Origin of the sequence: Blautia massiliensis (ex Durand et al. 2017), from assembly GCF_051861785.1 — a bacterium.
GTDB classification, from domain to species: domain Bacteria; phylum Bacillota; class Clostridia; order Lachnospirales; family Lachnospiraceae; genus Blautia_A; species Blautia_A luti_A.
Window position 1 is genome coordinate 3,774,730 of record NZ_CP146725.1, and the last position, 230,686, is coordinate 4,005,415.

General features: G+C 44.2%; 220 protein-coding genes, 5 pseudogenes, 2 riboswitches and 1 other annotated feature (2 of these 228 running past the window's edge). Of the genes and pseudogenes, 200 read left to right on the forward strand and 25 right to left on the reverse strand.

Going from position 1 to position 230,686, the window contains the following annotated elements; all coding sequences use genetic code 11:
* The 7 genes in view from cobS to V9W66_RS17835 are tightly spaced (at most 54 nt apart) and all read left to right on the forward strand, a layout consistent with a single transcriptional unit that may run on beyond the window.
* A protein-coding gene (gene cobS, locus V9W66_RS17805; protein ID WP_144096079.1) for an adenosylcobinamide-GDP ribazoletransferase crosses the window boundary here: on the forward strand, nt 1-373 show its 3' portion. 404 nt of this gene lie to the left of the window's left edge; only the last 373 of its 777 coding nucleotides appear in the window; its start codon lies off the left edge, out of view; the stop codon is at nt 371-373.
* 27 nt (nt 374-400) lie between these two features.
* Nucleotides 401-781 carry a bifunctional adenosylcobinamide kinase/adenosylcobinamide-phosphate guanylyltransferase gene (locus V9W66_RS17810; protein ID WP_144096081.1) on the forward strand — a complete coding sequence of 127 codons (381 nt, stop codon included), beginning with the start codon at nt 401-403 and terminating at the stop codon, nt 779-781.
* Nucleotides 774-1,373: a histidine phosphatase family protein gene (locus V9W66_RS17815; RefSeq protein ID WP_144096083.1), complete on the forward strand. Its 600-nt coding sequence runs from the start codon at nt 774-776 to the stop codon at nt 1,371-1,373. The genes V9W66_RS17810 and V9W66_RS17815 overlap by 8 nt, the downstream gene beginning before the upstream one ends.
* A 3-nt stretch (nt 1,374-1,376) precedes the next feature.
* The gene (locus V9W66_RS17820) at nt 1,377-2,192 is read left to right on the forward strand and encodes a DUF975 family protein (RefSeq protein ID WP_144096085.1); all 816 of its coding nucleotides are present in this window, start codon (nt 1,377-1,379) and stop codon (nt 2,190-2,192) included.
* The gene (yqeB, locus tag V9W66_RS17825; protein WP_330575465.1) at nt 2,164-3,027 is read left to right on the forward strand and encodes a selenium-dependent molybdenum cofactor biosynthesis protein YqeB; all 864 of its coding nucleotides are present in this window, start codon (nt 2,164-2,166) and stop codon (nt 3,025-3,027) included. Before V9W66_RS17820 ends, yqeB begins: the two co-directional genes overlap by 29 nt.
* A 54-nt stretch (nt 3,028-3,081) precedes the next feature.
* Nucleotides 3,082-3,798, forward strand: coding sequence for a selenium cofactor biosynthesis protein YqeC (gene yqeC, locus V9W66_RS17830; protein ID WP_186290127.1), 717 nt, complete (start codon nt 3,082-3,084; stop codon nt 3,796-3,798).
* Nucleotide 3,799: 1 nt separating this feature from the next.
* Nucleotides 3,800-4,450 (forward strand): nucleotidyltransferase family protein, encoded by a 651-nt coding sequence (locus tag V9W66_RS17835; protein WP_144096089.1) that lies wholly within the window; start codon nt 3,800-3,802, stop codon nt 4,448-4,450.
* A 526-nt stretch (nt 4,451-4,976) separates the two neighbouring features.
* On the opposite strand, the gene V9W66_RS17840 is transcribed toward V9W66_RS17835, so the two are convergent.
* Together V9W66_RS17840 and V9W66_RS17845 are read right to left on the reverse strand one after the other, a co-directional pair.
* Nucleotides 4,977-5,267 carry a BMC domain-containing protein gene (locus V9W66_RS17840; RefSeq protein ID WP_015524765.1) on the reverse strand — a complete coding sequence of 97 codons (291 nt, stop codon included), beginning with the start codon at nt 5,265-5,267 and terminating at the stop codon, nt 4,977-4,979.
* 16 nt (nt 5,268-5,283) lie between these two features.
* A complete protein-coding gene (locus V9W66_RS17845; RefSeq protein WP_015524766.1) occupies nt 5,284-5,583 on the reverse strand; it encodes a BMC domain-containing protein in 300 nt (99 codons plus the stop codon).
* A 254-nt stretch (nt 5,584-5,837) separates the two neighbouring features.
* On the opposite strand from V9W66_RS17845, the gene V9W66_RS17850 reads away from it, so the two are divergent.
* From V9W66_RS17850 to yedF, 5 genes are all read left to right on the forward strand, one after another.
* Nucleotides 5,838-7,196 carry an MATE family efflux transporter gene (locus tag V9W66_RS17850; RefSeq protein ID WP_144096091.1) on the forward strand — a complete coding sequence of 453 codons (1,359 nt, stop codon included), beginning with the start codon at nt 5,838-5,840 and terminating at the stop codon, nt 7,194-7,196.
* A gap of 235 nt (nt 7,197-7,431) precedes the next feature.
* Nucleotides 7,432-8,679 (forward strand): DUF1015 domain-containing protein, encoded by a 1,248-nt coding sequence (locus tag V9W66_RS17855; protein ID WP_144096093.1) that lies wholly within the window; start codon nt 7,432-7,434, stop codon nt 8,677-8,679.
* Nucleotides 8,680-8,803: 124 nt separating this feature from the next.
* Entirely contained in the window at nt 8,804-9,448 is a 645-nt protein-coding gene (locus V9W66_RS17860) for a GTP pyrophosphokinase (RefSeq protein ID WP_015524770.1), read from the forward strand.
* Between the two features lie 2 nt (nt 9,449-9,450).
* On the forward strand, nt 9,451-9,642 hold the full coding sequence (locus V9W66_RS17865) for a hypothetical protein (RefSeq protein ID WP_015524771.1): 192 nt from the start codon (nt 9,451-9,453) through the stop codon (nt 9,640-9,642).
* Between the two features lie 84 nt (nt 9,643-9,726).
* Nucleotides 9,727-10,338, forward strand: a complete 612-nt coding sequence (gene yedF / locus V9W66_RS17870) for a sulfurtransferase-like selenium metabolism protein YedF (protein WP_144096095.1) — start codon at nt 9,727-9,729, stop codon at nt 10,336-10,338.
* A gap of 198 nt (nt 10,339-10,536) precedes the next feature.
* Here the strand turns inward: yedF and V9W66_RS17875 are convergent, their stop codons facing one another.
* Complete coding sequence (locus tag V9W66_RS17875) at nt 10,537-11,757, reverse strand: dicarboxylate/amino acid:cation symporter (RefSeq protein ID WP_144096097.1); 1,221 nt, start codon at nt 11,755-11,757, stop codon at nt 10,537-10,539.
* A gap of 80 nt (nt 11,758-11,837) precedes the next feature.
* Between V9W66_RS17875 and V9W66_RS17880 the strand changes: the two genes are divergently transcribed.
* From V9W66_RS17880 to V9W66_RS17890, 3 genes are all read left to right on the forward strand, one after another.
* Nucleotides 11,838-12,983, forward strand: a complete 1,146-nt coding sequence (locus V9W66_RS17880; RefSeq protein WP_144096099.1) for an aminotransferase class V-fold PLP-dependent enzyme — start codon at nt 11,838-11,840, stop codon at nt 12,981-12,983.
* Between the two features lie 32 nt (nt 12,984-13,015).
* On the forward strand, nt 13,016-14,020 hold the full coding sequence (locus V9W66_RS17885) for an XdhC family protein (protein WP_144096101.1): 1,005 nt from the start codon (nt 13,016-13,018) through the stop codon (nt 14,018-14,020).
* 91 nt (nt 14,021-14,111) lie between these two features.
* A complete protein-coding gene (locus V9W66_RS17890; RefSeq protein ID WP_144096103.1) occupies nt 14,112-14,639 on the forward strand; it encodes an SH3 domain-containing protein in 528 nt (175 codons plus the stop codon).
* A 191-nt stretch (nt 14,640-14,830) separates the two neighbouring features.
* Here the strand turns inward: V9W66_RS17890 and V9W66_RS17895 are convergent, their stop codons facing one another.
* Complete coding sequence (locus V9W66_RS17895; protein ID WP_144096105.1) at nt 14,831-15,310, reverse strand: S-ribosylhomocysteine lyase; 480 nt, start codon at nt 15,308-15,310, stop codon at nt 14,831-14,833.
* 274 nt (nt 15,311-15,584) lie between these two features.
* Between V9W66_RS17895 and V9W66_RS17900 the strand changes: the two genes are divergently transcribed.
* From V9W66_RS17900 to V9W66_RS17915, 4 genes are all read left to right on the forward strand, one after another.
* Complete coding sequence (locus tag V9W66_RS17900) at nt 15,585-16,484, forward strand: peptidylprolyl isomerase (RefSeq protein WP_144096107.1); 900 nt, start codon at nt 15,585-15,587, stop codon at nt 16,482-16,484.
* Nucleotides 16,485-16,498: 14 nt separating this feature from the next.
* Nucleotides 16,499-17,704 carry a bifunctional phosphopantothenoylcysteine decarboxylase/phosphopantothenate--cysteine ligase CoaBC gene (gene coaBC, locus V9W66_RS17905; RefSeq protein ID WP_144096109.1) on the forward strand — a complete coding sequence of 402 codons (1,206 nt, stop codon included), beginning with the start codon at nt 16,499-16,501 and terminating at the stop codon, nt 17,702-17,704.
* 154 nt (nt 17,705-17,858) lie between these two features.
* A complete protein-coding gene (locus tag V9W66_RS17910) occupies nt 17,859-18,497 on the forward strand; it encodes an ECF transporter S component (protein ID WP_059085617.1) in 639 nt (212 codons plus the stop codon).
* A gap of 19 nt (nt 18,498-18,516) precedes the next feature.
* Nucleotides 18,517-19,281 carry a type III pantothenate kinase gene (locus tag V9W66_RS17915; protein ID WP_092069061.1) on the forward strand — a complete coding sequence of 255 codons (765 nt, stop codon included), beginning with the start codon at nt 18,517-18,519 and terminating at the stop codon, nt 19,279-19,281.
* 53 nt (nt 19,282-19,334) lie between these two features.
* Here V9W66_RS17915 and V9W66_RS17920 read toward each other — a convergent pair whose 3' ends face one another.
* On the reverse strand, nt 19,335-20,231 hold the full coding sequence (locus V9W66_RS17920; RefSeq protein ID WP_144096110.1) for an RluA family pseudouridine synthase: 897 nt from the start codon (nt 20,229-20,231) through the stop codon (nt 19,335-19,337).
* 561 nt (nt 20,232-20,792) lie between these two features.
* Between V9W66_RS17920 and V9W66_RS17925 the strand changes: the two genes are divergently transcribed.
* From V9W66_RS17925 to V9W66_RS17995, 15 genes are all read left to right on the forward strand, one after another.
* Nucleotides 20,793-21,974, forward strand: coding sequence for a zinc ribbon domain-containing protein (locus tag V9W66_RS17925; protein ID WP_144096112.1), 1,182 nt, complete (start codon nt 20,793-20,795; stop codon nt 21,972-21,974).
* 236 nt (nt 21,975-22,210) lie between these two features.
* Nucleotides 22,211-23,452 carry a beta 1-4 rhamnosyltransferase Cps2T gene (gene cps2T, locus V9W66_RS17930; protein ID WP_021651714.1) on the forward strand — a complete coding sequence of 414 codons (1,242 nt, stop codon included), beginning with the start codon at nt 22,211-22,213 and terminating at the stop codon, nt 23,450-23,452.
* 2 nt (nt 23,453-23,454) lie between these two features.
* Nucleotides 23,455-24,645 carry a glycosyltransferase family 4 protein gene (locus V9W66_RS17935; protein WP_144096114.1) on the forward strand — a complete coding sequence of 397 codons (1,191 nt, stop codon included), beginning with the start codon at nt 23,455-23,457 and terminating at the stop codon, nt 24,643-24,645.
* A 241-nt stretch (nt 24,646-24,886) separates the two neighbouring features.
* Nucleotides 24,887-25,786: a beta-1,6-N-acetylglucosaminyltransferase gene (locus V9W66_RS17940; protein ID WP_186290128.1), complete on the forward strand. Its 900-nt coding sequence runs from the start codon at nt 24,887-24,889 to the stop codon at nt 25,784-25,786.
* Nucleotides 25,783-26,784 (forward strand): GHMP family kinase ATP-binding protein, encoded by a 1,002-nt coding sequence (locus V9W66_RS17945; RefSeq protein ID WP_144096118.1) that lies wholly within the window; start codon nt 25,783-25,785, stop codon nt 26,782-26,784. Before V9W66_RS17940 ends, V9W66_RS17945 begins: the two co-directional genes overlap by 4 nt.
* Before the next feature lie 4 nt (nt 26,785-26,788).
* Nucleotides 26,789-28,120, forward strand: coding sequence for a D-glycero-beta-D-manno-heptose 1,7-bisphosphate 7-phosphatase (gmhB, locus tag V9W66_RS17950; RefSeq protein WP_144096120.1), 1,332 nt, complete (start codon nt 26,789-26,791; stop codon nt 28,118-28,120).
* Nucleotides 28,121-28,144: 24 nt separating this feature from the next.
* On the forward strand, nt 28,145-28,807 hold the full coding sequence (locus V9W66_RS17955) for a D-sedoheptulose-7-phosphate isomerase (RefSeq protein WP_144096122.1): 663 nt from the start codon (nt 28,145-28,147) through the stop codon (nt 28,805-28,807).
* 1 nt (nt 28,808) lies between these two features.
* A complete protein-coding gene (locus tag V9W66_RS17960; RefSeq protein ID WP_144100633.1) occupies nt 28,809-29,960 on the forward strand; it encodes a glycosyltransferase in 1,152 nt (383 codons plus the stop codon).
* Between the two features lie 175 nt (nt 29,961-30,135).
* Nucleotides 30,136-31,029 (forward strand): glycosyltransferase, encoded by an 894-nt coding sequence (locus tag V9W66_RS17965; RefSeq protein ID WP_144100631.1) that lies wholly within the window; start codon nt 30,136-30,138, stop codon nt 31,027-31,029.
* On the forward strand, nt 31,029-32,330 hold the full coding sequence (locus tag V9W66_RS17970) for a hypothetical protein (RefSeq protein WP_144100629.1): 1,302 nt from the start codon (nt 31,029-31,031) through the stop codon (nt 32,328-32,330). Before V9W66_RS17965 ends, V9W66_RS17970 begins: the two co-directional genes overlap by 1 nt.
* A gap of 327 nt (nt 32,331-32,657) precedes the next feature.
* Nucleotides 32,658-33,404, forward strand: a complete 747-nt coding sequence (locus tag V9W66_RS17975; protein WP_243121609.1) for an acyltransferase — start codon at nt 32,658-32,660, stop codon at nt 33,402-33,404.
* Nucleotides 33,397-33,990, forward strand: coding sequence for an oligosaccharide flippase family protein (locus V9W66_RS17980; protein WP_144093184.1), 594 nt, complete (start codon nt 33,397-33,399; stop codon nt 33,988-33,990). Before V9W66_RS17975 ends, V9W66_RS17980 begins: the two co-directional genes overlap by 8 nt.
* 175 nt (nt 33,991-34,165) lie before the next feature.
* A complete protein-coding gene (istA, locus tag V9W66_RS17985; RefSeq protein WP_144094096.1) occupies nt 34,166-35,710 on the forward strand; it encodes an IS21 family transposase in 1,545 nt (514 codons plus the stop codon).
* A complete protein-coding gene (gene istB / locus V9W66_RS17990) occupies nt 35,707-36,483 on the forward strand; it encodes an IS21-like element helper ATPase IstB (protein ID WP_008369148.1) in 777 nt (258 codons plus the stop codon). Before istA ends, istB begins: the two co-directional genes overlap by 4 nt.
* An 18-nt stretch (nt 36,484-36,501) precedes the next feature.
* A complete protein-coding gene (locus tag V9W66_RS17995) occupies nt 36,502-37,437 on the forward strand; it encodes an oligosaccharide flippase family protein (RefSeq protein WP_439362796.1) in 936 nt (311 codons plus the stop codon).
* Between the two features lie 221 nt (nt 37,438-37,658).
* On the opposite strand, the gene V9W66_RS18000 is transcribed toward V9W66_RS17995, so the two are convergent.
* A complete protein-coding gene (locus V9W66_RS18000; RefSeq protein WP_243121787.1) occupies nt 37,659-37,856 on the reverse strand; it encodes a hypothetical protein in 198 nt (65 codons plus the stop codon).
* Between the two features lie 442 nt (nt 37,857-38,298).
* Here V9W66_RS18000 and gloA2 point away from each other — a divergent pair, with 442 nt between their 5' ends.
* The 16 genes from gloA2 (at nt 38,299) to V9W66_RS18080 (ending at nt 54,096) form a co-directional block, all read left to right on the forward strand.
* Nucleotides 38,299-38,682, forward strand: coding sequence for an SMU1112c/YaeR family gloxylase I-like metalloprotein (gene gloA2 / locus V9W66_RS18005; protein ID WP_144094820.1), 384 nt, complete (start codon nt 38,299-38,301; stop codon nt 38,680-38,682).
* 14 nt (nt 38,683-38,696) lie between these two features.
* Nucleotides 38,697-38,915 carry a hypothetical protein gene (locus V9W66_RS18010; RefSeq protein ID WP_144094822.1) on the forward strand — a complete coding sequence of 73 codons (219 nt, stop codon included), beginning with the start codon at nt 38,697-38,699 and terminating at the stop codon, nt 38,913-38,915.
* A gap of 3 nt (nt 38,916-38,918) precedes the next feature.
* Nucleotides 38,919-39,386 carry a hypothetical protein gene (locus V9W66_RS18015; RefSeq protein ID WP_144094824.1) on the forward strand — a complete coding sequence of 156 codons (468 nt, stop codon included), beginning with the start codon at nt 38,919-38,921 and terminating at the stop codon, nt 39,384-39,386.
* Between the two features lie 266 nt (nt 39,387-39,652).
* Complete coding sequence (locus V9W66_RS18020; protein WP_144094826.1) at nt 39,653-40,198, forward strand: Uma2 family endonuclease; 546 nt, start codon at nt 39,653-39,655, stop codon at nt 40,196-40,198.
* A 369-nt stretch (nt 40,199-40,567) separates the two neighbouring features.
* Nucleotides 40,568-41,908, forward strand: coding sequence for an MATE family efflux transporter (locus V9W66_RS18025; RefSeq protein WP_144093247.1), 1,341 nt, complete (start codon nt 40,568-40,570; stop codon nt 41,906-41,908).
* Nucleotides 41,909-41,927: 19 nt separating this feature from the next.
* On the forward strand, nt 41,928-43,145 hold the full coding sequence (gene cbiD / locus V9W66_RS18030; protein ID WP_144093246.1) for a cobalt-precorrin-5B (C(1))-methyltransferase CbiD: 1,218 nt from the start codon (nt 41,928-41,930) through the stop codon (nt 43,143-43,145).
* 108 nt (nt 43,146-43,253) lie between these two features.
* Nucleotides 43,254-43,955 (forward strand): precorrin-2 C(20)-methyltransferase, encoded by a 702-nt coding sequence (cobI, locus tag V9W66_RS18035; protein WP_144093245.1) that lies wholly within the window; start codon nt 43,254-43,256, stop codon nt 43,953-43,955.
* Between the two features lie 3 nt (nt 43,956-43,958).
* Nucleotides 43,959-44,717, forward strand: coding sequence for a precorrin-4 C(11)-methyltransferase (cobM, locus tag V9W66_RS18040; RefSeq protein WP_144093244.1), 759 nt, complete (start codon nt 43,959-43,961; stop codon nt 44,715-44,717).
* Between the two features lie 3 nt (nt 44,718-44,720).
* Nucleotides 44,721-45,809 carry a cobalt-precorrin 5A hydrolase gene (locus V9W66_RS18045; protein ID WP_144093243.1) on the forward strand — a complete coding sequence of 363 codons (1,089 nt, stop codon included), beginning with the start codon at nt 44,721-44,723 and terminating at the stop codon, nt 45,807-45,809.
* Nucleotides 45,802-46,533: a precorrin-3B C(17)-methyltransferase gene (cobJ, locus tag V9W66_RS18050; protein ID WP_021650567.1), complete on the forward strand. Its 732-nt coding sequence runs from the start codon at nt 45,802-45,804 to the stop codon at nt 46,531-46,533. The genes V9W66_RS18045 and cobJ overlap by 8 nt, the downstream gene beginning before the upstream one ends.
* On the forward strand, nt 46,526-48,499 hold the full coding sequence (gene cobK, locus V9W66_RS18055) for a precorrin-6A reductase (protein WP_144093242.1): 1,974 nt from the start codon (nt 46,526-46,528) through the stop codon (nt 48,497-48,499). The genes cobJ and cobK overlap by 8 nt, the downstream gene beginning before the upstream one ends.
* The gene (locus V9W66_RS18060) at nt 48,500-49,903 is read left to right on the forward strand and encodes a cobyrinate a,c-diamide synthase (RefSeq protein ID WP_144093241.1); all 1,404 of its coding nucleotides are present in this window, start codon (nt 48,500-48,502) and stop codon (nt 49,901-49,903) included.
* Nucleotides 49,890-50,867 carry an adenosylcobinamide-phosphate synthase CbiB gene (gene cbiB / locus V9W66_RS18065; protein ID WP_015524814.1) on the forward strand — a complete coding sequence of 326 codons (978 nt, stop codon included), beginning with the start codon at nt 49,890-49,892 and terminating at the stop codon, nt 50,865-50,867. Before V9W66_RS18060 ends, cbiB begins: the two co-directional genes overlap by 14 nt.
* 27 nt (nt 50,868-50,894) lie before the next feature.
* A complete protein-coding gene (gene cobD, locus V9W66_RS18070; RefSeq protein ID WP_015524815.1) occupies nt 50,895-51,947 on the forward strand; it encodes a threonine-phosphate decarboxylase CobD in 1,053 nt (350 codons plus the stop codon).
* Entirely contained in the window at nt 51,932-53,452 is a 1,521-nt protein-coding gene (locus V9W66_RS18075; RefSeq protein ID WP_118623878.1) for a cobyric acid synthase, read from the forward strand. Before cobD ends, V9W66_RS18075 begins: the two co-directional genes overlap by 16 nt.
* A gap of 2 nt (nt 53,453-53,454) precedes the next feature.
* A complete protein-coding gene (locus tag V9W66_RS18080) occupies nt 53,455-54,096 on the forward strand; it encodes a precorrin-8X methylmutase (RefSeq protein WP_144093240.1) in 642 nt (213 codons plus the stop codon).
* On the opposite strand, the gene V9W66_RS18085 is transcribed toward V9W66_RS18080, so the two are convergent.
* Entirely contained in the window at nt 54,093-55,409 is a 1,317-nt protein-coding gene (locus tag V9W66_RS18085) for a PLP-dependent aminotransferase family protein (protein ID WP_114002416.1), read from the reverse strand. The genes V9W66_RS18080 and V9W66_RS18085 overlap by 4 nt on opposite strands.
* Before the next feature lie 92 nt (nt 55,410-55,501).
* Between V9W66_RS18085 and V9W66_RS18090 the strand changes: the two genes are divergently transcribed.
* The gene (locus V9W66_RS18090) at nt 55,502-56,368 is read left to right on the forward strand and encodes a pyridoxamine kinase (protein ID WP_144093239.1); all 867 of its coding nucleotides are present in this window, start codon (nt 55,502-55,504) and stop codon (nt 56,366-56,368) included.
* 30 nt (nt 56,369-56,398) lie between these two features.
* Here the strand turns inward: V9W66_RS18090 and V9W66_RS18095 are convergent, their stop codons facing one another.
* Entirely contained in the window at nt 56,399-58,315 is a 1,917-nt protein-coding gene (locus V9W66_RS18095) for an ABC-F family ATP-binding cassette domain-containing protein (protein ID WP_144093237.1), read from the reverse strand.
* Between the two features lie 214 nt (nt 58,316-58,529).
* Here V9W66_RS18095 and V9W66_RS18100 point away from each other — a divergent pair, with 214 nt between their 5' ends.
* The 31 genes from V9W66_RS18100 (at nt 58,530) to V9W66_RS18250 (ending at nt 90,846) form a co-directional block, all read left to right on the forward strand.
* On the forward strand, nt 58,530-59,177 hold the full coding sequence (locus V9W66_RS18100) for a redox-sensing transcriptional repressor Rex (protein ID WP_021650558.1): 648 nt from the start codon (nt 58,530-58,532) through the stop codon (nt 59,175-59,177).
* Between the two features lie 61 nt (nt 59,178-59,238).
* A complete protein-coding gene (locus tag V9W66_RS18105) occupies nt 59,239-60,756 on the forward strand; it encodes an NAD(P)H-hydrate dehydratase (protein WP_144093235.1) in 1,518 nt (505 codons plus the stop codon).
* Nucleotides 60,753-61,922 (forward strand): alanine racemase, encoded by a 1,170-nt coding sequence (gene alr, locus V9W66_RS18110; RefSeq protein WP_144093233.1) that lies wholly within the window; start codon nt 60,753-60,755, stop codon nt 61,920-61,922. The genes V9W66_RS18105 and alr overlap by 4 nt, the downstream gene beginning before the upstream one ends.
* 156 nt (nt 61,923-62,078) lie before the next feature.
* Entirely contained in the window at nt 62,079-62,426 is a 348-nt protein-coding gene (locus V9W66_RS18115; RefSeq protein ID WP_144093231.1) for a type II toxin-antitoxin system PemK/MazF family toxin, read from the forward strand.
* Nucleotides 62,427-62,579: 153 nt separating this feature from the next.
* The gene (locus tag V9W66_RS18120; RefSeq protein ID WP_118368856.1) at nt 62,580-63,323 is read left to right on the forward strand and encodes a YebC/PmpR family DNA-binding transcriptional regulator; all 744 of its coding nucleotides are present in this window, start codon (nt 62,580-62,582) and stop codon (nt 63,321-63,323) included.
* Between the two features lie 68 nt (nt 63,324-63,391).
* On the forward strand, nt 63,392-64,105 hold the full coding sequence (locus tag V9W66_RS18125; protein ID WP_022426789.1) for a ClpP family protease: 714 nt from the start codon (nt 63,392-63,394) through the stop codon (nt 64,103-64,105).
* Nucleotides 64,106-64,270: 165 nt separating this feature from the next.
* Nucleotides 64,271-65,158, forward strand: coding sequence for a sulfide/dihydroorotate dehydrogenase-like FAD/NAD-binding protein (locus tag V9W66_RS18130; protein ID WP_144093229.1), 888 nt, complete (start codon nt 64,271-64,273; stop codon nt 65,156-65,158).
* Nucleotides 65,158-66,552 carry an NADPH-dependent glutamate synthase gene (gltA, locus tag V9W66_RS18135; protein ID WP_144093227.1) on the forward strand — a complete coding sequence of 465 codons (1,395 nt, stop codon included), beginning with the start codon at nt 65,158-65,160 and terminating at the stop codon, nt 66,550-66,552. The genes V9W66_RS18130 and gltA overlap by 1 nt, the downstream gene beginning before the upstream one ends.
* A gap of 178 nt (nt 66,553-66,730) precedes the next feature.
* Nucleotides 66,731-67,606 carry an undecaprenyl-diphosphate phosphatase gene (locus tag V9W66_RS18140; RefSeq protein ID WP_144093225.1) on the forward strand — a complete coding sequence of 292 codons (876 nt, stop codon included), beginning with the start codon at nt 66,731-66,733 and terminating at the stop codon, nt 67,604-67,606.
* Between the two features lie 23 nt (nt 67,607-67,629).
* Nucleotides 67,630-70,377 carry an FtsK/SpoIIIE family DNA translocase gene (locus V9W66_RS18145; RefSeq protein ID WP_144093224.1) on the forward strand — a complete coding sequence of 916 codons (2,748 nt, stop codon included), beginning with the start codon at nt 67,630-67,632 and terminating at the stop codon, nt 70,375-70,377.
* Nucleotides 70,374-70,853 (forward strand): 23S rRNA (pseudouridine(1915)-N(3))-methyltransferase RlmH, encoded by a 480-nt coding sequence (gene rlmH / locus V9W66_RS18150; protein WP_021650552.1) that lies wholly within the window; start codon nt 70,374-70,376, stop codon nt 70,851-70,853. The genes V9W66_RS18145 and rlmH overlap by 4 nt, the downstream gene beginning before the upstream one ends.
* Before the next feature lie 115 nt (nt 70,854-70,968).
* Nucleotides 70,969-71,256: a co-chaperone GroES gene (gene groES, locus V9W66_RS18155; protein ID WP_044960825.1), complete on the forward strand. Its 288-nt coding sequence runs from the start codon at nt 70,969-70,971 to the stop codon at nt 71,254-71,256.
* Nucleotides 71,257-71,478: 222 nt separating this feature from the next.
* Nucleotides 71,479-73,050 carry an ABC transporter substrate-binding protein gene (locus tag V9W66_RS18160; protein WP_144093222.1) on the forward strand — a complete coding sequence of 524 codons (1,572 nt, stop codon included), beginning with the start codon at nt 71,479-71,481 and terminating at the stop codon, nt 73,048-73,050.
* Between the two features lie 99 nt (nt 73,051-73,149).
* On the forward strand, nt 73,150-74,100 hold the full coding sequence (locus V9W66_RS18165) for an ABC transporter permease (RefSeq protein WP_192925790.1): 951 nt from the start codon (nt 73,150-73,152) through the stop codon (nt 74,098-74,100).
* Between the two features lie 13 nt (nt 74,101-74,113).
* Nucleotides 74,114-74,947 carry an ABC transporter permease gene (locus V9W66_RS18170; RefSeq protein WP_015524834.1) on the forward strand — a complete coding sequence of 278 codons (834 nt, stop codon included), beginning with the start codon at nt 74,114-74,116 and terminating at the stop codon, nt 74,945-74,947.
* 15 nt (nt 74,948-74,962) lie between these two features.
* Nucleotides 74,963-75,922 carry an ABC transporter ATP-binding protein gene (locus tag V9W66_RS18175; protein WP_022426783.1) on the forward strand — a complete coding sequence of 320 codons (960 nt, stop codon included), beginning with the start codon at nt 74,963-74,965 and terminating at the stop codon, nt 75,920-75,922.
* Complete coding sequence (locus V9W66_RS18180) at nt 75,919-76,896, forward strand: ABC transporter ATP-binding protein (protein WP_144093220.1); 978 nt, start codon at nt 75,919-75,921, stop codon at nt 76,894-76,896. Before V9W66_RS18175 ends, V9W66_RS18180 begins: the two co-directional genes overlap by 4 nt.
* Before the next feature lie 77 nt (nt 76,897-76,973).
* On the forward strand, nt 76,974-78,194 hold the full coding sequence (locus tag V9W66_RS18185) for an L-cysteine desulfidase family protein (protein WP_144093249.1): 1,221 nt from the start codon (nt 76,974-76,976) through the stop codon (nt 78,192-78,194).
* Between the two features lie 44 nt (nt 78,195-78,238).
* A complete protein-coding gene (locus V9W66_RS18190) occupies nt 78,239-79,030 on the forward strand; it encodes an NYN domain-containing protein (protein ID WP_144093218.1) in 792 nt (263 codons plus the stop codon).
* Nucleotides 79,027-79,989 carry a tRNA dihydrouridine synthase gene (locus V9W66_RS18195; protein ID WP_144093216.1) on the forward strand — a complete coding sequence of 321 codons (963 nt, stop codon included), beginning with the start codon at nt 79,027-79,029 and terminating at the stop codon, nt 79,987-79,989. The genes V9W66_RS18190 and V9W66_RS18195 overlap by 4 nt, the downstream gene beginning before the upstream one ends.
* Nucleotides 79,986-80,531: a DUF2284 domain-containing protein gene (locus V9W66_RS18200; protein WP_015524841.1), complete on the forward strand. Its 546-nt coding sequence runs from the start codon at nt 79,986-79,988 to the stop codon at nt 80,529-80,531. Before V9W66_RS18195 ends, V9W66_RS18200 begins: the two co-directional genes overlap by 4 nt.
* An 84-nt stretch (nt 80,532-80,615) precedes the next feature.
* A complete protein-coding gene (locus tag V9W66_RS18205; RefSeq protein WP_144093214.1) occupies nt 80,616-80,879 on the forward strand; it encodes a YabP/YqfC family sporulation protein in 264 nt (87 codons plus the stop codon).
* Nucleotides 80,879-82,084 carry a sporulation protein YqfD gene (locus tag V9W66_RS18210; protein WP_144093212.1) on the forward strand — a complete coding sequence of 402 codons (1,206 nt, stop codon included), beginning with the start codon at nt 80,879-80,881 and terminating at the stop codon, nt 82,082-82,084. Before V9W66_RS18205 ends, V9W66_RS18210 begins: the two co-directional genes overlap by 1 nt.
* A complete protein-coding gene (locus tag V9W66_RS18215) occupies nt 82,077-83,102 on the forward strand; it encodes a PhoH family protein (RefSeq protein WP_144093210.1) in 1,026 nt (341 codons plus the stop codon). Before V9W66_RS18210 ends, V9W66_RS18215 begins: the two co-directional genes overlap by 8 nt.
* Complete coding sequence (ybeY, locus tag V9W66_RS18220) at nt 83,099-83,593, forward strand: rRNA maturation RNase YbeY (RefSeq protein WP_015524845.1); 495 nt, start codon at nt 83,099-83,101, stop codon at nt 83,591-83,593. Before V9W66_RS18215 ends, ybeY begins: the two co-directional genes overlap by 4 nt.
* A 63-nt stretch (nt 83,594-83,656) precedes the next feature.
* The gene (locus V9W66_RS18225; RefSeq protein ID WP_021650536.1) at nt 83,657-84,706 is read left to right on the forward strand and encodes a DUF3048 domain-containing protein; all 1,050 of its coding nucleotides are present in this window, start codon (nt 83,657-83,659) and stop codon (nt 84,704-84,706) included.
* Nucleotides 84,707-84,740: 34 nt separating this feature from the next.
* Nucleotides 84,741-85,604: a glutamate 5-kinase gene (gene proB, locus V9W66_RS18230; RefSeq protein WP_144093208.1), complete on the forward strand. Its 864-nt coding sequence runs from the start codon at nt 84,741-84,743 to the stop codon at nt 85,602-85,604.
* Between the two features lie 16 nt (nt 85,605-85,620).
* On the forward strand, nt 85,621-85,842 hold the full coding sequence (locus tag V9W66_RS18235) for a DUF896 domain-containing protein (protein WP_044960849.1): 222 nt from the start codon (nt 85,621-85,623) through the stop codon (nt 85,840-85,842).
* The gene (locus tag V9W66_RS18240) at nt 85,820-86,380 is read left to right on the forward strand and encodes a 5-formyltetrahydrofolate cyclo-ligase (RefSeq protein WP_144093206.1); all 561 of its coding nucleotides are present in this window, start codon (nt 85,820-85,822) and stop codon (nt 86,378-86,380) included. Before V9W66_RS18235 ends, V9W66_RS18240 begins: the two co-directional genes overlap by 23 nt.
* 43 nt (nt 86,381-86,423) lie before the next feature.
* Complete coding sequence (locus tag V9W66_RS18245) at nt 86,424-87,674, forward strand: glutamate-5-semialdehyde dehydrogenase (RefSeq protein WP_144100477.1); 1,251 nt, start codon at nt 86,424-86,426, stop codon at nt 87,672-87,674.
* A gap of 112 nt (nt 87,675-87,786) precedes the next feature.
* The gene (locus V9W66_RS18250; RefSeq protein ID WP_144093204.1) at nt 87,787-90,846 is read left to right on the forward strand and encodes a hypothetical protein; all 3,060 of its coding nucleotides are present in this window, start codon (nt 87,787-87,789) and stop codon (nt 90,844-90,846) included.
* Between the two features lie 89 nt (nt 90,847-90,935).
* Here the strand turns inward: V9W66_RS18250 and V9W66_RS18255 are convergent, their stop codons facing one another.
* Together V9W66_RS18255 and V9W66_RS18260 are read right to left on the reverse strand one after the other, a co-directional pair.
* A complete protein-coding gene (locus tag V9W66_RS18255) occupies nt 90,936-91,667 on the reverse strand; it encodes an ABC transporter permease (protein WP_021650531.1) in 732 nt (243 codons plus the stop codon).
* Between the two features lie 54 nt (nt 91,668-91,721).
* Nucleotides 91,722-92,564, reverse strand: coding sequence for an ABC transporter ATP-binding protein (locus V9W66_RS18260; protein WP_118368846.1), 843 nt, complete (start codon nt 92,562-92,564; stop codon nt 91,722-91,724).
* 149 nt (nt 92,565-92,713) lie between these two features.
* On the opposite strand from V9W66_RS18260, the gene V9W66_RS18265 reads away from it, so the two are divergent.
* The 24 genes from V9W66_RS18265 (at nt 92,714) to rpsA (ending at nt 117,685) form a co-directional block, all read left to right on the forward strand.
* Nucleotides 92,714-93,247, forward strand: coding sequence for a hypothetical protein (locus tag V9W66_RS18265; protein ID WP_235812344.1), 534 nt, complete (start codon nt 92,714-92,716; stop codon nt 93,245-93,247).
* Between the two features lie 77 nt (nt 93,248-93,324).
* Entirely contained in the window at nt 93,325-94,218 is an 894-nt protein-coding gene (locus tag V9W66_RS18270; protein WP_015524854.1) for a M14 family zinc carboxypeptidase, read from the forward strand.
* Nucleotides 94,219-94,582: 364 nt separating this feature from the next.
* Nucleotides 94,583-95,179 (forward strand): signal peptidase I, encoded by a 597-nt coding sequence (locus V9W66_RS18275; RefSeq protein ID WP_092072703.1) that lies wholly within the window; start codon nt 94,583-94,585, stop codon nt 95,177-95,179.
* A 2-nt stretch (nt 95,180-95,181) separates the two neighbouring features.
* A complete protein-coding gene (locus V9W66_RS18280) occupies nt 95,182-95,829 on the forward strand; it encodes a TasA family protein (RefSeq protein ID WP_114002431.1) in 648 nt (215 codons plus the stop codon).
* Nucleotides 95,826-96,410, forward strand: coding sequence for a hypothetical protein (locus V9W66_RS18285; protein ID WP_144100462.1), 585 nt, complete (start codon nt 95,826-95,828; stop codon nt 96,408-96,410). The genes V9W66_RS18280 and V9W66_RS18285 overlap by 4 nt, the downstream gene beginning before the upstream one ends.
* Nucleotides 96,407-97,630 carry a hypothetical protein gene (locus V9W66_RS18290; RefSeq protein WP_144093018.1) on the forward strand — a complete coding sequence of 408 codons (1,224 nt, stop codon included), beginning with the start codon at nt 96,407-96,409 and terminating at the stop codon, nt 97,628-97,630. Before V9W66_RS18285 ends, V9W66_RS18290 begins: the two co-directional genes overlap by 4 nt.
* Nucleotides 97,627-100,911: a SpaA isopeptide-forming pilin-related protein gene (locus V9W66_RS18295; RefSeq protein ID WP_144100464.1), complete on the forward strand. Its 3,285-nt coding sequence runs from the start codon at nt 97,627-97,629 to the stop codon at nt 100,909-100,911. The genes V9W66_RS18290 and V9W66_RS18295 overlap by 4 nt, the downstream gene beginning before the upstream one ends.
* 195 nt (nt 100,912-101,106) lie before the next feature.
* Nucleotides 101,107-101,430, forward strand: a complete 324-nt coding sequence (locus V9W66_RS18300; protein ID WP_186290000.1) for a GGDEF domain-containing protein — start codon at nt 101,107-101,109, stop codon at nt 101,428-101,430.
* A 242-nt stretch (nt 101,431-101,672) separates the two neighbouring features.
* Nucleotides 101,673-102,860, forward strand: a complete 1,188-nt coding sequence (locus V9W66_RS18305) for a D-alanyl-D-alanine carboxypeptidase family protein (RefSeq protein WP_144100465.1) — start codon at nt 101,673-101,675, stop codon at nt 102,858-102,860.
* A gap of 87 nt (nt 102,861-102,947) precedes the next feature.
* Nucleotides 102,948-103,982: a molybdopterin-binding protein gene (locus tag V9W66_RS18310; protein ID WP_144093026.1), complete on the forward strand. Its 1,035-nt coding sequence runs from the start codon at nt 102,948-102,950 to the stop codon at nt 103,980-103,982.
* Between the two features lies 1 nt (nt 103,983).
* Complete coding sequence (locus tag V9W66_RS18315) at nt 103,984-104,790, forward strand: metallophosphoesterase (protein WP_144093028.1); 807 nt, start codon at nt 103,984-103,986, stop codon at nt 104,788-104,790.
* Between the two features lie 9 nt (nt 104,791-104,799).
* Entirely contained in the window at nt 104,800-105,585 is a 786-nt protein-coding gene (locus tag V9W66_RS18320) for a segregation and condensation protein A (protein ID WP_015524863.1), read from the forward strand.
* A 23-nt stretch (nt 105,586-105,608) separates the two neighbouring features.
* Nucleotides 105,609-106,178 (forward strand): SMC-Scp complex subunit ScpB, encoded by a 570-nt coding sequence (gene scpB / locus V9W66_RS18325; RefSeq protein ID WP_022426764.1) that lies wholly within the window; start codon nt 105,609-105,611, stop codon nt 106,176-106,178.
* 72 nt (nt 106,179-106,250) lie between these two features.
* Nucleotides 106,251-107,048, forward strand: a complete 798-nt coding sequence (locus V9W66_RS18330; RefSeq protein WP_144093030.1) for a zinc dependent phospholipase C family protein — start codon at nt 106,251-106,253, stop codon at nt 107,046-107,048.
* A gap of 112 nt (nt 107,049-107,160) precedes the next feature.
* Entirely contained in the window at nt 107,161-108,384 is a 1,224-nt protein-coding gene (locus V9W66_RS18335; protein WP_243121603.1) for a D-alanyl-D-alanine carboxypeptidase family protein, read from the forward strand.
* 141 nt (nt 108,385-108,525) lie between these two features.
* Complete coding sequence (locus tag V9W66_RS18340) at nt 108,526-109,962, forward strand: acyl-CoA carboxylase subunit beta (protein ID WP_144093032.1); 1,437 nt, start codon at nt 108,526-108,528, stop codon at nt 109,960-109,962.
* A gap of 13 nt (nt 109,963-109,975) precedes the next feature.
* Nucleotides 109,976-110,725, forward strand: a complete 750-nt coding sequence (locus tag V9W66_RS18345; protein WP_144093034.1) for an OadG family transporter subunit — start codon at nt 109,976-109,978, stop codon at nt 110,723-110,725.
* A 23-nt stretch (nt 110,726-110,748) separates the two neighbouring features.
* Nucleotides 110,749-111,129 carry a biotin/lipoyl-containing protein gene (locus V9W66_RS18350; protein WP_144093036.1) on the forward strand — a complete coding sequence of 127 codons (381 nt, stop codon included), beginning with the start codon at nt 110,749-110,751 and terminating at the stop codon, nt 111,127-111,129.
* A 15-nt stretch (nt 111,130-111,144) separates the two neighbouring features.
* Nucleotides 111,145-112,293: a sodium ion-translocating decarboxylase subunit beta gene (locus V9W66_RS18355; RefSeq protein WP_144093038.1), complete on the forward strand. Its 1,149-nt coding sequence runs from the start codon at nt 111,145-111,147 to the stop codon at nt 112,291-112,293.
* 36 nt (nt 112,294-112,329) lie between these two features.
* Nucleotides 112,330-113,742, forward strand: a complete 1,413-nt coding sequence (locus tag V9W66_RS18360) for an oxaloacetate decarboxylase subunit alpha (protein ID WP_144093040.1) — start codon at nt 112,330-112,332, stop codon at nt 113,740-113,742.
* 102 nt (nt 113,743-113,844) lie between these two features.
* The gene (locus tag V9W66_RS18365) at nt 113,845-115,074 is read left to right on the forward strand and encodes an NAD(P)/FAD-dependent oxidoreductase (RefSeq protein WP_144093042.1); all 1,230 of its coding nucleotides are present in this window, start codon (nt 113,845-113,847) and stop codon (nt 115,072-115,074) included.
* Nucleotides 115,075-115,099: 25 nt separating this feature from the next.
* Nucleotides 115,100-115,765, forward strand: coding sequence for a (d)CMP kinase (cmk, locus tag V9W66_RS18370; protein ID WP_015524874.1), 666 nt, complete (start codon nt 115,100-115,102; stop codon nt 115,763-115,765).
* The gene (gene ispH / locus V9W66_RS18375) at nt 115,762-116,628 is read left to right on the forward strand and encodes a 4-hydroxy-3-methylbut-2-enyl diphosphate reductase (protein ID WP_144093044.1); all 867 of its coding nucleotides are present in this window, start codon (nt 115,762-115,764) and stop codon (nt 116,626-116,628) included. The genes cmk and ispH overlap by 4 nt, the downstream gene beginning before the upstream one ends.
* Nucleotides 116,609-117,685, forward strand: a complete 1,077-nt coding sequence (gene rpsA, locus V9W66_RS18380; RefSeq protein WP_144093046.1) for a 30S ribosomal protein S1 — start codon at nt 116,609-116,611, stop codon at nt 117,683-117,685. The genes ispH and rpsA overlap by 20 nt, the downstream gene beginning before the upstream one ends.
* A 99-nt stretch (nt 117,686-117,784) precedes the next feature.
* Here rpsA and V9W66_RS18385 read toward each other — a convergent pair whose 3' ends face one another.
* Nucleotides 117,785-118,804 (reverse strand): ribonuclease H-like domain-containing protein, encoded by a 1,020-nt coding sequence (locus V9W66_RS18385; protein WP_144093048.1) that lies wholly within the window; start codon nt 118,802-118,804, stop codon nt 117,785-117,787.
* A gap of 478 nt (nt 118,805-119,282) precedes the next feature.
* Between V9W66_RS18385 and rsxC the strand changes: the two genes are divergently transcribed.
* From rsxC to V9W66_RS18470, 17 genes are all read left to right on the forward strand, one after another.
* Complete coding sequence (rsxC, locus tag V9W66_RS18390) at nt 119,283-120,608, forward strand: electron transport complex subunit RsxC (protein WP_144100467.1); 1,326 nt, start codon at nt 119,283-119,285, stop codon at nt 120,606-120,608.
* 14 nt (nt 120,609-120,622) lie between these two features.
* On the forward strand, nt 120,623-121,600 hold the full coding sequence (locus tag V9W66_RS18395; protein WP_144100469.1) for an RnfABCDGE type electron transport complex subunit D: 978 nt from the start codon (nt 120,623-120,625) through the stop codon (nt 121,598-121,600).
* Nucleotides 121,600-122,178: an RnfABCDGE type electron transport complex subunit G gene (locus V9W66_RS18400; protein ID WP_144093052.1), complete on the forward strand. Its 579-nt coding sequence runs from the start codon at nt 121,600-121,602 to the stop codon at nt 122,176-122,178. Before V9W66_RS18395 ends, V9W66_RS18400 begins: the two co-directional genes overlap by 1 nt.
* 14 nt (nt 122,179-122,192) lie before the next feature.
* On the forward strand, nt 122,193-122,897 hold the full coding sequence (gene rsxE / locus V9W66_RS18405; RefSeq protein ID WP_015524883.1) for an electron transport complex subunit RsxE: 705 nt from the start codon (nt 122,193-122,195) through the stop codon (nt 122,895-122,897).
* Between the two features lie 16 nt (nt 122,898-122,913).
* Complete coding sequence (locus V9W66_RS18410; protein WP_015524884.1) at nt 122,914-123,489, forward strand: electron transport complex protein RnfA; 576 nt, start codon at nt 122,914-122,916, stop codon at nt 123,487-123,489.
* A gap of 13 nt (nt 123,490-123,502) precedes the next feature.
* Nucleotides 123,503-124,294 carry an RnfABCDGE type electron transport complex subunit B gene (locus V9W66_RS18415; protein ID WP_144093053.1) on the forward strand — a complete coding sequence of 264 codons (792 nt, stop codon included), beginning with the start codon at nt 123,503-123,505 and terminating at the stop codon, nt 124,292-124,294.
* A 227-nt stretch (nt 124,295-124,521) separates the two neighbouring features.
* Entirely contained in the window at nt 124,522-125,586 is a 1,065-nt protein-coding gene (gene trpS / locus V9W66_RS18420; RefSeq protein ID WP_015524886.1) for a tryptophan--tRNA ligase, read from the forward strand.
* A gap of 146 nt (nt 125,587-125,732) precedes the next feature.
* Nucleotides 125,733-126,344, forward strand: coding sequence for a Holliday junction branch migration protein RuvA (gene ruvA / locus V9W66_RS18425; protein ID WP_144093055.1), 612 nt, complete (start codon nt 125,733-125,735; stop codon nt 126,342-126,344).
* A 58-nt stretch (nt 126,345-126,402) separates the two neighbouring features.
* Entirely contained in the window at nt 126,403-127,413 is a 1,011-nt protein-coding gene (ruvB, locus tag V9W66_RS18430) for a Holliday junction branch migration DNA helicase RuvB (RefSeq protein ID WP_092070622.1), read from the forward strand.
* Nucleotides 127,414-127,543: 130 nt separating this feature from the next.
* Entirely contained in the window at nt 127,544-127,951 is a 408-nt protein-coding gene (locus V9W66_RS18435) for a cell division protein ZapA (protein WP_015524889.1), read from the forward strand.
* Nucleotides 127,952-128,039: 88 nt separating this feature from the next.
* Nucleotides 128,040-130,199: a peptidase U32 family protein gene (locus tag V9W66_RS18440; RefSeq protein WP_243125569.1), complete on the forward strand. Its 2,160-nt coding sequence runs from the start codon at nt 128,040-128,042 to the stop codon at nt 130,197-130,199.
* Between the two features lie 6 nt (nt 130,200-130,205).
* Nucleotides 130,206-131,585 carry an FtsW/RodA/SpoVE family cell cycle protein gene (locus V9W66_RS18445; RefSeq protein WP_015524892.1) on the forward strand — a complete coding sequence of 460 codons (1,380 nt, stop codon included), beginning with the start codon at nt 130,206-130,208 and terminating at the stop codon, nt 131,583-131,585.
* A complete protein-coding gene (locus V9W66_RS18450) occupies nt 131,488-132,981 on the forward strand; it encodes a peptidoglycan D,D-transpeptidase FtsI family protein (RefSeq protein ID WP_144093059.1) in 1,494 nt (497 codons plus the stop codon). The genes V9W66_RS18445 and V9W66_RS18450 overlap by 98 nt, the downstream gene beginning before the upstream one ends.
* A 100-nt stretch (nt 132,982-133,081) precedes the next feature.
* Nucleotides 133,082-133,537 carry an NUDIX hydrolase gene (locus tag V9W66_RS18455; protein ID WP_015524893.1) on the forward strand — a complete coding sequence of 152 codons (456 nt, stop codon included), beginning with the start codon at nt 133,082-133,084 and terminating at the stop codon, nt 133,535-133,537.
* Nucleotides 133,538-133,601: 64 nt separating this feature from the next.
* The gene (locus tag V9W66_RS18460; RefSeq protein ID WP_110103921.1) at nt 133,602-133,913 is read left to right on the forward strand and encodes a hypothetical protein; all 312 of its coding nucleotides are present in this window, start codon (nt 133,602-133,604) and stop codon (nt 133,911-133,913) included.
* A gap of 4 nt (nt 133,914-133,917) precedes the next feature.
* Entirely contained in the window at nt 133,918-134,988 is a 1,071-nt protein-coding gene (locus V9W66_RS18465) for a DUF2953 domain-containing protein (protein ID WP_144093060.1), read from the forward strand.
* Nucleotides 134,972-135,343 carry a GerW family sporulation protein gene (locus V9W66_RS18470; protein ID WP_015524896.1) on the forward strand — a complete coding sequence of 124 codons (372 nt, stop codon included), beginning with the start codon at nt 134,972-134,974 and terminating at the stop codon, nt 135,341-135,343. Before V9W66_RS18465 ends, V9W66_RS18470 begins: the two co-directional genes overlap by 17 nt.
* Before the next feature lie 295 nt (nt 135,344-135,638).
* On the opposite strand, the gene rpmB is transcribed toward V9W66_RS18470, so the two are convergent.
* A complete protein-coding gene (gene rpmB, locus V9W66_RS18475; protein WP_144093062.1) occupies nt 135,639-135,827 on the reverse strand; it encodes a 50S ribosomal protein L28 in 189 nt (62 codons plus the stop codon).
* A gap of 392 nt (nt 135,828-136,219) precedes the next feature.
* Here rpmB and V9W66_RS18480 point away from each other — a divergent pair, with 392 nt between their 5' ends.
* The 7 genes from V9W66_RS18480 (at nt 136,220) to V9W66_RS18510 (ending at nt 142,793) form a co-directional block, all read left to right on the forward strand.
* Nucleotides 136,220-136,594, forward strand: a complete 375-nt coding sequence (locus V9W66_RS18480) for an MmcQ/YjbR family DNA-binding protein (RefSeq protein ID WP_144093064.1) — start codon at nt 136,220-136,222, stop codon at nt 136,592-136,594.
* Complete coding sequence (locus V9W66_RS18485; protein ID WP_144093066.1) at nt 136,591-137,022, forward strand: flavodoxin family protein; 432 nt, start codon at nt 136,591-136,593, stop codon at nt 137,020-137,022. Before V9W66_RS18480 ends, V9W66_RS18485 begins: the two co-directional genes overlap by 4 nt.
* A gap of 202 nt (nt 137,023-137,224) precedes the next feature.
* Nucleotides 137,225-137,584 carry an Asp23/Gls24 family envelope stress response protein gene (locus V9W66_RS18490; protein ID WP_144093068.1) on the forward strand — a complete coding sequence of 120 codons (360 nt, stop codon included), beginning with the start codon at nt 137,225-137,227 and terminating at the stop codon, nt 137,582-137,584.
* Between the two features lie 20 nt (nt 137,585-137,604).
* Nucleotides 137,605-139,257 (forward strand): DAK2 domain-containing protein, encoded by a 1,653-nt coding sequence (locus tag V9W66_RS18495; protein WP_144093097.1) that lies wholly within the window; start codon nt 137,605-137,607, stop codon nt 139,255-139,257.
* A 12-nt stretch (nt 139,258-139,269) separates the two neighbouring features.
* Nucleotides 139,270-141,330, forward strand: a complete 2,061-nt coding sequence (gene recG, locus V9W66_RS18500; RefSeq protein ID WP_144093070.1) for an ATP-dependent DNA helicase RecG — start codon at nt 139,270-139,272, stop codon at nt 141,328-141,330.
* 78 nt (nt 141,331-141,408) lie between these two features.
* A complete protein-coding gene (locus V9W66_RS18505; RefSeq protein WP_186290001.1) occupies nt 141,409-142,008 on the forward strand; it encodes a DUF6465 family protein in 600 nt (199 codons plus the stop codon).
* A 161-nt stretch (nt 142,009-142,169) separates the two neighbouring features.
* Entirely contained in the window at nt 142,170-142,793 is a 624-nt protein-coding gene (locus V9W66_RS18510) for a GDSL-type esterase/lipase family protein (protein WP_144093072.1), read from the forward strand.
* Nucleotides 142,794-142,986: 193 nt separating this feature from the next.
* Here the strand turns inward: V9W66_RS18510 and V9W66_RS18515 are convergent, their stop codons facing one another.
* The gene (locus V9W66_RS18515) at nt 142,987-143,217 is read right to left on the reverse strand and encodes an alpha/beta-type small acid-soluble spore protein (protein WP_015524906.1); all 231 of its coding nucleotides are present in this window, start codon (nt 143,215-143,217) and stop codon (nt 142,987-142,989) included.
* 477 nt (nt 143,218-143,694) lie between these two features.
* Here V9W66_RS18515 and V9W66_RS18520 point away from each other — a divergent pair.
* The 5 genes and pseudogenes from V9W66_RS18520 to V9W66_RS18540 form a co-directional block, all read left to right on the forward strand.
* Nucleotides 143,695-144,324, forward strand: a pseudogene (locus tag V9W66_RS18520) (DNA/RNA non-specific endonuclease); the annotation flags it as partial.
* Nucleotides 144,325-144,500: 176 nt separating this feature from the next.
* The gene (locus V9W66_RS18525) at nt 144,501-144,896 is read left to right on the forward strand and encodes a methylglyoxal synthase (RefSeq protein ID WP_015524908.1); all 396 of its coding nucleotides are present in this window, start codon (nt 144,501-144,503) and stop codon (nt 144,894-144,896) included.
* A complete protein-coding gene (gene rsmD / locus V9W66_RS18530; protein ID WP_144093074.1) occupies nt 144,893-145,441 on the forward strand; it encodes a 16S rRNA (guanine(966)-N(2))-methyltransferase RsmD in 549 nt (182 codons plus the stop codon). Before V9W66_RS18525 ends, rsmD begins: the two co-directional genes overlap by 4 nt.
* A gap of 15 nt (nt 145,442-145,456) precedes the next feature.
* Nucleotides 145,457-145,951, forward strand: a complete 495-nt coding sequence (gene coaD / locus V9W66_RS18535; protein WP_015524910.1) for a pantetheine-phosphate adenylyltransferase — start codon at nt 145,457-145,459, stop codon at nt 145,949-145,951.
* Between the two features lie 12 nt (nt 145,952-145,963).
* Nucleotides 145,964-146,602 carry an ATPase gene (locus tag V9W66_RS18540; protein ID WP_114002511.1) on the forward strand — a complete coding sequence of 213 codons (639 nt, stop codon included), beginning with the start codon at nt 145,964-145,966 and terminating at the stop codon, nt 146,600-146,602.
* On the opposite strand, the gene V9W66_RS18545 is transcribed toward V9W66_RS18540, so the two are convergent.
* Nucleotides 146,579-147,514: a hypothetical protein gene (locus V9W66_RS18545; RefSeq protein ID WP_144093076.1), complete on the reverse strand. Its 936-nt coding sequence runs from the start codon at nt 147,512-147,514 to the stop codon at nt 146,579-146,581. The two genes, V9W66_RS18540 and V9W66_RS18545, sit on opposite strands and share 24 nt — an antisense overlap.
* Before the next feature lie 82 nt (nt 147,515-147,596).
* On the opposite strand from V9W66_RS18545, the gene V9W66_RS18550 reads away from it, so the two are divergent.
* The 13 genes from V9W66_RS18550 (at nt 147,597) to putP (ending at nt 161,813) form a co-directional block, all read left to right on the forward strand.
* A complete protein-coding gene (locus V9W66_RS18550; RefSeq protein ID WP_144093078.1) occupies nt 147,597-149,042 on the forward strand; it encodes an aminoacyl-histidine dipeptidase in 1,446 nt (481 codons plus the stop codon).
* Nucleotides 149,043-149,321: 279 nt separating this feature from the next.
* Complete coding sequence (locus V9W66_RS18555; protein ID WP_144093080.1) at nt 149,322-150,134, forward strand: GTP pyrophosphokinase; 813 nt, start codon at nt 149,322-149,324, stop codon at nt 150,132-150,134.
* Nucleotides 150,135-150,180: 46 nt separating this feature from the next.
* On the forward strand, nt 150,181-152,055 hold the full coding sequence (locus V9W66_RS18560; RefSeq protein ID WP_022426339.1) for a YgiQ family radical SAM protein: 1,875 nt from the start codon (nt 150,181-150,183) through the stop codon (nt 152,053-152,055).
* Nucleotides 152,018-152,638, forward strand: a complete 621-nt coding sequence (locus V9W66_RS18565; protein ID WP_144093082.1) for a hypothetical protein — start codon at nt 152,018-152,020, stop codon at nt 152,636-152,638. The genes V9W66_RS18560 and V9W66_RS18565 overlap by 38 nt, the downstream gene beginning before the upstream one ends.
* A 12-nt stretch (nt 152,639-152,650) precedes the next feature.
* Nucleotides 152,651-153,619: an RluA family pseudouridine synthase gene (locus V9W66_RS18570; protein WP_144093083.1), complete on the forward strand. Its 969-nt coding sequence runs from the start codon at nt 152,651-152,653 to the stop codon at nt 153,617-153,619.
* Nucleotides 153,603-154,160: a signal peptidase I gene (lepB, locus tag V9W66_RS18575; RefSeq protein ID WP_144093085.1), complete on the forward strand. Its 558-nt coding sequence runs from the start codon at nt 153,603-153,605 to the stop codon at nt 154,158-154,160. The genes V9W66_RS18570 and lepB (V9W66_RS18575) overlap by 17 nt, the downstream gene beginning before the upstream one ends.
* Before the next feature lie 12 nt (nt 154,161-154,172).
* Nucleotides 154,173-154,706 (forward strand): Holliday junction resolvase RecU, encoded by a 534-nt coding sequence (locus V9W66_RS18580; protein ID WP_015524919.1) that lies wholly within the window; start codon nt 154,173-154,175, stop codon nt 154,704-154,706.
* Nucleotides 154,707-154,816: 110 nt separating this feature from the next.
* The gene (hisZ, locus tag V9W66_RS18585; RefSeq protein WP_144093087.1) at nt 154,817-155,938 is read left to right on the forward strand and encodes an ATP phosphoribosyltransferase regulatory subunit; all 1,122 of its coding nucleotides are present in this window, start codon (nt 154,817-154,819) and stop codon (nt 155,936-155,938) included.
* On the forward strand, nt 155,938-156,576 hold the full coding sequence (gene hisG, locus V9W66_RS18590) for an ATP phosphoribosyltransferase (protein ID WP_015524921.1): 639 nt from the start codon (nt 155,938-155,940) through the stop codon (nt 156,574-156,576). Before hisZ ends, hisG begins: the two co-directional genes overlap by 1 nt.
* 50 nt (nt 156,577-156,626) lie before the next feature.
* The gene (hisD, locus tag V9W66_RS18595; protein ID WP_144093089.1) at nt 156,627-157,937 is read left to right on the forward strand and encodes a histidinol dehydrogenase; all 1,311 of its coding nucleotides are present in this window, start codon (nt 156,627-156,629) and stop codon (nt 157,935-157,937) included.
* A complete protein-coding gene (hisB, locus tag V9W66_RS18600) occupies nt 157,937-158,524 on the forward strand; it encodes an imidazoleglycerol-phosphate dehydratase HisB (protein ID WP_144093091.1) in 588 nt (195 codons plus the stop codon). The genes hisD and hisB overlap by 1 nt, the downstream gene beginning before the upstream one ends.
* Nucleotides 158,525-158,542: 18 nt before the next feature.
* Complete coding sequence (gene hisIE, locus V9W66_RS18605) at nt 158,543-159,823, forward strand: bifunctional phosphoribosyl-AMP cyclohydrolase/phosphoribosyl-ATP diphosphatase HisIE (protein WP_144093093.1); 1,281 nt, start codon at nt 158,543-158,545, stop codon at nt 159,821-159,823.
* Between the two features lie 457 nt (nt 159,824-160,280).
* Nucleotides 160,281-161,813, forward strand: a complete 1,533-nt coding sequence (putP, locus tag V9W66_RS18610; protein WP_144093635.1) for a sodium/proline symporter PutP — start codon at nt 160,281-160,283, stop codon at nt 161,811-161,813.
* A 114-nt stretch (nt 161,814-161,927) separates the two neighbouring features.
* Here the strand turns inward: putP and folK are convergent, their stop codons facing one another.
* The 6 genes from folK to V9W66_RS18640 all read right to left on the reverse strand — a co-directional run bounded on the left by folK (nt 161,928) and on the right by V9W66_RS18640 (nt 165,708).
* Nucleotides 161,928-162,758 carry a 2-amino-4-hydroxy-6-hydroxymethyldihydropteridine diphosphokinase gene (folK, locus tag V9W66_RS18615; RefSeq protein ID WP_144093634.1) on the reverse strand — a complete coding sequence of 277 codons (831 nt, stop codon included), beginning with the start codon at nt 162,756-162,758 and terminating at the stop codon, nt 161,928-161,930.
* A gap of 9 nt (nt 162,759-162,767) precedes the next feature.
* Nucleotides 162,768-163,574, reverse strand: a complete 807-nt coding sequence (gene folP, locus V9W66_RS18620) for a dihydropteroate synthase (protein WP_144093633.1) — start codon at nt 163,572-163,574, stop codon at nt 162,768-162,770.
* Nucleotides 163,575-163,585: 11 nt separating this feature from the next.
* Nucleotides 163,586-164,062, reverse strand: coding sequence for an HD domain-containing protein (locus V9W66_RS18625; RefSeq protein ID WP_144093632.1), 477 nt, complete (start codon nt 164,060-164,062; stop codon nt 163,586-163,588).
* Nucleotides 164,062-164,619 carry a GTP cyclohydrolase I FolE gene (gene folE / locus V9W66_RS18630; protein WP_144093631.1) on the reverse strand — a complete coding sequence of 186 codons (558 nt, stop codon included), beginning with the start codon at nt 164,617-164,619 and terminating at the stop codon, nt 164,062-164,064. The genes V9W66_RS18625 and folE overlap by 1 nt, the downstream gene beginning before the upstream one ends.
* A gap of 144 nt (nt 164,620-164,763) precedes the next feature.
* Nucleotides 164,764-164,860: riboswitch (THF riboswitch) on the reverse strand.
* Nucleotides 164,861-165,079: 219 nt separating this feature from the next.
* On the reverse strand, nt 165,080-165,355 hold the full coding sequence (locus V9W66_RS18635) for a hypothetical protein (RefSeq protein ID WP_015524936.1): 276 nt from the start codon (nt 165,353-165,355) through the stop codon (nt 165,080-165,082).
* Complete coding sequence (locus tag V9W66_RS18640) at nt 165,352-165,708, reverse strand: hypothetical protein (RefSeq protein ID WP_022426549.1); 357 nt, start codon at nt 165,706-165,708, stop codon at nt 165,352-165,354. Before V9W66_RS18640 ends, V9W66_RS18635 begins: the two co-directional genes overlap by 4 nt.
* A 105-nt stretch (nt 165,709-165,813) precedes the next feature.
* On the opposite strand from V9W66_RS18640, the gene V9W66_RS18645 reads away from it, so the two are divergent.
* A complete protein-coding gene (locus V9W66_RS18645; RefSeq protein ID WP_279231318.1) occupies nt 165,814-165,948 on the forward strand; it encodes a hypothetical protein in 135 nt (44 codons plus the stop codon).
* A gap of 19 nt (nt 165,949-165,967) precedes the next feature.
* Here V9W66_RS18645 and V9W66_RS18650 read toward each other — a convergent pair whose 3' ends face one another.
* Entirely contained in the window at nt 165,968-166,267 is a 300-nt protein-coding gene (locus V9W66_RS18650) for a hypothetical protein (protein ID WP_092070538.1), read from the reverse strand.
* Between the two features lie 174 nt (nt 166,268-166,441).
* Here V9W66_RS18650 and V9W66_RS18655 point away from each other — a divergent pair, with 174 nt between their 5' ends.
* The 14 genes from V9W66_RS18655 to add all read left to right on the forward strand — a co-directional run bounded on the left by V9W66_RS18655 (nt 166,442) and on the right by add (nt 185,721).
* Nucleotides 166,442-167,710: a cell wall hydrolase gene (locus V9W66_RS18655; RefSeq protein ID WP_243121638.1), complete on the forward strand. Its 1,269-nt coding sequence runs from the start codon at nt 166,442-166,444 to the stop codon at nt 167,708-167,710.
* Between the two features lie 77 nt (nt 167,711-167,787).
* Nucleotides 167,788-168,276: a ribonuclease HI gene (rnhA, locus tag V9W66_RS18660; RefSeq protein ID WP_114002518.1), complete on the forward strand. Its 489-nt coding sequence runs from the start codon at nt 167,788-167,790 to the stop codon at nt 168,274-168,276.
* 194 nt (nt 168,277-168,470) lie between these two features.
* Nucleotides 168,471-168,791: a binding site (T-box leader), on the forward strand.
* 48 nt (nt 168,792-168,839) lie between these two features.
* Entirely contained in the window at nt 168,840-170,066 is a 1,227-nt protein-coding gene (gene tyrS / locus V9W66_RS18665; RefSeq protein WP_144100473.1) for a tyrosine--tRNA ligase, read from the forward strand.
* Nucleotides 170,067-170,152: 86 nt separating this feature from the next.
* Nucleotides 170,153-172,795 (forward strand): alanine--tRNA ligase, encoded by a 2,643-nt coding sequence (gene alaS / locus V9W66_RS18670; RefSeq protein WP_144100475.1) that lies wholly within the window; start codon nt 170,153-170,155, stop codon nt 172,793-172,795.
* 165 nt (nt 172,796-172,960) lie between these two features.
* The gene (gene rpsU / locus V9W66_RS18675) at nt 172,961-173,137 is read left to right on the forward strand and encodes a 30S ribosomal protein S21 (RefSeq protein WP_004222305.1); all 177 of its coding nucleotides are present in this window, start codon (nt 172,961-172,963) and stop codon (nt 173,135-173,137) included.
* An 80-nt stretch (nt 173,138-173,217) separates the two neighbouring features.
* Nucleotides 173,218-174,792 (forward strand): cardiolipin synthase, encoded by a 1,575-nt coding sequence (gene cls / locus V9W66_RS18680; protein ID WP_144093101.1) that lies wholly within the window; start codon nt 173,218-173,220, stop codon nt 174,790-174,792.
* 101 nt (nt 174,793-174,893) lie between these two features.
* Nucleotides 174,894-176,321 carry a tRNA (N6-isopentenyl adenosine(37)-C2)-methylthiotransferase MiaB gene (miaB, locus tag V9W66_RS18685; protein WP_144093103.1) on the forward strand — a complete coding sequence of 476 codons (1,428 nt, stop codon included), beginning with the start codon at nt 174,894-174,896 and terminating at the stop codon, nt 176,319-176,321.
* 234 nt (nt 176,322-176,555) lie between these two features.
* Entirely contained in the window at nt 176,556-176,867 is a 312-nt protein-coding gene (locus V9W66_RS18690) for a metal-sensing transcriptional repressor (protein ID WP_144093105.1), read from the forward strand.
* A gap of 36 nt (nt 176,868-176,903) precedes the next feature.
* On the forward strand, nt 176,904-179,465 hold the full coding sequence (locus V9W66_RS18695; protein ID WP_144093107.1) for a heavy metal translocating P-type ATPase: 2,562 nt from the start codon (nt 176,904-176,906) through the stop codon (nt 179,463-179,465).
* Nucleotides 179,466-179,728: 263 nt separating this feature from the next.
* Nucleotides 179,729-181,141 (forward strand): amidophosphoribosyltransferase, encoded by a 1,413-nt coding sequence (locus V9W66_RS18700; protein WP_144093109.1) that lies wholly within the window; start codon nt 179,729-179,731, stop codon nt 181,139-181,141.
* Between the two features lie 204 nt (nt 181,142-181,345).
* Complete coding sequence (locus V9W66_RS18705; protein ID WP_186290002.1) at nt 181,346-182,026, forward strand: HAD family hydrolase; 681 nt, start codon at nt 181,346-181,348, stop codon at nt 182,024-182,026.
* Nucleotides 182,023-182,826 carry a bifunctional hydroxymethylpyrimidine kinase/phosphomethylpyrimidine kinase gene (gene thiD, locus V9W66_RS18710; protein ID WP_144093113.1) on the forward strand — a complete coding sequence of 268 codons (804 nt, stop codon included), beginning with the start codon at nt 182,023-182,025 and terminating at the stop codon, nt 182,824-182,826. Before V9W66_RS18705 ends, thiD begins: the two co-directional genes overlap by 4 nt.
* A 4-nt stretch (nt 182,827-182,830) precedes the next feature.
* Nucleotides 182,831-184,621: an aminopeptidase P family protein gene (locus V9W66_RS18715; RefSeq protein WP_144093115.1), complete on the forward strand. Its 1,791-nt coding sequence runs from the start codon at nt 182,831-182,833 to the stop codon at nt 184,619-184,621.
* 101 nt (nt 184,622-184,722) lie between these two features.
* Nucleotides 184,723-185,721 (forward strand): adenosine deaminase, encoded by a 999-nt coding sequence (add, locus tag V9W66_RS18720; protein WP_144093117.1) that lies wholly within the window; start codon nt 184,723-184,725, stop codon nt 185,719-185,721.
* Between the two features lie 596 nt (nt 185,722-186,317).
* On the opposite strand, the gene V9W66_RS18725 is transcribed toward add, so the two are convergent.
* Both V9W66_RS18725 and V9W66_RS18730 read right to left on the reverse strand, forming a co-directional pair.
* Nucleotides 186,318-187,112 (reverse strand): hypothetical protein, encoded by a 795-nt coding sequence (locus V9W66_RS18725; protein ID WP_144093120.1) that lies wholly within the window; start codon nt 187,110-187,112, stop codon nt 186,318-186,320.
* Entirely contained in the window at nt 187,109-187,648 is a 540-nt protein-coding gene (locus V9W66_RS18730) for an RNA polymerase sigma factor (RefSeq protein WP_092070503.1), read from the reverse strand. The genes V9W66_RS18725 and V9W66_RS18730 overlap by 4 nt, the downstream gene beginning before the upstream one ends.
* Nucleotides 187,649-188,393: 745 nt before the next feature.
* On the opposite strand from V9W66_RS18730, the gene V9W66_RS18735 reads away from it, so the two are divergent.
* From V9W66_RS18735 to V9W66_RS18890, 32 genes and pseudogenes are all read left to right on the forward strand, one after another.
* A complete protein-coding gene (locus V9W66_RS18735; protein ID WP_144093122.1) occupies nt 188,394-188,933 on the forward strand; it encodes an RNA polymerase sigma factor in 540 nt (179 codons plus the stop codon).
* Complete coding sequence (locus V9W66_RS18740; protein ID WP_144093124.1) at nt 188,927-190,033, forward strand: DUF4179 domain-containing protein; 1,107 nt, start codon at nt 188,927-188,929, stop codon at nt 190,031-190,033. Before V9W66_RS18735 ends, V9W66_RS18740 begins: the two co-directional genes overlap by 7 nt.
* Before the next feature lie 524 nt (nt 190,034-190,557).
* Complete coding sequence (locus V9W66_RS18745) at nt 190,558-191,214, forward strand: IS607 family transposase (protein WP_439362998.1); 657 nt, start codon at nt 190,558-190,560, stop codon at nt 191,212-191,214.
* The gene (locus V9W66_RS18750) at nt 191,144-192,307 is read left to right on the forward strand and encodes an RNA-guided endonuclease InsQ/TnpB family protein (RefSeq protein ID WP_439362797.1); all 1,164 of its coding nucleotides are present in this window, start codon (nt 191,144-191,146) and stop codon (nt 192,305-192,307) included. Before V9W66_RS18745 ends, V9W66_RS18750 begins: the two co-directional genes overlap by 71 nt.
* A gap of 193 nt (nt 192,308-192,500) precedes the next feature.
* Nucleotides 192,501-193,334 carry an AraC family transcriptional regulator gene (locus tag V9W66_RS18755; RefSeq protein ID WP_144095097.1) on the forward strand — a complete coding sequence of 278 codons (834 nt, stop codon included), beginning with the start codon at nt 192,501-192,503 and terminating at the stop codon, nt 193,332-193,334.
* Between the two features lie 446 nt (nt 193,335-193,780).
* The gene (locus tag V9W66_RS18760; protein ID WP_144095099.1) at nt 193,781-195,148 is read left to right on the forward strand and encodes an MFS transporter; all 1,368 of its coding nucleotides are present in this window, start codon (nt 193,781-193,783) and stop codon (nt 195,146-195,148) included.
* A gap of 59 nt (nt 195,149-195,207) precedes the next feature.
* Nucleotides 195,208-196,641, forward strand: coding sequence for an alpha-L-fucosidase (locus tag V9W66_RS18765; protein ID WP_026648778.1), 1,434 nt, complete (start codon nt 195,208-195,210; stop codon nt 196,639-196,641).
* Nucleotides 196,642-196,856: 215 nt separating this feature from the next.
* Entirely contained in the window at nt 196,857-197,882 is a 1,026-nt protein-coding gene (locus tag V9W66_RS18770; protein WP_144095095.1) for an alpha-L-fucosidase, read from the forward strand.
* A 595-nt stretch (nt 197,883-198,477) separates the two neighbouring features.
* Nucleotides 198,478-200,337, forward strand: coding sequence for an asparagine synthase (glutamine-hydrolyzing) (gene asnB, locus V9W66_RS18775; protein WP_144100563.1), 1,860 nt, complete (start codon nt 198,478-198,480; stop codon nt 200,335-200,337).
* A gap of 478 nt (nt 200,338-200,815) precedes the next feature.
* Nucleotides 200,816-201,055 (forward strand): hypothetical protein, encoded by a 240-nt coding sequence (locus V9W66_RS18780; protein WP_059085739.1) that lies wholly within the window; start codon nt 200,816-200,818, stop codon nt 201,053-201,055.
* Between the two features lie 21 nt (nt 201,056-201,076).
* The gene (locus V9W66_RS18785) at nt 201,077-201,409 is read left to right on the forward strand and encodes a hypothetical protein (protein ID WP_144092538.1); all 333 of its coding nucleotides are present in this window, start codon (nt 201,077-201,079) and stop codon (nt 201,407-201,409) included.
* Between the two features lie 508 nt (nt 201,410-201,917).
* The gene (locus tag V9W66_RS18790) at nt 201,918-202,076 is read left to right on the forward strand and encodes a hypothetical protein (RefSeq protein ID WP_330575200.1); all 159 of its coding nucleotides are present in this window, start codon (nt 201,918-201,920) and stop codon (nt 202,074-202,076) included.
* Nucleotides 202,077-202,422: 346 nt separating this feature from the next.
* On the forward strand, nt 202,423-202,980 hold the full coding sequence (locus V9W66_RS18795) for an RNA polymerase sigma factor (RefSeq protein ID WP_114002530.1): 558 nt from the start codon (nt 202,423-202,425) through the stop codon (nt 202,978-202,980).
* Complete coding sequence (locus V9W66_RS18800; RefSeq protein WP_144092536.1) at nt 202,977-204,365, forward strand: DUF4179 domain-containing protein; 1,389 nt, start codon at nt 202,977-202,979, stop codon at nt 204,363-204,365. The genes V9W66_RS18795 and V9W66_RS18800 overlap by 4 nt, the downstream gene beginning before the upstream one ends.
* Nucleotides 204,366-204,441: 76 nt before the next feature.
* Entirely contained in the window at nt 204,442-204,933 is a 492-nt protein-coding gene (locus V9W66_RS18805) for a helix-turn-helix transcriptional regulator (protein WP_439362798.1), read from the forward strand.
* 34 nt (nt 204,934-204,967) lie between these two features.
* Nucleotides 204,968-205,402: pseudogene (lepB, locus tag V9W66_RS18810) on the forward strand (signal peptidase I).
* A 227-nt stretch (nt 205,403-205,629) separates the two neighbouring features.
* A pseudogene (locus V9W66_RS18815) lies at nt 205,630-205,821 on the forward strand (TnpV protein); the annotation flags it as partial.
* Nucleotides 205,822-205,922: 101 nt separating this feature from the next.
* A complete protein-coding gene (locus V9W66_RS18820; protein ID WP_144092534.1) occupies nt 205,923-206,636 on the forward strand; it encodes a lantibiotic protection ABC transporter ATP-binding protein in 714 nt (237 codons plus the stop codon).
* 96 nt (nt 206,637-206,732) lie between these two features.
* Nucleotides 206,733-208,160: an IS110 family transposase gene (locus V9W66_RS18825; protein WP_144096022.1), complete on the forward strand. Its 1,428-nt coding sequence runs from the start codon at nt 206,733-206,735 to the stop codon at nt 208,158-208,160.
* A 537-nt stretch (nt 208,161-208,697) separates the two neighbouring features.
* On the forward strand, nt 208,698-209,426 hold the full coding sequence (locus V9W66_RS18830; protein WP_144094091.1) for a lantibiotic immunity ABC transporter MutE/EpiE family permease subunit: 729 nt from the start codon (nt 208,698-208,700) through the stop codon (nt 209,424-209,426).
* Nucleotide 209,427: 1 nt separating this feature from the next.
* On the forward strand, nt 209,428-210,159 hold the full coding sequence (locus V9W66_RS18835; RefSeq protein WP_144100534.1) for a lantibiotic immunity ABC transporter MutG family permease subunit: 732 nt from the start codon (nt 209,428-209,430) through the stop codon (nt 210,157-210,159).
* A complete protein-coding gene (locus tag V9W66_RS18840; protein ID WP_144094089.1) occupies nt 210,152-210,973 on the forward strand; it encodes a NisI/SpaI family lantibiotic immunity lipoprotein in 822 nt (273 codons plus the stop codon). Before V9W66_RS18835 ends, V9W66_RS18840 begins: the two co-directional genes overlap by 8 nt.
* Before the next feature lie 59 nt (nt 210,974-211,032).
* Nucleotides 211,033-211,698 (forward strand): response regulator transcription factor, encoded by a 666-nt coding sequence (locus tag V9W66_RS18845; protein WP_144094088.1) that lies wholly within the window; start codon nt 211,033-211,035, stop codon nt 211,696-211,698.
* Complete coding sequence (locus tag V9W66_RS18850; protein WP_144100536.1) at nt 211,683-213,050, forward strand: sensor histidine kinase; 1,368 nt, start codon at nt 211,683-211,685, stop codon at nt 213,048-213,050. Before V9W66_RS18845 ends, V9W66_RS18850 begins: the two co-directional genes overlap by 16 nt.
* A 481-nt stretch (nt 213,051-213,531) precedes the next feature.
* Nucleotides 213,532-213,607, forward strand: a riboswitch (cyclic di-GMP riboswitch).
* A 98-nt stretch (nt 213,608-213,705) separates the two neighbouring features.
* Nucleotides 213,706-215,550 (forward strand): ABC transporter substrate-binding protein, encoded by a 1,845-nt coding sequence (locus V9W66_RS18855; protein ID WP_144100538.1) that lies wholly within the window; start codon nt 213,706-213,708, stop codon nt 215,548-215,550.
* 146 nt (nt 215,551-215,696) lie between these two features.
* Nucleotides 215,697-217,841 carry an ATP-binding protein gene (locus tag V9W66_RS18860; RefSeq protein ID WP_144100541.1) on the forward strand — a complete coding sequence of 715 codons (2,145 nt, stop codon included), beginning with the start codon at nt 215,697-215,699 and terminating at the stop codon, nt 217,839-217,841.
* A gap of 66 nt (nt 217,842-217,907) precedes the next feature.
* Nucleotides 217,908-218,723: a substrate-binding periplasmic protein gene (locus V9W66_RS18865; protein ID WP_144094084.1), complete on the forward strand. Its 816-nt coding sequence runs from the start codon at nt 217,908-217,910 to the stop codon at nt 218,721-218,723.
* Nucleotides 218,707-220,869 carry an ATP-binding response regulator gene (locus V9W66_RS18870; protein ID WP_144094083.1) on the forward strand — a complete coding sequence of 721 codons (2,163 nt, stop codon included), beginning with the start codon at nt 218,707-218,709 and terminating at the stop codon, nt 220,867-220,869. Before V9W66_RS18865 ends, V9W66_RS18870 begins: the two co-directional genes overlap by 17 nt.
* A gap of 58 nt (nt 220,870-220,927) precedes the next feature.
* A pseudogene (locus V9W66_RS18875) lies at nt 220,928-221,077 on the forward strand (ABC transporter ATP-binding protein); the annotation flags it as partial.
* 15 nt (nt 221,078-221,092) lie between these two features.
* On the forward strand, nt 221,093-221,644 hold the full coding sequence (locus tag V9W66_RS18880) for an ABC transporter permease (RefSeq protein ID WP_330575347.1): 552 nt from the start codon (nt 221,093-221,095) through the stop codon (nt 221,642-221,644).
* 137 nt (nt 221,645-221,781) lie between these two features.
* Complete coding sequence (locus tag V9W66_RS18885) at nt 221,782-222,111, forward strand: PadR family transcriptional regulator (protein ID WP_144094082.1); 330 nt, start codon at nt 221,782-221,784, stop codon at nt 222,109-222,111.
* Between the two features lie 3 nt (nt 222,112-222,114).
* Nucleotides 222,115-223,467, forward strand: coding sequence for an FtsW/RodA/SpoVE family cell cycle protein (locus V9W66_RS18890; RefSeq protein ID WP_144094081.1), 1,353 nt, complete (start codon nt 222,115-222,117; stop codon nt 223,465-223,467).
* A gap of 64 nt (nt 223,468-223,531) precedes the next feature.
* Here the strand turns inward: V9W66_RS18890 and V9W66_RS18895 are convergent, their stop codons facing one another.
* Nucleotides 223,532-224,407 carry a helix-turn-helix domain-containing protein gene (locus V9W66_RS18895; protein ID WP_144094080.1) on the reverse strand — a complete coding sequence of 292 codons (876 nt, stop codon included), beginning with the start codon at nt 224,405-224,407 and terminating at the stop codon, nt 223,532-223,534.
* A 216-nt stretch (nt 224,408-224,623) separates the two neighbouring features.
* On the opposite strand from V9W66_RS18895, the gene V9W66_RS18900 reads away from it, so the two are divergent.
* On the forward strand, nt 224,624-227,683 hold the full coding sequence (locus V9W66_RS18900; RefSeq protein ID WP_144100543.1) for a glycoside hydrolase family 2 TIM barrel-domain containing protein: 3,060 nt from the start codon (nt 224,624-224,626) through the stop codon (nt 227,681-227,683).
* Between the two features lie 150 nt (nt 227,684-227,833).
* On the opposite strand, the gene V9W66_RS18905 is transcribed toward V9W66_RS18900, so the two are convergent.
* Nucleotides 227,834-228,175, reverse strand: coding sequence for a helix-turn-helix domain-containing protein (locus V9W66_RS18905; RefSeq protein WP_144094092.1), 342 nt, complete (start codon nt 228,173-228,175; stop codon nt 227,834-227,836).
* 83 nt (nt 228,176-228,258) lie between these two features.
* On the opposite strand from V9W66_RS18905, the gene V9W66_RS18910 reads away from it, so the two are divergent.
* From V9W66_RS18910 to V9W66_RS18925, 4 genes and pseudogenes are all read left to right on the forward strand, one after another.
* Complete coding sequence (locus V9W66_RS18910) at nt 228,259-228,708, forward strand: glycoside hydrolase N-terminal domain-containing protein (protein ID WP_144094078.1); 450 nt, start codon at nt 228,259-228,261, stop codon at nt 228,706-228,708.
* Nucleotides 228,636-229,044, forward strand: a pseudogene (locus V9W66_RS18915) (glycosyl hydrolase family 95 catalytic domain-containing protein). The gene V9W66_RS18910 and the pseudogene V9W66_RS18915 overlap by 73 nt, the downstream one beginning before the upstream one ends.
* Nucleotides 229,045-229,258: 214 nt before the next feature.
* Nucleotides 229,259-229,774 carry an RNA polymerase sigma factor gene (locus tag V9W66_RS18920; protein WP_144094076.1) on the forward strand — a complete coding sequence of 172 codons (516 nt, stop codon included), beginning with the start codon at nt 229,259-229,261 and terminating at the stop codon, nt 229,772-229,774.
* Nucleotides 229,774-230,686 carry the 5' portion of a DUF4179 domain-containing protein gene (locus tag V9W66_RS18925; protein ID WP_144094075.1) on the forward strand. Its footprint extends 515 nt past the window's final position, so 913 of the gene's 1,428 nt are visible here — the first part of the coding sequence; the start codon lies at nt 229,774-229,776; its stop codon lies off the right edge, out of view. Before V9W66_RS18920 ends, V9W66_RS18925 begins: the two co-directional genes overlap by 1 nt.

A 230,686-nucleotide genomic window follows, 5' to 3' on the forward strand; every position in this document is an offset into this window, starting at 1 on the left:
AAATTATAACGGGATCTGTATCATGAGCCTGGGCTTTATGATGTCCAGATGTCTTTCCGGGATCGGTGTGATCACATTTCCCAAGGCAAGGACAGACGGGACTGTGGCAGAATTTTCCAGAAATGCGTCAGAGATCGCAGTGCGAAATGTTCTTATCACGATGTTTGTGATCCTTGCAGCGCTGATGATATGGGTAGATCCGGTCCTGGGTGTTCTGGCAGCTGTCAGTGCACTTCTGGTATTCTGGTGGTATCACCATATGGCTTTGAAATATTTTGGAGGGACCACAGGTGATCTTTCCGGATTTTTCCTTTGCATCTGCGAGGTTGTGATGGCACTGGTGCTTGCTCTTGGTGGCACGTTTAATCTGTAATGAAGATTTGGATGAGGTAAAAAAGATATGGAAATGATAATCGGAGGCGCATATCAGGGAAAAGCTGCCTATGCAAAAGCACAGTTCCCGGATGTGGACTGGAAATTCGGAGGAGAGATCACAGAAGCGGAGCTTCTGAAAGCAGCGGGTGTTCTGGGATTTCAGGAATACATAAGACAAGCTCTGAAGGCAGGAGAAGATCTCACCGGCCTGGCAGAAAAGCTGGCACAGCAGGATCCGGATGTGATCCTTGTCAGTGAGGAGGTAGGCTACGGGATCGTTCCGGCGGATGCTTTTGAACGGCAGTACCGAGAAGCGGTTGGCCGGGTGTGCACTGCACTGGCTGCAAAAAGCAGCAGGGTCACAAGAGTGGTATGCGGGATCGGGACGGTGCTGAAGGATGATTAGATTATATCTGATACGACACGGACAGACACCCGGAAATAAGCTTCAGCGTTATATCGGAACAACGGATGAACCGCTGAGCACGGAGGGAAAGGAATTTCTGGAAAAGCTGACCTATCCCATGCCGGAGGCCCTTTATGTAAGTCCGCTCTGCCGCTGTGTGGAAACTGCGGGGATCCTTTTTCCGGGAAAAAGCTTTCATATTATCGAAGAGCTTTCCGAGTGTGATTTTGGAGAGTTTGAGAATAAAAATTATAAAGAGCTTTCCGGAAATCAGGATTATCAGAGGTGGATTGACAGCAATGGAACGCTTCCTTTTCCGGGAGGAGAAAGTCGAGAAGCTTTTAGGCACCGGAGCCTTACAGGATTTCAGAAGGCTGTCACACAGTGTATCCGTAACAACATAAAGACAGCGGCTCTTGTGATACATGGCGGAACGATCATGAACATTATGGAAGAATATGCGGACAGACCCAGGGCTTTTTATGAATGGCATGTAAAAAACGGCGGCGGTTATCTGGCAGAGCTGGAGCCTGCGCTGTGGCAGAAGGGACGGGGAGAACTCTGTGTCCGTGAAGTATATATGGAGGGTTAAGTTATGAATGAGCAGAAGATCAGCTGGAAACGCAGCGACTTGAAATGGCGCGGAAAACAGGCATTCAAAAAAAATTACTGGTCAGCAGTACTGGTAAGTCTGGTGCTGGCTATTGTGATGGCAACCGGCGGAAGCGGTGCGGCCACAGGCAGTGCCGGAAATGTGGTAAGTCCGGACTACGGTGTTACAACGTATCGTTTGGGTACGGATATCAATGGTGTTACTTCTTATGTCAGCCATGTATTTCGCTCCCCACTGGCAGTGCTTTTTGCACTTCTGAGTGCCAGTGCCGTGGTAGCTGTGGCTCTGATCGGAATCCTTTTTCATTTCTTTGTGGGAAATGTTTTGGAGGTAGGCGGAAGAGATTTTTACATTGAGAACCTTTATTCTGTACCCGGGCCCGGAAAGCTCCTCAGTGTATTTCGTTCCGGGAATTACGGTAATATCGTAAAAACCATGTTTTTACGGGACCTGTATCTTGTATTGTGGACGCTGCTTTTTATTATTCCCGGAGTGGTAAAATCCTACGAATATAAGATGATTCCTTATCTTCTTGCGGAATATCCGGATATGAGCACAAAGGAAGTATTTGCAAAAAGCCGTGAGATGATGAACGGACAGAAGATGGATACCTTTATCCTGGATCTTTCCTTTATTCCCTGGTCTGTCCTTTCGGCAATTACGGCCGGGATCGCGGGACTCTTTTATGTATCCCCGTATAAGGATGCAACCTATGCGGAGCTTTATGATACTCTTGCGGCAGGAATGCCGGGAAACGGACCGCAGGTGTATGAAGATGAAAACAGCGGCATTTACTGATAAAATGATCCTTGTGAGAGGTGGCGGAGATCTGGCCACAGGAGTGGTCCACAAGCTTCATCAGAGTGGCTATCAGGTCCTGATCCTGGAATGTGACCGTCCAAGTGCCATTCGCCGTCATGTGGCCTTCTGTGAAGCTGTTTATGACGGAACTGCAGAGGTAGAAGGCGTTGTGTGCAGGAGGATCACGGAGAACGATATCCGGACCCAGTGCAGGAAATGCTGGGCACAGGGAGAGATCCCCCTTCTGACAGATACCCATGGAAAACATATCCGCGAACTGGAGCCGGAGGCAGTGATCGATGCCATCCTTGCAAAAAAGAATCTTGGGATCAGCAGGGATGTGGCACCACTGACTGTGGGACTTGGACCGGGCTTTACCGCAGGGGAGGATGTGGATTACGTGATCGAGACCATGCGCGGCCATAACCTGGGAAGGATCATAAAAAAAGGCAGTGCCCTGCCGAATACCGGAGTGCCGGGACTGATCGCAGGGATCGGAAAGGAACGTGTGATCCATTCACCGGCAGCCGGTAACATGAAAAACATCTGTCAGATCGCAGATCTTGTTGAAAAAGACCAGGTGATCGCCATGGTAGGTGATACGCCGGTGAAGGCTACCATTTCCGGCGTGATCCGGGGACTGATACGGGACGGCTACCCTGTTTTTGAGGGAATGAAGATCGCGGACATCGACCCAAGGGCAGAACAGAAGAAAAACTGTTTTACGATCTCAGACAAGGCGAGGTGTATCGCAGGGGGAGTACTGGAGGTGCTGCTTTCCTGCAGAGTGCTTCCGGGAACAGAGAAAGCTGTGAGGAATAAGAATCTGTGACCGATACAGAGCCTGGTGTCCCTGAAAGAAGTTAGAAGATAAATGGAGTGTGTCATGAAGAAAAATGAAAAAGCGCTTACTGTGGCATTCACAGGAGGCGGCGGAAAAACCAGTCTGATCCTTGGACTGGCAGAAATATTTTCCGGACAGGGAAAACGTGTGATCGTGACCACAACCACGCATATGGCATGGGAACCGGAACGTCCTTTTGCGGAGGCAGAGGACATTCCGGGAGCATGCCGGCTTATAGAACAATACGGATACGTCATCGCGGCTTATCACAAGGCCGGGCAGCCAAAGATTTCCGGCCCCGAAAAGGAGATCCTGGAAAAGCTGCCCGGCTTTTGTGATCTTCTTCTTGTGGAAGCTGACGGATCCAGACGCCGACCCCTTAAAGTGCCGGCTGTTCATGAGCCGGTGATCCCTTCTTTTGCAGATGTGGTAGTAGGGGTGATCGGTCTTGACTGCATCGGCAGAAGGATCTGTGATACGGCACACCGTCCGGATGATGTGGCGGGATTTCTGGGAAAGCATACAGATGAGCCTGTGACATGGATGGATGTGTGGAAGATCATCCGGTCTGAAGACGGATTGCAAAAAGGAGTGGACGGGCGAAGATTTCTTGCGTATCTGAACAAGGCAGATACTCTGGAGGATTCTTGTGTGGCGGAGAAGCTTATGGCGCAAGGTCAGGAGTCTGGGATCATGGTAATCTGCGGAAGCCTGCAGAGAAGTGTAAACAGCTGGAATCGAAAGGAAGTGGAGCGGTGATATGAAACTGGGACTGATCATGCTGGCAGCAGGAAACAGCCGGCGGTTTGGAAGCAATAAGCTGCTGTACGGGATAGACGGAATGCCGATGTACAGGCATATCCTCCTGGAACTGAAAAAAGTGAAAGCAGCACTGGAGGAACAGGGGCACAGGTGTGAGATCACAGTTGTCACACAGTATGAGGAGATCGCGCAGGAAGCAGAGAAGCTCGGCGCGCGGTTTCTTTATAATCTGCATCCGGATGAGGGGATATCTTCCTCACTGAAGATCGGGCTGCGGTTCAACCGTGAGATGGATGCTTGTTTGTTTACGGTGGCAGATCAGCCGTGGTTGCGGTGGGAGACGGTTTTTGGACTGGTGGATGTGTTTTTGGGAGATAGGAAAGGGATTGCCTGTGTGGAGCATGATGGGAAGACCGGGAATCCCTGCGTTTTTTCGAAGAAGTATTATGGGGAGCTGATGGAGCTTTCCGGTGATGTCGGAGGGAAGAGAGTGGTTGTGGCACATCGGGGGGATGTGGCTGTGATGAAGGTGGAAGATGGACGGGAGATGGTGGATGTGGATTTTTCGGACGGACGCCGGCGAGGTACCGTCTGGTTTGTGCTGGGGCTTCGTCGGGGGCTGGCTTCTAAGACGCCGGAAATCTGCTAAAACCGCTGAAAAAAATCCAGAACTCGCTCCTGCGTCGCTCAAACAGCTGGATTTTTTTCAGCAACGCAGATTCCCACCGCCTAAGAAGCGCACCCCTCCTGCAGAGCCAGCCCAAACCAGACGGTACCTCGCCGGCTGACGTGCGAAGGAGTGGAAGGCTATAGTGGAAGCGTGAGGTCGAAGAATATAGCGAAAAGAGCTGTTGACGTGTGGCATAGAGAGTGAGCTAGGGTGAAAGCACCGTGTCTGAGGCAATTTTCACGCATACAAAAGCCAGCAGGGAACCGCCCTGGCGTGGCGGGATGTTCTGCAGGAGTCCTGCTGATTCTTAGGGGGTGTGGTTTCTGCGTTATTCCAAAAAGTTCTGCTGTCTGAGCGTCTGGACGCGAGTTCAGAACTTTTTGGAATGGTTTTAGCAGAAGCCGCAGCACCTTAGAAGCCAGCGGACGACGAAGCCCTTCCCGCCACGCCAGGGCGGTTCCCTGCGTACGTTCGTTATAATTTATAATTATAAGGTAGACAAATCTCAAATAAAATGATTCTTAGCCGCTTCTTCCTCAGCCAGACGAACCGTCTCACCGGAAGGATTGGAGATCACTGCTGAAGCTACGATCTCACAAGGCGGGTTCCCCTTTACACTGTCAACGGCAGCCGTAACAGCAGAAACATCACCAGTCAGAAAAACAGTGGCATGACCACCACATTTCGTCTGCCAGGTAAGAAAAGAAACATCAGAAGTCTTCAGCATCTGGTCGATCACCAGGATCGCATTACTGCTGCCAACAACCTCAACTAAACCAAAAGCACCATAATTCATAAATCCGTCGCCCCCTTTATTTATTGATCGTCATCTTCAGTGCAATCTCAGTATCCTCAGAAGGAGAAGCGATCACAGTATGAGAAACAACCTTACCAAGAGGTTTGGCTGCCTCCAGCGCAACCTCCATAGCTGCATTAACGTCAGAAACAGAACCACGCATCTTGACACAGGCGCCACTCTTCAGACGGTTACGCTCAACACTCTGGATCCTGACATTGGCTGCTTTGGAAGCAGCATCAAGAGCAACAAAACAGGCAACCAGATTATCCAGCTCAAAAACACCTACAGCCATGCCCTTATAATTATTATCCATAAAAATACCTCCATGCGGAACAGATTCCCAGTAATGTGGTTTCTTGACCGGTTTTACGTGGAATCACTACCGTTTTTATGGATTTATTATAACTTTTTTAGACAAAAATAGCAAGGAATAAATACACAGATAACAAAGTATTACTGAGAACGGAGTGAACAGTAGCTCACGAAGAGAACAGCAACGCAAAGTTTACTTTGGACGCCGGATATAGTATATTAATTAAATAAGAAATAGCAGGAAGGTGTAAAGAAATGCAGATACATCAGACAGACTTTTCAACAGGAAATGTCTATCGTAACATTATGGAAGTGGCTGTGCCGATGATCATTGCACAGATCCTGAACCTCCTTTACAACATTGTAGACCGGATCTATATCGGAAGGATTCCTGAGATCGGAGCCACTGCACTGACAGGAGTGGGACTGTGTTTTCCTATTATCACCCTGATCACCGCATTTACCTATCTTTTTGGAAATGGAGGAGCACCGCTTTGCTCCATGGAACGGGGAAGAGGAAACCGGGAAGAAGCAGAAATGCTCATGGGAAACACCTTTGTGATGCTGATCGGCACAGGAGTGATCCTGACAGCCATTGGCCTTATCTTTTACAGACCGATCCTCTATGCCTTTGGCGCCAGTGATGTAACCTTTTCCTATGCGGCAGACTACATAAGGATCTATCTTCTGGGAACCCTGTTTGAGATGATCACTCTGGGAATGAACCCGTTTATTAACAGCCAGGGTTTTGGAAACACAGGGATGCTCACGATACTGATCGGTGCTGTACTGAACATCTTTCTGGATCCCCTGTTTATCTTTGGAATGCACATGGGAGTCCGGGGAGCGGCTTTGGCGACTATCATTTCCCAGTTCTGTTCCGCCATCTGGGTCTTACGCTTCCTTACAGGAAAAAAGGCGATCCTGAACCTGAAAAAAAGCGCCATGATGATTTCCTGGAAAAGAGTGGGCAGTATCGTAAGCCTGGGTATGTCCGGTTTTTTTATGGCATTTACAAACAGTCTTGTGCAGGTGGTATGCAATGCCACACTCCAGACCTGGGGTGGTGATATCTACGTTGGTGTCATGACAGTTTTAAATTCTGTCCGTGACATTTTCACCATGCCGGTCCATGGGCTTACCACAGGTGCTTCTCCGGTCATGAGCTTCAATTATGGAGAAAAAGCATACGACAGAGTCAAAAAAGCAATTAAATTTATCACAGCTGTCTGTGTGATCTATACCCTGGCAGGCTGGGGAATCCTGAAGCTGCTTCCGGAATTTTTTATCCGGATCTTTAACAGCGATCCCGGGCTTCTGGAAAAGGGAGTTCCTGCCCTTCATATTTACTTTTTCGGCTTCTGCTTTATGGCCTTGCAGTTTACCGGACAAAACGTGTTCGTAGCACTGGGAAAGGCAAAAAAGGCCACCTTTTTTTCTCTGTTCCGAAAGGTAGTGATCGTAGTACCGCTGACGCTCCTGCTGCCTCATGTGAATGGCCTGGGAACAGACGGCGTGTTCTGGGCAGAACCGGTCTCCAACCTTGTAGGCGGCTGTGCATGCTTTTTTACCATGCTGGCGACAGTATTGCCGGAGCTGAAACGTAAGGTATAAGACCGTATGGAGCAGCGTCTGTGCGATATCAGGCTCATCATGGAAAAGGCGCCACATGAAGTCTGAAAGCAACAGACACAAGTTCCTTCGCAGCACAACTCATCATGGGAAAGACTCCATATGAAGGCTGAAACGGGCCGGATAAGGGTTTGCGGGAAATTTTGATATGTGTTAGAATGGACGGGATGATTTGAAAGTCCGGCGTATGGCCGGGCAGGAATGAGAGGAAAATACAATGGCTTTATTTCAGGCATTTCGGGCAGTAAGACCTGCTTCGGAAAAAGCAGAAAAGGTGGCTGCACTTCCCTATGACGTAGTCAGCAGAGAGGAAGCGCGAGAGATCGGGGAAAAAAATCCGGAATCTTTTCTCCATATAGACCGTGCAGAGATGGATCTGGATCCGGAAACCGATCTTTATGATCCGAAGGTTTATCAGAAGGCAAGGGAAAATCTGGATCGTTTCCAGAAAGAAGGGATCCTGATCCAGGATGAGAAACCGAACTATTATCTGTATGAACTGATCCGTAAGGGAAGATCCCAGACCGGGATCGTAGGTGTCAGCTCCATTGATGATTACATGAATGGTGTGATCAAAAAGCATGAGCTTACAAGAGAGGATAAGGAGCAGGACCGCATCCGTCATGTGGATGTCTGTGATGCCAACACAGGTCCTATTTTTCTGGCGTGCAGATATCCGGCAGAGCTTCTTACTCTTATGGAAGAATGGAAAAATGCACATGCTCCTGTGTATGATTTTACTTCCGATGATGAGATCACACATCGTGTATGGGTCGTAGATGAGGAAGAAAAGATCCGGACTATACATAGTCTTTTTGGCGGGATCGCCTCTATCTATATTGCAGATGGCCACCACAGAGCAGCCTCCGCAGTAAAGGTTGGACAGAAGAGAAGAGCGGAGCATCCGGACTACACAGGAAAAGAAGAATTTAACTTTTTCCTGTCAGTGGTATTTCCGTATGACCAGCTGACCATCCTTCCGTATCACAGGATCGTAAAGGATATCAAGGGTATGGAACCCAAAGCCTTTATCGGAAGCATGAAGTTTAATTTTGAGCTGATGGCAATGCCGGGATTTCCATGTAAACCGGTGGAGAAACACTGCTTTGGGCTGTATGTAGACGGAGAATGGTTCCATCTGAAGGCATATCCGGATATCTATGCGGGTAAAGACAGCGTAGGTCAGCTGGATGTGTCTATTCTTCAGGATAAGGTCCTGGGTCCGGTTCTGGGGATTAGTGACCCGCGTACCGATGAGAGGATCCGCTTTATGGGAGGAAACCACCGGCTGAAGGATCTGGCAGCAGCTGCAGATGAGACAGGAGGAGCTGCCTTTGCCATGTATCCTACATCCATGGAGGAGCTGATGACGATCGCAGACGAGGGTAAGCTTATGCCGCCAAAGAGCACCTGGTTTGAACCGAAGCTCCGCAGTGGTCTTTTTATCCATAAGCTTTCAGACTGATGCCGGCGGCTTTATAGATTTTTAATAAAATGGTCAGGAAAATCTTAGGAAATCACTACAGATTACTCACATTTGTCCGGTAAGATAAAAGTATATTCTGAGCAAACGCGAAAGAGGGTTTTTCATGACAAACGAACAGTATTACGATTGTATCCAGCCATATCAGAACGCATGTCAGATCATGCGCGCCAAGCTTGAGGTGCTCAACGGAAGCCTGTATCAGAAGTCTTCCGTATCTCCGATCCACAATATCCAGGAACGGATCAAATCCAAGAAGAGCATCGAAAAGAAGCTGGAGAAGCTAGGACATTCAGACAGTGTGCAGAACGCCAAGGATCATCTCAGGGATATCGCCGGGATCCGTGTGATCTGCTACTTTATCGATGATATATACAATCTTGTAAATGCGCTGAAGCGGCAGAGTGAGCTGATCTTTATCAGGGAAAAGGATTACATACAGAATCCCAAGCCTAACGGATACCGCAGCTTTCACGTGATCATTGCAGTTCCGGTGTATTATCTGGATACCATGGAGTATTTTCCGGTGGAGATCCAGCTGAGGACGATGACCATGGATCTCTGGGCAAGCATGGAGCACCGTGTCTGTTACAAGAAGCTTCCGGAACATAGGGATGAGCTGGCGGAGGCTTTCTGTCAGTATGCAGATATCCTTGGAAAGATCGAGGAACAGTTTGAAGCCTACAATGAAACAGGAATGCTGGAGGAGATCACACCTGCCCAGATTACTGAGAATCCGACGGAGGGATAGGAATGGAGATCGAAGAGGAATTTATATCCGGTTTCTGCCGTACCATGAACGGGGGCGAAACCGTCTGCTGTGAGTATACACGGCAGGAGGACAGCAGCAGGAAGCTGACCTTTATGGACTGCGCGCATGAAAGATGTGTAAACACAGGCGCCTGTGAGATCTTTAAACAGGCTCATGAGCTGGAGCAGAAATAAAAGATCAAAGAAAAGAAAACAGCGAAAAAGCAATAATGATAAAACAGCAATTATAAAAAATCGCAGAATACAGGAGGAGTGCGTATGAAGCACACAGTAGATGCAATGGGGAAACAGTGTCCGATCCCGGTTGTGATGACCAAGAAGATCCTTGACAAGGCTGAGCAGGGAGACGAGATCTTGATCCTGGTAGATAATGAAACAGCAGTAAACAATTTGAGCAGACTTGCCGGAAGTACCGGATGCAGCTTCGTATCCAGAAAAACAGAAGGTGGTTACGAGGTCAATATGACAGTAAAATCAGCTCCTGCTTCAAGAAGCCAGGCAGAGCCTGAGATCGTCTGCACACCGGCTGTTCCGCAGGGAGATTATACCGTTGCCATCACTTCCGATAAGATGGGAGGCGGAGATCCGGAGCTTGGCGGGATCCTGATCAAGGGATTTGTGTATGCACTGACACAGCTGGAGACACCGCCGTCAGTTATGCTGTTTTATAATGGCGGAGCCAGACTTACCGCACAGGATTCACCATGTATCGAAGACCTTAAGACCTTACAGGAGCAGGGAACAGAGATCCTGACCTGCGGAACCTGCGTGAACTTCTACGGACTGAAGGAACCGGCAGTGGGAACCGTAACAAATATGTATACCATAGCGGAAAAGCTCACAAAAGCAGGAAAAGTGATCCATCCGTAAACAGAGAAACATATAGAAACAACAAAAGCATATAGAAACTTACAGAAGCAGACAGAAACAAATAGAAATATACAGAAATGCCGCAGAGCCATTTTGAAGCCTGCGGCATTTTTGATATCTGGTTGATATTCGCTTGATATCCGGTTATGAGCAAGCAGCGAAGCGGATCGCGACTATCCGCTTGACTAAGCGCTACTCTTACAATTCCACATCAAGCTGCTGCTCCTCAATATGATGGCGCTTTGCATAGCCGGTAAGCATCAGCGTCAGTGCGCCGTCGCCGGTCACGTTGCATGCGGTACCGAAGCTGTCCTGCAGTGCAAAGATGGTAAGCATCAGTGCAGTGCCGGAGCTGTCGAATTTCAGTATTCCGGTGATGATGCCAAGGGATGCCATGACGGTTCCGCCGGGAACACCGGGAGCTCCGATGGCAAAGATACCCAGAAGAAGGCAGAACAGAACCATGGTACCCGGCGTGGGAACGGAACCGTACAGGATCTTCGAAATCGCCATACAGAAGAAAACCTCTGTCAGGACGGAGCCACAGAGATGGATGTTTGCAAAAAGAGGAATCCCGAAGCTGACCAGATCCTTGCGGAGAGGTTTTGCCCTGGAGGCACACTGCAGTGCAACGGCCAGTGTGGCTGCAGAGGACATGGTCCCTACGGCAGTCAGATAGGCAGGACCATAATGGCGGACAACCTCCAGAGGATTTTCACCGGAATAGATGCCTGCAAGGATGTAAAGAAGAGCCATCCAGATAAAATGCCCGGCAAGCACCAGTACGATGATCTTCAGAAAAACAGGCAGCTGTCTGGTGATGGTTCCCTCGTAGGCAAGACCGCAGAAGGTAGTGCCGATAAATAACGGAAGAATGGGGATGATGATCCGAGCCACCAGAGAAAGAACGATTTTCTGAAATTCATCCAGGAGCCCAGTGATCAGCTTCGCCTTTGTCCAGGTGGCGGCAAGTCCCAGCATCATTGCAAAAACAAGAGCACTCATAACGGACATGATCTGCGGGATCTCCAGCTCAAAGATCACCTCCGGCAGCTGCTTCAGTCCTGCAGCATAGGAATGGATGGACAGATGTGGAATGATTAGAAAGCCGGAGGCTGTGGAAAAAAGCGCTGCGCCAACAGAGGAGCCGTAAGCGAGGACAACCGCAACTCCCAGCATCAGCGAAGCATTTTTGCCAAGCCTGGTAATGGACGGAGCGATAAATCCCAGCACGATCAGCGGCACGCAGAAGGTAATGAGCTGGCCCAGAATGTACTTGATAGTAACTGTGATATTAAGAACTGCCATGGAGATTCCGTTGGTGCTGTACCGGTTCAGGATAAGCCCGGCTATGATCCCCAGGATCACAGCGACCAGCAGCTTAAATGGCAGACTGTTGAAAAAAGATGTTTTTTTCATTGGAAAACCTCCTCGGATAGTATAAAATAAAGCCAGAGTTTATTATAAAGGTATTTGATAAAAATCACAAGGAGGATGAGATGATTTATCTGGATAACGCGGCTACAAGCTTTCATAAGCCGGACTGTGTGCCGCGTGCTGTGGTGGAAGCCATGCAGCATGCAGGAAACAGCGGAAGGGGCAGCAGCGGCGAAGCAATGGCAGCCTCAAGGCTTATTTTTAACACAAGATGCCAGATCGCAGAGATGTTTGACGTATGGGGGCCGGAATGTGTGGCCTTTACATCCAATGATACGGAAGCGCTCAATATCGCCCTGCAGGGAACACTTCATCCGGAGGAGGGAATTATCCATGCGATCTGTACGGAGATGGATCACAACAGTGTGCTCCGTCCGCTGTACCGCCTGGAAAAAAAGGGTATGAAGCTTACAATCCTGCCGGCAGACCGCAAGGGACGGATCTCCCTTACGGAGCTTGAAGCAGCCATCCGTCCGGAGACGAAGGTGATCGTCTGTACCCACGCCTCCAATCTGACAGGAAATCTCAATGATATCCACGCCATCGGTGCGATCGCACAGAAGCACCAGAAGCTTTTTATTGTGGATGCTGCCCAGACAGCAGGAGTATTTCCGATTTCCATGAAAAAAGATCATATAGATATTCTTTGCTTTTCCGGACATAAGGGCCTTATGGGACCCCAGGGCACAGGCGCCATCTGCGTTCGGCCGGGGATATCTGTGGAGCCTCTGAAGGTAGGCGGAAGCGGCGTCCTCACCTTTCAGAGAGAGCATCCGCAGGATATGCCGGAGACACTGGAGGCAGGCACCCTGAACAGCCACGGGATCGCAGGTCTTGGCGCAGCCATCAGCTGGATTACCGAAATTGGAACAGAACAGATCCGAAAAAGAGAGCAGCAGCTGATGTGGCGTTTTTATGACCAGGTAAAGGAAATTCCGGGAGTCACCCTGTACGGGGATTTTTCCAGGGAAGAACGCTCCCCTGTGGTGACTCTGAATATTGCAGGGATGGACTCGGCAGAGGTGGCCATGGTCCTTGATGAAGAGTACGGGATCAGTGTAAGAGCCGGCGGCCACTGTGCACCGCTGATGCACAAAGCACTGGGAACCGAAAAAACAGGAGCTGTCCGCTTCAGCTTTTCTTATTTTAATACGGAAGAAGAGGTGGACACTGCTGCCGGGGCGGTAAAGGAGCTTGCCGCGGAATAAACAGCGAAAGACGGACAGAAAGGACACAGAGAATGTATCAGACAATATATGATGTGGTAGAAAAAAGAGGGCGTGTAAAAACAGGGATCCTTCTGAACGGAAAGGATGCCGGGCTGAAATATCTTTTGGAAGAAAGCAGCTTTTTTTATCCGAAGAGAGCAGAAAGAAATAAAGAAGCAGAAGAATTCCTGAAAGCTTCCGTGGAAGCAGCTGTGGAAACCGGTGTTGTGAAAAATGGAGACCGGGAGATATTTGTGGAAACCTACGAGAAGAATCCCAGGTTGATCATACTGGGTGGCGGCCATGTTTCTCTTCCGGTAGCAGAGATCGGCAGGATGCTGGGCTTTCATGTAACAGTCATGGATGACCGGGAGGAATTTGTGACGGAGGAAAGATTTCCCATGGCAGATGAGAGGATCTTTGGAGATTTTGATACCCTGTCCGACAGGATCCCTCCCTATGAAAATGCCTACTATGTAGTGGTGACACGAGGCCATCTGGGAGATTCCGCCTGTGCAAGAGGGATCCTTAAGAGACCCTTTGCATATTTCGGAATGATCGGAAGCAGGACAAAGGTGCGGATCACCAGGGAAAAGCTTCTGAAAGAGGGCTTTACGGAGGAACAGCTGGATCAGATCCATGCCCCCATCGGACTTCCCATCGGAGGACAGATGCCGGCTGAGATCGCCGTGAGCATCATGGCAGAGATCGTGCAGGAAAAGAACCGGCATTTCCGCACCTACTGTGATGAGGAGGTGGAGGCAGCAGTACGCCGCAGGACACCGGGAACCATGGTCACGATCATCGAGAAGAAGGGCTCCTCACCAAGAGGAACCGGGAGCAAGATGTTCGTATTCCGGGACGGAAGCACGGCAGGAAGCATCGGCGGCGGAAAAGTGGAGTTTGAAGCCGGAAAACACGCAGTAAATATCCGAAATACGGAAACAAAGGTTTACGAGCTGGGACAGGGGGCAGGAGATCTGGGAATGATCTGCGGCGGAACTGTCCGGGTGCTTTTTGAGCCGGTAAATATGTGAAAGAACCGGCCAGGACTTGCATAATATTGCAGAATCGTGTATATTGGACGCAGAGAATTTTTTACCGGCGTATAAGGAGGAATCAGATAAAATGAAGAAAAAATGTATTATGGCTTTGATAATAGGCGCGGCTTTCCTTGCACAGGGCTGTGGATATGAGGAAGGAACCGATGCAGTGGTAACAGTAGTAGATTCCACACCGACGCCGGAGCCCACAGAGAAGCCGAAGGCAACTGCAACACCTACACCGAAGGCAGCAGCAGATTCCACAGCAGACGGAGCAGCAGCGGCGGCAGACTCCACCACAGCCGGGGCAGCAGATCCCGCAGCACAGACAGCAGCTACGGAGCAGACCCCAAGCGGCATCAACGTACAGGCTCAGGATGCCACCTACTATGCAGTGGAGGGTGTGAATTTACGTTCTGACGCCAACGCAGAGGCAGAATTTGTGGCAGGTGTCCTTTCCGGAGAATCCCTGAAGTGTACCGGTGTCTGTGACAATGGATGGATCCGTGTGGATTATAATGGCCAGACCTGCTACGCATCCGGCGACTACGTCAGCACAACCCCGCCGGTAGGAGCAGTGGCAGCAGATACTACCGCAAAAACAGCACAGTAGAGCACAGACTACAGGCTTTGACCAGATCAGGGAAATCCTGATCCTGCTTCAATTGCAGATGTCTCCTTGATATAATAAAAAACAGGCAGCTGTATCCGATGAAATACATCGATACAGGCAGCCTGTTTTTTTGTTTCGGCATATAGTCCGTTCAGAACACAAGGATCATGCCAGCGGATCGTATCCGCAGATCATTCCGGATAAACAAGACGGTCCGGTTTGATATCGTAGAGAACTTCGTTCAGGAATTTCTTTGCCAGATATTTTGCCATGCCAAGGTTCATATCCAGATAATTTCCGCAGTCCTTGGGAGAAGCTCCCGGGATCTCACCCGCAAAATCTCGGATAAATTCAAACATCTCGATCATCAGCGGAACAATATCTCTGGATTCATAATCCCCGTTAAGAAGAAGATAATTTCCGGTACGGCAGCCCATAGGACCCCAGTAAATGACCTTCGGGCCAAACTCCTTATGGTTCCGCAGGAAGGTAGCTGCCAGATGCTCCATGGCGTGAAGCTCGGCTGTGTTCATAACAGGCTCCTCATTGGGAGAAGTCATACGGATATCGAAGGTAGTGATCACCTGATCTCCAACCGGATCCTTACGTGAAACGTATACGCCAGGCTGAAGCCTGATATGGTCAATGGTAAAACTTGTGATCTTTTCCATGTTGATTCCTCACTTTCTTATATGTACGGAGCCCATAATAAGCTCCATACATGATTTTAGCAGAGAACCGTAAGAGATACAAGGCAAAACAAAGGGAATCCTGCACGTTGCTGAGAACAAAGTGAACAGTAACTCCTGCACCTGGTTCCGTGCAAAGTTGACTTTATGAAAAGATGATGTTAAACTGAGAAAAGCTTACAGGGGGAGAGTGAAAAGCTCAGCTGAAAATGCCGGAACAGGCGTTTTCGGGATCTGATAAGGAGGACTTATAAATATGAAACGTAAGGTTTTAGCCGTATTATTTGCGACAGCTCTTACCGCAGGAATGCTTTCCGGATGCGGAAGCACAGACAGTACTTCTGACAAAGCAGACCAGAAGGAAGAATCTCTGGAGAAAGAAACCTCAGAAGGACAGACAGGCGTAGATGAAGAGACAGCAGCCAATGCAGTATCCGAGGAGGAGGCTGAGGCGGCAGGCTTTTCAGACCATGAAGAAAGCGCCGATGATCAGGAGGCTTCCGGTGATGCAGAGGACACTTCACATGAAACCGAAGCTTCTGCAGACAGCTCCGCAGACAGTACAGAGGATACAGACAGCGCAGACGGAGAATTTTCCGATGGTTCCGAGAATGCACAAATGGCAGGAACAACTGTGATCGATACCAGCCAGCAGCTGACAGGAACCCATCATGCTGCCATCACCGTAAAGGATTATGGCGAGATCGATGTAGAGCTGGATGCAGACACCGCACCCATCACAGTCACAAATTTTGTAAAGCTGGTACAGGACAATTTTTATGACGGTCTGACCTTCCACCGGATCATTGACGGATTTATGATCCAGGGCGGAGATCCAAACGGAGACGGAACCGGCGGAGCAGAGGACACCATCAAGGGCGAATTTTCCAGCAATGGAGTGAAGAACGATATTTCTCATGTAAGAGGAACCATTTCCATGGCCCGCAGCACAGATCCGGACAGCGCAAGCTCTCAGTTCTTTATCGTACAGTCCGATTCCACACATCTGGATGGCGACTATGCTGCATTCGGACACGTGACCTCCGGGATGGACATTGTAGATCAGATCTGCAAGGATGCCAGGCCGACAGACGGCAACGGAACCATTGCAAAGGATCAGCAGCCGGTGATCGAGAGTATCCGTATGGTTGACTGACAGGAGGGAGAAGGATGCTGAAAGGGAAAACAGTGCTTCTTGGCATCACAGGAAGTATTGCTGCATACAAGATCGCATATCTGGCAAGTGCATTACATAAGCTTCATGCAGATGTCCATGTACTGATGACAGAGAATGCAACGAACTTTATCAATCCGATCACATTTGAAACACTGACCGGGAATAAATGCCTGGTGGATACCTTTGACCGGAACTTTCAGTTCCAGGTAGAGCACGTATCCATTGCCAAGAAGGCAGATGTTGTGATGATCGCACCGGCCAGTGCAAACGTGATCGGAAAGCTGGCCAACGGCCTTGCGGACGATATGCTCACTACTACGGTAATGGCCTGCAGGTGTCAGAAGATCCTTGCACCGGCCATGAATACCGCCATGTATGAGAATCCCGTGGTGCAGGACAATATCCGGAAGCTGCAAACCTACGGATATGAGGTGATCACACCGGCCAGTGGCTACCTGGCATGCGGGGACACCGGAGCCGGAAAAATGCCGGAGCCGGAAACCCTTCTGGAATATATCCTGAGGGAATCCGCCTTCCAGAAAGACCTTGCCGGCAAAAAGCTCCTGGTAACGGCAGGACCTACCCAGGAGGCCATCGACCCGGTCCGCTGTCTCACCAACCATTCATCCGGAAAGATGGGATACGCCATTGCAAAAATGGCCATGCTCAGAGGAGCGGAGGTTACGCTGGTAAGCGGACCTACTGCCATTGAGCCGCCCCTTTTTGTGAAGGTCGTACCTGTGACATCTGCCAGAGATATGTTCGAGGCAGTCACCGGTTTAAGTGATGAACAGGACATCATCATCAAGGCTGCCGCAGTGGCAGACTACCGTCCGAAGCAGGTCAGCGAAGACAAGGTTAAGAAAAAAGACGATCAGGCTTCCATAGAGCTCGAGAGGACAGACGACATTCTGAAATATCTGGGCCGGCACAAAAAGCAGGGCCAGTTCCTCTGCGGATTTTCCATGGAGACCAGAGACATGCTCCGTAATTCCAGAGCCAAGCTTGAGAAGAAAAACCTGGATATGGTGGCAGCCAACAACCTGAAGGTAGAGGGCGCCGGATTCCAGGGAGATACCAATGTCCTGACTCTGATCACACAGGACGAAGAAGTGTCACTCCCGCTTATGAGCAAGGAGGATGCAGCGTTAAAGATCCTGGATAAGATCCTTCTGCTTACCACAAAGGCAGAAGCATAGCTGCAGAACCGGTCAGAGAGCCGGTTTAAAAAACGAAAAGCGGAACAAAAAGATCACCGCTTTCCATCACCGTATTGTATCCGCAGAAAACGCCGGGAAATGCTGTATGTCCGGAAATATTCACAGAGCGGAACGGTAACAAGGAGGAGAAGAAATGAAAAACAACAGATTTACAACAGCGCAGCTTACGTTACTGGGCCTGATGGCAGCAATCCTTCTGCTGATGGCCTACACACCACTGGGATATCTGAACATCGGGCCACTGGCCATTTCCTTTAACGTGATCCCGGTAGCCATCAGTGCAGTCGTCCTCGGACCCGTAGGAGGAGCCGTGGCAGGTGCGATCTTCGGCCTGACCAGCTTTCTTCAGTGCATCGGAGTAGGCGGCTCCAGTGCAATGGGAGTTGTGCTTTTCGGTATCAATCCGGTATTTGCCTTTATCCAGCGCTTCATCCCACGTCTTCTGGACGGTATCTGTCTCGGATATATTTTTAAAGGCATGCGAAAGGTCAGCAATACCTATGTGGCATGTGCAGTAACCGGATTCTTTTCCGCATTCCTGAATACCCTGTTCTTCATGGCAGCACTTGTAGGACTGTTCGGAAATACCGATTATGTAAAAAATCTGATGGGCGGTCATAACATCATCATCGGCTGCTGTCTCATGGTAGGGATCAACGCAGTATGCGAAATGATTTCCTCCACAGTGATCACAGGAGCAGTGGGAGCTGCACTTTCCAAGGCACATCTGATCCCATCCGCACAGATCAGCCGTGAGAAGACAAAAGCATAAAGACAGGGAAAATATAATTATGATATTAGCAATTGATATTGGAAATACCAACATAGTCGTGGGCTGCATCGATGATCAGAAAACATACTTCATCGAGAGACTTGCTACCGTAAGAACAAAAACAGAACTGGAATATGCCGTAGACCTGAAAACCTTACTGGAAATCTACCACATCAAAAAGGCAGACATAGAAGGCTGTATCATTTCATCTGTAGTCCCGCAGATCACCAACATTGCCAGGCTGGCAGCAGAAAAGATCCTCAAAAAAGAAGTCATGGTCCTGGGACCCGGAGTAAAAACAGGTCTGAACATCATGATGGACAACCCCGGACAGCTGGGGGCGGATCTTGTGGCAGACGCTGTGGCAGGATTAAACGAATATCCGGTGCCGTTTATTGTGATCGATATGGGAACCGCCACTACAGTTTCGGTTGTCAACAGCAAAAAGCAATACATTGGCGGAATGATCCTTCCTGGCATCGGAATATCCCTGGATGCACTGACAGCCAGAGCATCCCAGCTCAGCGGGATCAGCATCGATGCCCCGAAGCATGTGATCGGGCGCAATACCATCGAATGCATGAAAAGCGGCGTGCTCTACAGCAACGCAGCAGCCATCGACGGGATCATTGATCGGGTGGAAGAAGAGCTTGGTGAGAAAACAACCGTGATCGCAACAGGCGGTCTTGCAAAAAAGATCATTTCTCACTGCAAGAAAGAAATCATTCTGGATGAGGACCTTCTGCTCAAGGGACTCCTTGTGATCTACAAAAAAAATAAATAAAAACAAAAAAATCAGCTGCCGGTGCAGGAAACACCTACCGGACAGCTGATTTTTTACTGTAGAAATGCTCTGCGGAAATCCTCAGGCACAGGTGCCAGGAAACACATAGGCTCCCCGGTGATGGGGTGAGCAAATTCCAGCTGGAAGGAATGCAGGGCCTGGCGTCCGATCCGGTCAAAAACCGGATGATACAGAAAATCCCCCGGCAGCGGACAGCCGATATATTTCATATGCACCCGGATCTGATGAGTCCGCCCCGTATCCAGATGCAGTTCCACAAGAGCATATCCGTTGCTGACTGCAAGACGCTCATAATGAGTCACGGCAGCCTCCCCACGCTCAAAATTAACCTCCCTTGTGATCAAAGAAGCATCCATTCTCGCAACAGGAGCGGAGATCGTCCCCCTTTCCGGCGGGATCCCGTCAGTAAGTGCAAGATAGGTACGACGGATCTGGCGCTGCTTCATCTGGGCAGAGAGAAGAGCCCCGCTCAGAGGGTTCTTGGCCAGCACCAGCACCCCGGTGGTATCCCGATCCAGCCGGTTGATGCAGCGGTAGACAAAAGCCTTCCCCTGCTGCTTATAATACCAGGCAACACCGTTGGCAAGGGTATTCTCATAGTTCCCGGCAGAGGGATGCACAGGCATATCAGCAGGCTTGTTCAGCACAAGGATATCCTCATCCTCATACAGGATATCCAGAGGCAGTGGTACCGGAATAATGGAAGGCTCCGCTCCGTCCCCGGTCTCCTCCGGAACAAGGATCCGAAGAACATCCCTCTCCCTCAGGACCGTTCTGCCAAAAGCCGGCTGCCCGTTCAGCAGGATCGCCTGCTCCGCCCGCTTCATAGTAGTCAATATATGTTTGGAAAAACCCTTTTTCCGAAGAAATCCAAGAACATTTTCCCCGGACTCCCCGGTTGAGATCGTATAGGTAATAATTCTCTCCATAGAAAAAATCCTTTTCTGAAATTTAGCAGGCCAAAAGCCAGATCGCGCGGCCTGCGGGTATAGTATAGCATTTGGGGAGGGAAATGTCGATTAGGCATAAAAAAAGAGCTGGTACAAGAGGAAACATCCTTGGACAGCTCGTGGATTATGGGATTTGTGTCGCTTATTATCTTCATTAGTCACAGACCAAAAAAGACATATTTTACAGCTATATGTAAGGATATCATTGATATTTTCCTTTGTCAAGGCGTGCCAAAGACAGGAAGCATGCTAATAATGTCGTTTTTTAAGCATTATATGCAATCGTTTTCTATCAAAAAGTGAATAAACAGTCTGATAATCATCGAAATCTAACATTAGTGGTCACTAAAAGTGGTCACTTTTTTCTTGCGTAAATCCGCGTAAAATCAATACTTTTCAAGCTTTTTTCCTTTTTCTTTCCAATTATTAGTGGTCAAAATCGTGGTCAGCTGTGCCGAAAAAAGCAGCATTTAACAGTGTTTCAAGCTCTTTTTCGCTAATGAAGATATTAAGCGATACCTGACAGCAGAAAGAGATGCCATGAAAACAGGATACAGTATCAAAACATGGAAAATGCGGCTCTTTTGTCCGGAAAAGCAGATGATCAAAACAACAGAAGCCCTGTATCGGGAAGCCGTAGCCTTTTACTATGTGCTCCTGAAAGAAAGAGAAGAGCTCTGCGCCGAAAATCTGCTGACTATCCAGGGACATCTGGAAAAACTCACCGTTTCCGGAAGAGACGGAAGAGAACCAAAGTACATCCCGCCAGGCGGAAAGCTCCCCGTTTATTTTCGGAGATCTGCCATGAACAAAGCTGCAATGGCAGTAAAGACCGCAGCAAGCGCAGAAAGCTTCCCCGAAAAGATCGATGCCAACATCACCTTTTTCAAGGGAATGTACAAAGACCTGACAGACACCTCCGTAGTGCTGAAGCTCTGGAACGGAAAGAAATGGATCTGGGTACTCTGCGGACTTACAGGACGTCCCTTCCCAAAGGAAGCAGCGATCCTTTCACCGACACTGGTCCATGAGGAAAAATGGCTCATGTTCCATGTACCTGTCAAGCAGGAAAACTCCGATGCCCGGGCAGCAAAGGAACGAATGCAGGAAGGCGCCAGAGTATGCAGCGTCCGCTTTACCAATACGGACAGCTTTGCAGTATGCACAGTTCTGGATGAAGGATCCAGGCAGCTGGCTGTAAAAAACTGCAGAGGCGGAAATGCATACCGGCATCATTGCAGAGCTTTGCTGAAAAAAGTAGAAGCATCCAGGGCATTTACCGATAAAGACAACGTCAGTCAGCCAAACAGGAAATATTACATGCATCTCAAGCACCTGAATGAACATTACGCACATCAGGTCAGCAAGGAGATCATGGATTTCTGCAAAGAAAATCAGACCGGGATACTGGTACTGCCGGAGTATGATGAAGATTTTTCCAGGATATCCATGTACAGAAGTGGCAACTATTCGCCCCTTCACTTAAGTATCCGCATCCGGAATTATCTGAAATACAAAGCCTGGGCAGAAGGAATCCTGGTACTTGAGCTGCGCGCCGACGGAACAGAAAAGCAATGTTCCATCTGCGGAGCCACCGGAAAAAAACAGGGCAGCGTATTCATCTGCCAGAATGGCCATCAGGTCAACCGCTTCCTGAACGGCGCCCGAAACCTGGGCCGCAAATGCCAGGAAAGCTTCCGGAAAAACAACAAACCAAGTTAATAAGCGGCAGGAATGTCTCTTATATATAAATGCTGAGTGATCAGCAAGAGAGGAAGCGCCAGTGACGCCTCCTTTCCGGTTGAATACCGCCAGACGGCCCAATGCAGGCGTCGCCGAAGAACTGTGCCCTTGTGGTACGGGGTGTATTCAAAGTTATAAGAATGTGAAATTACTGAAACTTGGCCTGGGCTGGGTTCGGTGTATAGATGTTGAAAAAATGAGGATGGAACAGAGATATGGATTCTAGAAAAGAAGTACAGCATGTGTATTTGGTTGGTGCAAAGAGTTTAGGTGCATACGGGGGATATGAGACCTTTGTATACAAGCTTACAGAGTATCATCAGAATAAGGAAAACATCAAATATCATGTTGCCTGCAAGGCCAATGGTGATGGCTGCATGGACGAGAACAAATTTGAGGGTGTGACAAAGATTAACGACCATGAGTTTGAACTCCACAATGCCCATTGTTTTAAGATCAATATTCCACAGATCGGGCCTGCGCAGGCAATTTATTATGATGTTGCAGCGTTGAAAGCGTGTTGTGAACATATCAGGAAAAACCATATTCCTCATCCGATTGTTTATATAATGGCTTGTCGTATAGGACCTTTTGCAGGCCATTTTTATAAAGAAATACATAAGTTAGGCGGCAAAGTATATTTAAATCCAGATGGTCATGAGTGGATGCGGGCAAAATGGTCTGCACCGATCCGGAAATATTGGAAGATTTCCGAACAGATGATGGTTAAATATTGTGATCTGGCTATCTGCGACTCTGTGAACATCGAAAAATATATCCATAAGTGCTATGACGGTAAGGGTATTAAAGGTAGAAATCCGAAAACTACGTTTATTGCTTATGGTGCAGATTTGACACTTAGCAAGCTGGCTGACGATGATGAAAAGCTTGTGAGCTGGTATAAAGAAAAAGGATTGAAAAAAAAGAATTATTACCTTGTCGTCGGTCGTTTTGTACCAGAGAACTCTTTTGAAGTTATGATCCGTGAGTTCATGAAGAGTAATAGTCAGAAAGATTTTGCACTGATCACAAATGTTAACGATAAGTTTCTGAATGAACTGGAGGAAAAACTGCATTTCAAGAGTGACGATAGAATTAAATTTGTTGGCACTGTATACGATCAGGAATTACTGAAAAAAATTCGTGAGAATGCATATGCATATTTCCATGGCCATACAGTTGGTGGTACCAACCCTTCACTGATTGAGGCTCTTGGAAGTACGGACTTGAATCTGCTGGTTGATGTTGGATTTAATAAAGAGGTTGCAGAAGATTGCGCGTTATATTGGAGTCGAAAACAGGGAAGTCTTGCAAAATTAATAGATAAAGCAGATCAGATGAGTGCTGATGAAATAGCAGAAATGGGTCGGAGAGCCAAGATGCGTGTGGCAGAAGAGTATACGTGGGATAAAATCTGTGGACAGTATGAAGAAGCTTTTGTGAATGGGGAGAACTGACTATGAAAATATTGGCAATACACAATTTCCATAGAAAAGGTTCAGCAAGTGGTGATGATCAGGTATTCAAGAGCGAAACTGCGTTGCTGGAAAGTCACGGAAATCAAGTGATTAAATATACGGTTTCAAATGATGAGTTCGACAATGCAGGATTGATTGGAAAGCTATCGGCAACATTTGGAATGCTGTGGAGTTCAAAAAATTACAGAGCAGTACGACAAATGATTGAGAAAGAAAAACCGGATATTGTACATATTCATACTTTTTTTCCATTACTTTCACCATCAATTCTGTATGCAGCTAAACGAAGCGGAGTGAAAGTTGTAGCCACGTTACATGACACCCGTTTTGTTTGTCCATGTTCAACATCTCTGAGAGGAACAGAACTGTGTAATGAATGCGGCGATGGAAAGTATTTTCGTATGTGCAAATACGGGTGTTTTAAAAACTCCAGATTGCAGAGTTTTATTGTGGCAGGAATTTTTACCTATCATCGTAAAAGAAAAAGCTTTTACAAGCAGATTGATCGTTATATTTGTTTAAATGAAAATCAGATTCGACTTCTGACAAATATAGAATTTGATAAGAATAAAATTAGTAAGAAATACAATTTTGTACCTGATGCAGAAGCAAATCTCAAGGCGGTAAAAGTTGAGGGTTTGCCAGAGCGGTACGCTGTTTTTTATGGTCGTATTGGTGAGGAAAAAGGTATTAGAATCCTAATGAAGATTTGGGATAAGTTACCTGATATTCCTTTGGTCGTAATGGGTGGAGGTCCACTTGAAGAAGAGTTTAGGCATTGGGCAGACGGATACGACAATGTTTACTTCCTTGGATATACGCAGCACGATAAATGTCTATCAATTGTGAAGGGTGGAGAATTTGTAGTTTTTCCATCCATTTGGTATGAAGGTTGTTCTATGGTTGAAATCGAAACAGAAAGTCTTGGAAAAGGTTTGATTGCTACTGATCTCGGTTTTTCAACAGAAGCAATCGAAGATGGAAAGAATGGCTACAAGATAAAATTAGGTGATATTGAAGGCTTTCAGAAATGTATCGTTGAATTATGGAGTAAGCCAGAACTGATTTCTGAAATTGGAAAAAATGCACGGTTGGATTACGAGCGAAAATATAGACCGGAAGATAATTATGAACAATTGATGGAAATTTATAAAAAAACAATGGGGCAGTAAATATGAATACTTCTAGAACATCGAGTGTTTTTTGATACGATGAGAAGAATTAAGAGTCAGGGTTTTCAATAAAAAAGTATCACTAATGAAGATTATTGCTAGTTTGGAAACATTATGACGATACTGAACATTGTCACAATTGTAAAAGATAGCATTATTGATACAGGAATATTGGTGATAAAGGATGTTCCTACAAGTAGTGTTGTTGAAAAACGGAAATAATTATGAGGAAAAGGCGCTAATGAAATTTGCTTATTTAATTATTGTACATACACGATTTGATCAAGTAGCAAAGCTTTTAGAACTGCTTGATGATGAAAAAAATGATCTTTATGTTCATATTGATGAAAAAGTCGCGGATTCATTTGAAATATTTCAGAGAACATTAAAATCTTCTGTACAAAAATCGAAAATTTATTTGGTTAATCCGCATAATGTAACGTGGGGAGGAAAGAGCCTAATTGAGGCAGAATTGGAACTTTTAAAAGCTGCTATAAAAGGAAACTATGATTATTATCATTTAATCTCCGGAATGGACCTTCCAATAAAGACACAGAAAGAAATACATGAGTTTTTTGAGAATAATAAAGGAAAAGAGTTTATTCATTTTAGTACTAACGAAGATGCAAGAAAACGATGCCAATATTATTGGCTTTATCAAGAAAAATTGGGAAATGTGGCGAAGGCAGGAATTCTCAAAAAAACATGTAATAAATTGCGATTGCTAAGTATTTTGGTTCAGAAGTTGATGGGGATAGATAGAGTAAAAAAATACGGTATATATGAAAATGTAGCAATTGGAAGTCAATGGTTCAGTATTACAGATTCATTAGCACGGTATGTGGTATCTAAGGAGCAAGATATTTTAAAATGTTATAAAGATACCTATTGTTGTGATGAAGTCTTCTTGCAAACTCTTGTTTATAACAGCTCATATAAGAATAATCTTTATTCTTATATTATAGATGACTATCATGCGAATATGTGTGATATAGATTGGAAAAGAGGAAGACCGTACACTTGGAGAAATACAGATTTTGATGAACTTATGGCATCTGATTATTTATTTGCAAGAAAGTTTGATGAGCAAATAGATGATCAAATTGTTTATAAAATTTATATGAGGTTAAAAAGCAAATGATTATTACACAAACACCATTCCGCATGTCTTTTTTTGGTGGTGGAACCGATATGGAGAGTTTCTTTATGGAGCACGGCGGAGCTGTTCTGTCGACCACATTTGATAAATACTGTTATGTGAATGTACGTCATTTACCTCGATTCTTTGATTATTCTACAGAATTATCATATGCAAAGACAGAGCGTGTGACGAATATTGAAGATATTCAGCATCCGGCAATTCGAAATGCAATGAAGATGTTAGACATGCATGAGATTCGTCTTACCTATGAGGCAGATCTTCCGGCACGTTCTGGCTTGGGAACTTCTAGTTCTTTTGCTGTAGGAATGCTGAATGCTTTTTATGCGTTAAAGGGCAAATATGCCGATAAGAAGAAATTGGCAGATGAAGCAATTTTTTTGGAGCGTAATTTGTGCCAGGAAGCAGGTGGCTGGCAAGATCAGATTGCCGCATCGTTTGGCGGTTTTAATCGTATCAATTTTAATGCCAATGGTTATGAAGTTCTACCGGTAATCATCTCGCCTGAGAGAAAAAAACAACTCAACCAGAATTTAATGATGTTTTTTACTGGTTTTACTCGATTTTCTTCTGATGTTCAGAAAGCAAATGCATCAGGGAAGTTCGATAAAACAGCTCAACTAAAAGAAATGTTGTCATTGGTTGGTGAAGCAGAGAAGGTACTAACTGATAAAGCGAAGGATATTGATGATTTTGGTAGACTATTGGCTTATACTTGGAAGTTAAAACGACAGACAGGAACGGCGATTTCTACAAACTGTATTGATCAATTATATGCGAAGGGTATTGCAGCAGGTGCTTTGGGAGGAAAACTTCTGGGGGCTGGTGGCGGAGGATTTCTAGTTTTTTATGTGCAACCTGAACGGCAGGAAGCTGTTCGATTGGCAATGCGTGACCTACTATATATTCCGTTTAAATTTGAAGATGGTGGAACACGTGTGATTCATTACACACCAGAAGATTATGCACCGAGGGATTAAAGAAATGAAAACAGTGATTATGGCAGGTGGACAAGGAACCCGTATTTCTTCTGTGGCGAAAGATATTCCTAAGCCGATGATAAAAATTGAAGGAGTTCCTGTACTTGAAAGAGAAATCGAATGTTTAAAGAATCAGGGATTTAATGACATTATCATTACTGTGAGTCATCTGGGAAATATTATCATGGATTACTTTGGAGATGGTACTGGAATTTCTCCAGTGACAGGCAAACCTTTTGGCGTACATATTGAGTATTACTTTGAAAAAGAGCCGCTTGGGAATGCAGGTGCACTGTTTAAAATTAAAGATAAATTAACATCAGATTTCCTCCTTTTAAATGCAGATGCGATTTTTGATGTGGATTTTAACCGTTTTGTAAATTTTCATCAGAGACATGGTGGATTGGTTACACTTTTTACACATCCGAATAGCCATCCCTATGATAGCGGATTGATTATTGCAGATAAAAGCGGTGCAGTTGAAAAATGGATAGCGAAAGAAGATGAACGACCACAGTATTACAGAAATTGTGTAAACGCAGGACTGCATGTCATCGCCCCTAAAGTTTTGGAATTAGCTAATATTGATGCTGATTCAATAGGTAAGATGGGGGAGAATGGTAAACCTGTAAAGGTTGATCTGGATAGGCAATTGCTGAAACCATTAGCAGGAACTGGAATGATGTTCTGCTATGCTAGTCCAGAATATGTTAAGGATATGGGTACTCCGGAGCGGTATTATTCAGTATGTGCAGATTATAAAGAGGGAAGAGTGTCAGGTAAAAATCTAAAAAACAAACAGAAAGCAATATTCCTTGATCGTGATGGAACTATTAACAGGTATGTTGGATTTCTTCGGAATATAGATGACTTTGAATTGATTGATGGCGTTGCAGCAGCAATTCGTAAAATCAATGAAGTTGGATATCTGGCTATTGTAGTGACAAATCAACCGGTTGTTGCTCGAGGTGAAGTATCTTTTGAGGAACTGGAAGAGATTCACAATAAAATGGAGACGATTCTTGGAAAAGAAGGAGCATATCTTGATGCGGTTTATTATTGTCCGCATCATCCGCATAAAGGATATGAAGGAGAACGTTCGGAACTAAAAATTAATTGTGATTGTCGTAAACCGAATCCAGGAATGTTATTAAAAGCAGCAGAGGATTTTAATATAGATTTGGCACAATCGTGGATGATAGGTGATAGTGAGAGTGATGTCAAAGCGGGCATTAATGCTGGATGCAAGACAGTATTGCTCAATAATAAGGATGAAGACTATGGGCAGACCATTACTGTAGATTCTTTGAGCAAGTTTGTAGCTAATTATATATAATGGGGTAAATGTGTGAGGGAGAAAATGAAAGAGTTGAAGAGAAATATAGAAAAATATATTACTGTTCTTTGTGAGAGATATCCCGTGCTGAAGAGTGTAGAAAATGAAATTTCTAAAGCATATCTTCTGCTAGAAGAATCGTATAAAAATGGTGGAAAACTGTTAATAGCTGGAAACGGTGGTTCAGCGGCTGATGCAGAGCACATTGTAGGTGAGCTAATGAAAGGATTCAAACTTTCTAGAAAACTGCAAGCGGACTTTGCCGATAAACTAATCAAAGAAAATTCTGAGTTTGGAACCGTACTAGCGGAAAATTTACAGGGAGCACTTCCGGCTATTGCTTTGGATGGTCATCCAGCACTTTCTACTGCATATATGAATGATTGTGAACCAGTTCTTTGCTTTGCTCAGCAAGTTTACGGTTATGGTAAGGCTGGAGATGTATTTTTAGGTATTTCTACGAGTGGCAATAGCAAGAATATACTGTATGCGGCAACTACTGCGCGTGCAAGAGGTATGAAAGTAATTGGTTTGACAGGGGCTAAAAATAGCAAATTGGATCAGATGTGCGATGTATGTATTAAGGTTCCACAAACAGAAACTTATAAGATTCAAGAATTGCATCTTCCGGTTTACCATTGCTTGTGTTTAATGCTTGAGAACGAGTTTTTTGAGAAAGGAAATTAAAATGAGAGTAGTATTTATATCACAGGCGGTTTTAAATAAGAATAATGGAGGCGGACAATTTGTAAGGAGCTTGAGCGGTTTATTACGAAAGGCTGTTGGTGTTGACAATGTAACTGTTATTTCATTGCCCGACCAGAATGATACTGCGCTGTATAATAGAGTAGAAAAGAACCTTATTATTTATGAAGATTCTCCTAGCAAAATACAAATGGCAAAAAATGTCTTATCTGGATGCCCTAAATGGGTGAGGACAGATATATTTGAAAAAATAGTGGCTTATATTAAGAAAGAGAAATTTGATTTCGTTTTTCTTGGTTTTTCTACATATGAGTACTTGATAAAAAAGATAAAAAAAGAAACAGGACTGCCAGTGTTTGTTATGTATCAAGGAATAACGCCAAATACTAAGAAGTCTAGATTGGTTGGAGCATCTTTAATTCAAAAAATTAAAGCCTATCCATCATATCAGATGGTTTTAAAGAGAGAACGTATAAATGCAATGTTAGCGGATTGTAATATTGTTCACAATAAGAGAGAACGAGATGCTTTTTATCATTACTATAAAAAAGAACCGGAAATGTATTTGCCTGTATTTATAGCAGACAAGTTTAGCGATTATAAGGGGGAAAATCCCGGTTATAGCGATTTTTCACTTCTTTTCATTGGCAGCAATTTTGGACCTAATTTATCAGGACTCAAATGGTTTACTGAAAACGTGATGATCAAATTGCCTGAGGGAATTAGTTTATACATTGTTGGTCAAGGAATGGAAGTACTTAAAGAAGAATCAACGTATCAAAAAAATAATATTCATATTATTGGAGAAGTTGAAGACCTTGCACCGTGGTATTATTATGCGGATCTGGTTGTAGAACCGATTTTTGAAGGTGATGGAATGAAGACAAAGACCGTTGAGGCAATGATGTTTGGAAAAACAATTCTCGGTTCTGACGAAGCTTTTTGTGGATATGAGGGATTAAATAATTATTTGTGCAATACAGCAGAGGAATTTATTAAGCGAATAACCGATTATAAACAAAATGGAGTAGAAAAGTTTAATAAAGAAATCAGGGCAATTTATTTAGATAGGTACTCTGAGACTGCTGTTTTGGATACGATGAAAGAAGCAATAAGTAAATATGTCGGTGATTAATAGTAAGCTATTACATACCGGTGAGAGAAAAAATCCTGTGATGTGAAAGGGTGAAAAGAATCTAAAGTGATACGCAGGAGATGAGTAGATATGTAACTGGAGATAGTTTCCAAAATCAATTGTAACTGAAGAGTGAATTAATGATATTTATAAGTAGTGTATTTATAAGGAAAGTATGAAAATAGTATTTATTATTTTAAATTACAATACATTTCAAGAAACAAAAGACTGTGTGTTGTCTATTGAATCTAAAATTGACACACAAAATTACAAAATAGTAATTGTAGACAATCTATCGACGGATGATTCTGCTGATAAGATAGAAAAATTCATTGAACAAAAAAACAACATGATTTTGATTCGAAATACAGAAAATCTGGGATTTGCAAAAGGAAATAATGTTGGCATTGAATATGCGAAGAGAAATTATAAACCTCAGTTTATTGTGGCTTTAAATAGTGACACTGAATTGATACAGAACGATTTGGTAGAAAAGCTGGACAATGAGTATAGAAATAGTGAATTTGCATTACTAGGCCCATTAATTCTTACTGCAGATGGTCGATGTGATAATAGTCCACATTATCCTCCCACCGTTGAACATATTCAAAAAGAACTTAGAACATTTATAAGAGAAGAAAAAATTATAAAGAGAGGTTTATATAGACCTTATTGTGGGATTAGATTTTTGAGAAATTTGGTTCGGTATAAAATACTTAAAAAAGATACGCCGTTACATCGAAATATGGAATTCTATCAATATCAAAGGCAGGTGGTTCTACAAGGATGCTTTCTTGTTTTTTCTGAAAAAGCATTTGAATATATAAAAGGATTTGACGAAAGAACATTTTTATATTATGAAGAACCGATTCTATATTTGAGTTTGATGAAACATGATCTAGTTACAGTTTTTGATCCTGAAATTGTAATTTATCATAAGGAAGGGCGTTCGACCAGTTCAGTCGCAAAAAAGAATAAAGATAAATTACTTTTTATAAATAAATGTTATCAGCAGTCTGCAATTATATTATTAAATATATTAAAAGAAGCCAATAAGGAGGAGCGTTAATGGTAATAAAATGTAATCGGAAGGCTCTTCCGTATAGAATCTATTTGACAATAATTTTAATAGTTGAAATGCATTATTTTAGTTTATTTACACTTCCAAAAGAGTTGGAATTTATAGTTTATACTAATAAATCAAAATGGATTGGGGCTTTATCTGTTATAGTCGCACTTGTTTGCTATAAAAGACATAAGACTGCATTGGCTAGGTACACGAAGTTTTTAAAAAAATATTTTATTGTAGTGCTTTTATCGATTGTATGTATATCCTTTTATACTACAATAAAGTATCCGCTGAATTCATTAATAACTACATATGGGTTTGCAAGTTATTATTTATATTCTTTTATAGTAATTCCGATTCTATATATTTTTTCTGTAGAGAATGGATATGAGAGTTTGTTTGAATTATTTAATTTTATCGCGGTTATTATGTATGTCATAGCAATAATTCAGGGAGTTGCTTATATAAAAACAGGTAATATTCTATTTAATGCATCGTCTGATTTGATTTCGGGTGGTATGATAAGAAATGGAAAGATAAGATTTAATTCTGGAGCGCTAGCATTTCTTATGATAATTTATAATTTTTATAAATTATATAATTACAGAAATGTAAAAAATAGGAAGAAATTGATTCCGATTATTTCGATTTTTTTGGGAATGCTTTCAATTTACTTTACAGGAAATTCTAGAATTATGATTTTGACATTATTGGCATCTTTGGGAATTCTTATTTTGCTTGGTGATGGATCCATAAAAAAGAAAATGATTGCATTATTTGCAATTTCTGTTGGTATCATTATTCTTTTTGAAAGTGGTATTGTTGCAAAATTCTTGAATAGTTTTTCTTCTGCAGGTGAATTTGGCGGGAGCAGTATAGCCCGTTTAGGTGCATATAAATATTATTGGGAATGTTTTTTGAAAAATCCGATTTTTGCCAATGGATTTGTTGGAGATAAAAATTACTATGACATTGTTCATGGCGCTTCAGGAATATACTATCAAACAGTGTATGTTAGATTTTTTTATGATGATGTTGGAATAGTAGGACAACTTGCTTTATTAGGAATTTTTGTTATTGGTATATATATATGGCCTGTTTTTAGAATAATAAAAATTGCTTTCAAAACATGCAAAAATAGATTTTTTTCAGATGGTAAATTAATTATGGCATTGGCTTGCTATATTTTATGTACAACACCTACGCTTATTATAATGGATTCGAGTCGTGTAATTGCATTTCCTATCATTTTAGGAATTACTGAATTTATCTTTGGAAAGTACTTAGAAGGAAATAGATGAATGTGACGGAATATAGAGCATATTAGGAGCAAATTTTAAAATCAGATATTTATCATATGTTCTTACCATTTTTTGTAGGAACAGACATTGCGATGATTAATGATATAGTACAGGACGCAATAATAATTATGCGGCGATTAATTAAAATTGTCTAATTGGAAATTTAATATCTCAGATGTAACATGGAAAATATTTATAAATAATATAGAATCTCGAAATGAATTCATTAAAAGCGTTTCCGAGGATTTCAAAAGAAATTGTAGCGATAGAAAAAGATCTCTATTGGAATGGATAAAATAGAAATAAGACAAGGAGGTAAGGTGTAAATTGTTTGCTAAAGCTATATTTGTTATATTTGTGTTGTATTTGCTGGATCATTTAATTACATTTTTGTATTGTAAATTACAAGTACATAAAGACAAAAAATATGGGAATTTAATGAGTGATAAGCCACAGTATACAAACGCAGAGGTGATGAGTTATAGATTTCCTAAAAAGCAAATTAAAGCGTTATTCCATTTGTATAAGGGTTGGATTAGATATAAATTGAATCTATTAGGAAGGGTTCCTTGCCATACATATAGAAATTGGATATTAAAGCATGTATATCTTATGAAAATTTATAAAAAAGTCGTCATTTATGGAGGGTTTGAAATTTGTTTTCCATGGAAGATAGAAATTGGAGAAGGAACGATTATTGGAGATGAATGTAAATTAGATGGCCGAAATGGACTTAAAATTGGCAAGAATGTTAATTTTTCTACTGGTGCATGGGTATGGACAGAACAGCATGATATTAATGACGCAATGTTTGGGTCAAATAACTCAGGTGGATCAGTTGAAATAGAAGATTATGCGTGGATATCAAGCCGGTCGGTTATTCTTCCACACAACACAATTGGTAAAGGTGCAGTAGTTGTAGCTGGAGCTGTTGTTACAAAGTCTGTACCTGCATATACTATAGTGGGTGGGGTGCCAGCAAAGATAATCGGTCAGCGTAGTCACACTTTGAAGTATGAATTTCCTGGTATACATGAAGCATTTTGGTTAGAAAGAATAGTGGAATATGTTTAAAAATAAAAGTAAATCATTGGGAACAAATGCGGTTTTGAATGCAATTAGAAGTGGATTGTCGGTTATTTTTCCTTTGATTACTTATCCATACGCATTTAGGGTTCTACATGCAGATGGCATCGGAAAAGTGAATTATACACTTTCCATCATTGGATATTTTAGCTTGATTGCTGCTTTGGGTACATCAACCTATGCTGTAAGGGAAGGGGCAAAGCTCAGAAAAGACAAAGAAAAATTGAATGAATTTTGCAATCAGATTTTTAGTATAAGTATAGTTACATCAATTATAGCATATATACTGCTTGTTTTTTGTGCTTGCAATATTAAAGCTTTAAGTGAATATAAACAATTAATTGGTCTATTGAGCCTTTCTATAGGTTTTTCTACCTTAGGAGTAGAGTGGATAAACACTATTTATGAAGATTTTTTATATGTCACGATTAGAAGTATTGTGATTTATATACTGACATTGGTTTTACTTTTTGTTTTAGTTAAAGATCAAAATGATGCTTTGCAATATGCACTATTGACAGTTGCAAATAGTGGATTGATTTGTATATCGAATTGGTTTTATTGTAGACGTTGATTATTCCGGGGCTCTTTGAGCCACCTGTCCGGACTTTGAGAGCCACCATTCCGGAGAATGAGAGCCATATATTCCGGTAATTCAGAGCCACCTTATTGGGCTCTATTACATATATTTCCTTTATATTGTAAATACACACCTTTGGTGTGAATACAGATAAAGGAGGTCGTAAGTTATGACCAAGTATCGTGAAATCCTACGCTTGAAAAGCTTAGGATTCAGTGAGAGGAACATCGCACAAAGTTGCGGTGTATCCAGAAACACAGTCGCCAAGGTTTTGAAAAAAGCAGCGGAAATCAATCTTTCATGGCCGCTGGATTTTGACATGACCGACAGTGCGCTAGAGGAGCTGATGTTTCCTAAAGATAAGTCGGCAACGAATAAACGTATGCCAAACTTTGACTACATCCGCAAAGAACTTCTGCGGAACGGCGTAAACAAAAAGCTTCTCTGGGTAGAATACTGTGAGGAGTGCCGCATGAGCAGCGAAGAGCCTCTAATGTATTCTCAGTTCTGCTACTACATCCAGAAGGATGAAGAAAAACGCAGGGCTACCATGCATATCCCTAGAAAACCAGGTGAACAGATTGAGGTTGACTGGGCAGGTGACCCTGCTCACATCATTGATCCGGACACCGGAGAAATAACAGATGCATGGATATTTGTAGGTGTATTAACTTACAGTCAGTATGCTTTTGTAAAAGCATATATGAATGAGAAAACCGACAACTGGATCAAAGCTCATGTCCAGATGTTTGATTTCTTTGGCGGTGTCACACCTATGCTCGTTTCTGATAACTGCACAACCGCAGTGAATCATAAAAAGAGTGACTGGTACAACACTGCCTTAAACACAACTTATCATGAGATGGCAGAACATTACAATCTTGCCATCCTTCCGGCCAGAATCCGGAAACCCAAAGATAAACCGAATGTAGAGGGATCGGTAGGAAAGATATCCACATGGATAACAGCAGCCCTTCGCAATGAACAGTTTTTCTCTCTTGCAGAATTGAATGCTTCAATCCGTGAAAAACTGGATGCCTACAACGCCCGTAAATTCCAGAAAAAGGAATGTAGCAGACGCAGTTTATTTCTTGGGGAAGAAATGCCATTACTGGCTCCGTTGCCTGCTACACCTTTTGAACTGGCTGAGTGGAAACAAGCCACCGTCCAGTTTAACTATCACATCGCAGTAGACAGAATGTTCTACTCCGTGCCTTATCAGTATATCAAAAATAAGGTTGATGTGCGTATAACAGATACAACGGTTGAAATATTTTATAATCACAATCGTATTGCCTCTCACAGACGACTCTATGGAAGAAGCGGTCAGTATTCTACAGTGACAGAACATATGCCGCAGGAACACCAGAAATATCTGGAATGGAACGGTGATCGGTTCCGTAAGTGGGCTGATTCGATTGGAATTAACACAAGTAAGGTTGTCGATGCAATACTTACCTCCGGCAGGATTGAACAGCAATCCTACAGAAGCTGCATGGGATTACTGAAACTGGCAGAAAAATATTCGTCAGAAAAGCTGGAACAGGTCTGCGCTAAGGCGCTCTCATATTCCGGTAAACCCAGCTATAAAAGTATCAAAAATCTATTGGTTGCAACAAAGGATGCACCTGATACCGAATCAGAATCATCTCAAGTAGAAAAACCACACGGCATAACCAGAGGAGCCAGATACTATGGAGGTAAACAATCATGACAAATCAAAGTACAATCGATAAACTTATTGAAATGCGTCTGACTGCTATGGCAGATGCATTCCGCATCCAGATGGATGATCCTGCAATGAAAGAAGTTCCATTCGAAGATCGCTTCGGTATGCTTGTTGATGTCGAGTATAGCAACCGTAAAAACAATCGTCTGAAAAGGCTGATCCGCCAGGCTGAGTTTGAACAGCCAGATGCCAGCATCGCAGCCATCGATTACCATTCTGGACGAAAGCTGAACAAAGCACTGATCAACCGTCTGGCAACCTGTGAATACATTACAGAATACCGGAACATCTTTATTACTGGAGCAACCGGAAGTGGTAAAACTTATATGGCCTGTGCCTTTGGCATGGAAGCATGCAAGCACTATTACTCAGTACGGTATGTACGACTTCCTGATCTATTATTGGACTTACAGGCTGCCAGGGACAATGGAACTTTCTCGAATGTCCTGAAGAAATATACCAAGCCAATAGTACTGATCCTTGATGAGTGGCTGCTTCTTAAACTGACCGAAGCTGAAGCCAGGAATCTTTTTGAACTGATACATAAAAGACGTAAAAAATCTTCAACAATCTTTTGTTCTCAGTTCCGTGAAAGTGAATGGTACCAGCAAATCTGTGATGGTGAAAGTACTCTTGCCGATGCCATCATGGATCGTATTTCGTATGATTCCTATAAAATCGATATTGAAAGTGTTGACCCAGCTAAAGACCTCTCTATGAGAGAAGTATATGGACTGGATCCAGCAATGGCAAAGTAACTTAATAAACAAACTGAGGTGGCTCCGTTAGTCCGGACAGGTGGCTCTCGCCACACCGGACTGGCGGCTCTGCCGCACCGTAATATTCAACGTTACATACAAGTAAAACTTACGAAGAGTATTGAATTAAAAAGACATATAAAACCTATTCTGACAATTTTTGCGAACTCGGTGGCAACAACAATATATGTAAATGCAGACACTACTATGATTGGATTACTTTCCGGCGATTATTATGTAGGATTATATGCACTTGCAGTTAAAATTTATAATGTAATTAAAACGATGCTAGCAGCAATTTATTCGGTTGCAATACCAAGAATTTCTTTTTTAGTTGGTCAAAATGATAAAGAAAAGATTAAACAGGTGTTTACTTCGGTTTGTACTGCTTTAACAATTATATTATTGCCTGCAGCAATAGGGTTAGCTGCGATTTCAAGAGAAGTTGTTATAATAATGGGTGGAACGGAGTACTTGGATTCAGTACTTACACTTCAGATCTTGTCATTAAGTTTGATAGGTGCAGTTTTTGGAGGGCTATTTACATATTGTTTGAATATTCCTCTTGGAAGAGAAAAAATCAATGTTAAAGCAACAACAATAAGCGCTTTGGTGAATGTTGGATTGAATATTATTGTTATTCCTATATTTAAGCATAATGGTGCAGCATTTACTACGGTGGTAGCAGAGTTTTTTGTTTTGCTTTATTGTTGGTTATCGTGTAAAGATCTTAAAGATTACTTAGACATAAGCGCATTTAAGAAAAGTCTTTTTCAGTCTTTCGTTGGATGTATGACGATACTTATTGTTTCCTTTCTGGTAAAGTGTTATTGTAATGGTATTTTAGCTATAGTTGTCCTTGTGATTGTGCTTAGCATTATACTTTATGCATTGGAATTGATTTTTTTGAAAAATGAAATAGTGATGAAACTATTACAAAAGTTACGAAGATAGGACATTACCGGTGGAACGGGCAGTTCCTTTGCAATGTTTTGTACAAGGTTCATCTTGGAAATTGATTTGTTGTACATTACAAAAGCATAATTCAGGACAATGCCGTTACAGGAAAGCATAACCGCAACTGCCTGATGCCCGTAATCCTGTTTTTCCTTTAAATAGGGCAGGTGAAAATACGCATCTTCAATAGGAGGCAGAGCCCGTGACGAAGGCTTTGTCTATGAAGCAATCGTATCGTCCGCGATACAGAAAACAGGTTTTCCGGTGCGTACTGCTTCTGAGTAAATAACCACAATGACAAAACGTTTTAAGGTATTTAAAAGTAACCACATCATCCCATTTTCCGGAATTGAGAAAATGGGCAATCGTATTGTTGTAACAAGAACTGCTTTTAGCAAAATCCATGGTTTTTCCATGGTATCCTGAGATGAAAATGCTAATCAGGATACTCATAAGATGGTTGATTGCCCGGTTCGAATAAAAATTGCATAAATTAAATTTCTTAAGTTTTTTGTATATAAATGAAGAATGATGTATAGTATTGCAAGAGGCACATTCTTTCTCGTGAATGTTGCAAATGTTGGTTTGGTCACTTTCATTATACAACACATTCGAATTAAGGTTTTTTTCTTTTTTATGCAAAATTACGAAATTGCTCATTTATAGTTATAATAATTACCTCATTGTTTCGAGCACTCATAAAATTATAATTGAAAATAATTCGTATTTCTTGTAAAATTACCGTGTGTGAAACACTATACACATGCTCTTTCAGAGCCAAAGCACACGGTATATTTTAAAGCCCGACATATAGTTTATAACGAAAATAAAACAAACCCAAAAAGGAGTACAAGAAAAATGAACCTATCAAAAATACACCATATCGCTATCATCGTATCCAACTACGAATCCGCAAAGGATTTCTACGTAAACAAGCTTGGCTTCTCCGTTATCAGAGAAAACTATCGTTCAGAGCGCAGGGACTGGAAGCTGGATCTGTGTGTGGATGAACACACGGAGCTGGAGATTTTTGCAGAACCAAATCCACCGAAGCGGGTGAGCCGTCCGGAGGCTTGTGGTCTGCGTCATCTTGCTTTCTGTGTGGAGAGTGTGGAGCAGACGGTGAAAGAGCTGGCGGAGGTCGGGATTGAATGTGAGCCGATCCGTGTGGATGATTTTACCGGCAAGAAGATGACGTTTTTTCATGACCCGGACGGACTGCCGCTGGAGCTGCATGAGTAAGGGGATTGGAACAAATGACATTTCGTAAGGCAGTAAAAGATGATTTTGACAACATAAAATCTCTGTACTGGGAGCTGATCAATCAGGAGCAGGGTGATCCATCGTTTCCACATTGGAAGAAAGGTATCCATCCTTCTGATGAAATGCTGCATAATAGTATTGATAAGAAAGAACTGTATGTTCTGACATATGGCGGCGAGATGACCTTCAAAATGTATGAGCTGGTTTTGTGATCTATGGGTGAGAAAAGAGCGTATAAACCAAGAAGGCCCGGCGGTGGCCGCAGGAAATCTAAGCCGGAGTATGATGCCGGGAAGATCCTGAAGGAGCTGATGGATCCGGCTGTTGTGCTTTATGATGCCGGGATGTCTTTGCAGGCTATTGCAGATGAGCTGGGGCTGAACCCGATCAAGGTTCGGAAGCTGCTTATCACGGCTGGTGTGTATGCATCGGATGTGGCGGAGAAGGTGCAGGAGACCTTTGATGACTTCAGAAAAACACAGGATCATAAAGCTGCTGTCCTTTCAACTGCAAATGCTCTTGGCCTGTCCAGGTCCTCTGTTACTTCATATCTTCCGTACAAAAAGGGTGTGTATTTTCCGGGTACAGCACCGACAGATAAGATCAGTGTTGGAGCTGAACGGCAGCGGAGGTACAGAGCGATGAAGCGTTGGAGGAATGCTCTAACACTGGAAAAAAAGTAAAAAAGATAAAAGAAAAAAGAGCCCGACGCATCAGGCTCTTTCAAGGTGTTGTCCGAAGACGACCACCGCAATTCATAGCCATAATATACCATCCGGGAAGAAATTATGCAAGAGTTTTAACAAAGCTTAGCAAAAATTCTCCTACCTCTTTACGGATGCCACTGAAAAGTAGTCGGGGATTTTCTGCATTTATAAAAATAAGTTGCTGAATAGGTAAAACCTATATTATAATATAGTCATGAAAAAACTCACTGGGAGGTGCTAGTATGTTATTATTGAAAGAAGAAATTTATACTATAGATGATATATATGCTTTACCAGAGGGTGAAAGAGCAGAATTGATTGATGGCCATATGTATATGATGGCTCCACCGAGTCGCAGACATCAAAAAATTTCAATGGAGCTTTCCAGTGTTATTCGTGAATATATTCGTTTTCACAAAGGAAAGTGTGAGGTATATGCAGCTCCTTTTGCTGTCTATCTTGATGAGAAAAGTAATACCTATGTTGAGCCGGATATCTCAGTGATTTGTGATCCACATAAACTTGATGACAGAGGATGTAATGGTGCACCTGACTGGATTATAGAAATTGTGTCACCATCCAGTAAAAAAATGGATTATCTGCTAAAACTTCTGAAATATCGTTCCTGTGGTGTAAAAGAATACTGGATTGTTGATCCTGAGAAAGATCGTGTTATTGTATACAATTTTACAGGTGACGAAAGTATTAATGAGTATACTTTGGAGGATTCTGTTAAAGCAGGGATCTATGAAGAACTTGTGATTGATTTCGGAAGTATGGAATTGTAGGGGCCAATGAGTTGCCATCGCTTAAAGAAGATTATACAAAAGAAATGCCGGTTACTGTTCACTGGTAATATTCCGCGAGGTGTTTTTTGTGAGCGAAGGTCACAGAAAACCCGAGACATACCGCGCGGATTTATGCGATTAGCATAAATCCTGTGCATCGCGAAGCGTGTTGCTGAGAACGGAGTGAACAGTAACGACTGCCGCAGGTTTCGCGCCTGCGGCATTTTGCAGTTTGTATAAAAAACACAGAAAATATATTGGAAAAAGAGCGGGAAAAGGGTATAATGTCAGAGAAAGTGTGATTGATAAAATACAGACGTTTTTTTCTGCTTTGTCAGGTCATAAATAAGTGAGGCGGAGGATGTAACAATGGAACAGCAGCATATGTTTACCAACCGGATGATCCGTAATCTTCTGGTGCCGGTAGTGCTGGAACAGATTTTGAATTCGATAATGGGAACCGCAGATACCATGATGGTCAGCAATGTGGGATCTGCGGCTCTTTCTGCGGTATCGCTGGTGGATTCCATCAATGTGCTTCTGATCCAGGCTTTTTCGGCGCTGGCAGCGGGAGGCGCCATTGTCTGCGCCCAGTATATCGGACAGAGGAATTATGAGAAGGCGAACATGTCTGCCAGGCAGGTGCTTTTTATCATCACAGCGATCTCTGTAGTGGTGTCTGCAGTCTGTCTGATCTTTCAGAAGCCGCTTTTGAGGCTGATCTTCGGTGCGGTGGATGCGGATGTTATGCGTGCATCGGAAACCTATTTCTTTTTCACGGCACTGTCATTCCCCTTTATTGCGGCTTATGATTCTGCGGCTTCGATTTTTCGTGCCCAGGAGAATACCAAGGGGCCTATGACCATCTCCATGATCTCCAATATCATGAACATTGGCGGAAATGCGGTTCTGATCTGGGTTTTCCACCTTGGTGTTGCAGGAGCGGCGATCTCCACACTGGTTTCCCGTATTTTCTGTGCAGTGGTTGTTCTCTGGCAGTTGCGTAAGGATCGTCAGCCTGTCGTTGTGAAGGATTACCTGAAGATCCGCCCGGACTGGAGCATGATCGGACGTATCCTGGGACTTGGGATCCCTTCGGGAATTGAGAACAGTATGTTTCAGCTTGGAAAGCTTGCCATCCAGTCTACGGTTTCCACACTGGGAACAGCAGCCATCGCAGCGCAGGCAATGACCAATATCCTTGAGAACCTGAATGGTATCGCGGCCATCGGAGTAGGTGTGGGCCTGATGACCATCGTAGGCCAGTGTCTTGGTGCCGGCCGCAAGGATGAGGCGGTCTATTACATAAAAAAACTCTGCGTCATTGCAGAGGCAGTTATTATCGTAAGCTGTCTGATCGTGTATATTTTGATCAGACCGGTGACGATCCTTGGCGGAATGGAGCGTACCAGTGCGGAAATGTGCATCCACATGATCACATGGATCACCATCGTAAAGCCTGTGGTATGGACAATGGCGTTCGTGCCGGGGTATGGTCTTCGTGCAGCCGGTGATGTGAAGTTTTCCATGATCACCTCCTGCTGTACCATGTGGGCATGCAGGTTCTGTCTCTGTGTTTTCCTGATCCGTGTCCTGGGTTTCGGGCCTATGGGTGTCTGGATCGGAATGTTTGCAGACTGGACTGTTCGTGGAATCATTTTTACCTGGCGTTTCCACAGCCGCAAATGGCTGGAGCACAAGGTAATCTGAAAGGGAGGGCATCGTATATATGAAGAATGGACTGGAAGACCAGTATGTCATAAAAAACAACAAGCGCCTCCGTTATGGCTACACAACAGGCTCCTGTGCAGCCGGGGCAGCCAGGGGTGCAGTCCGGATGCTGCTCTCGGGAGAGACTCTTTCCGAGGTAGAGCTTGATACCCCAAAGGGGATCACTCTCACATTACAGCTTCACGATATTACCCGGGGCGAAACCTATGTCTCCTGTGCGGTACAGAAGGATGCAGGGGATGATCCGGATACCACCAACGGGATCCTGGTCTATGTAAAAGCGGAGAAGTTTTCTGTTTCAGCGGCAGAACAGGCCGGGCAGGAACGGAAAACAGAGAGATCCCGGCCTCAGATCATCCTGGACGGAGGAATCGGTGTGGGGCGTGTCACCAAGCCGGGACTTTCCCAGAACGTGGGGGAGGCGGCCATCAATCCGGTTCCCAGAGCCATGATCCTGCGGGAAGCCGAAGAGGCGGCCCAGGAATATGACTACGAGGGCGGTCTGAAGCTTACCGTATCCGTCCCTCAGGGGGAGGAGATCGCGAAGAAAACCTTTAATCCCCGTCTTGGCATTCTTGGCGGGATCTCCATACTTGGAACCAGCGGGATCGTAGAGCCCATGAGTGAGAAGGCTCTGATCGAAAGCATCCATGTGGAGATGAAGCAGCATTTCTGTCAGGGAGAAAACTATATCCTGGTGACACCGGGGAATTACGGTGCGGATTATCTCAGGGAGCATATGTCCATTCCCTTTGAGAACAATATCAAGTGCAGCAATTATGTAGGGGAGACCATTGACATGGCCATTGATATGGGCGTAAAGGGCATTCTTTTTGTGGCTCATATCGGTAAGTTTGTAAAGGTTGCCGCCGGGATCATGAATACCCATTCCCATTGTGCTGACGGAAGGATGGAGGTTCTCTGTGCAAGTGCCATCCGTGCAGGGGGCTCTCTGGAATGTGCCAGAGAGATCCTGGAGGCGGGGACTACGGATGAGGCGCTGGCTGTTCTTGACAGCTATGGTATCCTGAAAGAGACTATGGCTGTGGTCATGGAGAAGATCCAGTTTTATCTGGACCACAGATCCTATGAGCAGATCCTTCTGGGTGCGGTGGTGTTTTCCAATGTATACGGACTGCTGGGGCAGACCCGGGATGCAGAGGAGCTGATCCATAAGATACAGGAGCAGGCAGTCGGGGTGGATGATATTTCATGACAGGAAACCCCGGTCCGGATGGAATTTTTTTAATTTCAGGACAAAATTTGATATAAATAACAGACAGGTTTTATCCTGTCCGGAAAATATAGCTAGGAGGAAAGAAATATGGCAGGTAAATTATATGGTGTAGGGGTAGGACCGGGAGATCCGGAGCTTCTTACCTTAAAAGCACTTCGTCTTGTAAAGGAGGCAGAGGTGATCGCACTTCCGGGACAGGTTCCGGAGGATACGGTAGCGTTTAAGATCGTGGAGGGGGCTTATCCGGAGCTTGGAAAGAAGGAGCTTCTTGCAGTTCCTTTTCCGATGTCCAAGGATCCGGAGGTGCTGAAGAGCTATCACGATGCAGGAGCAGATAAAGTCAAGGCTGTCCTGGACCAGGGTAAAGACGTGGTATTTCTCACACTGGGAGATCCTACCGTGTATTCCACATATCTCTATATCCATCACAGACTTGTGGCGCAGGGCTATGAGACGGAGATCGTCTGTGGCATCACATCCTTCTGTGCAGTTTCCGCCCGTCTGAACACCGGACTTGTGGAGAAGGCAGAGCCTCTTCACGTGATCCCGGCTTCCTATCAGATCGAGGATGCGCTGAAGCTTTCCGGTACCAAGGTCCTTATGAAGACCGGAAAGAAAATGAGGGATGTGAAGGCGGAGCTTCTTTCCCAGGGAGCAGAGGCCATGATGATCGAAAACTGCGGAATGCCGGACGAAAAGATCTACCGGACCGTGGAGGAGATCCCTGAGGATGCAGGATATTATTCCCTGATCATTATCAAAGAAAACAAAGACAGAAGAGAGGAATAGATTATGGTACATTTTGTAGGAGCAGGTCCGGGAGCACCGGATCTTATTACAGTAAGAGGTAAACAGTATCTGGAAGAGGCAGATGTGATCATCTATGCGGGATCTCTTGTAAATCCCCAGCTTCTGGAGTATTCCAAGGATGTGTGCACCATCCATAACAGTGCAAAGATGACCCTTGAGGAAGTGATCTCTGTTATGGAGAGAGCAGAGGCTGAAGGTAAGATGACCGTTCGTCTCCACACCGGCGATCCATGTATCTATGGTGCGATCCGTGAGCAGATGGATATCCTGGATGAAAAGGAAATCCCCTATGATTCCTGCCCGGGTGTCAGTGCCTTCTGCGGAGCTGCATCTGCACTGAACCTGGAGTATACACTTCCGGATATTTCCCAGAGTGTGATCATCACAAGAATGGAAGGAAGGACACCGGTGCCGGCAAAAGAGAGCATTCAGTCCTTTGCCGCTCATAATGCGACTATGGTTATTTTCCTCAGTACAGGTATGCTGGAGGAGCTGAGCCGCAGACTGGTGGAGGGCGGATACTGTGAGGATACACCGGCTGCCATCGTCTACAAGGCAACCTGGCCCGATGAGAAGAAGTTTATCTGTACAGTGGGTACTCTGGCGCAGACAGCAAAAGAGAACAAGATCACAAAAACAGCGCTTATGCTGGTAGGTGATGCGGTCAATGCTGCAAGCTATGACAGATCCAAACTGTATGATCCGGGCTTTACCACAGAGTTCCGTGAGGCTACGAAATAAAATATGAACATTTCCATCATTTGCTTCAGTATGACAGGGCTGGAGACAGGGGAAAGGCTTCAGAGGGCTCTGGAAAAAGAGGGTGAGAATGTCACCCTTGCAAAAAAGAGCCGGTACCTTCCGGATCCGATCTCTGTTTCCACCTCCCAGTGGGCAGGGGAACAGTTCCGGACAGGAAAAGAGGGCGTGATCTTTATTGGCGCCTGCGGGATCGCAGTGCGCAGTATCGCACCTTACATTGCCGGAAAAAAGACGGATCCGGCTGTGCTGGTGATTGATGAGTGCGGAAAATTTGTCATTGCTCTTCTTTCCGGACATCTGGGCGGAGCCAATGAGCTGGCTCTTCGCTGTGCCGGATATCTTAAGGCGGAGCCGGTTGTGACAACAGCCACAGATCTTCACAGCCGTTTTGCAGTGGATGTTTTTGCAAAAAAGAATGGCTGTGCTATTTTTCATATGAAGGCTGCAAAGGAGGCTTCTGCGGCCCTTCTTGCAGGAGAGAGCGTTGGCTTTTACAGTGAGTTTCCATGGGACGGAGAGCTGCCGGAGGGTCTGGTGCTTTGCGGAAAAGACGGAAGGCCCTCAGCTGCAGCGGATCCGGGGAATGGTGAGAAAGCCGGTGAGGCACCGGAAACAGGTATTGCGGTGACGATCCACAGAGGCTGCCTGCCCTTTAAAAATACAGTCCATGTGGTGCCGCCCTCTGCAGTTCTGGGAATGGGCTGCCGCAGGGGAAAGGATGCAGCCTCCATCCGGAAGGCGGCAGAGGAATGTCTGAAGGAATCGGATGTTTACAGAGAAGCACTGAGAGCCATTGCCAGTATCGATCTGAAGAAAGAAGAGGTGGGACTTCTTTCTCTGGCAGAAGTCTGGCAGCTTCCGTTTCTGACCTTTACAGAGGAAGAGCTGAAGGCAGTGCAGGGTGAATTTACCCCGTCACAATTTGTAAAAAAGATAACAGGTGTAGAGAATGTCTGTGAGAGAAGCGCGGTTCTGGGTTGCGGACAGGGTACACTGATCAGAAAAAAAACAGGCCGGGACGGTGTGACCACCGCCCTTGCAGCCGGAAATCGGAGGATACGTTTTGAGTAAGATTTATGTTGTAGGAATTGGCCCGGGTGCGTATGACCAGATGACTGGAAGAGCGATCCGTGCATTAAATGAAAGTGATGTGATCATCGGTTACACGGTGTATGTGGATCTTGTAAAGGAGTATTTTGCAGGCAAAGAGTTCATGACCACACCGATGAAAAAAGAGGTAGACCGCTGTGTACTTGCTTTTGACGAGGCAAAAAAAGGAAAAACCGTTTCCATGATCTGCAGTGGTGACGCCGGTGTCTACGGTATGGCAGGTCTGATGTATGAGGTGGGAGAAAACTATCCGGATGTGGAGCTGACCATTATCCCGGGTGTGACAGCAGCCACAGGCGGCGCCGCAGTGCTGGGTGCACCGCTGATCCATGACTTCTGCCTGATCAGCTTAAGTGATCTTCTGACTCCGTGGGAGAAAATCGAGGCAAGGCTTCTGGCAGCAGCACAGGCGGATTTTGTGGTATGCCTTTACAATCCGTCCAGCAGAAAACGTAAGGATTATCTTCAGAAGGCCTGTGATCTGATGATGAAATACAAGTCTCCGGATACTGTCTGCGGCACGGTTGCCCAGATCGCACGTGACGGCGAGACTGCACAGGTTATGACACTGAAGGAGCTCCGTGATACAGAAGTGGATATGTTTACTACCGTTTTTGTGGGAAATTCACAGACTAAAAATGTAAACGGCAAGATGGTAACACCAAGGGGATATAAGAATGTATAAAGCCATTGTTTTTGCAGGGACCACCGAGGGCTATGCACTCTGTGAGTTCCTTGCGGAAAATCATGTTCCGGTCTATGCCTGTGCAGCTACGGAATATGGCGGCTCCCTTCTGAAGGAAAATGAATTTCTCCATGTCAGCGCCGGAAGGCTGAAAACCGAAGATATGGAGGAGCTTTTCCGGAGGGAAGCGCCGGAGATCGTTCTGGATGCCACTCATCCCTATGCAGCAGAGGTGACAAAAAATATCCGGACTGCCTGTGAGAACGGAAGCATCCGCTATCAGCGTGTCCTTCGCCCGGAGGGGGAGAAGAACAGGGAAGCCATCTATGTGGAAAGCACGGAGAAGGCGGCAGAGCTTCTTTCCGGTACAGAGGGGAACATTTTTCTTACCACAGGAAGCAAGGAGCTGTCTAAATTTACAGTGATCCCGGATTACCAGGAGAGGCTTTTTGCCCGGGTGCTGTCCATCCCTTCCGTGATCAGCTCCTGCGCGGAGCTGGGGATCGAGGGAAAGCATCTCATCGGTATGCAGGGGCCATTTTCCACAGAGATCAACGAAGCTATGCTTCGACAGTTTCAGTGCAGCTATCTGGTCACCAAGGATACTGGTCTGGCAGGTGGATTCCCGGAAAAGATGGAGGCCTGTCAGCACTGCGGCGTCATACCTGTGATCATCGGAAGACCATTGCAGGAGGAGGGGCTGTCCCTGCCGGAAGCAAGGGTATTTCTGGCAAAGCGGTTCGGCCTTACCCTGTCACAGAGGGTTTCTCTTGTAGGCATCGGCATGGGTGCGGAAAAAACACTGACTTTGGAAGGAAAGAAGGCCTTTGATGAGGCGGAGCTTCTGATCGGTGCAAAGCGTATGACAGATGCCGTACAGAGGCCGGGACAGATGGTTCTCCATGAGTACCGCAGTGATAAGATCGTGGAGTATATCAAGACACATCCACAGTACCGTACTGTAGCCATTGCCCTTTCCGGCGATGTGGGCTTCTACAGCGGTGCAAGGAAGCTGATGGATCTTCTGGACGGCGATGTCCAGGTGATCTGCGGGATTTCTTCCGTTGTTTATTTTATGGCGAAGATCGGTCTTTCCTGGGATGATGCCAGAATCGTCAGCGCTCATGGAAGAGACTGCAATCTGATTGCCCTGATCCGGCATAACCCCAAGGTTTTTTCCATTTTGGGAACAGAGGATGGGGTAGCTCTTCTGGCTTCTCGTCTGGTTGCGTATGGAATGGGTGATGTGACCCTTTATGTGGGCGAAAATCTTTCCTACGAAAATGAAAAGATCTTTCATGCCAGTGCGGCCGAGCTTACAGAATACCGGGGAGATGCGTTAAGCGTGGTAACTGCGTGCAATGAAAAGGCAGTACCTTTGCCCGCAGTTCACGGGATCTGTGATGAGGAATTTCTTCGTGGGAAGGCGCCTATGACAAAGGAAGAGGTGCGTACGGTTTCTCTGTCCAAGCTCCGGCTTCAGGAGGATTCTGTCTGCTATGATGTGGGAGCGGGCACAGGCTCGGTTTCTGTTGAGATGGCGCTGCGTGCCTGGAAGGGGCAGGTCTATGCCATCGAGAAAAAGGAAGATGCCCTTGCTCTTCTGAAGGAGAACAGGCGGAAATTTGCCACAGACAATCTGGAGATCGTGCCAGGTACTGCACCGGAAGCGATGGTGGAACTGCCTGTTCCGACACATGCCTTTATCGGCGGGTCTTCCGGAAACATGAATGAGATCATCCGGCTTCTTCTGGACAAAAATCCGGGAGTACGGATCGTGATCAACTGCATCACCCTGGAGACGGTGACGGAAGCCATGAATGCCATCCGGGATTTCAGCCTGACGGATGTGGATATCGTACAGCTGTCTGCGGCAAGATCCAAATCTATCGGAAGGTATCATATGATGATGGGTGAGAATCCGATCTATATCATTTCCTGCAGCGGAAGAGGGGAGGAGATTTAGGTGAAGATCCCGAGAATACTTCTTGCGGCAGGTGCCAGCGGAAGCGGAAAAACCCTGATCACCTGCGGGCTGCTTCAGGCGCTGGTGAACCGTGGCCTTAAGGTGGCTTCTTTTAAATGCGGCCCGGATTACATAGATCCTATGTTCCACAGCCGTGTGATCGGTACAAGATCCCGAAACCTGGATACGTTTTTTACAGATGGAGACAGAACCCGGTATCTTCTGGCAAAGAACGCATCGGACTGTGAGATCGCAGTGATGGAGGGAGTCATGGGGTATTATGACGGTGTAGGAGGGATCACCTCCAGAGCCAGCGCCTATGATCTGGCCTCCACCACAGATACACCGGTGATCCTGATCGTAAGCAGCCGTGGCATGAGTGTTTCCCTGGCTGCCTATGTAAAGGGCTTTCTGGAATACAAAAAGGACAGTCATATCTGCGGCGTGATCTTTAACCAGATGTCTCCCATGCTGTATCCCAGGATGAAGAAGCTTCTGGAAGAGGGGCTTTCCGTAAAGGTGCTGGGATATGTTCCGAAGGTGGAGGACTGTGTGATCGAAAGCCGTCATCTGGGGCTGGTGCTTCCGGAGGAGATCCCGGAGCTGAAAAGCCGTCTGCAGAAGCTTTCTGAGGTACTGGAGAAAACCCTGGATATCGATGGGATCCTGGAGCTTGCAGGGGAAGCACCGGAGCTTGCGGCACCGGAGACGGAAATGCTGATACAGAAGGATACTGCCTTCGGATACCGTACAGAGGAAAAGGTGCGGATCGGTGTGGCGGATGATGAAGCCTTCTGCTTTTTCTATGCGGATAATTTAAATCTTCTGGAGCAGATGGGAGCGGAGCTGGTACGTTTTTCCCCCATTCATGACAGAGAGCTTCCGGAGGATCTGGACGGGCTTCTTTTAAGCGGCGGTTACCCGGAATTAAACGGGGAGGCGCTGGAAGAAAATCAGGAAATGTGCACCCGGATCCGGGAAGTCATCCTGGACGGAATGCCTTGTCTGGCAGAATGTGGCGGATTCATGTATCTTCATCAGGAGATGGAGGATATGGAAGGAAAGCAGCGCAGAGTCTGTGGGGTGATCCCTGGAAGGGCTTACCGGACACCGAAGCTGAACCGGTTCGGCTATATCACCCTTACGGAAAAACAGGATACCGGACTTGGTGAGATCCCGGCTCATGAATTCCATTACTTTGATTCCACAGATTGCGGAGAGGATTTTCATGCGGCAAAGCCGGCATCTAAAAGAGGATGGGATTGTATCCATGACCGGGGCGGGCTGATGGCAGGATTTCCGCATCTTTATTATTACGGAAATCCCAGGGTTCCGGCACGCTTTCTGAAGAACGCACTGGAATATAAGAAAAAACGGAGGCAGAAAAAAGATGCTGAAATATAGTCTTCCTGCACTGGTCATAGGATTTGTGCTGGATCTTCTGATCGGAGATCCCAGATGGCTTTATCATCCGATCTGTGTCATCGGCAATCTGATCGCAGTGCTGGAAAAGGTGATCCGGAAGATTTTTCCGAAAAATCACGGCGGTGAGCTGACAGGAGGCTTTCTGATCGTAGTGCTTGTCTGTCTGTTCAGCGGCGGGGTGCCGCTTCTGGTGCTTTATTATCTTTACCGGTATCTGCCGGTGGCCGGATTTGTGCTGGAGGTTTTCTGGTGCTATCAGCTTCTTGCCACCCGTTCCCTGAAGGATGAAAGTATGAAGGTTTATGACCGGCTGAAAAACGGAACTCTGGACGAGGCACGCTATGCGGTGTCCATGATCGTAGGCCGTGATACCAGAGAGCTTACGGAAACCGGCGTGACAAAGGCTGCCGTGGAAACCGTTGCGGAAAATGCATCCGACGGCGTGATCGCTCCCATGCTTTATATGGCTATCGGCGGGGTGCCGCTGATGTTTTTGTACAAGGGTATCAATACCATGGATTCCATGCTTGGATATAAAAATGACAAATATCTTTATTTCGGCCGTATTGCGGCAAAGCTGGATGATGTGGCCAATTATATCCCTGCCAGGATCTCCGGATGGCTGATGGTGGCAGGAACTGTTTTTACAGGAATGGATACAAAAAATGCGGCAAAGATCTACAAACGTGACCGGAGAAATCATGCAAGCCCCAACTCTGCTCAGACAGAGGCTGCCATGGCCGGAGCGCTGGATGTACAGCTTGCGGGAAATGCATATTATTTCGGGAAATTATATGAAAAACCCACGATCGGGGATCCGATCCGCCCGGTGGAGCCGGAGGATATCAAAAGAGCTAACCGGCTGATGTACGCGGCATCCATACTGGGTGTGGTTGTATTTGGACTGCTCAGTGCGGGGATCCGGTTCGGGTTATTAAGGTAACAATAAATACAGACAGGAGAATGACCAATGACAAAACACATACATGGAGGAGACGTATATAAACATAAAGACTGCCTGGATTTTTCGGCAAATCTGAATCCTTTGGGAACACCGGAAAGTGTGAAGCAGGCCATTATCCACAGTCTGGATCATATTGCACAGTATCCCCAGGTGGGATGCGGCGTTCTCAGGGAAAGGATCGCAGAATCGGAAGGGGTAAAAGCGGAAGAGGTAATATGCGGTAACGGAGCAGCAGAAGTGATCTTTACGCTCTGTCACGCAGTAAAGCCAAAGCGGGCTCTGATCCCGGCGCCTACTTTTGCGGAATACGGACAGGCTCTGGCCAGCACTGGCTGTGAGCTGGAATATTACATGCTGACGGAAAATGACGGTTTTGTGCTCAGTGAAGCATATCTGGATATCCTCCATAAGGGACTGGATATGGCTTTCTTATGTAACCCCAACAATCCTACCGGCATGCTGATCCCCCACAGGCTTCTGAAAAGGATCCTGGAAAAATGCAGAAAGCTGGATATCCTGCTGGTGGTAGATGAATGTTTCCTTGATTTTGTAAAGGAACCGGAAGAGTATTCTCTGAAGCATTCTCTTTCCGGGTTCAATAATCTTTTTATCCTGAAAGCATTTACAAAAAGATATGCCATGGCCGGTGTGCGGCTGGGCTATGGCCTCTGTTCTGACAGAAAGCTGATGGAAAGGATGGAGCTCTGCGTTCAGCCATGGAATGTTTCCACCATGGCCCAGGCAGCCGGGCTCCAGGCACTTACAGAGACGGAATATGTAGAGGAGGGAAGACAGCTTGTTTTTCGGGAGGCACAGTGGCTGAAGGATGAGCTGGTCCGCATTGGGTATAAAGTATTTCCGTCGGAAGCAAATTATATTTTCTTTAAAGGACCGGAGGAGCTCTTTGACTTCTGTCTGCGCAAGCGGATCCTGATCCGTGACTGCAGCAATTATCCGGGTCTTACAAAGGGGTATTACCGGATCGCGGTAAAGCGCCATGAAGAAAATGTAAAACTGATCGAAGTACTTGAGGGAGGTATATTATGGCAAAAGCAATAATGGTACAGGGAACCATGTCCAATGCCGGAAAAAGCCTGCTGGCTGCGGGACTTTGCAGGATCTTTAAGCAGGATGGGTATCGTGTGGCTCCTTTTAAATCACAAAATATGGCACTGAATTCCTTTATCACAGAGGATGGTCTTGAGATGGGACGGGCCCAGGTCATGCAGGCAGAGGCAGCCGGGATCCGACCGTCTGTCCTGATGAATCCCATCCTTCTGAAGCCTACCAATGATGTAGGCTCCCAGGTGATCGTTAACGGAGAAGTTCTTGGAACCATGAGTGCCAGGGATTATTTCAAATATAAGAAGACCCTGGTTCCGGATGTGATGAAGGCATACAACGCTCTTGCAGCGGAAAACGATATCATTGTCATTGAAGGTGCGGGAAGTCCTGCCGAGATCAATCTCAAGGATGAGGATATTGTAAATATGGGTATGGCAAAGATGGCCAAGGCACCGGTCCTTCTTGTGGGAGATATTGACCGTGGAGGTGTTTTTGCCCAGCTGATCGGTACGGTGGAGCTTCTGGAGGACGATGAGAAGGCTATGGTAAAGGGGCTGATCATCAACAAATTCCGCGGAGATAAGACTATTCTGGACCCTGGTGTTGTCATGCTTGAGGAAAGAAGCGGGATCCCGGTGGTGGGTGTGGCGCCTTATCTGGATATCCAGGTGGAGGATGAGGACAGCCTGACGGAGCGTTTTGACCGGAAGCAGGAAGCCGGTGTCATTGATATCGCAGTGGTCCGTACACCAAGGATCTCCAACTTTACGGATTTTAATCCTTTTGAGAGCATTCCCGGAGTTTCTCTCCGCTATGTAAAACACCCGAGAGATCTTCACTCTCCGGACATGATCATCCTTCCTGGAACCAAGAACACTATGGGTGATCTGATCTGGATGCGGGAAAGCGGAATGGAGGCAGCAGTTCTCAAGGAAGCCTCCAGAGGCAAGCTGATCTTTGGTGTCTGCGGCGGCTATCAGATGCTGGGTGAAACCTTAAGCGACCCTCATGGAGTTGAAAATGGCGGTTCCATGAAAGGAATGGGACTTCTTCCTATGGAAACGGTATTTGCCGAAAAGAAAACCAGGACCAGGGTGCAGGGGCATTTCGGTCAGCTGTCCGGTGTGTTTGCTCCTCTTTCCGGTGCGGAGATCGAGGGCTATGAGATCCATATGGGCGAAAGTATCCTGAAGGAGAATGCAGGAACAGCCACGAAGATCACAGACAGCGTCAGCGGTAAGAAAAAAGAAGAGGGTGCTTTTGCGGGAAATGTGTGCGGAACCTATATCCACGGCGTTTTCGATAAGGAAGCATCTGCAGAGGCGATTATCCGCGTGATCGGCGAGAAAAAAGGGATTGATGTGGAAAATATGACAGGCGTGGATTTTGCGGCATTTAAGGAACAGCAGTATGATATCCTGGCTGCAGAGCTGCGGAAGCATCTGGATATGAAAAAAATCTATGAGATACTGGAAAACGGGATTACGGAGGAAGAATAGAAATGAAAGTTGAGCTTGAAAATGTAAAACCCATGGAGATCGAAAAAAGAAGCTTTGAGATCATCACAGAAGAGCTGGGGGATGCTCCCCTGATTCCGGGAACAGAGCTGATCGTAAAACGCTGCATCCACACAAGCGCAGATTTTGATTATGCAAAAAATCTCTGCTTCTCGGAGGGGGCAGTGGAGATGGCCATGGACGCCATCCGCGACGGCGCCTGCATCGTCACAGATACCCAGATGGCAAAGGCTGGGATCAACAAGCGTGCACTTGCACGCTACGGCGGTGAGGCTTACTGCTTCATGTCCGATGAGGATGTGGCTGCCCTTGCAAAAAAGAACGGGACTACCAGAGCCACAGCCAGCATGGACAAGGCAGCAGAGATGGATAAAAAGCTGATCTTTGCCATTGGAAACGCACCTACCGCACTGGTACGTCTTTATGAGCTTATTGAGAACGGAAAGCTTTCTCCTGAGCTGATCATCGGTGTGCCGGTAGGCTTTGTGAATGTTGTGCAGTCCAAGGAGCTGATCATGCACGCAGATGTGCCTTATATTGTGGCAAAAGGACGCAAGGGTGGAAGCAATATTGCTGCGTGCATTGTAAATGCCCTGCTCTACATGATCGATAACCGGAGAGATTAGGAGCCGGTAACCTCCTTCAGAAGCTGACAGGCAGGTAGAAAATCCTTGGATGGAATGGAGGAGCAGGAGAGGACCAGGGTGACCTCGGCTCCGTTTTCTCTGAGAACCTCCAGTCCCAGACCACGGTTCCGGGCTCTGTCTGTCAGTTCACTGCCTGTGAGAGAACAGGGAAGAGTAAGGGCAAGGCTGGTTCCTGCGGCTCCTGTTTGGATCTGGCAGTCCTGGCCGAAGGTTTCCCGGACAGCCTGGGAAAGAGCCTTCAGCTTCTGGGAATAAAGGCGGCGGAGCTTTCTTGTCTGAGAAGCCAGATGCCCGTCGCGGATAAACTGGCAGAGCGCAATCTGTTCTGCCTTGGAAGCAGTCTGATTATAAAAGGCTGCTTTTTTTGTATATTTTTCCCGGAGAGAGCGCGGCAGTACCATGAAGCTGACACGGATGGAGGGCAGCAGCAGCCTGGAAAAGGAACCGATATAGACAACGTTTTCACCACCTGCAAGACCGAAAAGTGAAGGCGTCGGCTTCTGGAAATAAACAAATTCGTTTTCGAAATCATCCTCAATGATCAGATGGTCATTGATCTCCGCATGACGGATCAGCTCCAGGCGTCGTTTTACCGGCATGATCTCGCCCCATTTCGTCATGTGAGCAGGAGAAACATAGATCACATCGCAGCTTTTGTCCCGGTAATGGACATCAAAGCCGTAATCCTGAAAGATGGTGCTGCATGTGGTGAAGGACGGTGTGGGGAACGAAACGGTTTTCCGTTCATGGATCAGAGGACAGAGGATCTGGAGAAGGGGCTGGAGACCGGCCCCTACTACAATGTCATCGGGGGAGCAGATCACATTTCTGCGTTCCCGGATATAGTCTGCGAGAACCTCCCGGAAATCGCTTTCGCCCTGGGGTTCGCCATAAGAAAGCATACGGTCGCCCTGGCGGAGGGCACTTTTGATGTAACGCTGCCACAGATCAAAACGGAAGCTTTCCCGGTCAACACCGGAAGAGGCAAAATCATAAAGGCAGGGCGTGATATCCTTATCCTGTTTTTCGGGGGTAAGCAGATGCTGCTTGGAAGCAATGCCGGTGACATAATAGCCGCTCTGTGCCCTGGCGATGATATAGCCGTCTGCTGCCAGCAGAAGATAGGCATTTTCGATGGTGGTACGGCTCAGCTTCAGCTCCTGGGCGCATTTGCGGAGGGAGGGCATTTTGCTTCCGGGAAGGAGACGGCCTTCCAGGATCAGCTTCCGGTAATAGTGATAAACCTCCAGATAAAGGTGTTCTTTTTTGTGTTCTGCAGATATATTTAACATAAGTATGATGATTTCCTTCCAAAAATGATTGCGTAAACCTGACAGTTCATTCTATAATATTACAGAAAAAAACTCAAGACTGGAGAATTACCATGAAAAAAATAGCAGTGATCAATGATCTTTCCGGGCTGGGGAAATGTTCACTGACAGCAGCGATCCCGGTGATCTCGGTGATGGGAGTCCAGGCGTGTCCACTTCCCACCGCTGTTTTAAGCAACCAGACCGGTTATGAAAGTTATTTCTGTGAGGATTTCACAGAGCATATGGAACCATATATGGAGCAGTGGAAAAAAAGAGGATTTTTCCCGGATGGGATCTATACAGGATTTCTTTCTGACGATAAGCAGGCAGACAGGATCCTGAAATTTATGGATGCGTTTGCAGGGAAGGATACTCTGATCCTTACAGATCCGGTGATGGGGGATGACGGCGTGGTTTATCCGATCTATACAGAAGAGCTCCGCAGCCGGTTCTGCGAACTGACACGTCGTTCCTATGTGATCACACCGAACCTTACGGAAGCCCTCCTTCTTCTCTACGGAAAAGAAAAAATGGAGGAGATCTGGAATAAACTGCAAAAGGCATCAGAGGCCCGGCGGATGGAAGAGATCCGGGAGATCGGGTGCGGACTTGCCCGGAAATTTTCACTTCCTGCCGTTGTGATCACCGGAGTGGATCACAGGGATGAGGGGCAGCCTCTGAAAATGGGGAATCTTGTCCTGGAAAACGGAAACAGCTCCTGGGTATTTGCAGAGAAATCCGGCGGAAGCTATTCCGGGACAGGAGATCTTTTTGCATCCGTGCTCAGTGCAGGGCTGGTAAAAAGATATTCCATGAAAACCTGTGCAGAGCTGGCCGTGGATTTTATCTCGGCATCGATCCGGGATGCGGTGGAGGAAGGAACAGACCGTAACGATGGTGTATGCTTTGAACAGCATCTCGGCATGCTGCTTCCGTAAAAAAATAAGGGGATAAAAAAGAGCTGACCGTCAGGCCAGCTCTTCCCATTTTTCATAAAGCTCTTCCAGTTCTTCAGCGATGGCTGCTTTTTCGCGGCTCAGCTTTGTACATTCCGCTACATTGGTGCAGACATCCGGAAGGACCATGGTTTCGTCGATCTCGCTGTCTCTTGTTTCCAGCTCTTCGATACGGGCTTCGACTTTTTTCAGCTCGGCTTCCCGTTTTCGTTTCTTTGCCTGTTCTTCCTTCATCTGCTGCCAGGAAAGCTTGTTCTCGGAAACCGATTTTTCTTCGGCAGGTGCCTCCGGAGAAGTGCTTCCCGGTGCATAGGTACTGGTCAGCTCTTCCTTCTTTTCCAGATAGTAATCATAATCACCGATGTAATTTACCACTGCCTGGTTTGTCAGCTCCATGATCCTGGTCGCAGTCTGATTGATAAAGTAACGGTCATGGGATACATAAAGGACTGTACCGGTGTAGCTGACCAGTGCTTCCTCCAGGATCTCCTTGGAGGCAATATCCAGATGGTTGGTAGGCTCGTCAAGGATCAGGAAGTTGGCTTCGGAAAGCATCAGCTTTGCAAGGGAAACACGGCCTCTTTCTCCACCGGAAAGTGCGGAGATCTCCTTGAAAACATCCTCTCCGGTAAAGAGAAATGCGGCAAGCATATTTCGGATCTCGGTCTCTGTGAGAGTCGGATAAGTATCGGAGATCTCCTGGAAAATTGTCTTGTCCATATGCAGAACATGATGTTCCTGATCGTAATAACCGATCTGCACCTTGGAACCAAGGGAAAATTTGCCGGCATCTGCCTCAATAAGACCGTTGATGATCTTCAGCATGGTGGTCTTTCCGGTTCCGTTGTTTCCGATCAGTGCCACACGCTCGCCGCGTTTGATATCAAAGGAGATATCGGAGAACAGGGTCTGTCCCGGAAAAGCCTTGGAAAGCGCTTCCACGTGGAGCACATCGTTTCCGCTTAACACCCGTGGTTCCAGCGAGATACGCATCCGGTCCTGGAGCTCAAGAGGCTTTTCGATCCTCTGTACACGGTCCAGCATTTTTTCACGGCTTTCCGCACGCTTGATGGATTTTTCACGGTTAAAGGATTTCAGCTTTGCGATAACGGCTTCCTGATGCTTGATATCCCGCTGCTGATTTAAGTATGCCTTGTACTGTGCGTCACGAAGCTGAGCCTTCTTGAGAGCATAGGCAGAGTAGTTGCCGCTGTATACGCGGGTCTGTCCGGCTTCGATCTCAATGACCTTGGTGACCACCTTATCCAGAAAATAACGGTCATGGGAGACGATAAAAACAGCTCCCGGATAATTCAGAAGATAAGTTTCCAGCCAGGAGATGCTTTCCATATCCAGGTGATTGGTTGGCTCATCCAGAAGCAGGATATCCGGCTTGGAAAGAAGCATCTTGCCCAGCGCCACGCGGGTTTTCTGACCGCCGGAAAGAGTTTCGATCTGCTTGTCATAATCTTCCTCCGTGAAGCCGAGACCCTTTAAGACACCGGTCAGCTCACTTTTGTAAGCGTATCCGTTCTCCAGCTCAAACTGATGGGTCAGGCGGGTATAGGTTTCCATCAGACAGTTCAGCTCATCACCGGTCACCGTGTTCATTTCCTGTTCCATATTGCGGATACGGCGTTCCATATCGATGATGTGCTGCTTGGTGGTAAGAAGCTCCTCGTAGATGGTATGATGTCCGTGGATATCCTGGTACTGGGCAAGATAGCCGATATTTTTATCCCGGGCAAGCACCACGGTACCGGAATCAGCAGAAAGCTCCTGCATGATGATCCGCAGCAGTGTGGTCTTTCCTGCACCGTTGCATCCGATCAGAGCAGCCTTTTCACGGTCTTCAATGTGAAAGGATGCATCATTTAAAATTACTTTTTCGCCAAAGGCCTTGCATATATTCTGACATGATAAAATCATAAAAACTGTCCTCCTGTATAAAGAATCACCCCTGTTTATGTCTGAACAGGGAAAAATCCTCCACCTATTATAACGGAAACTGCCGGGATTTCAAAGAAAAAATCAATTATTAGAAAAAATAAAAAGAAATTTGTACAGAATAGACAACTTTAATTGACAGGAAAATGTCAATTCGTTATAATTAACCTAGTGTAAGGTAAGGAGGAAAACTATCGTGGAGACAAAACAAATCTCGAAAGCGGTGATTAAGCGTCTGCCACGCTATTACCGCTACTTAGGAGAGCTGATGGAAGATAATGTAGAACGTATTTCTTCCAATGAATTAAGTAAGAAGATGCATACCACAGCTTCTCAGATCCGTCAGGATCTTAATAATTTTGGCGGTTTTGGGCAGCAGGGGTATGGCTATAATGTACACTATCTTTATACAGAGATCGGTAAGATCCTGGGACTGGATACCGTTCATCCTATGATCATCCTGGGTGCCGGTAATCTGGGACAGGCACTTGCCAATTATGTGGATTTTGAGAAGCGCGGGTTCAGGCTGGTTGGTATCTTTGACGTAAATCCTGTGCTTGAGGGCATCGCAGTCCGTGGACTTGAGATCCAGATGCTCAGTGAGCTTCCGTTTTTCCTGAGAGAGAATAACGTGGAGATCGCGATCCTGACACTTCCCAAGAATAAAGCCAAGGAAATGGCAGATATTCTGGTGGAGAACGGGATCAAGGCAATCTGGAATTTTGCACATCTTGATCTTGAGACACCGGATGATGTGATCGTAGAGAACGTTCATCTTTCCGAGAGTCTGATGACACTGTCTTATAATCTCAGCAAATACAGGCAGGAACATGTGGATAAGTAAGAATTGTTAAGCTGCCGGAAACGGCAGCTTTCTCTATGACAGAGGGGAGGCAGAAGACAGAATGAAGAAGCTTGTTACCTGCAAAGAAATGAAGGATCTGGACTCCACAACGATCCGCGAGATCGGAGTTCCCTCCGAGGTTCTGATGGAGCGGGCAGCACTGAAGGTGGTAGAGGAAATAGAAAAGTGTCTCCAGAAGGACGAAAGGATCCTGGTAGTCTGCGGAAGCGGAAATAATGGCGGTGACGGTATCGCTGTTGCCAGATTGTTCCATCTGAAGGGGATCCGGGTAGAGTTTTATATGGTCGGAAACAAAGAGAAAATGACCAGAGAGACCGCTCTTCAGTATAAGATCGCTTCCGGTTATCGTGTCCCGGAGGTGAATAACCCGCAGTGGAGTGAATATACTACTATAGTAGATGCCGTGTTTGGGGTAGGCCTGACGCGTCCGATCGAGGGGCATTATGCTGATATCATCCATGAGATGAACAGTGCGAGGGCCAAAAAGATCGCAGTTGACATCCCGTCAGGAGTGAACGGAGATACTGGCCTGGAAATGGGAATTGCCTTCAGCGCCGATCTGACTGTCACATTTGCCTACCGGAAAAGAGGTCTTTGCTTTTATCCGGGAAGACTGTATGCAGGAAGGATCGTTACCGCCGATATCGGGATCTATGAGCAGGAAGCTGTGACTGCATCTGCCGCCTGTCTGGAAAATAAAGATCTGAAGCTGTTTCCGGAACGTGATCCCGGCGGAAACAAGGGTACCTTCGGAAAAGTGCTCTTTGTGACCGGAAGTGAGGGAATGTGCGGAGCCGCTTATTTAAGCGCCAGTGCAGCACTTCGTGCCGGTGTGGGAATGGTAAAGATCCAGACTGTGGAAGCCAACAGGATCCCACTGCAGATACTCCTTCCGGAGGCTATGGTCTGCAGCCGCTTTGATCAGGAATCCAATGAACAGCTTCTATCCTGGTGTGATGTGATCGTGATCGGACCGGGACTTGGAACATCAGTGGCCAGCCGTGAGAGAGAACAGTGGTTTCTCACGGCGGCTGCCCGGGAGAAAAAGCCGCTGATCCTGGATGCGGACGGCCTGAACCTTCTGGCTGCACATCCACAGTGGTATCAGTATCTGGGAGAGCATGTAGTCCTGACACCGCATATCGGAGAAATGAGCCGGCTCAGTGGCAGAACGATCCAGGAGATCCAGCATAAGATCGCAGATACTGCACTGAAATGTGCTGCGGAAACAGGCTCTGTGTGCGTATTGAAGGATGCATGTACGGTGATCGCAGATGAGAAAGGCCAGATGTATCTGAATCTTTCCGGTAATTCCGGAATGGCAACTGCAGGAAGCGGAGATGTGCTTTCCGGTATCCTGGCAGCAGTGTTATGTATGTATCTGAAAACGGAGGAACAGCCTCCCATGGTTTTAAAGGCCGCGTTAGGTGTTTATCTTCACGGACTTTGCGGTGATCTTGCAGCCGCTGAAAAAGGAAAGCGCAGTATGCTGGCAGGAGATATTATAGAATATCTGCCCAAGGCATTAGCTATAGGTGAAGAGGAGTCGGAATTATGAAAAAATACGAGAGAGTAAAAGCACTGGTATCACTGGATGCCATTGCCCACAATTTTGAGGAAATGCATAAAAATGTCAAAGAAGGGACAAAGATCATCGCTGTGATCAAGGCGGACGGTTATGGTCATGGTGCCAGAGCTATTGCCCGTCTGATCCAGGACTATGACTATATCTGGGGATTTGCAACAGCTACTGCAGAGGAGGCACTGGAGCTTCGGCATGCAGGGATCACCAAGCCTGTCCTGATCCTTGGCCTTGTATTTGAGGAATATTATGAGGAGCTTGCAGCCAACGATGTCCGGATCACCATATCGGATCTAAATACAGCGGCAGAATATGCAAAAGCAGGTGCACGCATTGGAAAAAATGTACATATTCATCTGGCTCTGGATACGGGAATGACAAGGATCGGATATGCGGATATTCCGGAAAATGCGGTAAAGATCGAAAAAATCTCAAAAATCCCGAATCTGGTGATCGAGGGAATGTTTACTCATTTTGCCAGGGCGGATGAGACCGACCGTTCTCCTGCACTGGTGCAGCTGGACCGTTATCTCCGTTTTGCAGAACTTCTGGAAAAAAGAGGTGTTCATATTCCGGTACGTCACTGCTCCAACAGTGCAGGTATCATCCGTGTTCCGGAAGCAAATCTCAATGTCGTTCGTGCCGGCATCACCATTTACGGTATTTATCCGTCAGAGGAGGTAGAACGTGATATTGTGAAGCTGACACCTGCAATGGAGCTGAAAAGTCATGTATCCTATGTGAAAAATGTGGAACGTGGAACAGCGGTAAGCTATGGAGGAACGTTTGTTACAGAACGCTTTACCAGAATGGCAACGATCCCCGTAGGTTATGCAGATGGCTATCCGAGACAGCTTTCCAATAAGGGCTGGGTCCTGATCCGGGGCAAAAAAGCTCCGATCCTCGGACGGGTCTGCATGGATCAGTTTATGGTTGATGTCACAGGTATCCCGGAGGTGAAGGCCGGGGACGAGGTCACCCTGATGGGAAGAGATGGAGAGGAATTTATCAGTGTGGAGACACTGGGGGATCTTTCCGGAAGATTTTCCTATGAATTTGTCTGCGGGATCAGTAAACGTGTTCCGAGGGTTTATATCAAAGACGGTAAGGAATGCGGAGAAGAGGAGAGCTTTTTCCAGTAGATCCGTAAATACCCGGATCCGGAAAACGCCGGGTCAGACATAAGGCCGGTAAAAAAGTACCACGCATGGTATACACAAAGAAATTGTGGAAATACTTATCTGTAAAAAGGAATACGGCTTGCAAATAAGCCGGACCAGAATCGGAGTGTGAATTGTGTGGTTATAAAAAGAGGGGATATTTTTTACGCGGACTTAAGACCTGTAGTGGGCAGTGAACAGGGCGGCATCCGTCCGGTGCTGATCATCCAGAACGATGTGGGCAACCGTCACAGCCCTACAGTGATCTGTGCGGCAATTACATCAAAAATGAATAAGGCAAAGCTGCCGACACATATTGAGATCGATGCATCCGCCTACGGGATCGAAAAGGATTCCGTGATCCTTCTGGAACAGCTCCGCACCATCGACAAGCGGCGTCTGAAGGATAAGGTGTGTCATCTGGACAGTGCTATGCTTGATAAGGTGAATCGTGCGCTTGAGATCAGTCTGGAACTGACTTTTTAGGGGAACATGAGGAATTTTGACCGGTTTGTTTTCTGATTCTTGACGAAATCTTTCATAAGTGCTATATTAAACCGAGTTGCAATTATGTAAAACGGTACCCAAAATGAGCAGGGCACGAAAGAAAATATACGGTAACAAGGAGAGGAAGATACCATGTCAGGACATTCAAAATTTGCCAACATCAAACATAAGAAAGAGAAAAATGATGCCAAGAAGGGTAAGATCTTTACAGTCATCGGCCGTGAGATCGTTATGGCAGTAAAGGCCGGCGGCCCGGATCCTGCAAACAACAGCAAGCTTCGTGATGTCATCGCAAAAGCAAAAGCGAACAACATGCCGAACGATACGATCGATCGTGGAATCAAGAAGGCAGCCGGTGCGGATTCTGCAGACAGCTACGAGAAGGCTGTATATGAGGGATATGGTCCGAACGGTGTTGCTATTATCGTAGAGACTCTTACAGATAACAAGAACCGTACTGCAGGTAATGTACGTAACGCGTTTACCAAGGGTAACGGAAGCATCGGAACACAGGGATGCGTATCCTTTATGTTCGACCAGAAGGGCCAGATCATCATCGACAAGGAAGAGCTTGAGGATGAGTGCGGCGAGATGGATGCGGACGAGCTGATGATGACAGCTCTGGATGCAGGTGCTGAGGACTTCAGCGAGGAAGAGGACAGCTTTGAGATCATCACAGCACCGGACGATTTCAGTGCTGTACGTGAGGCTCTTGAGAAAGCCGGGATCCCGCTTGTAGAAGCACAGATCGCCATGATCCCGCAGACCTATGTGGAGCTGACGGATGATCAGGCTATCAAAGATCTTCACAGAACACTGGATCTTCTTGATGATGACGACGACGTTACTGACGTATGGACAAACTGGGACGAATGATCTCTGAATAGAAAGTAATATTTTGCATATAATACCTCCAGAATTTCAGATTCCGGAGGTATTTTTTTATGGAAAAACAGAGCGAAGAGGGAAAACAGAAGGAACTGGACCGGGAAGCGAGCCAGAACGAACAGATCCGGGAAACCGGGCAGGCAGTGCTCGATGGAAATTCCCGGAAGCATAAAGTGGAGCTTCTGACGGTGATCGGGGAAATCGAAGGTCATGAATCCGCGCCGTCTCACAGCAAAACAACCAAGTATGAGCATGTACTGCCAAAGCTTGCTCTCATTGAGGACGATGAGGAGATCGAGGGACTTCTGATCCTTTTAAATACGGTAGGAGGAGATGTGGAGGCAGGGCTTGCCATTGCGGAGATGATCGCGTCTCTGAGTATCCCTACGGTTTCCCTGGTGCTGGGCGGGGGACATTCCATAGGTGTACCCATGGCGGTATCAGCAGATTATTCCTTTATCGTGCCAAGTGCTACCATGGTGGTCCATCCGGTACGCCAGAACGGAATGTTCATCGGCGTAGCGCAGTCCTACCGCAATATGGAAAAGATCCAGGACCGGATCATTGCCTTTGTATCCGGACATTCACATATCACGGCAGAACGGATGGAGGAGCTGATGCTGGATACCTCCCAGCTTGTAAAAGATGTGGGGACTATGCTGGAGGGTGAGGAAGCGGTAAAGGAAGGACTCATCGATGAAGTAGGAGGGATCCGGGAGGCACTGGACCGATTGTATACCCTTATCGAAAGGAAAAAAACACAGAAATAACCAGTTTTGTATGTAGCTTTTGATGATATTAGTTGCATAAGGCTAACATGGTCGCGCTGTGCTGTAGTAAAGAATTTTGACAGAAATTATAAATCTACTCTTGTCATATGCTGATTTTTAGCGTATTATTAATAAAGGTTTATAATTTGCGCGAGGAGGAAGACCATGTATAAGGTTTTAAAAGCTGAAACGCTGGCAGCTAAGATCCATCTTATGGTTGTGCATGCACCACGTGTGGCAAGCCACTGTCTGCCAGGACAATTTATCATTGTGAAACTTGACGAAAAGGGAGAGAGGATCCCGCTTACCATCTGCGATTACGATCGCGAGGCCGGTACAGTTACCATCGTATTCCAGGAGATCGGAGTATCTACCATTAAGATGTCCGCACTGAAGGCGGGAGATTCATTCCGTGATTTTGTAGGACCTCTGGGATGTCCGTCTGAGTTCGTCCATGAGGATATCGAAGAACTTAAGAAGAAAAAAATGGTATTCGTAGCCGGTGGTGTCGGTACCGCACCTGTTTATCCGCAGGTTAAATGGCTCCATGAGCACGGCATCACAGCGGATGTTATCCTTGGTTCCAAGACTAAGGATATGGTTATCCTTGAGAAAGAGCTTGGCGCTGTTTCCAATCTTTATGTTACAACAGATGACGGTTCCTATGGCCGTTCCGGTATGGTAACAAAGACTCTTGAGGATCTTGTAACAAACGAAGGCAAGCATTATGACGTCTGTGTAGCGATCGGACCGATGATCATGATGAAATTTGTCTGTCTTCTTACCAAGAAGCTTGGTATCCACACAATTGTCAGCATGAACCCGATCATGGTTGACGGAACCGGTATGTGCGGCGCTTGTCGTCTCCAGGTCGGTGATGAGATCAAATTTGCCTGCGTAGACGGACCGGAGTTCAACGGACATCTCGTTGATTTCGATCAGGCTATGAAGAGAAGCCAGATGTATAAGACCCAGGAGGGCCGTGCATTACTGAAGCTTCAGGAAGGCGATACCCACCACGGTGGATGCGGACATTGCGGAGGTGACAACTAATGGCAGATGCAAAAATGTTAAAAAAAGTTCCTGTAAGAGAGCAGGATCCGAAGGTACGTGCGACAAACTTCGAGGAAGTATGTCTTGGATATAATCAGGAAGAAGCAATGGAAGAGGCACAGAGATGCCTTGGCTGTAAGAAACCGAAATGTGTAGAGGGATGTCCGGTATCCATCAATATTCCGGGATTTATCGAGCACATCAAAGAAGGCAACATGGAAGAGGCTTACAAGGTGATCGGTTTATCTTCCGCACTTCCGGCTATCTGTGGTCGTGTATGTCCGCAGGAATCCCAGTGTGAGGGACAGTGTATCCGCGGTAAGAAGGGCGAGGCTGTTTCTATCGGTAAGCTGGAGAGATTCGTTGCAGACTATGCTCTGGAGCATGATATCAAACCTGCAGGAGCAGAGGTTAAGAACGGACATAAGGTTGCAGTGATCGGTTCCGGTCCATCCGGACTTACCTGTGCAGGTGACCTTGCAAAGGCAGGATACGATGTAACTGTATTCGAGGCTCTTCATGAGCTTGGCGGTGTTCTTGTTTACGGTATTCCGGAGTTCCGTCTTCCGAAGCAGAAGGTTGTTAAGAAAGAGATCGAGAAGGTCAAAGAGCTTGGCGTTAAATTCGAGACAAACGTTGTCATCGGTAAATCCACTACCATCGATCAGCTGATCGAGGATGAGGGGTTTGAGGCTGTATTCATCGGCTCCGGTGCAGGACTTCCGATGTTCATGGGTATCCCGGGTGAGAATGCAAGCGGTGTATTCTCTGCAAACGAGTACCTGACAAGAAGCAACCTCATGAAAGCATTCGATGATTCCTATGATACACCGATCGCAGCAGGCAAAAAGGTTGCAGTTGTCGGCGGTGGTAACGTTGCCATGGATGCTGCAAGAACAGCGCTGAGACTTGGCGCTGAGGTACATATCGTATACAGAAGAAGTGATGCAGAGCTTCCTGCACGAGCAGAGGAAGTTCATCACGCTAAGGAAGAGGGCATCATCTTTGATCTTCTTACAAATCCGAAGGAGATCCTCGTTGATGAGAACGGCCACGTAAACGGTATGAAGGTTGTCAAGATGGAGCTTGGTGAGCCGGATGCATCCGGAAGAAGACGTCCGGTAGAGATTCCTGGTTCCGAGTATGATATGGATGTAGATACTGTCATCATGTCTCTTGGTACTTCACCGAACCCGCTGATCTCTTCCACAACCAAGGGCCTTGACATCAACAAGAGAAGATGTATCGTTGCCGAGGAAGAAACCGGTAAGACATCCAAGGACGGCGTATATGCCGGTGGTGATGCCGTTACAGGTGCAGCTACCGTAATCCTTGCCATGGGTGCAGGTAAAGCTGGTGCAAAAGGTATCGACGAATATCTGAAAAATAAATAAGCAGAAAGTCTGTTTATAAACAGATCCTCCGACTGTGTTTTCTGATGCAGCCGGAGGATTTTTTTCTTGCAGATCAAAAAAGAACATTTGTTTGAAACTTTTGCCAAGTGAAGATTGTAAGTTTTACTCAGTTATGCTATAATGTGTTGGAAAAAATTTAAGAAAAGGAAATATCATTATGTCAGTGATACATGCGATTATATTGGGAATCATTCAGGGAATCACCGAATTTCTGCCGGTGAGCAGCTTCGGACATCTCTGTGGAGTGCAGGATCTTTTGGGCGGTACCAGAGGCACTGGTGTGCTTTTTGAAGTGATGCTCCATCTGGGAACTATGGTAGCTCTGATCCTTGTTTTTCTGAAGGACATCAAGAAGATCGGGATCGAGCTGATCGGAATGATACTGGATCTGATCGGAAATGCCAATATTTTTCTCTATAACCGTAGGACTGGGAAAGAGCTTACCTACGCAAAGATCATAAGCGGAACTTACCGGAAGCTTACTGCCCTGATCATGGTATCCACCATTCCTACAGTCCTGATCGGATATCAGTGCAAACGACTTGTTGTGCGAAGCGCATCCTCACACATGTTTTCCGGGATCGGAATCCTTCTTACAGGTGTGATCCTCCTTGTTGTGGACTACAGTAATGTCAATGGCAGCAAGGGAACAAAAGAAACCAGCTTCGGAGATGCTATGTGGATGGGTATCTGCCAGGGCCTTTCTGTGTTTCCGGGACTTTCCAGGTTTGGACTTACCATGAGCGCAGGACTTTTCTGCGGCCTCGGACGGAAGTTTGCAGTGAAATATTCGCTGCTGATGAGCATTCCGGCTGTGGTGGGAGCTTTTTTTGTGGAGATGGGAGAGTTCACATCTGTTCATATGACTGTTGGCCAGGGATTTACTTATGTTCTTGGAATGATCGTGGCCGGGATCACAGGCTATCTGGTGATCCGTTTTATGCTTAAGCTTTCGAATCAGGTCAGACTGCGTTATTTTGCATTTTATTCTTTTGCAGCCGGAATCCTTATTCTGGCAGCGAATTATATTTGATATCAACTGGGAGGAGTCTGACAATGGCAGCTTCAAAAACGACAAAAAAAAGAAAAAGAAAACCTGCGGCGAAGCAGCAGCCTGTCGGTAACCGCTTTCAGACAGAAATCCTGATCCTTGTGATGTTTGCGGCCTGCCTGATCCTGATGATCAGTGCATTTGGTATGGGAGGGATCGTAGGAAATGCCATCAGTGCCGTATGCTTTGGCATCATGGGACTTTGTGCATATATTTTCCCGATCCTGCTTTTTGCCGGAGTTACGTTCCTGATCGTGAACAATACCAACCGCCTTGCCTACAAAAAGGTACTGGCGGGCGTGGTATTTTTTGTGTTCCTCTGCGGCTTTCTTCAGCTGATCACAGAGAGCTATACGCCAAGTACCACGTTTTCGGATTATTATTCACTGAGTTCGGAATACCGTACCGGCGGTGGAGTATTCGGTGGTGCAGTATGTATTTCCACAGCATCCGCTTTTGGCGTTGTGGGCGGAACTGTGATCATCGTTCTGGTGCTTCTTGTGTCTCTCATCATCATAACACAGAGATCCTTCTTCGGATTTATGAATAAGATCCTGGACTTTTTTACAGATGCTGCAAGAGAGGGCAGAGAAGCTTATCTTGAGGGACAGCCGGACAGAGAAAAGCAGAAGGAGCTTCGCAGAAAGATCCGTGCGGAAAAAAGAGCGGAGAAGATCCGCCGGCTGGAAGAAGAGCTGGAGGAAGAAGAACTTGCCCTTACAGAGAAAGATCCGGAAAATATCTCAAAAAAACAAAAGAAAAAAACAAGAAGATCGCAGAAAGAAAGACAGGCTGCGGTGAAGGCGAACCGGGAGGGAGAATTTAATCTTCCTTCTTTCCTTGATGAACAAAAGGCTGTACTTCCGGCAGATGCAGATCTGACAGAAGAGGATCCAGGGCTTGATGAGAAACCGGAGGAGCATGCCCGGCCGCTGGAATTCCAGATCCACCGTTCACAGTCCCAGCCGGCCCGGGAAGAGTCGGAGGAACCGGATTTTGAAAGAGAAATGCAGGTAGCCGAAGAGGAAGATGCCTATTCCGGTTATGAGGATGTGGATATTCCCGAGATGCAGCAGGTTCTGCCGTCAAAAACTGAGACAGCAGCAAAAGCTTCCCGGGAAACAGGAAAGGCAGCCGCTCCCGCTGAGATAAAGGAGGATCCTCAGCCGGAAGCTGAACAGAAGGCATCCCATCAGCCCTCCAGAAACCAGAAGTCATCTCAGACAGAGATCGAGCATGGGATCAGAAATATCCAGCATGAGATCAGCCAGGGAGAAGCTCCGGAGAAGAAACCATATCAGTATCCGCCGCTGAAGCTTCTGAAGCGCGGAGATGGCAGATCTCAGGGAGATTCCGATGCACATCTGCGCAAAACAGCGCAGAAGCTTCAGGAAACCCTGCATAATTTCGGCGTCAATGTAACCATTACCAATGTGAGCTGCGGACCTACCGTTACCCGCTATGAGCTGCAGCCGGAAATGGGTGTGAAGGTCAGCAAGATCGTTGGTCTTTCCGATGATATCAAGCTGAATCTTGCTACACCGGATATCCGCATCGAAGCACCGATACCGGGAAAGGCAGCCGTGGGGATCGAGGTTCCGAACAAGGAGAACAGCCCGGTCATGCTGAGGGATCTTCTTCAGTCAGAGGAGTTTAAAAATGCAAAATCCAAGCTGTCCTTTGCAGCAGGTAAGGATATTGCCGGAAAACCGGTAGTGGCAGATATTGCCAAGATGCCGCATCTTCTTATCGCCGGAGCAACCGGCTCCGGAAAATCCGTCTGCATCAATACGCTGATCATCAGCATCCTTTATAAGGCTACACCGGATGAGGTGCGTCTGATCATGATCGATCCGAAGGTGGTGGAGCTCAGTGTATATAACGGGATCCCGCACCTGTTCATTCCAGTGGTCACAGATCCGAAGAAAGCGGCCGGTGCGCTGAACTGGGCTGTTTCCGAGATGACCAGCCGTTACAATGCCTTTGCGGAATATGGGGTACGTAATCTTGGAGAATATAACAAAAAGGTTGCCAATATGCGGGTCCCGGAGGGAGAAAAGGCACCTGAGAAGATGTCGCAGATCGTGATCATCGTGGACGAGCTTGCGGATCTTATGATGGTTGCGCCGGGAGAAGTTGAGGATGCGATCTGCCGTCTGGCCCAGCTGGCACGTGCAGCAGGTATCCATCTGATCATTGCTACCCAGAGGCCATCGGTCAATGTCATCACAGGTCTGATCAAGGCCAATATGCCGTCCAGGATCGCATTTTCCGTATCTTCTGGTGTGGATTCCAGAACGATCCTGGATATGAACGGTGCCGAGAAGCTTCTTGGCAAGGGCGATATGCTGTTTTATCCTCAGGGATATCAGAAGCCGGCCAGACTGCAGGGCGCTTTTGTTTCAGATGAGGAGGTCAGTGCAGTCGTAGAATATGTTTCTGACAAAAATCAGGGTGCTGTTTATGATACCTCCATTGAGAAGCAGGTCAATACAGCCGGTGTCCCGGGAGGAGCCGGCGACGGTGACAGAGATGTCTATTTTACAGAAGCCGGTAAATTTATCATTGAGAAGGAAAAGGCCTCCATCGGTATGCTCCAGCGTATGTTCAAGATCGGATTTAACCGTGCGGCAAGGATCATGGATCAGCTTTGTGACGCAGGAGTGGTAGGTCCGGAGGAAGGAACCAAGCCAAGGAAGGTTTTGATGTCAGCAGAAGAATTTGAGAATTATCTGGAGGAGAACGGCGGATGAAAATAAGTATCCTGACAGTAGGGAAGATCAAGGAAAAATATCTGCGGGATGCCATTGCGGAGTATTCCAAGCGCCTCGGGCGTTACTGCAAGCTGGAGATCATAGAAGTGTCCGACGAAAAAACACCGGATAATGCCAGCGAAACAGTAGAAGATGCCATTCGGAACAAGGAAGGGGAGCGTCTTCTTAAATATATCCGGGATGATGCGTTTGTGATCACTCTGGAGATCGGAGGCGAACAGCTGACCTCTGAGAATTTCGCACGGAAGATCAACGAGCTGGGAATACGTGGAACCAGCCATATCCAGTTTGTGATCGGCGGCTCTATCGGTCTTGGAAAAGAAGTACTGAAGAGATCAGACTATGCTTTAAGCTTTTCGAAGATGACATTTCCTCATCAGCTGATGCGTGTGATCCTTCTGGAACAGATCTACCGCAGCTATCGTATCATCAGCGGAGAGCCCTATCATAAATAATATCATACTACATATCTGCAAATATCTTGACAATTTTCGGATATGTAGTATGATAAAAAACGCGTAGCACTCGAAACTCAAGAGTGCTAATAATCACAGAAAGAAGGAAATGAATATGGCATTAAAACCAGTTGCAGACAGAGTTATCGTAAAATATTTTGAGACAGAAGACAAAACCGCATCCGGCATCGTACTTCCGGACAGCTCCAAGGAGAAAACCCAGCAGGCAGAGGTTATCGCAGTAGGTGGCGGTAAGGTCGTAGACGGTAAAGAAGTACCGGTACAGGTAAAGCCGGGCGATCGTGTGATCTACGGAAAATACACAGGAACCGAGATCAAATATGAGGGTGAGAAATATCTGGTGATCAACGCAGATGATATCATCGCCATCGTAAAAGACTGATGAAGAATATATAGATCTGGGGCAAGATACAGAAAATTTATCTTGACGCCTGTGTGATCTGTATGTAGAATAAATACAAACTTTAACGAAATGCAGTAAAAAAATTTCTGAAGAGCCAGGGACAGCTTGACAAAGGTAATATGGTATAGTATTATCATGCCTATATCATATTAAACTGGTGGGAAAAGAGGAATACTCACTGAAACACAGGAGGAACAGGAAATGAGAAAAAAAGTACTGGCAGCGCTTCTGGCAGCTGCAGTGGCAGGAACAACTGTTATGTCAGGAATGACTGTTTTTGCAGCAGAAACAGAAGGAACCAAGGCGGAAGGCGGAAATATTACCATTGCAGAAACAGCAGATCCGCAGAACATCAATCCGCTTTATGTTGTGGATCAGACAAGCTTCGATATGATGCAGGCACTGTACAGCCCGTTTTTTGAGATCGTGAACGGAGAGATGTATTACGGAAACGGACTTTGCGAAAGTGTAACAGCCAATGATGATGCCAGCGAATTCACACTGAAGCTCAAAGACGGACTGAAATGGCATGACGGTCAGCCGATCACAGCCGATGATGTGGTATTCACCATGCAGGTGCTGGTAGATGAGAAGCAGAATGTTCCGTACTCTTCTTACGGATACGTTAATGATAAGGCAGTAGAGGCAGAGAAGGTTGATGACCTTACAGTCAGGCTTTCCCTTGGATCATCTTCCGCAGGATTTCTTGGCGGACTGAGCCAGGTTTACTGTATTCCGAAGCATATTTATGACGGCGTGGAGAATATCGGAGAAAGTGATCTCAACAATGAACCGGTGGGAAGTGGTCCTTTTAAGTTCGAGGAATACAAATCCGGAGAGTATTTCAAAGTAACAAAATTCGATGACTATTTTGATGATGTAAATCTGGATTCCATCACCTTCAAGATCGTAAAGGATTCCAGTTCCGCCAATGCGGCACTTGCAAGCGGAGATCTGGATGCACGACTGATCAGCGCAGATGATTACGATACCGTCAGTGCTTACGATAACGTAAACATCAATACCTATAATTCCGGACGTGTCAACGCCATGTTCATGAATGAGCTGAACAAAGATCTTCAGGATGTAAAGGTACGTCAGGCGATCGCATACGCACTGAATAAAGAGGAGTTCTGTCAGTTTGCTTTCCTTTCCGAGGATTATGCAGAGCCTGCAGATTCTATTTTTACACCGGATACACTCTACTATACAAAACCGGACAATACCTACGACAATGATCCGGCTAAAGCACAGGAGCTCCTTTCCGAAGCAGGAAAGACAAGTCTTTCTCTGAACCTGATGTATATCTCCACAGATAAGACAATGGAGAGTGAGGCTCTGTATGTACAGTCTGCCCTTGCCAATGTAGGAATCACCATCAATCTTCTTCCTACAGATGAGTCTACCTTCAAGAATAAGACAAAGGATCCGGAGTGCACAGATTATGATCTGGTACTGAGCTTCTACACTCTGGGAGAAGAGCCAAGCCTTTATGCAGACATGAGTTCTTCCGACAGCCGTTCCAACTATTCCAGGATCAAGGATACAGATCTGGATGCATTGTGGGAAGAGGGAAACAGCACTGCAGATGAGACAAAACGTGGCGAGATTTATAAGGAGATCCAGAATACGATCAATGATAACATGTATATCTATCCGATCGCTTATTCCAATGGTTTCTATGCGGTAAGTAAAGATTTCGGAGGCTTTGATGAATGTCTGTTAAAAACTATTTATTATGATTATTCCAAGATCTACGCATTGGAGAAATAAATAAATTTATAGCGGATGAATACCGGAAACAGAAAGAGGCTGACGCGTTTTTTGCGCCAGCCGATTTCCTGTTTTCGGGGAAAATAAAGGAGGTACATTTTGAAGAAGATCGTAAACCGTCTGATACAGTGTATTCTGACACTGTTTATTGTCTCTGTTCTCTGCTTTGCACTGACAAAAGCAGCGCCCGGAGATCCTGTCCTGACTTATGTGGAACCAAATATGAGTGAAGAATATATCCAGAACCTGAGAGAAAGCCTGGGACTTACAAAGCCTGTCTATGAGCAGTACTTTCTGTGGCTGGGAAGGATCCTTCACGGGAATTTCGGAAATTCCCTGATGAATAACCGGCCGGTCCTGACACAGATGCTGGAGAGGCTTCCCGCAACCGTGATCCTAATGGGAATCAGCATGCTGCTTGGTTTTCTCATTGCCATTGTACTGGGCCTGTATTCCGGAAAAAATAAAAATGGTGTTCTGGATAAGATCACCAGTATGTTCTGTTATGTAGGCATCTCCATTCCTACGTTCTGGTTCGGTATCATGCTGATCTATCTCTTCAGTGTGCATCTCCATATCCTGCCAAGTATCGGTATGCATTCAGACGGCAACCGTTCCTTAGGAGATCTGATCCTTCATATGGTCATGCCCTGCGCAGTTCTGACCTTTGCAAATGCGTCACAGTACATACGGTATTTAAGAAGCAGTACCATTACGGAAATGTCCTCCGATTATGTTATGGTGCAGAAGGCTTACGGAATGAAAGAGTCTGGAATCCTTTTCCGGCATGTACTGAAAAATGCCATGCTTCCTATGATCACAGTTCTTGGAATGAGCCTGCAGTCTCTGGTTTCCGGTGCCATTATCACCGAGCAGGTTTTTGCATGGCCGGGAATCGGTCAGCTGGCAGTGACCGCTGTTATGCAGTATGATTATCCCCTGATCATGGGAATCACCATGTTCACTGCGCTTCTCGTGGTGCTCGGAAATCTTCTGGCAGATATCCTGTATGCTGTCTTTGATCCGAGGATCCGCAAAGCAGGATGTTAGGAGGTAAAGGGACATGAGAGAAAATATCTGGAAAAATATCAAACTTGGTTTTAAGACAAATAAACTTGCAGTGGCAGGTGCAGCAGCGATCATCCTGCTGGCGCTGATCTCCATTTTTGCCTTTCTGTATCCGGTAGATCCCAATGCCATCAGCGCCACAGAGCGACTGAATGCTCCATCCATGGCACACCTTTTCGGTACGGATGATATGGGACGGGATTATCTGGCCCGCTGCATTTACGGAGGAAGAGCATCCCTTCTGGTGGGCTTCCTTTCCATGGTGCTTTCGACAGCCCTTGGTGTGATCATCGGTTCCATCAGCGGTTTTGTGGGAGGAACGGTGGATGCAGTGCTGATGCGTCTGGTGGATGCGCTGATGAGCCTTCCGACATTCCTGATCATGATCGTTATGAATGCCTTCCTGAAACCGGGACTTCAGAACATTGTCCTGATCATCGGCTTTCTGACCTGGATGAACATTGCCAGGATCGTCCGTGGCGAGACCATTTCCCTGAATGAGAGAGAGTATGTCATCTATGCAAAGATCTCCGGACAGAAGAAATTCTCCACCATTGTACATCATATCCTGCCTAACATCATGCCTACCATTATCGTGGCTGCAACCATGAACATTGCCAATGCCATCCTGATGGAATCTGCACTGAGCTTTTTCGGCCTGGGTATCCAGCCGCCTACGGCTTCCTGGGGAAGTATGCTGAGCAATGCACAGCGCTATATCCAGCAGGCACCGTATCTGGCTATTTTCCCCGGAATTCTGATCCTGATCACGGTTGTCAGCTTCAATTATCTGGGAGAAGTATTAAGAAAAGTATTCGAGCCCAAGTAAGGAGGACATTTACATATGGAAAAATTACTGGAAGTAAAAGATCTGAAAGTGTCTTTCTTTACAGACCTTGGAGAGACACAGGCAGTAAAAGGTGCAGGCTTTGCCATCGGTGAGGGGGATTTTTTCGGGATCGTAGGAGAGTCCGGAAGCGGAAAAAGCGTGACCACCAAATCCATTCTCCGTCTCGGACCATCTAACTGTAAGATCATGGGCGGGGAGATCCTGTTCCGGGGAGAAGATATCCTGAAGAAAAATGAAGCAGAGCTCCGTGAGATCCGCGGTGGTGAGATCGCCATGATCTTTCAGGATTCTCTTTCCGCACTGAATCCGGTTTACACTGTTGGCAATAAGATGGTAGAGCTGATCCGACGCCATACCAATATGAACAAAAAAGAAGCAAAGGCCCGGGTGCTGGAGCTTCTCACAGCCGTTGGCATCACAGACCCGGAAAAGGCTATGAACAGCTATCCCCACGAGCTTTCCGGCGGTATGCGCCAGCGTGTGATGATTGCCATGGCCATGAGCAGTGACCCGAAGATCCTGATCGCAGATGAGCCCACCACAGCCCTGGATGTTACGATCCAGGCGCAGATCCTTCATCTCCTTCTGGAACTTCAGAAAAAAAACAATATGAGCATCATCCTGATCACCCATGATCTGGGCGTTGTAGCGCAGACCTGTAAACGGGTAGCTGTCATGTGTGGTGGCTACGTGGTGGAAGAGGGAACGGTAGAAGAGATCTTTCTTCATCCGGGACATCCCTATACACAGGCACTGATCGCAAGCATGCCGCGGGTGGGAGGTACCTTTGAACAGTTTCTGGAGAGAGATCTTTCGGACGGAAACGGTGATCTGTGTCCCTTCCTGAATCGCTGTAAATATGCGGACAAAACCTGTGAAGCCTGTCTTCCGAAATATTATGAGGCTTCAGAGGGACACAGGATATTCTGTCACAGAAGGGAGGAGAAGAGATGAGCAAGCCCTTAATTGAAGTAAAAGATCTGAAAGTATATTTTAAACAGAAATCTCCGAAGCTTCTGTCCTTTAAGCCGGGCATACTGAAGGCTGTGGATCAGGTAAGCTTTTCGATTGAAAAGGGGAAAACCTTCGGTTTGGTAGGAGAATCCGGAAGCGGAAAATCTACCATCGGAAAGGCAATCCTACGTTATCATAAACCCACAGGCGGTGAGATTTTTTATGAAGGAACAGAGATTGGAGCCATGGGGGAAAAAGAACTGCTTCCATACCGCAAAAAAATGCAGTCCGTTTTTCAGGATCCCTATTCCTCTCTGGACCCAGGCCATACAGTGCAGGATATCATCTGTGAGCCTATGGCGATCCATAAAATGTACACGCAGAAAGAACGTAAGGAGCGTGCAAAAGAACTGATCCGCGTGGTTGGCCTCAAAGAGCAGGATCTTCTGAAGTATCCTCATGAGTTCTCCGGCGGACAGCGTCAGAGGATTTCCATTGCAAGAGCACTTTCCGTACAGCCGGAATTTGTAGTCTGCGATGAGCCCATTTCTGCGCTGGATGTTTCCCTGCAGGCCCAGATCGTCCAGATGCTTCAGGATCTTCAGGAAAAATACGGGCTGACCTATCTGTTCATCAGCCATCAGCTGCAGGTGGTCCAGAAGATCTGTGATGAGATCGGGGTGCTTTATCTTGGAAATCTCATGGAGATCGCAGATGCAGATAAGCTCTATTCCAATCCGCTGCATCCTTATACAAAAATGCTGATCTCCTCGATTCCGGTTCCGGACCCGAGAGTCAAAACTCTGGATCAGATCGTTACGGATACCGGAGTACAGTCCAGATCTATCGGGGGCTGCCGCTTCCATAACCGCTGTCCATGGTGTGAGGAACGCTGCAGACAGGAACCCCCCGTACTTCGTCAGGTGGAGCCGGGACATATGGTAGCATGTCATAAATATCAGGAAAAGAAATAATCATAAAATACGGGAAGGTAAATAAAAAAGTGGACAAAAATATATATAAAAACTATCTGGCGATCCTCCGTGAGGAGATGATCCCGGCTATGGGATGTACAGAACCGATCGCTCTGGCCTATGGTGCGGCAAGAGCAAGAGAGATCCTTGGGAAAGAGCCGGAGTGTATCGTAGCAAAATGTTCCGGAAATATCATCAAAAATGTGCGTTGTGTGATCATTCCCAATTCAGGAGGCTTAAAGGGGATTCCTGCAGGTGTGATCCTTGGGGCGGTGGCAGGGGATGCCTCACTGAATATGGAAGTTCTTTCCAAAGTCGATGAAAAGGGCAGGGCACGCTGCCGGGAACTTCTGGAGGCAGATATCTGTAAGGTGGAGCTTCTGGACACGCCGGTAGTCCTTCATATTATCATCGAAATGTATGCCGGTGAAGATGCCGTCAGCCTGGAGATCAAATACGACCATATTAACGTGACCAGGATCAGCAAAAACGGAGAGATCCTCCTTGATGCAGATAAAGCAGTGGAAGAAAAGGAAGAGACGGACCGCGGCCTGTTAAATCTGGAGGATATTCGGGAATTTGCAGATACCGTAGAGCTTTCCGATGTAAAGGAGCTTCTGGATGCGCAGATCAGAAGCAATATGGCCATTGCTCATGAGGGAATGACCGGAAAATACGGCCTGGGTATCGGGCGTGTGATCCGTGAAAATTATTCTCACGATATGCTCACCAGAATGAGAAGTCTTACTGCAGCGGCTTCTGAGGCACGTATGGGTGGCTGTGATATGCCGGTTGTCATCAATTCCGGAAGCGGAAATCAGGGAATTGCATGCTCTGTTCCGCTGATCGTCTATGCAAGAGAGATGGAGCTGCCGGATTACAGCCTCTACAGGGCCCTGGTGTTTTCCAATCTCCTCACAGTTTATCAGAAGCAATATATAGGGAAGCTGTCTGCCTTCTGCGGTGCGGTATCGGCCTCCTGTGCAGCCGGAGCTGCCATTACCTATATGGTAGGCGGAGATATTTCCCTGATCAAAAAAACGATCGAGAATACCCTCGCCAATATTCCGGGAATCATCTGTGATGGGGCTAAGATCTCCTGTGCAGCCAAGATCGCAGCCTGTCTTGACGCAGCCTTCCTGGCGCATCATCTTGCCATGAACGGGCAGTCTTATGCACCTTATACAGGAATTCTCCAGGAAGAAACCGCAGAGACCATCAGCTGTGTGGGACAGATCGGAAAAGACGGTATGAAGGAAACAGACAGAGAGATCCTTAAGATCATGCTGGAGCACTGATCCGTAGCGGAGAGGGCACAGATTAAACAGAAAAGGTTGGATTTATGGACAACGAATTAAGAATTGCAATACTGATTGATGCAGATAATGTATCAGACAAATACATCAAGATCATCGTGGATGAAGTGGCAAACATCGGCATAGCCACCTACAAACGGATCTATGGAGACTGGACCAGTGCACGGCTTTCCTCCTGGAAAAAGGTTCTTCTGGAGGATTCCATCATTCCTATCCAGCAGTACAGCTATACCACCGGAAAAAACGCCACCGATTCGGCGATGATCATTGATGCCATGGATATTCTGTATTCCGGAAATGTGGATGGATATTGTATTGTTTCTTCGGACAGTGATTTCACCCGTCTGGCAGCAAGGCTCCGGGAATCCGGAATGCTGGTCCTGGGTATGGGAGAGGAGAAGACGCCGAAGCCGTTTATTTCCGCATGCAACCAGTTTAAATATCTGGATCTTCTCTACCGCAACCAGCAGGAGGAAGAGAAGAAGGAAGATCTGGCTACTGCAGCAGAAGCTAAAAAATCCGGAAACAGCAGCAAACAGAGCAGCTCCGGCTCCAGGAAGAACAAAGATCTCAAGCGGGTACGCAAGGCCATTAATGCCATCATCGAGAAATTTTCTGATGAAGAAGGATGGCTTTCCTCCGGACAGCTGGGAGATCAGCTGGGGAAACGACTTCCGGATTTTGATGTGCGTAATTACGGATATTCCAAGCTGACCCCCTTTATCAAATCTCTGGGAAATTATGAGACAGGCAGGATCCCCACAGGAAGCGGAGGGAAAAAGCAGATCTATTTCCGGATGAAGGAGGATAAACAATGAAGAATTATCTGGCACCTATGGAGGGCGTAACCAACTGGGTTTACCGGAATGCATATCATGACTGTTTTTATCCCGTGGATAAATACTTTACGCCCTTCATCACTGCCAAGCCCAATAAACGTCTCAGCAGCAAGGAGATCAAAGAGGTATCACCGGAAACCAACGGAGATCTTCCGGTGATCCCCCAGATCCTGACCAACAATGCGGAGGATTTTGTGAAAACAGCCCATATCTTCCGGGATGAATACGGACACAGGGAAGTAAATCTCAATCTGGGATGCCCCTCAGGAACTGTCACAGCCAAGGGAAAGGGTGCCGGTTTCCTGGGCGAGCCGGATAAGCTGGAACGTTTTCTGGATGAGATCTTCGAAAAGACCGGGATGGAGATTTCCATAAAAACGAGAGTGGGAACGGATTATGAGGAAGACTGGGAACGGCTTCTTGAGATCTACAGCAGATATCCGCTGAAGGAGCTGATCATCCATCCACGCCTTCTGAAGGATCATTATAAGGGGATTCCCAGATATGAACTGTATGAGGAGGCAAGGGAAAAGCTGAAGGTTCCCCTGGGATATAACGGGGATATTTTTTCAGTGGAGGCTTATCAGGAAATCCGGGAGAAATTTCCGGATGCAGACAGCGTCATGTACGGAAGAGGCCTGATCGCAAGGCCCTATCTTCTGGATGCCATTATGCAAAAAGAAGACGGAGAGGATCACAGGGAAGAATACCGGAAAAAGCTGCGGCAGTTCCATGACCGTCTTTACCGGGATTATCAGGAATATCTTTCGGGAGAACGAAATGTACTTTTCCGCATGAAGGAATTGTGGAGTTATATGGCACCGGGCTTTACCAATTATGCCAGATATCTGAAAAAGATCAAAAAATCCCAGCATTTTGGTGACTATGAGGCAGCAGTTATGAGCCTTTTTGGAGAACAGGAGATCTTAAAGGTATGAACAGTATAAAAGAAAAATTTGATGAGTTTATTTCCCAGTATCCCATTTTTGAGTATCGTGTGCTGGATACCGGGGATATTAAAGTACAGTCACGTGTGCGTACGATCTGTAAACAGGAATGTGAACGTTATGGAAGCACCTGGGCCTGTCCTCCGGCAGTGGGAGAGCTGTCAGAATGCGAAAAGAAGATCCGGAGCTATCCGAAAGCAGTTTTCTTTTCCAGCGTTGCGGAGGTATCGGATATCATGAACATGAAGGAGATGCTTTCCACAAGAATGGAACACGAAGCGCTGACAGAGAAGGTACGTGATTTTCTGGAGGGAGAGGGCTATGAGACCTTTACGCTTTCCACGGAATCCTGTGATTTCTGTGAACGCTGTGCCTATCTGGACGGAAAACCATGCCGTTTTCCGGAGCATATGCATCCATGTCTGGAAAGCTATGGCGTGGTAGTCAGTGAGATCGTAGAAAAGGAAGCTATGGAATACAATCTGGGTGGAAATACCATTCTCTGGTTTTCCATGGTGCTGATCCGCAGATAAAAGACAAAAAGCAGATACAGCGAAAGATACATAAGAAGAAATCCTCCGGCATAGATTAATGATAAAAGCCGGAGGATTTTTTTAATGAGAAAAATGTCAGCTTTTCTGGAGCTTCCCGGGGAACCGGCATTTCGGGAGGTGCAGGTGATACTTACGGGAAAACGCCGGGCAGTGATCGAAAATTACCGGAATATCCAGAGCTATACAAGGGAAGAGATCCTGGTACTCACCTCCTCCGGCAGACTTGTGATCCGTGGGAAAAACCTTGTGATCCCCTGCTACACACCTCTTGAACTTTGTATCCGCGGGCAGCTCGAAAGCATCACGCTGGAGGAGGGAAATAAGTAATGATCCCAGGTTTTGTGCGGGTTTCTGTTAAGGGACAGCAGTGCCAGCGGTTTGTGAATCTGTGCAGAGGCAGGGAAATGGATCTGAAAAGGATCATCCGTACCGGTGAGACGGAGCTTCAGCTCACCATGAAGGTGGCGGATTTTCTGCAGATCTCGCCACTGCGGAGAAAAACCGGGGTACATATCCACATCCTGAAAAAAAGAGGACCTTTGTTTTTTCTGCTTTTCTGTAAAAGAAGAAAAATGATCCCTGCGGGGTTTCTGGCAGTTTTCTGCCTCCTTTTTTTTCTGTCAGGCAGAGTATGGAACGTTGAGATCCGGGGAAATATTTTAAATCCCACACCCCAGCTGATGAGCTTTCTGAAAGAGCAGGGGGTCTGTTTCGGAGTATCCAGAAAGAAGATCAGCTGCAGTGCACTTGCAGCTTCCCTGCGAAGAGAATTTCCGGAGATCACCTGGGTGTCTGCCGGATTTTCGGGAACGGGCCTGCGTTTTGAGATCCGGGAGGGAACTGCCGGAGAAAAAGCAGAGCCGGAAGAAAGCTCATGCAGTCTGTTTTCAACCCTGGACGGTGTGATCGATTCCATGGTCACACGGCAGGGAACTCCTCTTGTCAGGGCCGGGGATGAAATAAAAAAAGGCCAGGAACTGGTTTCCGGGATCGTGGACATCACCGATGACAGTCAGGAGGTCATCCGCTATGCATATGTTCAGGCAGATGCGGATATTTACATCCGACATACCATTGCCTATTACGATACCTTTCCGTTGGACATAGAGAAAAAGGTATGGTCCGGTAAAAAGAAAACAAGGCTTTTTTTTCAGCTGGGAAACTGGTTTCTGGACTTTTCCTCTCCTCTGAAACAAAATGAGGAACGCCTCGTCAGCCGGGAACCTCTTTTCCGTACCGGGATTTTTCGTTCTCCTGTTACCCTAGGGATCGCTTCGATCGGGAAGTACGAAGTACAGAAAGAGCAGCTGACAGAGGATGCCGCAAAAAAACAGGCCATACAAAGGCTTTATGTCTATGAAGAAAAATTAATAGAAAAAGGGGTTCAAATATCTGAAAATAATGTTAAAATAGAAATAAATCACCAGGACTGCGTCAGCAGAGGCACTCTTACCGTCATTGAACGGACCGGAAGAGAAGCCCCCACAGAAAAAAAGACGCAGCCAGAAGAAAGGACACCAGAGGATGGCTAGCAGCATTATCGAATTATATGTGGATGTGCCGGCAGACCGCCAGGCGAATATTTTCGGACAGTTTGACGAGCATCTGAAGCTGATCGAACGTACTCTGAACGTAACCATGATCTTCCGTGACGGTTCTCTTAAGATCCTGGGAAGCCAGGAGGGAGCCACACAGGCCAGGGCGATCGTGGAGGAACTGAACACACTTGCGGGCAGAGGCAATACCATCACACAGCAGAATGTGAATTACGCACTTTCCCTTGCCATGGAGAAGATCGGCTCCGTGATGGAGGAGATCGACAAGGATTTTATCTGTAATACCATACAGGGCAGACCCATCAAGCCCAAGACTCTCGGACAGAAGGACTATGTGGAACAGATCCGTAAGAAGATGATCGTGTTCGGCGTGGGACCTGCCGGAACCGGCAAAACCTATCTTGCCATGGCTATGGCAGTAACTGCTTTTCGCAATGAGGAGGTTTCCAGGATCATTCTTACCAGACCGGCCATTGAGGCAGGCGAGAAGCTTGGATTCCTTCCCGGCGATCTCCAGAGCAAGGTCGATCCCTATCTGCGTCCTCTTTATGACGCATTGTATCAGATCATGGGCGCAGACAGCTTTGCAAAAAACATGGAGAAGGGGCTCATCGAGGTTGCACCTCTTGCCTATATGAGAGGACGTACACTGGATAATGCCTTCATCATCCTGGATGAGGCACAGAATACCACACCTGCCCAGATGAAGATGTTCCTGACCAGGATCGGCTTCGGTTCCAAGGTGATCATCACAGGAGATGCATCCCAGAAGGACCTTCCCAGGGATGCCACATCTGGTCTGGATGTGGCGATGAAGGTGCTGAAGAAGATCGATGACATCGGATTCTGTGAGCTGACCAGCAAGGATGTTGTACGTCATCCACTTGTACAGCAGATCGTACAGGCCTATGACGATTATGAAAAAAAACAGAAGCCTGCCAAATCCAGGAAGGATGACAGGTATGCTGTAAAAAATAAGGAGTACAGAAGATGACCATAAATATCGAATATGAGACAGATCAGGAGTTAGGCATTGACTATGCTGCCCTTGCATCCCAGGTTGCGGACAAGGTTCTTGAAATGGAAAAATGTCCCTATGACGGACAGGTCAATCTTGTCCTGACAGACAACGAGGAGATCAAGAGGGTAAATACGGAATTCCGGAATATCCAGGCTCCTACGGATGTGCTGTCATTTCCTATGATCCCCTTTGAGACACCGGCGGATTATTCCGTTGTGGAAGAAGATGAGTCCTATTTTGATCTGGACAGTGATGAACTCCTTCTTGGAGATATCATGATCTCCGTGCCTAAGGTTTTTGCCCAGGCAGAGGAATACGGACATAGTGTGACAAGGGAATTCTGTTTCCTGGTGGCACACAGTATGCTGCATCTTCTGGGCTATGATCATATGACAGAGGATGAGGCAAAGGTCATGGAAGCCAAGCAGGCAGCGGCACTGAAGGAGCTGGGGATCAACCGCTAGACGGGCTGTCCCACGGAAAAGCTAAGCGGAAAACCCTTCCGCTTTAAGAAAAGGAGGTAATATATGAGAATGAAAAAGACAGGTATCCTGGCAGGTATCACAGCTGCATGCATCTGCATTGCCCAGACTGTTCCCGCTTTTGGAGCAGGGCAGGATCTGGTAGGCTTTGTCCCCAATGAGGAAAAGCAGGAAGAAACCCAGGTAAAGAGCTATCTTACCGGCGAAAATGTTCCGGAGAGCATTGGACGGAGGAGACCGGTTGCCGTGATGATGGGCAACAACAGTGTCGGAGCTCCCCAGAGTGGGATCGGACATGCCGGTGTTGTTTACGAAGCGCCGGTGGAAGGTAATATTACCCGTCTTATGGGCATTCTCGAAGATTACGATGAGCTGGAACGGATCGGTTCCGTTCGCAGCTGCCGTGACTATTATCTCTTTTATGCCAACGAATTTAATGCGATCTATGCCCACTACGGACAGGCTGCCTATGCACTGCCTTATCTGGAGCAGCATGTGATCGATAACCTCAACGGGATCCAGATCGGCAAGCTGGCTTTTTTCCGCACAACAGACAGGAAGGCACCTCACAATGCCTATACAGATGCCAGCCACCTTCAGGCAGGCATAGATGCTATGGGATACAGCCAGGAATATAAAGAAGAATATACCGGACATTATCTTTTTGCAGAAGATGGTACAGAGACTGTACCGGATGGGATCACAGCCAGCCTTGTGAAGCTGGATAATTTTACTGACAATCATCCCTGGTATGAATACGATGAGGAGACAAAGGAATATAAGAGATTCCAGTTTGGCAAGGAACATGTGGATCAGCTGGATAATGAACCGCTTACCTGCGACAATATCATCCTTCAGTATTCATCCTGCCCGGCCTACGATGGAAACGGCTATCTGAACATTGATGCCATTTCCGGCGGAGAGGGCAAGTTTATTACCAGAGGCAAAGCCATTGATATCCGCTGGGAGAAGGATTCTCCATGGGGGATCACGCATTATTACGACGGAAATGAACAGGAAATCCGCCTGAATCCGGGTACTACCTGGGTGGAGATCGTACAGAATGACAGGATTGATTCCGTTACTTATCAGTAAGACTAAAATACAGGTATCAGGAGAAACAAAAAACATGAACGCAGATTACAGGGAACGACTGAAAGACAAGAAACGCATCGTTATCAAGATCGGATCATCATCACTGATCCACGCAGAAACAGGAAGACTGGATCTCCGTAAGCTGGAGATCCTGGCCAGAGAGCTCAGCGACCTTCATAACCAGGGGAAAGACGTAGTGCTGGTATCCTCCGGAGCCATTGCGGTAGGTGCAGCTGCACTGGGTATGAAGGGAAAGCCGGAAGAGCTTGAGAAAAAGCAGGCCTGTGCAGCTGTGGGACAGGCCAGGCTGATGACCATTTATCAGAAGCTTTTCGGGGAATACAATCAGATGGTGGCACAGATCCTGATGACCAAGAATACCATGGTCAACAATACCAACCGCAGGAATGCCCAGAATACCTTCCAGCAGCTTCTGGCAGAAAAGGTGATCCCTATTGTAAATGAGAACGACTCGGTATCCTCCTACGAATTCCAGAACCTGGTAAAATTCGGAGACAACGATACCCTTTCTTCTGTGGTTGCTGCACTGATCAATGCGGATCTTCTGATCCTCATGTCCGATATTGACGGTCTTTTTACAGACGATCCCAATTCCAATCCGGATGCACAGTTTATCGACATTGTAGAAAACATGGATGACAATATGCGTAAGCTTGGCAAATCCTCCACAGGAAGCAATGTCGGTACCGGGGGAATGGCGACCAAGCTTACCGCTGCGATCATCGCCACTGCGGCAGGAGCGGACATGGTCATTGCCAACGGAAATGACTTCCACAACATCCACAGGATCGTGGAAGGCAGGAGCTGCGGAACATTATTTGTAGGAAACAAGAAGGAAGAATTCTTCCTCATTGATTATATCGAAAAACTGCTTTAAGGAGAGTATCATTATGATGGACAATATCAAGATCGACAGGATCAACGCGCTGGCACATAAACAGAAAAGTGTAGGTCTTACCGAGGAAGAAAAGGTGGAACAGGCGAAGCTTCGGAGAGAATATCTGGATGCAGTGAAGGGGAACCTTCGTGCGCATCTGAATAATATCGATATCAAAGAAAAGGATGGCAGCATCACCAATCTTGGAGAAAAATATGGAAGAAAAAAAGGAAATTAGAAAAAAGATCTTCAAAGCCAGAAAAGAACATACCGATGCCTGGATCCGGGAAAACAGTCTCCGGATTACAGAGGCCCTGACACAGCTTCCGGAATACCGGAATGCAGAACGGATCATGGCATACGCAGATTATAACCATGAAGTGATCACACGCTACATCATCGAGCAGGCCTGGAAAGACAGCAAGGAAGTGGCAGTGCCAAAGGTTTTCGGAAAGGATATGGTATTTTACAGACTGACCGATTTCAGTCAGCTGGAATCCGGCTACTTCGGGATCCCTGAGCCAAAGGAAGACGGAGAAACGGTTTCCTGGGAAGAAGCCATGATGGTCATGCCCGGGGTGGCTTTTGACGTGAATTGCAACCGGGTAGGCTATGGCGGCGGTTTTTATGACCGCTTTCTGGAAAAACATCCGGAGGTCTGCCGCGTTGCAGTAGGATTTTCCTTCCAGATACTTCCGGAGGTTCCCACAGAGCCTACGGATATCCGTCCGCAGGTCATTGTGACGGAAGAGAATATATACCGCGATGCACAGTAAGATATTGCTGTAAAGACAGAAAGAAAGGCAGGAATATTTGGAAATGAATGTAATGCTTGAAAAACTGGGACAGAATGCGAAAGATGCGGAGACAGTCCTTCGAAATCTTTCCACAAATGACAAAAATAAAACCCTGGAAGCTGTGGCAAAGGCTCTTGTCGCTCATACCGATGAGATCCTGAAGGCCAATGCCCTGGATGTGGAAAACGGCAAAAAGAATCAGATGCCGGAAGGACTGATCGACCGTCTGATGCTGACACCGGAGAGGATCGAAGGAATGGCAGACGGACTTCGTCAGCTTACCGGTCTTGAAGATCCCATCGGGGAAGTTACCGGTATGAAAAAACGTCCCAACGGACTTCTGATTGGACAGAAACGTGTTCCATTAGGTGTGATCGGCATCATTTACGAAGCGCGTCCCAATGTTACCTCAGATGCATTCGGTCTCTGCTTCAAAACCGGAAATGTCGTGATCCTGAAGGGTGGAAGCGACGCGATCCATTCCAATACTGCCATTGTCAGCTGTATCCGTGAGGCATTAAAAGCCTGCGGCATTACCGAGGATGCCATCCAGCTGATCCAGGATACCTCCAGAGAAACGGCTGCGGAATTTATGAAGCTGAACCGGTATGTGGATGTACTGATCCCACGTGGCGGAAGAGGACTGATCAAAGCAGTGGTAAACCAGAGTACGATCCCTGTCATCGAGACCGGAACCGGAAACTGCCATATCTATGTGGACGAGACTGCAGATCTTCAGATGGCAGCGGATATTGTGATCAATGCAAAGACCCAGCGTGTGGGCGTATGCAATGCATGCGAATCCCTTCTTGTAAACCGTAAGGTGAAAGACGATTTCCTGCCGTTACTGGCCGGACGCCTTAAGGAGAAGCATGTGGAGGTCCGTGCAGATGAAGCGGCAAAGGCTCTGATGCCGGGAGCAGTTCCTGCAACAGAAGAGGACTGGGGAACCGAATATCTTGACTATATCCTTTCTGTAAAGGTAGTGGATTCCGTGGAGGAAGCCATTGCACATATCAATAAATATAATACAAAGCATTCGGAGGCCATCATTACCAATGATTATACCCATGCCCAGAAATTCCTGGATGAGGTAGATGCAGCGGCAGTTTATGTGAACGCTTCTACCAGATTCACCGATGGAAATGAGTTTGGATTCGGTGCGGAGATCGGGATCAGTACCCAGAAGCTCCATGTCAGAGGCCCAATGGGACTCCTTGCACTGACCACCACCAAGTATATCATTTATGGTAATGGACAGGTACGTCCGTAAGACAGATACAGTAAAGCGGATTCTTTGGTCCGCTTTACTTTTTTGAAGTGTTGTGCTATACTTTTTTATAATTGGATTTAAACAGACTAACTCATAACAGGAGGACTTATAAATGAAAAAAAAGCAGCTTTTTGCAGTCCTGCTTGCAGGTTCCATGACTGTTGGAATGGCACCTGCCGCAGCGTTTGCCGCTGAAGATACCGGAGCGGTAACAGAGGCCGAAGCACCGACTGCAGACGAGAATACAGAAACACCAGATGACGGAGCAACTGTGGATGACCAGTCCCAGAGTGAAGCCGACGCCCAGGCAGCGGCTCAGGCTCAGGCAGAGGCAGCAGCCCAGGCCCAGGCAGAGGCAGAAGCACAGGCAGCAGCCCAGACCCAGGCGGAAGCAGAGGCCCAGGCAGCAGCCCAGGCTCAGGCGGAAGAGGCGCAGCAGGAGCAGACGGAAACAACTGCAGAAGCAGCAAATGCCGTTGTAAAGACAGCAGAAGATCTTAAGAATGCGATTAAAGGGGCTCCGGATTTTACAGGTTCTATTGATGATACGGAAGAGAATCTTTATGCTTCTTCTTATAAGATCCTGATCAGTGAATCTTTTGCTCTTACAGAGCCAATTACGGTTCCTGAGAATAAGAATATTGCAATTTTCAGTGCGCAGGGAAGCGAAACCACAGTCAGCCGTGGAGCAGTAACCGGTGATATGTTTAAAGTAAACCCTGGTAGTATTTTGTCCATGACCAAGAATGACGGAGATGGCACCACAACAATTGGTAAACTTCTTATCGATGGAGCTAAAGCTGATGGAACACAGGCAGAGGGTTCTATTATTTCTGTAGATGCAAATGCAAAATTTGTAATGACTACAGGTGTTACTCTTGCTAATAATTCATCCACATCTGCAGGTGCGGCAATAAGGAACAGTGGTAAGCTTATTATTACCGGTGGAGAGATCAAAGACAACGTATCTGCAGGTGGAGCTGTTTACAGCACAGGTACAGTTTCACTTAAAAAAGGTGAGGGTGCGTCTGATGACGAACCAAAGATCATCGAGAACTATACAAGCGCAGAAAAGAGCGTAAAATCCAATATCGTATTGGGACATCAGGATCAGAGTGCTGGAAGTATCATCATTGCCGGTGCATTTGAGAACCAGAATATTGGATATTCCGTAGAGAATCCGGCAGTTGACTATACAGTTTTCCAGAAACCTGAATCTTTAGATGCAACTGCATTTGAAAAAGCAGTTAATGCGATGAGCTATGAGGGCGACCAGAGTTATGGAATAAATACAGCTACAGGTCAGCTTGTTTCTAACAGACCAACGGTTAATATTGATAATGCTACGAGTAAAGAAGCAAATACAGTTTCTGTAACCTTCACATCTGATAAAGCAGGTACATATTACTATAAATATGTTGCAAAAGGTGCGGAAGCTCCGACCATCGAGACAGCTACAGAAGGTGGAATGGTTAAGGCAGGAGAAACCACTTCCCTGAAACTTACCAACGTCACAGACAAGACTATTGACCTTTATGTATGGGTAAAAGAAAGTGAAAGTGGTAACAACATTGTTGGTGAAGGTGTAAAGAAGGAGATTGCAGTAACCCAGGCACAGAATCCAGACAATCCGAAACCGGTAGCACCAAAGGTTACTAAAATCAGCGCAAAGAGAAAAACTGCAACAACTGCAGAAGTAGTTCTTCAGTCCGATAAGAGTGGTACATGCTATTATAAATGGGTGGCAAAGGGAGCGGATAAACCTTCCATTAGCACAACTAAAGACAGCAAGATTGAGATCACTGAAAACAAAGATTTTAAGATTGATCTGAAAAACCTGAAAGGTGATGCGATTGATCTCTATGTGCAGGTAGTAGCGAAAGATGGATCAGAGTCAGCAGTAACAAAGATTGCAACTGTTACTTTGAAAGAAACAGCGAAAACACCTGCGAAGATTTCCAACGTAAGCTACAAATGGAAAGGTCATACATCTGCTACTGTAACTATGCGTTCTGATAAAGCTGGTGTGTACTATTATAAATGGGTAAATCGTGGTTCCAAAGCTCCGACAGTTGATAAAATGAGCACGGGAAAAAATGTTTCTGCAAATAAGGATTTCACGATCAGTTTGAAAGATTTGGATGCAAACAATGCAATTGATGTTTATGTGAGCATCAAAGGAACTGACGGAACTGTAAGTACACCAAAGAAGATTGCATTGGATGAAGCTAAGCGTCCGGCAAATGTCAGATGGGTTGGATTTTCATGGATCAACCATACATCTGCGAATGTTACTCTTATTTCGAATAAGAGCGGTACCTGTTATTATAAATGGGTTTCTCGTAACAGTGATGGCACGTCTGCCACTCCGAAAGATCTTACATCTACCGGAAAACAGACAACATTTACTGCTGATAAGAAATTTAATATCGGTCTTGAGGATTTAGATTCTGATAATCCAATTGATCTTTATATCCAGATCAAAGATAAGAATGGTGTTTTGACGAATCCATTGAAAATAGCATTTAAAGAAGATTCCAGACCGAAAGTTGCAGATCCAACTCCGACTGACACACCGGATGCATACATCCCAAATGTAAAAGAGAGCATAGTACAGGGACTGGATGAGGCAATTCAGTTCTATCCGAATCAGTTCTATCCATTTACTGTAATTGGTGCTGGAACAACCAATCAGGATCCAAATGAGGGTGATGTGAAATGGGTTCCGGTTTACTGGAGTACAGCTGCAAACCCAACCCAGAGCCAGATTCATACAGCATGGAAGATTGGTTCCGGCAAGGGAATCAACAAAGACGCTACATACAACCTGTACGTATTCTTCCAGAAATACATCTACACGGGTGGTCAGTGGCAGAAGACAGACACCATTGAATCCGCAGTATATCAGTTCAGATCTGCAAAACTGACACCTACCGGAACTCCGGGAGCAGACGGTACATACGGTACCGGCGGCCAGACAGGTTCTGATCCGGATGCAACCATAACAGGAGCGGCATCTGCAACATCCTCCAACGGAGGCAACGGAACCAGATCTAAGAATGCAGTATCAACAGCCGATAACTCACCGATTGGAACCATGTCCGCACTGGCAGTGGCATCTCTTCTTGCAGGTGGATATGTGATCGTGAGAAGAAGAAAAAAGGACATCTAAACGCACAATAGCCAGAATAGTATAAGAAATAAAAAACACCGGTTTTCCGAAAGAACAGGAAAGCCGGTGATTTTTTTGTAAAGATAAATTTACAGATTTTTTTTCTTATAGATAAACCAGGAAGCTGCAATGCTGAATGCAATTAGATAGACTGTCAGGATCAGGACACTGAGGTAATTGACTCCACCGCCGGAAGCAATGGTACGGATCAGATGACTGGTCTGTGACAGTGGAAGAGCAGCTACAAAATTCCCAAGAAAGCCCGGGATCTTCTCTGTAGAGAAGAAGGTGTTGCACAAAAAAGCCATTGGCATAATGATATAATTGGAAAAACGAGGTACATCCGCATGGTTTTTTGCAAGGAAAGACACCACAACACCGATGGCTGAAAATACGGCACCGTTGAGGAACATCACCAGCAATGACCATCCGTTGAACACAAGACCGGTTCCGATCGGCATGGTCAGAAGAAGGATGATCCCTCCTGCATAAAGCCCACGGAGACTGCCTCCGATGATCTGTCCGGCAATAAACTGCCATAGAGGTGTCGGAGATATCATAACCTGATCAAAGGCTTTCTCATAAAGACGCTGCACATTCAGATTCTGTGCGATAGCATTAAAGCTTCCGTTCATTGTAGTCAGTGAAACCACACCCGGGATCAGGAAATTCAGATAAGGCTCTCCATGTGAGGAGGTCTGGATCCCCATTCCAAAAACGATCAGATACATCAGCGGCGCGATCATGGCCGCCAGCGTAATCTTATAGAAATCCCTTCGGAACTCCACCCATTTTTCCCATAAAATAGTAAGTATTCCCATGATAATTCATCGTCCATTCTGTTAAATTATAAGATAACTGTGGCTGACGCCGGCTTATCGCTGCATCAGATGCCTGCCTGCGCGCTCCACAAAAACATCCTCCAGAGTTGTCTCACGAAGGGTGCACTGTCCGTCCAACGAGGACAGAAAAGAGATGGCTTCTTCCCGGCTGTGGAAGTAGTGGCTTTTTGCCCCTTCCGGTGTTTCCTGATCTACGGTGTATTTGCCCAGGCTGTCGATCAGACCCGATGGAGTATTGATCTCCTCCAGCTTTCCGTGATCCATAAGTGCTACCCGGTTGCAGAGAGACTGAGCCTCTTCCATATAGTGGGTTGTCAGAAGAATGGTCAGATTTTTTCCGTTCAGCTGACGGAGAAGATTCCACATCTGTCGTCTGGATAGCGCGTCCATGCCTGCAGTGGGCTCGTCCAGAAGAAGGATCTCCGGACTTGTGAGAAGTGCCCGGCATACCATAAGCTTTCGTTTCATACCACCGGAAAGCTTCCTTACAGTCCGCTTGCGGAAGGGAAGAAGTCCACAGAAATCCAGAAGCTCTTCAGTTTTCCGTTTGATCTCTTTTCGTGGCATGAAATAAAGACGGCCCTGATATTCCATGATCTCGTCCATGTTCATATCCTGGCGCATGGAATATTCCTGCGTGATCACGCTGATCTTGCGCTTCAGATCCGGTCGGTTGCGTCCAAGTGTCTGCCCGTCAATGAGGATTTCGCCCTCTGTGGGCAGGAGCAGAGTGGAAAGCAGACTGATCGTGGTAGTCTTTCCGGCACCGTTGGGTCCCAGCAGACCGAAAAATTCGCCGGTTTCTATGCGAAGATCCAGAGAATCCACAGCAGTAAAACTGTCGAATTTTTTTGTGAGATTTTTTGTTTCGATCATCTCTGTTCATTTCCTTTCATTTGTATGCAAATTTCACTCTATTATACTGGAAAAGAAGAGACATTTCAACAACTCTGAGATGTTCTTTACAGAAAAGGAGCGTTGTGCTATAGTGATACGAAGGAAAAACAAAAAATGGAGAGAAAACCATGAAACACAGGATGAGAACAATAATGCTGCTTCTTCTGACTATGCTGCTGCTATGCCCGATACAGGTTCTGGCCGCAGGTGGAGAGAACGCAGTGAAGACAGATCTTGAGGACGGAGAATATTCCATACAGGTGGAGCTGGAAGGCGGAAGCGGAAAGGCCAGCGTTTCTTCCCCCACATTGATGCTGGTAAAGGAGGGGAAGATGTATGCACGGCTCCAGTGGAGCAGCTCCAACTATGATTATATGATCGTAGATGGGGAAAAATATCTCAATGAGAGCGAGGAAGGCAGAAATTCTGTTTTTACTGTCCCGGTAACTGCCCTGGATGATAAGATGGAAGTGATCGCAGATACACTGGCCATGGGCGCCCCCCATGAGATCGATTACACGCTGACCTTTTATGAGGCTTCCATTGGCTCCAAGGGCCAGCTTCCTCAGGAGGCAGCGAAAAGAGTGGTTGCAGTTGCGCTGGTGATCATCATCGGCGGCGGTATCCTGAATTATTTTGTAAACAAAAGGAATCGGTGTTAAACCGGTTCTTTTTTTATGCTCTTTCGCATAATATACATAATAATGAACATGTATAAAGACGGAAGGAAGGGAACATCATGGATACAGTACAGGATAAAACCTACGAAGCAATTTATTATTCACTGTGGGAGGCAGCCAGGCGTTACAGCAGCTTTACCCAGTTTCGGGTGATCGGAAAAAGCCACGATGACCGGATGATCCCTATGCTGGAGATCGGACAGGGAGATGCCTGTATTTTCTGTGTGGCCGGCTTTTCCGGAACGGATGGACAGATGACGGACAGGCTTACCAGGATGGCACTGGAGCTTTGCAGAATATATGAATGCAACTGGACCGTGGACGAGCTTTATGAGGTAAAAAAGCTCCTGGATCAGACCAGGCTTTGTATCATACCGGTGGTCAATCCGGATGGATATGAGATCTGCCGGAAGGGCTACAATACTGTGCGAAATCCCATTTTCCGTCAGATGCTGAAAATGCAGGATGTTCCTTGTGATGAATTCGAGGGAAATGCAAGAGGAATGGATACTGCACGGAATTTTCCTACTACCTTCTGCAGCAGAAAAAAGATCCATCAGCAGCCTGCCAGTGAAAATGAGACACGTGCACTGATTCGGATCTTTCAGGAATACGGAGGACGTGGCCTGCTGGTTTTCTGCGGATATGGAAAAAAGGTGGTTTATTATCGGCGAGATCAGAATTTTTCCACTGGTCAGAGATGCTACCGTCTTGCACGCCACCTGAAAAAATGTACCAGGGGAAAGCTGGAGCAGCTGGCAATAGAACGAGAAGCGCAGAACGGGCGAAGGAGCACAGGCAGGCCAGAACAGTATTACGGAGAAATGATCCGCCAGCCGGCTTTCCGGATCGAATTGCCGGTAAATTCCGGAAATAAAGAAGAGGAAGAACGGGAAATCCGTGATCTGATGCTGCTTCCATTGGAATATATTTACTCTCTGGTACAGCTGTAAGAAAATTTGTGTTGTGAGGATGCAGGGTCTGTCAGCTTATGAAAAATAGGGTGACAGACATACTCGCTGAGAAACCAGTGTCGAATCCTGTCGGACGAATTTGATTGACTTCCGGATCTGCGGACCCTATAATAACATCATCTGAAACAAATCTTTTTTAACAAATGTCGCAGGAATCCTTCACCTCTGTAAGTGATGAGAGGAACTGCACATCTGAGCATATCTGCTCGAACAATTTCCATTCAGTATTTTTGCTGTATTATTATTTTGATCATGCTTGTCCTCACTTCAAAATCTGTGCGTTTAAGTGATGGGAGCATGTTGTGAATTGCCATATTAACTGCTATACAGGGAGGACTTTTTTATGGCTCAATTTATGTGGGGCAGGTCTCCGCCGGAATTTTCCTGGTATCCGAACACGGTTTCTTTCCCTGCAGAGGGAAGTGATCATCAAATATCGTATGTAGAACAGAATACAGGAATGAAAATATTTTTTCGATGTATCGGCAACACAGTTCTGGGACTGATGCTGGTGATGGCATTGGTGCTTCTTATTCCCGGACTTTTCGGGATCCGGCCCTATGTGGTCTATTCCGGATCCATGGAACCTGAGATCCCAACCGGAGCTGTGGTTTTTACAAAGGAAGGAGAGTTTTCTCCGAAAAAGGGAGATATCATTACTTTTCATAACGGAGATACCGTTGTCACCCACAGAGTGGTTAAAAAAGAAAAGGATATCTTTATCACAAAAGGTGACGCCAACAAGACAGAAGATCCTGTTCCCGCAGAGGCGTCACAGATCATCGGGCGGGTAGTCTTTCACCTGCCTTATCTGGGCTACGTGATCCATTTTCTGAAAGCCCGGATCCCTTTTGCCGCAGTTTGCATAGCGGCATGTCTGTCAGTACTCTTTGATCTGGCATATACCCCAAAAAAGAAAAAAATACAGGGAGGAATTTAATCATGATGAAAAACAGAAAACTGGTAAAAGGAATCGCACTTGCTGCTGTGATCACTGCACTGGCAGCCGGAGGAACAGCTGCATATCTTACGGATTTTGAAACGGCAACCAACAGCTTTACCGTAGGAAAAGTGGATATCGACCTGGATGAGCCTAACTGGAAACCGGAGGACAATACAGATCTGGTTCCTACTCAGGTGATCCGGAAGGACCCCTATGTAGCAAATAAGGGGGTAAATGAAGCATTTGTATATCTGGAAGTTTCTGTTCCGGTCCGAAATGTGATCACGGCAGCCAAGGATGGCACCAGAAATGCGCTTGCAAAAACAGAGCTGTTCAGCTTCACCAAAAACAAGGACTGGACACAGCTGGAGCGGACCGAAGTGGGGCAGAATATGGTCTATACCTATGCATATAACCACATCCTGAAGCCGGGAACAAAGACTACAACTCTTTTTGATACAGTAACCTTTGCCAATATCATCGAAGGTCAGCTGGATACACAGCAGATCGATATGCCGGTACGGGCTTATGCGATCCAGGCTACCAATACCGGGGATGACAAGACTACGGTTCTGGAGCAGGCAACTGCTGCTTACCAGAAATATGTAAATCAGAATAAAGGACAGGCCGGTGGTGTCACGAAATGAATAAATTAAAAAGACCCGTTTTCCTTCTCCTGACAACAGGGATCCTGTGCGCAACAGGGACTGCGGCGTATTTTTCAGATTTTGAAAAAAAGATAAATTCTGCTGCAGTGGGGTATGTGACAACGGAGATCGAGGAAGATTTTCCGGATCCTACACCTACGCCTATGGAGAATGGTCCGTCCTACAGAAAAGAGATCCGGATCGGAAATTTTTCCGGCAGTGTGAAAGGGTTCCAGGCAGACTGCTATGTGAGGATGTCCCTTTCCTACTCCAATGACGATATCGGCAGAGGCGTGAAATTAACAGGTCTGGATACGGCAAACTGGGTGTATAACAGTCAGGACGGCTATTATTACTACCGGAAAAAAATATCTGAGGGTGAAAAAACAACTCCTCTGTGTACCGGATTTCAGATCGATCCCCAAAAGATCGATGATACTTACAGGGACAGCATTAAGGATTTTGAGATCAATGTTTATGAGGAAGCTGTACAGGCAGAAGGATTTTCAGATTATGAAAGTGCGTGGAGGTATTTTTCAGATCCGGTTTCTGCTCAGGCAGAAAGGAGGGGGAATGCTTGAAAAAACACCTTAAAGCCCTGCTGGCAGGTGCTGCTGTGGCAGGCAGTATCCTGGCGTGTACGGCTGCTTATGCCAGATTTTCAGATTCCGTGACAGTGACCAATCACATATCAGTGGGAGATATCAATATTTCTCTTCGGGAACTGGAAAAAAAGGACGGCCGAGAAATGAAATATCAGGATCGCCGGATCGTTCTTCCGGGAGATGAGATATCCAAGATCCCCAGGATCACCAATCACTCAGAGCCATGCTGGGTAAGGGTGAAGATCTCTTATACAGATGATCTGGAAGGTTTGGATGGTCTGGATGACAGGAATCTTACAGGAATGTCACCGAGATGGATCCGGAAGGGAGAGTATTTTTATTATACCAGGAAGCTGGAACAGGGAGACAGCGTGGATATTTTTACCGGTGTGACTGTACCATCCCAATGGGATGAATCCTACCAGGATAAGAAGCTGGGGATCACCATCGTGGCAGATGCTGTCCAGGCGGCAAATTTTGCACCGGATTTCCGTGCCATGTCACCCTGGGGAAATCAGAAGGTCTTAAGATGTATCCACGATACCGATGGTCTTGTGGTTCAGAAAAAAAGTCCGGTGGATCTGAAGGTGGAGTTTGCAGGAAATGCGCACAAACTGATCGCGGCTCCGGAAGACTTTTTTTCCGGATTTTCCACGGCAATGCCGGGAGATGTTTTTCATGATTCTGTAGAGATCCGTAACACAACGGAGCATGCTGCAGAGATATTCTTCCGCACATCACCGGAATGTAAATCGGTAAAGGATCAGGAATTTCTGAAAAAGCTGAAGCTGGTGATCACCATGAATCATAAAAAGCTGTATTCCGGGGATCTTCTGGCTATGTCTCTCAATAAGGCCGTATCCCTGGGGGAATTTTCCAGCGGAGAAAAAGGAAACATGAGATTTGAGGTTACGGTTCCGGCAGATCTGGATAATTTATATGCTCTTCGGGCTGCAGATGTGAAATGGATCTTTTCTGTGGAGGAGGATCAGGAGACGGTGGAAACCAGTCCCGTCCCACGCCGGAATGGCAGGAAAGAAAGCACAGAAAGAGCTTCCGGAAATAACAGCTCTTCGGTAAGGACGACACCAGTGAAGACCGGAGATGAATCTCCTGTGATCCTGTTTGCACTGATGGCCGGTATAGCGCTGCTTACCTGCAGTCTGACGCTATGGAAAGGAGGACGAAAAAATTGAAAAGAAGAATGATCGGTGCATGGATGGCATTGATGATCACAGCTTCTTCTCTTGTGGTTTCGGCCAGTCCTGCAGCAGATATGAGTTCGGTATCAGCAGATCCGCAGCAGGAACAGACAGAACCGGAGGAAGAAGAGGAGACCCCGGATATTCCGGTAACAGATCAGCCTGGGGAGGCTGAGATGCCGGTTCCGACAGCCTTGCCTGAACCGGAAACGGTGGAGAAAGCTTTTGAAGAAGGTAAAGATAATACTGAAAATACGGACAGGGATGAGCTGATCGAACCGGAAGAAGAACCGGAAGCTGCTTCAAAAGAAGGAGAAAATATAGCTCTGACAGAGATACCGGAGCAGACAGAGGATCCGGGATTTACTGTATTCACGGAAGAAAACGCGGAAATCCTTACAGGAGAAAGTGAAGAGGATCAGGAACTGATCCAGGATATCGAAAACGGAGAGATCATTGCTCTTTCTGCAGCACTTCCCGGGGAGTTCCGGGAAGCTGGCAGTGCGGAAGTAATCTCAGAAGGAGAGGATGCTATCGCAGCTACAGCACTTTCCCCGTCCCAGTATTATCTGGACAGCTGGACCAGGGTTTACTGCGATGAGGTCTGGACAGCTGCCAATGATTTTCTTGGTTCCGGAAATAAAACCCGTATGGGATGTACGTATCGTTCTGTACATTATATCGATGATACAGGAAAGGAAAAGGTTTCACCTCTCTATTGCCTGAAAGCAACTCAGGATGGACTGGACAGTATGACGCTGAAGAATGAGGCAGTAAAAGCACTGACTAATTCTGTGATCCAGAAGCTTTTGTACTTTGGCTATGGAGGACCGGGGGATCTGGGCACCGGATACGACCCCTCCTGCAGTCACATAGACTGGTCAAAATGGCAGAACCGTTATGTATTTACGCATATTGCGCTGTCAAAGGTATATTTTAATGACTGTGGATATGCCACAGCAGCAGAAGTAGAACATACAGGAATAAACCGTCTGATCGATAAGATCCAGACATTGACGATCCCTGCAAGAAACAAGGCAGCCGTTTATGTTTCCAAAGACGGTTCCTGGGCAGCAGCATCCGGAAAGACGATCCCGTTAAGTGTATTCCGAAACAGGCCTGCAGGTTTTCCCTTTGTTCCGGACAGTATGAAGGACGGATTTCAGATGAGTACTCTTATGAAAGTGACGGATGGAGCAAAAGCAGGGAACGGGATCACCATAACAAGAGGAGCCGCAGAAAAATGGCAGCTGGCCTACTGGACGAGCGCAGCGGATTATAATTCACAGAAAACCAATCCCAAAATGATGTCGGGGCCAAGCCTGAGTCTGAAGGATGGAGCATATTTTTTTCTGATCTTTCCGTTAAATGCATCTGCAGCAAAGAAGTTTTCCTGCAAAATGCTGCTTCAGCCGGTTTCCTATATCCTGGTTGACGGAAGTGCCCAGGCAGGAAAAGATGGAGTACAGGATTTTGGCGCTTACGTATACCAGGGAACAAGAGGAAGCTTTTCGTTTTCAGTAAAGCCATCGGTTTACGGCAATGCAAAGCTGGTCAAGAAGGAACCCAACACGGGAAAACGGATCCAGGGAGCGCAGTACGGACTGTTTGCAGCAGAAGCTCTGACCTCCGGATACCGGACTATGTACAGTAAGGATCAGAAGGTTTCAACCGGAACAACAAACGCCGGTGGAGAGATCCTTTTTTCAAAACTGGTTCCAGGAAAATACTATGTGAAAGAAACGAAAACCGCCGCCGGATACAAGCTGAACACCGCTATCAAAAATCTTACAGTAACCGGTGGAAAGACAACAGCCGTCAACGTAACGGATATCATGGATATCAGCGGAACAGTATCCATCAGAAAGAAAGACGGAAATACCGGTGATCCGCTGGCAGGAGCTGAATTCACCCTGTATCAGTGGAGTAAAAAAAGCAAAAGCTATGTAACCTTAAAAAAACTGACTTATGATGGACAGAAACGTACCTATAACTCCGGGAAATTTAATTATACCGAAGACAATCAGGGAAAATTCCGTGTGCGTGAGACAAAAGCTCCTCCCAATTACACCGGAAACTGGCAGAAGAATTTTACACTGGAAAAGCCGGGAGAAAAGCAGGAATTTCTGTTTGAAGCAGTGAACTATCAGAACGAAAAACGAAGGATAGAGGTTCGTAAGATCGATGCGAAGACCGGTGAAGTACTGAAGGGTGCGGAATTTACACTTTATGAATACAGTGCAGCCAAAAAAGCCTATAAAGAAAAAGGAACACTTCTGGATTATGATAGCTCAAGTGAGCTTTATGTAAGCAGTGAACTTTTAAAGACTTCGGATAATGAGGGAAAATATAAGATCGTGGAAACAAAGACTCCGCCCGGATATACAGGAAGCTGGGAAGAAGCGGTGGATATCACAGACAAGGATGCACGCCTTTCCTTTGAAGTTGTCAATGAAAAGGAAAAGGAATATACAGGGGTGATCCGTCTGAGAAAAACAGACATCTATACAGGGGAAGTTCTGGAAGATGCGGAATTTACCGTGCTTCAGTGGAATAGAGGGAAGCAGACTTACCAAAATGACCTGGGCAGGCAGAGCATCCTGAAATTTGACGTAGAAACCGGATGGTACTCTACGGAAGAGCTGGTGCTTACAGATGCTAATCAGGGAAGGTTCAAAGTAGTGGAAACAAAAAATCCGGAAAACTATACTGGCAAATACGAAAAGGAGGTAATCTTCCAGAAAAAAGAAAATACAGATACGGATACTGTGGATCTGAAAGCAGAGAATACTCCGGTAACACTTCCGCTGGGAAATATCACCATCATAAAAAAGATCAAAGAGGAGGATATTACCTGGGCTCATGGAAATCCAACCTTTTCCTTTGTGGCAGAAGGTACGGATCTATCCGGAAATCCTCACAGATATGAGGATTATGTGACCTTTACCAGAGGAAGCTATGAAACCGATAAAAATGGTTATGCAACATTATCGGTCACTCTCAGGAATATCCCGCTGGGGCAGTATACGGTCTGGGAAAAACCGGTACTACGCTACTATCTGAAAGATGTACGGGCAAATACAGAGAATGTCCACATCATAAAAGGCGTTGCGCCTGCATATGGTACAGATCCCCGGAAGATTGCTTCCGGTACGGCTGCTTTGACAATGCAAAACAAAAATGCATCGCTGACTTTTGTAAATGAGAAATCCAGATATGATCGATATTCCCATAATGACAGCATAAAAAATACCATACCCGTATCATTTTCCTGAAAAAAATACAGAGGGGCAGGAGTAATCCTGCCCTTAGCTGCGTATTTTATATAGTAAAAAACAAACTGTAAAAAGAAATACAGTAATGTATATAAGGGCGACTGGAAGTACCTGACAGATTTTCTGGCATCCCGGGAAGGCGGAACGATAGAGGTTCGTTGCATCAATAAAGACGGTAATGCCGGTCTTCTGACAGTGCGGGGATTTATAGCACAGGACAAAAGCACCGTAGATCATTACTTCATAGGAAACTCCAGAGATATCACCAGGGAAAAACTCCAGGAAGAATTTCCTGAGGAACGTGCCCAGAAAGATCCTCTGACCGGATTGTCTTCTTTTTCAAGATTTCGCGAAAATGTGGAGAAAATTCTGATTGGAGGTTACGGGCCGAGACATGCAGTGCTATATACCGATTTTGAAAAATTTAAACGTATCAATGCAAAATACGGATATCGTGTGGGAGATCAGATCCTGCGGCAGTTTTCCGAGTATGTGGTGTCCGCACTGGAATCTATCTGATCACCAAAGAATGTGACAATGCATCTGAGGCAATCGATACAGCGAATTATGCAAGAAAATATGCTGCTGGAAATTGTGAAACAGGTGTTAAGCTGTATGACGAAGAACTGAAAAAGCAAAGCGATGCAGAGTGAAAGATACAGGAATATGGACCGGAATCTATGCTTTTTCAGAATTTCAGGAATAATCTTTCAGGAAAGCTTTTACAATAGAACAGAGATGTTTGCGGCAGGAGTGAGCTTATGAACGGAAGTGTTCCGGAAAGTCTTTTAATCTGTATTTTAGTCTTATGCCTGGCTCTGACACCCGTTGGTGTCAGGGGAGAAACGGAAGATAGTGGAAAAGCACAGCAGCTGATCGAAGCGCCGGGTGCAGTCCTTATGGAAAAAGAAACCGGTACAGTGATCTATTCCAGGGATCCTGACACCCGAAGAAGCCCGGCCAGTATTACAAAGATCATGACATTGATCCTGATCTTTGACGCTATCCGTGAGGGAACCCTGCATCTGGAGGATAGCATTACCACCAGTGCTCATGCCAGATCCATGGGAGGGTCTCAGGTATTTCTGGAAGAAGGAGAAAAGCAGACTGCAGAAACCATGATCAAATGTATTGTGATCGCTTCCGGAAATGATGCCAGCGTAGCTATGGCGGAGCATGTTGCGGGAACAGAACAAGCCTTTGTGGAGAGGATGAACGAGAGGGCGAAGAATCTTGGAATGAAAAATACTCATTTTGTGGATTGCTGCGGGCTGACGGAATCACAGGAGCATTATACAACTCCCTATGACATTGCACTTATGAGCAGGGAGCTCATCAGCAGATATCCGGAAGTTCTTACATATTCATCTGTCTGGATGGAGGATATCACACACGTTACCAGAAAAGGCTCCTCGAAATTTACACTGACCAACACAAATAAACTGCTGCGCAGCTATGAGGGGTGTATGGGACTTAAAACAGGCAGCACCAGTATTGCAAAATACTGTCTCAGTGCTGTGGCAGAACGAAACGGGATCACACTGATCGCCTCAGTGATGGCCGCACCGGACCCGAAAACAAGATTCCGGGATGCAGCAGCTCTTTTAAATTACGGCTTTTCTAAATGCACATTGTATCTGGATGATGCTCTGGAGCCACTGAAACCTATGAAGCTCCGCAAAGGAGTCAAAGAGCAGGTTCCGCTTGTATATAGTGGGAAATTCCGATATATCAGCACAGATGGAACGAAACCTGACAATGTTAAGAAAAAGTTGATCCTTCCCAGAGAACAAAGTGCGCCGGTGAAAAAAGGACAGAAAGCAGGGGCTCAGGAATACTATCAGGATGGGAAAAAGATCGGTAGTCTGGATATCCTGTACGGGGAAACAATAAAAAAGGCCGGATACAATGACTGGCTGGAAAGAACCTGTCAGGCATTTCTTTTGTGATGCCTGCAACATATTTTGACAAAAAGGGCAGACTGGATGTATAATACAACGGATTGAAGAAATAACAGAACAGGGAAGGGATTTTGGATGAAAGAGATCAGAACAGAAGATGCAGTGGGACACATTCTGTGCCATGATATCACGCAGATCATAAAAGATGAGAAAAAAGGCGTTCTTTTCAAAAAGGGTCATGTAGTGAAAGAAGAAGATATACCACTGCTGCTCTCTGTAGGAAAAGAACACCTTTTTGTGTGGGAGAAAAAACCGGGGATTCTTCACGAAAATGAAGCTGCAGAGATCCTTTACAAAATCTGTGCCGGAAATTCTTCCAAAGTATATGGAACCGAGATCAAAGAAGGTAAGATCGAGGTGGTATCAAAGATCGATGGTATTCTGAAAATACGTCGTGATGCACTTGTGGCTGTGAATTCTCTGGGAGAAATGATGATTGCTTCCAGACATGGCGATTTTCCGATAAAAAAAGGTGATAAGGTTGCAGGAACCAGGATCATTCCGCTTGTGATCGAGAAAGAGAAAATGGATGCAGCAGAGAAGGCAGCAGGAAATCTTCCGATCTTTGACATTCTCCCTTACCAGCAGAAAAAAGTAGGGATCGTCACAACCGGAAGTGAGATCAAAAAAGGACTGATCCAGGATACCTTCACACCGGTACTCCGGGAAAAGCTTTCCGGGTTTCCGACAGAAGTGACAGGCCAGGTGATGCCGGGAGATGATAAGGAAGAGATCACAAAGGCAATTCTTTCTTTCGCAGATGCAGGAGCAGATCTGATCATCTGTACCGGCGGAATGAGTGTGGATCCCGATGATCGTACTCCGGGCGGGATCCGGGATACCGGAGCAAAGATCGTAACCTATGGAGCACCTGTACTTCCGGGAGCTATGCTGCTTGTGGCATATCTTGAGAGGAACGGAAGATCCATACCGGTACTTGGACTTCCGGGCTGCGTCATGTACGCAAAAAGAACGGTATTTGATCTGATCCTGCCCAGAGTAATGGCGGATGATGAGATCAAGGCAGAGGAGATCGCCAGGCTGGGAGAGGGAGGACTTTGTCTGAACTGTCCGGTTTGTACTTTCCCGAACTGCGGATTTGGAAAATAATATGAAAAAATTCAGAATCAAACAATATGAGATCCATACGGACAAGATCCATGCTCCACAGGGCGTGCGGATGATCCTTCTTGCAGATCTTCACGGAATATCCTACGGAAAAGACAATATCCGGCTGACAGAGATGATCCGAAAGCTTGTCCCGGACGTGATACTTTCTGCCGGTGACATGGCTGTACGTACAGAAACGGATACTCTGGTAACTGCATGTAAGCTGCTGACAGAGCTTGCCAGGGATTTTCCCGTGTATTATGCACTTGGTAATCATGAATATAAAATGTTCCTTTCCGAAGAATATCGGCCATATTATGCAAAATACGAAAGAGCACTGAAAAAAGCCGGTGTGCATATTTTAAGGAACGGACGTGAAGATATGGTCCTGCAGGGAGAACACTTCTGTTTCTGGGGCCTGGAGCTTCCCATCGAATATTATCACAAACCAAGATCACCGAAGCTGAAAAAAGAAGTGATGGAAGAACTGATCGGAAAACCTGAAGATAAAGGGATGCAGATCCTGCTGGCACATAATCCGAAATACGGAAAAACCTATTTTGAATGGGGCGCGGATCTGATCCTGTCCGGACACTATCACGGAGGCGTTGTCCGCCTCAGTGAACATTACGGTCTTTCATCTCCCCAATATCTGTTCCTTCCGCCGTTTTGCTGTGGAGACTTTCACAAAGGGGATCAGCATATGATCGTCAGTGCCGGACTTGGAGAACATACCATCCCCCTTCGGATCCATAATCCAAGGGAACTGCTGGTGATCGATATAAAACCTTCCGAAAAAATGAAATGAGGAAACCCTATGGCATTATCTGTTAAGCTGAATGTATTTGAAGGCCCTCTGGATCTTCTGCTTCACCTGATTGACAAAAACAAGATCGATATCTATGATATTCCTATTGTGGAGATCACAGATCAGTATATGGAATATCTGCATTCCATGGAAAAAGAAGATCTGGGGATCATGAGTGAATTTCTTGTCATGGCAGCTACTCTTCTGGATATCAAATGTAAAATGCTTCTTCCGAAAGAAGTGAATGAGGAAGGAGAAGAGGAGGACCCCAGAGCAGAGCTTGTGCAGAAGCTGCTGGAATATAAGATGTACAAATATATGTCCTATGAATTACGGGACAGGCTTGGAGATGCGGCAGGGGTTTATTACCGAAAACAGGATCTTCCGGAAGAAGTGCTGCAGTATACTCCACCGTCTGATCCCCAGGAACTTCTCCGGGGTCTGACACTGGAGCGGATGAGTGCGATCTATCAGGCTTTGATCCGCAGACAGGAAAATAAGATCGATCCGATCCGAAGTAAATTCGGAAGGATCGAAAAAGAGGAAATATCACTTTCCGATAAATTGCTGGAAATGAAGGAATATGCAAAGGCTCACCGGAAATTCAGTTTTCGCAGGCTGATGGAAAACCAGCATTCCAAAATACAGCTGATCGTGACATTTCTGGCAATTCTGGAATTGATGAAAATGGGACATGTTCATGCAGAACAGGAAGATCTTTTTGATGATATTCATGTGGAAGTTATCACGGATCCGGACACATGGAAGAATCTGACAGAATTCGCAGATGAATAATATAGTAGGAATGAGGACAATAAGTGGAAATCAAACGAATTGAAGGAGAAATCGAAGCCATCCTGTTTGCAATGGGAGAAGCAGTGGAATTACCCCGTATTGCCAGAGCGATCCGTCAGGATCCGACAACAACGGAAAATATCATCCGAAATATGATGATCCGTTATCAGGAAGAAGAGCGGGGGATCCAGATCATAGAGCTCGAAAACTCCTTTCAGCTTTGTACAAAAAAAGAATACTATGATTCTCTTATCCGGATCGCAGCGCAGCCAAAGAAACCCACGCTGACAGACGTTATGCTTGAAACCCTTTCGATCATTGCCTACAAACAGCCTGTTACAAAAGCAGAGATTGAAAAGATCCGAGGGGTAAAATGTGATCATGCCATCAATAAGCTGATGGATTATGATCTGGTGAGAGAACTTGGACGTCTGGATGCTCCGGGTCGCCCGATCCTCCTGGGAACCACCGAAGAATTTCTGCGCTGCTTTGGTGTCCAGGGGCTGGAAGACCTTCCGGAAATGGATCCGGTCCAGCTGGAGGATTTCAAGGCGGAAGCAGAGGAAGAGATTCAGCTGAAGCTGGACGTATAACAAATAACACGGACAGATGCCGGTTTACGGGACCTGCCGGACAAATCAGAAAACAGAAGAGGAGTGACGAAAATGCCCACAACATACGCACATGATCTTTTTGGAAAAAGGGTTTACCGGAAACTTTCCGTAAAATTACAGCATCTGATCCGAAGCAACGGAAATCTGTACCGGATCGGACAGCATGGTCCGGATATCCTGTTTTATTATTTTATATCCAAAAATCCGGTGACACAGTACGGAGTGCAGATGCATGGACGGAAAGCAAGAGAATTCTTTGAAAAGGGCATGGCGAAGGTCCGGGAGGAAAAAAATCCTGCACTGATGGCTTACCTACTGGGGTTCGGATGTCATTATATCCTGGATTCTACCTGTCATCCTTACGTCAATCAGGTAGCTGCCGAGGGGAAAGTCTCACATACGCTCTTTGAGAAGGAATTTGATCGCATGCTGATGTATGAAACCGGCAAAGATCCATTGCGTTTTTATCCGTCTCATGGGATCCGTGCCAGTTTTCTCAGTGCATGGACGATCCACCAGGTATTGCCGGCGATCCGTACCTGGAACATTTATCTGTCATTGAAAATGATGAAGATATTCACCTGTATTTTGGTATGTGATGATGGAGGAAGGAAGAGACGCCTTTCGGAACATGCCCTTTCCCCCGCAGGAAAAAAGAGATCTGCGTTTATTACCGAATTTTTTATGAGCCCGGAGCCGGAGATCGACTGTAGGGAGGAGCTTCTTAAGCTGGACAGTCTGATGGAAGAGGCACTTGCCAAGGCGCCGGATATGCTGGAAGAGCTTGCTGCACTTGCAGTCAGGCCAGGACATCTTTCTGACAGATGGGATCTGACCTTTAACGGATGATCGATCCCGGCAGACAATAGATACAAGTGATATCTGAATGCTATCCCCGCATAAAATTAAATATAACAGTTACTGTAAACAGTTATATGAACCGTGTACGGGGTGATGCATTATGAGCAAACGGCGTATGGCCGCTGTCGTGCTGGTGACAGCGGTCCTTATTATTTGTCAGATCTTTCCGGTAAAGGCGGCAGATGACGAAAATCTATATGCACTTTCTGCAGTTCTCATGGATGGGGAGACCGGCCGTGTGCTGTACGGAAAAGAAGCATACAAGGGACGGCCGAATGCCAGCACCACAAAGGTAATGACCTGTATTCTTGCTCTGGAGCTGGCAAAGGGAGATGATTACGTACAGGTTTCCGGGAATGCGGCATCTCAGCCACAGACACGTCTTGGCATGCGGGAGGGCCAGCAGTTTTATCTGGAGGATCTTCTCTATTCACTGATGCTGAAAAGCCATAATGATTCCGCAGTGGCCATCGCGGAACATATCGGCGGCTCCGTAGAAGGTTTTGCAGAGAAGATGAATGAAAAAGCAAAAGAGCTGGGATGTAAGGACACACATTTTGTTACACCCAATGGTCTGGATGGAGAAGATGAAGGCGGTATCCATCATACAACAGCCCGGGATCTTGCCTTGATCATGGCGTATGCAATAAAAAATGCAACATTTGTCCATATTACCCAGACCAGAGATTATACTTTCACGGATATCTCAGGAAAAAAGCATTATTCGGTACATAATACCAATGCTTTCCTGGATATGGAAACAGGAGTGATCTCCGGAAAAACAGGATTTACAGGAAATGCCGGATATTGTTATGTCTGCGCAGTCCGACAGGACGAGCGATTATTTATCGTGGCTCTTCTGGGATGCGGATGGCCCGGAAATAAAAATTATAAATGGAGCGATACCAAGAAGCTTCTTTCCTATGGCAGGGAAAATTATCAGTATGTGATGCTGCCGGAGCTTCCGCAGCTGCCTGAGATCCCGGTAACAGAAGCAGCACCGGGAAAAGAAGATCCATATCCGCAAAAGTCCGATCGTTCCGGATATCCTCCCAAACAGGTTATGCTGAAAATACACGCAGTACTTTCTGAAAAAGATCGTGAGAAAAGATATCTTCTGAAAAAAACAGAAACGATCACATGGGAAACGGAGCTTCCGGATAAGCTCCCGGCACCAATACAGAAAAACCAGAAGATCGGTACACTCCATGCAAAGCTCAACGGAAAAGAACTCCTTTCCTGCCTTGTAACCGCCGATGACAAAATCGACAGAATTACCTATAAATGGTATGTGGATAAAGTATTTAAGGATTATTTTCATTAATTTAGCGACCCCTGGCATATGTCAGGGGTTAATTTTTTAACGTTCGTGACGAAAAGTATTGAATTTTCTGCAAAAAAAAGGTACAATTATACTCGGCTGAATTTTTGGTTATATTAATAAAAAAATGGAGGGCATAGTATAATGAGTAATGCGACACAAAGCGTAGCGGCTGCAAGGATCGATTCCCTGCTTGACGCCAACAGTTTTGTTGAGATCGGACAGGCTGTCACAGCCAGAGCTACGGATTTCAACATGACTGAAAAAAAAGCACCTTCAGACGGTGTGATCACCGGATATGGTGTGATTGACGGCAGTCTGGTGTATGTATACAGCCAGGATGCATCTGTACTGAACGGAACAGTTGGTGAGATGCATGCCAAAAAGATCGCCAAAATTTATGATCTCGCTCTGAAAGTTGGAGCACCTGTTATCGGTCTTGTAGACTGTGCGGGACTTCGTCTTCAGGAGGCTACCGATGCACTTGAGGCATTTGGTGAGATCTATCTGAAACAGACACTGGCATCCGGTGTTATTCCACAGATCACTGCTGTTTTCGGAACATGCGGCGGTGGAATGGCAGTTGTACCGGCTCTTACAGACTTTACATTTGTAGAGGAGAAGAAGGGCAGACTGTTTGTAAACACTCCAAATGCACTGGAAGGAAACAGAGTGGAAAAATGCGATTCAGCTTCCGCACAGTTCCAGAGTGAGGAGACAGGACTTGTTGACGGCATCGGAACAGAAGAGGAGATTCTTGGACAGATCCGTACACTGGTCAGCATGCTTCCGGAGAATAATGAAGATAATGACAGCTTCAAGGAATGCACAGATGACCTGAACAGAGTATGTGATGATATTGCAGGCTGCACAGGCGACACAGCTATTGCGCTTTCAAGAATCGCTGATAATGGTGAGTTTTTTGAAACAAAGGCAGCTTACGGCCAGGATGTCGTAACAGGCTTCCTTCGTCTGAACGGAGCTTCCGTTGGCGCTGTTGCAAACAGAAGCGAATCTTACGATGCTGATGGCAATAAGACAGAGATTTCCGACGGAACTCTTTCTGCAAGAGGTGCAAGAAAAGCAGCAGACTTCGTAAAATTCTGTGATGCTTTTGAGATTCCGGTACTTACTCTTACTAATGTAACAGGATTTAAAGCTACACTCTGCAATGAGAAGATGATGGCTAAATCCGTTGGTGAGATGGTACATGCTTTTGCATCTGCAACTGTACCGAAGGTAAATGTTGTAATTGGTAAAGCATACGGAACTGCATACGTTGCCATGAACAGCAAATCTGTCGGAGCAGATATGGTTTATGCATGGGATACAGCTGAGATCGGCATGATGGATGCTTCCCTTGCAGCAAAGATCATGTATGAGGGAGCTGACGCTTCTACACTGAATGAGAAGGCAGCTGAGTACAAAGAACTCCAGAACGGTATCGCATCTGCAGCGGCAAGAGGATATGTGGATACTATGATCAAAGCAGAAGATACAAGAAAATATGTAATCGGTGCTTTTGAGATGCTGTTCACAAAAAGGGAAGACCGTCCATCCAAAAAGCATGGAACAGTCTAAGTGAGGTGAGCGTATGAGACAGTTTTATAAAAAGATCTCTTCTGTCTGCATGGCACTTCTTTGCATAGCTGCACTTCTGATCGGATGCACAGCTACTGCATGGGCTGCTGATGAGATTGATGATTCTGTAAAGAGTCAGCTTGTCAAAACAACCGAGGGCCTGACGGATGCGATCATCGCAATGTCCGAGGATGATATCCAGGGATATCTGGAATCAGAGGATGCTTTCACACAGAGTGCAGCAAGTGCATGGGACGGCTCCAGAGAAGAGCTTGGTAAGAAAAAAGGTGATATCGATGAAAAAGATATCACAGTGGAGTACTCCGATGATCAGTATACCGTTGTTGTTCCGGTATCCTTCGAGAAAAACAAAGCGAATTTCACTTATGTATTTGATAAATCAGGAACCCCGACATCTCTTACAGTTGATGTGAATTATACACTGGCACAGAACATGGAGAAGGCAGCGATGAATACAGTGATGGGTCTCGGAACTGTATTTGTGATCCTGGCATTCCTGATCTTAGTGATCTCTCTTTTCAAATATATTCCCGGACTTGTGGAAGGAAAGAAAAAAGAGAGCAAACCAGCTCCTGTAGCAGCAGCTCCGGCTCCGGTTGCTGAGCCTGCTGTTGAGGATGTGACAGATGATGGTGAGCTTATTGCCGTGATCGCCGCAGCGATCGCTGCTTCTGAAGGCAAAACAAGCACAGACGGATTCGTAGTACGTTCCATCCGCAAAGTCAACCGCAGAAAAAGATAATCATTATTTAGGAGGATTTTAAAATGAAGAGTTATACAATTACTGTTAACGGAACAGCATATGAAGTTACTGTAGAAGAGAACGGAAACTCAGCAGCTCCAGTTGCAGCAGCACCAAAGGCAGCAGCTCCGGCTCCTAAGACAGCTCCGGCAGCAGCTCCTAAGGCAGCAGCTCCGGCAGCAGGCGCAGGTTCTGTTAAAGTTTCCGCAGCCGTTCCTGGAAAAGTTGTAAAAATCGTTGCATCTGTTGGACAGAGCGTAAAAGCCGGTGACAGCGTAGTGATCGTTGAGTCCATGAAGATGGAGATCCCGGTTGTTGCTCCTCAGGACGGAACGATCGCCAGCATCGATGTTGCAGAGGGTGCTGCCGTTGAAAATGGAGATACTCTTGCAACAATGAACTAAACAGGAGGTAGACAAATGTCTTATGTAATAAATACCCTGTCAAACCTGATCCATCAGACAGCATTTTTCAACCTTACCTGGGGAAACTACCTGATGATCGCAGTGGCATGTGTGTTCTTATATCTTGCCATTAAACATGGTTTTGAGCCGCTGCTGTTGGTTCCGATCGCTTTTGGTATGCTTCTGGTAAATATTTATCCGGACATTATGCTGAGCATTGAGGATTCATCCAATGGCGTTGGCGGACTTCTTCATTATTTTTACTTAATGGATGAGTGGAGTATTCTTCCTTCACTGATCTTCCTGGGTGTCGGTGCGATGACAGACTTCGGTCCGTTGATCGCAAACCCGATCAGCTTCCTGATGGGAGCAGCTGCACAGCTTGGTATTTACCTTGCATACTTCCTTGCAATTTTCCTTGGATTTAATGGTAAAGCAGCAGCAGCGATCTCTATCATCGGTGGTGCTGACGGCCCGACTTCCATTTTCCTTGCAGGTAAGCTTGGACAGTCTTCTCTTATGGGACCGATCGCAGTAGCAGCATATTCCTATATGTCTCTGGTACCGATCATCCAGCCTCCGATCATGAAGGCATTCACAACAGAGAAAGAGCGTAAGATCAAAATGGCGCAGCTCCGCCCTGTTACAAAACTTGAGAAGATCCTTTTCCCGATCGTTATCACAATCGTTGTTTGCCTGATCCTTCCGACAACAGCTCCCCTTGTTGGTATGCTGATGCTCGGAAACCTGTTCCGTGAGTCCGGAGTTGTTAAACAGCTTTCTGAAACAGCTTCCAACGCTCTTATGTACATCGTAGTAATCCTTCTCGGAACATCTGTAGGTGCTTCCACAAGTGCTGAGGCGTTCCTGAACGTAGATACACTGAAGATCGTAGTTCTTGGTCTTGTTGCCTTTGCCTGCGGTACTTTTGGTGGTGTTATGCTTGGTAAGCTTCTCTGCAAGGTTACTCACGGAAAGATCAATCCTCTGATCGGATCAGCCGGTGTTTCTGCCGTTCCTATGGCAGCCCGTGTATCCCAGAAGGTTGGTGCTGAGGCAGATCCTACAAACTTCCTGCTGATGCATGCGATGGGACCGAACGTTGCTGGTGTTATCGGTACAGCGGTTGCTGCCGGTACATTCATGGCGATCTTTGGTGTCTAACCCATTGTCTTATAAAAATTTGTAAGGAGAATAATTATGGCAGAAATAGAGAAAAAACCTGTGAAAGTTGTGGAAACGATCCTGCGTGACGCTCATCAGTCCCTGATCGCTACACGTATGAGCACAGAGCAGATGCTTCCGATCATTGAGAAGCTTGACAAAGTCGGCTACTATGCAGTAGAGTGCTGGGGCGGTGCTACTTTCGATGCTTCCTTACGTTTCCTGAAAGAGGATCCGTGGGAAAGACTTCGTAAACTTCGTGACGGTTTCAAAAACACAAAGCTTCAGATGCTGTTCCGTGGACAGAACATCCTTGGATATCGTCCATATGCAGATGATGTAGTAGAGTATTTTGTACAGAAATCCGCAGCTAACGGTATCGATATCATCCGTATCTTTGACTGTATGAATGACCTTCGTAACCTTCAGACAGCTGTAAAAGCAGCAAACAAGGAGAAAGCACATGCACAGGTTGCAATGGCTTACACACTTGGTGATGCTTACACACTTGATTACTGGACAGATCTTGCAAAACGTATCGAGGATATGGGTGCAGATTCCATCTGTATCAAAGATATGGCAGGACTTCTTGTTCCGTACAAGGCTACAGAGCTTGTTCAGGCTCTCAAAGAGACTGTTAAGATCCCGATCGATCTTCATTCTCACTATACATCCGGTGTTGCTTCCATGACATATATGAAGGCAGTAGAGGCAGGTGTTGATATCATCGACACAGCAATGTCTCCGTTTGCTCTTGGAACATCCCAGCCGGCAACAGAGGTTATGGTTGAGACCTTCAAGGGAACACCATATGATACAGGATTTGATCAGCAGCTTCTCGCTGAGATCGCTGACTACTTCCGTCCGATGCGTGATGAGGCTCTTGATACAGGTCTTCTCAATCCGAAGAACCTTGGTGTAAACATCAAGACTCTTCTGTATCAGGTACCAGGTGGAATGCTTTCCAACCTGACATCACAGCTGAAAGAGCAGCATGCCGAGGATAAATTCTACGAAGTACTTGAGGAAGTTCCGCGTGTACGTAAAGACCTTGGTGAGCCACCGCTTGTTACACCGTCCTCTCAGATCGTTGGTACACAGGCTGTATTTAATGTGATCATGGGCGAGCGTTACAAGGTTGTCACAAAAGAGACAAGAGACGTGTTAAGTGGTAAGTATGGCGCAACAGCCAGACCGTTCAATCCGGAAGTACAGAAAAAATGTATCGGAGATATTGAACCGATCACATGCCGTCCGGCAGATCTTCTGGAAGATGAGCTTGATAAGCTTGAGAGCGAGATGGCACAGTACAAGGAGCAGGATGAGGATGTTCTCACATATGCACTGTTCCCGCAGGTTGCCATGGACTTCTTTAAATATCGCCAGGCTCAGAAGACAAAAGTTGATGAAACTGTAGCAGATACCAAGAACGGCGCATACCCGGTATAAAGCACACATAGAAATGCAGATGCATTTCAAAACAGGAAAAGGAGCTTGCTGTATGCAGGCTCCTTTGTGCATAAAAAGATAAAAAAGGCAGGATAACAGGTAATGTCCAAAGTTGCGATCATAGGCGGCGGTGCCGCCGGAATGCTCTGCGGTGTATATGCTGCGCGCAGAGGACACCAGGTTCACATACTGGAAAAAAATGAGAAACTCGGAAAAAAGCTTTTCATCACCGGAAAGGGAAGATGCAACGTCACCAATGATTCCGATACCGAAGAACTTTTTCCGGCAGTGATGTCAAACCGCAAATTTCTTTACAGTGCTTTCTACACCTATGGAAGCAGAGATGTGATGGAATTTTTTGAGGAGGCAGGAGTGCCGCTGAAAACAGAGCGTGGAAACCGGGTTTTTCCGGTATCGGATCATTCATCAGATATTATCCGTGCGCTTGAGCGGGAACTGAAAAAAGCCGGAGCGCAGATCCATCTTCATACAGAGGTAAAGGAAGTTTGTACACAGGATGAAAAAGTTACCGGTGTATTACTTTCGGACGGTACCTTTTTTGAAGCAGATACTGTGGTAGTTGCCACAGGAGGGCTTTCCTACCCGTCCACAGGTTCCACAGGAGACGGATATCGTTTTGCTGCTGAGACGGGACATAAAGTTATTTCCCAGTCACCATCACTGGTACCACTGGTGGCAAAAGAAGATTATGTCTCCAAACTTCAGGGCCTTTCCCTCCGGAATGTGGAGCTTACAGTAAAATCCGGCAAAAAAGTTCTCTATAAAGATTTCGGCGAGATGATGTTTACTCATTTCGGAGTGACAGGACCGCTGATCCTTTCCGCCAGTGCCCAGATCGGCAAAAAGCTGGAAAAGGAGCCTTTGGAGGCTTTCCTGGATCTGAAGCCGGCGCTTGATGCAGAACAGCTTGACGCCCGGATCCTGCGTGAATTTGATGCAAATCATAACAAGCAGTTTAAAAATGTGATCGGTGTTCTTTTTCCGTCTTCTCTGACTCCGATCATGATCGAAATTGGCGGTATCCCCGGGGAAAAAACGGTACATGAAATCTCCAGGGAAGAGCGTCAGGCTTTTGGCCGTCTGATCAAGGCTTTTCCGTTTACGATCACGGGAATGGGAGAGTTTAAGGAAGCAATCATCACAAGAGGCGGTGTGTCAGTAAAAGAGATACAGCCATCCACAATGGAATCCAAAAAAATAAAAAATCTGTATTTTACAGGTGAAGTACTGGATCTGGATGCAGTGACCGGTGGCTATAATCTTCAGATCGCATGGTCTACAGCGTATGCGGCAGCTCAGGCGATAGAATAACAGAAAAGAGGAAGGAGCAACGATTATGGGTATTAATATTGCAATTGACGGACCGGCAGGTGCAGGAAAAAGCACAATTGCAAAAAAAGTGGCAAAAGAGCTGTCCTTTATTTATGTAGATACAGGGGCAATGTATCGTGCCATGGCACTTTATCTTCTGGAAAAAGGAATCAGCGGTGACGAAAAAATCTCGGAAGCCTGTCACGATGCGGATATCTCTATCCGTTATGAGAACGGTGAGCAGCAGGTGATCCTTAACGGAAAGAATGTAACTGCGTTCCTCCGTAAGGAAGAGGTAGGAAATATGGCATCTGTAAGCTCTGCAAATCCGGAGGTGCGTGCACATCTTCTGAAGCTGCAGCGCAATCTTGCAGCCGAGAATAATGTAGTTATGGACGGAAGAGATATCGGAACCACCATTCTTCCCAATGCGGAAGTGAAGATCTTTCTGACTGCAAGTGCAAAGACCCGTGCCAGCAGACGATACCTGGAGCTTACAGAGAAGGGTGAAGCCTGCGATATGGATGAGATCCTGAAAGATATCGTTGACAGAGATGAGAGAGATATGAACCGCGCGGTTTCTCCGCTTAAAAAAGCAGAGGATGCTGTTCTTGTTGATTCATCTGAGATGGGAATTGACGAAGTGGTTGAGAGTATCCTTTCCGTATACAGAAAAAGGGTGAATGGATGAATGTAAAAGTTGCAGAAACTGCCGGCTTCTGTTTCGGCGTACAACGAGCAGTTGACCGTGTTTATGAGCTGATCGGTTCCGATGCAGCACCGATTTATACACTGGGCCCGATCATCCATAATGAGGAGGTTGTCTCAGATCTCGAAAAAAAAGGTGTGTCTGTGATTTGTGAGAAGGATCTTGGCAGCCTGAAGGGCGGCACTGTTGTGATCCGTTCCCATGGAGTAGGCCGCAGGGTTTATAACACGATCAAAAAATATGGTCTCGGATATGTAGATGTTACCTGTCCTTTTGTGCTGAAGATCCACAAGATCGTTGAGAGAGAAAGCTCCAGAGGTGCCCATATTGTGATCATCGGTGATCCGGACCATCCGGAAGTCCAGGGGATCTGCGGATGGTGTCAGGGACCATATACAGTGATCAGAAATGCTGAGGATGCTGAGAAATTCAATATTTCTCCGGAAAAAGAAGTATGTGTAGTGTCTCAGACGACATTTAATTACAACAAATTTCAAGAATTAGTTGAAATTCTCCGCAAAAAGAGTTATGATAATAATGTTTTAAATATTCTAAATATTTTAAACACTATTTGTAATGCTACCGAAGAACGGCAGAAAGAAGCTAAAGCGATAGCCGGAGAGGTAGACACTATGCTGGTCGTAGGTGGCCGACATAGCTCCAATACTCAAAAGCTGTTTGAAATATGTAAAAAGGAATGTGGAAATACTTACTATATACAAACACCTGTAGACTTGGATTCTGAAATGTTCCAATGCAGTAGTTGTGTAGGTATTACAGCAGGGGCTTCCACCCCAAAGAAAATTATTGAGGAGGTTCAAGAACATGTCAGAGTTAAGTTTTGAACAGATGCTGGAAGATTCCGTAAAAACAATCAGAAATGGAGAGATCGTACAGGGTACCGTCATCGATGTTAAAGATGATGAGATCATCCTGAATATCGGCTATAAAGCAGACGGTATCATCACAAAGAACGAGTACACAAACGATTCAAGCGTTGTGCTTACAGACGTTGTTAAACCTGGCGATACCATGGAAGCAAAGGTTCTCAAAGTAAACGACGGAGAGGGACAGGTTACACTTACCTACAAACGTCTTGCAGCAGAGAAAGGCAACAAACGTCTTGAGGAGGCATTCGAGAACCAGGAGGTTCTGAAGGCTCCTGTAACACAGGTACTTGACGGCGGTCTTTGTGTCAATGTTGAGGAAGCAAGAGTATTCATTCCTGCAAGCCTTGTATCTGACACATATGAGAAAGATCTTTCCAAATATGCAGATCAGGAGATCGAGTTCGTTATCACAGAGTTCAACCCAAGAAGACGCCGTATCATCGGTAACCGCAAACAGCTTCTTCTTGCTGAGAAAGCTGAGAAACAGAAAGAGCTTCTTGCTAAGATCAACGTAGGCGATAAAGTTGAGGGTGTTGTTAAGAATGTTACAGATTTCGGTGCATTCATTGACCTCGGCGGAGCAGACGGACTGCTTCACATCTCTGAGATGTCCTGGGGCAGAGTAGAGAACCCGAAGAAGGTATTCAACGTAGGTGATAAAGTTACAGTTCTTATCAAAGATATCAACGGAGACAAGATCGCACTTTCCCTTAAATTCCCGGAGGAGAACCCATGGCTTACAGCTGCTGAGGACTTCGCAGTAGGAAACGTAGTAAAGGGCAAAGTTGCACGTATGACAGATTTCGGTGCATTTGTTGAGCTTGCACCTGGAGTAGATGCTCTTCTTCATGTATCTCAGATCTCCAGAGAGCACGTTGCGAAACCATCTGATGTACTTTCCATCGGTCAGGAGATCGAAGCTAAGGTTGTTGATTTCAATGGCGAAGACAAAAAGATCAGCCTCAGCATGAAAGCACTCGAGGATAATTCTGCAGAGCAGACAGAGGAGTAATTTCTCAGAAGCTGTACAGCAGTTGAATATTTTGAATTTCATAGGCCGTCACATTTATTGTGACGGCCTTTTTTTGATTGGAATTGCGTAACAGAGATATTATTTAAGAACAGAAAGATAATATGGCAGGCAGTGTTTCAGATAGGTTTTCTGTTTTAAAGGATCATGCAGAAAAGCTTCTGTTACAGGAAACCAGGTATAACAGCTGTCCCTTTTGGCAGGCCTTCGGAGCTTTTTGTCCATGCAGGCACTTAAGGCTTTTGGTATGGCAGTGTCTTCGGAAGGGATGTAATCGTAATCTTTATAATTGGAGTAGTATTGCTTTAAACGTCCATTTTGAAGCTTCACAAGAAGACGGACACGGTTATTCTGTCCGATTATGTAGAATTCTTCACTATGATTTGAAAATTCAACAGGCAGATCGTAATGAATTTTAATTGTAAAGGCCAATTGATCGTCTTGAATTTCACAATTTAGTGCTTCGTAATCTTCATTGAAAAGAGCAAGATAGGACAGCATTGAGAAAATTTTTCCAAGTCCCAGAAGATCTTCCAGGTTATGTCCCATAACGATCTCTGCCGCTTCCGGTTTCTTTCCGGAAGCGAATTGTTTGTAAAGACGGATGCAGGCACCCCCATCACAGTAGTTCCGTTCAGTGATACCGAGAAATGATTCCATAGAAGGCTGATTCATCCGTGAAAGCTTCAGAAGTCCCTTGAGCGGCTTTAGTTCCCGGTAAAGGTCCAGAGAAGGCAGCTTTGCAAAAGGGGAAGGCAGTCTGTGGATCTGATATCGCGCATCCAGATAAGGCTGGTCAAAACTGTCACCGTTATATTGGATCGTACATGAAAAATCCTGAAGGAATTCAGAAAATGTTTTCAGAAGTTCAGGTTCTTCCTCTTCGTTTTCAATCATCCACTGGTACATCTGCCAGTTGTTTTCTTCGTAGGCTACAGCGCCGATCAGATACAGAAAAGTGGAATTTCGTGATAGTCCTGTAGTTTCAATATCATAGAAAAGCGGTACAAAACGCTCTGAAAATCCATGATTTTTGGTCAATTTTTTAACAGTCTCAAAGTCTGGAAACCCTTGTAAAATCGGCATTTTTTTAACGATCATGTTAATTTTCTCCTTTATGGATTGTATCTGATTATACACAAAAAAATTGCTTTTCAATAGTGCAATTTAAAGTGAAATGAGTTATAGTTATTAGTAGAGTTGATGATAAAAAACAGGAAATGGTACTGGATTTATGTAGGGATTGACAGTGAAAAAATGACTATTATCGCTTCATAAATTGGTTATTCATTTACAGCTTTTTATGAGGTGGTGAATATCTTCTACCGAAGTATATCACAGGATCGTGTCTGGATTCAATCTTTCATACATATCCTGCTCAAAGCAGAAGCTATTTTGTTACTGTTCGCTGGTAATGTTTCGCGAAATGATTTATGGGAGCGAAATAGATCTTGTTTGTCTTGGATGAAATAAGAAAAGGAAAATCAGAAACACAGAATCAACTTTAAAAAAGAGTATATGTGCAACGCAGAAATACCATGTACATATACTTGCAAAAATAAAGGAGGAGATGAGATCTATGGCATTTTTAACCTTCAGGGGTGGTATCCATCCTTATGACGGCAAAGATTTGTCAAAAAACTGTCCTGTCGAGAAGTATCTGCCGAAGGGAGATCTGGCAATTCTTGTTTCTCAGCACATCGGAGCTCCGGCCAAGCCGATCGTAAAAAAAGGTGATCATGTGCTTGCAGGACAGAAAATCGCAGAAGCAGGAGGATTTGTTTCCGCACCGATACACTCGTCTGTATCAGGAACCGTAAAGGGAATCGAGAAACGTCTGACCGCAGTAGGCGCCATGGGTGATGCGATCATCATTGAGAATGACGGTCTGTACGAATCTGTGGAATATGCACCTGCAAAGCTTTCGGATCTTTCCAAGGAGGATATCCTGAAAAGGATTCAGGAAGGCGGAGTTGTTGGTCAGGGTGGTGCAGGTTTCCCGACACATGTAAAGCTTTCACCAAAGGAACCCGACAAGATCGATCATATCCTGGTCAACGGTGCGGAATGTGAGCCTTATATCACCAGTGACTACCGAAGGATGATGGAAGAACCGGAAAGTATTGTTGGTGGTCTGGAAGTAATCCTGAAAGCTTTCCCGAAGGCAGGGGGATGTATCTGTATCGAGGACAACAAACCGGATTGTATTGCCAGGATGAAAGAAGCCATCAAAGGCAAAGAGCGTATGGAAGTAAAAGAGCTTAAGACCAAATACCCTCAGGGTGGTGAGCGTACACTGATCTATGCGGTAACAGGCAGAGAGATCAACTCCACCATGCTTCCGGCAGATGTAGGATGCGTGGTTGATAACGTAGAGACCGTCACTTCTGTTTATAAGGCAGTGATCCTCGGACAGCCGGTTATCAGCCGTAATGTAACGGTTACCGGAGATGGTATCCGTACACCGAAGAACTTTTCCGTTCTTACAGGCACAGATCTGTCCGAACTGGTAGATGCTGCAGGCGGACTGAAGGAAAAGATCGCAAAAGCAATCTCCGGCGGACCGATGATGGGATTTGCGCTGTATGATCTTCATATTCCATGTACGAAGACAACTTCTTCCCTGCTTTTCCTGGAGCGTGACGCAGTTTCCGAGGCGAAGCAGATCCAGACTGCATGTATCAATTGCGGACGTTGTGTAAGCGTCTGTCCGGGCCATGTGGTTCCGGCCCGCCTTGCAACTCTTGCAGAACACGGTGATATGGCAGGCTTCGAAAAAATGGATGGTATGGAATGCTGCGAGTGCGGCTGCTGCAGTTACATCTGTCCGGCCAAACGACCTCTGACTCAGAGTATTAAATCTATGAGAAAAATGGTTCTTGCAGAGCGCAAGAAAAAGAAATAGGGGGAGGAATAACAATGGAACAAATGTATAACGTATCATCTAATCCCCATATCAGGGATAAAATGACCACCAGCCGTATTATGCAGCTGGTAGTGATCGCACTTCTGCCGACAACACTTTTCGGTATCTGGAACTTTGGAGTGCATGCACTCCTTGTAGTGCTGGCGACGGTTGTATCCAGTGTGTTTTTTGAATGGCTGTATGACCGACTGATGCATAAAAAGAATACAACTACTGATTTCAGTGCAGTTGTAACAGGACTTCTGCTTGCACTGAACATGCCGCCCCAGATCCCGATCTGGATGCCGATCCTTGGCAGTGCTTTTGCGATCATTGTTGTAAAACAGCTGTTCGGTGGACTTGGACAGAACTTTATGAACCCGGCTCTTGCAGGAAGATGTTTCCTTATGATCTCTTTTGCCGGAAAAATGACTAACTTTGCAGTTTCCAAAAGCTCCCATGCTGTTGTAGATGCGGTTACACAGGCAACACCTCTGGCAGCGCTTAAAAGCCAGGGATTCATTGAGGGGACTTCTATTCCTGTAAAGAATCTGTTCCTTGGTAATATCCAGGGTACCATCGGTGAGACTTCTGCCCTGGCGATCCTCATCGGTGCAGTGATCCTTCTCGCATTTAAGATCATCGATCTGAAGGTACCTCTTACATATATTGGAAGTTTTGCAGTATTTGTCATTTTCTATATGCTGGGAACAGGCAAAGGCTTTGATGTAAACTATCTTTTCAGCCATATCTTTGGAGGAGGTCTGATGCTTGGAGCCTGGTTTATGGCAACAGATTATGTGACAACGCCGATCACTCCGAAAGGTCAGCTGGTATATGGCTGCTGCCTCGGTATCGTGACAGCGGTATTCCGTCTCTTTGGTGGTTCCGCAGAGGGTGTTTCCTATGCGATCATTTTCTGCAATCTTCTGGTTCCGCTTATTGAAAAAGTAACAAAACCGGTTGCTTTTGGAAAAGGAGGCAAGAAATAATGGGTAAGATTATCAGAAATACATTGATCCTTACGATCATTACAGTAGTTGCCGGCCTTGGCCTTGGACTGGTTTACGAAGTTACCAAAGAACCCATTGCAAGAACCGAGGAACAGGCAAAAAAAGAAGCATGGCAGACTGTATTCAGTGATGTAAGCCTGGAAGATTTTAAAGCTGTAGACGTAGACAAGGAAGCAGCAGATAAAACGATTGCAGACCTTGGAGTAAAGGCAACAGTAGACGAGGTCTGTGAAGCAGCAGATGAAGGCTATGTGGTAACTGTAACCGATAAAGAGGGTTACGGCGGTGATATCCAGATCACAGTTGGTGTAACAAAAGACGGTACCGTCAGCGGCGTTTCCATTCTTTCCATCAGTGAGACTGCCGGACTTGGAATGCGTGCTACAGAAGCGAAGTTCCAGGAACAGTATGTTGGAAAGAATACCGATAAATTCTATGTATCCAAGGACGGCGGCGAAGGTGAGCCTATTGATGCTATCAGTGGTGCGACCATCACATCCAGAGCTTTTACCGGTGCAGTCAATACAGCTATCGGCTATTGCAAAAACGCATTTTAGGAGGGTAGTTGAATATGAATAATTGTGGTGAAAGATTAAAAAACGGCATTATAACCGAAAATCCGATTTTCGTCCTGATGCTTGGTATGTGTCCTACCCTTGCGGTAACGACTTCTGCGATCAATGGTATTGGTATGGGACTTTCCACAACCGTAGTTCTGGTTATGTCAAACATGCTCATCTCCATGCTGCGTAAGGTTATCCCGGACTCCGTCAGAATGCCGGCCTTTATCGTAGTTGTAGCATCTTTTGTAACGATCGTACAGTTTCTGATGGAAGGCTTTACTCCTTCTCTTTATGAGTCACTTGGAATTTACATTCCACTGATCGTTGTTAACTGTATCATTCTGGGACGTGCAGAGAGTTATGCTTCCAAGAACCCTGTCCTTCCGTCTATCTTTGACGGACTTGGAATGGGTCTTGGCTTTACAGTGGGCCTGGTTGCCATTGGTCTTGTAAGAGAGATCCTTGGTTCCGGAAAGGCTTTCGGAGCACAGATCATTCCGGTTGCTGATGCAGCTACCGGTGCTGCCGGCTATACCCCGATCACTATCTTTATCCTTGCACCTGGAGCATTTCTGGTTCTTGCCGGACTTGCAGCGATCCAGAACAAAGTAAAGATCAACATGGCAAAGAAGGGCAAAGATGTTTCCAAGATCCAGTCCGGCTGTGGCTCCAATTGTGCGACCTGCGGCGGATGTCCTTCCGACAAAGAATAAAAAGGGGGAATAGAAGATGGCAAGCTTGATGTTGATCGCAATTGGTTCTGCGCTTTGCAGTAACGTTGTATTGAGTCAGTTCCTGGGAATCTGTTCTTTCCTTGGAGTTTCCAAGAAAACAGAAACCGCAGCCGGCATGGGTGGTGCAGTTGTGTTTGTTATTACTATTGCATCTTTTGTTGCAGGACTGCTTTATAAATTCATCCTGGTACCGACCCATTTTGAGTATCTGAAAACGATTGTATTTATCCTGGTTATCGCGGCACTGGTACAGATTGTAGAAATGTTTCTCAAGAAATTTGTACCATCCCTTTACAAGGCACTTGGTGTATACCTTCCTCTGATCACAACAAACTGTGCAGTTCTTGGTGTAGCACTGAACAATGTGAAATATGAATACAGCATTCTTGAAAGTGTTGTCAACGGATTTGCCACAGGTGTAGGTTACCTGATCGCAATTGTATTACTTGCGGGAATCCGTGAAAAAATGGAATACAACGATATTCCGGAATCCTTCCAGGGTATGCCGATCGTTCTGCTTACGGCAGCACTGATGGCTATTGCATTCTTTGGATTCTCCGGAATCGTATAGGAGGAAGAAGAGCATGAGTATAACAGGAATTATTATGGCTGCAGTCATTGTCGGCGGTACTGGTTTATTCATTGGTATCTTCCTCGGACTTGCAGACAAGAAATTAACCGTTAAGGTAGATGAAAAGGAAGAAGCCATTCTCGGCGTTCTTCCAGGAAATAACTGTGGTGGTTGTGGATATCCGGGATGTTCCGGACTCGCTGCCGCAATTGCAAAGGGAGAAGCTCCTGTAGATCAGTGTCCGGTTGGCGGTACTCCTGTTGCAGCCAAGATTGGCGCGATCATGGGACAGGAAGTAAAAGAAACCGCACGTCAGGTTGCTTTTGTAAAATGTGCGGGAACCTGTGATAAGACGACTGTAAAATATGAGTACACAGGTGTGGAAGACTGCGAGATGATGGCTTTCATCCCTGGCAGCGGTGCAAAAAACTGTACATTTGGATGTATGGGCTTCGGAAGCTGTGTAAAGGCATGTCCATTTGATGCGATCCATATAGTGAATGGTATTGCGGTCGTAGATCAGGAAGCATGTAAAGCCTGTGGCAAATGTGTTGCCAAATGTCCGCGTCACCTGATCGAGCTGGTACCATATGACAAACAGACACGTGTAGCCTGCAGCTCCCACGCAAAAGGTAAGGCAGTTACAGCTGCCTGCGAGCTTGGCTGTATCGGCTGTAAAAAATGTGAGAAGAATTGTCCGTCCGAGGCGATCACAGTTACCGATTTCTGTGCACACATCGATTACGATAAGTGTACAGGCTGCGGTAAATGTAAGGAAGTTTGCCCAAGACATGTGATTCTGTAAAACAAAAAGAACTGCCTGTCACGGAAGTTTTCCGAGTGACGTGGCAGTTCTTTTTTGGAATAAAGCATGTTATGCCCGATAATGCATAAATAAAATAAATACATACAAACTTTTGGTTATATTTCAATGAAAAATTGCAGTTTCCGGTTAAAAATATTTGACCGGTGAATTTCAAGGGGCTATAATAGGATATAAATATTCAGTATACTTCAAGGAGAACGAAATTCATGAGTAAGATTATTTTAACTGGCGACCGCCCGACGGGGCGCCTTCATGTAGGTCATTATGTTGGATCTCTGGCAGAGCGTGTGAAACTGCAGAATTCCGGCTTATATGATGAGATTTATATTATGATCGCAGATGCCCAGGCACTTACAGATAATGCAGAGCATCCGGAGAAAGTACGTCATAACATTCTTCAGGTTGCTCTGGACTATCTGGCATGCGGGCTTGACCCGGAGAAATCCAATATTTTTATCCAGTCCATGGTTCCGGAGCTGACAGAACTTACCTTTTATTATATGAATCTGGTTACGGTAGCACGAGTACAGCGTAATCCTACCGTTAAATCCGAGATTAAGATGCGTAATTTTGAAGCCAGCATCCCGGTAGGCTTTTTCTGCTATCCGATCAGTCAGGCTGCTGATATTACTGCCTTTCGCGCAACACATGTACCGGTAGGTGAAGATCAGCTTCCGATGCTTGAGCAGTGCAAGGAGATCGTCCATAAATTCAATACCGTTTACGGTGATACACTGACAGATCCGGAAATTGTTCTTTCTTCCAATAAAGCATGCTTACGTCTTCCGGGAATTGACGGAAAGGCTAAGATGAGTAAATCTCTCGGAAACTGCATTTATCTGTCTGATGAAGAAGATGTTGTGAAGAAAAAGATCATGTCCATGTTTACAGATCCGAACCATCTTCGTGTTCAGGATCCTGGTCGTGTAGAGGGAAATCCGGTATTTATCTATCTGGATGCCTTCAGCCGCCCGGAACATTTTGCTGAATTTCTGCCAGAGTATCAGAATCTGGATGAACTTAAGGCTCACTATCAGAGAGGTGGCCTTGGTGATGTGAAAGTCAAGAAGTTCCTGAATAATGTTATGCAGGCAGAGCTTGGACCGATCCGTGAAAGAAGGAAAATGTGGGAGCAGCGAACCGAAGATGTGTTCGATATCCTGAAAGCCGGTACAGAGGTTGCCAGAGAAAAAGCTGCCGCAACGCTTCATGATGTTCGTTCTTCTATGCGGATCAATTATTTTGAGGATCAGGATTTCCTTAATCAGTGATAGAAAACAGCGAGAGGAATCACAGATTTGTATACAGGATCAACCCGGAGATTGTATTCCGGGTTGATTTTTTTTGAAAATTATGTTACTATTGCGTTCATATGGGAAACAGATGTTCAGCTGTTTCAGGGAAGGAGCCTTGAGATTTGATTTCTTTTGTAAAAGGTACCGTATCAGATATCGGTGAAAATTGTCTGGTTGTGGAAAATGGCGGAATTGGTTATGCAATTTATATGACAGGACAGGATCTTGGGAAAGCGCGGATAGGCGATGAAAAGAAGATCCATACCTTTCTCTATGTGCGGGAGGATATTCTGCAGCTATATGGTTTTTTTTCGAAGGATGATCTTGGCATGTTCAAGCTTCTGATCGGTGTCAACGGAGTCGGACCTAAAGGCGCTCTGGGTATCCTTTCCGGGATCAGTGCAGACGAGCTTCGTTTTGCAGTGCTTTCCGATGATGTAAAAACAATCTCCAAGGCCCCTGGAATCGGGAAAAAGACAGCCCAGAAAATGATCCTGGAGCTGAAAGACAAGCTGAAGCTGGAAGATGCTTTTGAGATGAAACTGGCGCATCAGCAGGAAGAAGCAGCTGAGGGAGCATCTGATCTGAGGGATAGTCGTCAGGAAGCGGTGGAGGCGCTTGTCGCATTAGGATACAGTTCTGCAGATGCCCTTCGTGCAGTACGAAAGGTACCGGAAGATGTGCCGGCAGATGATGTAGAAGCAATTCTTCGGGCTGCACTGAAAAATTTTTAACGCCGTGAGTAAGAGCTAACATGCTCGCACTGAAATGAAATAGAACGGAGCATAGCAAATGGATAACAGGATCATTACAACAGATGTTACAGAAGAGGATTTTTCCCTGGAGGGAAATTTAAGGCCTCAGAGTCTGGATGAATATATTGGTCAACAGAAAACAAAAGATACCCTGAAGATTTATATCGAAGCAGCAAAGCAGCGCCATGATTCACTGGATCATGTGCTGTTTTATGGACCTCCGGGGCTGGGAAAGACTACACTTTCCGCGATCATTGCCAATGAGATGGGAACACATATGAAGGTAACATCAGGTCCTGCGATTGAAAAGCCAGGCGAAATGGCTGCGATCCTGAACAACCTTCAGGAAGGAGATGTGCTGTTTGTAGATGAGATACACAGACTGAACCGACAGGTAGAAGAGGTTCTTTACCCGGCCATGGAAGATTTTGCTATCGATATCATGATCGGCAAGGGAGCATCCGCCCGTTCCATTCGTCTGGACCTGCCAAAGTTTACATTGGTAGGTGCAACAACGAGGGCAGGTCTTCTTTCCGCACCGCTTCGTGATCGTTTTGGCGTAACACAGAGACTGGAGTTTTATGATAAAAAAGAACTGACGACGATCATTCTCCGTTCCGCTCAGGTGCTTGGCGTGGAAATCGAACCCAATGGAGCTGCCGAGATCGCCAAGCGTTCCAGAGGAACCCCCCGTCTGGCCAACCGTCTTCTGAAGAGAGTACGTGATTTTGCCCAGGTGAAGTATAACGGTGTGATCACCTACGATGTTGCCTGTTTTGCATTGGATCTTCTGGAGGTGGATCAGTATGGCCTTGATAAGACGGACCGCCGCATTCTCCAGACCTTGATCCTGAATTTCCAGGGCGGACCAGTGGGACTTGAAACACTTGCCGCATCAATCGGAGAAGACTCCGGAACCCTGGAAGATGTGTACGAACCCTATCTTTTACAGACAGGTTTCCTTAACAGAACTCCACGTGGAAGAATGGCTTCCGTGCTGGCATATACCCATCTTGGATATCCTCGTCCTGATTTATCGACAAAATAATAGAAAAACTTCTATACATTTTTGCGGGAATCAGTTATAATAAAAGAAATTGCGGGTTGTAAGACCGGCAATGCAGAGGAATGTTATTGAGGAAATTACCAGTAACAGATAAATTCAGGAGGCTTTACGAATGGCGGTAAAGAATACAGCACAGGTTGTTATCGATGGAAAGATCATTACTCTGGGCGGGTATGAGTCCGAGGAATATTTTCAGAAGGTTGCAGCCTATATGAATAATAAGATCAGTGAGCTGAGTCAGATGCCGGGATACTCCAGACAGGCCATGGAGACCAAGCATACACTGCTCAGTCTGAATATTACAGATGATTATTTTAAGGCAAAAAAACAGGCGGAGATTTTTGAACAGGATCTGCAGCAGAAAGACCAGGAGATGTATGATCTGAAACATGAACTGATCTCTTTGAAAATGCAGATTGAAGAGGCGAAGAAGGCAGAACAGGAAGCTCAGGAACAGAAGAATCTTCTGGACGGTAAGGTGAAGGAACTGGAGAAAGAACTTGATGAACTGCTTAAATAAGGATGGGGGATTGCTTCGGTAATCCTCTTTTGTTTTATGGTCATCGCATTGATTAACAGATGGGAGATGAGGGAATACTTTGAAAAATGTGATAACAGAACTGCTCTCGCCGGCAGGTTCTTATGAAAGCTTTGAGGCAGCTATTGGTGCCGGAGCTGATGCGGTATATGTAGGTGGACCGGCTTTTGGAGCAAGAGCTTATGCGCAGAACTTTACTCAGGAAGAGCTGATCACTGCCATTGAGACCGCACATATCCATAACCGTAAATTATATCTTACTGTGAATACACTTTTGAAGAACCGTGAACTGGATGATCAGCTGTTTGAATATCTGCTTCCGTATTATGAGGCAGGTCTGGATGCGGTGATCGTACAGGATCTGGGAGTATTTTCTTTTATACGCCGGAATTTCCCGGATCTGGATATTCACGCAAGCACACAGATGACAGTAACCGGACCGGAGGGAATGCGGTTTCTGGAGGAAAAGGGAGCAACTCGTGTGGTTCCGGCCAGAGAGCTTTCCCTGGAAGAGATATCTGCCATGCATAAGGCAAGTCCTCTGGAAATAGAGACTTTTATCCATGGAGCTCTCTGTTACAGCTATTCCGGCCAGTGTCTGATGAGCAGTATTTTCGGTGGAAGAAGCGGAAACCGTGGCCGCTGTGCACAGCCATGCAGGCTTCCTTACAGTGTAACCATGGATCACAGAAAATATAGAGGAGACAAGGATTTTTGTGCATTAAGCCTGAAAGATATCTGCACTCTGGATATTCTTCCGGATATCCTGGAGGCGGGTGTTATGTCTCTGAAGATCGAGGGGCGTATGAAACAGCCGGCGTACACAGCGGGCGTCACGGCAGTATATCGAAAATATCTGGATATGTATTTAAGTGGAAAAGAATATCACGTTCAGGAAAAAGACCGGAAGTATCTTCTTGAGCTTTTCAGTCGGGGAGGATCCTGCAAAGGATACTATGATATGTATCGCGGGCCGGAAATGATGGCTTTTGCCAATGAAAAAAAATCCGGTAATATCCAGCCGGAGATCAGAAAAATAAAAGAAAAAATTCATGGGAATTTAATACTTTCTCCTGAAAGTCCTGTTATACTGGAAATAACCTGCAAGGGCCAGACAGTAACTGCCATGGGCGGTGAGGTACAGTTTGCTAAAAATCAGCCAATGGAAGAACAGAGGATCCGTCAGCAGATGGAGAAACTGGGAAATACAGATTTTCAGTGGGAGGATCTGAACATTGAAATAAATGGAAGGATTTTTGTTCCGGTTAAAGTTCTCAATGAAGTACGAAGAGATGCTCTGAGTCAGCTGCGGGAAGCACTGATCGGATGTCAGAAGAGAGTACAGGTTACGAAGCAGCCGACGAAATCTAAGGATCAGGCTGCCTGTCACAGAAGGGTAACAGACAGTCTGCCTGTGTATGTATCCTGTGAACGTTCGGATACTGCGGAAGTACTTTTGAACGAACCGGGGATTACAGGTTTTTATTTTCCTTTTGATACTATGGAAAAATTTTTTTCACCGGAACTTGCTGCAAGCAGTGAATTATATCTTTCTACCCCACATATCCATCGCGGAGAAATCCCCGAAAAGTGGCTTCGATCAGCTCAAAAATGGTTGGAGCAGGGTATGAAGGGTTTTCTGGTAAGAAACCTGGAATCTTACGCCGTACTGAAAAAAATGGGATATGGCGAAAAATGTATCCTGGATGCATCCATGTATACCTGGAATGATCAGAGTGTTGATTTCTGGCGGGAAGAGGGAGTTCTTCGAAATACAGTCCCCCTTGAGTTGAATGAGGGTGAACTGAAACACAGAGATAATACTTCTTCGGAGCTGCTTTTATATGGTTATATCCCACTGATGCTTTCCGCGCAGTGTGTAAGGAAGAATCTTTTCGGATGTACAGGAAAATATGAGACGGCTTATCTGAAAGACCGCTATAACAGTGAATTTCCGGTAAAATGCAGTTGTGATCCATGGGGAAAAAACATTTCCGAAAAAGCAAAATACTGTTATAATATCATTTATAACAGCATTCCTTACGGACTTCCGGGTGAAAAAGATCAGATAAAAAAACTGAACCTTCACTCTTTGAGGCTGGCATTTACGATCGAAGAGCCAGAGAAAGCAAAAGCGATCCTGAAAGAATTCCGGACGGTTTATCAGGAAAACGGAAAACCTTCCGGACGCAGGTATACAAAAGGCCATTTTAAAAGAGGAGCCGAGTAAAAGTGTATGATTAATGTAATTACAGAATTATCTAAGTATGTGATCCTCACATTGATGATCGTCTATACCTTTCATTGTTTTTATATGGTGTGGCGGCAGGATGAGGAAGAAAAGAGAGAACTGCTCCATCAGCAGCTGACCATGATCTTTTTTATTGATTTTACAGCATTTCTTGTGATCTATTTAAAAAGCATGGATTTCAGGGTCATCCTGTTCTATATCGAAATGATGATCTTTTTTGCAGCGATCCAGATCCTTTATCGAATTATTTATCAGAATGCATCGCTGCTTCTTTTAAATAATATGTGTATGCTCCTGAGCGTAGGATTTATCATGCTCTGTCGGCTTTCACTTCCGTCTGCAACTAAGCAGCTTCTGATCGTGGCCGCAGGTAGTGCAGTATCACTGGTGATACCGGTAATGATACGAAAAATGAAATTTTTAAAGGATCTTACATGGGCTTATGCCGGAATTGGTATTGTACTTCTGGCGGCAGTTCTTGTTCTGGCAAGCACAAGCTACGGTGCAAAGCTTTCTCTTATGGGAATCCAGCCTTCCGAGGTGATCAAGATAACCTTCGTATTTTTTATGGCATCACTTCTGTGTACCAAGGTGGATTTTCGCAAAGTAGTACTGGCTACGATCGTTGCAGTGATCCATGTAGGGATCCTGGTTCTTTCCAGGGATCTGGGTAGTGCAGTGATCTTTTTTGTCACCTACCTTGTACTGATCTATGTGGCAACCAGAAATCCGAGCTATTTATTTCTGGGACTTGGCGGAGGATGCGTTGGTTCGGTGATCGCATATCATCTTTTTGGACATGTTCGTCAGCGAGTCAGTGCCTGGAAGGATCCGATGGCTGTCTATCAAAATGAAGGTTATCAGATCGTGCAGTCTCTGTTTGCGATCGGAACCGGAGGCTGGTTTGGAATGGGACTTTGTCAGGGCTCTCCGGAGAAGATTCCGGTCGTAAAAAATGATTTTATCTTCAGTGCTATCTGCGAGGAACTGGGTGGCATTTTTGCCATCTGCCTGATTCTTGTATGCACAAGCTTTTTTCTGATGATCGTTACTATTGCACTAAAGATCAGGAATCCGTTTTATAAACTGATCGCACTGGGGCTCGGAACTGAATATGCTTTTCAGGTATTTCTGACTATTGGCGGTGCAACCAAGTTTATTCCAATGACAGGAGTTACACTTCCGCTGGTGAGTTACGGAGGCAGTTCTGTCATGTGTACCATCCTGATGCTTGCGATCATTCAGGGACTGTATATTCTGAGGGAAGATGAGGACGAACAAATTGAAACGCAGCGAAAAGAAACGATTGAAAGAAGAGGAAAGAGAGCAACGCCTGAGAGAAAGAGAAATCGCCAGACTCCGTAGAAAAAAGAACCGGCCTTTAACTTTTGTGTCGGCCTTCTTTATATTGATCTTTGTCAGTCTGATCGGATATCTGGTCTATTTTGACGCCATAAAAAGCGAAGATTTTATCAACAGCCCGTACAACACCCGTCAGGATACATTTTCGGACCGGGTAGTACGTGGAAGTATCCAGTCTTCGGATGGTGAGGTTCTGGCACAGACCAATGTGTATGAAGATGGAACAGAAGAGAGAACGTATCCGTTTTCCAATATTTTTGCACATGCAGTAGGATATGATACCAATGGTAAGAGCGGTTTGGAATCGGAAGCAAATTTCCAGCTTCTCACCTCCCATTCATTTTTTCTGGAACAGATGAAAAATGAATTCCTGGGAAAAAAGAATCAGGGTGATACCGTGATCTCCAGTCTGAATGCAGATCTTCAGACAACGGCATACAATTCTCTGGGAGACCGCAGAGGAGCGGTAGTTGTACTGGAACCATCCACCGGACGTATCCTGACTATGGTGAGCAAACCGGATTTTGATCCGAACACGATCGCACAGAACTGGGATACCCTTGTTAATGATGAAAGTAACAGCAGCCTTTTAAACCGTGCAACCAATGGAGCTTATCCTCCAGGATCAACATTTAAGATCGTCACGGCACTGGATTATTTCAGGCAAAAAGGATCACTGGAGGGATATTCCTATCTGTGTCAGGGAAGTATCACAGTGGATGACCACACGATCCAGTGTTACAATGGTGAAGTACATGGACAGGAGGATTTTTATTCCGCATTTGCACATTCCTGTAACTGTGCATTTGCAGATATGGGACTTGGTCTGGGAGGAGATACTCTGAAAAGTACTGCAGAGGATCTGCTCTTTAATAGGGCGCTTCCGCTGAATTCCTATAAAACCAGTCGCTTTACCCTTGATAAAGATTCTCCGAATGCACTTGTGATGCAGACCTCGATCGGCCAGGGGAACACTCTTGTTTCTCCGATGCATATGGCATTGATCACAAGTGCCATCGCCAATGATGGTATACTGATGAAGCCAACCATGATCGATAAGATCGTGAATAATTCCGGTGATACGGTCAGGAAAACAGAAAAAACAGAATACAAACGTCTGATGACAAGAAATGAAGCCAATATCCTTGGAAAACTAATGAAAAATGTAGTTGAAAACGGTACGGCTTCCGCATTGAACGGACGAGGATATACTGTTGCCGGAAAGACCGGTTCTGCGGAGTTTGATGAAAATGGTTCCAGTCATTCCTGGTTTGTGGGTTATTCTAATGTAGATGATCCGGATATCGCCATTGCAGTGATCGTGGAAAACGGCGGAACCGGAAGTGAAGCGGCAGTTCCCATTGCGGCCGATGTTTTTGATGCCTATTATTTCGATTAAATTGAGAACAGTATCTGCTCCTTGCCCCTTGCCTATAAGGTGAAAAAGAGGTATACTATAGCCAGTGCAAAAGACACACGCATTACAGGAGGATTGCAATATGATAGAAGCAACAAGCTGTGGCGGTGTGGTAATTCATCGGGGTAAGATCCTGGCATTGTATAAATCCTACAGGAACCGTTATGAAGGATGGGTGCTTCCCAAAGGAACTGTAGAAAAAGGAGAGACTTTTGAACAGACTGCTTTACGTGAAGTAATGGAAGAAGCAGGTGTTCGGGCCTCTATCGTGAAATATATCGGCAAGAGCCAGTATAATTTCACCGTTCCGGAGGATGTGGTAATGAAAGAGGTACACTGGTATCTCATGATAGCTGATAATTATCATAGCAAACCCCAGCGAGAGGAATATTTTGTAGATTCCGGATACTATAAGTTTCATGAGATCTATCATCTTCTCCGTTTTTCCAACGAGAAGCATATCGTGGAACAGGCCTATCAGGAGTATCTGGAAATGCGAAGTGAGGGCGTCTGGGCGAAACAGCAGAAGTATTTTTAACAACAGGACAGGGCTGTGTACATACGCAGCCCTGTTTGGCATTATAGACGGAGGTGATGGCAGATTGCTGAAATGGATGAAAAACTATTACATAGGAAATGATGTAAAAAATCCTACTAGAATAAGAACCAGGATCACTGCTGGCAAATTCGTGCCGGATATCTACGTTGTTACTTTGTCTGATAATCCCGGAAATATTTTGGAAATTCTTCCCGCAGGCATGCTTGTACAGCGAAGCGCCAGAGCCACCTGTCCTTTGATCGTTGGAATGGCCAGAGGAAAATCCGGTGCTATACAGATGGTACAGGATATGATCGAACAGGTTTATACCGAAACTGGAAATTTTAAAATAAAAGAATATCTGAAAAACAGGTGAACCAATGCTGCATATATTATGGCTGATAATAAAATGGATATTGATCCTTCTGGGGATCCTGATCGGGCTGATCTTCCTGATCCTGCTGCTTCTTTTATTCTGTCCGATCAGATACAGAGGGAAAATAAAAAAAGACCGTACGGATAGTCTTCGTAAAATACATGCTACCGGTGAAGTGAGCTGGCTGCTTCATATAATATCTGCACAGGTATTCTGGGAGCAGGGCGTTCTGAAAACAAAAATATGTTTTTTAGGGATTCCTTTGGAAAAAATAAAAAATCTGTTTCGTAAAAAAAAGGAACCAAGAGCTCTTTCCAACTCCGGAAATCAAAATGCAAAAAAACAGACAGAGTCTTCCCGAAGCCATGAAAAGACATCAAAAAGCGAAAATCAGAACGATACCGCAGAGCTGCAAATGTCTGAGCCTCAGGAAGATACTGTTGAAGATATAAATGAAATTTTGGAAAATGTAATAATGGAGCCGATATCGATTTCCGAAGAAATATCGGAAGAATCGGAAGATGAAAAGAAGCTTCGGACAAAGATTGCAGATTTAATTTTGAATATAGTGGGAAGAATAAAAACGGCAGTTGGAAAGCTGTTCCGAATCGTACAGAATTTTCTTGGAATCCCCAAAAGGATTCTGAAAAAAATTCAAAGTCTTGCATTAACAATCCGGAATTTCTGTGATAAGATAAACCGGTGGAAAGAATTTTTAGACCATCCCCGAACCAGAGAGGCTCTTTCCTTTTTGTGGAAAAATGCAAAAAAACTGATTTATCATGTGTTTCCGACAAGGATCACCGGAAAAATCACATTTGGCAATGAAGATCCGGCAGTTACAGGTATGGTATTGGCTGTATTAGGAATGACGATTCCTTTTCATAAAAACAAGATCGAAGCAGCGCCCCTTTTTGATGATGAAAATGTTCTTGAGGGAGAGATCCTGTTAAAGGGAAGGATTTATGGAATTGTAGTTCTCAAAACAGCAGCAGAGCTTTATTTCAATAAAAATATAAAATACGTCATCCACCGATGGAGACATAAGGAGGTAAAACATGGAGAAAGAGAATAATTTCAAAGATACCGTGAATTCATTATTTAAAGGAATGGATGGCTTTGTATCGGCCAAAACAGTGGTTGGCGATGCCATTCATGTAGGTGATACCATTATCCTTCCTCTGGTCGATGTATCCTTCGGCGTTGGAGCCGGAGCTTTTGAAGGGGATAAGAAGAACAATGGTGGCGGAGGTCTTGCCGGAAAGATGTCTCCCTGTGCAGTACTTGTGATCCAGAATGGAAGCACCAAACTTGTAAACGTAAAAAATCAGGATGGCCTTACCAAGGTTCTGGATATGGTGCCGGATTTTGTGAACCGTTTTGCGCCAGGTGCAGGCAATGCTGAGGATACAGACGGGAAAGAAGAGTAGTATTCCATTTAGATTTCATGCATATACTGTAATAAAAAAACAGGAAATGAGCAGACAGGAGTGGGAAAGCTAACTGGTTTTATGCTGTTTTTTATTGGTGTGGGCATGGTTCTTGGTATCCTTATTACAGAGAATTTTATTGTGATCGCAATGGCAGTCATATGTCTGCTATGCGGATATCATATGTTTTGCAGATAAGCGGGAAGTGTGCACCTGGCATACTTCCCGCTTGTGATTTATCAGTCTTGAAGATAAAAAAACAGCCCCCGCATTCTACGGGGGCATACGATATTACTTACGCTCTTTCAACTTTTCCGGATCTTAAACAAGAAGTACATACATACATTTTCTTTGCTCCGCCGGCAGTTGTTTTTACTTTGACGGATTTAACGTTAGATTTCCACATTTTGTTGGATCTTCTATGGGAATGACTCACATTGTTTCCGAAATGAGCTCCTTTATCGCAGATTGCACATTTAGCCATGAATAGCACCTCCTTTTATCAACAGTCACCATTTTAACAGATGAATTGCTCTTTTGCAAGCAAAAAAAGGAAATTTATCAAAAATTCTGCAAAGAGTTTTAAGGAAAGTATTCCATACCTCCGGGAACAGGGCGGATCATGGTGGAATTAAGCGTTGTGTGTATGGTTTAGATCAATTTGAAACATAGAAAATTACCCAGTGCGAATTAATTTATCGTTTTTTCTTTGGCCTGGTCTCTTTCCTGAATCGGAATAGAACATATTCTTGCTGAACTGGCATATGAGGATAGGAAAACCGGGAAAATGCAAAAGAATTTGGCAGGTAGTTCGGAATCCGAAAATGTGGTATGATTATGGGCAGGATATCAGAAACGTCAGGAGTTGAATGGATTGTGAAGAAAGAAGAAATTTTCGAATATGTGCAGAAACAGTATGGCACAATTCCGGAATATTTATGGAGTAAATCGCCAGACAGTGCAGTACTCCGACATAAAAACGGAAAATGGTATGCAGTGATCATGACTGTCGAAAAATCGAAACTGGGATTAGAAGGAAAAGAGTCGGTTGATATCATGGATGTAAAGTGTGATCCGGACATGACGAATTTGGTTATTCAGACGCATGGATTTTTACCTGGATACCATATGAACAAGCAGCACTGGATCACGATTTTACTGGATGGTTCGGTCAGTAAAGCAAAGATACTGGACTTTTTGGACATGAGTTATGACCTGATTGGTGGCGCAGGCAGAAAGGAAAACAAATGAGAAAAGCAATCATATATGCATCGGTACATCATGGAAATACAGAAAAATTAGTAAAGGGCATAGCAGCAACGTGCCAGGTCAATTTGATCGATGCTGTAAAACAATCCGATGCAGATCTGAGCAGTTATGATATGATTGGGTTTGCATCAGGAATCTATTTTTCAAAATTTCATCAGTCATTATTGGGATTTGCAGAGAAGAATCTACCGGGCGACAAAAAGGTATTTCTGATCTGTACTTATGGTGGAAGTGCCAATTATAAATCCATTGAGCAGATTTTGGACAAGAAGCGTTCCAAAGTGATAGGAAAATTCGGGTGCAGGGGTTATGACACATTTGGCCCATTTAAACTGGTTGGTGGAATTGCAAAAGGGCATCCAGATGAAGAAGATATAAAAAATGCAGTTGAGTTTGTAAAAGGATTATAAGTAGATAAACGAAAAAGAAAAACCGGCTTCATAGGATCGGTCGGCATGCTCCATCACAATCCGGGATTCCCCTTCAACAGAGTGGATGAGCTTAATTTTCTATAAGATAAAACAAGTTGAACTCTATCATTGCGTAATTATAAAAAAAAGGTTATAATAGTTTTATATAATTTAATCTGAATGAAACAATGGAGGTAACCATATGAATGGACGTATAGATTCCGGATTGGGTCAGATCGTAATTGATACAGATGTCATTGCGACTTATGCCGGCAGTGTGGCGGTAGAGTGTTTTGGTATCATCGGAATGGCAGCTATCAGTATGAAGGATGGCCTGGTCAAGCTTTTGCGTATTGACAGCCTGAAACATGGTATCAGTGTTAAGATCACGGATGATAATAAGATCCGGCTGAATTTTCATGTCATCGTAGCATATGGCGTGAACATCAGTACTATTGCGGACAATCTTGTCAACAATGTAAAATATAAAGTCGAGGCCTTTACAGGAATGGAGATTGAAAAGATCTACATTATGGTTGAGGGCGTGCGTGCAATAGATTAGTTTTAGAGGAGGAACTTGTGGTGAATAACAAAACCATAGATGCTAAAATACTTTCCAGAATGTTTCTGTCCGGAGCAAAGAATCTGGAAGCGAAGAAAGAGTGGATCAATGAACTGAATGTGTTTCCTGTACCTGATGGAGATACGGGAACCAATATGACGCTTACCATCATGTCTGCTGCTTCCGAAGTAGGTGCTCTTACAGATCCGGATATGGAATCCCTGGCAAAGGCAATTTCTTCCGGTTCCCTCCGTGGAGCCAGAGGTAATTCCGGTGTTATCCTGTCACAGCTTCTGCGTGGATTTACCAGAGGTGTGCGTAAACTTACAGATCTGGATGCACCTGCCATTGCCGCAGCTATGGAGCGAGGCGTTGAAACTGCATACAAGGCAGTTATGAAACCAAAAGAGGGAACCATTCTTACTGTGGCCAGAGCTGCAGCAGACAGAGCAGCAGAGCTTGCTGATGCTGCAGAAGATCTGGATGCTTTTTTCGACGGGATCTTTCAGCATGCAGAGGAAACTCTTGCCAGAACACCGGAGATGCTTCCAGTCCTGAAAGAAGCAGGTGTTGTGGATTCTGGCGGACAGGGACTTCTGGAAGTTTTCCGTGGTGCCATCGACGGATATCATGGAAAAGAAGTGGATTATTCCCAGTTTGAAGCAGCAGCTCCTAAGATCACAAAGATCTCTCCTCAGGCAGAGGCAGATATCAAATTTGGATATTGTACAGAGTTTATTATCCTTCTTGAAAAACCGCTTCCACAGGATGAGATCGACCGTTTCCGTGAATTTCTGGATTCCATCGGTGATTCCATTGTTTTGGTGGCTGATGATGAGATTGTCAAGGTACACGTGCACACCAATCATCCGGGACAGGCTTTTGAACGCGCACTCACGTATGGTCAGCTTTCCCGTATGAAGATTGACAATATGAGAGAAGAACATCAGGAAAAACTGATCAAAGATGCGGAAAAACTTGCAAAAGAACAGGCAGAAAACAAAGAACCTCCAAAGGATCATGGATTTATTTCCGTATCCGTAGGTGAGGGACTTTCTCAGATTTTCCGTGAGCTTGGCGTAGATTATCTGATCGAAGGCGGCCAGACTATGAATCCGAGTACCGAAGACATGCTCAATGCTATTGAGAAAGTAAATGCAAAAACAATTTATATTTTCCCGAATAACAAGAATATTATCCTTGCAGCTAACCAGGCAAGAGATCTGACTGAGGACAAGGAGATCATTGTAGTACCAACCAAGACAATCCCACAGGGAATTTCCGCAATGATCAGCTTTGTTCCGGAGAAGGGCGGCGAGGAGAACCTTGCTTCCATGACCGATGCGATTTCCAGAGTGAAGACCGGACAGATTACTTATGCAGTCCGTGATACACGCATTGATGACAAGGAAATCCATGAGGGAGATATCATGGGAATCGGTGATGCAGGTATCCTTGCAGTAGGCAGAGATCGACTTCAGGTAGCGGAGGAGATGGTAGCAGAGATGGTTGACGAGGAATCTGAGATCATCAGTGTTTACTATGGTGAAGATGTATCTGAGGAAGATGCAGAGGCACTTTCTGATTCTCTTACCGAGAAATATCCGGAGTGCGAGGTTGAGCTGAACCAGGGTGGACAGCCAATTTACTACTATCTGATTTCTGTAGAATAAAGAGCACAAAAAATGAATGATAAGACACCTTTACGTGAATTAAAAGGCGTGGGTGAGAAAACAGAGAAGCTTTTCCAGAAGATCGGGATTACGACTGCGGAAGAGCTTCTCCGTTATTATCCGCGGACTTACGATATATATGAGGAGCCTGTGGAGATTGCATCAGCAGAGGAGGACAAAACAGTCTCTATCCGTGCCACTATAGCAACAGGTATTTATATTAACCAGATACGCAATCTCCAGATTCTGACAACAACTGTTGCAGATGCAAGCGGCCGATTGCCGGTTGCCTGGTTCAATGCGCCTTATTTGCGGGGAACACTCAAAAAGGGCAGTGTGTTTATCCTCAGAGGAAAGATCATCAGAAAAAAAGGCCGTCCGCAGATGGAACATCCGGAGATTTTTACCCCGGCAGCTTATGAGGAGATCATTCACAGTATGCAGCCTGTATATGGTCTGACGAAAGGACTTTCCAACAAGATGATCACGAAGTTGGTCCATCAGATTTTGGATACAAGACCTCTCCATGGGGAATATCTGCCGGAGGAGATACGGGAACGCTATCAGCTCGCAGATGCCAATTATGCGATCCGGACTGTTCATTTTCCGAAAAATATGCAGGAGCTTCTCACAGCCAGGAAACGTCTGGTATTCGATGAATTTCTGCTTTTTGTGCTGGCAATACAGCTCTTGAAGGAGAAAACTGAAGAGGCTCCAAACACTTTTCCAATGAAACCAGTATGGACAACCGAGGAGATCATAGAAGGGCTTCCCTATGACCTGACCGGAGCCCAGAAGAATGTCTGGCATGAGATCGAACGGGATCTGAGCGGTCATAAGCTGATGTCCAGGCTTGTACAGGGGGATGTTGGTAGCGGCAAGACCGTGATCGCATTTTTAGCTATGGTACTTTCAGCAGAGAATGGATTTCAGAGTGCATTGATGGTACCGACAGAGGTTCTGGCAAATCAGCATTACGAAGGCTTTCTGAGGCTGATGGAAGAACAGAATATCGCTTCCTGCCATCCGGTGCTTCTGACAGGATCTACCACAGCCAGACAGAAGCGTGAGATCTATCAGAAGATTGCAGACGGTGAAGTGAATGTGATCATCGGAACTCATGCCCTGATCCAGGAAAAGGTGGAATATAAGAATCTGGGGCTTGTGATCACAGATGAGCAGCACAGATTCGGCGTTCGCCAGAGGGAAGCGCTGACGACCAGAGGAAATCCGCCTCATGTACTTGTTATGAGCGCAACCCCCATTCCCCGGACACTGGCGATCATTTTATATGGAGACCTGGATATTTCGATCATTGACGAGCTTCCTGCAAAAAGACTTCCGATCAAGAATTGCGTAGTAGGAACTTCCTACCGTCCCAAGGCGTATTCTTTTATCGAAAATCAGGTGCAGATGGGAAGGCAGGCTTATGTGATCTGTCCTATGGTGGAAGAGAGCGAAGGCCTGGAGGCAGAGAATGTTACAGATTATGCCAGAAAGCTTCAGGAGATCCTTCCAGGGGAGATCAAAGTAGAAATCCTTCACGGAAAGATGAAGCCAAAAGAGAAAAACAGGATCATGGAGGCGTTTGCTTCCGGCGAGATCCAGGTGCTGGTATCTACCACAGTTGTGGAGGTTGGAGTGAATGTGCCAAATGCTACCGTCATGATGGTGGAAAATGCAGAACGTTTCGGGCTTGCCCAGCTTCATCAGCTTCGGGGCCGTGTAGGGCGTGGAGAGCATCAGTCTTACTGCATTTTTATCCAGGGAAATAATGAAGAAAATACTTCTAAACGTCTGAAGATCCTCAATGAATCCAATGATGGATTTTATATAGCCGGGGAAGATCTGAAGCTTCGGGGCCCAGGAGATCTTTTCGGTATCCGCCAGAGCGGACTGATGGAATTTAAGATCGGTGATATCTATAATGATGCGGGAATCCTGAAGAATGCAAGTGAAGCAGCTGGTGAGATCCTGGCACTGGATTTTGATCTTATCCTGCCTCAGCATAAGGCTTTAAAGGAGCATCTCAAGGGGTATATGAGTGAAGAACTGGAAAATCTGGGGATCTAACCTTGCGTTCTTTCACAAAAAGTGATATCCTAAAATTCGAGAAAAGATTAACAAATCCCTTGTAAGGAGGCTATAAACATGGCTAGAACAAAGAAAGCTGCAACCAAGACAACTGTAAAAACGGCTTCAGTAAGCGAGACTCCTGCAAAATCTGTAGTAACCGCATCCGAAGAGAAAGCCGTTAAGGCTGAGACACCAAAGACAGACGATGCAAAAGCTTCTGTAGAGACAAAAGCAGCTGAGAAGACAGCAGAGGTAAAACCTGCTGCTGCGAAACCAGTAGAAGAAAAAGCAGCAGAAGTAAAATCTGATGAAGAGAAAACAACAGCTGTAAAATCAGAAGAGCCGGCTAAGAAAACAGCCGCCAGGAAGACAACAACACGAAAAACTGCTGCAGCTAAGAAAACAACAACCAGGACGACTGCTAAGACAACAGCAGCTAAAACAACAAGAAAGACAGCAGCTAAAAAAGCTGAACCAGTGACAGAAGTATATGTTCAGTACTGGGGCAAAGAGATACATACTTCAGAGGTTGCTGACAGGATCAAAAAGATCTGGACAGAGGATATGGGCAAAAAAGCCTCTGAACTGAAAGAGCTCAAAATCTACATTAAACCGGAAGATAATGGTGCACATTATGTGATCAACGGAGATGTTACAGGATTTATCGGACTGTAAAAAGAATCTCTGATAAAAAGTATATAAAAGAGTATGTAAGATGGCCTGCTATAGATAAAATCTGTAACAGGCTATTTCTTTTGTGTATTTGACCAATGTAAAAGAGCGTGATATGATTCATTTAACCAATATACATACTAAATAGATAGGAATATAATAGAATGAAACAGATATTATGCTTTGGAGATTCCAATACATGGGGATATGACGGAGAGAGCAGAGAGAGACTTCCGTGGGGAGCCCGCTGGACAAGCCTTCTCCAGGAAAAACTGAATAAAGAAGAATATCGTGTGATCGAGGAGGGACTGTGCGGAAGAACAACAGTTTTCGAAGATCCGCTCCGCGACGGAAGAAAAGGAACTGCACTTTTTCCCACACTTCTGGAAACACATGCCCAGGTGGATGTGATCACGCTGATGCTGGGAACCAATGACTGCAAAACTGTTTTCGGAGCATCCGCAGATGTAATCGGAAAAGGAATCATAAGATTGCTGGATCAGGTCCAGGAATATGCGCCAGAAGCGAAAGTCCTTCTCATGGCTCCGATCTACCTGGGAGAAAAAGTATGGCAGGAAGGATATGACCAGGAGTTTTCCAGAGAGTCTGTGATCGTTTCCAGAAATCTGCAGCCTGTTTATGAAAAAATCGCAGCTGAACGTCATATCAGTTTCCTTCCGGCAGCATCCTATGTACATTGCTGTGACGCAGATCAGGAACATCTGAATGCAGCAGGACATAAGGAATTTGCAGAGGTTGTATATCGGAAAGTACAGGAATTGCTGTAAATAAATATAGGATTTTAAGATTTTTGGATCTTATTGTTTGTATAATGTATGGATATGTTTGTGAAATAATCTCTCTTTTTATATAAAATAAAAAGATGTTGTCTGGCAGGTTTTCAGTTCTGTCAGACAGCATCTTTTTTGCATGAGCTTAGATCAACTCAGCATAGCAATGAAACTACCTGCGCGTACAGATTTAGTACTGCTGGCCGCCCTGGGAGTTGCCGGACATCTGACGCTCCTGTGCCTCGATCATTTTTTTGACCATATATCCGCCTACGGATCCGTTCTGTTTGGAAGTCAGGTTTCCGTTGTATCCGTCTGTAAGCGGAACACCCAGCTCGTTTGCTACCTCATATTTGAAACGGTCAAGTGCGCCCTTTGCTTCCGGAACAACTGCTTTGTTAGAAGAAGTGTTACTTGGCATAATTCATTTCCTCCTTGGTTGTTGTTTGTTTTGATGTTACATTGCTAGTATATGAAATCCGTAAAATAATACACTGGCAGTTAAAGGAAATTTAACATATAAAAATATTTCCGTTCATAAATTATACCGCGGTAAAAAAACGAATGTATGGTTGTTTTTTGACGGGAGTTGCGGTTATAATAATCTCTGCATCACATATAATATCTGTCAGACAAAAAAAAGTAAGGGGGTCCCGTGAAAAAGAAGCGTTATCCTACATACAAGCGAAAATATAAACGAAAAAAACAGCCCAGGCGAAAAATACTCACAGCCATTATCCTGTGTGTCATCCTTGCAGTATGTAATGGCTGGATGCCGCCGCGGAGCCTGAAAGAGGTAAAAGATCAAAGCCGGATCTTCGGACAGGTATTTCTTACATATATAGAAGAAAATGCGCAGATCCTCTGGGAAGATGTTTCGGAATCCGCTTCCGATGCATTGGCAGGATTGCTGAAACAATCCCAGACGAAGACAGGAGGGCAGACAGAATCTGTTTCTCTGGATCAGATTCCAGAATACAGCGGCAGTCCATATGTGGAGATCAATGGAAATGTACCATCTTTTTCTGATGAAAAAAGCGCAGGACCTGCATACGAATTTTACAGTGAACTGGATTCCCTGGGGCGCTGTGGTTATGCAGAATCCAAGGTCACACCGGAGCTGATGCCTGTCGAAGAGCGAGAAGCGATCGGAATGGTGAAGCCTACAGGATGGCATACTGTAAAATATGAAAATATAGATGGCAGGTATCTGTATAATCGCTGCCATCTTATCGGGTATCAGCTGACTGGAGAGAATGCAAACAGGAAAAACCTTATCACAGGAACCAGATATCTCAATGTGACGGGAATGCTTCCTTTTGAAAATGAGGTTGCAGATTACGTGCACAGTACAGGAAATCCCTGCATGTATCGTGTAACTCCGTTTTTTAAGGGAGATGAACTGGTAGCCCGGGGTGTGGAAATGGAAGCCGAATCCGTTAAAGACCAGAAAATATCTTTCCATGTTTTTGTTTATAACATACAGCCGGGAATTGAAATTGATTATACTACAGGAAACAGCTGGGAAGAATAGAGTATATGGAGCAACGCCGGGAAAAAATATTAATTTTTCATGAATTTACATGAATTAAATTGCACTTTTTTGGGCGTTATGCTAGAATCAGTTACAGAGTTATATGATTTTACCTATATAAAAGGGAGAAAAGGGATGTAACCCAAGGGCAGAGAATGGAGAGGTGAATTATGAATTTAGGAATTATTGCGCATAACAGTAAGAAAGTTCTGATTGAAGACTTCTGTATTGCATACAAGAATATCCTTGCCAAACATGAAGTATATGCAACCGGAACAACAGGAAGAAGAATTGAGGAAGCAACCAGTCTTCACGTTCACAAGTTTCTTGCCGGAAGTATAGGCGGAGACAAGCAGTTTATGGAGATGGTAGAGCGTCAGGATCTGGATATGGTGATCCTGTTTTATAACCCTGTCATGATGGACCCGGTAGAGCCGGATATCATGAGCATTGTCAAACGCTGCGACCAGTACAACATTCCGGTTGCTACAAATATTGCCACTGCGGAACTTCTGATCCTTGGACTGGCCCGCGGTGATCTGGATTGGAGATTAAATCTGAAATGAGAGTCATAGCAGGAAAAGCACGTAGATTAAACTTAAAAACCATTCCCGGAAATGAGACACGACCAACAACAGACCGTATTAAGGAAACTCTTTTTAACATTTTCCAGCCTGAAATACCGGGTTGTCGTTTTCTGGATCTGTTTTCCGGAAGCGGAGCGATCGGTATTGAAGCTCTGAGCCGTGGAGCCGAGTATGCCGTATTTGTGGAAAAAAATCCCAAAGCATGCACCTGTATCCGCGAAAATCTTTCATTTACAAAACTCACGGATGGTGGTAAACTGCTGAACATGGATGTGCTTCAGGCACTGCGTTCACTGGAAGGCGGAGAACCATTTGACTGTATTTTTATGGATGCACCATACGAACAGCATCTGGAACAACCAGTCCTTGAGTATCTGGCTGACAGCACTCTTGCAGATGAAAACACGCTGATCGTTGTGGAGGAAGATCTACATACGGATTTTTCTTATGTAGAGGACCTTGGATATCATCTGGTACGTTCCAAGGAATATAAAACCAACAAGCATGTTTTCCTAAAAAAATGAAAGAGAGACAGACATATGATAACAGCAGTATACCCGGGAAGCTTTGACCCGGCAACCTATGGCCATCTTGACATCATTAAGCGGGCAAGCATTTCATTTGACCGGGTTATAGTGGGGGTTTTGCATAATTCTGCAAAAAGTCCGTTGTTTTCTGTAGAAGAACGTGTTAAGATACTAACAAAGGCGACAAAAGATATCCCGAATGTGGAGGTGAAAGCATTCGAGGGCCTGTCAGTGAACTTTGCCAGGGAAAACCATGCCCAGGTGATCGTTCGAGGGCTTCGTGCTGTCACGGATTTTGAATATGAACTGCAGATGGCCCAGACTAATCGTGTTCTGGCACCGGATGTGGACACCGTTTTTCTTACAACCAGTCTGGAATATGCATACTTAAGCTCCACGATCATGAAAGAAGTTGCTAATTTCGGAGGAGATCTGAGCAAATTCGCTCCACGTGAGATTACGGATGCAGTCGAAGAGAAATTGAAAAAAAGAGAAACAGAGAAATAAGGAGAGTGTATTATGAGCAGCAGAATTGAACAGATTATTCAGGAGATTGAAGAGTATGTGGACAGCTGTAAATTCCAGCCTCTTTCCACTACCAAGATCGTAGTGAACAAAGAAGAGATTGAGGAGTATTTACGTGAACTTCGTCTGAAAACTCCGGATGAGATCAAACGTTATCAGAAGATCATCAGCAATAAGGATGCGATCCTTGAGGATGCTCAGGCTAAAGCTGACAGTCTGATCGCAGATGCTCAGGCCAAAGCTCAGGAACTTGTTACACAGCATGAGATCATGCAGAAAGCATATGCACAGGCAAATGAGACCATAAATGCTGCAAACAAGCAGGCTCAGGAGATTCTTGATTCTGCAACACAGGATGCAAACAGCATTCGTCTCAGTGCGATCACATACACAGATGATATGATGGCTAATATCGGTTCTGTCCTGAATCAGACACTTGAAGATGCCGGTGGTAAATACAAAGCATTTATTGATGCTCTGCAGAGCTGCCTTGAGGTTGTTAATCATAATCGTCAGGAGCTTGCACCACAGACTGCTCAGGCAGCGGCAATCTCCAATACCTTCCAGGATGATGACAGTTCTTCTGTAACAAAAGAAGACGAAGATCTGTTAGACGATATCGGAGAAAACTAGGATCAGGAATATCGCACTGGCGTTCAGACATTTTGAAATAGCGTAGGGGATCAGTGACAAACTGTTTTCCAATACGCTTTTTGTCTGAGCCATGACACAAAAGCCACCAAAAGAAGTCAGGAGCATAGAGGCAAGGTATCTGCTTTTCCATGGCAGTGGTGCGTCGGCAATCTGTTTCAGCCCGGTAGTTAGTTCCAGTGGTGCTGTGAACAGCATACAGCTTTGTGCATGAAATGGCCAGTAAAAGCTGATACTGGCGAGTATCAGTGAGAAGAGGAGAATATAGCCCCCGAGACGTGTGATGGTTTCAAATCCGTCCATGATCGAGACATCCAGGATGGCTCCTGTGGAGTCCTGTTGGTATGTCTCTTTTTTTATCTTGTTTACGCAGACAGAGTCCACGGTATGCCCGCGATATACAACGAAACGAAAAAACAGCATACAAAAGAGATCTGCCGCCAGAAAAGTGAGGATCATCTGCACTGCTGATATCTTATTTTTCAAAAGTATCCCGGAAAGATAGGAAATGATAAATGCGGGACTTGCATTGCAGCTAAACGTAAGAAGATATTCCCCTTCTCTGCGGGAAATCTGCTGGTCTATGTACAGATCATGTGCCAGTTTGGCTCCCATAGGATATCCGCATAACAGACCCAGGATCAGAACATAGGCTCCAGCAGGTGAAAGCCCGAAAAACGTTTTCCAGAAGAAAGCAGATGGTTTCAGAAGCTTCCGGATATTTCCAGTTTTTAATAATGCTCCTGTCAGGATCAGAAATGGCAGCAGAGTGGGAATCATGATATTCAACCACAATCCAAGTCCATTTTTTACTCCGGTAAGAGCTTCTTTTGGGTGAAAAAGCAGAAAAAGCAACAGGCAGATATAGAAAAATATGATTATTTTTCGTTTCATAAAAACAGGTCCTTGCTTTTTTTACAGTATATGATTATTATAAAAGACAAATGAATTTATGAAGCAGAAGGAGGCAGAACTTATGCCAGTATTAGAAAGTTGTGAACCAAAGAGAGTTTTTCATTATTTTGAAGAAATCTGCAAGATTCCTCATGGTTCCGGAAATACAAAACAGATCAGTGATTTCCTTGTGAAATTCGCGAAGGATCATGGATTCAGATATGTACAGGATGAGCTGAATAATGTAGTGATCTACAAGCCAGGCACACCCGGATATGAGAATTCTCCCACAGTGATCATTCAGGGCCACATGGACATGGTATGTGAAAAACGACCGGATGTAGATCATGATTTTACAAAAGATGGTTTGAACATCTCTGTAAAAGATGGTTATATCACAGCCAACGGAACAACGCTTGGCGGTGATGATGGTATTGCAGTTGCTTATGGCCTTGCCCTTCTTGACAGTACAGATATTCCACACCCTCCTCTTGAAGTACTGTTCACGGTTGATGAGGAGATTGGTCTTCTTGGTGCAGTCGGTCTGGACTGCAGCGTGCTGAAGGGAAGAAGATTTATCAATCTGGATTCTGAAGCGGAGGGAAGTCTCTGGATCAGCTGTGCCGGCGGTCTTTCCGGTATCAGCCATATCCCTGCCCAGCGTGTAGAAGGAGAAGGAGAAAAGGTACAGGTCAAAGTCTGTGGACTTATGGGCGGACATTCCGGTGCCGAGATTGACAAGAACAGAGCGAATGCCAATAAACTTATGGGACGATTTCTTTACGGACTTAAGAAAAAAGCGGAATATGCCCTTATTTCTCTTACAGGCGGACAGAAAGACAATGCCATTACAAGAGAGTGCACCGCAGAATTTCTTACGGATTCCGTTGCTGAGGTAAAAGCTTACGCAAAAGAGCTCCAGGAGCAGCTCCGTGAAGAATATACTGGTTCTGACGAAAACATTACTTTTGAAATAACAGAAAAGGGTACTGCAACAGCAGAGGTTCTTCATCCTACAAGTCAGGAAAAGATCGTATTTTATCTGCAGAATGTACCATTCGGAATCCAGAAAATGAGCGGAACCATCAAAGGCCTGGTGGAAACCTCCAGCAATATCGGTATCCTCCGTCTGGATAGGGACGAGCTTTTTGCAAGTTCCAGTGTAAGAAGCTCTGTAGACGCTGCATGCAGTGCATTATCTGATAAGATTGAATATCTCACAGAATTTCTTGGTGGTGACTATGAAGTACAGGGTGCATACCCGGCATGGGAGTACAGAAAGGAATCTCCATTACGAGATAAAATGGTTGCAGTTTTTGAGGAAATGTACGGACATAAGCCTGAAGTCGTAGCGATCCACGCAGGCCTTGAATGCGGGCTTTTCTATAAAAAAATGGAAGGACTGGACTGTGTATCCCTTGGACCGGATATGAAGGATATCCATACATCCGAGGAGGTTCTCAGCATTGCTTCCACAGAAAGAGTATGGAACTATCTTGTACAGGTTCTCAAAAATCTGAAAGACTGATTCCGTTCGAAGTATGTTCGAACTTTTACCCTGGAGAGACGTATGGTTTCTCCAGGGTATTTTTATGCCCTGATAAAAAAATATTCATAAAATACAGAATTATACATATATATAGATTTGTGGATGCATCACACAAAAAGGAAAATAATTCTATATTTTTTTAATAAAAAATTGATAAACAATCCCTTTTTTTTCAAAACATATGTTATAATAAAAAATATATGCCGCTGTCACCAAAACCAAAAAGAGACTGACGGCAGATGATAAGGAGCGAGCAACATGGAAATACAGTTATGGCGAAGTATTTTGTGCCCTTACGAGCTGGCTGTCAAAGAACTGACAGTCAAGTTTAAACATATAATAGAAGAGTATCACGAAAATGATCGTTATTCTCCCATTGAACAAGTCAGTGGAAGAGTAAAAAGTGTTTCCAGTATCCTGGAGAAAATGCAGCGTAAAGATATCCCGATCGAACAGCTGGAAACAGAAATGGAAGATCTGGCAGGAGTACGGATCATTTGTCAGTTTGAAGAAGATATCGATACCGTTGCTGCGATCATCCGAAAAAGAACAGATATGGAAGTCAAAAGTGAAAAGAACTATCTGACGCATATCAAGCAGAGCGGTTACCGGAGTTATCACATGATCCTTTATTATACAGTGGAGACTATTCATGGGCCGAAACGGCTTCAGGTAGAAATACAGATCCGTACCATGGCAATGAATTTCTGGGCAACGATCGAACATTCCCTTCAGTATAAATACAAAGGTGATATGCCTCCTCATGTAGCAGAACGTCTTAGTAAAGCATCCGATGCGATCATTTCGCTGGATCATGAAATGTCTTCTGTGCGCAATGAGATCATGGATGCCCAGAATTCATCTCAGATGCAGTCCAATCTTGTAAAGGATATTCTGAATAATATTGAAAATCTCTACCGTGTTTCCAGTGAACGGGAAGTAAGCAAAATACAGGATGAGTTCCTGCGGGTATTCAAAACCAAGGATCTGCGTCAGCTGGAACGCTTCCACAGACAGCTGGATATCATTGCAGAGGGTTATCGTGCCCAGGCAGTCCATCACAGCATATGAACACAGGGCAGACAGTACTAATACACATACATACGAGGAATTATAAATGCAGGATTTTTTACCAGTTACAAGAGAAGATATGAAGTCAAGAGGCTGGGATGAGTTGGATTTTGTCTACGTGACAGGAGATGCCTATGTGGATCATCCGTCTTTTGGATCTGCGATCATTGGACGTCTTCTGGAAAGCAGAGGATATCGTGTAGGCATGATCCCTCAGCCTGACTGGCGAAAGAAGGAGAGCATCCAGGTGTTCGGGGAACCGCGCCTGGGTTTTCTCGTTACAGCAGGAAACATGGATTCCATGGTGAATCATTATACGGTTTCCAAAAAGCACCGAAGCACAGATGCCTATTCTCCGGGAGGAAAAATGGGATTAAGACCGGACAGGGCTTCTGTTGTATACAGCAATCTGATCCGGCAGACCTATAAACATACACCTATCATTCTTGGCGGGATCGAAGCCAGCCTTCGAAGAATGGCACATTACGATTATTGGGAAAATAAGGTCAAGCACAGTATTCTGATCGATTCCGGTGCGGATCTGATCTCTTATGGAATGGGGGAACATTCCATCCTGGAGATCGCAGAAGCCCTGCAAAGTGGGATTCCGGTCCAGGAGATCACATATGTGGCAGGGACGGTTTTTAAAAGCCACGATATCAGCAGGGTTTACGATCCGGTGGTCCTTCCGTCATTTGAACAGGTACAGACCGATAAAAAAGCTTACGCGGACAGCTTTGCCATTCAGTACCGAAACACGGATCCATTTACAGCAAAGCCTCTGGCAGAATCTTATGGGAACCGTGGATATGTGATACAGAATCCACCATCTCAGCCTCTGACGCAGATGGAGATGGACGATGTTTACGATCTGCCTTATACAGGACGATATCATCCCATGTATCAGAAAGAAGGCGGGATTCCGGCACTGAAAGAGATCAAATTCAGTCTGACCAGCAACAGAGGATGCTTTGGAAGCTGTAATTTCTGTGCGCTGACCTTTCATCAGGGCCGCATCCTTCAGACAAGAAGTCACGATTCCATTCTGAAAGAAGCTGAAAAGATGACGGAGGATCCGGATTTTAAAGGCTATATCCATGATGTAGGAGGCCCTACGGCTGATTTTCGTTATCCTTCCTGCAAAAAGCAGCTGACAAAAGGAGTCTGCAAGGAGCGGCAGTGCCTGTTTCCTTCTCCGTGTAAGAATCTGACGGTAGACCACAAGGATTATCTTCAGCTTCTCAGAAAGGTCAGGAATATCCCCAAAGTTAAAAAAGTTTTTGTCCGTTCCGGCATTCGGTTTGATTATCTGATGGCAGACCCGGATAAAACTTTTCTTAATGAGCTTGTGAAATATCACATCAGCGGTCAGCTGCGAGTAGCACCGGAGCATGTTTCTGATGAAGTCCTGAAGTTTATGGGCAAACCCAGGCACGAGGTTTATGAGGGCTTTCTGAAGGAATATGAAAAAGCAAATGCGCGGACTGGTAAGCAGCAATATGCCGTTCCGTATTTCATGTCGTCCCATCCCGGGTGTACAATGAAGGAAGCCGTGAAGCTTGCGGAATACGTCCGTGATCTTGGATTTACGCCGGAGCAGGTTCAGGATTTTTATCCAACGCCATCAACACTTTCTACCTGCATGTATTACACAGGAATCCATCCGCTGACAGGCGAAAAGGTATATGTGCCGAAAAATCCACACGAAAAAGCAATACAGCGAGCACTGATGCAGTATAAAAATCCGGAAAATCGCGAACTGGTCCTGGAAGGACTTAAGATGACCGGACGTATGGATCTGGTCGGCTTTGGACCGAAATGTCTGATCCGTCCCAGAGAGCTTCATAAAAAAGCCAAAAAAACACAGACAAGGAGTTCGGCACATGAAAGATACCAGAAAAAGAAAAACAAAAAAAGGTGATTTCGGTTATTTTAACAGCGAAAAAAAACGAAGACTCCTGATCACAGCAGGATTATTTTCGCTTCCGCTGCTCATTTTCTTTGTGGCGTGGGCCGTCAACGGAACAAGAATGACAGTCTGGACGGTTCTGACCGTAGTAGGCTGTCTGCCAGGCTGTAAATCCATGGTAAGCCTGATCATGATCCTGTTACGTCATCCTATGGATGAAAAGCTCTATAAAGAGATCCGCAAGCATGCCGGTGACCTGGTCATGTCCTATGAAATGTACATGACTTTTTATGAGAAAAGCGGTTATCTGGACGCTGTTGCCGTGTGCGGAAATACAGTAGTGGGTTATACCAGTGATCCAAAAGCAGATATCGCCTACCTTGCAGAGCAGTCACAGAAAATCATCCGTAAAAACGGATATAAAGTAGATGTAAAGATCCTGAAGGACCTGAAGCCCTATCTGGAACGTCTGGATTCCATGAATGAGCACAAAGAATCTTTGAGAAACGGGATTAAATTCACGCCGGATGAGCGATACCCGGATCTTTCCAGGGAAGAACTGATCAAACATACGATCCTGGCAATCTGTCTGTAGGAGCACTATATAATGAAAGAATTTATCATTAACGAAAACGAGGCCGGACAGCGTTTTGACAAATATCTGGCCAAGCTTCTCCGTGAAGCTCCAAAGAGCTTTTTCTATAAAATGATGAGGAAAAAAAATATCACGCTCAACGGAAAAAAAGCCACCGGGAATGAAAAGCTGTTTTCAGGAGATCATGTAAAACTGTTTTTAAGTGATGAAACATTTGAAAAATTCAGCGGAAATGATTCTGCTCCACGGGCACATTATGCTCTGGATATCATTTACGAGGATGAAAATATCCTGTTGATCAACAAACCGGCAGGAATGCTTTCTCAGCCTGCTGATGACGGAACCCCTTCACTGGTAGAATATCTGACTGGCTATCTTCTGAAAAATGGCTCTCTTACAGAGAATGATCTGAGAACCTTTCGTCCTTCCGTATGCAACCGCCTTGACCGCAATACCAGCGGGCTGATAGCGGCAGGCAAAAGCCTTTCCGGTCTGCAGGAACTTTCAGGGATGTTCAAGTCCAGGGAACTTCATAAATATTACCTCTGTCTTGTGGAGGGAGTTTTAAAAGAAGAAAGATATATCAAAGGTTATCTGGCAAAAGATAAAAAAAGCAATAAAGTAACCATCTATAAACAAGAGAAAGAAAATGCCCTTCCAGTGGAAACAAAGTATTATCCGTTGGGTACCAATGGAACCCGTACCCTTCTTAAGGTTGAACTGATCACAGGACGTGCACATCAGATCCGAGCTCACCTTGCTTCGGAGGGACATTCGATTGTTGGTGATCCCAAATATGGAAAAGCCGATAAAAAACTGAAAGGACAGCTGCTTCATTCTTTTCGAATGGAGTTTCCATCTATGAAAGGAAGCCTGTCATATTTATCCGGGAAGATCTTTACGGCACCGCTTCCGGAAATCTTTCTCAGAACACTAAAAGAGGACAAGTTGGAGGAGAGTTATTATGAAAATCTGGAATGAAATATGGGATTACGTCAAGATGATCATCATCGTGGTAGTTGTAGTCCTGGTTATCAACAATGTAGTACTGATCAATGCAAAGATCCCGTCAGAATCTATGGAAAATACCATTATGACCGGGGATCGTATCTTTGGCTATCGTCTGGCCTATGGTCTGAATATGGACGTATTTGGTCACGAGATCTCAAAAAAATGGAAAGATCCGGAACGCTTTGACATTGTGATCTTCAGATATCCGGATGATGAGTCCCAGCTGTTCATCAAACGTATCATCGGTCTTCCCGGAGATAAAGTAGAGATCAAAGATGGTAAAGTTTATATCAATGATTCGGAGACACCTCTGGATGATTCCTTTGTGCCGGAAACTCCTCTTGGAAGCTTCGGACCATACGAAGTACCGGAAAACTGTTACTTTATGATGGGAGACAACCGTAACAATTCCAAGGATTCCCGATACTGGCAGAATACATATGTACAGTTTGATCAGATCGTCGGAAAAGCGGAGATCCGTTATTTCCCATCCATCAAACTTCTAAATTAAAGGGTAGACTTTATGGCAACATGGAACAGCAGAGGACTTCGTGGTTCTACTCTGGAGGAACTTATCAATCGTACCAATGAGCAGTACAGGGAAAAGGGACTGGCCCTCATCCAGAAAATTCCGACACCTATCACTCCGGTTAAAATGGATAAAACCTCCCGGCATATCACGCTGGCATATTTTGAACAGAAAAGTACCGTAGATTATATCGGAGCAGTACAGGGAATCCCTGTCTGCTTCGATGCAAAAGAATGCTGTGTAAAAACTTTTCCCCTTGCGAACATTCATCCTCATCAGGTAGCATTTATGGATGAGTTTGAAAAGCAGAAGGGGATTGCTTTTTTTCTGATCTATTTCAGCGCAGATAATGTTTTTTATTATCTTACCCTTCGTAAGCTGAAGGAATTCTGGAAAAGGATGGAAGATGGCGGGCGAAAAAGTTTTCGTCGGGAAGAGCTGGACGAGGAATTTTATCTTTCCGGAAAAAATGGATTTCTGGTTCCTTATCTGGAAGGGATCCAGAAAGATCTGCAATTACGGGATTGACTTTTGGAAAGGTTTCCTATATAATCAAATTTAAGTTTTTCTGTGGTAGCATGGTAGCGAATTAAAGTGAAACACAGAAAATCTCAAAACGTGTTACGGAGGAAATGAACATGCAGCGTATTTTTCATACACCTGAAGGTGTGCGGGACATTTATGGAGAGGAATGCAGCCGCAAAAAACGGCTCCAGAAGGAGCTCCACCAGGTGTTTTCAAGATATGGATATGAAGATATAGAAACACCGGGATTTGAGTATTTTGAAGTGTTCAGCAATGAAGTAGGAACGATCCCATCCAAGGATTTATATAAATTTTTTGACAGAGAGGGAAACACACTTGTTCTCAGACCTGACTTTACACCGTCTGTTTCCAGAGCATGTGCAACTTATTTTGATCCGGAAAAGGGACCTGTAAGACTTTGTTATACCGGAAATACATTTATCAACAATTCCAGTTACAGAGGTCAGATGAAGGAAAATACTCAGATGGGTGTTGAGCATATGGGAGATGATTCTGCAGCAGCAGATGCTGAGATCCTTGCCATGACCGTGGAGTGTCTGAAGGCAGCAGGACTTACCGAATTCCAGGTTAGCGTAGGCCAGGTAGATTATTATAAATCCCTGCTTGCAGAGGCAGATCTGGAGCCGGAGATAGAAGAGCATCTTCGTGAGCTGATCTCTCAGAAGAATTATTTTGGTGTGGAAGAGCTTCTTAAGGGACAGAATTTAGGCGATAACCTTTCCAAGGCTTTTGCTGAACTGCCTCAGATGTTCGGTTCAGCAGAAGTGCTGGAAAAAGCAAAAAAACTCACCTCCAATCCGGAAGCACTTTCCGCAGTAAAACGACTGGAAGAAATTTATGAGATCCTGAAAGTATACGGCTGTGAGAAATACATTGCTTTTGATTTTGGAATGCTCAGTAAGTTCCGTTATTATACAGGGATCATTTTCCAGGCTTATACATATGGAACCGGTGAACCCCTGATCAAGGGCGGACGCTACAACGAATTGATGAAGCATTTCGGAAAACCGGCTTCTTCCATTGGATTTGCCATTGTGGTTGATAACCTGATGCTCGCGCTTTCCAGACAGAAGCTGGCTGTTCCGTCCGGTGATAAGACCATTGTGATCACCTATGATCCGGGAAATCTGAAAAAAGCGATCCAGGAAGCAATGGAGCTTCGAAATGAAGGTAAAAAAGTGGCATTGTGCCCGGCAAAGGAGGAGCAGGACTGATGAGATATCTTACATTTGCCCTCACAAAAGGGCGTCTGGCCAGCAAAACACTGGATATGTTTGAGAAGATCGGTATTACATGTGAGGAGATGCGTGACAAGGATTCCCGAAAGCTGATCTTTACCAATGAAGAACTGAAGCTGAAGTTTTTCCTTGCAAAAGGTCCGGATGTGCCGACTTATGTAGAGTATGGTGCAGCAGATATCGGTATCGTAGGTAAGGATACCATTCTGGAAGAAGGAAGAAAGCTATATGAGGTTATGGATCTTGGATTTGGAGCATGCCGCATGTGCGTATGCGGCCCTGAAAGCGCCAGAGAAGTCCTGAATAACAATCAGCTGATCCGTGTAGCTACAAAATATCCAAATATTGCAAAGGATTACTTCTATAACAAAAAGCATCAGACTGTGGAGATCATTAAGCTGAACGGTTCCATCGAGCTTGCGCCGATCGTAGGACTTTCCGAGGTTATCGTGGATATCGTGGAAACCGGAAGCACCCTTCGCGAGAATGGCCTGAAGGTGCTGGAAGAAGTCTGCCCGCTGTCTGCACGTATGGTAGTCAATCAGGTCAGCATGAAAATGGAAGATGAACGGATCCGCAAACTGATCACGGAACTTCGAGGTGTGATCAAATAAACTGAACAACAGATGAACCTCCAAAATACAGAAAGAAGGCAGAATTTATTATGCGTAAGGTAAAACTCACCAAAGAATCTACAAAAGATATTCTGGAAACTCTCTTAAAAAGAAGCCCTAATAATTATGGAAAATACGAGGATGCAGTAGCAAATATCCTTGCCAAAGTAAAAGCAGAGGGAGATACCGCGTTATTTGCATTTACCAGAGAATTTGATAAAGTCGAAGTGACAAAGGATACGATCCGTGTAACCCCTGAGGAGATCGAGGAAGCATACAAGCTGGTAGATCCTTCCCTGATCGATGTGATCAAAAAAGCATTGGTGAATATCCGCAGCTATCACGAAAAGCAGCTTCAGAACAGCTGGTTCACAAGCACAACAGACGGAACTATGCTTGGTCAGAAGGTAACCGCTCTGAACTGTGTAGGTGTTTACGTTCCCGGTGGAAAGGCTGTATATCCGTCTTCCGTGCTGATGAATATCGTTCCTGCAAAAGTTGCCGGTGTTGAGCGTATTGTAATGACAACACCTCCTGGAAAAGACGGAAAAGTAAATCCAAGCACACTTGTTGCTGCCAACGAAGCCGGAGCAGATGAAATCTATAAAGTGGGTGGTGCACAGGCCATCGGAGCACTTGCATATGGAACTGAGAGTATTCCAAAGGTTGACAAGATCGTAGGACCCGGAAATATTTTTGTTGCGCTTGCAAAAAAGGCAGTTTATGGATACGTAAGCATTGATTCTATTGCCGGTCCAAGCGAGATCCTCGTTCTTGCAGATGAGACTGCAAATCCTCGTTATATTGCAGCAGATCTTCTTTCTCAGGCAGAACATGATGAGATGGCATCTGCGATCCTGATCACAACAAATGAGGAATTTGCAGATCAGGTAGATAAAGAAGTCAGAGGTTTTGTTGAGGTACTTTCCAGAAAAGCCATTATTGAGAAATCCCTGGAGAACTTTGGTTATATCCTGATCGCAGAAGATATGGACGAGGCCATTGAGGCTGCCAATGAAATTGCTTCTGAACATATGGAGATCGTCACAAAGAATCCTTTTGAAGATATGATGAAGGTACGAAATGCAGGTGCGATCTTTATCGGAGAGCACAGCTCTGAACCCCTTGGAGATTATTTTGCAGGACCAAACCATGTGCTTCCTACCAATGGAACCGCCAAATTTTTCTCCGCACTTTCTGTAGATGATTTTATCAAGAAATCCAGTATTGTATATTATTCCAGGGAAGCACTCCGAAAGATCCACAAGGACATTATCCAGTTTGCCACATCGGAACAGCTGACTGCACACGCAAATTCCATTGCAGTCCGTTTTGAGGAAGAGGACAAGGAGAACGAATAATGGCAAGAGAAGCACTGATTGAAAGAAACACAAAAGAAACGCAGATACGTCTGCAGCTGAAAATTGATGGAACAGGAAGTTCCGATATTGATACAGGCATTGGCTTTTTTGACCATATGCTGGACGGTTTTACGCGCCATGGACTGTATGATCTTACGCTGAGAGTCCACGGTGATCTGAATGTAGATGATCATCACACCATTGAAGATACAGGGATCGTCCTTGGAAACGCTATCCGTGAGGCAGTTGGCGACAAAAAAGGGATCAAACGTTACGGCAGCTGTATCCTTCCTATGGATGAAGTGCTTGTGCTCTGCGCAGTAGATCTTTCCGGAAGACCTTATCTTGGATGGGATGCAGAGTTTTCTACGGAAAAAACAGGAGATATGGCTACAGAGATGGTAAAGGAATTCTTTTATGCAGTATCCTATTCCGCAGCAATGAATCTTCACATCAAGGTTCTTTCCGGGGGAAACAGCCATCATGTGGCAGAGGCCATGTTTAAAAGCTTTGCGAAAGCCCTTGATGCAGCAACACAGTACGATTCCCGGATCACAGACGTGCTTTCTACCAAGGGAAGCCTCTGATACAGAAGGAGACCACTTATGAACAAACAGTTGATCCCATGCCTTTATCTTCATTCAGAAAAGGCGGTAACAGGATTTGGACAGAGAAATCTTTTCGGAGACGGAAATGTAGAAACACTTGCAAAATTTTACGGTGACAATGGGGCAGACGAGCTTCTGGTATTTGACTTTTCTTCCGCAGATGCAGAGCATGACCGTGCGATCGGAAAAATCCGTGATATCTGTCAGGCATCTGAGATCCCGGTGATCGCAGCGGGAAATATCAAACGTATGGAAGATGTAAAAAAGCTGATCTATGCGGGATGTGCCAAAGTTGTACTGAATTTTTCGAAAGAGAATAATATCAAGCTTCTGGAAGAAGTATCCCGGCGCTTTGGAAAAGAGCGTATGATGATCAGCATCTCTGATCTGAGAGAATTCACAGAAAATCAGGATCTGATCGAAACATATGCAGACACTGTTCTGGCTTTGGACACTGTCGAAAATGAAATTGCAGAGATTTCTCAGATTTCCATTGTTCTTCATACCGATGAAAACAGATCTGAGAACGTTCTGGAGCTTTTAGGAGAACCAGCTGTGTCCGGACTTTGCGGTGCTTATGTAAGCAGTCTTGAAAATGATCTGCATACATTTAAGGAAACCTGCGAAGAAGCCGGAATTCCGGTAAACACATATAAAAGTAATATTGCATGGTCGGACTTTAAATTAAACAGTGACGGAATGGTTCCGGTTATTGTCCAGGATTACCGGACGGATGAAGTACTGATGCTGGCCTATATGAATGAGCTTGCTTTTAACACAACATTGAAGCTTGGAAAAATGACATACTGGAGTCGCAGCCGGAATGAGCTCTGGACCAAAGGTCTGACATCCGGACACGTACAGTATGTAAAGTCTCTTACCATTGACTGTGATAATGATACGATCCTTGCCAAAGTGGAGCAGGTGGGCGCAGCCTGCCATACAGGAAACCGTACCTGTTTCTTCAAACCGCTGATGAAAAAGGAGTACGATGATATCAATCCTCTTCACGTGTTCCAGAATGTGTATGATGTGATCACTGACCGAAAAGAACATCCAAAGGAAGGTTCCTATACCAATTATCTTTTTGATAAAGGAATCGACAAGATTTTGAAAAAAGTCGGTGAAGAATGCACAGAGATCGTCATTGCAGCCAAAAATCCGGATAAAGAAGAGATTAAATACGAAATTTCAGATTTTCTTTATCATATGATGGTACTCATGGTGGAAAAAGGAGTCAGCTGGGAAGAAATCACCAAAGAATTGGTAAAAAGATAAATTATATATCATTCAGGAAAAAAGCTTTTGTACGTCGGATCAGAATGAACGGTTACGAAAGCTTTTTTCTGTTTTCCCGGAATCTTAAAAGAATATGTATAATTTCGGTTAGGCATGATATACTTATCGTCAAAAGTGCGGAAATATTACAGAGAATACATCGCGCTGACAGGTGGTTCCTCCGCAGGAAACTACATGCATCTTCAAAAAAACGATCGGTGTTCTGAAAGCTCTGGCTGAGAAGGAGGGGTCGCCTTATATGGTTCAGCCCTTTTTCTTCATATAAAATACTTTTTTATGTAAAAAAACGAAAAATCCTCTTTACTTTCTAAAGTTAATATAATAAAATCTATAAATATGTGTAAAACTGGTTTAAAAGCAGAAAGCATGGGGATGCATAAGCAAAATCCCTCATATTTTGTGATTTTAAAGCAGAAACATGGAAGGGAGAGAAACAATGACAACAGCACATATTTGTATAATGGCAGCCATTATCGTCTATCTGGGTGCAATGCTCTTTGTAGGTTATCTTTGCTCCAAGAACAATAATGACAGTTCTGATTTCTATCTTGGAGGACGAAAGCTTGGTCCACTTGTCACAGCTATGAGTGCAGAGGCTTCTGACATGAGCAGCTGGCTTCTGATGGGCCTGCCGGGACTTGCTTATCTTACCGGTATTGCAGATGCAGGCTGGACAGCCATTGGCCTTGCGATCGGAACTTACGTAAACTGGAGGATCGTGGCAAAAAGAATCCGCCGCTACACACATGTGGCAGGAAATTCCATTACATTGCCATCCTTTTTCAGTAATCGTTACAGAGATGAGAAAAAGATCCTGCAGTCTATCGGAGCGATTTTTATCGTGATCTTTTTTATTCCGTATACAGCTTCCGGATTTGCAGCCTGTGGTAAACTTTTTGCAAGTCTCTTCGGTGTAAAATATCTGCCAGCTATGATCATCAGTGCACTGGTCATCGTTGGATACACCACACTGGGAGGATTCCTGGCAGCATCGACCACGGACTTTATCCAGAGTATCATCATGTCCATCGCTCTTGTGATCGTATTTGTATTCGGGATCAGCACAGCAGGTGGTATTGAAGCAGTTGCAGACCATGCAAGATCACTGCCCGGATATCTGACTATGTTTACTACATATGATCCAACAACCGGAACAGAACAGGCATATCCACTGCTTAATATCATTTCCATGCTTGCATGGGGACTTGGATATTTCGGAATGCCGCATATTCTTCTTCGTTTCATGGCGATCGAAGACGAAGAGAAGCTTACACTTTCCAGAAGAGTAGCAACTACATGGGTAGTGATCTCACTGGCAGTAGCAGTACTGATCGGTGTGGTAGGACTTGGAATGACAGCAGCAGGAGAGTTTGACCTTCTGGAAGGCTCCGCATCTGAGACAATTATCGTTCAGATCGCAGATCTTCTCAGTAAACATGGTGTAATTGCAGCAATCCTTGCAGGAGTCATCCTTGCAGGAATCCTGGCATCCACCATGTCAACTGCAGATTCTCAGCTCCTGGCAGCATCCTCAGCAGTTTCTTCCGACCTTCTCGGAAGTATCCTGAAGGATAAAGAAACAAAAAAAGAAAGCATGGTAGCCGATAAGATCACGCTTCTTCTCATCGCAGTAGTAGCCATGTTTATTGCCCGCGACCCGAACAGCTCTGTGTTTACTATCGTATCCTTTGCCTGGGCAGGCTTCGGAGCCGTATTCGGCCCGGTGGTACTTCTGGCATTATTCTGGAGACGTTCCAACTGGCAGGGAGCCCTGGCAGGAATGATCTGCGGCGGTTCCATGGTATTTATCTGGAAATACGGAATCAGCACGCTCGGCGGCGCCTGGGGAATCTATGAACTTCTTCCCGCATTCCTGGTGGCCATTGCAGCAAACATCATCGTCAGCCTCATTACCAAGGCACCATCCAAAGAGATCACCGACGAATTCGACCTGGTAAACCAGAAATAAAATATTTTTCGATAATAGTCAATAATTCACACGGATACGAAACAAGCCCGATACAGATTGTAGTAAAGATATCTGTATCGGGCTTGTTATCTTTTTATTATTTAATAAATAAAGTCACACCGCCAAAGTTTTTCCCTCAAGCTTTTTTAACAACTGCTCCATTGTTAAATTCAACACCGGATGCCGAAGATACGGTGCGATCTCCACCATAGGCTTCAAAACAAAATCCCTGTTTTCCATATCAATATGAGGCACATGTAGTTCCACTGTATCAATGATCTCATTATCGTAAAACAGAATATCCAGATCCAGTGTCCTTGGTCCCCAGTGAATGATCCTTTTCCGGTCCGCAGCCTGTTCCAGCACATGCAGCCTGTCAAGAAGCTCCTCCGGAGAAAGCAGCGTCCGGACTCTTAAGGCTCCGTTGAGAAAATCATCCTGCTCCACATCCCCGTAAGGCTCCGTTACAAGATACCCGGAAACCTTTTCAACAACAATCTCTTTCATATCCCGAAGACCCTGGATCGCATTGTCCAGGTATTTCTTCTTATCCCCCATATTGGAACCAAAAGCAATATAAGCCGTATGCCAGCCTCGGGTAATTTCCACAGCAACGGTTTTCAGCGGAAGGCCTACCGGAGCCCAGGGCTTTTCAATACGGAGAGTGATCTTTTTAAGAAGAGGGAGAGAAAGCAGCAGTGTCTCTGCCAGATTCTCCACAGCAGCCTCCAGAAGTTTATAAGTATTTTTCTGAAGAAAATCGGTGATCATATGACTGACTTCTCCATAATTGATGGAAGCAGAAAGATCATCTGTCAGCCCTGCCGGACGTGTTTCTGTATACATAACAGCAGAAACAACAAATTTCTGTCCGAGAGCTGTTTCTTCCGGAAACACACCATGGTTTGCAAAAATCTCAAGATCTCTGATTTCGATTTTATCCATCAGTTCCTCCTAACGTCCCAGAATAGCTTCTGTCATCTGGATGACGCGTTTATTTTCTTTGATGTCATGAACACGGACAAATGCACAACCCTTCATAACACCGATCACCGATGTGGCAAGAGTTCCCTCTACACGCTGATCTACAGGAAGATCAAGGGCAAGTCCGATCATGGATTTTCTGGAGGTACCAAGAAGCACCGGATATCCCAGCTTCCGGAAAAGCTCCAGATTATCCATGGTCATCAGGTTCATCTCATAGGTTTTACCAAATCCGACACCAGGATCAAGGATGATCTTATCATCGGCAATACCGGAACGTTTGGCAATATTGACACATTCCTGGGTTTCTGCCAGCATATCTACAATAAAATTATTGTATTCAGTATTATCTTTGTTATGCATCAGACAGCAGGGAGCCTGATATCTGGCAATGACAGGAGCCATTTCAGGATCATATTTCAGTCCCCAGATGTCATTGATAAGATCTGCTCCGTGTTTCAGGGCTTCTTCCGCAACACATCCCTTATAGGTATCTACAGAGATGGGGATATCAAAACGCCCTTTTACTGCTTCGATAACAGGAAGAATACGCTCGATCTCCTCCTGTGCGCCAACCGGTGTATGTCCCGGACGTGTGGATTCCCCACCGATATCAAGAATATCAGCACCTTCGGCGATCATAGCTTCTGTATGTTTCAGGGCATGATCCATATCGTTCCATTTTCCGCCATCTGAGAAAGAATCCGGTGTGACATTTAGGATACCCATAATATATGTTTTGTTTTTTACATCAAACTCACGATTTCCGATTTTCATGGAAAAACCTCCTAATATTGGATCGTCATATTTTTTTTGGCAGGAGACCAGTAACATTCCGGCTCTGCTTTACAGGAAAAACAGTTTCTGGAGCTTTTGTCCGCAGTATAGAGCAGTTTTCCAAGAACTGTCGGATCCGTCTGAGCTCTGTGACCACGTATTGCCGCAAGGATCGCTTCCATTTCTTCCATAGAAAATCCAAGCTCGTTTAAGATCTGTCCTGCGATAGCAGCACCGGCCTCATCATGAGGAGTGCCATCTTCATACTGTCTGGCCCGTCCGATATCGTGAAGGAGGGCAGTACAGTAGATCAGTTCCTTTGAAACAGGAGCATTTTCCTCAAGTGCCCGGATATAGGCAAGGCGTGCCACATCCAAAAAATGCTCCGGTGTATGTCTGCAGAATTCACGGTCAGTCTCCAGAAGCTGAAGCTTATTAAGCTCATTCTGATAGAGCGGATGATTCCAGATCTGATTCACTCTGTCCATCAGTCCTTGACCATAGCAAGGAACTGTTTCTGAAGCTCCATATTTTCTTTAAATTCACCTCTGGTAACAGTCGTAACCGTTTTGCTTCCCGGCTTTTTGATTCCACGCATGGTCATGCAGGTATGCTCCGCTTCCAGCATAACCATGATTCCCTTTGGAGTGAGAACACGTTCCAGCGCATCTGCGATCTGCACAGTCAGACGTTCCTGAATCTGCGGTCTTCTTGCATACACATCAACGGTACGGGCCAGCTTGCTTAAGCCGGTAACCTTGCCATTTGGGATATATGCGATATGAGCTTTTCCGTAAAAGGGCATAAGATGATGTTCACACATGGAATAAAAGGTAATATCCTTTTCCAGAACCATTTCATTGTTCTCTACATGAAACTGTTTCTGAAGATGTTCATCCGCTTCATTATCAAGTCCGCCATAAATTTCCTCGCACATGCGGGCGATACGTTCCGGAGTTCCCTGCAGTCCCTCTCTGTTTACATCCTCGCCGATTCCCTCGAGAAGAAGCTTGATCGCCTCTTCAACTTTTGCTTTGTCTACCATAAATAACAACCTCCATTTGTTAAAAAAATCACGTTTTTCGGAGACTGTCTCTTTTATTTTTGCGCATAAAAAAAGATATCTCCAATTGTAATAGAACGTATGTCGAAAAAGCCCTACACAATATGAGATATTCTCTTATATTGCTGCAACGGGTGCGGATTTCATACCGTAAGACGTACTTTTCGTTCTGGCGACAACTCCCCATTCGCCAAACACTTGACGCATAAAATCCTATTTTGCATATCATTCATTTCACGGACAAGTATACCATATACTGATATAAGAAGAAAGGGAAAATGATAAAAAAATATCACAAAAATAGGGAATATGTTCTATGAATTATGCGATAGAATCTATGGATATGTCAGATTTTTGCAGATTATATTCCGACAAATATAAAAAGAATTACAAAGTAGAAAATCCCGGAACAGAAAACTGCTGTTCCGGGATCATAAAGCTGTTAATGACGTATCATTTTCATCAGATTCACAATTCTGTCAAGCTTAGCTGCCTCTGCCGGACTTTTCCCCATTTTCAGAACTTCTATGATAGTGGAAATCTCATCAGAGCTGAAATTTAAGCCCGCATTTTTTCCTTTAGAAGCTGCGCCCATGATAAAAGGCAGAAGTTCGGACGGATTTTTCCCCAATCCCTGATCTGCCAGTCCCTGAAGCATGGAAAGCTTCTGAGGGTCCATTCCGGAAAGCCGGGGATTATTTTTCCAGTCATCACTCATGGATTCTCACCTCCTGACGAATCTTCATTCATGATCTGAAGCATCTGGATCGTAGCCATAAGACTGGTGATATGATCGATCTGACGGCGATTTTCTCCGCCACAGCACTTACGGATATCCTGCAGCATTTCCAGAGGATCGGTGCCGGAAAAACCGGTAGCCTGCAGATCGGCTGTTCTACGGCTGCTTTGAAAAAGCGACATGGTATTCCGAAGTTCCCGGACTTTCGTATACACAGATAAAAACCGCTGCCCGGAAGAAGGAAGGTACGGGATCATGGCTTTCAGCATCTGATCCTGGTCACTTTCCACCATTTCATCCAGAGCAGTACGTGCGATAGGCTCCTGTTCCATAAAAAATCCTTTTTCCTGAAATCTATGAATTTGCAGAAAGAAATATGACAGAAACCTTCTCTGGTCATATTATATATAGAAGAAATTTTTCAAAGGAATGTGATTATGGAATCTGAAAAAAAACAGGAACTTGTCATTGATGGAAATTCTTTTTATGAGATAGATCTGAAATGTCTGGAAGAGAAAAAACAGAAACAGGAGGAAGCAGAAAAACGGCAGCGGAAAAGGCAGAGGAAATGACCTCTGCCTTTTCAAAAGATCAGCAGCAATTGTTGCAGCCGCATCCATTTCCGCACAAAAGCAGAAGAAGGATGATGATCCAACAGCTGTCGTTGCAGCCGTTGTTATTACAGCCACAGCCACTGTTGTTTCCACAGCAACACATCAGACAGATGATCCAAAGGATACAGGAGCAGCTGTTTCCACCGTTTCCAAACAAGGAAGTTCCGCAGCCATTATTACAGCCACAGTTATTGTTACATCCACATCCTGTGCTGCATCCGGAATCACAACCACATCCGCAATCACATCCACAATTGGTAGCCGCTAAGTCACTCATCGATAAGTCCTCCAGCAAATTTTATTTACACTTCATCATATGGCAGGAGTCCGTCCACAGTTACAAAAAAGTTGACAGTGTTTATTCATTACGATATAATAAACGAAATGTAACATTTTTGTAATTTTTGAGACAAACTAGCTTTTATATCTAAAACAGGAAATGGGGAAAATTATGAAGAGTTTCAGAACAAAAAAATGGCTGAAGGGTCTGATGCTTGCCATGCTGCTGATCGTGGGAAGCACAGTCTTTTCTGCCTCTGTAAAAGAGGTACAGGCTGCCACTGCAGGCTTTAAAACTATCGCTGGAAAAACATACTACATAAAAAGTGATGGGAGCAAGAAGAAAGGCTGGCTGACCCTGGGCGGATACAAGTACTACTTTAACACAAAGACCGGAGTACAGGTAAAGGGCTGGATGAAGGTCAATGGCAAATATACCTACTATTTTACAAAAGGCAAGGGTGTTATGACAACCGGCTGGATGACAGATTCCAAAGGCCATAAGCGCTATTTCAATCCCAAAACAGGTAAGCTTACCACAGGCTGGGTAAACTGCAGCAAGGGAAGGAAACGTTATTTCACAAAAGGCGGAGGCATTATGGCAACCGGCTGGCTCACCAACAGCAAAGGGCAGAAACGTTATTTTTACAAAACTTCCGGTTATATGGCAACCAAATGGGTAAAAAACAAATCCAAAAATATCAGCTACTATTTTGCCACCAGTACCGGTTATATGTATACTGGTCTGAAGACGATTGATCAGAAGAACTATTATTTTAAATCCAACGGTGTCATGGCAGTAAGTACCTCCGTGACAGTGAATGGAATTACATACTCCATCGCAGCAGACGGAGTGGCCACTGCGAAGACTACCAAACCAAATGTAAATGTCAGCAATGGAAATGTCAAAGTTTACGATACCAAAAACAGCAGATATTACACTATGGTAAAAGAATATAAGAGCCATCCTGGAATAGCCAACGGCAAGACATCCGATGAAGCACTGCTGGCCGCACTTTGTGAATCGGAGGCAGGCGATCAGGGCAAGATCGGAATGGAAGCAGTAGCACTCTGTGTATTGAACCGTACGATCAAATCGGACAAGGAATTTCCGTCTACGATACGAGGTGTGATCTATGAGAATATCGGAAGCAGCACAACCCCACAGTATTCTGTAGTGCGGAACGGAGCCCTTCTCAAACGTCTCAATGGTCAGTTTGAAAACCGTACTCTTGCTTATCAGGCTGCAAGAGAAGCAATGACTATTTTTAAAAAACATGTCACTTCCGGCAAAGCAAGGACACTCAGCGGATTTAAACAGAAAGATTTTAATTATATGTATTTCATGATGACCAGCTATTTCTGGAACCAGAATCTGAATTTCAATAAAGTGAAATATGAAACTTACAAAGGCCATACATTTTTTGTAGACTGGGTATAAGCAACATAGTCTCCGGCAGTAAACTTTGAACAGGCAGGCGTATGGACATAAAATTGAAAATTTAAGGAGAAGCAAATATGCAGGTAAAAATCTATACGGATGGTGCAGCCCGGGGAAATCCGGATGGACCGGGAGGCTACGGAGCAGTTCTTCAGTACATCGATACCAAAGGCCAGTTACATGAACGTGAACTGTCCAGAGGCTACAAAAAAACCACAAACAACCGGATGGAGCTGATGGCAGCCATCGTAGCACTGGAAGCACTGAACCGCCCCTGCCAGGTGGATCTGTATTCCGATTCCAAATATCTGGTAGATGCTTTTAATCAGCACTGGATCGATTCCTGGCTGAAGAAAAACTGGAAACGTGGAAAAAACGAAGATGTGAAGAACGTAGATCTCTGGAAACGCCTTTTAAAGGCCAAGGAGCAGCATCAGGTAAGCTTCCACTGGGTTAAGGGACATGCGGATAATCCGTTAAATGAACGGTGCGATCAGCTTGCCACATCAGCGGCAGACGGCAATGACCTTTACGTAGATGAAGGAATAAATGGCTTACAGAAATAAAAGTTCCACTTATCACTCACAGAAAACCCGAAACATACCGTGCGAATTTATGCGATCAGCGTAAATTCTGTGCATCGCGAAGCGTGTTACTGAGAACAGAGTAAGCAGTAACATTCTGCCACTTTAAGTTGTCAAAGCAATATTAAAATTTCTTGACAAACAAAAAAGCAGTTTGTATACTTCATATAGTATAGTAAAAGGCTTGGAAGGGAAAAAGTAGCTTGAGGAAAACCCCACAGAGAGCAGCCGGCAGGTGAGAGGCGCAGGGTAGAACTTTTGTGAATACATCCCGGAGCTGCGCACCGAATCGGGACTTGATACTGTAAATTATAAACTTTATAATAATAGCGTATTATAGATAGGCTGCGACGGAATGGCACCCGTTATTGTGCTGAAGTGGTTTTATATCTTGATATATATGGATATAACGGGATGTAGATTCACTTTATGAGGCAGGAAATGCGAGTTTTCTGTAAATTTAGGTGGTAACGCGGGACCCGGTTCTCGTCCTAAACGGACAGGAACCGGGCATTTTTTATATGACTATACAGGAGGAAAGAACAATGACAGTTTGGGAAGAACTGAAGGCACGTGGCCTGATTGCACAGGTTACAGACGAAGACGAGATCAAAGAGATGGTAAATAACGGGAAAGCCACATTCTATATTGGCTTTGACCCTACAGCAGACAGCCTTCATGTAGGTCACTTCATGGCTCTTTGCCTGATGAAGAGACTGCAGATGGCAGGAAACCGTCCGATCGCCCTTCTCGGCGGCGGAACAGGAATGATCGGTGACCCGTCCGGAAGGACCGATATGCGTCAGATGCTGACAAAAGAAACCATCCAGCACAATATTGACTGCTTCAAGCAGCAGATGAGCCGTTTCATCGATTTCTCTGATGGAAAAGCTCTTATGGTAAACAATGCTGACTGGCTTATGAACCTTAACTATGTAGAGCTTCTCCGTGAGGTAGGTGCTCACTTTTCCGTAAACCGTATGCTGACAGCAGAGTGCTACAAACAGCGTATGGAGCGAGGCTTAAGCTTCCTGGAATTTAACTACATGATCATGCAGAGCTACGACTTCTACATGCTGTACCAGAAATACGGCTGCAACATGCAGTTCGGTGGCGATGACCAGTGGAGCAACATGCTTGGCGGTACCGAGCTGATCCGCCGTAAGCTTGGCAAGGATGCCTATGCCATGACCATCACACTGCTTCTCAATTCTGAGGGCAAAAAGATGGGAAAAACACAGTCCGGAGCTGTATGGCTTGATCCGAATAAGACATCCCCGTTCGATTTCTACCAGTACTGGAGAAATGTAGACGATGCTGACGTTATCAAATGTATGCGTCTTCTTACTTTCCTTCCTCTTGAGGAGATCGACGAGATGGCCAAATGGGAAGGCAGCGAGCTGAACAAAGCCAAGGAGATCCTTGCATACCAGCTGACAGAGCTTGTACACGGTGAGGAGGAAGCCAAGAAAGCACAGGAGGGTGCCCGCGCACTGTTCTCAGGTGCAGATACTTCCCATATGCCTACAACAGAGCTTTCAGAGGAAGATTTTGACGAGGAAGGAAAAATCGACCTGATCACACTTCTTGTAAAAGCAGAGCTGGTACCAAGCCGTTCCGAGGGTCGCCGTGCGATCCAGCAGGGTGGTGTATCCATCGATGGTGAGAAGCTCACCGATATTTACCATACGGTTGAGAAGGATGTTTTTGCAGGGGACGGGATCGTTCTGAAACGAGGCAAGAAAAAATTCAAAAAGATCTGTGTAAAATAATTTCCCATATCTGTGACATTTCCGGGATAAAGCTATGGCATTCCGGAAATGCTGACAGGTAGGGTTGACACAAGGAGGATAACAACATGAAAAAGTACGGAGTGAACGAACTTCGTAAGATGTTCCTAGACTTTATGGAGAGCAAGGGCCATCTTGTAATGAAAAGCTTTTCCCTGGTTCCTCAGGGAGATAAGAGTCTTCTGCTGATCAATGCAGGTATGGCTCCGCTGAAACCATATTTTACAGGTGCTGAGAAGCCGCCAAGAACAAGAGTGACAACCTGCCAGAAATGTATCCGTACCGGAGATATCGAAAATGTAGGTAAAACCGCACGTCACGGTACTTTCTTTGAAATGCTTGGTAACTTCTCTTTTGGTGATTACTTCAAGAAAGAAGCCATCCACTGGTCCTGGGAGTTTCTTACTGAGGTTGTAGGACTTGATGCAGACCGTCTCTACCCATCCATTTACCTGGATGATGATGAAGCCTTCGATATCTGGAACAAAGAAGTAGGGATTCCGTCTGAACGTATTTTCCGTTTCGGAAAAGAGGATAACTTCTGGGAGCATGGCGCAGGTCCATGCGGTCCATGCTCTGAGATCTACTATGACCGTGGCGAAAAATACGGCTGTGGCAAACCCGGATGTACGGTAGGCTGCGACTGCGACCGTTACATGGAAGTATGGAACAACGTTTTCACACAGTTCGAGAACGATGGAAACGGAAACTACACAACCCTGAAACAGAAAAACATCGATACCGGTATGGGACTTGAGCGTCTTGCTGTAATTGTTCAGGATGTTGATTCTATTTTTGATGTAGATACAATTTGTGCACTTCGTAATCTTGTATGCGAGATCGCACATAAAGAATATGAGAAAAACTATGCAGATGACGTTTCCATCCGTCTGATCACGGACCATATCCGTTCCGCAACATTTATGATCTCCGATGGAATCATGCCAACCAATGAGGGACGTGGATATGTTCTCCGCCGTCTGATCCGCCGTGCAGCACGTCACGGACGCCTTCTTGGCATCGAGGGAACTTTCCTTGCAAAATTAAGTGCACAGGTGATCGAGAGCTCCAAAGCCGGATATCCGGAGCTTGAGGAGAAGAAAGAGTTCATTTTCCGTGTACTGACAAATGAGGAGAAGCAGTTCAACAAAACTATCGATCAGGGACTTCGCATCCTTTCCGACATGGAAGAGGATATGAAAAAAGCAGGTGAAAAGACTCTTTCCGGTGACAACGCATTCAAGCTTTATGATACGTACGGATTCCCTCTTGACCTTACAAAAGAGATCCTTGAGGAAAAAGGCTACGGCATTGACGAGGAAGGCTTCCAGAAAGCAATGGAGGAACAGAGAGTCAAGGCACGTACTGCCCGTGAAGTAACCAACTATATGGGTGCAGACGCAACCGTATACGATGATATTGATGTAAACGTAACAACAGAATTCGTCGGCTACGATCATCTTACCTTTGATTCCAAGGTTACTGTCCTTACCACAGAAACAGAGATCGTAGATTCTCTCACAGAGGGACAGAAGGGTACCGTATTTGTAGAGCAGACTCCTTTCTATGCAACAATGGGTGGACAGGAAGGTGATACCGGTGTGATCGAGACTGCAAACGGTAAATTTGTTGTTGAGGACACCATCAAACTCCGCGGTGGCAAATTCGGTCACGTAGGACATATGGAATCCGGTATGATTTCCTCAGATGAGACAGTATCCCTGAAGGTAAACGAAGAAGCAAGAAAAGATACCGAGAAAAACCACAGTGCAACACATCTTCTTCAGAAAGCACTGAAAACCGTTCTTGGTTCCCACGTAGAGCAGAAGGGTTCTCTGGTAACTCCGGACAGACTTCGTTTTGACTTTGCTCATTTTCAGGCTATGACAGCAGAAGAACTCCAGGCAACAGAAGAACTTGTAAACAAAGAGATACAGGCAGGTCTTGATGTTCATACAGATGTCATGGCTGTGGAAGAAGCCAAGAAATCCGGAGCAATGGCTCTCTTTGGTGAGAAATATGACCAGAAGGTACGTGTAGTATCCATGGGAGACTTTTCCAAAGAGCTCTGTGGTGGTACTCATGTAAAGAATACAAGCTCCATCATGCTCTTTAAGATCGTGTCCGAATCCGGTATCGCAGCTGGTGTACGCCGTGTTGAGGCACTTACCGGCAAAGCAGTTATCGAATACTACAGAAAGCAGGAAGAGCTTCTCCATGAGGCTGCAAAAGCATTAAAGGCCAATACAGCCGAGGTTGTAGAAAAGATCAGTCACCTGCAGGCTGAGGTAAAGGCTCTTCAGAGCGAAAATGAATCCCTCAAGAGCAAAGCTGCCCAGAGTGCACTTGGCGATGTCATGGATAAAGTCGTTGAAGTAAACGGCGTAAAACTCCTTGCAACCAAAGTTGAGGGCGTTGACATGAACGGTCTCAGAGACCTGGGTGATAAACTGAAAGAGCAGCTTGGCGAAGGTGTTGTCCTTCTTGCAGCAGTAAACGACGGCAAGGTTAATCTTCTTGCAATGGCAACGGATGCAGCTCAGAAAGCAGGCGCTCATGCAGGAAACCTGATCAAAGCAGTGGCAGCGATCGTTGGCGGTGGCGGCGGCGGACGTCCGAACATGGCACAGGCCGGCGGAAAGAATCCGGAAAAGGCTCAGGAGGCTATGGACGCAGCAGCAGGAATCCTTGAAAAACAGCTCACAAAATAACAAAGTTGTGCGTGATTTACAGTTTTGACATTTTTTTCATAAAAATTGAAAAAGATGTTGACGAAAGCACTTGTTATGCTATATAATAACACTCGTGCAAGAAAAATACCCAGACAGTTGTATTTTAGCACAATCTACAACTGGAGGGAGGTTAGGTGTGAGTCTATGTCAAACGTTATCGTAAAAGAGAACGAGACTTTAGATAGCGCTCTTCGCAGATTCAAGAGAAGCTGTGCCAAGGCGGGAATCCAGCAGGAAATCCGTAAGAGAGAGCATTACGAGAAGCCAAGCGTTCGTCGTAAGAAAAAATCTGAAGCCGCAAGAAAACGTAAATATAATTAATTGTGCGCAAAAATCCCTGGCTGTATGGTCAGGGATTTTTAATTAAATAGAAACAGGAACGTTTGACGAAGGAAAGAAATATGAATTTGTTTATTAAACTGATTATCAAACCATTGCGATCGCTCCTTAAATTATTATTTAATCGAATTTTTTATGTAGCTCTGGCTCTTGTTGTGCAGCTGGCATGGCTGTTGATCGCCCTTTTCCGGCTTATGGAATATTCCAGATGGGTGACGATCGGAATGCAGGTCATAGGTTTTCTGGTTGTTCTGTGGATTGTAAATAAAAAGATCAATCCATCTTATAAGCTCGCCTGGACGATGCTGATCCTTATTTTTCCGGTATTTGGTGTTTCCCTGTACCTTCTTTTCGGTAAGTCACGGATCGGCGCTGTAATGGAGCAGCATTATCAGAATCTTATTGATGAAACTGCTGAATACCTGGAAGGCTCAGAGCTCACAAGAAAACGTTTAAACGAAGACGACCGTTCCATGAGAATCCAGTCGGATTACATCTGGCAGTATTCAAGATATCCGGTCCACGAGAATACCACAGCAGAGTATTTTCAGGTAGGAGATGATATGTTTCCGGTTCTGGTGCATGAACTGGAGCAGGCAAAGCATTTTATTTTTATCGAATATTTCATCATAAATGACGGGGTAATGTGGCAGACGATCCTTAATATCCTTGAAAAAAAGGCTAAAGAAGGAGTGGATGTCCGACTAATCTATGATGGCTTCGGCTGCCTTACCACATTGCCATACAAGTATGATCAGGAGATGCGTCGGCGAGGAATCAAATGCGAAGTATTCAACAGGTTCCGTCCGATTCTTAATATAATCCAGAATAACCGTGACCACCGTAAGATCTGTGTGATCGATGGCTGGACCGGTTTTACCGGCGGCATCAACCTGGCTGACGAATATATCAATCAGCGAAAACGGTTTGGCCACTGGAAGGATACAGCCGTTATGCTGAAAGGAGAAGGCGTCTGGAATATGACAGCTATGTTCCTGTATATGTGGGGAATCGTTACCAGAACAGATACTTCTCTTGATTTCGGAAATTATGTTCCGCACAGGTGGCACCCCAACGAATTTCCGGGAAGCGGTTATGTCCAGCCATTCTGCGATTCCCCCCTGGACGATGAGATCGTAGGAGAGAACGTTTATCTTAATATTATCAATCGCGCCAAAAACTATGTTTATATCTGCACACCATATCTGATCATAGATAATGAGATGATGACCGCCCTGTGCCTCGCTGCAAAAAGCGGTGTGGATGTCCGGATCATGACACCAGGTATCCCGGACAAAAAAATGGTCTTCCTGCTGACACAGTCTTATTATAAACAGCTTCTGGAAGCAGGTGTAAAGATTTACGAATACCAGCCGGGATTTTTACATGCAAAATCTTTTGTCTGTGATGACAAAGTAGGCGTCGTAGGAACCATAAATCTGGATTACCGAAGCCTTTATCTGCATTTTGAAGATGGTGTCTGGATGTATAAGAATGATGTGATCCTGGACATCCGGGATGATTTTACAGAAACCCTGGAGTACTGTGATCCCATTGATCTGGCATTCTGCCAGAAGAGAAATATTATGGTACGTGCCATTCAGAACGTACTGAGAGTTTTTGCACCGCTATTATAAAAACTCTTTGACAGACAACTGTAAATTCTGTATGATATATCAGACGGGAGTTCAATGCTCCCGTCTGATATTGTCTAAAGAAAAATAATTTATAGATACATATGAAATTTTTAGTTATTGGAGGAATTGATTTGAGCCAGAACAAAGAAACAGAGATCCAGCTTCAGTACATTGAAAAATGTAAAGAGCTTCTTGCCAAAAGCAGTACGAAACGTCCCACCTTCCACATCCAGAACGAAGGATGCCAGATGAACTCCATCCAGACAGAGTCTATTGCGGCCATCATGGAAAAAATGGGATATGAAATGGTAGATACCGAGGATGCCGATGCAGTTGTATTTAACACCTGCACAGTCCGGGAAAATGCCAATCAGAAGATCTATGGACATCTTGGACATTTAAAGAGCATCAAACGGGAGCACCCGGATATGAAGATCGTACTGTTCGGATGTATGATGCAGGAGCATCACGTAGTGGAAAAGATCCGCAAGGATTATAAATATGTAAATCTTGTATTCGGAACCCATAATATCCACAAATTCCCGGAGCTTTTTTACCGGACGCTGCAGACCGACGACCAGATCATTGATATCTGGAAGGAATCCGATGAGATCGTAGAGGGCATGCCAACTTCCCGCAAATACTCCTTCAAAACAGGAGTCAGCGTAATGTTTGGCTGCAATAACTTCTGCAGCTACTGTATCGTTCCTTATGTCCGCGGCCGCGAAAAGAGCCGCGAGCCACAGGCCATCATCCGCGAGATCGAGGAACTGGTCGCAGATGGCGTTACTGAGATCATGCTTCTTGGTCAGAATGTAAACTCCTACGGAAAAACTCTGGAAACACCGGTAACCTTTGCAGAACTTCTGAAAGAAGTGGAAAAGATCGAAGGGCTGAAGCGTATCCGTTTTATGACTTCCCATCCGAAGGACCTGTCCGATGAGCTGATCCAGACCATGGCAGAGAGCCGGAAGATCTGTCACCATCTGCATCTTCCGTTGCAGTCCGGAAGCAGCAGAGTCTTAAAGGAAATGAACCGCCGTTACGACAAGGAGAAATATCTGGAGCTGGTAAATAAGATCCGTAAGGCGATCCCGGATATTTCGCTGACAACAGATATCATGGTCGGATTTCCAGGAGAAACAGAAGAAGATTTCCAGGAAACACTGGATGTTGTAAGAAAAGCAAATTACGATACTGCCTTCACATTTATTTATTCCAAACGAAGCGGAACCCCTGCAGCCGGCATGGAAAATCAGGTGCCGGAGGATGCGGTAAAAGACCGTTTCAGCCGTCTTCTTACCCTGGTACAGGAAAAGGGCCGGGAGAATTCCTCACGTTTCCAGGGAAGCGTACAGGAAATCCTGGTAGAAGACGAAAACCGGGAGAAGGGTACTCTTACAGGCCGTACCCAGCATAATCTTCTGGTTCATTTCCCGGGAGAAAAAGATCTCATCGGCAAATATGTAAAAGTAAGCCTGGATACCTGCAAGGGATTCTATTATTTCGGACATATCGTGGAAGAGTAGAATTATAGACAAGTCCCCACCCACTGCTTATTGCTTTTCGCAACCCCGTTGGGGACTTACCTGATTCGTCTAATTATAAGTTTATATTGCCTGCTCATTGCCATTATCGGATGAGCGGGCTTTTTTTATTTAAATAATACTGTTTTCTATTGACAAATACCCCATGAGGGTATATATTATTCCATATACAGAGGATACCCCATGAGGGTATTTATGAGAAAGGAGAGACAGCCTATGTCTGAAAAGAAAGCCTGTCCCTGCTGCTGTGAAAAACACACTGCACGTTCAGAGGAGGAGAAAAAAAAGCTGATCAACCGTCTGAAACGTATTGAAGGCCAGATCAGAGGCATTATAGGAATGATGGAGAATGATGCCTACTGTAATGATATCCTGGTTCAGTCCGCTGCAGTCAATGCTGCAGTGAATGCGTTCAACAAAGAGCTGCTTGCCAGCCACATCCGCACCTGCGTTGCCCGGGATATCCGGGAAGGTAAGGATGAGACCATTGATGAGCTGGTAGCAACCCTCCAGAAGCTGATGAAATAAAGGGACAAACTGGATTTTAGGAGGTACTGAAAGAAAATGGAACAATATAATGTAACTGGTATGAGCTGCGCCGCCTGCTCTGCCCGTGTGGAAAAAGCCGTATCAAAAGTTCCGGGGGTGAATAGCTGTTCCGTCAGCCTTCTGACCAATTCCATGGGAGTTGAGGGAACCGCTTCATCCGGCGAGATCATTGCCGCAGTGGAAGCCGCCGGATATGGTGCATCCTTAAAGGGCGGAGCTGCCGGAGCAAAGATTTCCATGTCTGCGGCAGAAGAAGCGCTGGAAGATCATGAAACTCCGATCCTAAAGAGACGTCTTATCACATCCGTAGGATTTTTGCTGGTGCTGATGTATTTCTCCATGGGGCACATGATGTGGGGATGGCCACTGCCGAAATGGTTTGACGGCAATCACGTATCCATGGGACTGGTACAGCTGCTCCTGGCTGGTATCATTATGGTGATCAACCAGAAATTTTTCATCAATGGATTTAAGAGTCTGTGGCGCCGTTCCCCAAATATGGATACTCTGGTAGCTCTTGGCTCCATGGCATCCTTCCTGTGGAGCGTCTATGCACTGTTTGCCATGACAAGAGCACAGGCAGACGGAGATTCTGCTGCAGTTATGAATTACATGATGGATTTTTATTTTGAGTCTGCAGCCATGATCCTGACATTGATCACCGTAGGAAAAATGCTGGAGGCCCGTTCTAAAGGAAAGACAACGGATGCGCTTAAAAGCCTTATGAAGCTGGCGCCCAAAACTGCGGTCGTGGTACGAAAGGGACAGGAACTTACCGTTCCTATTGAGCAGGTTCAGAAAGGAGAAACCTTTGTCGTCCGCCCGGGAGAGAATATTCCGGTGGATGGAGTGATCCTGGAAGGAACCACAGCAGTCAATGAATCCGCACTGACCGGAGAGAGTATCCCGGTCGATAAAGAAGCCGGAGATATGGTTTCTGCGGCAACTGTGAATCAGTCCGGATTTATCAAATGCGAAGCGACCAGAGTGGGAGAGGATACCACCCTTTCCCAGATCATCAAAATGGTCAGTGATGCGGCAGCCACCAAGGCACCGATCGCAAAGATCGCAGACCGTGTTTCCGGTGTGTTTGTACCGGCAGTGATCACAATCGCAGTGATCACAACAATCATCTGGCTTCTTGCAGGACAGACCTTCGGTTATGCTCTGGCAAGGGGGATTTCCGTTCTGGTCATCAGCTGCCCCTGCGCACTTGGCCTTGCAACACCGGTTGCCATTATGGTCGGCAACGGTATGGGTGCCAAAAACGGAATTCTTTTCAAAACAGCTGTTTCCCTGGAGGAAGCAGGAAAAGTCCAGATCGTCGCACTGGATAAAACCGGAACCATTACAAGCGGTCAGCCGGAGGTAACAGATATTCTCCCGGCAGAGGGAATCACAGAAACAGAGCTTCTCACGCTGGCCTGTGCACTGGAGAAAAAAAGTGAACATCCACTGGCAAAGGCAGTTCTCAAAAAAGCCGAGGAAAAGAACCTTGCCACAGGTGAAGTAACCGGATTCCAGGCACTTCCGGGAAACGGACTTTCCGCTATATTTGGAAGTGACAAACTGACAGGCGGAAGCATGAAATTTATCAGTGGCCAGACGAAGGTTTCCGCAGATCTTAACAGGAGAGCCGAGCAGCTTGCAGAGCAGGGAAAAACGCCCCTTCTTTTCACACGAAACGGTAAACTTCTGGGAATCATCGCAGTTGCGGATGTAATCAAGGAAGACAGTCCCCGTGCAGTAAAAGAGCTTCAGAACATGGGAATCCGTGTAGTTATGCTTACCGGTGACAATGAGCGTACCGCAAAAGCCATCGGAGCTCAGGCCGGGGTTGACGATGTGATCGCAGGAGTTCTTCCGGATGGAAAAGAAAGTGTGATCCGCGCTCTGAAGGAGCAGGGAAAGGTTGCCATGGTCGGTGACGGTATCAACGACGCACCGGCACTTACAAGAGCCGATATCGGAATTGCCATCGGTGCAGGAACCGATATTGCCATTGATGCGGCAGATATTGTTCTGATGAAAAGCCAGTTAAGCGATGTTCCAGCGGCAGTACGTTTAAGCCGCGCCACACTTCGGAATATCCATGAGAATCTTTTCTGGGCATTTTTCTACAATATAATCGGCATTCCCCTTGCAGCAGGTGTCTGGATCCCGCTTTTCGGATGGACCTTGAATCCGATGTTCGGAGCTGCGGCCATGAGTCTTTCCAGCTTCTGTGTTGTAACAAATGCGCTGCGTCTGAATCTGTTTCAGGTCCACAATGCAGCCAAAGACAAAACGATCAAAAATCCGGTAACATTACACATCAGTCATGATGAAAATATAAAAGAAGAAAAGGAGAATAAAACAATGGTAAAGGTAACGGTCAATGTAGAAGGAATGATGTGCGGACACTGTGAGGCACACGTAAACAAAGCCATCCAGGCAGCTTTCGGAGCAGAAGACGTAGTTTCTTCCCACGAGAACGGAACAACTGTATTCTCTGTACCTGAGAAGGTTGACGAGGCAAAGGTTGAAGAAGTGATCAGGGAAGCCGGTTACGAGTTTAAGGGAATCACCCAGGAATAAACCGGATTTTTAAACCACATATTTGCCAAATGGCCAAAAGAAACAGTTCTGTAAAAGCGGAGCTGTTTCTTTTGTCTCATACAGAAAAAAATTTTCCACTTCTATAAATCCGGCTAATATCTTTATAGTTTATTCTGAAAAAGCAGGATTATCCGCCAAATTGGTTTTTATTTTCAATTCTCTTATGCTATACTGATAGCGATTATGGATATAGGAACGATAACAGAAATCGTTAACATCATGGTAGTAGAGAGGAGCGCATTATGAGCGGATTTTTTGGAGTAGCATCGAAGGATGACTGTGTACTGGAGCTTTTTTACGGAGTGGATTACCATTCTCATCTGGGAACACGCCGCGGAGGTATGGCTGTTTACGGAGAACATGGATTTGACCGTGCCATCCACAACATTGAGAACACGCCTTTCCGTACAAAATTTGACGGAGATGTGGGTTCCATGAAGGGAAATATGGGAATCGGATGTATTTCTGATTATGAGCCTCAGCCCCTTCTGTTCAGTTCCAGGATCGGCAGCTTTGCCCTCACTTTTGTGGGAAAGATCAATAATTACGATGAACTTCTGCAGCAGCTGTATGATACGACCAAGGTACATTTTCAGGAGATGACCAACGGAACAGTCAATGTGACCGAACTGATCGCTGCACTGATCTGTGAAAAGGACAATTTTGTGGAAGGTATCCAGTACGTACAGGGACTGATCGACGGCTCCATGACTCTGCTTCTTATGACAAAAGACGGAATTTATGCAGCCCGTGACAAGATGGGCAGAACTCCTGTGGAAATTGGCCGCAAAGAAGGGTCATACTGTATTTCCTTTGAAAGTCATGCCTATATCAACCTTGGATACGAAGATTATAAAGAACTTGGCCCCGGAGAGATCGTATTCGTAACAGCAGACGAAGTCAAAACTCTGGTTGAGCCCGGAAAGAAAATGAAGATCTGTTCCTTCCTCTGGGTTTACTACGGATATCCGACAGCCTCTTATGAAGGTGTAAATGTAGAGGAGATGCGCTACCGCTGCGGAAGCATGCTTGCAAAGAGAGACGGCGATTCCGTGCACCCGGACATTGTAGCCGGTGTTCCGGATTCCGGCATTGCCCATGCCATCGGATACGCCAATGAATCCGGCATTCCTTACGCAAGACCATTCATTAAATATACACCAACTTGGCCCAGATCTTTTATGCCGACCAATCAGAACCAGCGTAATCTTATTGCCAAAATGAAACTGATCCCGGTACGTGCGCTGATCAAGGATAAAAAACTTCTTCTCATAGACGATTCCATCGTACGTGGCACCCAGCTTCGCGAGACAACCGAATTTCTGTACCGCAGCGGAGCCAAAGAGGTTCATGTCCGTCCTGCCTGCCCGCCAATCATGTACGGCTGCAAATATTTAAACTTCTCACGTTCCAAATCTGAGATGGAGCTGATCGCCCGTCAGGTGATCGAGAAGAGAGAAGGCCCCAACTGTCCGCAGGAAGTTCTGGATGAATATGCAGATCCACATACAGAGAAATACGAGCAGATGGTACAGGATATCTGCGAGATGCAGAATTTTACAACTCTCCGTTATCACAGACTGGATGATCTTCTGGAATCCATTGGGATCGATCCTTGTAATGTATGCACATATTGTTTTAACGGTAAAGAATAAAAAATGTTTTGAAAATAGAGCTGATGTTTCAGATGAGCCTCCTTAACTCCCGGTTGCATTTTGGATATCTGCGGCTTATAATAAATGCGGATATATCTTTTGTGATATATCCGCGTTTTTTATATCAGTTTTTTATGCCATGGGAAATTATTTCGTAATGTTCCAATGACAGAGTATCACAAAAAAATTTTCAGGAGTATAAACATGATTTTTCCTATAAAAGCCGTGCTATTTGATGCAGACGGCGTCCTTCTGGATTCGCTCTCTGTTTGGAAGGAGCTTGGAAAACGATATATTACAGATCTGGGATATCAGCCGGTTGCGGAAATGGACGAAATCCTTTTTCCCATGAGTATGGAGCAGGGAGCGGACTGGCTGAAAAACAGGTTTACTCTTGCGTATTCCGAAGAAAAGATCGTGATGGATCTGAAATCCCGGATCCGTAAATACTATTTTGAAGAGGTCCCGGCAAAACCAGGTGCCAGAGAACTTCTTCAATGCCTTGCAGAACAGAAAATCCCGGCTGCGGTAGCAACCTCAAGCCCCAGGGAACATATCTGCCGGGCGCTGGAAAGAAACGGACTTCTTTCCTTTTTTGATAAAATCTATACCACCAGTGAGATCGGAGAAAGCAAACATTCTCCGAAGGTCTATCTTACAGCTGCAGAAGCACTGGGAACGGAGCCATCCCGGACGCTGGTTGTGGAGGATTCACTCTACGCGTTGCAGACTGCCGGAAATGCAGGATTTCTGACTGCCGGTATTTATGACGCATTGGGAGAACCGGATCAGGAACAGCTGAAAAAGGATGCCTATATCTACTGTCGGGATCTGACAGAGTTACAGAACCATATATTCACAGAAAACGGAGGAAACCAAAGATGAAAACAGCATTAACCATCGCAGGCAGCGATTCCAGCGGAGGAGCCGGGATCCAGGCCGATATTAAAACCATGATGGCAAACGGAGTATACGCCATGAGTGCCATCACCGCGCTGACTGCCCAGAACACCACCGGTGTCACAGCCATCCAGAATGTAACCGCAGAGTTCCTGGGTCAGGAGCTGGACTGTATTTTTACGGATATCTTTCCGGATGCAGTAAAGATCGGAATGGTTTCCGAAAGTGATCGGATCCATATGATCGCAGGAAAGCTCCGACAGTATCGGGCAAAAAATATCGTGGTGGACCCGGTTATGGTTGCCACAAGCGGTGCAAGACTGATCAGTGAGGAGGCGGTGGATGTTCTGAAGGAAGAACTGTTTCCTCTTGCAGATCTTCTCACCCCCAATATCCCGGAAACCGAGGTGCTTACCGGACGGAAGATCAAAAGCGCCGATGATATGATCGAAGCTGCAAAACAGATTTCCGAGCAGTATCACTGTGCAGTTCTCTGCAAGGGTGGACATAAGCTCAATGATGCCAATGATCTTCTCTATGTGAATGGAACATATCAGTGGTTTGAGGGAAAAAGGATCGACAATCCCAACACCCACGGAACAGGATGTACTCTTTCCTCGGCCATCACTTCCAACCTTGCAAAGGGATTTTCCATGGTGGAATCTGTAAACCGTGCCAAGGACTATATTTCCGGAGCCCTTGCTGCCATGCTGGATCTGGGAAAAGGAAGCGGCCCTATGGATCATGGCTTTGCGATAAAGAACAGTTATACAGAGGAGGCATAAGATTATGACAGTTACAGAACGGATCACAGCTCTTAGAAAACAAATGAAGGAAAAGGGAATCGATGCTTATCTGGTTCCGACCGATGATTTTCATGGTTCTGAGTATGTTGGGGATTATTTTAAATGCAGAAAATACATCACCGGATTTACCGGTTCTGCCGGAACTGCCGTGATCATGCAGGACATGGCCGGACTCTGGACAGACGGAAGATATTTTATCCAGGCTGCACAGCAGTTAGAGGGAACTCCGGTTACTCTGTTTAAGATGGGAGAACCGGACGTACCAACGATCCACAAATTCCTGAAAGAAAATCTGAAAGAGGGAATGTGTCTCGGCTTCGATGGCCGTACCGTAAGTGCAGAAGAAGCAGAGACGCTAGAAAAAATCCTTCAGAAAAAACAGGTACATTTTTCTGTAAATGAGGATCTTATCGGAAATATCTGGAATGACCGTCCGGCACTTTCCTGTGAACCGGTAATGGAATTATCCGAAAAATGGGCCGGAAGATCCAGAGCAGACAAGATCCGTGAGATCCGCAGCAAACTGAAAGAGAAGGGCGCAGACCTCTTTATCCTCACTTCCCTTGATGATATTGCATGGCTTTTAAATATCCGCGGAAATGATATCCACTGCTGCCCGGTAGTTCTTTCCTATCTTGTGCTGGATGACAGTGAGCTCCGTCTTTTTGTCAATGAAAAAGCCTTTTCGGATTCTGTTAAGGAAGCACTTTCCAAAGACGGCATTGCCATTTATCCATATGATGATATTTACACCTATGTACAGACGATCCCCGAAGAGAAAAAGGTATTTCTTTCCAGAAGCAATGTAAACAGCCGGCTGGCCAGCAGTATTCCAAAGCCGGTAACGATCCTGGAGGGTGAAAATCTGACCCTTCTCCCAAAAGCCATCAAAAATGAAACCGAAGTCCGGAATGAAAAGACAGCCCATATTAAAGATGGCGTTGCAATGGTGAAGTTTATCCACTGGCTGAAGAAAAATGCGGGAAAACAGAAGATCACCGAGCTTTCCGCTGCTGATAAGCTCTATGAATTCCGTTCCGGACAGGAGAATTTTCAGGGAAACAGCTTTGATCCCATCATTGCCTACGGTGCACATGGAGCCATTGTCCATTACAGTGCAACAGAAGAAACCAATATTCCACTGGAGCCAAAAGGGCTGGTTCTGATGGATACAGGCGGACATTATCTGGAGGGCACTACTGATATCACCCGCACCGTTGTACTTGGCCCGGTTACTGAAAAAGAAAAAAAATATTTCACAGCAGTACTCCGTGGACACCTGAACCTGGCAGCAGCAAAATTCCGTTACGGCTGTACCGGCCTGAATCTGGATGCCCTGGCTAGAGGACCTCTCTGGGCTATGGGAGAGGATTACAACCACGGAACCGGCCATGGCGTAGGTTATCTTCTCAATGTACACGAAGGACCGCAGAGCTTCCGCTGGAAAAGCCCTGCCGAGCTTCCGGCTCCTGTTCTGGAAGAAGGGATGATCACCTCCGATGAACCGGGATATTATGCGGAAAATGAATTCGGCATCCGTCACGAAAATCTTGTAGTTTGCAAAAAAGCCGAAAAAACATCCTACGGCCAGTTTATGAAATTTGAGCCACTGACTCTGGTCCCATTTGATCTGGAAGGTATCGATCCGGAACAGATGGAAGCAGGAGAGCGCAAATTGCTCAATCAGTATCATGCCCTTGTATACGAAAAGATTTCTCCGTATCTGAATGAAGAAGAGCAATCCTGGTTAAAAAAAGCCACACAGGAAATATAACCCGGAATTCACCTTAATATTTCCTTCCGACAGATACCATAAGAAACGCAAAACCATTTCAGGGATAAGAATAAATCCAACCAGGGAGGTACTTAGCGCCTATGAAAACAGAAAATAGAATTGATCACTACATCGATCTCCACGCACATCTGGACGGCTGCATTACCACAGAGATAGCCAGAAAACTTGCCGCATTGCAGCAGATCACGCTTCCGGCTGCCACAGATGAAGAGCTTCTTTCTCTCCTTTCTGTGCCGGATACCTGCGAAAATCTCAATGATTTTCTGAAATGCTTTGACCTGCCTCTTTCCCTTCTTCAGACAGAAGAGGCATTGGAAGAGGCTGTTTATCTTATCCTTTCTGAAATGAAAGAAGACGGTGTGATCTACGCAGAACTTCGTTTTGCCCCACAGCTCCATACACAGAAGGAAATGACCCAGGAAACAGCGATCCACGCTGCATTACGTGGTCTGAAAAGAGCTCCCATCCCCGGTAATCTGATCTTATGCTGTATGCGCGGTGATCTTAACCAGAAAGAAAATCTGGAAACTCTGGAGCTGGCAAAAAAATATCTTGTTGAAGATGGCGGCGTGGTTGCTATCGATCTTGCAGGAGCCGAGGCACTCTTTCCAACAGAAAACTACGAGGCGCTTTTTGCAAAAGCAAGAGAATATCAGGTTCCATTTACCATCCATGCAGGCGAGGCCGGAAATGCAGAGGATGTAAAAACAGCTGTCCATATGGGGGCAGTCAGGATCGGTCATGGTGTGAGGATCGCGGGAAATAAGGAAGTGATACAGCTTGTAAAGGATAAGGGGGTTTTTCTGGAAATGTGCCCTACAAGTAATCGCCAGACAAAAGCTATGGAAGAAATGTCTGTGTATCCGCTGAAAGCATTTCTCGAAATGGGACTTAAGGTAACCTTAAATACCGATGATCCGGCGATTGAAAGAACAACCCTTTCCCGGGAATTCCGATATATGGAATCTCTGTTAAATCTTACCCAGGAGCAGAAAAGGCTGCTGCTTCTGAATTCTGTGGAGGCAGCCTTTACTTCCAGGAACAGAAAATGGAAACTGAAAGAACAGCTTCTTTTCTGAACTATATGAAAACTATCAGGCGAAAGGATAGCCCTGGACACCAATTTTGAACTGGAGAATGAAGATATGAGCCGTTTTTTTATTTCCGGGAAGGGCACTGCACTGTCGCATGTATTGGAATGATCATAAAGAATAAACAGGACATCCGGATAGAAAATTTCTCATTACCCCATCTTGAACCCAGAATCCTTTTATGATAGAATTGAAAAATTATGTTGAGACGATACGAATTAACCGATGAAGAATGGAACCGTATAGCTTCATTACTGCCGCCTGAAAATTCTGGAAAACAGGGACGCCCACAAAAATCCATGCAGTTGTAGATGCATACGGTTATCCGGTTTATTTTATGATCCGTGAAGGGCAGCGTAACGATATCAATTACGCAATCCCTTTGCTGGATCATGTCAATCTAGGAAATGAGAGTACAGCTAATTGAATGAATCGAAAGGTTGTACTTTTATTTTAACTATAAAAGTTCTGGACAGCTACACTATCTGTAAATTATAACATATTATGCATCAGCTGCGATACAGGTATTTCCACAACAGTTACAAAAAGATGGTGAACCGGACTGAATCCACCATCTTTTTTCTTTATCTTCTGTTATTAATAACCTCTCTCGCCATATCTGCAAGTTCTCCGGCAGATAATTTTCCATCTATTTGCAGCAAATCATACTGGATGCCATCCTTATTCCAGTTAACGCTTTGAACCTGACTGACTTCAATCTGAGAAGTACTGTCATCGTAACTGAATACAACTTTTCCACTGGACTGGTCTTTTTTATCTTGTTCTGTCAATTCGTAATCATCGGATACCACTTTATTTATATAATGTACATAATACAAATTTGTTCCATTTACAGTGGCAATAATATCACCTGACGGAGTAAGTTTTGAGTTAAATTTCTGCTGTTCAAACAATACAACATCTCCATTCTTCTGATAATCAAAGGACACAGATTTAAAATTCTCAATTACATTTGCATTGCCATCCTTAAAACTGTTTTTTATAATATTGCCCTCTTTGAAGCAGTACCCGTTCTCAAAGGTATCAATCAATACCGGTCTATACCCAATATCCTTTGTAATCTGTTCTGACGTTGGAAGAGATGTATAATCAGCACGTGATGCAGATGAACCTGTCCACATTGAAATCTTTCCTGTTGCTGCCATAGCCGTAACTCCAATTGTAAGTGTTGCAGCTATCAACAAAGGTAATATTTTCTTTTTTGATCTCATAGTCGTTTGCTTCCTTTCTGTATCTGCGAAGTCAAGTTTTGCATAAACTCTCTGTCTGACATTCTCTGTATCAATATCAAGAGCATTGCAGGAAATATCTGCCTGTTTTTGTATTCCCAATTCTTTAAGCAAATTTTTTCTTCTCATAATTTTTCCTCCGCATCCGATAACATTTTTCTGAGTTTTCGTTTTCCTCTTGAAAGTCTGGTCTTAACTGTAGAAATATTAAGTCCCATTGCTTTTGAAATATCCTTGATTTTTTCATCAAATTTATACCGCCTTACAAAAATCTCGCTGTCAGGTTCGCCAAGGCTCATAACTGTTTCCCATACATAATTATTGTGAAAATTCTCTTCCATGAAATTTTTGCCATCTGACAGTTCAATATCTTCAAGAGATGTATGATCCATCTTTCTGTTTATCCGTTTCAGAGCAAAATTCCGGGCAACAGCAGCAAGATATGACCGTAATGTACCTTTCTGCAAATCTATCCTCCCGGTATTCTTCCAAAGTACAACAAACACATCTGCCACAATTTCTTCAATATCCTCTTTCGGCAGTGAATTGCCGGCCATATGATACAAAACAGTACTCAAATACGGCGTATAAATTCGGATTGCTTCATCTATTGAATTTTTTTCTCTGTTCCTGAGACGCTGCAAAAGTTCTTCTTCATCTGTCATATCAATCCTACTTTCTTTTTAATATTTTCAAAAATTAAAAGCTTTTAACCTTTACATTCTTATATATCCTGTCAAAGAGCAAAAAGTTTCAATTTTAGAAAATTATGATATTGATACACCACTTTACAACTTTTTTATAAAAAAATATCGTACAGGATTTCCTGATGTATAATGAATTTGGCATAAAACATTACAAAGGAAAGTGAACCTGTACGGCAAAAACATTATACAGCGAAAAAATACTGATAGGCAGACTTCAGCAATATTTTTTGATCTATTTTGAAACTTTTTCTGTTCCGACAGCAGATACCTTATTTCTGCTGATATTATCTATACTGAGCCGCACACAACGGTTCCAACTATCTGAATGGACACTGCTTTGTGAGAGTCATGCTCTGCGTACCTGTCTGGAATGGGGATAAAGTATCTCATCTTTCATTGCACATATACAGAGAAACTGGGTGAGAAAACAGTGAAAGCATATCGGATTGATCTTAAGCAGTGTTTTGTTTTTGTCGCCTGTGAAGAGCAAGACAAAGAGAAGCTTGAGGAATATATTACGGAATTACATAAAAAATACAAACACAAACAGAACAGAGATTAAAAAAGTGGATATTTCGTTGGCAATGGAAGAGGCAACGGAAAAAATACTTTTATGAGAACCGATTTCCTTTCCGATGCATCTAATTAGTGTAAAAGTAAACATGAGTAGTAATCCAGCTGGACAAAAGGAGAAGACAAAGTTATGACAAAAGATGTATTTATTAAGGAGGTCCGGGATGCAGAAGCCATGCTGTATCATATATCGAAGTCCATTCTGAAGAATGACTCTGATTGTGGGGATGCTGTGCAGGAAACAATTCTTAAGGCATATGAAAAACTTCCCACTTTAAAGAAAGAAAAATATTTCCGAACATGGATCACAAGGATATTGATCAATGAATGCAAAGGGATTCTTCGGAAAAGAAAAAATGTTATTCCATATGAAGAATATATGGACAATATGAAAATGACTGAGGAGGACAGATACAGTCATCTGTATATGGCGATTATGGAACTTCCGGAGGATCTGAGGGTTTTGGTAACATTGTATTATTTAGAAGGATTTTCATTGAAAGAGATCAGTGAGGCTCTGGATATTCCGGAAGGAACGATCAAAAGCAGACTTTCACGTGCAAGAGAGTTTTTGAAGGTGCAGTTATCCGAAGAAGAGAAAAGAACGGCAACTGGGAAAAACAGCAAGCAATTAAAGAGAATAACAGGAAAGGGGAAAATGTCATGTTAGAGAAGAAATGGAATAATATCGCACCGGAAGTACCACAGGGTTTTCATAATAAATTTGAAGATACACTAAAACAGATTGAACAGGCGGATTCAGTTGATAAAAAATACAAAAGAAAAAAAATCAGTGGACGATTATTGATTGCAGCAGCAGTAATCTGTACTGGTATGGCTGTTACTGTGGCTGCAAAAGAGTTCTTTAAATGGAATGATTACCTGGTGAAAAGACTGGATCCATCAGAGGAACAGCAGGAGACACTGCAGGAATCAACTTATATTCAGAATATAGACCAGTCTGTAACACAAAATGGTGTGACGGTTACCCTGACAGATTCTATTCAGGATCAGGGATTCCTGTATGTTTTTTTTGAAGTGAAAACAGAGGACAGTATTTCTATGACTGATCATACTTCTTTTGAGGAGATGACACATTTTAAGATCGATGGAAAAGAAGTATATGCAGTGGACGATAACAGATTTGGAAGTTTCAATACTGGGGTAGGACAGGATGTGTTACTGAAAACAGATCAAAATTCTGCACATCTTAAGTATTTTAACGCCTGTATATCTTATGACAGTGATTATGATCTGAGTAATAAAACAGTAGAAATCACATTAAAGAATCTTACGGAGGAAGGAGATTATGATACGACTGTTATTACAGATGGAACATGGGATTTTAAATGGACTCTGGGTGCAGTAAAGCCTCCGACAACTCTGGAAGTGAACCGGAAATGTGATTTTGGAGGTTATGAAATCACAGTGAAAAAAATGGAAGTAACGCCCCTTTTATGGTCATTATATCTTGATTATGATGAAGCTATGAAGGTGTATGAAGATGAGAAAAACAAGTTTGAGTACACAGGTACGGATTATGGCATGGATCTTTATGCCAGAGCTAATATTGACCAGGTGCGTTATAAAGATGGAACGGTTTTAACACTTGATATGACCATGGGAGGCATTGCTGGCGGTGGAGAAAAACAGGATAAGGAAAATGGTGTCGTGATCATCAGAAACAGCTTCCCGCAACTGGTTGATGTAGATAACCTGCAGGCGGTACATTTTGGGAACATTGACCAGTGGCTTGAAGTGCGGGGATAAAAGTTTTTTCGGTGATACAGAAAAATCCTCCCATAATTAGATAATGAGAAAATACAAAAAGAACCGATACAAGGTCTTTGCAAGACTGATATCGGCTCTTTTTGGCTAAGTCTGCCAACTGTAAAATTTTGTTTATATATTAACGCATCCTGTTCATGTACAGGAAACGGATTCTAGCGTATACTGAAATTATTGATTACAAGGTCTACATGAACTGCAAATACAGATTCCGGGTTATATCCGGAAGCCATATTTTGCACTTACCGGTAAAATCTGTAATAGTTGGCATAAAAATTCATTACATATTCGATATAAGCTTTAAATCTTTTCATTGTCTGTTCCTCCTTTCTTTATCTTATGGCTGTATTATAAAGCAGGTTAACCGGGAGTTCATGCCAAATAGAAAGAAAAAACAGACAAATCTTGCAAAAAAAGGAGGATGATATAAGTAACTAAATATATTGTAAAAAGATATTAAATGTGTTTAAATATACTTATGGAGGTATATTATGGACACATCAAATATCACAAATTATAAACCAAAAGATTTTGCTGAATTATTAGGTGTTTCTGTAAAAACGCTTCAGAGATGGGACAGAGAGGGAATCTTAAAAGCAAACCGAACTCCAACAGACAGGCGTTATTACACATATGACCAGTATCTTCAATTTAAAGGTATAAATATAGAACATGATAAACGAAAAGTTGTTATTTATGCAAGAGTATCTACCAAAAACCAAAGGGATGATCTTCAAAATCAGACAGCATTTCTGCGTCAGTTCTGTAATGCCAGAGGAATGATCGTAGACCAGTGCATGGAAGACTATGGAAGCGGACTTAATTATAACCGCAGGAAATGGAATGGATTACTGGACGAAGTCATGGAGCAGAAGGTCAAAACCATAGTGATCACGCATAAAGACAGATTTATCCGTTTTGGATACGACTGGTTTGAAAGATTCTGCATGAAATTCCACACAACGATACTGGTGGTGAACAATGAAGAACTGTCACCACAGGAAGAACTTGTACAGGATATTATTTCCATCCTTCATGTATTTTCCTGTAGATTATATGGACTTCGTAAGTATAAAAAACAGATAGAAAAGGATGAGGAGATTGCTGAAGAGCTTCAAGACAGAGATCGATCCTACAGAAGAGCAGAAGATCAAAATACATAAGACAATCGGCACATGCAGATATATTTATAATTTCTACCTGTTTCATAATAAAGAACGTTATGATGCCGGTGAAAGATTTATGAGCGGCAAGTCGTTCAGTGTATGGCTGAACAAAGAATACCTTCCAGGGCATCCGGAATATTTCTGGATCAGAGAAGTCAGTTCCAAATCGGTAAAGAATGCAATCGAAAATGCCTGTACCGCTTTTTCAAGATTTTTTCATCATCAGAGTAGTTTCCCGAGATATAAGAAAAAAGGAAGATCTGATGTAAAAATGTATTTTGTAAAGAATAATCCCAAAGACTGTCTCTGTGAACGTCACAGGATCAAGATCCCAACACTTGGCTGGGTAAGGCTGAAAGAAAAAGGTTACATTCCGGCCTCTAAGGATGGATATGTGATCCGAAGCGGGGCAGTTTCCATGAAAGCAGGCAGATATTATGTGTCTGCACTTGTCGATATACCTGCTCCGGAAGCAGATGGAAATTTCACTGATGGGATCGGAATTGATCTGGGGCTGAAAGACTTTGCAGTTGTGTCAAATGGAACTGTATACAGAAATATCAATAAAACAGCACGGATCAGAAAACTTGAGAAACAATTAAGACGGGCACAGCGAAAGCTTTCCCGTAAATATGAGAACTTAAAGAAAGGAGAGACCACTCAAAGAGCAAATATATGCAAACAAAAGCTTAAAGTACAGAAACTTCATCATCGGATAGAAAATATCCGTACAGATCATATCAACAAGGTAATATCTGAGATAGTGAAAACCAAGCCGTCTCATATAACGATCGAGGATCTGAACATATCCGGGATGATGAAGAACCGGCATCTCTCAAAAGCAGTTGCGTCCCAGAAATTCTATGAATTCCGGACAAAATTGAAAACAAAATGTGCTGAATATGGAATCGAACTGAGGGTAGTTGACCGATGGTATCCATCTTCCAGGATCTGCCACTGCTGCAGCTGTATTAAAAAAGATCTGAAACTTTCAGACAGGATCTACAGATGCACATGTGGATATATTGAGGACAGAGATCTCAATGCAGCACGGAATCTGAGAGATGCAGAGACTTACGAAGTTGCATGATCCCGCAAACGTAAGTATGTACCGAAGGCTATTTCGGGAATTAACGACTGTGGAGTGTACTTAGGATCTGTGAGTAGAGATAACTCCGGTTACTCAAAAGCATACACAAAGAAACAGTAAGCGGTATTCGTGAGAATCCGCATTATCTCGATGTGAGTATGTTTAATCACATTTTGAGTGGCAGATAGAGTAAATGTTTCCTGTATATGAGGAGAAAAAAGAAAACCTTCATTTTAGAAGTAAAACGTCCAGACATGCTTCCCCACACCTTCATAACTCCATAGAATTTATATATATTACAGAAGGAACCCTGGAGCTTGGGATGGGGCAGGAACTGTATCATATGGATAAGGGGGATTTTGCAGTAATCTTTCCGGATGTGATCCACCATTATCAGGTGTTTTCACCAGGGATAAACAGAGCCTGGTATCTGTGGGCAGGGATGACGCTGACAGGACAGTTTGCAGATACAATACAGAAATCATGTCCGGATAATCCAGTAATCACATCGAAGAATTTACACCCGGATATCCGGAATGCAGTTAAATGTCTTTATGATAATAAAAAAAGAAAAGATAAGAACCCTGTTGTTGAACAGGCGTATGTACAGATTCTGCTTGCAAGGAGCATCCCCTGTTACAGACTGGCGGAAAAGAGCAGTGTGGAGAGCAGTGATATTATCTATCAGACAGTATCTTATATTGCAAAACATTTTAAGGAACCAGTCTCGCTGGAATCCATGGCAAAAGATCTGGGGATAAGCAAATTTACACTTTCGCGGGTGTTCTCAGGGACTTTCCACAGGAATTTTAACCAGTATCTTAATGAGCAGAGGCTCAATTATGTCTGTGTACATCTGGAGTGTACAGATAAAAGCATCACGGATATATGTCTGGATGCTGGCTTTGACAGCCAGAGGACATTTAACAGGGTATTTCGGGAACGGTACAGGATGACGCCCAGAGAGTATCGTTCCCTTTATAAAGAAAAATACATTTTACAGACACAGGAAATGGAGGAATTGTGAATAAAACTATCCTGAACAAATACAAGGTTTTTATATTCTGTATTTTTACAGGATAGTTTTTTTATACCTATACAGAAATACGGAAAATCTAAAAAAGGTCCTAAAAAAAGATATCCAAAAAAGCAATTGTAATAATATACAAAAATTACACATAAAAATTATGCAATTGTTACATTGGCAAAAAAAACGGGCCTGAAGCTTTATGAGAATTTTATAAATTGAAAAATTTTGTGCATGTTTTGTCAAAATCTGTTTATATGAATTTAACAGAGAAAAGGATATAATTTTCATCGAACAAGAGATGCGTAGGAAATAGCAGATGTGAGAACAAGAGGAAGAGACAGAAGCAGGGAGACAGAAGCAGAGAAGCAGAAAGCCATCAGATATCTCACAGGTTTAAACGCATGAAAACAACCTGGAGAAACCAGGAGAAAGCGAAGGGAAAAATGGAAGAAAAGAAGTACTTGAAATGGTATAACAAAGTTGGATATGGTTCAGGAGACATGGCTGGAAATGTGGTATATTCATTTCTGTCATCCTTTATCATGATCTATCTGACCAATATAGTTGGTCTGAATGCAGGTATCGTCGGAACACTTATTGCAGTATCCAAACTGTTTGACGGTGTAACGGATATCTTTTTTGGAGCTATGATCGATAAAACAAAGAGCCGTCTTGGAAAAGCAAGACCCTGGATGCTTTACGCATACATTGGCTGTGCGGTAACCCTGATAGCAAACTTTGCTATTCCGACTAACATGGGAAAATTTGCACAGTATGCATGGTTCTTCATTGCATACACCCTTTTAAATGCCGTATTCTTTACTGCAAACAATATTGCCTATGCGGCACTTGTAGCATTAGTAACCAAGAACAGTAAGGAACGAGTTGAGATGGGATCCTGGAGATTCATCTTTGCCTTTTCAACTGTCCTTATTATTCAGTCAGTGACAGTTAAGTTTGTACAGATCCTTGGAGGAGGGGCATACGCCTGGAGAGTAGTTGCAATCGTGTTTGCCATTGTAGGTGTCATTGTAAATACCATCTCTGTTTTCTCTGTAAAAGAGCTTCCGGAAGAGGAACTGAATGGTGATGGGGTTGTTGATGACGAGATAGAGAAATATGGTCTTGTAGAGGCAGCAAAACTTCTGTTTTCTAACAAATATTACATTATGATTTCCGTAACATATATTGTACAGCAGACATACTCTGCCATGCTGAACATGGGTATTTACTATATGACATATGTCCTTCTTAATGAAGATCTTTATGCTGTATTTTCCTGGGCGATCAATATTCCACTGATCATTGCACTGATCATAACACCTACCCTGGTAGCAAAATGGAAAGGACTTTACAAACTGAATATAGTAGGTTATGCAATTGCAACTGTCGGAAGAGCACTTGTTGTTGTTGCAGCTTATATGCACAGTGTACCTCTTATGATTCTCTTTACTGCTGTATCCTCATTCGGACAGGGACCATGGCAGGGAGATATGGGAGCAGTTGTGGCAAACTGTTCTGAATATACTTACCTTACAAAAGGCAAAAGAATTGATGGAACCATGTATTCCTGTACATCTTTCGGAACCAAGCTTGGTGGTGGAATTGGTACTGCACTGACAGGATGGCTTTTAGCTGCAAGTGGATTCAATGGTGAAGTTGTTACCCAGTCTGCATCCTGCCTGAATATGTTACATTTCATGTATCTGTGGTTCCCTGTAATCCTTGCTTTAATTATCACGTTCATCATGACAAAAATGAATGTAGAAAAAGCAAATGAAGAACTGAAAAGCAGAAGATTAAAAGGTTAAAATGGAATTACCGTTTTTCTGAAGAGAGGAAACGATAAAAATAAAAAGGGGAATTCGATATGAACTATAATGGTTTGAAAGAAGATAAAAGATTAGTTAAAGCGGTACCATCAGCAAGACAGATCGCATATGAAAACATGGAATTTTTCTGTTTCATTCATTTCACTGTAAATACTTTTACCGGCAGCGAATGGGGAGATGGAACAGAACCGGAATCCATTTTTAATCCGACAGAGCTGGACGCACGCCAGTGGGCAAAAACAGCAGCAGAGGGCGGGATGAAGGGATTGATCCTCACATGCAAACATCATGACGGATTTTGCCTGTGGCCATCCAAATACACCGAGCATAGTATCAAAAACTCCCCGTACAAAAACGGAAAAGGGGATATTGTCAGAGAAACAGCCGAAGCGTGCCGGGAGTTTGGACTCAAATTTGGTGTTTATCTTTCACCCTGGGACAGAAACAACAGCAGCTATGGAAAGGGAAAAGAGTATGACGATTACTATCTGAACCAGCTGACAGAGCTGCTGACAGAATATGGTGATATCTTTGTAATCTGGCTGGACGGTGCATGTGGTGAGGGACCAAATGGAAAGGTTCAGAAATACGACTGGCAGAGATATTATAAAGTGATGCGTGAACTGCAGCCAAATGCGGTGATTTCTATTTCAGGCCCGGACATCAGATGGTGTGGAAACGAGGCCGGGGAAGTAAGACCGAGTGAATGGAGCGTTGTTGCAAAGGATATGACTGATCCGGCGATCACAGCAGCGTTAAGCCAGCAGGAAGATAATGAAGAATTCCGGAACCGGCCGTTGGACGAGACCCAGACAGATCTTGGAAGCAGGGAACGCCTTGCAAATGAAAAAGAGCTTGCATGGTACCCTGCAGAGACGGATGTTTCTATCCGTCCAGGCTGGTTCTATCATGAGGAAGAAGATGACCAGGTCCGCTCCTTTGAGAACCTGAAAGACATTTACTTAAAATCCGTAGGGGGAAATACCACATTATTATTAAATCTTCCTCCGATGAAAAATGGCCGTATCCATGAAACAGATGCTGCAAATCTGAAACAGTTGGGCGAGTTTATTGAGAATACCTTTAAATATAATCTGGTTGATGAAGCAGGTATCACATCTATCCCGCCACTGGACCGCTGGGAGAAAGAACCTACAGTATTAAGAAATGATGATTATGAGACTTATTTTATGAACGAAGCGGGAACAAATAAGCTCATGATCAAGATTAACTGGATCGAGAAAAAGAAACTTAATTATCTGGTACTGAAGGAGGCCATTCCATTCAGCCAGAGAGTAGAAAAGTTCAAAGTCTGCTATGAAGAAAATGGATCTATGAAAGAATGCTATAATGGAACTACCATTGGATATAAAAAGATCATTGATCTTAAAGGAATCCAGACAGATTTTCTGGCGATCGTGATCGAAGACTCCAGAGTAGCACCGGTAATGTCTTTCGTGGGAGTATATTGATCAGGAACTGATATTTTCAGCTGAAAACTACGCGTTGTGTTCTCACTGTTATCTGCAGTGGCGAATAGAACGCGTAAATTTTCGGCAGATTATGGCAATCTTGCAAATAGCATCTCTGAAAGTAAAAATATCTGATATAATGTAAAAGTTATGGAATGTTGGAATCGTGAACTTTCTGATATAATGAAAACACAAATGAAGGGAGATTAATCAGTATGAGCACAGATACGAGAAAATGGTTTAAAGAAGCCGGATATGGAATGATGATTCATTGGGGCCTGTATTCACTTCTGGCCGGAGAATGGAAAGACCAGAAATGTGGAAATTACGCTGAATGGATTCAGACAAGATGCAGAATTCCGATAAGTGAATATGACAAACTGGCAACGGCATTCAATCCTATCTATTTTAATGCGGATGAAATTGTAAAATTTGCAAAAGATTGCGGAATGAAATATCTTGTGTTTACAAGCAAACACCATGAAGGCTTTGCCATGTACCATTCTAAGGTGGATAAATTCAATGTGGTGGATGCGACACCGTTCAAACGCGATGTTTTAGGAGAACTTGCAGAAGCTTGCTACAAAAACGGGTTAAAGTTTGGATTATATTATTCCCAGGATCTGGACTGGCATGATAAGAATGGTGGAGGATATTTATCCGGACACATTCCGTGTGAGGGAACAGCATGGTGCAATGACTGGGATTTTCCGGATAATGATAAAAAAGATTATGATGTGTGCTTTCGCAATAAGATTTATCCTCAAATCGAAGAACTTCTGAGAAATTATGGGGAATTGAGCCTGATTTGGTTTGATGTTCCGATAACATTGGAAGAGAAGCATAGTCGGGCGATTTTTGATCTGGTAAAAAAATATCAGCCAGATTGTCTGATCAATTCAAGGCTTGGCAATGGAGCATATGATTATGTATCACTGGGAGACAATGAAGTACCGGAATCTATACCAGATGATGCGGAACTGAAAGAAAGCATGATGAATGCATTTGACGGATTCAAGCCATCACCTTATGGCCTGTACGAGACTGCGGCAACTGTGAATAACAGTTGGGGATATTGTGCATGGGATCAAAATTGGAAATCTGCAAGAGAGATCGCAGATATAAAACAAAAATTAAATCATCTGGGAATTAATTATTTGCTGAATGTAGGACCTGATGGACTCGGGAGAATCCCGGCAGAATGCAGGAGAATTTTACGAAATGTAGCGAAATATGATTAATCTGAGATTTAAAGCGGCAGGAAAATTATTTCCCACCGCTTTTTATGTATAAAAACTGATGAGGGGCGGTTATGTATAGTTGCTTAGAACAATAAGTGAGAATCCTCGGCAATTCAATTACCGAGATGAAAGCGCATGCATGTGCGTATCTGCACATACTTGTAATGCAGAAGCATATTATCGGCGGTGTAATGGCAGGTGCAGTGAACGGGTAAAGATTCATTAAATATAGATAACCGTACAGTCGGAAAAATGGCTCTGTAACAAAAGACCGTTTTTCCGGCTTTTCATTTTGTCAGCAGTGAGGCATTCATACCGTTTATAAATCTGTAAGATCTGAGTCATTGGGGTATGTCATGACGGGTAATCAAATATATGACATAGATTCTGCAATTGTAGAAAATGGGATTGACTTTCTAATTCTACAGATGTAAAATTAGAGATGATTTCTACAAAAGTAGAAAAAGAAGGGAGAACACAAGCTGAGGCGCAGACTCACAGACCACTATGATTACGATGTGACCATGTGGGATTCACTTGTGATAAAAAAGTTGCTGCAGCGTATAAACTACATCAAATAGATACGGAGGATAAAATGTGTGGAATCTGTGGATTTACAGGTTATAGACAGGATCAGAAGACAGTAATTGAAAGGATGATGAAAGCCATTGAGCATAGGGGCCCGGATAGTGAGGGCTCTTTTTGCAGGGAGAAGATTACGCTGGGCTTTCGAAGACTTAGTATTATTGATTTAGAAGATGGGCAGCAGCCTATGGAAAGTACGGACGGAAACCTTCATATTGTTTTTAATGGAGAAATCTATGATTATAAGGAACTGCGGGCAGAACTTGAGGATTTCGGCATTTCTTTCTGTACTCATTCTGACACGGAGGTTCTGGTAAATACTATTCAGCTGTATGGGGAGAAGGCACTGAATAAGCTCAGGGGAATGTTTGGGTTTGCTGTATGGAATGAACAGGAGCAGAGTTTGATGCTTGCAAGGGATTTCTTCGGAATTAAGCCTGTGTACTATGCCGAAATAGATGGACACTTTGTATTTGCTTCTGAAATTAAGAGTATCCTTGCATTTCCAGGCTATGAAAGGAAAGTAAATCAGAAGGCACTGGAGCAGTATTTGTCATTTCAATATTCCCCTCTGGAAGAAACTTTTTTCAGGGGGATTTATAAGCTTATGCCAGGTCATATGCTTTTATATAAAAACGGAAACTATGAGATAAAGACTTATTTCAAAACAAAGCTTGCACCAGGCCAATGGGACCGTAAGACGAATATGGAGCAGCTGCGGAATCAGCTTGCAGAGAATTTAAAGGATTCAGTGGAGCACCATATGTTAAGTGATGTGGAAGTCGGCGCGTTTTTATCCGGGGGAGTGGATTCCGGTTATCTGGCTTCTTCCTCTGGTGCAGATCAGGCATTTACAGTGGGATTCGATGAGGGAGACCGATATAGTGAAGTAAACAAAGCTGCCAAAGTGGCAGAAAAAGCAGGTTTGAAACACCATGTGAAAATCATATCCAAGCAGGAATTCTGGGATGCCCTTCCAGATGTTATGTATCATATGGATGAGCCCCTTGCTGATGCTTCCGCCGTTGCACTCTATTTTCTCTCAAAAGAGGCGGCAGGTCATGTCAAGGTTGTTCTTTCCGGAGAAGGAGCAGACGAGCTTTTCGGTGGATATAATATTTACAGAGAACCGGAATCATTGAAAAAAATTGCCTGGATTCCATTTGGTGTCAGACGTGTAATTGGAAAACTGGCTGCAAAGCTGCCGGATGTGAAGGGACGAGATTTCCTTATCCGTGCAGGAATGAAAGTGGAAGAACGTTTCATCGGAAATGCATATATTTACCGTGAAAAAGAGAAAGCGCAGATTTTGAAAAATAAAGTAACAGGACCTTCCACACAGGAATATTTAAGACCATTTTTTGAAGAACTTGAGTCAGAAAACAGAGGATTACTTCAAGACATGGAAAAAATGCAGTCTGTAGATCTGAGATACTGGCTTCCTGGCGATATTTTGCAGAAAGCAGATAAAATGAGCATGGCACATTCATTGGAAGTCAGGGTACCATTTCTGGATAAAGAAGTTTTTGACTTTGCAGCAAAGCTTCCGAAAGAAGCCAAGATTGCAGCGGGTACAACCAAATATATTTTCCGTAAAGCTGTTTCAGAATTTCTTTCACAGGAAACCGATGAACGTAGGAAACTTGGTTTTCCAATTCCAATCCGTGTGTGGCTGCGGCAGGATGACTGGTATCAGAGGGTAAAGGAGTTATTTACCTCGAAAGAAGCAGAAGAATTTTTTCATACAGAGGAACTGCTTCGGCTTCTGAAAGACCATAAAGAGAAAAAGGCAGATAACAGCCGTAAGATCTGGACAGTTTTGACATTCCTTATCTGGTATGATAGATTTTTTGCTACATGCTCGAAGTGAGAGAGTTGGTTATGAGACGGTAAAAATATAAATATACGAAAAATCCGTTGACAATGGTATTTGGGACTTTTATGATAAAATTCTATTTGTTTGTATAGAAACTTTCGGATTATTGGAGGAAGAGTTTAAGGAGTATGTGGGTGGAAATCTGAAAGATTTTACGGTTTTGGATGCTTTCGACTCATTGTTCTTAAATGGAAAGGCAAATCAGGAAACGCAATTTCAGCAGTTTGCTTCCTTGGAAATCCACAATTGCAGTCTGTGGCATCTAGGAAAGGAGTTATATTACTATCCTGTATATTTGTTGGATTTATTCTTTTGTTACTTTATAGAGAAACATTTGTTCATCTTAGCATAATTTACAGAAGAGAAAAATATAGTGCAGGTAGTAGTGTAAGAAATGTGATCGAACCAAAAGACCTTGGGATGCAGTCCGGTTGTGACGATGCATGTAACTGGGATGATAAGGAGAATATTTATGATTGAAGCTGTAGCAGTACTTCTTTTTTTTATAGTTGCAGGAACTCTATGGGGGATAATAGAAACTTTTAAATATAGGAAATTTTTTTCAAGAGACTGTGAAAACGGACAAATCTCCACTATTAAAGCGTACCGAATAAAGCGACGTGGATCCTGGCGGATTTTTGGTGACCGTATTCTAGATGAAAAATCGTTTCTGGTAATGAGGGAAAAGGAGTCAAAGTTAAAAATTCATTAATTCAATAGCGGGGTATTTTAAATGGCTGAACAAAATGTTTTTAATCTAATGCAAAACGATGAGATTGGGCTGTTGTGGAAAAAGATATATCAATTACATCAAAAAACCAAAATTTATCTACTTACAGCCGAAGAAATATCAGAAAATGGTGATGCATTAATTCAGCCATTAAAAGAGCACCGGGATGCATATGATCATATTGTAAGGATTTTTGCAAGCACAACCAAAAAGTGCCGGAAGGATACGATTACTATTCTTATATCAAAGGAAACCTTGAGAAAGCATATGGACATGAGTATCGTGCTTTTTTTGATACGGCAGACTGGCTTGCATACAATCTGCGGCATAATTTAAGAGAGCGCATAAATGCGATTCCATATAATAAAAGAAATCAATTAATCCCAAATTGCAAAGAAACAATCAAATTATTGAACCAATACCCATTTGAAATTTCTAATCTACGAAATGACAAGGATATAGTAAAAGAGTCTGATTCGGATGAGACAATAAAAGAATATGAAAATTTGCTTAGGCAACTAATAAAGTTATATAAAGAAATTGATTCAATTTGATGTTGGTACAAAAACAATTAATAGACTGATTGATCGTCGAAAGGTATCTGTTTGTCCATATCAGTGATATGTTACTCCATAAGGATAGTTCAGGAATATGTAGAATATTACACTTGCAAAAAAAATCTGAGTGCAGAAGTGGCAGACCTTTTTTACAAGTGTAATACGGTTTTGCTTTCAAGAGCGACTCAACGACTTGAATATCAGACAATTTAGAGGAATACATTTTATCTGGAAAAGATATTTCTTCAAATGAAAAAATAGCAAAGCATGAGGTCTGGGCGAAAGAATTGCTGAAAAAATATTCGGATATTAATGCAGAGAACATTCATGCAATTCTTCAAAAAGAAGTAGGACTGGTGTTTGTACATGTGCTGGAAGAGGCCGGAGTTTATAAATGCACACCAAAAGGAAGAGAAGATTTTATGCGTTTTGTGGAAAGTTTATAGGATGTGTTTTGACCGTGATTATAATGAATGCTGTAGTATAAAGTACAAAACTACAGAACAAGAAAATATTTTATAACAGCAGTTGCAGCCGGTATCTCATGATATATAAAATGAGAATATCGGCTGCTTTTCATTATTTTTACCCCTAAAAGGTAATCTTCTGAAAACCAAAACTGTAGTTTGGATCTCAACTGAAAAAAATTAAATTTTTTTGTTACCATCCACTATTTTTTACGATATATAATATGAATGGAAATTTTTTTATTCAAAAAGGCGCCTTATCTGTTGCTGGTCAGATTATGGACAGTGACTTTTATCTTAAAGAAACCCGGAGGACAACCTGTAAATGAATGATGATGAAATTATAAACCTGTTTTTGAAAAGAGATGAGAATGGAATTATAGAATTGAGTACTAAGTATCACCCTTATTGCTACAAGATTGCCTGGAATTTATTGGCGAATAGAGAAGATGCCGAGGAATGTCTGAATGATACCTGGTTTTCGGTATGGTCACAGATTCCTCCTACGCATCCTTCTGTATTGGCACACTTTTGCGGTCGGATTACAAGAAATCTTAGTATTGACCGCTTAAGGAAAAAGTTTGCAGGCAAGCGCCCGGATGTTCATATGGCAGATGTTATGGAGGAAATGGAGCAGCTAAATGTAACTTATACCGTGGAAGAACAGCTGGCGGAAAAAGAACTGATGGAAACCATAAATCGTTTTTTGGAAGAAATGTCTCCAAAGGACAGAAATATTTTTGTACGAAGATACTGGTTTTTAGATCCTGTTTCTGCAATATCCAAAAGGCATCATATGTCAGCGGGAAGCGTGAAAATGAATTTATACAGAAACCGGAAAAAGCTGTTGAAACTGTTGGAAAAAGAAGGAGGACGCATATGAAAAAGTTTGATTTTTCAAAAGAATTTGGTAATATTGATCCGAAATATATAGAGGAAGCAGAGCGGGAATGGAGTGAAAAAAAGGAAAACCGGAGACCAAAAGGGTGGAGCAAAGCAGCAGCTGCCTGTGTGATCGTCACCTTGGGTTCTGTTATCTTTTCTAATCCACATATCCAGGCTGCAATAAAAAATATTACATTGTCCATAGGAGAAACCCTTGGTTTCCCAAAAGGTATTGAATCTTATACGGAAGTGTTGAATACCTCTAAGGAAGACAAAGGAATTACTGTAACATTAAAAGAAGTTGTTCTGGATAATGGGGTTCTGTTAACAAAGGTGCATGCAGAAAAAACATCTTCCGGGCAAAAGGACACGGATGATGTCCAGGATGCCTGGACCTTTGCCAATACACAGCTTGACATTGATTATCAGAAAACTACAATAAATGGACAGAAAATTGAAGAATACGAAAGCGGACACTATCTGCCATATTCGGACGAAGATTTGCTAAATACTGGACTGGATGAAAATGTCTATGATGCTGTTCTGGAATCTCGATTTTCCCTTGATGGTGATTTGGGAGAAAATCCGGAAGTACATTTGGTACTCGGTGCCTATCAAAATGAAAATCTTGGCGAAGATTATTTCGCAGAGTTTGAGTTTGATTTTTCTATTCCCCATGAGGAGCTTATGAAACAGACAGTTCATAAAAAGCTGGAAGATGTTTCTGTTAAAACAGAAGAAGGAACCGTAAAATTAACAGACTTTTCCATGAATAAACTGCAAAGTATAATTAAGGCAGAAATTCCGGAAGAACTTGAGGAAAAGCTGTATAATGGTAATGAGATGATGCTTATGGGGACAGACAGTAAAGGAAATCAGGTACAGTATGAACTGCGCAGTAATTCGGCAGATGGTAAATCTCAATGGAGTTTTAAAACCAGTTTCTGGGGTATGTATCAGCTGGATTCTGACGGCCCGGTTCTTTTGCTCCCGGATATTGACAGCGATTATCTGGAATTACAGCTTTATACCAGAGAACCTTACATGGCTGCTGCAGACACGGTCTGGGTTGATGACGATTTTGTAGAAATTGGTGAGACTACAGAAGAGGTAGAAGAGGTTCCGGAGGATACTTTGGAGGATAAAAATCCGTCAGATGCAGAGGATCAGGTTGAAACTCAAATTATCGGAGGGGCAGATGCTCCCACAGAAGTAAGGCTTCAAGACGATACAGACCAGAAAGAAAATACCGACGCAGCAGATAAAACGGATGAAGATTACGGAACCGAAGAAAGCGCATACTATGATGGAGCTACAGGTGAAATCACTGCAGAATCCGGTTGGACACCTGTCGGAGATAAAATAAGGATTCAGATTAGGTAGAGAAACGTGAATCTGTTTTCAAAAATCCCATGTCAAAGAAGCTTTGCATACCTGTTTTTTCGATGTAAAAGGTAAATTGCTTTTCATTTGGCAGAAATTTTTATATAATCCAGGTGAGAAAGCAAAACCGATTGGAAGAACAGGAGCAGAGCAATATGAACATTGGAACGCAGATATTAAAAATACGAAAAGAAAAGGGACTGACCAGGAGAAATTTGGAAAAATATTTCATGTTACCAGACAGACTGTGTCTAATTGGGAAAATGAAAAGAGCTATCCGGATCTGCAGATTCTCATAGACATCAGCAACCGTTTTGATATTTCTCTCGATGTCTTAATAAAGGAAGATGTCAAAATGGTAAAAACCATGGATAAAGAAAGAGTGCTTGGATCATTGAAACGGGAAAAGTCTGTTATTGACTTTTTTACAGGTGCAGGAACTGGAATTGTAATCACCTGCCTGTTTTCAGCTGATACAATGGTCAGAACGGTTACCATTGTATTAGGCGTGGTCATGATCGGAATTGGCTGGTACCGGGAAGCAAAATATGACAAAAGATTGTTCTGATATATGAATGATGAAGAACGGTGAGGTGGAGAATATGAAAATCTGGCGTGAACTGTTAGGCTATGTGAAATTGATTGTAATAGTAGTGGCAATTACTCTGGTTATCAATAATGTTGTTTTGATTAACGCAAAAATCCCTTCACCCTCCATGGAAAAAACACTTATGGTGAAAGACCGCCTTTTCGGCTTTCGGCTTGCGTATGGAATTAATCTTAATCTGTTCGGTTAAGAAATTTCTGAAAAGTTCAAGGACCCGGAGCGATTTGATATTGTAATATTCAAATACCCAGATGATGAAAGCCGTCTTTTTATCAAAAGAGTGATCGGACTGCCGGGAGAAGTAGTGGAAATTAAGAATGGGAAAGTTTACATTGATGGTTCACCCACTCCATTGGATGACTCTTTATTTGACCAGCTTGTGGGGAAAGCTGTTGTAAGATACTATCCATCTTTCAAGTGGTTAGGATAATAAGAAACGCGAATATCAGTGGCCTATTAAGCACTGGAATATTCGCGTTTTTTATTTGATAATGGAAGTCGATTTTTGTCCTGCCTTGTGTATCCCAAAAGTGCCTGTTTTACAGGCTTTCCGGGGTATCAGTCATTTTGTCTGGTATTGTAAAGCAGTGTCAGATTTGTCGTAAATGTCGTAAATTTGTGGTCAAAAAATGATGAGAAATGGAGAGTGCTAACAAAATGAAATTAACGTATACGAATGTAAATGGATATCTGCTTCCGGATCTTACTTATAAATCCGGTGAGCAGATGGAGCAACTTGGCAAGTATGGTTTTCTTCGCAGAGATTATCTGAAAAATCATCGAAATTCAACCTATCAGGTGATGCTTCTGCAGGATATGATTGGAAAGCATCTTCTGGAAGTGGACAAGTATTTCCTATTATGTATTTAAGAAATTCTATTTTCTTTATGAAATCTTCAAAATTTGCAGTTATCCTTTTAGCATAATCAAAAGAAAGGATAGTGTAAAATATGAGTATAATCTTGAAAACAACAAATCTCTGTAAATCATTCAGCAGGCAGACAGTTGTAAATAACATATCGCTGAATATTGAAAAAAATTCCGTTTATGGATTGTTGGGACCAAACGGAGCCGGAAAGTCCACAACACTTAAAATGATAACAGGCATTTTGAAACCGACATCTGGAAGCATTGAGTTTGACGGCCACGCTTGGCGCCGAAAAGATTTGAATGACATAGGAACCTTAATCGAAACCCCGCCTCTTTATGAGAACCTGACTGCATTAGAGAATTTAAAAGTGAGGACGGAGCTTCTCGGCTTACCGGATAAACGCTGCCATGAAGCGCTTGATATTGTCGGCCTTACGAATACCGGAAAGAAACGGGCAGGACAATTTTCTCTTGGCATGAAACAGAGGTTGGGAATTGCGATTGCAATTTTAAACAATCCCCGCCTGCTGATTTTAGACGAACCTACAAACGGCCTCGATCCTATTGGTATAGAAGAACTCCGTGAATTGATTCGTTCCTTCCCCTCTAAGGGAATTACGGTAATTCTTTCCAGCCACATTCTTACAGAAGTACAACAGATTGCCGACCATATCGGCATTATCTCGGAGGGCGTCTTGGGGTATGAGGGTGTTTTACATGCCGAAGAAAACCTCGAAAAATTATTCATGGATATTGTGAAAAAGAACAGAAAGCTTCCTGTATACTTTAAATAGGGCAAGAGATTGACACAAAAAAATACCTCAAGTAAATTTGGATTATTACTGACTTGGCCGGTTGGTAAAATCCAGAGAATACAAGAGGTATCTAACATGAATCTTAACGGCACAAAGAAGAAAAATCAAGTATCAAATGCAAATATTTTTGAACAGCAGGAGCTTCTGAAGAAAATCGAGGTGGTCAGAGAAAATTTAACAGCTTCAACCTGGCATGAGTTGGAAACCAAAGGGAAGTTCGATAAGAATGCAAAACTCAGTTTTATCTGTGATGACATGCTTATTTTAGGATGCGATGTAGGCAGTGAAACACACTATCTGAGGGCAATTGACACCAGAGGCAGAGAACTCAGTAAGTCCGCTTTTTCATTCAGCAATAATGCAGATGGATTTAGCAAGGCAAAGGAATGGGCAGTAAAGATAGCAGCCGAATACGATAAAAAACAGATTGTTCTTGGTCTTGAACCAACCGGCCATTACTGGTTCTGCCTTGCGACCTGGATGATCTCAAATGGGATCAGTGTAGTTCAGGTAAATCCGTATGCAGTAAAGCAGACAAAAGAACTTGAGGATAACAGCCAGCTGAAAGATGATACAAAAGATCCTAAGCTGATTGCAAATCTTGTAAAAGATGGAAACTTTGGAATGCCTTATCTTCCAGAGCAGCTTTATGCAGATCTGCGACGGTTATCCATGTTTCGTGATCAGCTGAATGAGGACAGGATCCGGTCGATCAACCGACTGCACCGGGAACTGAAAATATATTTTCCAGAGTACAAAGAAGCACTTGGAAAAACAGAAGGCACATTCAGCCTTGAACTGTTGAAGCAGGCACCATTTCCGGATGATCTGGCAGCTTTGAAAGAAGACGGAATCAGGCAGATCTGGCATAATGCGAAACTTAGAGGACGCGGGTATAGCAGAGCTGGAGAAATCTTGGAGTACGCCAAGGCGAGTGTTGGCATCCGTGAAGGAAAAGAAACAGGGAAACTGGTTGTACAGTGGTTTGTTCAAAAAATCCTGGAACTGGATGAGGAGCTTGCATTGATAGAAACGCAGATTAATCAGAAATGTCTGGAAATTCCCCATACGGATAAAGTTTTGGAGATATGTGGAATCGGGGAGAATACCCTATCCGGTATGGTGGCAGAAATGGGAGATATTTCCAGATTTGACGATGTAAAGGAGATCCAGAAATTAAGCGGACTTGGGCTTGTGGCAAGCAGTTCCGGCAAGCATAAGGGTGAAACCAGGATCAGTCACAGAGGGCGTAAGCGCCTCAGATATTGGCTGTTTCAGGCGGCAAAATCAGCTGTAGCACATGCGGAAGAATTCAAGAAATTGCATGTCTATTATACGACCAGGGAGCAGAATCCACTGAAAAAGATGCAGTCATTAATAGCAATCGCCTGCAAACTCCTCAGGATTATTTTTACGATTTTGAAGAAGGGAATCAAGTATGATCCCCGGAAGATGTTAAAAGATATCCGGCGGGAATCCAGGCAGGAAAGCCTGGCTGCATAAGAAGTATAAAGCAAAGCAGTATTCCAGAATCCTGCTGAGGTTCAGAAACTTCTGAAATTGAGCAGGGTTCTGGAAAAGAACCTGTTGACCCAGATCCATGGAACGTGGATCATAACGAAACGACTGGTTGAGAGATGCAGGGTAAGCGTCCGCGGGAAACCGCACCTTGCAGAATCATAAGGTCAGTAAGAATCAAACGACAAACAAGAGCTGTAGCTTGCGGTAGTTCACTCCATAGGGCACGACCCTGTTAGAAAGCTTGGCAAGCACTCGGTGTATGAACAGGTGGGACGAAGGAAGTTGGGACAGGATCCCATTAGACACGGAAGGTTCACCCTCATAGCTAACAGAGGATTATAGCCTTAAAAAGCCCCATTACCAGGACGCTTTATAAGCTATACCCTTTTATGGCTGTTCAGTACAGGATACGATGACTGTCGTACACCTTTAGCTCTGTTTTGAGAGGTAATATTTAAAGAAAAAGCCCGTAAAATCAATACTTTAGGGCTTGACATTATAGGAAGGAAATGTAAGAGTATGAAATACCTTAAATCAGAACATTTAAAATTCAGAAGAACCTTTTCCAATAAATTGTTGATAATTGCCCCATTGATTACAGCAGTTTTTGCTTGGCTTATGGCTGGATTTACTGGATTCCAATATATGACCTTGTATTGGTGGTATTCCTTTTTACTTCCGGGAACAATTACAGTTCTTTGCTATTTGTCCAATCAAAAAGAAATACGTGCAGATAAATACTATTCTGTATATTCTATGTCTATCAATCTGAAAAAATTTTGGATTAGTAAAAATCTGATTCTGATTGAAAAAATGATATTTGCGGCTTTTATATTGGCATTGTTGGTATGTGTTAGCAATATTATCTCCCCGTCAACCGTTATTTTCACACCGGGACAATCCTTTATAGGCAGTGTTGCTATTATGATAGCTTCTATATGGCAGATTCCGCTTTGCTTATTCTTGATTTTTAAAATAGGATTGTTTATGCCGCTTGTAGTAAACACTGCCTTTGGAATTTTTCTTCCCGGCTTTTTTGGAACTACCTCCTTATGGTGGCTGTGTCCATATTGTTGGGCTCCAAAGCTGGCGGAATCACTAATGGGAATTGGTATCAATGGAACATTGAATGACACTCCTAACGTTTCCATATTACCTGTCGCATTATCTTTAATTTTATCATTCATACTTTTTTTCGTACTTACTTATTTGGGTGCAGGTAATTTTAGCAGACAGGAGGCAAAATAGAATGACACTATATAGAGCAATTCGTTCAGAATTGGTAAAATTGCGCCACACACCACTATTACCAATTCATATATTCGTACCGATAGTCGGTGCAATCCTTTTTACAAGCTATTTTGGCTTATACAGTTTCCGGCCAGACTACAATAAATATAAGCTGATTTTTGAGATTACAGCTACGTTTTTTCCAATTCTTATCAGCATAATTACCGGGTTAAATACGTTTATGGAAGATCACACCGCACATTCACAGTCGATTCTGTCCGTTCCAAACAGGATAACCATTTTCTGCGGAAAGTTTCTTGTCCTTTTTGGTGGAGGCGTTCTTTCACTGATTAGTTTGGTGCTATTATTTTCTATACTGGTAGCAATACAAGGACTTATTCCACATCCACCCTATGTCATGCTGTTAGAAACAATCATAGTCCTTGCCTTTGGAAATATTATACTTTACATTTTCCATTTATTTATTGGCTTTAAGTTTGGACTTGGGCCGTCATTATTTTTAGGTGTATTTGAAAGCCTACAGGTAATTATGTACAGTAATATTGTCTTAGCGGGAGTTTGGAAGTATATCCCTTTCGCTTGGGCGATTGATTTAAGCCATTATGTGTTAGACGATAAACTATTCCTACACAAAAATGAGGTTTTTATAATGGGACTTATTACAATAATTGCTTTTATTGCAGTGACTTTTTGGATTTCACAATGGGAAGGAAGGAAAAACGATGATTAAGAAAATGATTTTACTGGTTGTTGCTATTCTGCTGATGGGAGCAAGTATGACTGGCTGTTCTGTTTTGGAAAAGGGAATTGATGAATATTCCAAAGACAAAGAAGAATGTGTGCTGAATACGGATAATGTGACACAGTTTACCTACAAGGGAGACAGCTTCACCATTCTTGATGATACGCTGTCAAATTCAGAACTTGGAGAATGGGTTGGCTATATCAGAAAACTTGCGGTCATAGATTCAAACGGGAAAATCCTGCTTCAACAGGATACAGAAAAGGCCACTTTTAAAACTTTAGCTGATATTGCTGATTCAAAACCAGACGCCGCCTATATCATTCCATTTTTAAATGTCTATACGGTCAAAGATGGAAATACGCAGGAGCTTATTGTTGACGTAAACGGAGGCTACCACAAAGCTATTCTTAATAGATTTGTTACGGACAAAGATACTATTTTTCGATACAATCAGAAAACAGAGGCAACAGCCGAAGGAGAATTTACAATAAATACGCAAAATTGTACACAGTTGCTATGCGGGGATAAAGTTTATCAGATAACAGATGAAACCGTTCCCTATGAAAATATTGGAGAATATATTGATATAATTGCTGAATCCTATACATTTGATAATGATACAAAATTACAAATTCCCAAAGAGGAACTATATCATATTGATTGGAGCGGAAAAGAGAAGAGCTCACAAAAACGAGAGCAGTGGACAATAGGCGGTATATATGAAATCTTGGACAAAGATAGAACTGATTCCGTGGCAGTAGAAGTAAATTCTGAATACCGGGTGGCAAAATGTCAGTAAAATTTGCAAAATAATATGATGGTGCTACAATAGTACCAGAGTGAAAGGAGGTGCATTTTATGGCAAATATCCTTGCTATAGATGATGAAATTCCTATTTTGGAATTGATAAAAAGTGGATTGCAGAAAGACGGACACACCGTTTCCACATATCCATCTGTTTCACAGATTCCCTTAGAGTACTTAAACCGATATGATTTGATAATGCTTGACATTATGATGCCTGACACAGATGGCTTTACATTCTGTAAAAAAATCCGCTCCCTTGTGGATTGCCCCATACTATTTCTTACTGCTAAAACATTGGAGAACGATATCACTTTTGGCTTGGGAATTGGAGCTGATGACTATTTGACAAAGCCCTTCCGTATAGCTGAATTGCGGGCACGTGTAAACGCTCATCTGCGGCGGGAAACAAGAGAAAAACACAGCACAATCGTTTTTGAACATATTAAGGTCGATTTATCCGCAAAAGAAATCCGGGTTGATGACTGCCCGGTTCCCTTTACAAAGAGCGAATATTTAATTTGTGAATATCTTGCTAATAACAAAGGACAGGTTTTTTCTAAAGAACAGATTTATGAGGCTGTATTTAGTATTGACGGAGACAGCGATAACTCAACAATTTCTACTCACATTAAAAATGTACGGGCAAAGTTTAATAAGATGGGGGTACAGCCAATCATTACAGTTTGGGGAATAGGTTACAAATGGGAACAAAGATAGCGACATTAAGGACAGCTTTTATAAAATACCTTGTTATGCTGATAGGCGGTCTGGCATTATCCGTAATCACTCCTTTTCTTATATTTACGATATTTGCTAGTTTGGGGATTGTTAATTATGCTAATCAAAGTGAAGAATTTGTGAAAACAATAGCTCCTGTTCTTGCTTCAACACCTGATTTGGCAGATGTAACAGAAAATATGCCCCCCGGGTGTGATTACCTTTTACTGGATAAATCATACACAATACTGGAAACCTCCTTAAAAAATGATGATGTGAAATCAGCATTAAGATATGCGACCGATGGTGTTAATACTGCAAATAACGGAAAGCAGTTTCTGTTGATTACAAGGGATAAGGAATTGATTGTTTTACAATACTATATTGGTTCACGCTTTATAAACCCATGGTTGAACAAATATTTTCCTTCACCGGAAATAATACTTTACTCTCTAATTGCTCTGAATTGCGTGTTTGTATGTATACTATTAACCATTCGTTTTTCAAGGCGTCTACAAAAACAATTAGTGCCTATTATGAACGCGACCGAAGAAATTTCATCACAAAATCTTGATTTTGAAATAGGCCATTCTAATATTAAAGAATTTGAAGATGTTCTGCTTTCTTTCTCTAAAATGCGGGATGATCTGAAAATGTCTTTAGAGAAGCAATGGCACGCAGAACAATTACAGAGAGAACAGATTGCAGCATTAGCCCACGATTTGAAAACACCTTTGACAGTTATTCAAGGAAATATTGATTTGATAAATGAAACGGAACTTGATGACGAACAACGTCTATATGCAGATTATATCACTGAAAGCTCCAGTCAAATAAGCATTTATATTAAGACGCTGATTGATATTTCCCGGACTGTTGCCGGGTATCAGCTTCATTTGGAAGAAATTGATATTTCTGGTTACATGGGACAGATTGAAGCACAGGCAAACTCTTTATGTCTTGCAAAAGGAATTTGTCTGCACATGGAAAAGGAAGTTGACTTGGGTATATTCAAAACGGATAAACTTCTGTTAGAACGGGCAATTATGAATGTGATAAGCAACGCCGTAGACTATTCTCCACCACTGGGAACAATTTATGTAACAACACAAAAGGTAGACCATTTTTTACACATATCCATAACAGACGAGGGAACCGGCTTCACATCAGAAGCTATACACCATGCACAAGAACAATTTTTTATGGGCGATAAAAGCAGAACTTCTAATATGCACTTTGGTATGGGACTTTATATCACAAACAGCATTATCAAACAACATGACGGGCAACTTATTTTAAGCAATTCTAAAAAGACTGGTGGTGCGCAGGTAATAATTAAAATTCCATATTAAGAAATTAGAGGGCGATACTACGGTATCGCTCATTATTTTTTCAAATCTTTATAAAATCTACAAATTTTCCATATAGTATATAAGTAAAGAATATAACTTCATTCTGTCGCACGACGGCAAAGAAAAAAAGCCATCGTAACGCAGATACATTTTCCCGTGCTTTTGAAGCGGTGGCTTTGATTTTTAGGCAAAAGAGAAACTCCTGCCGTGACATTATCGCAGTTTTTTCAGGAATGTAATTCAGAGAATCTGACAGAAAAACAGAAAGAAGTTCTGGGGATATGGAACAATCTGAGTACAAATGAGCAGGAAACAGTAATGTCAATGCTGCGTGGACTTCGGAAGTAGGAGAACAGTTCGAGTATATGTATCGGCTGTTCTTTTTTGTTTTTGAACGTTAAAACGGTAATTTTTTTCTTGTGCATAGTAGAACGTTAAAGTATAATAAAATCGGTTTTTTGCATAAGATTAAAGCTATAATTAAGGAAATCGGCAAACCAGATGAAAGTCTGGGACGCAAAGCTACAGGGTCTTTAAAATGGCAGCCAGTTGTATGAAATGACGTGCACTGTCTGTTTGACAGTGTTTTTTACGGTGTTATTTCATAGACGTAACAATAATGATTTTATCAGAAAAGAATGAGGAAAATAAAAGTATGAAAAAGGCAAAACGTTGTCTGATAGCAGTGGTGTCAAGTGTACTTGTAGCAACTGCTGTCTTGTCTGGATGTGGACAGTCAAAGAAAGAAGTATCTAAAAACGATGATCATCTTACCGTTTATCTGTGGGATAATCGTTTGATGAAAAATATTGCACCCTATATTCATGAACAGTTTCCTGATCAGGATATTGAATTTATTATTGGTAACAATGATACCGATTTATACAGTTATTTTAGAGAACATGATGAATTACCGGATATCATAACAGTACGTCGATTTTCTGGAACAGATGCACAGGACTTACAGCCTTATCTTATGGATTTTGCTTCTTATGATGTTGTTTCTAAGTATTATTCTTATGCGTTGCAATATTATAAGAATGCGGAGGATGAAATCCAGTGGCTGCCAATCTGTGGTATTCCGCAGACGATCATTGCCAACAAAACACTGTTTGATCAGTATGGAATTAAGATTCCGGAAAATTATGAGGAATATGTACAGGCTTGTCAGCAGTTTTATGATAATGGCATAAAACCGTATTCCATGGATCTTGGTGAAGACTGGTCTAATAATGAAATCATCCAGGCGGCGGCAATCGGTGAGTTTACAAGTCTGGATGGCATTGAATGGCGAAATAGTGCAGAAACTGCAACGGATGAAGTAAAGTTTGATGATACATTATGGAAACGTATTTTTTCAGAAACCAGTCAGTTTCTTAAGGACTCGCACTTTGGCAAAGAAGATGTCAATATTGACATCGATACGGGAACCCAGATGTTTGTCGAGGAAAAATCAGCAATGTTTCATGGACATCCGACGATTATGCAGCAACTGCAGAAACAGATGGATGCGGAACTGATCCGTATTCCTTACTTTTCACAGACATCGGATGAATCCTATGTGTACATGCATCCGTCCTTAAACATTGCATTTAACAAAAAACTGGAAAAAGATCAGGAGAAACTGGATACTGCACTGGATGTGCTGGATTGTATGATTTCAGAAGAGGGGCAAAAGCTGATTGCGGATGGAAGCGGTGTTATTTCATTGAATACAGATGTTCCAACCATGATGAAGGATGTGTCTGGACTGGAAGAGGAAATTAATAATAATGCTTTTTATATCCGATACTCCGCTCAAAAATCATTTGAAGCAAGTCTTGAGGCTGTTCACGGATTATTGTCAGGGGAAATGGATGAAACACAGGCTTATGATACTTTGCGCAGTGTAATGAATCGCAAAGATCCAGAAGAAAAAGCAACGGTGAATTTTGAAAATGCATATTCCATTTCACTGAACGATAGAAATGGCCGTGATGCAGCATCTTCCATTTTAACTACGATTAGAGAAGAAAATGATGCACAGCTGGCTCTGGCACCATATTATTATTTCACTTCTTCTATATACAAAGGAGAATGCACCAGCAGCCGGGTTGGCATGATGACAGCGAAGAGTTCGGATACACCATTGTATTTTGCAAAAATTAATGGTAAACAGGTTTATGAACTCGTGGAAAAATATCTCGCTGATGCTGATGAGAATTTTTACGTAACCAATAAATACGAATTACCAATTGCATCCGGTATGAAAATAATCGTTAATCAAAAGGAAAGTGGATTTTCGTTAAAGGACTTAACAGTTAATGATAAGAAAATAGACAAAGAAAAGGAATATTCTATTCTTCTTACAGACACCACAATGTCTGTTTTGAAAAAAATAAATCCGAAATGTGAGATTGAGCAGCTTAAAGATGCAACATTATCAAGTACATGGATCGAAGCAATGTCAAAAGGACAGCAGCCGTCAGCACCGGAAGATTATATAGAGGTTGAACAGTAAAAGTGGGGATAGAACAAGCGATAAATAAAAGAAAAAAAATAACAAGGCTGTTGCTTATACTACTTATTATTCTTTTAAGCTTAGCAGGAACAACGTATCTGATAAGCAAGTCTAGCAAGTATATCAGCGAAAATGGAAAAAGCAGTATGGGAGCTGTTGTCGAACAGATACAGCAGACCTATGATCTTCAAGTGAGTGGATACTACAGCCAGCTGCAGTTAGTTGAGGAATTTTTACTTCATGAGAGGGAACTGTCTCTTGAAACAGATACGAACAAGAATTTCTTTGAAGCATGGGAAAAAGAATCGGAAAGTACACTTATATTCCTTCAGGAAAATGGTCAGGCAATATCAGCAGGTGGAACAAAAATGCGGATTGATATGCCAAGTAAACTTCTGCTGGAATTAAAGAATGGATACAATATTGGAAAAATGGTGTGTCTTGATTATGATCAGAAGAAAAAAGACGGTTATCTGGTTGCGATTCCATGTCAGGAATATACGATCAATGGGGAAACTTATACGGCAATTGGAACTGTGTACGATCATTCGAAACTGGATTCCATGTTAAAACTGAAAGGTTATTATGGAAAAGCATATTTATTCATGCTGGATAATGACGGAAATATTACGTATACGAACCAGAGTGGTGATAAATACCTGCGAAATTATTCTTTGTTAAAACATTTAAAAAGGGAACAGGCTATTACAGAAGAAGAGGCTGATCTGTTCAAAAAGAAGTTTGATAACAGAGAATCCGGGGTTTCACTTCTGGGAAAACAGACTCCCTATTATTTGGGGTATTGCCCGATAGAAAGCAACAACACCATTTTGGTATGCATTGTGGCAAAGGGAGTTATTGACAATGTGCTGATAGATTACCAGAAAACGGTGTTGTGTACAACAATACTCATGGCAGGGTTTATACTTTTACTTTTTGTCGGTTTATTCTACAGTATTTCCAGACTTGGCCTTGCAGATCAAAAAGCAGAATATGAAAAAAGAAATAATGAACTTCATTTACAAACAATGAAGGAAATGGAAGTAGTCAATCAAAAACTGAAAAAGGCAAAGAACGCTGCAACAGAGGCTTTACAGACAGCGGAAAATGCAAATAAGGCGAAAACGGATTTCCTGTCTAATATGTCACATGATATTCGTACACCTATGAATGCAATCATTGGTATCACATCTTTGATCAGACATGATGCAGGTAATAAAGCAAAAGTTATAGAATATGCAGATAAAATAGACATTTCATCACAGCATCTGTTAGGAATTATTAATGATGTTTTGGATATGAGTAAGATTGAGGCAGGAAAAACAGTCTTCAAGTATTCTGACTTTTCTATTCTGGAATTTGTACAGGAGCTTGACACTATATTTCATTCTCAAATAGATGAAAAGAGGCAGACACTTACAATTATAAAAGAAAACATCCGTCATGAGTGGGTGAATGGTGATCAGGTTCATTTGATGCAGATTTTCAGCAACCTGCTTTCAAATGCAGTGAAGTATACCCAGGAAGGTGGGAAAATTCAGTTCCTTGTAGAAGAATATGAGACAAAGTCATCTGTCTATGCAAAGTACCGTTTCTTAGTCAGCGATAATGGAATGGGAATGTCTGCAGATTTCAAAGAGACAATCTTTGATCCGTTTACTCGTGCTGAAAGTTCTCTTACAAACAAAATACAGGGAACCGGACTTGGAATGGCGATTACTAAGAACCTGGTTGAGGCAATGGGAGGCACCATTGATGTGGAGAGTGAACTGGGACAGGGAAGCTGTTTTGAGGTCCTCATAGATCTGAAAATTGCAGAGGATAGAACAGTTGCTCTGGCAGCACAAGAAGAAACAGATGAGCAGGATGGTAATATCCTGCAGGGAATGAGATTCCTGTGTGCAGAAGATAATGAGCTGAATGCGGAGATCCTGACGGAACTGTTAAAGATTGAAGGTGCAGAATGTACCATCTGTGAAAATGGTGAAGAGATTTTGAAAGCATTTGAACAGTCTGCTCCAGGTGATTATGACATGATCCTGATGGATGTGCAGATGCCTGTTATGAATGGCTATGAGGCAACGAAGGCAATCCGCAGAAGTTCCCATGAGCTGGCAAAGACGATTCCGATCATTGCCATGACTGCCAATGCATTTTCAGAGGACATTCAGCATTCTCTGGCAGCCGGTATGACTGCACATATTTCAAAACCAGTTGAGATGAAAGTACTGGAAAAGACAATCAGAAGTATAAAATCCGGCGGGGGGGGGTACCGAACCGCAGGTTACTGAACAGTGACAAATGGAAAATAACCGGACATAAAAGAATCGAAAAGGATAGTTAGGGATAGATAGAAAATGAAAGGAAAAAGAATGATTGCAGGCATTCTGCTTGCGGGAATTTTAGCGGTCACCCTGGCAGGGTGTAAAAACACAGATAACACGAAAGAAGAAACCGAAAAGCCTGTTATTACCCTCGGCAGCGACAACTATCCACCATACAATTATCTGAATGAGGATGGTGTACCGACGGGAATCGATGTAGAACTGGCTACGGAAGCTTTCAAAAGAATGGGATATCAGTTGGAAGTTGTCCAGATCAACTGGGAGAAGAAAAAAGAACTGGTGGAGAGCGGAGAGATTGACTGTATCATGGGCTGTTTTTCCATGGAAGGGCGTCTTGATGATTACCGCTGGGCGGGACCGTACATAGCAAGCCGTCAGGTGGTCGCTGTAAATGCGAACAGTGATATTTATAAACTGAGTGACCTGGAGGGTAAGAACCTGGCTGTTCAGTCCACAACCAAACCGGAAGGAATCTTTCTGAACCGGACGGATGAGAGAATCCCAAAGCTGGGCAATCTGATCAGTCTGGGACACAGGGAGCTGATCTATACGTTTCTGGGGAAAGGATATGTAGATGCAGTTGCAGCACACGAGGAATCTATCGTTCAGTATATGAAGGATTATGATGCAAGTTTCCGTATTCTGGAAGAACCTCTGATGATCACCGGAATAGGTGTCGCTTTTGCAAAAGAGGATGATCGGGGAATCTGTGAGCAGATGGATCAGACACTGGAGGAGATGCGTCAGGATGGCACATCCCTGAAAATCATTGAAAAATATCTGGATGATCCCCAGAAGTATCTGGAGGTGGATGACCTTGGATATTAAGAGAAAGAAAAAAGAAAAACGAATCCGGCTGTTCGGCTGTCTGATTGGAATCTGTGTGGCAGTAGTCTCTCTGTTTTATTTCTTCCACGCAGAAAAAGCGGAAGCAGAGAAAAGGATGGTGGAGATTGTAAACTATGTGAAAGTGCAGTGCTCCACCTGCACCCATTATAATGAATCTTCGGAATCCAAAAGTCTTCTCCGTGCCATTGAAAGTGCCAGACAGATGAGCACGAATATCGATACGGAAATAGAAAACGGCGGTCAGCTAAGCCAGGATTTTCTGAAAGAAAACCTGCAGACTCTCTGGGTGGATGGTATCATTATACTGGATGCAGAGGGAAAGACGGACTGTGAATACAGTATGGATGAGTCTCTGACTAATGAGATCACGGAGTATCTGCAAAAAGACATTATCATGGATTTTGACGGATATGAAGAAAGAACTTATTCAGAACGGTTTAACAGGAAAGACGGATCACATATTGACATTGCAGCCTGTGCCAGAAAAGATGCACCAGGTATCGTTGCGACCTATTATTACACATCTCCTGAATTTGCCAGAAACTATACGCTGACGATACAAGGGCTTTTAAATGGTTATAGTGTCCAGAAAGATGGAACGATTATTGTTGCAGACGAGGGAATCATTGTTGCCAGCAATGACGAGAGCCTGCTGGGGCAGAATACAACCGACAACGAAGTTGTTCAGGCAATGAAAAAGCATACAGACAGTCAGCATATTTATCATTTGAAGAAGGAAGGAATTGGATGTTATGGAATCATGCTGAAACAGCGTGATTATTATATTTATGCCTATCTTCCGGACAGAGAGGTGTTTTATAACCTTCCATTAAGCGTAGCAGGTGTCATTTTTCTTTATTTCCTGATGTTCAGTATATTCTGGTTCTGGACATACAGAACCAACCAGGCACATCAGAAAAAGGAACAGGAAAAAGATGAAAAATACAAAGCAGAACTTCTGATAGCAGCAAAAAAGGCAGAAGCAGCCAATGAGGCAAAAACAGAGTTTCTACAGCGGATGAGCCATGATATCCGGACTCCGATCAATGGAATCTGCGGCATGGTAAATATGGCAGACCATTATGCAGATGATATGGAGAAGCAGAAGGAATACAGGACAAAGGTGAAAGAGGCATCCAATCTGCTGCTGGAACTGGTAAATGATGTTCTGGATATGAGTAAGCTTGAGTCAGATGAAATCGTTCTGGAAGAGGTTCCATTTAATCTGATCAAAATCTCTGAGGAAGTGCTTGTTGTGATCGAACAGATTGCAGCAGAACAGAATATCCGGATTGTATGGGAGAAAAAAGAAATCAAACACCGTGATCTTATTGGAAGCCCGAGGTATGTGAAACGTGTGATGATGAATATTCTGTCCAATGCGGTGAAATATAACAGAGAAAACGGGCAGATTTATATCAGCTGCAGGGAAATTCCATCCGAACAGCCGGAAATGCCGATAATAGAATTTGTCTGCCGGGATACCGGAATCGGAATGACAGATGAGTTTCAGAAGCATATTTTTGAACCATTTGCACAGGAGCATACCGGAAGCCGCACAAAATTTGCAGGAACAGGTCTGGGAATGCCGATTACAAAGAAACTGGTCGAGAAAATGGGTGGTACCATTACTTTCGAAAGTGAAAAAGGCGTAGGGACGACATTTGTGATCCGGGTTCCGTTTAAAATAGATTCGGATGCGGATAAACGTGAAGAACAGAAGGAGGTATCCGAAAAATCTATAAAGGGACTGCACGTTCTTCTGGCAGAAGATAATGAGCTGAATATGGAAATCGCCGAATTTGTGCTTCAGAATGAAGGCGCTGACGTGTCAAAAGCCTGGAATGGACAGGAAGCTGTTGAACTGTTCAGAAATAGTGAACCTGGTGAATTTGATGTCATTCTTATGGACATTATGATGCCGGTCATGAATGGTTATGAAGCTACAAAGATGATCAGGTCTCTGGACAGAGAGGATGCAAAGGAGGTACCGATCATTGCAATGACAGCGAATGCCTTCACGGAGGACAGAATAAGAGCAAAAGAAGCAGGGATGGATGAACATGTTGCTAAGCCTGTTGATGTGGAATTACTGAAAAAAGTAATTCATAAATTGGTGAAATAATTAATACGACAGTGTCAAATAAGCGATGAAATATACAGGGATAGGGGTACAGTTTACAGATGAGCCGACGGGAACTCTGGATTCACAAAATAGCAGCGAGGTTATAGCATTGCTCAAAGAAACATCGTAAAAATATGAGCAGACCATCATTATGATTACCCATAACCGAGGCATAGCACAGACGGCAGACCGGGTATTGCAAGTGTCGGTGTTTGACCGTATCATGGGCAATACAAAGTATGGTCTTATTGGAATTCAATTAGATTCAAATGCAACTGAAGAAACGATAGCAGAAATTAGAAGCCTTGAAAATGATGACATTATTATCACAGATCAGCGTGAAAGCAATAAACAAAATAATGCTACCTATTTGGCGGTACGAATTGTTTGTTATGGTTTTCTGGCTACTGTCGGAATTATCTCACTGTTTAATATCGTCAATAGCATATCCATGAGTGTATCTGCACGGATTAAGCAGTATGGAGCAATGCGAGCTGTTGGTATGGATAATAGACAGCTTAAACGAATGATTTCTGCGGAAGCGTACACATATGCAATTTCTGGTTTGATAGTTGGATGTGGCATTGGACTTTCTCTTAATCGATTTTTATATAATCGTCTAATTACACATTATTTTGGAATTGAGTGGAGTTTTCCTATCCTCTGGTTTGGAAGTATCGTTGCCTTTATCTTCATATTTGCCATTGTATCTGTCTACGCTCCGTCAAAACGGATACAGAATATGGCAATTACCGAAACAATCAGTGAATGGTAATAGCCATCAGTTTTGATAAATGTTATTGATATATTGACAAATAATGTAAAATAAACTATTATATAGATAACCGATATATAGAACACCGATATATAGAACACCGATATATAACTTATTCTAAGAAGGGGGTGGACCAGATGGCTATTGAAAAAGCGTTGGTTTCAGGAAGTATGGCAATGCTTGTAATGAAACTTTTGTCTGAAAAGGATATGTATGGATATGAGATGATCGACACATTGAGGCAAAAATCTCAGAATGTATTTGAGCTGAAAGCAGGAACTCTTTATCCATTGTTGCACAGCTTGGAAGAGAAAGGACTCTTGACAGTATATGAACAGGATGTAGCTGGAAAGACCAGAAAGTATTATAGCCTTACCAGACAGGGAAGAGGATTCCTGGAAAAGAAAATAGAGGAATGGAAAGAGTACTCCGCAGCAGTGACCAATGTGCTTATATTGGAGGTGTGAGTTATGGACGAATATCTGAAATTATTGCTGGAACAGATTCGCTGCACAAAAGCCAGACCATATATAAAACAGGAGCTGCAGGATCATATGGAGGATCAGATTGCGGAAAACATGAAGGCAGGCATGGATCATGAACAGGCAGAGAAGGAAGCCGTCAGAGACATGGGGGATCCTGTGGAAACAGGGATCTCCCTTGACAGTATCCACAGACCTCAGGCTGCATGGAAACTTTTGGGAATGATTATACTTATCAGCATTGCAGGTATTCTGATACATGCAGGGATTTCCGGAAAAGCCAGTGAGAATGCGGTAGCCGGTTCTGACAGATATGTGTTTCATGTTATAATCGGGCTGGCTGTTATGATGATTTTGTATCTGCTGGACTACACCGTACTGGCAAAATTTTCAAAAATAATTGCAGCTGTTTTATTGTCCGTCTGTTTGCTGGTTATATTGGAAGGAGACCAGGTAAACGGAGCAAGGATCTTTATATCACTGCCGGGAGGCAGAAGAGGCATGGATGTACAAAAACTGATGCTGTTTTATGTCCCTGTATATGGAGCGATTTTATATAAATATCATGGGTGGGGATATAAGGGGCTGATAAGAGCAATCTTATGGATGATTGCTCCAGTAATATTAGTTTACAGCCTGCCGGCGCTCAGGACAGCTTGTGTGATGCTGGTAACTATGCTGACTATGTTGACAATCGCAATCAAAAAGGACTGGTTTACTGTCAGAAAGAAAAGAACTATCTGTGGAATCTGGGCTGTGTTTTTGACTGCACCCATAGCAGCTTTTCTGAGTATGTACCTGAGAAACAGACTGGCGGAATATCAAATTGTGCGCATACAGGCGATGTTTTCCAGCGGTAGCGAAACAGATTATTTCACAAAAATGTTGCATTCACTTTGGAAACAGAATAATCTGATCGGGAAAGGCAAATCAGATGTAACGGGAATCCTGCCAGCATTTAATGCGGATTATATTCTGACCTATCTGTCATCTGTATATGGAATAATTGCAGCTATACTTTTGTGCTGTGTTCTTGCGGTTCTGATTTTTGCAGTCTTCAATACTGCATTGCGACAGAAAAATCAGCTGGGTATGATGATGGGATGCGGGTGCGGAATTGTATTTCTCATCAGTTTTTTGATAAATATCCTTGAGAATCTTGGCATATTTCCGCAATCAATAACATTTCTTCCGTTTTTTTCAGCCGGAGGAAGCTGTATCATAATTTCTTATGGACTCATGGGTATAGTGCTGAGTACTTACAGGTATAAGAATATTTATCCGCGGCATCCTGAAGCAGGCTTTATGTCCATTAATTCTAAGATAAAAAAAGTATCATAATATTATGTTAAATAAAACCAACCAAAAAACGCTGAGAATTGCTCCCAGCGTTTTTTGGTTGGTTTTATTTTGGACAGTTTTCTGCATTCAGCACCAGCTGCTTGCGGAACTGTGAAGGGGACATGCCACACTGTTTTCGGAAAAATCGGCTGAAATATAATGGATTTTCGTACCCGACCAGGTTGGCTATTTCTGTGATATTATAATTGGTCGTTTCCAGAAGCATTTTTGCATTGGTAAGCCTCAGAGACTGCACGTATTGAGCAGGTGTAGTATTGGCATACTGACGGAAGTTCTGGATGAACCAGCTGATACTTATATTGTGGGAAACAGCATAGTCCTCAATACTTATAGGTTTGTTATAATGCATCCGAAAGTACTGTGCAGCCTGTTCCATATCGTTCATGTTCTGAAGGTTCTTTTTACGTGGCTTTTGCAGTGCTATTCTATGGAGGCTGATCAGGAGAATTGTGAAATAATTTATCAGCATCTCCTCATAATCAATTTGCTGCAGATTCAATTCCTCGATCATGGATATAAATAGATTTTTGTACTCAATGGAGATACCGGTATAAATAATGCGGGTATCGTCGGTAATCCCATATCTTCTCAGAAAGCTCTTTACATTATTTCCAGTAAAGTGAACCCAGTAAACTTCAGTCTGATCCGCTCCATAATAATAATAGCGTTGTTCCTCACGTGGACGGTAGAGTACCATATTGCCGGCTTCTACAACAGTAGGTTTTCCATCAAAATAAAAATGTGCCCGACCGGATGCGATGTAAAGGAGCTGATAATCAAGCCGGCCTTTCGGGCGGTGAGTAGGAAGCTTTTCTACGGTGTATAGATGATAAGTGCCGCAGCTTCCAATAAACAGGGGGTGTTTTTTATCCATAAAATCAACCCTGGATTTGTGATAGTATGCTGATAATGTATACAAGTAATGTCCTCCTTGTCATATTGCACAAAACACAACAATATGAATTGTGTAATTTTACGATTCTGCAAAATATTGTTAAAAAATAGTTGGCTATTATGTAAAAGTATAACATTTTGTGCATGTTTTGTCGAATGTTGTTTATGTATTTTTTTAAAAGAAAAAAGTATAATGATAGCACAGTAAAACAAAACATTAAACGTATTGGGAGGATATCACATGATCATACCTAAGCATTATGAAAATCTTAACATGCTGCATGAGAATACCATGCCATACCGTTCCTACTATGTACCGGCTTCCGCCTGCATGGGAGCTCTCGTACACGACAGGGAAAAATCGGACAGAATAGAATTCCTGAATGGAAACTGGAAATTCCGTTTCTATGAGAGCATTTATGACCTGCAGGAAAAATTTTATGAAGAAAGCTATGATACAAATGGGTTCGGGGAGATACCTGTACCGGGGATCTGGCAGAATTTCGGCTATGACGAGCATCAGTATACCAATGTACGTTATCCGATTCCCCTTGATCCGCCATACGTTCCACAGGACAACCCATGCGGGGCATATGTTCATGAGTTTGAGTATGAAAAAGATGAACATGCACCAAAAGCATATCTGAACTTTGAAGGTGTGGATTCCTGCTTTTATGTATGGTTAAACGGATGTTATGTGGGATATAGCCAGGTTTCACACTGCACCAGTGAATTTGATGTGACAGATTACATCCGTAGTGGAAAGAATACACTGGCAGTGCTGGTTCTGAAATGGTGTGATGGTACTTATCTGGAAGACCAGGATAAATTCCGAATGACCGGTATTTTCCGTGATGTATATCTGTTAAAGAGACCGGAAGCAGTTCTGTATGATTACTTCACTACTACAAAACTACTGGGAAGCACGGCAGAGGTGGAGATCTGTGCAAAATTTCTTGGCAGCGCAGCAGAAACTGTAAACATCCGGATCCAGGATATGGATGGCAACACAGTGGCAGCGGGTGGATTTAAAGAGACGGCTGAAGGGGAATATTCCCATAAAGCAGTGTTTACAATTATGGAACCGAAGCTCTGGAATCCGGAAACTCCATATCTTTATCAGGTAGTATTTGAGACTGAAGGAGAAGTGATCACTGACAGGATTGGTCTTCGTGAAGTAAAACGAGATGGAAGCGTAATCTATATCAACGGGGTAAAAGTGAAGTTCAATGGTGTCAACCGTCATGATTCCGATCCGGTGACAGGAGCTGTGATCAGTATTGAACAGGCAGACCTTGACCTGAAGATGATGAAAGCTAACAATTTTAACGCAGTACGAAGCAGCCATTATCCGAATGCGCCGTATTTCTATCAGCTGTGTGATGAATATGGACTCTTTGTGATCGCAGAGGCGGATAACGAAAGCCATGGTACCCAGAGCCAGTATCTGAAGAACCAGGAATGGGATAATGTAGTAGAACATTGGAATAAACGCATCTCCAACAATCCGGATTTTATCCCAGCTACCATGGATCGTACAAAGCTTTGTGTATACCGTGAGAAGAACCGTCCATGTATTGTGATGTGGTCCATGGGAAATGAATGCGGATACGGATGTACTTTTGAAGAAGCCTTAAAGTGGACAAAAGAATTTGACCCTACCAGACTCACTACATATGAAAGTGCTTTTTATCAGAGCTCTGACAGGGAATATGATTATTCCAATATTGATGTAGTCGGAAGAATGTACCCGGCATTTTCGGAAATAGAAGAATATATGGAAAAGAATCCGGAAAAACCGCTCCTTTTGGTAGAGTACTGCCATGCTATGGGAAATGGCCCTGGAGATCTGGAGGACTATTTCCAGTTTATCCAGAAATATGATGCGCTTTGCGGCGGATTTGTCTGGGAGTGGTGCGACCATGCGATTTATAAGGGAAAAGCCGAAAATGGAAAAGGAATTTACTATTATGGCGGAGATCACGGGGAAGAGATCCACGATGGAAACTTCTGTATGGACGGACTGGTATATCCGGACAGAAAGCCACATGTCGGTCTGAAGGAATACAAAAACATATACAGACCTGCAAGAGTACTTCATTATGACCAGCAGACAGGTGAGGCTGTACTTCATAATTATCTGAACTATGTGGATTTAAAAGATTACATTTATTTAATATATGAAATGAGCGTGGATGGAGATGCCAAATATGTGACTCATATAAATCTGGATGAGAGTATCCCGGCTCATGGTGAAGGAAAAATCAAACTTCCTGTTTCTGTTCCGGGCAAAGGAAAATGTTATCTTAGAGTATTCTATTATCTGAAAAATGGCACACCGCTTATGCAGCCGGATACGTTACTGGGATTTGATGAGATTCTCTTAACGAATGCAGATGGAAGAAACCAGAAAGCAGCAGAGCTCCTTACAGAAACTGAAACAGATGATATCCTTACAGTGGAAGAAAATGATAAATTCTTTACAATCCATGCAGGACAGAAAACCACCTATGTATTTAATCGCCTGACAGGACTGTTTGAAGGACTGAACGTAAATGGCAAAGAAATCCTTGATCGACCAATGGAACTGAACATCTGGAGAGCTCCGACAGACAATGACCGTAAGATCAAACTGGAATGGATGAATGCACATTATGACCAGAGCTATGCAAGAGCATATGAGACCTTCTGCAACATTGAAAACGGACAGGTACATATCACAGGAACCATGAGCGTTTCAGCACCTACTGTACAGAGGATCCTGAACGTGAAAGCAGAATGGATCATAACTCCGGACGGTGCAATCCGTGTAAAAATGAACGTGAAGAGGGATATGGAATTCCCGATGCTCCCAAGGTTCGGAATCCGACTGTTTCTTGATAAAGAATTTGACAATGCGGAATACTATGGAATCGGACCAGATGAAAGTTATGTAGATAAAAAGAGATCAGGTCATCATGGAAGATATTGTGCGGAAATTCATGAGATGCATGAAGATTATCTGCGTCCGCAGGAAAACGGAAGCCATACAGACTGTGATTATCTGATCCTTAAAGGAACGGATCTTACTTTTGCAGCAGCAGGAGAAAAGACATTCTCCTTTAATGCATCACCATATACACAGGAAGAACTGACAACAAAAAAACACAGCTACGAGCTTCAGCCGTGTGGAAGTACTGTTTTATGTCTGGATTATGCGCAGAACGGAATCGGATCTAACAGCTGTGGGCCGGAATTATCAGAGCAGTATCGTCTGGATGCAGAAGAATTTGATTTTGAGATTAAAATGATAATTAAATAATATATGTTCGGAAATAGATAACATATTGATGAAAAATAGAACTATCCCAAATAAGGTACAAAGTATAGATCATTTGTACTTATTGGGATAGTTTTATTTAAAGTTGACTGTATAAAAATTATTAATTGACAGGCTATGTTATTTTATCAATTATTCTGTTTTTGGTGCAGAACCAGTATTAGAGATTGATTTAATATACTGACTCGGTGTGACACCTTCATGGGATTTAAATACACGTCTGAAATAGAAATAATCGGTAAACCCAACCAGTTCAGCAACATCCTTCACTCGGAGCTCCGGATTGTTCTGCATGAGATTTTTGGCCATGTTCAGGCGGAGTTCGCCCACATATCTGCTGGGAGTGATATTATATTCTGCTTTGAACAGAGTGGATATATATTTCTCATTCAGATTGAAAAGATCCTGAAATATCTTATATGTAATCTGTGTGGTAAAGTTCTCGTCCAGCCATTCTTTGACCTGCTTTGCCAGGGTCTGCTGATCCCGTCTGGCAAAATCGTCAGCATATCCTGGGTGACTGGACGGACAGTTACCTCCCGGCTGGCAGACTCAATATGAGTCTGCAGATGTCCGGACAGGTACCCGGCGGATATGTACGCCAGCTCTCTTTGAACCATGCGGTGGAAACAGTGGCATCTGCAGGGTATAAAAGGGAGCTGTTTGTGAGCATGGCAGATCCTCTGCTGGCAGTCCATTTCCAGGCAGCCCCTGAACAGAAACTTCATCTTGAGATTTCACTGGAAAGTGAGATCAGATATGAGAAAATAAAAAACTGTGAAGATACCGTTTTACTTTCCGGACGGGCACCCTCTTATGTGGCACCGCCATACTATGACTGCCCGGAACCGGTTGTTTATGAGGCCGGAAAAGGAATCCGGCAAAACTGCCGCCATTTAAGACGGGAAGCTTTGGACAGATCAGGGAATGGTTCCTGGATTATCCGGAAACAGAGATCCATCACCGCCATGTATCCCATCTGTATGGCCTTTATCCCGGAAACCTGATCAACAGAAAACACCCCGGAGCTTCTGGAAGCCTGCCGGGTGGCTCTGGAAAGGCGCGGGGACGAAGGAACCGGATGGTGTATGGCATGGAAAGCATGCCTCTGGGCCAGACTCCGGGATGGGGAACATGCACTGGGGCTTTTGAAAAACCAGCTCCGTTATACCAGGGAGGAAAATATTTCCTGTGTGGGAGGCGGCATTTATCCCAATATGCTGTGTGCACACCCACCGTTCCAGATCGATGGGAACTTTGGCTTTGCAGCTGCGGTTGTAGAGATGCTTATTTGGTTGATCTGTCCTGAGGGTATGAGAATTATTGACAGCCGTATCATGTAAAAAGCACATGGTACGGCTGTTTTTATACCCTAATAGGACCTGATGATCATAAAAATTCTGAACGATTTCGGGGGTGTTTTTATCTGAGATGATTTTTTTTAAAATATTTGCAACCTTTTTAGGGATTCGCACGTCTAATAAGTAGGAGCACATAAATGAAGCTTCTATAGTATACTCCGGATGACTGGTCTGAGATAGGAGAATTGGAACTATAATGAATGAGGTTTTGATACGAAAAGCGAAGAAAGGCGACAAGGATGCTTTTTGCAGGCTCATGGATGAAAATGTACAGAGTATGTACAAGATTGCAGCAGCATATCTGAAAAATGATGAAGATGTTGCAGATGCAATACAAGATACGATCCTTTCCTGCTATGAAAATCTAAGAAGTCTAAGAAAGAACAGATACTTTAAAACATGGCTGATACGCATCCTGATCAATAAATGTAAAGATGTCATACAAAAGAATAAACTGGTTACTTTTATGGATCAAATTCCAGAAACACCTTTTCATGAAGAATATGAGACAATAGAATGCTTACAGGCATTAGAACCATTGGATAGTAAATATCGTTTGGTTGTTATTCTGTACTACATGGAGGAATTTAATATCCGGGAAATCAGTAATATCCTGGATTTGTCAGAAAACACAGTGAAATCCCGCCTTCATCGTGGAAGAAAAAAAATCGCAGAGATATATGGATATAAAATTAAGGAGGAACGTGCCTAATGATGACTCTAAATAATAATGAGAAAGATTTCCAGAAAAAAATGCAAAAGGATACTGAAATTCCGGCGATTGTACATGAACATATCAATCAGGCATATCATTTGATTGAGAATAATACGGTTACTCAGAAAAAAGCACCAAGGGATCCATTCCACTGGATGAAAATCGGAGGCAGGGTAGCAGGAGGTATGGCAGCGGTACTGGCGGTTGGATTCATATTCTGTGCAACCAATCCAGTAATGGCAAAGAATATCCCGGTTGTAGGAGGGCTTTTTGAAATCTTGCAGGATAATGTAAGTTTCTTTGGTGATTTTTCGGATTATGCAACAACCTTGGAATCCGTTGATGGAACAACGGCAGATGGCAGTGAAGCGGATGGGGACAAGACAGGTAATGCCACTAGTGAGAATGCTTACATTAAAACAGCAGATGGGCTGACAATTACATGTTCTGAGGTATATGCCAACAGCCAGGCAGTCTATATAACTATGCAGTTTAAGAGTGATAAGCCATTTCCAGAAACGTCAACCAGGGCGGAAAGTGGAACACCGGTCATTTATCTGGATATGACTGGCGGTGTGGACTTTGATTCAAAAGCTAGTCCGGTGATCGACGGTCAGGTGGAAGGACAGTTTCTGGATGACAACACCTATGCATGCATTTTCCGTTATGATCTTGCTCAGGCGGCAAAAGACTATACGGAATATAATGAGAAATACAATGAAATGACACAGCAGGTAATGGATGAGATGGGAATAACTCAGGCGGACTTAGATGATCAGACGGATGAAGGTTATGCACTGCTGGAAGAGTTTATCAATAAAGTATCTGAGCGTGGTGGAGCATATCAGAAATATATTAAAGATATTGAGATTCCGGATGCTTTTAATCTGCATCTGGATATCACGAAGG

What these genes read in the sequence shown, in the direction of transcription:
- gltA (WP_144093227.1), top strand. Translation starts at nt 65,158, where the DNA reads ATGGCAGATGCAAAAATGTTAAAAAAAGTTCCTGTAAGAGAGCAGGAT.
- V9W66_RS18435 (WP_015524889.1), top strand. Translation starts at nt 127,544, where the DNA reads ATGGCGGTAAAGAATACAGCACAGGTTGTTATCGATGGAAAGATCATT.
- V9W66_RS18280 (WP_114002431.1), top strand. Translation starts at nt 95,182, where the DNA reads ATGATGAAAAACAGAAAACTGGTAAAAGGAATCGCACTTGCTGCTGTG.
- V9W66_RS18120 (WP_118368856.1), top strand. Translation starts at nt 62,580, where the DNA reads ATGTCAGGACATTCAAAATTTGCCAACATCAAACATAAGAAAGAGAAA.
- V9W66_RS17855 (WP_144096093.1), top strand. Translation starts at nt 7,432, where the DNA reads ATGGCTTTATTTCAGGCATTTCGGGCAGTAAGACCTGCTTCGGAAAAA.
- V9W66_RS17880 (WP_144096099.1), top strand. Translation starts at nt 11,838, where the DNA reads ATGATTTATCTGGATAACGCGGCTACAAGCTTTCATAAGCCGGACTGT.
- V9W66_RS18365 (WP_144093042.1), top strand. Translation starts at nt 113,845, where the DNA reads ATGTCCAAAGTTGCGATCATAGGCGGCGGTGCCGCCGGAATGCTCTGC.
- V9W66_RS18750 (WP_439362797.1), top strand. Translation starts at nt 191,144, where the DNA reads ATGAGGAGATTGCTGAAGAGCTTCAAGACAGAGATCGATCCTACAGAA.
- V9W66_RS18240 (WP_144093206.1), top strand. Translation starts at nt 85,820, where the DNA reads ATGGAAGAAAAAAAGGAAATTAGAAAAAAGATCTTCAAAGCCAGAAAA.
- V9W66_RS17935 (WP_144096114.1), top strand. Translation starts at nt 23,455, where the DNA reads ATGAAAATATTGGCAATACACAATTTCCATAGAAAAGGTTCAGCAAGT.
- ruvB (WP_092070622.1), top strand. Translation starts at nt 126,403, where the DNA reads ATGGATAACAGGATCATTACAACAGATGTTACAGAAGAGGATTTTTCC.
- V9W66_RS18705 (WP_186290002.1), top strand. Translation starts at nt 181,346, where the DNA reads ATGATTTTTCCTATAAAAGCCGTGCTATTTGATGCAGACGGCGTCCTT.
- V9W66_RS18850 (WP_144100536.1), top strand. Translation starts at nt 211,683, where the DNA reads ATGGGAACAAAGATAGCGACATTAAGGACAGCTTTTATAAAATACCTT.
- cobM (WP_144093244.1), top strand. Translation starts at nt 43,959, where the DNA reads ATGGTACATTTTGTAGGAGCAGGTCCGGGAGCACCGGATCTTATTACA.
- istA (WP_144094096.1), top strand. Translation starts at nt 34,166, where the DNA reads ATGACCAAGTATCGTGAAATCCTACGCTTGAAAAGCTTAGGATTCAGT.
- add (WP_144093117.1), top strand. Translation starts at nt 184,723, where the DNA reads ATGAAAACAGAAAATAGAATTGATCACTACATCGATCTCCACGCACAT.
- lepB (WP_144093085.1), top strand. Translation starts at nt 153,603, where the DNA reads ATGAAAATCTGGAATGAAATATGGGATTACGTCAAGATGATCATCATC.
- V9W66_RS18735 (WP_144093122.1), top strand. Translation starts at nt 188,394, where the DNA reads ATGACAAAAGATGTATTTATTAAGGAGGTCCGGGATGCAGAAGCCATG.
- V9W66_RS17955 (WP_144096122.1), top strand. Translation starts at nt 28,145, where the DNA reads ATGAAAGAGTTGAAGAGAAATATAGAAAAATATATTACTGTTCTTTGT.
- V9W66_RS18360 (WP_144093040.1), top strand. Translation starts at nt 112,330, where the DNA reads ATGGCAGAAATAGAGAAAAAACCTGTGAAAGTTGTGGAAACGATCCTG.
- V9W66_RS18090 (WP_144093239.1), top strand. Translation starts at nt 55,502, where the DNA reads ATGAAAAAAATAGCAGTGATCAATGATCTTTCCGGGCTGGGGAAATGT.
- V9W66_RS18770 (WP_144095095.1), top strand. Translation starts at nt 196,857, where the DNA reads ATGAGCACAGATACGAGAAAATGGTTTAAAGAAGCCGGATATGGAATG.
- V9W66_RS18730 (WP_092070503.1), bottom strand. Translation starts at nt 187,648, where the DNA reads ATGACAGATGAAGAAGAACTTTTGCAGCGTCTCAGGAACAGAGAAAAA.
- V9W66_RS18910 (WP_144094078.1), top strand. Translation starts at nt 228,259, where the DNA reads ATGAGTCTGCAGATGTCCGGACAGGTACCCGGCGGATATGTACGCCAG.
- V9W66_RS18170 (WP_015524834.1), top strand. Translation starts at nt 74,114, where the DNA reads ATGAGAGAAAATATCTGGAAAAATATCAAACTTGGTTTTAAGACAAAT.
- V9W66_RS18780 (WP_059085739.1), top strand. Translation starts at nt 200,816, where the DNA reads ATGATTGAAGCTGTAGCAGTACTTCTTTTTTTTATAGTTGCAGGAACT.
- V9W66_RS18215 (WP_144093210.1), top strand. Translation starts at nt 82,077, where the DNA reads ATGGCTAGCAGCATTATCGAATTATATGTGGATGTGCCGGCAGACCGC.
- V9W66_RS18445 (WP_015524892.1), top strand. Translation starts at nt 130,206, where the DNA reads ATGATTAATGTAATTACAGAATTATCTAAGTATGTGATCCTCACATTG.
- V9W66_RS17815 (WP_144096083.1), top strand. Translation starts at nt 774, where the DNA reads ATGATTAGATTATATCTGATACGACACGGACAGACACCCGGAAATAAG.
- hisZ (WP_144093087.1), top strand. Translation starts at nt 154,817, where the DNA reads ATGCAGCGTATTTTTCATACACCTGAAGGTGTGCGGGACATTTATGGA.
- V9W66_RS18175 (WP_022426783.1), top strand. Translation starts at nt 74,963, where the DNA reads ATGGAAAAATTACTGGAAGTAAAAGATCTGAAAGTGTCTTTCTTTACA.
- V9W66_RS18410 (WP_015524884.1), top strand. Translation starts at nt 122,914, where the DNA reads ATGGCAAGCTTGATGTTGATCGCAATTGGTTCTGCGCTTTGCAGTAAC.
- alaS (WP_144100475.1), top strand. Translation starts at nt 170,153, where the DNA reads ATGAAAAAGTACGGAGTGAACGAACTTCGTAAGATGTTCCTAGACTTT.
- folE (WP_144093631.1), bottom strand. Translation starts at nt 164,619, where the DNA reads ATGGTAGACAAAGCAAAAGTTGAAGAGGCGATCAAGCTTCTTCTCGAG.
- V9W66_RS17925 (WP_144096112.1), top strand. Translation starts at nt 20,793, where the DNA reads ATGAAAACAGGATACAGTATCAAAACATGGAAAATGCGGCTCTTTTGT.
- V9W66_RS18105 (WP_144093235.1), top strand. Translation starts at nt 59,239, where the DNA reads ATGAAGAAGCTTGTTACCTGCAAAGAAATGAAGGATCTGGACTCCACA.
- coaBC (WP_144096109.1), top strand. Translation starts at nt 16,499, where the DNA reads ATGCTGAAAGGGAAAACAGTGCTTCTTGGCATCACAGGAAGTATTGCT.
- ybeY (WP_015524845.1), top strand. Translation starts at nt 83,099, where the DNA reads ATGACCATAAATATCGAATATGAGACAGATCAGGAGTTAGGCATTGAC.
- V9W66_RS18200 (WP_015524841.1), top strand. Translation starts at nt 79,986, where the DNA reads ATGAACAGTATAAAAGAAAAATTTGATGAGTTTATTTCCCAGTATCCC.
- V9W66_RS18265 (WP_235812344.1), top strand. Translation starts at nt 92,714, where the DNA reads ATGAAACACAGGATGAGAACAATAATGCTGCTTCTTCTGACTATGCTG.
- V9W66_RS18570 (WP_144093083.1), top strand. Translation starts at nt 152,651, where the DNA reads ATGAAAGAATTTATCATTAACGAAAACGAGGCCGGACAGCGTTTTGAC.
- V9W66_RS18025 (WP_144093247.1), top strand. Translation starts at nt 40,568, where the DNA reads ATGGAACAGCAGCATATGTTTACCAACCGGATGATCCGTAATCTTCTG.
- V9W66_RS18140 (WP_144093225.1), top strand. Translation starts at nt 66,731, where the DNA reads ATGTCAGTGATACATGCGATTATATTGGGAATCATTCAGGGAATCACC.
- V9W66_RS18350 (WP_144093036.1), top strand. Translation starts at nt 110,749, where the DNA reads ATGAAGAGTTATACAATTACTGTTAACGGAACAGCATATGAAGTTACT.
- yqeC (WP_186290127.1), top strand. Translation starts at nt 3,082, where the DNA reads ATGAAGAAAAATGAAAAAGCGCTTACTGTGGCATTCACAGGAGGCGGC.
- V9W66_RS18655 (WP_243121638.1), top strand. Translation starts at nt 166,442, where the DNA reads ATGAAGAGTTTCAGAACAAAAAAATGGCTGAAGGGTCTGATGCTTGCC.
- V9W66_RS18260 (WP_118368846.1), bottom strand. Translation starts at nt 92,564, where the DNA reads ATGATCGAAACAAAAAATCTCACAAAAAAATTCGACAGTTTTACTGCT.
- rnhA (WP_114002518.1), top strand. Translation starts at nt 167,788, where the DNA reads ATGCAGGTAAAAATCTATACGGATGGTGCAGCCCGGGGAAATCCGGAT.
- V9W66_RS18755 (WP_144095097.1), top strand. Translation starts at nt 192,501, where the DNA reads ATGTTTCCTGTATATGAGGAGAAAAAAGAAAACCTTCATTTTAGAAGT.
- V9W66_RS18000 (WP_243121787.1), bottom strand. Translation starts at nt 37,856, where the DNA reads ATGGAAAAACCATGGATTTTGCTAAAAGCAGTTCTTGTTACAACAATA.
- V9W66_RS18510 (WP_144093072.1), top strand. Translation starts at nt 142,170, where the DNA reads ATGAAACAGATATTATGCTTTGGAGATTCCAATACATGGGGATATGAC.
- V9W66_RS18890 (WP_144094081.1), top strand. Translation starts at nt 222,115, where the DNA reads ATGGACGAATATCTGAAATTATTGCTGGAACAGATTCGCTGCACAAAA.
- V9W66_RS17940 (WP_186290128.1), top strand. Translation starts at nt 24,887, where the DNA reads ATGAAATTTGCTTATTTAATTATTGTACATACACGATTTGATCAAGTA.
- V9W66_RS17810 (WP_144096081.1), top strand. Translation starts at nt 401, where the DNA reads ATGGAAATGATAATCGGAGGCGCATATCAGGGAAAAGCTGCCTATGCA.
- hisG (WP_015524921.1), top strand. Translation starts at nt 155,938, where the DNA reads ATGAGATATCTTACATTTGCCCTCACAAAAGGGCGTCTGGCCAGCAAA.
- V9W66_RS18700 (WP_144093109.1), top strand. Translation starts at nt 179,729, where the DNA reads ATGAGCGGATTTTTTGGAGTAGCATCGAAGGATGACTGTGTACTGGAG.
- coaD (WP_015524910.1), top strand. Translation starts at nt 145,457, where the DNA reads ATGATAACAGCAGTATACCCGGGAAGCTTTGACCCGGCAACCTATGGC.
- V9W66_RS17960 (WP_144100633.1), top strand. Translation starts at nt 28,809, where the DNA reads ATGAGAGTAGTATTTATATCACAGGCGGTTTTAAATAAGAATAATGGA.
- V9W66_RS18045 (WP_144093243.1), top strand. Translation starts at nt 44,721, where the DNA reads ATGAACATTTCCATCATTTGCTTCAGTATGACAGGGCTGGAGACAGGG.
- V9W66_RS17890 (WP_144096103.1), top strand. Translation starts at nt 14,112, where the DNA reads ATGAAGAAAAAATGTATTATGGCTTTGATAATAGGCGCGGCTTTCCTT.
- V9W66_RS18545 (WP_144093076.1), bottom strand. Translation starts at nt 147,514, where the DNA reads ATGAAACGAAAAATAATCATATTTTTCTATATCTGCCTGTTGCTTTTT.
- V9W66_RS18190 (WP_144093218.1), top strand. Translation starts at nt 78,239, where the DNA reads ATGGACAACGAATTAAGAATTGCAATACTGATTGATGCAGATAATGTA.
- tyrS (WP_144100473.1), top strand. Translation starts at nt 168,840, where the DNA reads ATGACAGTTTGGGAAGAACTGAAGGCACGTGGCCTGATTGCACAGGTT.
- V9W66_RS18555 (WP_144093080.1), top strand. Translation starts at nt 149,322, where the DNA reads ATGGAAATACAGTTATGGCGAAGTATTTTGTGCCCTTACGAGCTGGCT.
- rpsU (WP_004222305.1), top strand. Translation starts at nt 172,961, where the DNA reads ATGTCAAACGTTATCGTAAAAGAGAACGAGACTTTAGATAGCGCTCTT.
- V9W66_RS18550 (WP_144093078.1), top strand. Translation starts at nt 147,597, where the DNA reads ATGCCAGTATTAGAAAGTTGTGAACCAAAGAGAGTTTTTCATTATTTT.
- V9W66_RS18010 (WP_144094822.1), top strand. Translation starts at nt 38,697, where the DNA reads ATGACATTTCGTAAGGCAGTAAAAGATGATTTTGACAACATAAAATCT.
- V9W66_RS18580 (WP_015524919.1), top strand. Translation starts at nt 154,173, where the DNA reads ATGGCAACATGGAACAGCAGAGGACTTCGTGGTTCTACTCTGGAGGAA.
- V9W66_RS18205 (WP_144093214.1), top strand. Translation starts at nt 80,616, where the DNA reads ATGAGAAAAATGTCAGCTTTTCTGGAGCTTCCCGGGGAACCGGCATTT.
- V9W66_RS18690 (WP_144093105.1), top strand. Translation starts at nt 176,556, where the DNA reads ATGTCTGAAAAGAAAGCCTGTCCCTGCTGCTGTGAAAAACACACTGCA.
- trpS (WP_015524886.1), top strand. Translation starts at nt 124,522, where the DNA reads ATGAGTAAGATTATTTTAACTGGCGACCGCCCGACGGGGCGCCTTCAT.
- rsxE (WP_015524883.1), top strand. Translation starts at nt 122,193, where the DNA reads ATGAATAATTGTGGTGAAAGATTAAAAAACGGCATTATAACCGAAAAT.
- proB (WP_144093208.1), top strand. Translation starts at nt 84,741, where the DNA reads ATGAACGCAGATTACAGGGAACGACTGAAAGACAAGAAACGCATCGTT.
- V9W66_RS18355 (WP_144093038.1), top strand. Translation starts at nt 111,145, where the DNA reads ATGTCTTATGTAATAAATACCCTGTCAAACCTGATCCATCAGACAGCA.
- V9W66_RS18080 (WP_144093240.1), top strand. Translation starts at nt 53,455, where the DNA reads ATGAAAGTTGAGCTTGAAAATGTAAAACCCATGGAGATCGAAAAAAGA.
- rpsA (WP_144093046.1), top strand. Translation starts at nt 116,609, where the DNA reads ATGTCAGAGTTAAGTTTTGAACAGATGCTGGAAGATTCCGTAAAAACA.
- V9W66_RS18345 (WP_144093034.1), top strand. Translation starts at nt 109,976, where the DNA reads ATGAGACAGTTTTATAAAAAGATCTCTTCTGTCTGCATGGCACTTCTT.
- V9W66_RS18450 (WP_144093059.1), top strand. Translation starts at nt 131,488, where the DNA reads ATGAGGACGAACAAATTGAAACGCAGCGAAAAGAAACGATTGAAAGAA.
- V9W66_RS18560 (WP_022426339.1), top strand. Translation starts at nt 150,181, where the DNA reads ATGCAGGATTTTTTACCAGTTACAAGAGAAGATATGAAGTCAAGAGGC.
- V9W66_RS18330 (WP_144093030.1), top strand. Translation starts at nt 106,251, where the DNA reads ATGCCCACAACATACGCACATGATCTTTTTGGAAAAAGGGTTTACCGG.
- cbiD (WP_144093246.1), top strand. Translation starts at nt 41,928, where the DNA reads ATGAAGAATGGACTGGAAGACCAGTATGTCATAAAAAACAACAAGCGC.
- V9W66_RS18785 (WP_144092538.1), top strand. Translation starts at nt 201,077, where the DNA reads ATGGCTGAACAAAATGTTTTTAATCTAATGCAAAACGATGAGATTGGG.
- V9W66_RS17920 (WP_144096110.1), bottom strand. Translation starts at nt 20,231, where the DNA reads ATGGAGAGAATTATTACCTATACGATCTCAACCGGGGAGTCCGGGGAA.
- V9W66_RS17845 (WP_015524766.1), bottom strand. Translation starts at nt 5,583, where the DNA reads ATGGATAATAATTATAAGGGCATGGCTGTAGGTGTTTTTGAGCTGGAT.
- V9W66_RS17915 (WP_092069061.1), top strand. Translation starts at nt 18,517, where the DNA reads ATGATATTAGCAATTGATATTGGAAATACCAACATAGTCGTGGGCTGC.
- V9W66_RS18125 (WP_022426789.1), top strand. Translation starts at nt 63,392, where the DNA reads ATGGAAAAACAGAGCGAAGAGGGAAAACAGAAGGAACTGGACCGGGAA.
- V9W66_RS18075 (WP_118623878.1), top strand. Translation starts at nt 51,932, where the DNA reads ATGGCAAAAGCAATAATGGTACAGGGAACCATGTCCAATGCCGGAAAA.
- cps2T (WP_021651714.1), top strand. Translation starts at nt 22,211, where the DNA reads ATGGATTCTAGAAAAGAAGTACAGCATGTGTATTTGGTTGGTGCAAAG.
- V9W66_RS18830 (WP_144094091.1), top strand. Translation starts at nt 208,698, where the DNA reads ATGAAATACCTTAAATCAGAACATTTAAAATTCAGAAGAACCTTTTCC.
- cobK (WP_144093242.1), top strand. Translation starts at nt 46,526, where the DNA reads ATGTATAAAGCCATTGTTTTTGCAGGGACCACCGAGGGCTATGCACTC.
- V9W66_RS18145 (WP_144093224.1), top strand. Translation starts at nt 67,630, where the DNA reads ATGGCAGCTTCAAAAACGACAAAAAAAAGAAAAAGAAAACCTGCGGCG.
- V9W66_RS18870 (WP_144094083.1), top strand. Translation starts at nt 218,707, where the DNA reads ATGACCTTGGATATTAAGAGAAAGAAAAAAGAAAAACGAATCCGGCTG.
- V9W66_RS18095 (WP_144093237.1), bottom strand. Translation starts at nt 58,315, where the DNA reads ATGATTTTATCATGTCAGAATATATGCAAGGCCTTTGGCGAAAAAGTA.
- V9W66_RS18640 (WP_022426549.1), bottom strand. Translation starts at nt 165,708, where the DNA reads ATGGAACAGGAGCCTATCGCACGTACTGCTCTGGATGAAATGGTGGAA.
- V9W66_RS18195 (WP_144093216.1), top strand. Translation starts at nt 79,027, where the DNA reads ATGAAGAATTATCTGGCACCTATGGAGGGCGTAACCAACTGGGTTTAC.
- folK (WP_144093634.1), bottom strand. Translation starts at nt 162,758, where the DNA reads ATGGATAAAATCGAAATCAGAGATCTTGAGATTTTTGCAAACCATGGT.
- V9W66_RS18695 (WP_144093107.1), top strand. Translation starts at nt 176,904, where the DNA reads ATGGAACAATATAATGTAACTGGTATGAGCTGCGCCGCCTGCTCTGCC.
- V9W66_RS17865 (WP_015524771.1), top strand. Translation starts at nt 9,451, where the DNA reads ATGGAGATCGAAGAGGAATTTATATCCGGTTTCTGCCGTACCATGAAC.
- V9W66_RS18800 (WP_144092536.1), top strand. Translation starts at nt 202,977, where the DNA reads ATGAAAAAGTTTGATTTTTCAAAAGAATTTGGTAATATTGATCCGAAA.
- V9W66_RS18920 (WP_144094076.1), top strand. Translation starts at nt 229,259, where the DNA reads ATGAATGAGGTTTTGATACGAAAAGCGAAGAAAGGCGACAAGGATGCT.
- ispH (WP_144093044.1), top strand. Translation starts at nt 115,762, where the DNA reads ATGAATGTAAAAGTTGCAGAAACTGCCGGCTTCTGTTTCGGCGTACAA.
- V9W66_RS17965 (WP_144100631.1), top strand. Translation starts at nt 30,136, where the DNA reads ATGAAAATAGTATTTATTATTTTAAATTACAATACATTTCAAGAAACA.
- V9W66_RS18415 (WP_144093053.1), top strand. Translation starts at nt 123,503, where the DNA reads ATGAGTATAACAGGAATTATTATGGCTGCAGTCATTGTCGGCGGTACT.
- cobI (WP_144093245.1), top strand. Translation starts at nt 43,254, where the DNA reads ATGGCAGGTAAATTATATGGTGTAGGGGTAGGACCGGGAGATCCGGAG.
- V9W66_RS18180 (WP_144093220.1), top strand. Translation starts at nt 75,919, where the DNA reads ATGAGCAAGCCCTTAATTGAAGTAAAAGATCTGAAAGTATATTTTAAA.
- rsxC (WP_144100467.1), top strand. Translation starts at nt 119,283, where the DNA reads ATGGCATTTTTAACCTTCAGGGGTGGTATCCATCCTTATGACGGCAAA.
- V9W66_RS18245 (WP_144100477.1), top strand. Translation starts at nt 86,424, where the DNA reads ATGAATGTAATGCTTGAAAAACTGGGACAGAATGCGAAAGATGCGGAG.
- V9W66_RS18835 (WP_144100534.1), top strand. Translation starts at nt 209,428, where the DNA reads ATGACACTATATAGAGCAATTCGTTCAGAATTGGTAAAATTGCGCCAC.
- cmk (WP_015524874.1), top strand. Translation starts at nt 115,100, where the DNA reads ATGGGTATTAATATTGCAATTGACGGACCGGCAGGTGCAGGAAAAAGC.
- V9W66_RS18130 (WP_144093229.1), top strand. Translation starts at nt 64,271, where the DNA reads ATGTATAAGGTTTTAAAAGCTGAAACGCTGGCAGCTAAGATCCATCTT.
- gloA2 (WP_144094820.1), top strand. Translation starts at nt 38,299, where the DNA reads ATGAACCTATCAAAAATACACCATATCGCTATCATCGTATCCAACTAC.
- folP (WP_144093633.1), bottom strand. Translation starts at nt 163,574, where the DNA reads ATGAAAATCGGAAATCGTGAGTTTGATGTAAAAAACAAAACATATATT.
- V9W66_RS18880 (WP_330575347.1), top strand. Translation starts at nt 221,093, where the DNA reads ATGGGCAATACAAAGTATGGTCTTATTGGAATTCAATTAGATTCAAAT.
- V9W66_RS18395 (WP_144100469.1), top strand. Translation starts at nt 120,623, where the DNA reads ATGGAACAAATGTATAACGTATCATCTAATCCCCATATCAGGGATAAA.
- V9W66_RS18635 (WP_015524936.1), bottom strand. Translation starts at nt 165,355, where the DNA reads ATGAGTGATGACTGGAAAAATAATCCCCGGCTTTCCGGAATGGACCCT.
- hisD (WP_144093089.1), top strand. Translation starts at nt 156,627, where the DNA reads ATGCGTAAGGTAAAACTCACCAAAGAATCTACAAAAGATATTCTGGAA.
- thiD (WP_144093113.1), top strand. Translation starts at nt 182,023, where the DNA reads ATGAAAACAGCATTAACCATCGCAGGCAGCGATTCCAGCGGAGGAGCC.
- V9W66_RS17895 (WP_144096105.1), bottom strand. Translation starts at nt 15,310, where the DNA reads ATGGAAAAGATCACAAGTTTTACCATTGACCATATCAGGCTTCAGCCT.
- alr (WP_144093233.1), top strand. Translation starts at nt 60,753, where the DNA reads ATGAAAAAATACGAGAGAGTAAAAGCACTGGTATCACTGGATGCCATT.
- V9W66_RS17860 (WP_015524770.1), top strand. Translation starts at nt 8,804, where the DNA reads ATGACAAACGAACAGTATTACGATTGTATCCAGCCATATCAGAACGCA.
- V9W66_RS18085 (WP_114002416.1), bottom strand. Translation starts at nt 55,409, where the DNA reads ATGTTAAATATATCTGCAGAACACAAAAAAGAACACCTTTATCTGGAG.
- asnB (WP_144100563.1), top strand. Translation starts at nt 198,478, where the DNA reads ATGTGTGGAATCTGTGGATTTACAGGTTATAGACAGGATCAGAAGACA.
- rsmD (WP_144093074.1), top strand. Translation starts at nt 144,893, where the DNA reads ATGAGAGTCATAGCAGGAAAAGCACGTAGATTAAACTTAAAAACCATT.
- V9W66_RS18650 (WP_092070538.1), bottom strand. Translation starts at nt 166,267, where the DNA reads ATGAGTGACTTAGCGGCTACCAATTGTGGATGTGATTGCGGATGTGGT.
- cls (WP_144093101.1), top strand. Translation starts at nt 173,218, where the DNA reads ATGAATTTGTTTATTAAACTGATTATCAAACCATTGCGATCGCTCCTT.
- V9W66_RS18305 (WP_144100465.1), top strand. Translation starts at nt 101,673, where the DNA reads ATGAACGGAAGTGTTCCGGAAAGTCTTTTAATCTGTATTTTAGTCTTA.
- V9W66_RS18255 (WP_021650531.1), bottom strand. Translation starts at nt 91,667, where the DNA reads ATGGGAATACTTACTATTTTATGGGAAAAATGGGTGGAGTTCCGAAGG.
- hisB (WP_144093091.1), top strand. Translation starts at nt 157,937, where the DNA reads ATGGCAAGAGAAGCACTGATTGAAAGAAACACAAAAGAAACGCAGATA.
- hisIE (WP_144093093.1), top strand. Translation starts at nt 158,543, where the DNA reads ATGAACAAACAGTTGATCCCATGCCTTTATCTTCATTCAGAAAAGGCG.
- V9W66_RS18565 (WP_144093082.1), top strand. Translation starts at nt 152,018, where the DNA reads ATGAAAGATACCAGAAAAAGAAAAACAAAAAAAGGTGATTTCGGTTAT.
- yedF (WP_144096095.1), top strand. Translation starts at nt 9,727, where the DNA reads ATGAAGCACACAGTAGATGCAATGGGGAAACAGTGTCCGATCCCGGTT.
- V9W66_RS18540 (WP_114002511.1), top strand. Translation starts at nt 145,964, where the DNA reads ATGAGCAGCAGAATTGAACAGATTATTCAGGAGATTGAAGAGTATGTG.
- V9W66_RS18885 (WP_144094082.1), top strand. Translation starts at nt 221,782, where the DNA reads ATGGCTATTGAAAAAGCGTTGGTTTCAGGAAGTATGGCAATGCTTGTA.
- V9W66_RS18225 (WP_021650536.1), top strand. Translation starts at nt 83,657, where the DNA reads ATGAGAATGAAAAAGACAGGTATCCTGGCAGGTATCACAGCTGCATGC.
- V9W66_RS18160 (WP_144093222.1), top strand. Translation starts at nt 71,479, where the DNA reads ATGAGAAAAAAAGTACTGGCAGCGCTTCTGGCAGCTGCAGTGGCAGGA.
- cbiB (WP_015524814.1), top strand. Translation starts at nt 49,890, where the DNA reads ATGCTGAAATATAGTCTTCCTGCACTGGTCATAGGATTTGTGCTGGAT.
- V9W66_RS18820 (WP_144092534.1), top strand. Translation starts at nt 205,923, where the DNA reads ATGAGTATAATCTTGAAAACAACAAATCTCTGTAAATCATTCAGCAGG.
- V9W66_RS18340 (WP_144093032.1), top strand. Translation starts at nt 108,526, where the DNA reads ATGAGTAATGCGACACAAAGCGTAGCGGCTGCAAGGATCGATTCCCTG.
- V9W66_RS18860 (WP_144100541.1), top strand. Translation starts at nt 215,697, where the DNA reads ATGGGAGCTGTTGTCGAACAGATACAGCAGACCTATGATCTTCAAGTG.
- V9W66_RS18315 (WP_144093028.1), top strand. Translation starts at nt 103,984, where the DNA reads ATGAAAAAATTCAGAATCAAACAATATGAGATCCATACGGACAAGATC.
- V9W66_RS17970 (WP_144100629.1), top strand. Translation starts at nt 31,029, where the DNA reads ATGGTAATAAAATGTAATCGGAAGGCTCTTCCGTATAGAATCTATTTG.
- V9W66_RS18715 (WP_144093115.1), top strand. Translation starts at nt 182,831, where the DNA reads ATGACAGTTACAGAACGGATCACAGCTCTTAGAAAACAAATGAAGGAA.
- V9W66_RS18765 (WP_026648778.1), top strand. Translation starts at nt 195,208, where the DNA reads ATGAACTATAATGGTTTGAAAGAAGATAAAAGATTAGTTAAAGCGGTA.
- yqeB (WP_330575465.1), top strand. Translation starts at nt 2,164, where the DNA reads ATGAAGATGAAAACAGCGGCATTTACTGATAAAATGATCCTTGTGAGA.
- V9W66_RS18385 (WP_144093048.1), bottom strand. Translation starts at nt 118,804, where the DNA reads ATGATCGTTAAAAAAATGCCGATTTTACAAGGGTTTCCAGACTTTGAG.
- V9W66_RS18465 (WP_144093060.1), top strand. Translation starts at nt 133,918, where the DNA reads ATGCTGCATATATTATGGCTGATAATAAAATGGATATTGATCCTTCTG.
- miaB (WP_144093103.1), top strand. Translation starts at nt 174,894, where the DNA reads ATGAAATTTTTAGTTATTGGAGGAATTGATTTGAGCCAGAACAAAGAA.
- V9W66_RS18825 (WP_144096022.1), top strand. Translation starts at nt 206,733, where the DNA reads ATGAATCTTAACGGCACAAAGAAGAAAAATCAAGTATCAAATGCAAAT.
- V9W66_RS17840 (WP_015524765.1), bottom strand. Translation starts at nt 5,267, where the DNA reads ATGAATTATGGTGCTTTTGGTTTAGTTGAGGTTGTTGGCAGCAGTAAT.
- V9W66_RS18455 (WP_015524893.1), top strand. Translation starts at nt 133,082, where the DNA reads ATGATAGAAGCAACAAGCTGTGGCGGTGTGGTAATTCATCGGGGTAAG.
- V9W66_RS17850 (WP_144096091.1), top strand. Translation starts at nt 5,838, where the DNA reads ATGCAGATACATCAGACAGACTTTTCAACAGGAAATGTCTATCGTAAC.
- V9W66_RS18855 (WP_144100538.1), top strand. Translation starts at nt 213,706, where the DNA reads ATGAAAAAGGCAAAACGTTGTCTGATAGCAGTGGTGTCAAGTGTACTT.
- V9W66_RS18020 (WP_144094826.1), top strand. Translation starts at nt 39,653, where the DNA reads ATGTTATTATTGAAAGAAGAAATTTATACTATAGATGATATATATGCT.
- V9W66_RS18270 (WP_015524854.1), top strand. Translation starts at nt 93,325, where the DNA reads ATGGATACAGTACAGGATAAAACCTACGAAGCAATTTATTATTCACTG.
- rlmH (WP_021650552.1), top strand. Translation starts at nt 70,374, where the DNA reads ATGAAAATAAGTATCCTGACAGTAGGGAAGATCAAGGAAAAATATCTG.
- V9W66_RS18470 (WP_015524896.1), top strand. Translation starts at nt 134,972, where the DNA reads ATGGAGAAAGAGAATAATTTCAAAGATACCGTGAATTCATTATTTAAA.
- V9W66_RS17835 (WP_144096089.1), top strand. Translation starts at nt 3,800, where the DNA reads ATGAAACTGGGACTGATCATGCTGGCAGCAGGAAACAGCCGGCGGTTT.
- V9W66_RS18525 (WP_015524908.1), top strand. Translation starts at nt 144,501, where the DNA reads ATGAATTTAGGAATTATTGCGCATAACAGTAAGAAAGTTCTGATTGAA.
- V9W66_RS18485 (WP_144093066.1), top strand. Translation starts at nt 136,591, where the DNA reads ATGAGAAAAGCAATCATATATGCATCGGTACATCATGGAAATACAGAA.
- V9W66_RS18320 (WP_015524863.1), top strand. Translation starts at nt 104,800, where the DNA reads ATGGCATTATCTGTTAAGCTGAATGTATTTGAAGGCCCTCTGGATCTT.
- V9W66_RS17945 (WP_144096118.1), top strand. Translation starts at nt 25,783, where the DNA reads ATGATTATTACACAAACACCATTCCGCATGTCTTTTTTTGGTGGTGGA.
- V9W66_RS18310 (WP_144093026.1), top strand. Translation starts at nt 102,948, where the DNA reads ATGAAAGAGATCAGAACAGAAGATGCAGTGGGACACATTCTGTGCCAT.
- cobD (WP_015524815.1), top strand. Translation starts at nt 50,895, where the DNA reads ATGACAAAACACATACATGGAGGAGACGTATATAAACATAAAGACTGC.
- V9W66_RS18725 (WP_144093120.1), bottom strand. Translation starts at nt 187,112, where the DNA reads ATGAGAAGAAAAAATTTGCTTAAAGAATTGGGAATACAAAAACAGGCA.
- V9W66_RS18515 (WP_015524906.1), bottom strand. Translation starts at nt 143,217, where the DNA reads ATGCCAAGTAACACTTCTTCTAACAAAGCAGTTGTTCCGGAAGCAAAG.
- V9W66_RS18795 (WP_114002530.1), top strand. Translation starts at nt 202,423, where the DNA reads ATGAATGATGATGAAATTATAAACCTGTTTTTGAAAAGAGATGAGAAT.
- putP (WP_144093635.1), top strand. Translation starts at nt 160,281, where the DNA reads ATGACAACAGCACATATTTGTATAATGGCAGCCATTATCGTCTATCTG.
- V9W66_RS17885 (WP_144096101.1), top strand. Translation starts at nt 13,016, where the DNA reads ATGTATCAGACAATATATGATGTGGTAGAAAAAAGAGGGCGTGTAAAA.
- V9W66_RS18845 (WP_144094088.1), top strand. Translation starts at nt 211,033, where the DNA reads ATGGCAAATATCCTTGCTATAGATGATGAAATTCCTATTTTGGAATTG.
- V9W66_RS18625 (WP_144093632.1), bottom strand. Translation starts at nt 164,062, where the DNA reads ATGGACAGAGTGAATCAGATCTGGAATCATCCGCTCTATCAGAATGAG.
- V9W66_RS18400 (WP_144093052.1), top strand. Translation starts at nt 121,600, where the DNA reads ATGGGTAAGATTATCAGAAATACATTGATCCTTACGATCATTACAGTA.
- V9W66_RS17980 (WP_144093184.1), top strand. Translation starts at nt 33,397, where the DNA reads ATGTTTAAAAATAAAAGTAAATCATTGGGAACAAATGCGGTTTTGAAT.
- istB (WP_008369148.1), top strand. Translation starts at nt 35,707, where the DNA reads ATGACAAATCAAAGTACAATCGATAAACTTATTGAAATGCGTCTGACT.
- V9W66_RS18760 (WP_144095099.1), top strand. Translation starts at nt 193,781, where the DNA reads ATGGAAGAAAAGAAGTACTTGAAATGGTATAACAAAGTTGGATATGGT.
- groES (WP_044960825.1), top strand. Translation starts at nt 70,969, where the DNA reads ATGGCATTAAAACCAGTTGCAGACAGAGTTATCGTAAAATATTTTGAG.
- V9W66_RS18645 (WP_279231318.1), top strand. Translation starts at nt 165,814, where the DNA reads ATGGAATCTGAAAAAAAACAGGAACTTGTCATTGATGGAAATTCTTTT.
- V9W66_RS18865 (WP_144094084.1), top strand. Translation starts at nt 217,908, where the DNA reads ATGAAAGGAAAAAGAATGATTGCAGGCATTCTGCTTGCGGGAATTTTA.
- V9W66_RS18250 (WP_144093204.1), top strand. Translation starts at nt 87,787, where the DNA reads ATGAAAAAAAAGCAGCTTTTTGCAGTCCTGCTTGCAGGTTCCATGACT.
- V9W66_RS18840 (WP_144094089.1), top strand. Translation starts at nt 210,152, where the DNA reads ATGATTAAGAAAATGATTTTACTGGTTGTTGCTATTCTGCTGATGGGA.
- V9W66_RS17820 (WP_144096085.1), top strand. Translation starts at nt 1,377, where the DNA reads ATGAATGAGCAGAAGATCAGCTGGAAACGCAGCGACTTGAAATGGCGC.
- V9W66_RS18505 (WP_186290001.1), top strand. Translation starts at nt 141,409, where the DNA reads ATGGCTAGAACAAAGAAAGCTGCAACCAAGACAACTGTAAAAACGGCT.
- V9W66_RS18185 (WP_144093249.1), top strand. Translation starts at nt 76,974, where the DNA reads ATGATCCCGGCTATGGGATGTACAGAACCGATCGCTCTGGCCTATGGT.
- V9W66_RS17910 (WP_059085617.1), top strand. Translation starts at nt 17,859, where the DNA reads ATGAAAAACAACAGATTTACAACAGCGCAGCTTACGTTACTGGGCCTG.
- gmhB (WP_144096120.1), top strand. Translation starts at nt 26,789, where the DNA reads ATGAAAACAGTGATTATGGCAGGTGGACAAGGAACCCGTATTTCTTCT.
- recG (WP_144093070.1), top strand. Translation starts at nt 139,270, where the DNA reads ATGAATGATAAGACACCTTTACGTGAATTAAAAGGCGTGGGTGAGAAA.
- V9W66_RS18275 (WP_092072703.1), top strand. Translation starts at nt 94,583, where the DNA reads ATGGCTCAATTTATGTGGGGCAGGTCTCCGCCGGAATTTTCCTGGTAT.
- V9W66_RS18490 (WP_144093068.1), top strand. Translation starts at nt 137,225, where the DNA reads ATGAATGGACGTATAGATTCCGGATTGGGTCAGATCGTAATTGATACA.
- V9W66_RS18015 (WP_144094824.1), top strand. Translation starts at nt 38,919, where the DNA reads ATGGGTGAGAAAAGAGCGTATAAACCAAGAAGGCCCGGCGGTGGCCGC.
- V9W66_RS18210 (WP_144093212.1), top strand. Translation starts at nt 80,879, where the DNA reads ATGATCCCAGGTTTTGTGCGGGTTTCTGTTAAGGGACAGCAGTGCCAG.
- rpmB (WP_144093062.1), bottom strand. Translation starts at nt 135,827, where the DNA reads ATGGCTAAATGTGCAATCTGCGATAAAGGAGCTCATTTCGGAAACAAT.
- V9W66_RS17900 (WP_144096107.1), top strand. Translation starts at nt 15,585, where the DNA reads ATGAAACGTAAGGTTTTAGCCGTATTATTTGCGACAGCTCTTACCGCA.
- V9W66_RS18740 (WP_144093124.1), top strand. Translation starts at nt 188,927, where the DNA reads ATGTTAGAGAAGAAATGGAATAATATCGCACCGGAAGTACCACAGGGT.
- V9W66_RS18335 (WP_243121603.1), top strand. Translation starts at nt 107,161, where the DNA reads ATGAGCAAACGGCGTATGGCCGCTGTCGTGCTGGTGACAGCGGTCCTT.
- V9W66_RS17875 (WP_144096097.1), bottom strand. Translation starts at nt 11,757, where the DNA reads ATGAAAAAAACATCTTTTTTCAACAGTCTGCCATTTAAGCTGCTGGTC.
- V9W66_RS18235 (WP_044960849.1), top strand. Translation starts at nt 85,621, where the DNA reads ATGGACAATATCAAGATCGACAGGATCAACGCGCTGGCACATAAACAG.
- V9W66_RS18285 (WP_144100462.1), top strand. Translation starts at nt 95,826, where the DNA reads ATGAATAAATTAAAAAGACCCGTTTTCCTTCTCCTGACAACAGGGATC.
- V9W66_RS18900 (WP_144100543.1), top strand. Translation starts at nt 224,624, where the DNA reads ATGATCATACCTAAGCATTATGAAAATCTTAACATGCTGCATGAGAAT.